This window comes from Blattabacterium cuenoti, assembly GCF_014251555.1.
Lineage (GTDB): Bacteria > Bacteroidota > Bacteroidia > Flavobacteriales > Blattabacteriaceae > Blattabacterium > Blattabacterium cuenoti_P.
In genome coordinates this window covers 143,377-332,354 of sequence record NZ_CP059190.1, presented here as the reverse complement: position 1 = coordinate 332,354, position 188,978 = coordinate 143,377, and the positions used below count along the sequence as shown (strand labels likewise).

General features: G+C 27.8%; 174 protein-coding genes, 7 tRNA genes and 1 pseudogene. 87 read left to right on the top strand and 95 right to left on the bottom strand.

What is annotated here, in order from left to right:
- Positions 1 to 148 precede the first annotated feature (148 nt).
- Entirely contained in the window at positions 149 to 1,282 is a 1,134-nt protein-coding gene (locus H0H68_RS01590; protein WP_185853086.1) for a porin, read from the top strand.
- Between the two features lie 87 nt (positions 1,283 to 1,369).
- A pseudogene (gene nadD, locus H0H68_RS01585) lies at positions 1,370 to 1,944 on the top strand (nicotinate (nicotinamide) nucleotide adenylyltransferase).
- Here the strand turns inward: nadD and H0H68_RS01580 are convergent.
- On the bottom strand, positions 1,926 to 2,828 hold the full coding sequence (locus H0H68_RS01580; protein WP_185853085.1) for a 5'-3' exonuclease: 903 nt from the start codon (positions 2,826 to 2,828) through the stop codon (positions 1,926 to 1,928). The pseudogene nadD and the gene H0H68_RS01580 overlap by 19 nt on opposite strands.
- 25 nt (positions 2,829 to 2,853) lie before the next feature.
- Between H0H68_RS01580 and metG the strand changes: the two genes are divergently transcribed.
- Positions 2,854 to 4,551 carry a methionine--tRNA ligase gene (gene metG, locus H0H68_RS01575; RefSeq protein ID WP_185853084.1) on the top strand — a complete coding sequence of 566 codons (1,698 nt, stop codon included), beginning with the start codon at positions 2,854 to 2,856 and terminating at the stop codon, positions 4,549 to 4,551.
- A 71-nt stretch (positions 4,552 to 4,622) separates the two neighbouring features.
- Here metG and H0H68_RS01570 read toward each other — a convergent pair.
- The 5 genes from H0H68_RS01570 to H0H68_RS01550 form a co-directional block, all read right to left on the bottom strand.
- Positions 4,623 to 4,708 (bottom strand) — tRNA-Ser (locus H0H68_RS01570).
- Between the two features lie 2 nt (positions 4,709 to 4,710).
- Complete coding sequence (gene lysA / locus H0H68_RS01565) at positions 4,711 to 5,946, bottom strand: diaminopimelate decarboxylase (protein WP_185853628.1); 1,236 nt, start codon at positions 5,944 to 5,946, stop codon at positions 4,711 to 4,713.
- Between the two features lie 52 nt (positions 5,947 to 5,998).
- Entirely contained in the window at positions 5,999 to 8,401 is a 2,403-nt protein-coding gene (gene lon / locus H0H68_RS01560; protein ID WP_185853083.1) for an endopeptidase La, read from the bottom strand.
- Between the two features lie 150 nt (positions 8,402 to 8,551).
- On the bottom strand, positions 8,552 to 10,585 hold the full coding sequence (gene ligA, locus H0H68_RS01555; protein ID WP_185853082.1) for an NAD-dependent DNA ligase LigA: 2,034 nt from the start codon (positions 10,583 to 10,585) through the stop codon (positions 8,552 to 8,554).
- An 18-nt stretch (positions 10,586 to 10,603) separates the two neighbouring features.
- A complete protein-coding gene (locus H0H68_RS01550) occupies positions 10,604 to 11,494 on the bottom strand; it encodes a N5-glutamine methyltransferase family protein (RefSeq protein ID WP_185853081.1) in 891 nt (296 codons plus the stop codon).
- Positions 11,495 to 11,565: 71 nt separating this feature from the next.
- Between H0H68_RS01550 and mnmE the strand changes: the two genes are divergently transcribed.
- From mnmE to rplI, 5 genes are read left to right on the top strand one after another with little or no spacing between them, the layout of a single operon-like run.
- The gene (gene mnmE, locus H0H68_RS01545) at positions 11,566 to 12,954 is read left to right on the top strand and encodes a tRNA uridine-5-carboxymethylaminomethyl(34) synthesis GTPase MnmE (RefSeq protein ID WP_185853080.1); all 1,389 of its coding nucleotides are present in this window, start codon (positions 11,566 to 11,568) and stop codon (positions 12,952 to 12,954) included.
- A gap of 19 nt (positions 12,955 to 12,973) precedes the next feature.
- Positions 12,974 to 14,488, top strand: coding sequence for a glutamate--tRNA ligase (gene gltX, locus H0H68_RS01540; protein WP_185853601.1), 1,515 nt, complete (start codon positions 12,974 to 12,976; stop codon positions 14,486 to 14,488).
- 60 nt (positions 14,489 to 14,548) lie between these two features.
- Positions 14,549 to 14,899: a 30S ribosomal protein S6 gene (rpsF, locus tag H0H68_RS01535; protein ID WP_185853627.1), complete on the top strand. Its 351-nt coding sequence runs from the start codon at positions 14,549 to 14,551 to the stop codon at positions 14,897 to 14,899.
- The gene (gene rpsR / locus H0H68_RS01530) at positions 14,896 to 15,201 is read left to right on the top strand and encodes a 30S ribosomal protein S18 (RefSeq protein ID WP_185853600.1); all 306 of its coding nucleotides are present in this window, start codon (positions 14,896 to 14,898) and stop codon (positions 15,199 to 15,201) included. The genes rpsF and rpsR overlap by 4 nt, the downstream gene beginning before the upstream one ends.
- Positions 15,202 to 15,211: 10 nt before the next feature.
- Positions 15,212 to 15,664 carry a 50S ribosomal protein L9 gene (gene rplI, locus H0H68_RS01525; protein ID WP_185853599.1) on the top strand — a complete coding sequence of 151 codons (453 nt, stop codon included), beginning with the start codon at positions 15,212 to 15,214 and terminating at the stop codon, positions 15,662 to 15,664.
- A 2-nt stretch (positions 15,665 to 15,666) separates the two neighbouring features.
- On the opposite strand, the gene H0H68_RS01520 is transcribed toward rplI, so the two are convergent.
- On the bottom strand, positions 15,667 to 16,998 hold the full coding sequence (locus H0H68_RS01520; protein WP_185853598.1) for an Nramp family divalent metal transporter: 1,332 nt from the start codon (positions 16,996 to 16,998) through the stop codon (positions 15,667 to 15,669).
- A 187-nt stretch (positions 16,999 to 17,185) separates the two neighbouring features.
- On the opposite strand from H0H68_RS01520, the gene H0H68_RS01515 reads away from it, so the two are divergent.
- The 10 genes from H0H68_RS01515 (at position 17,186) to mtaB (ending at position 27,890) form a co-directional block, all read left to right on the top strand.
- The gene (locus H0H68_RS01515) at positions 17,186 to 18,022 is read left to right on the top strand and encodes a prephenate dehydratase (protein WP_185853597.1); all 837 of its coding nucleotides are present in this window, start codon (positions 17,186 to 17,188) and stop codon (positions 18,020 to 18,022) included.
- A complete protein-coding gene (locus H0H68_RS01510) occupies positions 18,022 to 19,176 on the top strand; it encodes a pyridoxal phosphate-dependent aminotransferase (RefSeq protein ID WP_185853596.1) in 1,155 nt (384 codons plus the stop codon). Before H0H68_RS01515 ends, H0H68_RS01510 begins: the two co-directional genes overlap by 1 nt.
- The gene (locus tag H0H68_RS01505; RefSeq protein WP_185853595.1) at positions 19,173 to 20,021 is read left to right on the top strand and encodes a prephenate dehydrogenase; all 849 of its coding nucleotides are present in this window, start codon (positions 19,173 to 19,175) and stop codon (positions 20,019 to 20,021) included. Before H0H68_RS01510 ends, H0H68_RS01505 begins: the two co-directional genes overlap by 4 nt.
- Before the next feature lie 15 nt (positions 20,022 to 20,036).
- Positions 20,037 to 21,110: a bifunctional 3-deoxy-7-phosphoheptulonate synthase/chorismate mutase type II gene (locus H0H68_RS01500; protein ID WP_185853594.1), complete on the top strand. Its 1,074-nt coding sequence runs from the start codon at positions 20,037 to 20,039 to the stop codon at positions 21,108 to 21,110.
- A gap of 37 nt (positions 21,111 to 21,147) precedes the next feature.
- The gene (gene metK, locus H0H68_RS01495) at positions 21,148 to 22,410 is read left to right on the top strand and encodes a methionine adenosyltransferase (protein ID WP_185853593.1); all 1,263 of its coding nucleotides are present in this window, start codon (positions 21,148 to 21,150) and stop codon (positions 22,408 to 22,410) included.
- A gap of 25 nt (positions 22,411 to 22,435) precedes the next feature.
- Positions 22,436 to 23,236: an enoyl-ACP reductase FabI gene (locus tag H0H68_RS01490; RefSeq protein ID WP_185853592.1), complete on the top strand. Its 801-nt coding sequence runs from the start codon at positions 22,436 to 22,438 to the stop codon at positions 23,234 to 23,236.
- A 53-nt stretch (positions 23,237 to 23,289) separates the two neighbouring features.
- Complete coding sequence (gene rpe, locus H0H68_RS01485) at positions 23,290 to 23,955, top strand: ribulose-phosphate 3-epimerase (RefSeq protein WP_185853591.1); 666 nt, start codon at positions 23,290 to 23,292, stop codon at positions 23,953 to 23,955.
- On the top strand, positions 23,952 to 25,784 hold the full coding sequence (dnaG, locus tag H0H68_RS01480) for a DNA primase (RefSeq protein WP_185853590.1): 1,833 nt from the start codon (positions 23,952 to 23,954) through the stop codon (positions 25,782 to 25,784). Before rpe ends, dnaG begins: the two co-directional genes overlap by 4 nt.
- A gap of 68 nt (positions 25,785 to 25,852) precedes the next feature.
- A complete protein-coding gene (locus H0H68_RS01475) occupies positions 25,853 to 26,485 on the top strand; it encodes a peroxiredoxin (RefSeq protein ID WP_185853589.1) in 633 nt (210 codons plus the stop codon).
- 67 nt (positions 26,486 to 26,552) lie between these two features.
- Positions 26,553 to 27,890 carry a tRNA (N(6)-L-threonylcarbamoyladenosine(37)-C(2))-methylthiotransferase MtaB gene (gene mtaB / locus H0H68_RS01470; protein WP_185853588.1) on the top strand — a complete coding sequence of 446 codons (1,338 nt, stop codon included), beginning with the start codon at positions 26,553 to 26,555 and terminating at the stop codon, positions 27,888 to 27,890.
- Position 27,891: 1 nt separating this feature from the next.
- On the opposite strand, the gene lipB is transcribed toward mtaB, so the two are convergent.
- A complete protein-coding gene (lipB, locus tag H0H68_RS01465; protein WP_185853626.1) occupies positions 27,892 to 28,605 on the bottom strand; it encodes a lipoyl(octanoyl) transferase LipB in 714 nt (237 codons plus the stop codon).
- 82 nt (positions 28,606 to 28,687) lie between these two features.
- Here lipB and lysS point away from each other — a divergent pair, with 82 nt between their 5' ends.
- Complete coding sequence (gene lysS / locus H0H68_RS01460; protein WP_185853587.1) at positions 28,688 to 30,199, top strand: lysine--tRNA ligase; 1,512 nt, start codon at positions 28,688 to 28,690, stop codon at positions 30,197 to 30,199.
- Between the two features lies 1 nt (position 30,200).
- Here the strand turns inward: lysS and H0H68_RS01455 are convergent, their stop codons facing one another.
- Positions 30,201 to 31,166: an amidohydrolase family protein gene (locus H0H68_RS01455; RefSeq protein WP_185853586.1), complete on the bottom strand. Its 966-nt coding sequence runs from the start codon at positions 31,164 to 31,166 to the stop codon at positions 30,201 to 30,203.
- Between the two features lie 14 nt (positions 31,167 to 31,180).
- Positions 31,181 to 31,801, bottom strand: a complete 621-nt coding sequence (gene rsmG / locus H0H68_RS01450) for a 16S rRNA (guanine(527)-N(7))-methyltransferase RsmG (RefSeq protein WP_185853585.1) — start codon at positions 31,799 to 31,801, stop codon at positions 31,181 to 31,183.
- A 67-nt stretch (positions 31,802 to 31,868) separates the two neighbouring features.
- Here rsmG and H0H68_RS01445 point away from each other — a divergent pair, with 67 nt between their 5' ends.
- Positions 31,869 to 33,059: a pyridoxal phosphate-dependent aminotransferase gene (locus tag H0H68_RS01445; protein ID WP_185853584.1), complete on the top strand. Its 1,191-nt coding sequence runs from the start codon at positions 31,869 to 31,871 to the stop codon at positions 33,057 to 33,059.
- A gap of 1 nt (position 33,060) precedes the next feature.
- On the opposite strand, the gene H0H68_RS01440 is transcribed toward H0H68_RS01445, so the two are convergent.
- From H0H68_RS01440 to H0H68_RS01420, 5 genes are all read right to left on the bottom strand, one after another.
- Positions 33,061 to 33,135: transfer RNA gene (locus tag H0H68_RS01440), tRNA-His, on the bottom strand.
- 28 nt (positions 33,136 to 33,163) lie between these two features.
- Positions 33,164 to 34,231, bottom strand: a complete 1,068-nt coding sequence (locus tag H0H68_RS01435) for a diphosphomevalonate/mevalonate 3,5-bisphosphate decarboxylase family protein (RefSeq protein WP_185853583.1) — start codon at positions 34,229 to 34,231, stop codon at positions 33,164 to 33,166.
- A gap of 7 nt (positions 34,232 to 34,238) precedes the next feature.
- Complete coding sequence (locus tag H0H68_RS01430; protein ID WP_185853625.1) at positions 34,239 to 35,645, bottom strand: dicarboxylate/amino acid:cation symporter; 1,407 nt, start codon at positions 35,643 to 35,645, stop codon at positions 34,239 to 34,241.
- A gap of 54 nt (positions 35,646 to 35,699) precedes the next feature.
- A tRNA-Gln gene (locus H0H68_RS01425) sits at positions 35,700 to 35,770 on the bottom strand.
- Positions 35,771 to 35,786: 16 nt separating this feature from the next.
- A tRNA-Gln gene (locus H0H68_RS01420) sits at positions 35,787 to 35,857 on the bottom strand.
- 90 nt (positions 35,858 to 35,947) lie between these two features.
- On the opposite strand from H0H68_RS01420, the gene rpsP reads away from it, so the two are divergent.
- Positions 35,948 to 36,286, top strand: coding sequence for a 30S ribosomal protein S16 (gene rpsP / locus H0H68_RS01415; RefSeq protein WP_185853582.1), 339 nt, complete (start codon positions 35,948 to 35,950; stop codon positions 36,284 to 36,286).
- On the opposite strand, the gene truB is transcribed toward rpsP, so the two are convergent.
- The 3 genes from truB to gyrB are packed head-to-tail and all read right to left on the bottom strand — an operon-like array spanning position 36,283 to position 39,793.
- Positions 36,283 to 37,014 carry a tRNA pseudouridine(55) synthase TruB gene (truB, locus tag H0H68_RS01410; protein ID WP_185853581.1) on the bottom strand — a complete coding sequence of 244 codons (732 nt, stop codon included), beginning with the start codon at positions 37,012 to 37,014 and terminating at the stop codon, positions 36,283 to 36,285. The genes rpsP and truB overlap by 4 nt on opposite strands.
- Positions 37,011 to 37,820, bottom strand: coding sequence for an undecaprenyl-diphosphate phosphatase (locus H0H68_RS01405; protein ID WP_185853580.1), 810 nt, complete (start codon positions 37,818 to 37,820; stop codon positions 37,011 to 37,013). Before H0H68_RS01405 ends, truB begins: the two co-directional genes overlap by 4 nt.
- 44 nt (positions 37,821 to 37,864) lie before the next feature.
- A complete protein-coding gene (gene gyrB, locus H0H68_RS01400; RefSeq protein ID WP_185853579.1) occupies positions 37,865 to 39,793 on the bottom strand; it encodes a DNA topoisomerase (ATP-hydrolyzing) subunit B in 1,929 nt (642 codons plus the stop codon).
- Positions 39,794 to 39,883: 90 nt separating this feature from the next.
- Here gyrB and argH point away from each other — a divergent pair, with 90 nt between their 5' ends.
- Positions 39,884 to 41,272: an argininosuccinate lyase gene (argH, locus tag H0H68_RS01395; RefSeq protein WP_185853578.1), complete on the top strand. Its 1,389-nt coding sequence runs from the start codon at positions 39,884 to 39,886 to the stop codon at positions 41,270 to 41,272.
- Here argH and trmD read toward each other — a convergent pair.
- Positions 41,250 to 41,918, bottom strand: coding sequence for a tRNA (guanosine(37)-N1)-methyltransferase TrmD (trmD, locus tag H0H68_RS01390; RefSeq protein ID WP_185853577.1), 669 nt, complete (start codon positions 41,916 to 41,918; stop codon positions 41,250 to 41,252). The two genes, argH and trmD, sit on opposite strands and share 23 nt — an antisense overlap.
- 86 nt (positions 41,919 to 42,004) lie before the next feature.
- Here trmD and der point away from each other — a divergent pair, with 86 nt between their 5' ends.
- The 3 genes from der (at position 42,005) to H0H68_RS01375 (ending at position 46,361) form a co-directional block, all read left to right on the top strand.
- A complete protein-coding gene (gene der / locus H0H68_RS01385) occupies positions 42,005 to 43,336 on the top strand; it encodes a ribosome biogenesis GTPase Der (protein ID WP_185853576.1) in 1,332 nt (443 codons plus the stop codon).
- A gap of 38 nt (positions 43,337 to 43,374) precedes the next feature.
- Positions 43,375 to 43,980, top strand: coding sequence for a Holliday junction branch migration protein RuvA (gene ruvA / locus H0H68_RS01380; protein ID WP_185853575.1), 606 nt, complete (start codon positions 43,375 to 43,377; stop codon positions 43,978 to 43,980).
- An 83-nt stretch (positions 43,981 to 44,063) separates the two neighbouring features.
- The gene (locus H0H68_RS01375; protein WP_185853624.1) at positions 44,064 to 46,361 is read left to right on the top strand and encodes an inorganic phosphate transporter; all 2,298 of its coding nucleotides are present in this window, start codon (positions 44,064 to 44,066) and stop codon (positions 46,359 to 46,361) included.
- 3 nt (positions 46,362 to 46,364) lie between these two features.
- On the opposite strand, the gene H0H68_RS01370 is transcribed toward H0H68_RS01375, so the two are convergent.
- Both H0H68_RS01370 and H0H68_RS01365 read right to left on the bottom strand, forming a co-directional pair.
- Positions 46,365 to 47,339 carry a LuxE/PaaK family acyltransferase gene (locus H0H68_RS01370; protein ID WP_185853574.1) on the bottom strand — a complete coding sequence of 325 codons (975 nt, stop codon included), beginning with the start codon at positions 47,337 to 47,339 and terminating at the stop codon, positions 46,365 to 46,367.
- Positions 47,336 to 47,848, bottom strand: a complete 513-nt coding sequence (locus tag H0H68_RS01365) for a CvpA family protein (protein WP_185853573.1) — start codon at positions 47,846 to 47,848, stop codon at positions 47,336 to 47,338. Before H0H68_RS01365 ends, H0H68_RS01370 begins: the two co-directional genes overlap by 4 nt.
- A 7-nt stretch (positions 47,849 to 47,855) precedes the next feature.
- On the opposite strand from H0H68_RS01365, the gene H0H68_RS01360 reads away from it, so the two are divergent.
- Complete coding sequence (locus H0H68_RS01360) at positions 47,856 to 48,218, top strand: hypothetical protein (protein WP_185853572.1); 363 nt, start codon at positions 47,856 to 47,858, stop codon at positions 48,216 to 48,218.
- A gap of 2 nt (positions 48,219 to 48,220) precedes the next feature.
- Positions 48,221 to 49,204 (top strand): phenylalanine--tRNA ligase subunit alpha, encoded by a 984-nt coding sequence (pheS, locus tag H0H68_RS01355; protein ID WP_185853571.1) that lies wholly within the window; start codon positions 48,221 to 48,223, stop codon positions 49,202 to 49,204.
- On the opposite strand, the gene rlmB is transcribed toward pheS, so the two are convergent.
- Together rlmB and H0H68_RS01345 are read right to left on the bottom strand one after the other, a co-directional pair.
- The gene (gene rlmB / locus H0H68_RS01350) at positions 49,188 to 49,949 is read right to left on the bottom strand and encodes a 23S rRNA (guanosine(2251)-2'-O)-methyltransferase RlmB (protein WP_185853570.1); all 762 of its coding nucleotides are present in this window, start codon (positions 49,947 to 49,949) and stop codon (positions 49,188 to 49,190) included. The two genes, pheS and rlmB, sit on opposite strands and share 17 nt — an antisense overlap.
- Positions 49,950 to 50,308: 359 nt before the next feature.
- A complete protein-coding gene (locus tag H0H68_RS01345) occupies positions 50,309 to 50,578 on the bottom strand; it encodes a YtxH domain-containing protein (protein ID WP_185853569.1) in 270 nt (89 codons plus the stop codon).
- An 87-nt stretch (positions 50,579 to 50,665) separates the two neighbouring features.
- On the opposite strand from H0H68_RS01345, the gene murB reads away from it, so the two are divergent.
- Together murB and H0H68_RS01335 are read left to right on the top strand one after the other, a co-directional pair.
- Positions 50,666 to 51,688 (top strand): UDP-N-acetylmuramate dehydrogenase, encoded by a 1,023-nt coding sequence (murB, locus tag H0H68_RS01340; protein ID WP_185853568.1) that lies wholly within the window; start codon positions 50,666 to 50,668, stop codon positions 51,686 to 51,688.
- Positions 51,689 to 51,813: 125 nt separating this feature from the next.
- Positions 51,814 to 52,614, top strand: a complete 801-nt coding sequence (locus H0H68_RS01335) for a purine-nucleoside phosphorylase (RefSeq protein WP_185853567.1) — start codon at positions 51,814 to 51,816, stop codon at positions 52,612 to 52,614.
- A gap of 6 nt (positions 52,615 to 52,620) precedes the next feature.
- On the opposite strand, the gene H0H68_RS01330 is transcribed toward H0H68_RS01335, so the two are convergent.
- Complete coding sequence (locus tag H0H68_RS01330) at positions 52,621 to 53,637, bottom strand: Mrp/NBP35 family ATP-binding protein (RefSeq protein WP_185853566.1); 1,017 nt, start codon at positions 53,635 to 53,637, stop codon at positions 52,621 to 52,623.
- 81 nt (positions 53,638 to 53,718) lie between these two features.
- Here H0H68_RS01330 and H0H68_RS01325 point away from each other — a divergent pair, with 81 nt between their 5' ends.
- Together H0H68_RS01325 and pnuC are read left to right on the top strand one after the other, a co-directional pair.
- The gene (locus tag H0H68_RS01325) at positions 53,719 to 54,354 is read left to right on the top strand and encodes a 4'-phosphopantetheinyl transferase family protein (protein WP_185853565.1); all 636 of its coding nucleotides are present in this window, start codon (positions 53,719 to 53,721) and stop codon (positions 54,352 to 54,354) included.
- The gene (gene pnuC, locus H0H68_RS01320; protein WP_394366744.1) at positions 54,351 to 55,013 is read left to right on the top strand and encodes a nicotinamide riboside transporter PnuC; all 663 of its coding nucleotides are present in this window, start codon (positions 54,351 to 54,353) and stop codon (positions 55,011 to 55,013) included. The genes H0H68_RS01325 and pnuC overlap by 4 nt, the downstream gene beginning before the upstream one ends.
- Here pnuC and hisS read toward each other — a convergent pair.
- The 13 genes from hisS to rsmH are packed head-to-tail and all read right to left on the bottom strand — an operon-like array spanning position 54,982 to position 70,850.
- On the bottom strand, positions 54,982 to 56,391 hold the full coding sequence (gene hisS, locus H0H68_RS01315) for a histidine--tRNA ligase (RefSeq protein ID WP_185853564.1): 1,410 nt from the start codon (positions 56,389 to 56,391) through the stop codon (positions 54,982 to 54,984). The two genes, pnuC and hisS, sit on opposite strands and share 32 nt — an antisense overlap.
- A 20-nt stretch (positions 56,392 to 56,411) precedes the next feature.
- A complete protein-coding gene (gene ftsZ / locus H0H68_RS01310; RefSeq protein WP_185853563.1) occupies positions 56,412 to 57,797 on the bottom strand; it encodes a cell division protein FtsZ in 1,386 nt (461 codons plus the stop codon).
- Between the two features lie 11 nt (positions 57,798 to 57,808).
- A complete protein-coding gene (gene ftsA, locus H0H68_RS01305; RefSeq protein WP_185853562.1) occupies positions 57,809 to 59,179 on the bottom strand; it encodes a cell division protein FtsA in 1,371 nt (456 codons plus the stop codon).
- 4 nt (positions 59,180 to 59,183) lie between these two features.
- Positions 59,184 to 59,858: a cell division protein FtsQ/DivIB gene (locus tag H0H68_RS01300; protein WP_238783975.1), complete on the bottom strand. Its 675-nt coding sequence runs from the start codon at positions 59,856 to 59,858 to the stop codon at positions 59,184 to 59,186.
- A gap of 48 nt (positions 59,859 to 59,906) precedes the next feature.
- The gene (murC, locus tag H0H68_RS01295) at positions 59,907 to 61,277 is read right to left on the bottom strand and encodes a UDP-N-acetylmuramate--L-alanine ligase (RefSeq protein ID WP_185853560.1); all 1,371 of its coding nucleotides are present in this window, start codon (positions 61,275 to 61,277) and stop codon (positions 59,907 to 59,909) included.
- Positions 61,274 to 62,380 carry an undecaprenyldiphospho-muramoylpentapeptide beta-N-acetylglucosaminyltransferase gene (gene murG, locus H0H68_RS01290; protein ID WP_185853559.1) on the bottom strand — a complete coding sequence of 369 codons (1,107 nt, stop codon included), beginning with the start codon at positions 62,378 to 62,380 and terminating at the stop codon, positions 61,274 to 61,276. The genes murC and murG overlap by 4 nt, the downstream gene beginning before the upstream one ends.
- Positions 62,370 to 63,557 (bottom strand): FtsW/RodA/SpoVE family cell cycle protein, encoded by a 1,188-nt coding sequence (locus H0H68_RS01285; RefSeq protein WP_185853558.1) that lies wholly within the window; start codon positions 63,555 to 63,557, stop codon positions 62,370 to 62,372. The genes murG and H0H68_RS01285 overlap by 11 nt, the downstream gene beginning before the upstream one ends.
- The gene (gene murD / locus H0H68_RS01280; protein WP_185853557.1) at positions 63,554 to 64,915 is read right to left on the bottom strand and encodes a UDP-N-acetylmuramoyl-L-alanine--D-glutamate ligase; all 1,362 of its coding nucleotides are present in this window, start codon (positions 64,913 to 64,915) and stop codon (positions 63,554 to 63,556) included. Before murD ends, H0H68_RS01285 begins: the two co-directional genes overlap by 4 nt.
- 2 nt (positions 64,916 to 64,917) lie before the next feature.
- Complete coding sequence (gene mraY, locus H0H68_RS01275) at positions 64,918 to 66,108, bottom strand: phospho-N-acetylmuramoyl-pentapeptide-transferase (protein WP_185853622.1); 1,191 nt, start codon at positions 66,106 to 66,108, stop codon at positions 64,918 to 64,920.
- A complete protein-coding gene (locus tag H0H68_RS01270; protein WP_185853621.1) occupies positions 66,108 to 67,610 on the bottom strand; it encodes a UDP-N-acetylmuramoyl-L-alanyl-D-glutamate--2,6-diaminopimelate ligase in 1,503 nt (500 codons plus the stop codon). Before H0H68_RS01270 ends, mraY begins: the two co-directional genes overlap by 1 nt.
- 2 nt (positions 67,611 to 67,612) lie before the next feature.
- Positions 67,613 to 69,586: a penicillin-binding protein gene (locus H0H68_RS01265; protein ID WP_185853556.1), complete on the bottom strand. Its 1,974-nt coding sequence runs from the start codon at positions 69,584 to 69,586 to the stop codon at positions 67,613 to 67,615.
- A 3-nt stretch (positions 69,587 to 69,589) separates the two neighbouring features.
- Entirely contained in the window at positions 69,590 to 69,931 is a 342-nt protein-coding gene (locus H0H68_RS01260) for an FtsL-like putative cell division protein (protein WP_185853555.1), read from the bottom strand.
- A 4-nt stretch (positions 69,932 to 69,935) separates the two neighbouring features.
- Entirely contained in the window at positions 69,936 to 70,850 is a 915-nt protein-coding gene (gene rsmH, locus H0H68_RS01255; protein WP_185853554.1) for a 16S rRNA (cytosine(1402)-N(4))-methyltransferase RsmH, read from the bottom strand.
- 95 nt (positions 70,851 to 70,945) lie between these two features.
- Here rsmH and tgt point away from each other — a divergent pair, with 95 nt between their 5' ends.
- Both tgt and H0H68_RS01245 read left to right on the top strand, forming a co-directional pair.
- Positions 70,946 to 72,070, top strand: a complete 1,125-nt coding sequence (gene tgt, locus H0H68_RS01250; protein WP_185853553.1) for a tRNA guanosine(34) transglycosylase Tgt — start codon at positions 70,946 to 70,948, stop codon at positions 72,068 to 72,070.
- Positions 72,067 to 73,143 (top strand): LptF/LptG family permease, encoded by a 1,077-nt coding sequence (locus tag H0H68_RS01245; protein ID WP_185853552.1) that lies wholly within the window; start codon positions 72,067 to 72,069, stop codon positions 73,141 to 73,143. Before tgt ends, H0H68_RS01245 begins: the two co-directional genes overlap by 4 nt.
- Here H0H68_RS01245 and H0H68_RS01240 read toward each other — a convergent pair.
- On the bottom strand, positions 73,140 to 74,642 hold the full coding sequence (locus H0H68_RS01240; RefSeq protein WP_185853551.1) for a Do family serine endopeptidase: 1,503 nt from the start codon (positions 74,640 to 74,642) through the stop codon (positions 73,140 to 73,142). The two genes, H0H68_RS01245 and H0H68_RS01240, sit on opposite strands and share 4 nt — an antisense overlap.
- 93 nt (positions 74,643 to 74,735) lie before the next feature.
- Between H0H68_RS01240 and dapF the strand changes: the two genes are divergently transcribed.
- Positions 74,736 to 75,536 carry a diaminopimelate epimerase gene (gene dapF, locus H0H68_RS01235; protein ID WP_185853550.1) on the top strand — a complete coding sequence of 267 codons (801 nt, stop codon included), beginning with the start codon at positions 74,736 to 74,738 and terminating at the stop codon, positions 75,534 to 75,536.
- Positions 75,533 to 76,618 (top strand): zinc-binding metallopeptidase family protein, encoded by a 1,086-nt coding sequence (locus H0H68_RS01230; RefSeq protein WP_185853549.1) that lies wholly within the window; start codon positions 75,533 to 75,535, stop codon positions 76,616 to 76,618. Before dapF ends, H0H68_RS01230 begins: the two co-directional genes overlap by 4 nt.
- On the opposite strand, the gene ychF is transcribed toward H0H68_RS01230, so the two are convergent.
- Entirely contained in the window at positions 76,608 to 77,624 is a 1,017-nt protein-coding gene (gene ychF / locus H0H68_RS01225; protein WP_185853548.1) for a redox-regulated ATPase YchF, read from the bottom strand. The genes H0H68_RS01230 and ychF overlap by 11 nt on opposite strands.
- Positions 77,625 to 77,700: 76 nt before the next feature.
- Here ychF and tatC point away from each other — a divergent pair, with 76 nt between their 5' ends.
- Positions 77,701 to 78,501: a twin-arginine translocase subunit TatC gene (tatC, locus tag H0H68_RS01220; RefSeq protein WP_185853547.1), complete on the top strand. Its 801-nt coding sequence runs from the start codon at positions 77,701 to 77,703 to the stop codon at positions 78,499 to 78,501.
- A gap of 25 nt (positions 78,502 to 78,526) precedes the next feature.
- Here tatC and H0H68_RS01215 read toward each other — a convergent pair whose 3' ends face one another.
- Positions 78,527 to 79,768 carry an OmpA family protein gene (locus H0H68_RS01215; RefSeq protein WP_185853546.1) on the bottom strand — a complete coding sequence of 414 codons (1,242 nt, stop codon included), beginning with the start codon at positions 79,766 to 79,768 and terminating at the stop codon, positions 78,527 to 78,529.
- Between the two features lie 69 nt (positions 79,769 to 79,837).
- Positions 79,838 to 80,284, bottom strand: coding sequence for an SsrA-binding protein (gene smpB, locus H0H68_RS01210; RefSeq protein ID WP_185853545.1), 447 nt, complete (start codon positions 80,282 to 80,284; stop codon positions 79,838 to 79,840).
- Between the two features lie 84 nt (positions 80,285 to 80,368).
- Between smpB and H0H68_RS01205 the strand changes: the two genes are divergently transcribed.
- From H0H68_RS01205 to H0H68_RS01190, 4 genes are read left to right on the top strand one after another with little or no spacing between them, the layout of a single operon-like run.
- Positions 80,369 to 81,232 (top strand): transketolase, encoded by an 864-nt coding sequence (locus H0H68_RS01205; protein ID WP_185853544.1) that lies wholly within the window; start codon positions 80,369 to 80,371, stop codon positions 81,230 to 81,232.
- A gap of 22 nt (positions 81,233 to 81,254) precedes the next feature.
- Complete coding sequence (locus tag H0H68_RS01200; RefSeq protein WP_185853543.1) at positions 81,255 to 82,214, top strand: transketolase family protein; 960 nt, start codon at positions 81,255 to 81,257, stop codon at positions 82,212 to 82,214.
- A 12-nt stretch (positions 82,215 to 82,226) separates the two neighbouring features.
- On the top strand, positions 82,227 to 82,556 hold the full coding sequence (locus H0H68_RS01195; protein ID WP_185853542.1) for a nucleotide pyrophosphohydrolase: 330 nt from the start codon (positions 82,227 to 82,229) through the stop codon (positions 82,554 to 82,556).
- Between the two features lie 3 nt (positions 82,557 to 82,559).
- Positions 82,560 to 83,813 (top strand): 3-phosphoshikimate 1-carboxyvinyltransferase, encoded by a 1,254-nt coding sequence (locus H0H68_RS01190; RefSeq protein WP_185853541.1) that lies wholly within the window; start codon positions 82,560 to 82,562, stop codon positions 83,811 to 83,813.
- Here H0H68_RS01190 and H0H68_RS01185 read toward each other — a convergent pair.
- Positions 83,801 to 84,151: a C40 family peptidase gene (locus tag H0H68_RS01185; protein ID WP_238783974.1), complete on the bottom strand. Its 351-nt coding sequence runs from the start codon at positions 84,149 to 84,151 to the stop codon at positions 83,801 to 83,803. The two genes, H0H68_RS01190 and H0H68_RS01185, sit on opposite strands and share 13 nt — an antisense overlap.
- A gap of 343 nt (positions 84,152 to 84,494) precedes the next feature.
- Between H0H68_RS01185 and H0H68_RS01180 the strand changes: the two genes are divergently transcribed.
- The 4 genes from H0H68_RS01180 to murI all read left to right on the top strand — a co-directional run bounded on the left by H0H68_RS01180 (position 84,495) and on the right by murI (position 86,075).
- A tRNA-Glu gene (locus H0H68_RS01180) sits at positions 84,495 to 84,566 on the top strand.
- Positions 84,567 to 84,588: 22 nt separating this feature from the next.
- Positions 84,589 to 84,828 carry a 30S ribosomal protein S20 gene (rpsT, locus tag H0H68_RS01175; RefSeq protein WP_185853540.1) on the top strand — a complete coding sequence of 80 codons (240 nt, stop codon included), beginning with the start codon at positions 84,589 to 84,591 and terminating at the stop codon, positions 84,826 to 84,828.
- A gap of 196 nt (positions 84,829 to 85,024) precedes the next feature.
- The gene (locus H0H68_RS01170) at positions 85,025 to 85,264 is read left to right on the top strand and encodes a hypothetical protein (protein ID WP_185853539.1); all 240 of its coding nucleotides are present in this window, start codon (positions 85,025 to 85,027) and stop codon (positions 85,262 to 85,264) included.
- 1 nt (position 85,265) lies between these two features.
- A complete protein-coding gene (gene murI, locus H0H68_RS01165) occupies positions 85,266 to 86,075 on the top strand; it encodes a glutamate racemase (protein ID WP_185853538.1) in 810 nt (269 codons plus the stop codon).
- Here the strand turns inward: murI and H0H68_RS01160 are convergent.
- From H0H68_RS01160 to H0H68_RS01115, 10 genes are all read right to left on the bottom strand, one after another.
- The gene (locus tag H0H68_RS01160) at positions 86,062 to 88,341 is read right to left on the bottom strand and encodes an NADP-dependent malic enzyme (RefSeq protein ID WP_185853537.1); all 2,280 of its coding nucleotides are present in this window, start codon (positions 88,339 to 88,341) and stop codon (positions 86,062 to 86,064) included. The genes murI and H0H68_RS01160 overlap by 14 nt on opposite strands.
- A 55-nt stretch (positions 88,342 to 88,396) precedes the next feature.
- Positions 88,397 to 88,843, bottom strand: coding sequence for a FixH family protein (locus H0H68_RS01155; RefSeq protein WP_185853536.1), 447 nt, complete (start codon positions 88,841 to 88,843; stop codon positions 88,397 to 88,399).
- A gap of 75 nt (positions 88,844 to 88,918) precedes the next feature.
- On the bottom strand, positions 88,919 to 89,803 hold the full coding sequence (locus H0H68_RS01150; RefSeq protein WP_185853535.1) for a cbb3-type cytochrome c oxidase N-terminal domain-containing protein: 885 nt from the start codon (positions 89,801 to 89,803) through the stop codon (positions 88,919 to 88,921).
- 46 nt (positions 89,804 to 89,849) lie between these two features.
- Positions 89,850 to 89,930 carry a hypothetical protein gene (locus tag H0H68_RS03210; RefSeq protein ID WP_394366746.1) on the bottom strand — a complete coding sequence of 27 codons (81 nt, stop codon included), beginning with the start codon at positions 89,928 to 89,930 and terminating at the stop codon, positions 89,850 to 89,852.
- Positions 89,931 to 89,992: 62 nt separating this feature from the next.
- Positions 89,993 to 92,188 (bottom strand): cytochrome-c oxidase, cbb3-type subunit I, encoded by a 2,196-nt coding sequence (gene ccoN / locus H0H68_RS01140; protein ID WP_185853533.1) that lies wholly within the window; start codon positions 92,186 to 92,188, stop codon positions 89,993 to 89,995.
- Between the two features lie 10 nt (positions 92,189 to 92,198).
- Positions 92,199 to 92,348 carry a cbb3-type cytochrome oxidase assembly protein CcoS gene (ccoS, locus tag H0H68_RS01135; protein WP_185853532.1) on the bottom strand — a complete coding sequence of 50 codons (150 nt, stop codon included), beginning with the start codon at positions 92,346 to 92,348 and terminating at the stop codon, positions 92,199 to 92,201.
- Between the two features lie 22 nt (positions 92,349 to 92,370).
- Positions 92,371 to 94,596: a heavy metal translocating P-type ATPase gene (locus H0H68_RS01130; RefSeq protein ID WP_185853531.1), complete on the bottom strand. Its 2,226-nt coding sequence runs from the start codon at positions 94,594 to 94,596 to the stop codon at positions 92,371 to 92,373.
- Positions 94,597 to 94,616: 20 nt separating this feature from the next.
- Entirely contained in the window at positions 94,617 to 95,012 is a 396-nt protein-coding gene (gene gcvH / locus H0H68_RS01125; protein ID WP_185853530.1) for a glycine cleavage system protein GcvH, read from the bottom strand.
- Positions 95,013 to 95,019: 7 nt separating this feature from the next.
- On the bottom strand, positions 95,020 to 95,685 hold the full coding sequence (locus H0H68_RS01120; protein WP_185853529.1) for a glycoside hydrolase family 73 protein: 666 nt from the start codon (positions 95,683 to 95,685) through the stop codon (positions 95,020 to 95,022).
- 61 nt (positions 95,686 to 95,746) lie between these two features.
- Positions 95,747 to 97,609 (bottom strand): putative porin, encoded by a 1,863-nt coding sequence (locus H0H68_RS01115; protein ID WP_185853528.1) that lies wholly within the window; start codon positions 97,607 to 97,609, stop codon positions 95,747 to 95,749.
- A 204-nt stretch (positions 97,610 to 97,813) separates the two neighbouring features.
- Between H0H68_RS01115 and H0H68_RS01110 the strand changes: the two genes are divergently transcribed.
- Genes H0H68_RS01110 through trpA form a run of 7 tightly spaced genes read left to right on the top strand, consistent with a single transcriptional unit; the run spans position 97,814 to position 104,186 of the window.
- Positions 97,814 to 99,229, top strand: coding sequence for an anthranilate synthase component I family protein (locus H0H68_RS01110; protein WP_185853527.1), 1,416 nt, complete (start codon positions 97,814 to 97,816; stop codon positions 99,227 to 99,229).
- A 6-nt stretch (positions 99,230 to 99,235) separates the two neighbouring features.
- On the top strand, positions 99,236 to 99,811 hold the full coding sequence (locus H0H68_RS01105) for an anthranilate synthase component II (protein WP_185853526.1): 576 nt from the start codon (positions 99,236 to 99,238) through the stop codon (positions 99,809 to 99,811).
- A 2-nt stretch (positions 99,812 to 99,813) separates the two neighbouring features.
- A complete protein-coding gene (gene trpD, locus H0H68_RS01100) occupies positions 99,814 to 100,815 on the top strand; it encodes an anthranilate phosphoribosyltransferase (RefSeq protein ID WP_185853525.1) in 1,002 nt (333 codons plus the stop codon).
- Positions 100,812 to 101,603, top strand: coding sequence for an indole-3-glycerol phosphate synthase TrpC (gene trpC / locus H0H68_RS01095; RefSeq protein ID WP_185853524.1), 792 nt, complete (start codon positions 100,812 to 100,814; stop codon positions 101,601 to 101,603). The genes trpD and trpC overlap by 4 nt, the downstream gene beginning before the upstream one ends.
- A 35-nt stretch (positions 101,604 to 101,638) precedes the next feature.
- On the top strand, positions 101,639 to 102,229 hold the full coding sequence (trpF, locus tag H0H68_RS01090) for a phosphoribosylanthranilate isomerase (RefSeq protein ID WP_238783973.1): 591 nt from the start codon (positions 101,639 to 101,641) through the stop codon (positions 102,227 to 102,229).
- A complete protein-coding gene (gene trpB, locus H0H68_RS01085; RefSeq protein WP_185853522.1) occupies positions 102,226 to 103,416 on the top strand; it encodes a tryptophan synthase subunit beta in 1,191 nt (396 codons plus the stop codon). Before trpF ends, trpB begins: the two co-directional genes overlap by 4 nt.
- Positions 103,413 to 104,186, top strand: a complete 774-nt coding sequence (gene trpA, locus H0H68_RS01080; RefSeq protein ID WP_185853521.1) for a tryptophan synthase subunit alpha — start codon at positions 103,413 to 103,415, stop codon at positions 104,184 to 104,186. The genes trpB and trpA overlap by 4 nt, the downstream gene beginning before the upstream one ends.
- On the opposite strand, the gene H0H68_RS01075 is transcribed toward trpA, so the two are convergent.
- From H0H68_RS01075 to H0H68_RS01060, 4 genes are all read right to left on the bottom strand, one after another.
- Entirely contained in the window at positions 104,176 to 104,826 is a 651-nt protein-coding gene (locus tag H0H68_RS01075) for a YggS family pyridoxal phosphate-dependent enzyme (RefSeq protein ID WP_185853520.1), read from the bottom strand. The genes trpA and H0H68_RS01075 overlap by 11 nt on opposite strands.
- Positions 104,823 to 105,890, bottom strand: a complete 1,068-nt coding sequence (serC, locus tag H0H68_RS01070) for a 3-phosphoserine/phosphohydroxythreonine transaminase (RefSeq protein ID WP_185853519.1) — start codon at positions 105,888 to 105,890, stop codon at positions 104,823 to 104,825. The genes H0H68_RS01075 and serC overlap by 4 nt, the downstream gene beginning before the upstream one ends.
- Positions 105,891 to 105,967: 77 nt before the next feature.
- Positions 105,968 to 107,302, bottom strand: coding sequence for a tRNA lysidine(34) synthetase TilS (tilS, locus tag H0H68_RS01065; RefSeq protein WP_238783971.1), 1,335 nt, complete (start codon positions 107,300 to 107,302; stop codon positions 105,968 to 105,970).
- Entirely contained in the window at positions 107,299 to 107,814 is a 516-nt protein-coding gene (locus H0H68_RS01060; RefSeq protein ID WP_185853517.1) for a shikimate kinase, read from the bottom strand. The genes tilS and H0H68_RS01060 overlap by 4 nt, the downstream gene beginning before the upstream one ends.
- Positions 107,815 to 107,865: 51 nt before the next feature.
- Between H0H68_RS01060 and H0H68_RS01055 the strand changes: the two genes are divergently transcribed.
- Positions 107,866 to 107,938: transfer RNA gene (locus tag H0H68_RS01055), tRNA-Lys, on the top strand.
- Here H0H68_RS01055 and H0H68_RS01050 read toward each other — a convergent pair.
- The gene (locus tag H0H68_RS01050; protein ID WP_185853516.1) at positions 107,931 to 108,692 is read right to left on the bottom strand and encodes an exodeoxyribonuclease III; all 762 of its coding nucleotides are present in this window, start codon (positions 108,690 to 108,692) and stop codon (positions 107,931 to 107,933) included. The two genes, H0H68_RS01055 and H0H68_RS01050, sit on opposite strands and share 8 nt — an antisense overlap.
- 153 nt (positions 108,693 to 108,845) lie before the next feature.
- Between H0H68_RS01050 and hisG the strand changes: the two genes are divergently transcribed.
- Genes hisG through hisIE form a run of 8 tightly spaced genes read left to right on the top strand, consistent with a single transcriptional unit; the run spans position 108,846 to position 116,026 of the window.
- The gene (gene hisG, locus H0H68_RS01045) at positions 108,846 to 109,703 is read left to right on the top strand and encodes an ATP phosphoribosyltransferase (protein WP_185853515.1); all 858 of its coding nucleotides are present in this window, start codon (positions 108,846 to 108,848) and stop codon (positions 109,701 to 109,703) included.
- Between the two features lie 11 nt (positions 109,704 to 109,714).
- A complete protein-coding gene (gene hisD, locus H0H68_RS01040; protein WP_394366745.1) occupies positions 109,715 to 111,010 on the top strand; it encodes a histidinol dehydrogenase in 1,296 nt (431 codons plus the stop codon).
- Positions 111,011 to 111,014: 4 nt separating this feature from the next.
- Entirely contained in the window at positions 111,015 to 112,118 is a 1,104-nt protein-coding gene (gene hisC, locus H0H68_RS01035) for a histidinol-phosphate transaminase (protein ID WP_238783969.1), read from the top strand.
- Positions 112,118 to 113,284, top strand: a complete 1,167-nt coding sequence (hisB, locus tag H0H68_RS01030; protein ID WP_185853512.1) for a bifunctional histidinol-phosphatase/imidazoleglycerol-phosphate dehydratase HisB — start codon at positions 112,118 to 112,120, stop codon at positions 113,282 to 113,284. Before hisC ends, hisB begins: the two co-directional genes overlap by 1 nt.
- A 20-nt stretch (positions 113,285 to 113,304) precedes the next feature.
- Positions 113,305 to 113,895 (top strand): imidazole glycerol phosphate synthase subunit HisH, encoded by a 591-nt coding sequence (hisH, locus tag H0H68_RS01025; RefSeq protein WP_185853511.1) that lies wholly within the window; start codon positions 113,305 to 113,307, stop codon positions 113,893 to 113,895.
- Between the two features lie 12 nt (positions 113,896 to 113,907).
- Complete coding sequence (gene hisA, locus H0H68_RS01020; protein ID WP_185853510.1) at positions 113,908 to 114,642, top strand: 1-(5-phosphoribosyl)-5-[(5-phosphoribosylamino)methylideneamino]imidazole-4-carboxamide isomerase; 735 nt, start codon at positions 113,908 to 113,910, stop codon at positions 114,640 to 114,642.
- Positions 114,643 to 114,644: 2 nt separating this feature from the next.
- Positions 114,645 to 115,406 (top strand): imidazole glycerol phosphate synthase subunit HisF, encoded by a 762-nt coding sequence (gene hisF / locus H0H68_RS01015; RefSeq protein ID WP_185853509.1) that lies wholly within the window; start codon positions 114,645 to 114,647, stop codon positions 115,404 to 115,406.
- On the top strand, positions 115,403 to 116,026 hold the full coding sequence (gene hisIE / locus H0H68_RS01010; protein WP_185853508.1) for a bifunctional phosphoribosyl-AMP cyclohydrolase/phosphoribosyl-ATP diphosphatase HisIE: 624 nt from the start codon (positions 115,403 to 115,405) through the stop codon (positions 116,024 to 116,026). Before hisF ends, hisIE begins: the two co-directional genes overlap by 4 nt.
- On the opposite strand, the gene H0H68_RS01005 is transcribed toward hisIE, so the two are convergent.
- The 3 genes from H0H68_RS01005 to rsmA are packed head-to-tail and all read right to left on the bottom strand — an operon-like array spanning position 116,023 to position 118,290.
- Positions 116,023 to 116,640: a 7-carboxy-7-deazaguanine synthase QueE gene (locus H0H68_RS01005; RefSeq protein WP_185853507.1), complete on the bottom strand. Its 618-nt coding sequence runs from the start codon at positions 116,638 to 116,640 to the stop codon at positions 116,023 to 116,025. The genes hisIE and H0H68_RS01005 overlap by 4 nt on opposite strands.
- Positions 116,627 to 117,505 (bottom strand): bifunctional 5,10-methylenetetrahydrofolate dehydrogenase/5,10-methenyltetrahydrofolate cyclohydrolase, encoded by an 879-nt coding sequence (locus H0H68_RS01000; RefSeq protein WP_185853506.1) that lies wholly within the window; start codon positions 117,503 to 117,505, stop codon positions 116,627 to 116,629. Before H0H68_RS01000 ends, H0H68_RS01005 begins: the two co-directional genes overlap by 14 nt.
- A complete protein-coding gene (gene rsmA / locus H0H68_RS00995; RefSeq protein ID WP_185853505.1) occupies positions 117,502 to 118,290 on the bottom strand; it encodes a 16S rRNA (adenine(1518)-N(6)/adenine(1519)-N(6))-dimethyltransferase RsmA in 789 nt (262 codons plus the stop codon). Before rsmA ends, H0H68_RS01000 begins: the two co-directional genes overlap by 4 nt.
- 72 nt (positions 118,291 to 118,362) lie before the next feature.
- Here rsmA and serS point away from each other — a divergent pair, with 72 nt between their 5' ends.
- Both serS and metF read left to right on the top strand, forming a co-directional pair.
- The gene (serS, locus tag H0H68_RS00990; RefSeq protein ID WP_185853504.1) at positions 118,363 to 119,628 is read left to right on the top strand and encodes a serine--tRNA ligase; all 1,266 of its coding nucleotides are present in this window, start codon (positions 118,363 to 118,365) and stop codon (positions 119,626 to 119,628) included.
- A 10-nt stretch (positions 119,629 to 119,638) separates the two neighbouring features.
- Entirely contained in the window at positions 119,639 to 120,601 is a 963-nt protein-coding gene (metF, locus tag H0H68_RS00985; protein ID WP_185853503.1) for a methylenetetrahydrofolate reductase [NAD(P)H], read from the top strand.
- Between the two features lie 12 nt (positions 120,602 to 120,613).
- On the opposite strand, the gene H0H68_RS00980 is transcribed toward metF, so the two are convergent.
- Together H0H68_RS00980 and H0H68_RS00975 are read right to left on the bottom strand one after the other, a co-directional pair.
- Positions 120,614 to 121,588 (bottom strand): pyruvate dehydrogenase complex E1 component subunit beta, encoded by a 975-nt coding sequence (locus H0H68_RS00980; RefSeq protein ID WP_185853502.1) that lies wholly within the window; start codon positions 121,586 to 121,588, stop codon positions 120,614 to 120,616.
- A gap of 115 nt (positions 121,589 to 121,703) precedes the next feature.
- On the bottom strand, positions 121,704 to 122,369 hold the full coding sequence (locus H0H68_RS00975; RefSeq protein WP_185853501.1) for a hypothetical protein: 666 nt from the start codon (positions 122,367 to 122,369) through the stop codon (positions 121,704 to 121,706).
- A 172-nt stretch (positions 122,370 to 122,541) separates the two neighbouring features.
- On the opposite strand from H0H68_RS00975, the gene H0H68_RS00970 reads away from it, so the two are divergent.
- Positions 122,542 to 123,183: a bifunctional nuclease family protein gene (locus H0H68_RS00970; RefSeq protein WP_185853500.1), complete on the top strand. Its 642-nt coding sequence runs from the start codon at positions 122,542 to 122,544 to the stop codon at positions 123,181 to 123,183.
- Here the strand turns inward: H0H68_RS00970 and H0H68_RS00965 are convergent, their stop codons facing one another.
- The gene (locus tag H0H68_RS00965; RefSeq protein WP_185853499.1) at positions 123,184 to 123,699 is read right to left on the bottom strand and encodes a dihydrofolate reductase; all 516 of its coding nucleotides are present in this window, start codon (positions 123,697 to 123,699) and stop codon (positions 123,184 to 123,186) included.
- Between the two features lie 41 nt (positions 123,700 to 123,740).
- On the opposite strand from H0H68_RS00965, the gene H0H68_RS00960 reads away from it, so the two are divergent.
- Positions 123,741 to 126,386: a valine--tRNA ligase gene (locus H0H68_RS00960; protein ID WP_185853498.1), complete on the top strand. Its 2,646-nt coding sequence runs from the start codon at positions 123,741 to 123,743 to the stop codon at positions 126,384 to 126,386.
- Between the two features lie 18 nt (positions 126,387 to 126,404).
- On the opposite strand, the gene H0H68_RS00955 is transcribed toward H0H68_RS00960, so the two are convergent.
- Genes H0H68_RS00955 through ndk form a run of 3 tightly spaced genes read right to left on the bottom strand, consistent with a single transcriptional unit; the run spans position 126,405 to position 128,229 of the window.
- Complete coding sequence (locus tag H0H68_RS00955; protein ID WP_185853497.1) at positions 126,405 to 127,136, bottom strand: TPM domain-containing protein; 732 nt, start codon at positions 127,134 to 127,136, stop codon at positions 126,405 to 126,407.
- A gap of 29 nt (positions 127,137 to 127,165) precedes the next feature.
- Entirely contained in the window at positions 127,166 to 127,768 is a 603-nt protein-coding gene (locus tag H0H68_RS00950) for a LemA family protein (protein ID WP_185853496.1), read from the bottom strand.
- 11 nt (positions 127,769 to 127,779) lie between these two features.
- Positions 127,780 to 128,229 (bottom strand): nucleoside-diphosphate kinase, encoded by a 450-nt coding sequence (gene ndk / locus H0H68_RS00945; RefSeq protein ID WP_185853619.1) that lies wholly within the window; start codon positions 128,227 to 128,229, stop codon positions 127,780 to 127,782.
- 90 nt (positions 128,230 to 128,319) lie between these two features.
- On the opposite strand from ndk, the gene H0H68_RS00940 reads away from it, so the two are divergent.
- The 11 genes from H0H68_RS00940 (at position 128,320) to rplT (ending at position 141,506) form a co-directional block, all read left to right on the top strand.
- Positions 128,320 to 130,761, top strand: a complete 2,442-nt coding sequence (locus H0H68_RS00940) for an alpha-ketoacid dehydrogenase subunit alpha/beta (protein ID WP_185853618.1) — start codon at positions 128,320 to 128,322, stop codon at positions 130,759 to 130,761.
- Positions 130,762 to 130,844: 83 nt separating this feature from the next.
- Positions 130,845 to 131,906: a branched-chain amino acid aminotransferase gene (locus tag H0H68_RS00935; protein ID WP_185853495.1), complete on the top strand. Its 1,062-nt coding sequence runs from the start codon at positions 130,845 to 130,847 to the stop codon at positions 131,904 to 131,906.
- A gap of 11 nt (positions 131,907 to 131,917) precedes the next feature.
- The gene (gene argS, locus H0H68_RS00930; protein WP_185853494.1) at positions 131,918 to 133,666 is read left to right on the top strand and encodes an arginine--tRNA ligase; all 1,749 of its coding nucleotides are present in this window, start codon (positions 131,918 to 131,920) and stop codon (positions 133,664 to 133,666) included.
- Between the two features lie 21 nt (positions 133,667 to 133,687).
- Positions 133,688 to 135,028 carry a signal recognition particle protein gene (gene ffh / locus H0H68_RS00925; RefSeq protein WP_185853493.1) on the top strand — a complete coding sequence of 447 codons (1,341 nt, stop codon included), beginning with the start codon at positions 133,688 to 133,690 and terminating at the stop codon, positions 135,026 to 135,028.
- Between the two features lie 148 nt (positions 135,029 to 135,176).
- A complete protein-coding gene (locus tag H0H68_RS00920) occupies positions 135,177 to 136,790 on the top strand; it encodes a glycerol-3-phosphate dehydrogenase/oxidase (protein WP_185853492.1) in 1,614 nt (537 codons plus the stop codon).
- A 31-nt stretch (positions 136,791 to 136,821) separates the two neighbouring features.
- A complete protein-coding gene (gene glpK, locus H0H68_RS00915) occupies positions 136,822 to 138,333 on the top strand; it encodes a glycerol kinase GlpK (protein WP_185853491.1) in 1,512 nt (503 codons plus the stop codon).
- 5 nt (positions 138,334 to 138,338) lie between these two features.
- Positions 138,339 to 139,085, top strand: a complete 747-nt coding sequence (locus H0H68_RS00910) for an MIP/aquaporin family protein (RefSeq protein ID WP_185853490.1) — start codon at positions 138,339 to 138,341, stop codon at positions 139,083 to 139,085.
- A gap of 21 nt (positions 139,086 to 139,106) precedes the next feature.
- A complete protein-coding gene (thrS, locus tag H0H68_RS00905; RefSeq protein WP_185853489.1) occupies positions 139,107 to 140,384 on the top strand; it encodes a threonine--tRNA ligase in 1,278 nt (425 codons plus the stop codon).
- Positions 140,385 to 140,446: 62 nt separating this feature from the next.
- Positions 140,447 to 140,953 (top strand): translation initiation factor IF-3, encoded by a 507-nt coding sequence (infC, locus tag H0H68_RS00900; RefSeq protein ID WP_238783968.1) that lies wholly within the window; start codon positions 140,447 to 140,449, stop codon positions 140,951 to 140,953.
- Positions 140,954 to 140,957: 4 nt separating this feature from the next.
- A complete protein-coding gene (gene rpmI / locus H0H68_RS00895) occupies positions 140,958 to 141,146 on the top strand; it encodes a 50S ribosomal protein L35 (protein WP_185853487.1) in 189 nt (62 codons plus the stop codon).
- A gap of 12 nt (positions 141,147 to 141,158) precedes the next feature.
- Entirely contained in the window at positions 141,159 to 141,506 is a 348-nt protein-coding gene (rplT, locus tag H0H68_RS00890; protein ID WP_185853486.1) for a 50S ribosomal protein L20, read from the top strand.
- Here rplT and def read toward each other — a convergent pair.
- Both def and H0H68_RS00880 read right to left on the bottom strand, forming a co-directional pair.
- Positions 141,501 to 142,022 (bottom strand): peptide deformylase, encoded by a 522-nt coding sequence (def, locus tag H0H68_RS00885; protein ID WP_185853485.1) that lies wholly within the window; start codon positions 142,020 to 142,022, stop codon positions 141,501 to 141,503. The two genes, rplT and def, sit on opposite strands and share 6 nt — an antisense overlap.
- Before the next feature lie 71 nt (positions 142,023 to 142,093).
- On the bottom strand, positions 142,094 to 142,450 hold the full coding sequence (locus tag H0H68_RS00880; protein ID WP_317168031.1) for a RuvX/YqgF family protein: 357 nt from the start codon (positions 142,448 to 142,450) through the stop codon (positions 142,094 to 142,096).
- Between the two features lie 85 nt (positions 142,451 to 142,535).
- Here H0H68_RS00880 and H0H68_RS00875 point away from each other — a divergent pair, with 85 nt between their 5' ends.
- From H0H68_RS00875 to H0H68_RS00860, 4 genes are read left to right on the top strand one after another with little or no spacing between them, the layout of a single operon-like run.
- Positions 142,536 to 143,360, top strand: a complete 825-nt coding sequence (locus tag H0H68_RS00875) for a 2,3,4,5-tetrahydropyridine-2,6-dicarboxylate N-succinyltransferase (RefSeq protein ID WP_185853484.1) — start codon at positions 142,536 to 142,538, stop codon at positions 143,358 to 143,360.
- Positions 143,361 to 143,942 (top strand): L-threonylcarbamoyladenylate synthase, encoded by a 582-nt coding sequence (locus H0H68_RS00870; RefSeq protein ID WP_185853483.1) that lies wholly within the window; start codon positions 143,361 to 143,363, stop codon positions 143,940 to 143,942.
- A 15-nt stretch (positions 143,943 to 143,957) separates the two neighbouring features.
- Entirely contained in the window at positions 143,958 to 145,376 is a 1,419-nt protein-coding gene (locus H0H68_RS00865) for a CCA tRNA nucleotidyltransferase (protein WP_185853482.1), read from the top strand.
- A gap of 7 nt (positions 145,377 to 145,383) precedes the next feature.
- Positions 145,384 to 146,391 carry a DHH family phosphoesterase gene (locus H0H68_RS00860; protein WP_185853481.1) on the top strand — a complete coding sequence of 336 codons (1,008 nt, stop codon included), beginning with the start codon at positions 145,384 to 145,386 and terminating at the stop codon, positions 146,389 to 146,391.
- On the opposite strand, the gene H0H68_RS00855 is transcribed toward H0H68_RS00860, so the two are convergent.
- Genes H0H68_RS00855 through H0H68_RS00845 form a run of 3 tightly spaced genes read right to left on the bottom strand, consistent with a single transcriptional unit; the run spans position 146,375 to position 148,837 of the window.
- Complete coding sequence (locus H0H68_RS00855; protein ID WP_185853480.1) at positions 146,375 to 146,929, bottom strand: thioredoxin family protein; 555 nt, start codon at positions 146,927 to 146,929, stop codon at positions 146,375 to 146,377. The two genes, H0H68_RS00860 and H0H68_RS00855, sit on opposite strands and share 17 nt — an antisense overlap.
- Before the next feature lie 6 nt (positions 146,930 to 146,935).
- Positions 146,936 to 147,730, bottom strand: a complete 795-nt coding sequence (locus tag H0H68_RS00850) for a zinc ribbon domain-containing protein (protein ID WP_185853479.1) — start codon at positions 147,728 to 147,730, stop codon at positions 146,936 to 146,938.
- 3 nt (positions 147,731 to 147,733) lie between these two features.
- On the bottom strand, positions 147,734 to 148,837 hold the full coding sequence (locus H0H68_RS00845; RefSeq protein WP_185853478.1) for a Nif3-like dinuclear metal center hexameric protein: 1,104 nt from the start codon (positions 148,835 to 148,837) through the stop codon (positions 147,734 to 147,736).
- 97 nt (positions 148,838 to 148,934) lie between these two features.
- Between H0H68_RS00845 and lipA the strand changes: the two genes are divergently transcribed.
- Positions 148,935 to 149,789 (top strand): lipoyl synthase, encoded by an 855-nt coding sequence (gene lipA, locus H0H68_RS00840; RefSeq protein ID WP_185853477.1) that lies wholly within the window; start codon positions 148,935 to 148,937, stop codon positions 149,787 to 149,789.
- A 1-nt stretch (position 149,790) separates the two neighbouring features.
- Here lipA and H0H68_RS00835 read toward each other — a convergent pair whose 3' ends face one another.
- Positions 149,791 to 152,373, bottom strand: coding sequence for a UvrD-helicase domain-containing protein (locus H0H68_RS00835; RefSeq protein ID WP_238783967.1), 2,583 nt, complete (start codon positions 152,371 to 152,373; stop codon positions 149,791 to 149,793).
- A 168-nt stretch (positions 152,374 to 152,541) separates the two neighbouring features.
- Here H0H68_RS00835 and fbaA point away from each other — a divergent pair, with 168 nt between their 5' ends.
- Together fbaA and accD are read left to right on the top strand one after the other, a co-directional pair.
- Positions 152,542 to 153,609 (top strand): class II fructose-bisphosphate aldolase, encoded by a 1,068-nt coding sequence (fbaA, locus tag H0H68_RS00830; RefSeq protein WP_185853476.1) that lies wholly within the window; start codon positions 152,542 to 152,544, stop codon positions 153,607 to 153,609.
- Positions 153,610 to 153,618: 9 nt separating this feature from the next.
- Positions 153,619 to 154,458 (top strand): acetyl-CoA carboxylase, carboxyltransferase subunit beta, encoded by an 840-nt coding sequence (gene accD, locus H0H68_RS00825; protein WP_185853475.1) that lies wholly within the window; start codon positions 153,619 to 153,621, stop codon positions 154,456 to 154,458.
- Between the two features lie 7 nt (positions 154,459 to 154,465).
- On the opposite strand, the gene guaA is transcribed toward accD, so the two are convergent.
- The 13 genes from guaA to surE all read right to left on the bottom strand — a co-directional run bounded on the left by guaA (position 154,466) and on the right by surE (position 171,501).
- A complete protein-coding gene (gene guaA, locus H0H68_RS00820; RefSeq protein WP_185853474.1) occupies positions 154,466 to 156,013 on the bottom strand; it encodes a glutamine-hydrolyzing GMP synthase in 1,548 nt (515 codons plus the stop codon).
- Positions 156,014 to 156,044: 31 nt separating this feature from the next.
- Positions 156,045 to 157,280, bottom strand: coding sequence for a phosphoribosylamine--glycine ligase (purD, locus tag H0H68_RS00815; protein ID WP_185853473.1), 1,236 nt, complete (start codon positions 157,278 to 157,280; stop codon positions 156,045 to 156,047).
- 5 nt (positions 157,281 to 157,285) lie between these two features.
- Positions 157,286 to 158,815, bottom strand: a complete 1,530-nt coding sequence (gene purH / locus H0H68_RS00810; RefSeq protein WP_185853472.1) for a bifunctional phosphoribosylaminoimidazolecarboxamide formyltransferase/IMP cyclohydrolase — start codon at positions 158,813 to 158,815, stop codon at positions 157,286 to 157,288.
- A 57-nt stretch (positions 158,816 to 158,872) separates the two neighbouring features.
- Positions 158,873 to 159,436, bottom strand: coding sequence for a formyltransferase family protein (locus H0H68_RS00805; RefSeq protein WP_185853616.1), 564 nt, complete (start codon positions 159,434 to 159,436; stop codon positions 158,873 to 158,875).
- Between the two features lie 24 nt (positions 159,437 to 159,460).
- Positions 159,461 to 160,453, bottom strand: a complete 993-nt coding sequence (gene purM / locus H0H68_RS00800; protein ID WP_185853471.1) for a phosphoribosylformylglycinamidine cyclo-ligase — start codon at positions 160,451 to 160,453, stop codon at positions 159,461 to 159,463.
- Between the two features lie 3 nt (positions 160,454 to 160,456).
- Positions 160,457 to 161,893, bottom strand: a complete 1,437-nt coding sequence (gene purF / locus H0H68_RS00795) for an amidophosphoribosyltransferase (protein WP_185853615.1) — start codon at positions 161,891 to 161,893, stop codon at positions 160,457 to 160,459.
- A gap of 42 nt (positions 161,894 to 161,935) precedes the next feature.
- Positions 161,936 to 162,658, bottom strand: coding sequence for a phosphoribosylaminoimidazolesuccinocarboxamide synthase (purC, locus tag H0H68_RS00790; protein ID WP_185853470.1), 723 nt, complete (start codon positions 162,656 to 162,658; stop codon positions 161,936 to 161,938).
- Positions 162,659 to 162,660: 2 nt separating this feature from the next.
- Positions 162,661 to 163,146 (bottom strand): 5-(carboxyamino)imidazole ribonucleotide mutase, encoded by a 486-nt coding sequence (gene purE / locus H0H68_RS00785; RefSeq protein WP_185853469.1) that lies wholly within the window; start codon positions 163,144 to 163,146, stop codon positions 162,661 to 162,663.
- 17 nt (positions 163,147 to 163,163) lie between these two features.
- A complete protein-coding gene (locus H0H68_RS00780) occupies positions 163,164 to 166,856 on the bottom strand; it encodes a phosphoribosylformylglycinamidine synthase (protein ID WP_185853468.1) in 3,693 nt (1,230 codons plus the stop codon).
- Between the two features lie 27 nt (positions 166,857 to 166,883).
- Positions 166,884 to 168,320, bottom strand: coding sequence for an adenylosuccinate lyase (gene purB / locus H0H68_RS00775; RefSeq protein WP_185853467.1), 1,437 nt, complete (start codon positions 168,318 to 168,320; stop codon positions 166,884 to 166,886).
- Positions 168,321 to 168,332: 12 nt separating this feature from the next.
- Entirely contained in the window at positions 168,333 to 169,628 is a 1,296-nt protein-coding gene (locus H0H68_RS00770) for an adenylosuccinate synthase (RefSeq protein ID WP_185853466.1), read from the bottom strand.
- Positions 169,629 to 169,693: 65 nt separating this feature from the next.
- Positions 169,694 to 170,665, bottom strand: coding sequence for a Holliday junction branch migration DNA helicase RuvB (ruvB, locus tag H0H68_RS00765; RefSeq protein WP_185853465.1), 972 nt, complete (start codon positions 170,663 to 170,665; stop codon positions 169,694 to 169,696).
- Complete coding sequence (gene surE, locus H0H68_RS00760; protein ID WP_185853464.1) at positions 170,650 to 171,501, bottom strand: 5'/3'-nucleotidase SurE; 852 nt, start codon at positions 171,499 to 171,501, stop codon at positions 170,650 to 170,652. The genes ruvB and surE overlap by 16 nt, the downstream gene beginning before the upstream one ends.
- A 62-nt stretch (positions 171,502 to 171,563) precedes the next feature.
- Here surE and H0H68_RS00755 point away from each other — a divergent pair, with 62 nt between their 5' ends.
- Positions 171,564 to 173,678, top strand: a complete 2,115-nt coding sequence (locus H0H68_RS00755; RefSeq protein ID WP_185853614.1) for a carboxy terminal-processing peptidase — start codon at positions 171,564 to 171,566, stop codon at positions 173,676 to 173,678.
- On the opposite strand, the gene gyrA is transcribed toward H0H68_RS00755, so the two are convergent.
- On the bottom strand, positions 173,662 to 176,130 hold the full coding sequence (gene gyrA / locus H0H68_RS00750) for a DNA gyrase subunit A (protein ID WP_185853463.1): 2,469 nt from the start codon (positions 176,128 to 176,130) through the stop codon (positions 173,662 to 173,664). The two genes, H0H68_RS00755 and gyrA, sit on opposite strands and share 17 nt — an antisense overlap.
- 65 nt (positions 176,131 to 176,195) lie before the next feature.
- On the bottom strand, positions 176,196 to 177,269 hold the full coding sequence (gene aroB / locus H0H68_RS00745) for a 3-dehydroquinate synthase (RefSeq protein ID WP_185853462.1): 1,074 nt from the start codon (positions 177,267 to 177,269) through the stop codon (positions 176,196 to 176,198).
- A 260-nt stretch (positions 177,270 to 177,529) separates the two neighbouring features.
- On the opposite strand from aroB, the gene H0H68_RS00740 reads away from it, so the two are divergent.
- On the top strand, positions 177,530 to 178,177 hold the full coding sequence (locus H0H68_RS00740; protein WP_185853613.1) for a DedA family protein: 648 nt from the start codon (positions 177,530 to 177,532) through the stop codon (positions 178,175 to 178,177).
- On the opposite strand, the gene H0H68_RS00735 is transcribed toward H0H68_RS00740, so the two are convergent.
- The 3 genes from H0H68_RS00735 to H0H68_RS00725 are packed head-to-tail and all read right to left on the bottom strand — an operon-like array spanning position 178,170 to position 180,180.
- Positions 178,170 to 178,619 (bottom strand): nucleoside deaminase, encoded by a 450-nt coding sequence (locus H0H68_RS00735; RefSeq protein WP_185853461.1) that lies wholly within the window; start codon positions 178,617 to 178,619, stop codon positions 178,170 to 178,172. The genes H0H68_RS00740 and H0H68_RS00735 overlap by 8 nt on opposite strands.
- On the bottom strand, positions 178,619 to 179,245 hold the full coding sequence (locus H0H68_RS00730) for a 50S ribosomal protein L25 (protein ID WP_185853460.1): 627 nt from the start codon (positions 179,243 to 179,245) through the stop codon (positions 178,619 to 178,621). Before H0H68_RS00730 ends, H0H68_RS00735 begins: the two co-directional genes overlap by 1 nt.
- Positions 179,242 to 180,180 (bottom strand): ribose-phosphate diphosphokinase, encoded by a 939-nt coding sequence (locus H0H68_RS00725; RefSeq protein WP_185853459.1) that lies wholly within the window; start codon positions 180,178 to 180,180, stop codon positions 179,242 to 179,244. The genes H0H68_RS00730 and H0H68_RS00725 overlap by 4 nt, the downstream gene beginning before the upstream one ends.
- A 72-nt stretch (positions 180,181 to 180,252) precedes the next feature.
- Between H0H68_RS00725 and H0H68_RS00720 the strand changes: the two genes are divergently transcribed.
- Positions 180,253 to 181,047 carry a thymidylate synthase gene (locus H0H68_RS00720; protein WP_185853458.1) on the top strand — a complete coding sequence of 265 codons (795 nt, stop codon included), beginning with the start codon at positions 180,253 to 180,255 and terminating at the stop codon, positions 181,045 to 181,047.
- Positions 181,048 to 181,053: 6 nt separating this feature from the next.
- Here H0H68_RS00720 and thrC read toward each other — a convergent pair whose 3' ends face one another.
- The 3 genes from thrC to thrA are packed head-to-tail and all read right to left on the bottom strand — an operon-like array spanning position 181,054 to position 185,798.
- Entirely contained in the window at positions 181,054 to 182,367 is a 1,314-nt protein-coding gene (gene thrC / locus H0H68_RS00715) for a threonine synthase (protein WP_185853457.1), read from the bottom strand.
- Between the two features lie 30 nt (positions 182,368 to 182,397).
- On the bottom strand, positions 182,398 to 183,345 hold the full coding sequence (locus tag H0H68_RS00710) for a homoserine kinase (protein WP_185853456.1): 948 nt from the start codon (positions 183,343 to 183,345) through the stop codon (positions 182,398 to 182,400).
- Between the two features lie 5 nt (positions 183,346 to 183,350).
- Positions 183,351 to 185,798 (bottom strand): bifunctional aspartate kinase/homoserine dehydrogenase I, encoded by a 2,448-nt coding sequence (gene thrA, locus H0H68_RS00705; RefSeq protein ID WP_185853455.1) that lies wholly within the window; start codon positions 185,796 to 185,798, stop codon positions 183,351 to 183,353.
- A gap of 324 nt (positions 185,799 to 186,122) precedes the next feature.
- Between thrA and H0H68_RS00700 the strand changes: the two genes are divergently transcribed.
- Both H0H68_RS00700 and ureC read left to right on the top strand, forming a co-directional pair.
- Positions 186,123 to 186,752 carry an urease subunit gamma gene (locus tag H0H68_RS00700; protein WP_185853454.1) on the top strand — a complete coding sequence of 210 codons (630 nt, stop codon included), beginning with the start codon at positions 186,123 to 186,125 and terminating at the stop codon, positions 186,750 to 186,752.
- A complete protein-coding gene (ureC, locus tag H0H68_RS00695; RefSeq protein ID WP_185853453.1) occupies positions 186,749 to 188,455 on the top strand; it encodes an urease subunit alpha in 1,707 nt (568 codons plus the stop codon). Before H0H68_RS00700 ends, ureC begins: the two co-directional genes overlap by 4 nt.
- Positions 188,456 to 188,471: 16 nt before the next feature.
- On the opposite strand, the gene H0H68_RS00690 is transcribed toward ureC, so the two are convergent.
- Both H0H68_RS00690 and H0H68_RS00685 read right to left on the bottom strand, forming a co-directional pair.
- Positions 188,472 to 188,554, bottom strand: a tRNA-Leu gene (locus H0H68_RS00690).
- A gap of 4 nt (positions 188,555 to 188,558) precedes the next feature.
- Positions 188,559 to 188,855: a deoxycytidylate deaminase gene (locus H0H68_RS00685; protein WP_317168033.1), complete on the bottom strand. Its 297-nt coding sequence runs from the start codon at positions 188,853 to 188,855 to the stop codon at positions 188,559 to 188,561.
- Between the last annotated feature and the right edge of the window lie 123 nt (positions 188,856 to 188,978).

The following is a 188,978-nucleotide window of genomic DNA, read 5'->3' as shown; positions in this document are numbered from 1 at the left end:
CTTTTTTCTTTAGCATTTTTTTTTGAAATATTTTTGTACATTTTATTTTGAAAAGTAGTTTATTTAAAATAAATTAAATATTTTTTCAATCATTTAAAAGTTTTTTATACTGGAAAATTGATTATATTATATAAAAAAAGTTAAAAAAATGAAAAAAACAAAAATGATTTTCTTTATTCTTTTTTTAGGATTTTTTTATTCTTTTCATACTTACAGTTCCGCTGATGAAGTAACATTTCATCAAAAAAAAGATGAAAATCCTCATTTTAACATGTTTGTAGATTTGAGTGGTAATATTAATTCTACAGTAAAAGAAGAATTTTTTGAGGGGTCTCGTTTTTCTGAAGACTATTTAAATTTAGAAGTGATAGGAAAGGCGAATGAAAAAATTAGTTATCGTTTTTCAAAAAAATTGAATAATATAGAAAATAACAGAATAGTTGATTTAGCTTATTTAAAATATAAGTGGAATGACAAACTTTACTTTTTGATAGGAAAACAACCAGCTTCTTTTGGAAGCATGGAATATGCTAATAATTTATATGGATCACCATATCGGTATACGAATGTATATAAAAATAAGGATAATCCTGTTGGCTTCAATTTTATTTATCTTCCAATCAAAAATCATGAATTACAATTTCAAATTGTAAATAGCATCAAAAATTCAAATAATGAAGAAAATACAGTTCAAAAAGTGAATAATCCTATGGGTTATTCTGTGAATTGGAATTGGAGTTTGTTCAAGAATCAAATAATACAAAACAGATGGTCTTATTCTATTTTTCAAGAAAATGAAAATAAAAAATTTTGGAAATTGCTAGCTTTAGGGAGTAAATTAGATTTTAAGCCTTTTTCTATAGAAGCAGATTATATATTAAGTGATGAAGATATAGAAAAAAATGGGGATGTAACAAAAATATTACGCTCATGGAGTTCTGATTATCAGAATAATGTAGCTTCTGTAAAATATGGAACTTATTTAGTGAAATTGAAATACAATTTTATTCCAAAATGGAATTTGATTGCAAAAGGAGTTTATGAAATGGGAACTTCTAAAAAAGGAGTCAATGATATTTTGGGTGAGAATAAATTGTTTAAAAAAGCATATACTTATTACGGAGGGATAGAATTTCTTCCTATTATCAAAAATGAAGATCTAAGTTTTCATTTTTTGTATCAAAATCAAAGAGTTAATTACAATTTAGATCAAATTAAAAAAGAAAATAAGAATAATCATTTTATCATTTTAGGATTAAGTTATCGTATTAAGATGATTTAAGATAATGAGGTAAGGATAGGATAGATAAAGAGTATAAATAAAAATATCGAGATACAGGCTCGATATTTTTTGTTTGATTGATTAGTTATGAAAATAGGACTTTATTTTGGATCATTTAATCCCATACATTTAGGACATACAATTATTGCTAATCATATCACAGAATTTTTAGATATAGATCATGTTTGGTTTGTTGTTTCTCCACAAAATCCATTAAAAAAAAAAATCTTTTAGATTATGAACACCGCATAAAAATGGTTCAAATAGCTGTTTATGGTTATGATAAAATGAGTGTTTTGGATATAGAATATGGATATTCCCCTTCTTATACAATTCATACATTGTCCAATATAGAGAAAAAATATCCTAAAAATCAATTTTATCTTGTTTTGGGACAAGATTCTTTTTCTTCTTTAAGAAAATGGAAAAATTATAAAATGATTTTGAATAAATATGATATTTTGGTTTACCCTAGAATTGGTCATTTCTCCAATCCTGTTTTTAAACGGAATAATATAATTTTTTTGAAGGCTCCAATTATTGAAATATCTTCTTCTTTTATTCGAAATTCTATTCAAAAAGGAAAAAATATGAAATCTATGCTTCATACAGAAGTTTGGAATTACATGATAAAATATAAATTTTATAGAAAAAGATTATAATATTGATGAGCTATTTTTAATAATCTGATGAATTCAAGTTCTCCGAATATTTTTTTAATGGAATGCCAATTTGGTTTTTTGACATAAAATTTATTCTCATGAAAAGAAAAAAAAGGAATATTAGTAACAATAGTAATTAATTTCTTGGATAAAAGACCTAAATTTTTGTTTTCTTCAATATTTCTTTGAATTTTTCCATTAAGATGATGAGTAGAATTTAACAAATTTTCAATGCTTCCATATTTTTTAATAAATTTTTTAGCATTTTTTTCTCCTATTCCTGGTAATCCTGGTATATTATCAGAAGGATCTCCCATCATACTCCATAAATCTATAACTTGTTTTGGATGGGTCACTCCAAATTTTTCTTTGATTTCCTCTATTCCGAATATTTTTTTTGGATTTCCTTTAAAAGGAGGTATATAAACTTTAATGTTTTCTGTGACCAATTGAAAAAAATCTTTGTCCAAGGTTATTATATAAATAATATATCCTTTATTTTCGGCTTTTTTAGCTATTGTTCCGATAAGATCATCGGCCTCATATCCATTTTTTGCATAAAAACAAGAAATTTGAAAGGTTTTTAAAATTTTTCTAATATAAGGAATTGCTATGCAAATAGCTTTCGGGGTTTTTTTTCTATGAGCCTTATACTTATAATATTCTTTTTTTCGAAAAGAAATTTCTTGACTATCATCAAAAATAGTAGCCATATAAGATGGCTTCTCATCATTTAATATTTTGATCAAAAAGTATGTGAAATTTATGATAGGCGAAGTGTTGAGTCCTTTGGAAGTAAAAAGAGGCTTATTGATGTAAGCATAATAACTTTGATAAATAAGGGGATATGCATCTATTAAAAATAGTTTTTTATTATTATTCATATCTTATTAAAAATTTAATCTTTGTATGAAAAAATCAAATAAATATACAGTCACTGCTGCTTTACCATATGCAAATGGACCAATTCACATAGGTCATTTAGCAGGAGTTTATTTTCCTGCAGATGTTTTTGTTCGTTATCTGAGACGAAAAAACAAAGATGTTATTTTTATATGTGGATCGGATGAACATGGAGTTCCTATTGCTATGCAAGCTAAAAAAGAAAAAAAAACTCCTAAAGAAATAGTAAATAAGTATCATCATATGATTAAAAATTGTTTCACGAATTTCGGTATACAATTTGATAACTATTCCAGAACTTCTACAGAAATTCATTATGAAATTTCTACTTCTTTTTTCAAAAAACTTCATGAAAAAAAAAAAATTTTTGAAAAAGTATCCGAACAATATTATGATGAAGAAGCTCAACAATTCTTAGCGGATAGGTATATATCCGGGATTTGTCCTCATTGTCAAAAAGAGGAAGCTTATGGAGATCAGTGCGAAAATTGTGGAAGTTCGTTAATTCCTGAAGATTTAATACATCCAAAATCTACCATAAGTGGAAGCTTTCCAGTTTTGAAAAAAACTAAACATTGGTACTTTCCTTTGAATCAATATCAAAAATTCTTGGAAGAATGGATTTTAATTAGTCATCAAAAAGATTGGAAAGTGAATGTATATGGACAAGCAAAATCTTGGTTAGATCAAGGATTAAAACCTCGTGCTATAACGAGAGATTTAAATTGGGGAGTCCCTGTTCCAATTTCGAAAGAGATGGGAAAAGTACTGTATGTCTGGTTCGAAGCTCCTATAGGATATATTTCGTCTACTATAGAATGGTCTAAACGAAAAAAGATAGATTGGAAACCTTATTGGAAAGATAAAAAAACTAAATTAATTCAGTTTATAGGAAAAGATAATATTGTTTTTCATTGCATTATTTTTCCAGTCATCCTTAAAGCATATGATGATGGATATATCCTTCCGGATAAAATATTAGCTAATGAATTTCTCCATTTAGAAAATAAAAAGATATCTACTTCTAAAAATTGGGCAGTATGGGCTCATGAATATCTAGAAGATTTTCCAAATCAACAGGATACACTTCGTTACATTCTCATTGCTAATATGCCAGACAAAAAAGATAATAATTTCAATTGGAAAGATTTTCAAAGAAAAAATAATACTGAATTGGTTGCTATATTAGGAAATTTCGTCAACAGAAGCCTAACTTTAGTTAAAAAGTACAACAATGGCATTGTTCCTAATCCAGGGATTTTATCTATAAAGGATAAAAATATTTTAAAAAGAATCAAAAATTATCCAGAACATATAGGTGATTTGATTGAATCCTATAAATTCAAAGAATCCTTGGCATATTTTATGAGTTTAGCTAAACTCGGAAACAAATATTTAACAGAAGAAGAACCTTGGAAAAAAAAAGAAAAAGAACGTGTAGAAACCATTCTTTATGTTTCTTTGCAAATTGTTGGAATGTTAGCTCAATTAGCTGAACCCTTTCTTCCCAAAACTGCAAAAAAATTGTTAGATATGCTTCGTTTGAAAACTTTTTTTTGGAATCAAATAAAAGAAAAAATTTTATGTCCAGGACATTTATTAGGGAATTCCACATTATTATTTGAAAAAGTAACTAATGAAAGTATTGAAAAGCAACTAATAAAATTAGAAAAAAGACAACATGAATCCAAAAAAAGTTTTTAAAAATTTTTTATAGTATCCTTTGATTATTTTTTGATTATTTATTGTTGCGGAGATTGTTGCGGAGATTGTTGCGGAGAGAGAGGGATTCGAACCCCCGGAGGCAATAAACCTCAACGGTTTTCAAGACCGCCGCAATTAACCACTCTGCCATCTCTCCATTTACATGTGAATTTCCACAATGTTTCTAAGAAGATCTTGCATAGTTTCTCTTTTTCTTATCAGAAAATCTTTTCCCTTAAAAATCAAAACTTCAGCAGGTCTATAACGAGAATTATAATTAGAAGACATAGAAAAACAGTAAGCCCCCGCATTTTTCATGCACAAAATGTCTCCTTCACGGATTTCTTGAATTTTTCGATTCAAACCAAAGGTATCCGATTCACAAATATATCCAACGACCGTGTAAAAGCGAAAACGACCGTTTGGATTAGAAATATTTTCAATACAGTGATAAGCATTATAAAACATAGGACGAAGGAAATGATTAAAGCCTGAATCTACTCCAGAAAATACAGTCGAAGTCGTATGTTTGATGACATTGACATTAACTAAAAAATATCCAGATTCACTAACTAAAAATTTACCTGGTTCAAAAATCAAAGCAATTTTACTTCCGTAATTTTTACAAAAATCTTTAAATTTTTCCGTAATAAAATGACTTAAAGAAGTAAGATCCGTTTTTACATCATTTTTTTTATATTGAACTTTAAAACCACTTCCAAAATCAATATAATCAAGATTTGGAAAATCGATAGCTGTTTGAAACAATATTTTTGCTCCTTCTAAAAAGGATTTTATATCTAATATATCAGATCCTGTATGCATATGAAATCCTTCTATTTTGAGTCCTGTATTTTTTAATATTCTTTTCATATGAGGAATTTGATAATAAGAAATTCCAAATTTAGAATCAATATGTCCTACTGAAATTTTTGAATTTCCTCCTGCCATAATATGCGGATTAATTCTTATCCCTATAGAATAATTTGGATAATATTCTCCAAACTGTTCTAAAATGGATAGATTATCTAGGGTGATTCTAACCCCAAAACCGACGGCTTTTTTGATTTCTTGAATAGAAACACAGTTAGGTGTGAATATAATTTTTTTAGGCTGAAAACCAGCTTTTAATCCTAGTTCTACTTCCTGTATAGATACGGTATCTAATCCACTTCCTAATTTTTGTAAAAATTTTAATATATTCAGATTAGTATTAGCTTTACAAGCATAATTAATTATTAAATTATTGATCCCACTGAAAGCATTTTTCATCTTAATATATTGTTTCTTGATTTTGCAAGAATCGTATATATAAAGTGGAGTTCCGTATTTTTTCGCTAATTGAATTAAATGTTCTCTATGAATTGAGGAACTCATATTTTCTAATTCATTCATCATATTTTTAATCAATCAAAAAAAACATAGAAACTATGGTTGATTATTTTTTTTACAATAAAGCTAAATGAATCACATCATTCATATTTCTAACATAATCAAAGGTTAATCCTTTTAAATGTTCTGGTTTAATTTCTTCTACATCTTTTTTATTGTCCTGTGAAAGAATAATTTCTTTAATATTAGCCCGTTTAGCCGCTAGAATTTTTTCTTTAATCCCACCTACAGGAAGGACTTTCCCTCTCAGGGTTATTTCTCCTGTCATAGCTAAATGAGGTCTTAACTTCCTTTTCGTAAAACTTGATACTAAAGAGGTTAACATTGTTATTCCTGCAGATGGTCCATCTTTGGGAACAGCCCCTTCAGGAACATGAACATGTACATTTTTTTCTTCAAACATGATAGGATCTATGTTAAATTTTTTATAATTAGCTTTAATATACTGCAAAGCAATTGTTGCAGATTCTTTCATGACTTCTCCTAAATTTCCAGTAATACTTAAATTTCCTTTTCCCTTAGATAAACTGGATTCAATATATAAAATATCTCCACCAAAATGAGTCCAAGCTAAACCTGTAACCACACCTGGAACATTATTTTCTTCATAACGGTCTGGATCATTTGGAATTCCAAGAATACTTTCTATTTTTTCAATACTTAAATGTTTCACATATTTTTTATTCATAGCAATATGCTTGGCTACATAACGTGCTAATTTAGCAATATGCTTTTCCAAAGTTCTCAATCCAGATTCTCTGGTATAACTTTCAATGACTTTTTCTATTTGTTTCGTTCTAAGTATTAAATCTGATTTTTTTAATCCATTGTCTTTTAGTTGCTTAGGAAGTATGTGTTTCTTAACAATTTGTGTTTTTTCTTCTACTGTATATCCATTCATTTCTATAACCTCCATCCTATCTATAAGAGCTGGTTGGATATGGGAAAGTGAATTTGCTGTAGCAATAAACAATACTTTTGACAAATCATAACCCATTTCTAAAAAATTGTCGTAAAAAGAGGTATTTTGTTCAGGATCTAAAACTTCTAACATAGCGGAAGAAGGATCTCCATTTGTCCCTAAACCCATTTTATCTATTTCGTCTATCACAAAAACAGGGTTGGAAGTTCCTACTTTTCGTATAGATTGCAATAGCCTACCAGGCATGGCTCCTATATAAGTCCTTCTGTGTCCACGAATTTCAGATTCATCATGTAATCCCCCTAAAGAAATACGTACGTATTTTCTTTTCAGTGCAGTGGCTATAGATCTTCCTAAGGAAGTTTTTCCTACTCCAGGTGGACCGTAAAAGCATAGAATAGGAGAACGCATGTCTCCTCTTAATTTTAAGACAGCTAAATATTCTATAATACGTTCTTTAACTTTTTCCAGCCCATAGTGGTCTCTATCTAATATTTTTTGTGCATATTCTAAATCAAAACTATCTTTTGAATATCTCCCCCAAGGGAGGTCTATCATCAATTCTAGATAGTTTCTTTGAACTGTGTATTCAGGCATTTGAGGATTAATTCTTTGCATTTTTAGTAACTCTCTGTCAAACTGTTTCTTTGCTTCTTTTGTCCATTTTTTTCTGGACGCCTTAGAACGCATTTCATCAATTTCTTTTTCATAAGAAATATCTCCTAATTCTTCTTGTATGGCTTTAATTTGCTGATGCAAAAAATATTCTCTCTGTTGTTGATCCATATCACTGCGAACACGAGATTGAATATCATTTTTTAATTTAATTTGTTGATGTTCTACGTTGAGAAAACGCAATGTTTCCATTGCTCTTTTTTTTAAATCATTGTATTCTAACAATTTTTGTTTATCTCTGGTAGCTAAATTCATATTAGCTGCTACAAAGTTGATTAAAAAAGAAGGACTTTCTATATTCCGAATGGCAATACTCGCTTCTGATGGAATATTGGGGTTATCCTGAATGATTTTTATGGCAATTTCCTTTATAGATTCAACCAAAGCTAGGTATTCTTTATCCTTGCAGGAAGGTTTATTTTCTTCTAAAGCTATGATTTCTGCTTTAAAATAGGGATCATTTTGAATAAAACGATTGACTTTGAATCTTCTTTTTCCCTGTAAAATCACAGTGGTATTTCCATCAGGCATTTTTAGTAATTTCAATATTTTAGCAACCGTTCCAATAGAATACAAATCTTTCTCACTGAGATTTTCTATTCCAGAATTTTTTTGTGTTAATACTCCAACCGTTTTATCAAATCCATAAGCATCTTGTAACAATTGAATGGATCCACTTTTTCCTGCTATGATTGGAAAAACAATTCCGGAATACAAAACCATATTTCTGACTGTTAAGATACATAATTGTTCAGGAATATCGTCCTTAAGAAGCTGATCCTCTTCATCTTGACTCATTAAGGGTATAAACTCAGCTTCAGACTCGAATCCAGATTCTGTAAATATATTTTTTAGTAACATAAAAAAATAGATTTCTTACTTAAATGATGCATTAATTCTGTGATGCATGAACTCATCATCATCACTTAAGAACTTAAGAATTAAATATACTGTTTTCTATATGAAAAACAAAACCATTTATACTGACTATTTTTCTTTTAAAACAATCATTTAAAATTTGATTTCTTTTTCTTTTTTTTCTTTTTCAAGCATATCCAGAAAAAGATTTTCTGTTAAAATTTTTACATGATTTTTTTCCATACTTTTTTTAAATTTGGAACCGAAATTTTTTCCAACTACTATGAAATTGATTTGATTATTGACAGTATGATAAACTCTTCCACCTAGATTTTCTACCATATTTTTAGCTTGATTTCGGGTCATACAAGATAGTTTTCCTGTAAAGACAAAAGATTTTCCTTCAATAGAAGAAAAATAAGAAAACTTTTTACTCATAGAAGATTTCGAAAAATGTAATCCATATTTGATTAGCATTTTAATGACGTGTTCATTTTCATAAATTGAAAAATAAGTGATTATGCTTTTTGTAATTTTTTTTCCTATGCCTGAAATAGAAATTAAATGATCATAATTTGCATGCATTAAAGAATCGATCTCCAAAAAGTGTTCGGTTAATTTCTTTGAAAGATATTCTCCTACATGACGAATACCCAAGGCATATAAGACTCTATCAAAGGGATTAGATTTAGATTTTTTTATGTTGTTTATAACGCTATCTGCCAATTTTTCTTTGATCCCATCTATTTGAAGGAGTTCTTCTTTTTTCAATTCATATAAATTGTAAAAACTATATAAAAAACCTTTTTTGTATAGTTTTTTTATCATTTCACTTCCAATTTTTTGAATATTCATAGCCTTTTCGCTCACAAAATGTTTTATTTTTTCTATTCTTTGAGAAGAACAGTTTTGATTTGGACAATAAAATAATTCATTTTTTTTTGTTAATATACTATTGCATGATGGACATTTTTTTAAAAAGAATACAGGAAATGCTTGACTAGATCTTTTTTTGATATTGATTTCTGTTACTTTTGGTATAATATTTCCACCTTTTTCTAATAAAAGTGAATCTCCATAATGAATTCCCATTTTTTGTATAAAACTGTCATTATAAAGAGCAACTCTTTTGATTCTGGTTCCAGAAATAGAAATAGGAACTACATTGGCGACAGGAGTAATGACTCCAGTACGTCCTACTTGGAACGTTAGGCTTAATAATTTGGTTTCAGACAGTTTTTGTCTGAATTTATAGGCGATGGCCCATCGTGGATATTTATTGGTGAATCCTAAAATGGATTGTTTTTGATATTCATTTACTTTAATAACTATGCCATCGATTTGGTAGGGGAGTTTCTCTTTCCATAGACTCCAAAAATCTATGAAATGAAATACTTCTTCCATGTTCTTACAAAAACGTGCTGTTTCTGGAACTTGAAACCCCCAATTTTTTATGTGTTTTAGAGATTCATATTGTGTGTCAAAAGGCAAATTTTTTCCTGCAACATGAAATGCTATACAAAATAAATTTCTTTTACGTACTTCTTTGTGATCATGAATTTTAAGTGTTCCACTAGCCGTATTTCTTGGATTAGCATAAGGAATTTGTCCACTTTTTATACGTTTTTTATTTATTTCTATAAAATTTTTTGTAGGAAGAAAAACTTCTCCACGTATTTCAAGATACGCGGGATAATTATTTCCTCTTAATTTTAAGGGAATGTATTTTATAGTTTTTATATTTTCTGTGACATCTTCTCCTTTTTCTCCATTTCCACGAGTAACCGCATTTGTTAAAAATCCGTTTTTATAAATTAAATTAATAGATACTCCATCATATTTGAGTTCACACACAAAGGATAAAAGATCAATTGATTTACTGATTTTTTTTTTCCAAATTATTAATTCTTTCTTAGAGTAGGAGTTTTGAAGAGAGTACATTTTGTATTTATGAACTATAGATAGAGAGGAAGTTTCATGAATCTCTGCTCCTATTTTTATTGTGGGTGAAGTAGGGTTATGGAATTCAGGATATTTTTTTTCTAAAAAGGATAATTCTTCTAATTTCTTATCAAAATGAAAATCGGAGATGTCTGAAGTGTCCAAATTATAATATTTATGATTATATTTTGATAACTCTTTTCTGAGTTTTTGTATTTTCTTTTCTATTTTTTTTTTTTGATCCATGTGATTTTTTATCTTATCTTATTTCTTCACGTAATATACTGCACGAATCATTCTGAAAAAACCTTGAAAATCTTTCCTTATTTCTATATTTAAAAATCCGATTTTTTTCAAAAAATCAATAATATCTAAATAAATAAATTGGTTGATTTCAAAATAAACATAAACAATTCCAATCAATTTTTTTTTGATCCAAAAAGAAATTTTTTTATAAAAAATCAAAGGGTCCTCATCAGGAACAAATAAAGCTTGAAAAGGTTCGTATTGAATAATATTTGGATGTAATAATTTTCTTTCAGAGAGCCTAACATAAGGAGGATTACTCACAATAATGCTAACAGAATTTTCGTCCATTTTTGGTGGTATAGAAATCGAATCTTTCAAAAGATCCACTTTTTGAAATGAAATTTCTACGTTATGTAATTCTGCATTTTTACGAGCAATATTAAGAACTTCTTGATAAAAATCTATTGCATAAATGTGTCCAATTTCAGGGTTCTTCTTTTTTAAGGTAATACCAATGCATCCACTTCCTGTTCCAATATCAAATATTGGAATGTTCCTCGTATTCTTATTATCCTGTAGAATCCAGGATACAAGTTCTTCTGTTTCCGGTCTTGGAATGAATACTTTTTCATTAACTATGAATTCCATTCCAAAAAAGTAAGCCTTTTCAATTACATATTGAATCGGTCTATTTTTTTTTAATTCCCATAATTTTTTGATTAATGTTTTATAAATCAAAAAATTGATTTTCTTTTTATTACTTAATTGTAATAGTACAGTTGTTTTATCACATTTAAAAATGTGGGTCATAAGTAAAAAAAAGAGACTTTCTATCTCTTTAGGTTCTGTATATAAATCTCGAAGAGTTTTTTGAAATAAACGGTAAAATTTGTCAAAAGATCTCATAAATTGAAGTCAATTGAAATTATGGGAATTAAAAAAATACTTATTTTTATATTCATCTAATCTGTGTCATTATGTTAGATGAAGAGACCATTGTTGCTTTAGCAACTCCTATTGGTTCCAGTGCAATCTCTGTTATTCGTCTTTCTGGAAAAACTTCCATATCTACTGTTGAAAATATTTTTCTTCCTATTAAACCTGGAAAAAAACTGGAAAATCAATCTACACATACGATTCATTTAGGGTATCTTATGGAAGAAGATAAGAATTTATTGGATCAAGTATTAATTTCTATCTTCAAATCTCCTTTTTCATATACAGGAGAAAATATGATAGAGATCTCTTGTCATGGATCTTATTATATTCAACAACGGATTTTACAATTGCTAATTAGAAAAGGAATACGTTTAGCCCGTCCTGGTGAATTTACATTTCGTGCTTTTCTAAATAAAAAAGTGGATTTATCACAAGCCGAAGCTATAGCTGACCTGATTTTATCTGAAAATAAAGCTTATCATGAGATTTCTTTACAACAGATAAAAGGAAAATTATCTAATACCATTAAAAATTTAAGAAAAAAATTGTTGGATTTTGCATCTTTACTAGAACTTGAGTTAGATTTTTCTGAAGATAATGTGATTTTTGTTAATAGATCAGACCTTTTTTCCTTTTTACAAGAATTAGAAAAGACTTTAAAAGATTTAATTGAATCTTTTTCGTTGGGAAATGCTATCAAAAAAGGAGTATATGTGGTCATTATTGGAGAACCCAATGTCGGAAAATCTACTTTTTTCAATCAGGTTATTGAGGAAGACCGTTCTATTATATCCCATATAGAAGGAACGACTAGAGATTGTGTAGGAGGAGAAATCATTTTAAATGGAATTCTTTTTCATTTTTTTGATACAGCAGGAATTAGAAAATCCATAGATCCCATAGAAATGATGGGAGTTGAAAAGACCATGAATAAAATAGAAGAGTCTCAAGTGATATTATATATTTTTGATTCTTCAGAAATAAAAAAACAGAAAAAAATTATTAGTGATATTCAAAAAATTAAAAAAAAGTATCCATTAAAAGCTATTTTTGCAATAGCGAATAAGTCAGATCTATCCCATTCACATGATTTTGATAATATCAAGTCGAAGGTTTCTTATTTTTTTGAAATTTCTGCCAAAAATCGTCACGAAGTAAAAAAAGTCCTAGACGTTTTAAATCATTTATTTATTGAAAAATTAAAAGAAAAAAAAATAGTCGTTACACAAAGCAGACACTATGAAGCTTTGAAACTTTCATTAAGAGAGGTTTTATTAGCCTATGATGCTTTAAAAAAAGGACTTTCAGAAGATTTAGTTTCTATCTATATTAAAGAAGCATTGCGTTATTTAGGAGAGATAACGGGTGAAGTAACAAGTGAAGATATTCTGGAAAATATTTTCTCGAAATTTTGCATTGGAAAATAAGATTCATTAATTATTTATTATGTCACAACATTTTGTAAGAGTTCGTTTTGCCCCTAGTCCGACAGGACCACTTCATTTAGGTGGAATCAGAACTGCATTATACAATTATCTTTTTGCTAAAAGACATGGCGGTACATTTATTCTTAGAATAGAGGATACTGATCGAAAAAGATTTGTTTCTAATTCTGAATCGTATATTCTTGAAACATTAAAATGGTGTCATATAGAACCTGATGAAGGAGTAGGTTATGGAGGCCCTTATTTTCCTTATTATCAATCTAAAAGATGGAATATTTATCGTTTTTATATAAATCAATTGTTAGAAAAAGGATATGCTTATTATGCTTTTGATACAGATCTAGATCTTGATAAAAAAAGGAAGGAATATAACGATCGTGGATTAATTTTTTCTTATAATTATAAAATTCGAATGGATATGAACAATTCTTTAACTATGACGAAAGAACAATTAGATGCTAAATTACAATCTTGTTATTCCTATGTGATTCGATTTAAAATCCAACCTGGAGAAAAATTGAATATGTATGATCTCATACGTGGAAATATCATAGTAGATACAGATTATTTAGACGATAAGATATTGTTAAAATCAGATGGAGTAGCTACTTATCATTTAGCTAATACAATAGACGATCATCTCATGAAAATCACCCATGTTTTAAGAGGAGAAGAATGGCTTCCATCTATGTCCTTGCATATATTATTATATAGGGCTTTTGGTTGGATTCCTCCTCATTTTGCACATTTACCTTTAATTTTAAGAAAGGATGGAAAAGGAAAAATCAGCAAAAGAAATGCCGATAGCTTAGATTTTCCTATATATCCTATTCAATGGAAAGTTCCAGATACTCAAATCATCATTCCAGGATATAGGGAGTTAGGTTATTTCCCTGAAGCATTCGTGAATATGTTAGCTTTATTAGGATGGAATCCTGGAATCAAAAGGGAAATTTTTTCTTTACAAGAATTAATAAATTTTTTTTCTTTGGAAAAAATAAATAAATCTGGTGTTTATTTTGATCTAAAAAAAGCTAATTGGTTCAATAAAAAATATTTGAATAAAAAGAAAGAAGAAATATTTTCATTTCTTTGCGAAGAACTCAAAAAACGTTCGATTTTCTATAAAAAAGATTTTTTGTGTAAAATTATCCATCTAACGATTGATAGAATACATTTCATTCATGAAATATGGGAACATTCTTTTTATTTTTTTATTTCTCCTAGTTCTTATGAATCTAATTTTTTCAATAAAATTTGTCATCAAAAATCTATCTTTCAATTAGAAAATGTAAAAATTTTGTTATCTCATACAAGTCAATTTACGTCTGTCAATTTAAAACCCTTGTTTCAAGAGGATCAAAAAAATAGACATCAAATTATGCAATTATTCCGCTTGGCTTTAGTCGGTGTTCTAAAAGGAATTGATATTTTCATGATTTTGGAAATGCTAGGAAAAGAAGAAAGCATACAACGTGTAGAAAAATTGATAAATAGAATCAAAGAAAAAATTTAGAGTGTTTTTTTGAAAAAAGAACATAAAAATATAGATTTACATTTTAGTAAAAAAAATTCAATGCTTAAACATTATGAAAATATCATGATAATCACTCCTATATTATCTGATGATCAAGCAAAAGAAACAGCAAAAGAATATGAAAATTATCTAATCCAAAAAAAAGGAAAAATTGTTTATCAGGAACATTGGGGATTAAAAAAACTAGCTTATCCTATTCACAAAAAACAAAGTGGTTGTTATCATTTATTTGAATTTTTGTTGATTCCCAATTTAATCTCTGATTTAGAATTAAAATTAAGACAAGATGAACGTATTTTACGTTTTTTAACTGTAAAATTAAATAAATATGGAATAGAATATGCAGAAAGAAGAAGAAAAAAATTCTTAAAAAAAGATGAAGAATTATGATTTTAGAGGAAACCCATCAACATCCAAAACAACAAGTATCAGATAGTGATTTAAGATACTTATCTCCTATTAAAATAGAAACCAAAGTAGAAAAAAAATATTGTTATTTTGAAAAAAGAAATATTAAATATATAGATTATAAGGATGCTCCATTTTTAATTAAATTTCTAAATGCACAAGGTAAAATTTTACCACGTCGTATCACAGGAACTTTACAAAAAAATCAAAACAAATTAAATGCAGCTATCAAGAGATGTAGGCAAATTGGACTTTTGCCTTTTGTTACAGATGATTTAAGATAAGATAAAAAAAATGAAAATTCTTTTAAAAAAAGACGTAGAAAATTTGGGGTTTCAATATGATGAATTAGATGTTAAACCTGGTTACGCTAGAAATTATTTAATTCCTAAGGGATATGCTGTTTTAGCATTACCTGGAATTATAAAAAATACTCGTGAAATATTGAAACAACGTTCTAAAAAAGAAAATTTTTTAATTGAAAAATCAAAAGAGATAGAAAATAAGTTAAGAAAATTGACTATTAAAATCCCAGCTAAAGTGGGAAAGGGAGGAAAACTTTTTGGTTCTATTAATAATCAAGAACTCATGAAAATTTTGAAGAAAGAAGGAATTTCAATAGATAAAAAATTTATTAGAATTCCTGGAAATAAAGTCATTAAAACAATAGGAAAACATCAGGCAAATATACGATTGCATCAAAAACGAGAATTTACGTTAAATTTTGAAGTATTAGCTTCTTCCTAAAACTAAAGGAAAATGTTATATAATAAAAATAAATTTAGGAATATCACTATAATAGTGATCAACCAAGCTGATATTTTTAAAATAGGTCCATTTACAAATGGTCCCATTTTTTTAGAATCTCCTGTAAAATAAACTAATGGAACAATAGCGAAACTTAATTGTATTGATAAAATTATTTGACTAATTATTAATAATTCAGCTGTTCCTTTTTCTCCATAAACAATAGAAGCGATCATAGCCGGAACAATAGCTATCAGTCTTGTGATTAATCTTCTGATCCAAGGTTTAAATCTGATATTTAAAAATCCTTCCATGACTATTTGTCCAGCTAAAGTTCCAGTTAGTGTAGAATTTTGTCCTGAAGCGAGCAAAGCTAATGCAAAAAAAACTCCAGCAAGGCTAGAACCGAGTATAGGAGTTAAAAGTTTGTGTGCATGCATAATATCTGCTACTTCTGTATGTCCAGCTTTGTGAAAAGTGGCTGCAGATATAATTAAAATGGCCGCATTGATAAAAAAAGCTAGAGATAAAGATAAGGTACTATCTATGGTTGCATATTTTATAGCCATTTTTTTTCCTTCAATAGTACGTGGATAATCTCTAGTTTGTATGATACTAGAGTGAAGGTAAAGATTGTGAGGCATAACAGTCGCTCCTAATATTCCGATAGATATATAAAAAGAATGCGAATTTTTGATTATTTCTGGATTAGGAACAATGCCTTTCAATATGGAAAAGATTTCCGGTTTTGAGCTAATAATTTCAAAACTGAAACAAACTAAAATTGTAAATATTAAGGCAGCAACCACACTTTCAATATATCTAAAACCTTTATATTGAAAAAACAAAATGATTAAAACATCGATAGCTGTAATTAATACACCCCATGTAATGGGAATGCCAAAAAGTAATTTTAAGGCTAAAACAGAACCAATTATTTCAGCTAAATCACAAGCAGCAATGGCTATTTCACATAATAGCCATAATGTAAAATTAATAAAGGGTGGATAATGATCCCTACAAGCTTGTGCTAAATCTCTCTCACAAACAATTCCTAATTTTAAAGCCAAATGTTGCAAAATAATGGCAAAAAAATTGGATATAAAAATAACGGAAAGAAGCATATAACCAAATTTCGAACCTCCAGCAATATCTGTGGCCCAATTTCCTGGGTCCATATACCCTACAGCGATCAATAGTCCAGGACCAGTAAAAGCAAAAAGTTTTCTCCATATTCCTTTTTGTTGAGGAACATAAACGGAAGAAAAAACTTCAGAAAGGGAAGGGTGTTTGTTTTCATTTCTCCATCCTGTAGAAGATTTCTTTTTTGGCATAAAAATAAAATAGTAGAACACGAAAATATAAAGTTAACCGTTTTAATCTTTTTATTATCTATTCATGAAAATTCAAAGAATAAATTGCATTAAATAGAATAATTTATTATATTTGTCTCAAATTTTTCCGCTTGATTGATAATGAAACTTTCGGTTTTTCCAAGTAATTCAATCTTTCTTTAGTTTCATGAAAAAAATAGCTATACAAGGGGTAAAAGGGTGTTTTCATCATGCTGCCGTTTCCAGATATTTTGAAGGATATAATTACAAGTTGATGGAATGTTCTTCTTTCAGGGAAGTGGCTATTTCCGTTGCTAAATCCAATGTAGACATTGGAGTGATGGCTATAGAAAATACCATAGCGGGGACGATATTGACTAATTACAGTCTTTTATCTGAATACAATTTGAAAATAGTAGGAGAGGTGTATATGCCCATACAACATCATTTAATGGCTTATCCAGGGCAAAATATAGAAGATATTAAAGAGATTTATTCTCATCCTATGGCTATATTGCAATGTGAATTATTTATAGATGCACATCCTTATATCAAAATATCCGAATACTCAGATACAGCTGCTGCCGCTAAATATATTTCTACATGCAAAAAAAAAGGTTTAGCTGCCATCGCGTCTGAAAATGCAGCTAAAGAATATGGTCTAGAAATTATTTCCAATAATATACAAACTATTGCAAACAATTTTACTAGATTTTTTATCATTAAAAATTGTTGCAAACAAGAAAATGATTCCTTTAATAAAGCTTCACTAATATTCAAAATCTTGCATACTACTGGAAGTTTATCTCAGATCTTGAGTCTGATATCTAGTCTTGGAATCAATATGACTAAAATCCAATCCATTCCTATAATACAAAGACCTTGGGAATATTCCTTTTATGTGGATATTATATTCAATAATATAAAAGATTATGAAAAAATGAAAAAAAGTATCAGAAAAATTCCCTGTCTTCATAAATTGTCTATTATGGGAGAATATAAAAATGGTAGAATTAGATCCTAATGATTGTAGCTGCAAAAAAAATGCATCAAGTATCGGAATACTTTTTTTCCAAAAAAATGAAGGAAATTAATCATTTTGAAGAAAAAGGCATAAAAATCATTAATTTGGGAATTGGAAATCCGGATCTACTTCCTCCAAAAGGGGTTATACATAAAATGAAAAAAGCGTCCGAACTCAAGCATGCGAATACTTATCAAAGCTATATTGGAATAGAAGAATTACGTAATGCCATTTCTAATTGGTATGGGAAAGCATATCAAGTCGATGTAGATCCTAAAAATGAGATTTTGCCATTAATGGGTTCTAAGGAAGGAATTATGCATATAAGTATGTCTTATTTAGACAAAGGAGATCAGGTCCTAATTCCAAATCCTGGATATCCTACTTATTCATCTATATCAAGGCTTTTGGAAGCAGAAATTATTTATTATAATCTTTATGAGAATGAAAATTGGTCTCCTAATATTCACTTGTTAGAAAAGAACAATCTCAATAAGGTCAAGATTATGTGGGTCAATTATCCTCACATGCCTACGGGAGCTACAATTCCTTTTGATAAGTTAGAAGAAATTATTCTTTTTGCGAAAAGAAACCGCATTTTACTCGTTCATGATAACCCTTATAGTTTCATATTGAATAGTGAACGTCCTTTAAGTATCTTTAATGTCAAAGGGGCCAAAGATATAGCCTTAGAATTGAATTCATTAAGTAAGAGTTACAATATTCCAGGATGGCGTGTTGGAATGATAATAGGAAAAAAAGAATTTATTCAGAATATATTAAAAGTAAAAAGTCAAATGGATTCTGGTATGTATTATCCCATTCAAATTGGGGCTATAGAAGCTATGAATCATGATTTAAAATGGTTTGAAAAACTTAATAAAGAATATATTCAACGTAGAAAAATAATATGGGAAATATGTGATTATCTAAACTTAAAATATACGAAAAAAAGTTCTGGAATATTTGTTTGGGCAAGAATAACCGGTCCAGAAAAAAATGATCGTGTATGGTCCGACGAATTTCTTAAAAACCATCACATATTTATTACACCTGGTAGAGTGTTTGGAAATAATGGGAAAGGATATGTCAGGTTTTCTATGTGTTGTCCAGTAAAAATTTTGGAACAAGCAAAAAATAGAATTTTTTCATGAATATTGGAATTATAGGATTAGGGTTAATTGGAGGATCCATTGGTTTAGGATTGCGAAAATCCAATTTTGGAGATAAATTTATAGGAACAGACTCGAATGAGAAAAATGCTTCATATGCAGTCAAACTTGGAATTGTAGACGAAATAATTCCTTTGCAGGATCTCATTATGCAATCTTCAGTAATTATTTTGTCTATCCCAGTGGATGGAATAGAAAAAATACTTCCAAGTCTACTTAATAGAATTAGTGCAGATACAGTAATTTTAGATACTGGATCTACTAAATATGATATTTGTAATCGAGTTTATTCTCATCCAAAAAGAAGTCGTTTTGTTGCAACACATCCTATTGCAGGAATTGAAAATTCTGGACCTATTTCAGCTGATTCGGATCTGTTTTATCAAAAAAGTTGCATTATTTGTGACTCTGAACTGAGCGATCCAGATGCAATATTTATTGCAAAAAAGATCTATTCTCTTATGAAAATGCGGATGATTTATATTCCCTCTAAAGAACATGATTTATATATTGCTTATATATCTCATTTACCTCATGTGGTCTCCTTTGCTTTAGCTAGTACAGTTTTAAAAAAATTTAAAAATGAAGAAAAAATTTTTAATAATATGATGGGAAGTGGATTAGATTCAACCACACGTTTAGCGAAGAGTAAGCCTGAAACGTGGTTACCTATTTTTATTTCTAATAGAGATAATCTGATTCGAGCTATAGATTTTTATATTGATCATTTAGAAATATTTCGTAATTATTTAATAAATAAAGAATTTCATAATATAGATCAATATATGAAAAAGGCGAACAATATAAAAGATAAAAAATATGTGTAAATTAAATGTGTTGTGATGGAAAAACTGAATAATAGTATAGACAGATCCTGGATTGATAAATTAAATAAACCTTTAATTATATCTGGTCCTTGTAGTGCAGAAAGTGAACAACAAATATTAGAAACGGCCAATCGGTTAAATCCTTCCTATGTTCAAGTATTTCGGGCTGGGATATGGAAACCCAGGACAAAACCAAATAATTTTGAAGGAATTGGAAAAAAAGGACTTGAATGGCTTCATAAAGTTAAAAAAAATACTGGATTCATGATAGCTACAGAAGTAGCGAATGCAGAACATGTTAAGTTAGCTATTTCTTTTGAAATTGATGTTCTTTGGATAGGAGCTAGAAGTACAGCTAGTCCTTTCACAATTCAAGAAATAGCGAATGCTCTAGAAGGAGAAAATAATAAAATTATTTTGGTGAAAAACCCAATTCATCCTGATATAGAATTATGGATAGGAGCTTTGGAACGTTTGTTGAGTAAAGGGATTAAAAAATTGGGAGTGATCCACCGTGGTTTTTATACTTACAAAAACTCTAAATATCGGAATCAACCGAATTGGAATTTTTTGTTAAATTTTAGGAGTCTTCTTCCTAGAATCCCCATTATATGTGATCCTTCACATATTTGCGGAAACAAAGAAGGAATTTTTGATATAGCAAAAAAAGCTTATCATTTTCAAAATGAAGGATTAATGATTGAAAGTCATTGTGATCCTGATCATGCTTGGAGTGATGCTCAACAACAAATTACTCCGGAAAGGCTTTTGGAAATGTTAAAAAAATTAACAGATATCAAAAAATGTGATCAAAAAAGTAAAAGGGATTTAAATTCTTTTAGAATTGTTATTGATGAACTAGATGAAAATATTATCGCGCTTTTAGCAGAAAGAATGAACATTTCAAAAAAATTAGGGTCTTTCAAAAAAGCTTCAAATATAGCTATTTATCAACCTGATAGATGGAAAGAAATTATGGAAAAATCTATTCACTTAGGTAGAAGTTTAGGAATTTCTGAAGAATTACTTGAAGGAATTTTTAAACTTTTGCATCAGGAATCTATTAAAATTCAAAATCAAATCAAGTAATTATTTATAGAACTTAAAATAGCTCAGTCCTAAAAAAATGGCTTATTTATTTACCAGCGAATCTGTTTCAGAAGGTCATCCTGATAAAATTTCAGACCAAATATCGGACTCTATATTAGATCATTTTTTAGCGTCTGACCCAGATGCAAAAGTAGCTATAGAAACTTTAGTGACCACTGGACAAATTATATTAGCTGGAGAAGTCAATTCTAAAACTTGGGTTAATGTTCAAAAAATAGCTCGTGATATACTTAGAAAAATAGGATATACTAAAAATGAATATAGATTCAATGCAGATTCTTGTGGAATTATTTCTTCTATTCAAGAACAGTCTTCGGATCTACTGGAGGGGATTCAACGATCAAAAAAAGAAGACCAAGCATCTGGAGATCAAGGGATTGTGTTTGGTTATGCTGTGAAAGAGACTGAAAATTATATGCCTTTAACATTGGAGATTTCACATCATATATTAAGGGAACTTTCATCAATTCGAAATGAAGGAGAAAAAATGACTTACTTACGTCCAGATGCAAAATCGCAAGTCACTTTGGAATATTCGAATACAAATGTACCGGTGCATATTCACTCTATAGTGATTTCAACTCAACATGATGAATTTGATACGAAAGAAAGAATGCAAAAACGTATCGTTCAAGATGTTATAAATATTCTGATTCCAAGAGTCAAGAAGAATATACTATCAAAAAATGTAAAAAAATTGTTTACAGATAAAACAAAATATTACATTAATTCTACAGGAAAATTTGTCATTGGAGGACCTCATGGAGATACTGGACTGACCGGAAGAAAAATTATCGTGGATACTTATGGAGGAAGAGGGTCTCATGGAGGAGGAGCTTTTTCTGGGAAGGATCCATCTAAAATGGATAGATCTGGAGCTTATGCCGCTAGACATATAGCTAAAAATCTTGTTGCAGCAGGAATTTCAGATGAATTACTGATACAAATATCCTATGCAGCAGGAATTTCAGAACCTATTGGTATATTTGTCAATACCTATGGTAAATCAAAGATAGATAATGAAAAAATTGCGTCGAATATAAATCAAATTTTTGATTTACGTCCTTATGCTATAGGAAAAAGATTAAAATTGCGTCAACCAATGTATGAAGAAACATCTGTGTATGGACATATGGGAAAAACTCCAAGAAAAGTATATAAGTCTTTTTTGGATATAGAAGGAAGTCAAAAAAAACAAGAAGTAGAACTTTTCACATGGGAAAAGTTGGACTATTTACCTGTCATAAAAGACATTTTTAATATGAAATTAAAAAAATAGGTATTTTTAGTTAAATCTTTTAACTATGTCTTACAATTTATTGAAAGGGAAAAAAGGAATTATATTTGGAGCCTTGGATGAAAATTCTATTGCGTGGAAGGTAGCGGAACGTGCTTATGAAGAAAAAGCGTCTTTTGTATTAACTAATACACCAGTTTCTTTAAGAATTGGTAAAATTAATGAATTATCTCATAAAACAAAATCGATGGTAATTCCAGCAGACGCTACTTCCATATCAGATCTTAATATTTTGTTTGAAAAAACATTAGATCATTTTGGAGGAAAAATAGATTTCTTATTGCATTCTATAGCTATGTCTATTAATATTCGAAAAGGATTGACTTATCCCTCTCTGAATTATGAATTTTTAAGAAAAGGATGGGAAATATCTGCTGTTTCTTATCATAAGATTATGCAAACGGCTTGGAATAAAAAAGCGATGAATAAGTGGGGGTCTATTGTAGCTTTAACATATATTGCTTCTCAACGAAGTTTTCCACATTATGGAGATATGTCTGATTATAAGTCTTATTTAGAAAGTATTACACGTAATTTTGGTTATCATTGGGGGATTAAAGAAAAGGTTAGGGTAAATACTGTATCACAATCTCCTAGTCTCACAAGAGCAGCAAAAGCTATCAAAGGTTTTGATGAATTTTTTATTTTATCTGAAAAAATATCTCCATTAGGAAACGCTTCCGCAGAAGATTGTGCTAACTATATAATTACACTTTTTTCAGATTTAACAAGAAAAGTAACGATGCAAAACTTGTATCATGATGGAGGATTTTCTAATACTGGAATTAGTGAAACGATGATTTCATAAAAAAAAATATCTCTAGAGAACGCTCGCTCCGCTTGCTTTTAAATCCTATAAATATGAAAAAAATTATAGCTCCATCCTTACTTTCAGCTAATTTAGCTTTTTTACATCGTGATATAGAAATGCTGAATGAAAGTGACGCAGATTGGTTCCATATTGATATTATGGATTCCTCTTTTGTTTCTAATATTTCTTTTGGATCATTGTTCACTAAATATGTAAAAAAATACGCTAATAAACCTATGGATGTTCATTTAATGATATTACAACCAGATCGATATATTGAACAATTTAAAAATTGTGGAGCCGATCATTTACATGTTCATTATGAAGCTTGTATTCACTTAAACAAAACTATTTTTTCTATTAAAGAATATGGGATGAAGGTAGGTGTAGCTGTGAATCCGCATACTCCAGTTTTTCTTTTACAAGATATCATTAAAGATATAGATTTTGTTTTATTGATGAGTGTTAATCCTGGTTCTAGCGGACAGAAGTTTATTAGACAAACATATCAAAAATTAGAAGAAACTAAAGATTTAATCTTAAAAAAAGATTCTTCTGCTCTCATAGAAGTTGATGGAGGAATTAATTTAGAAAATGCTTCCTTTTTATTTAAAAATGGAGCAGATATATTAGTAGCAGGAACTACTATTTTTTCTAATTCGAATCCAAAAAAAATTATTCATAAAATGAAATTTTGTAATAATGATTTGTCATGATTTCTAAAGAAACTATAAAAAAAATACTTTCTGTTTCTTGTATAGAAGATTTAATTGGAGATTTTGTAGAATTAAAAAAAAGTGGTCTAAATTATAGAGGACTTAGTCCTTTTTCTAATGAAAAAACGCCTTCTTTTATAGTTTCTCCTACAAAAAAAATATGGAAAGATTTCAGTTCTGGAAAAGGTGGAAATATTATTACTTTTCTTATGGAACATGAACATTTTACTTATGTAGAATCATTACGTTATCTTGCTAAAAAATATGATATCAAAATTGATTATACAGAAAAATTTAGTAAAATAGACCATGAAGAATATGAAAAATTATACTTGATACAAGATTATGCAAAACATTTTTTCATAAATCAATTGTTTTTTACTAAAGAGGGACAGAAAAATGGATTCAATTATTTAATTCAAAAAAGAGGATTTAATATGAAAATAATTCAGAAATTTGGATTAGGTTATGCCCCTCTTTATTGGAGTTTTTTTACGAAAAAAGCCTTAGAAAAAGGATTTAAAATACGGGATCTAAAAAAATCGGGTTTTACTGTTTTCAGTAAATATTATAATAATTTTTTTGATTGTTTTCGTCAACGTGTGATGTTTCCAATCCATAATTTATCAGGAAGGGTGATAGGTTTTGGTGGGAGAAATATTGATTCTAGTTCTTCGAAATATATCAATTCATCCGAAAGCGATATCTTTCAAAAAAGTAAAATTCTATATGGTTTATTTCAAGCTAAAAAAAACATTCTCAAAGAAGATCTTTGTTATTTAGTGGAAGGATATACAGATGTTATTTCTTTACATCAATCTGGAATCAAGAATGTGGTTTCTTCTTCTGGAATTTCACTGACTGTCGATCAAATACTATTGATCAAAAAATTTACAAAAAATATTGTTCTTTTTTATGATGGAGATCGTTCTGGAATTCAAGCCTCTTTAAGAGGAATTAATATGATACTGGAACAAGGAATGAATTTACGTATATTATTTCTTTCTAACGGAGAAGATCCAGATTCTATATCTAAAAAGTATTCTCCCACTCAATTAAAAGGTTTCTTAGCGAAAAAAAGCTATAATTTTGTTTCTTTTAAACAAAAAATATATGAAAAATTTCATCAAGATGATCCCATTAAAAAATCATTTTTGATTTTAAACATTTTGAATAGTATTTCAAAAATTTCCAATGTTCTTCAAAAAGAATTATACTTGCAAGAAGCATCCAAAATTTTAAAAATTCGTCAAGAAGTTCTAATTCATGAATTAGAAAGAATCAACAAAAAAAATGGACAAAGACTTCGTACGGTTAAAGCGATCCAGAGCAAAAAAAAGAACCAAAACACTCTTCTTCTTCTTGAAGAAGAATTGATTCAATTAATTTTAAATCATGGAAATAAAATAATAAAAAAAGAAAAATGCAACACAACAGTTTTCGAAGAGATTTTGCATACTTTCAAATATTGTAATTTACGTTTTTCTTTGAAAAAGAACCAAGAAGTATTTGATAAAATTTGTTTACAAAAAGAAAAAACAGGTTATTTAAATGGATTTGATGATAAAGAAAATCAAAAATTTTATTTATTATCCAAATGGGATAGAAAAGGGATACAAGTATCTTCTCACGAAGATCACATAGATCAATATATAATGGATCTTTTATTAAGATATAGATCTTTATACATTTCAAAATTAATTAAAAAAGAAATTATTCATCATCATCTAACAAAAAATGATGATAAAAAATCTTTTCTCAAAAAAATCATGTATTTAACAAATATCAAAAATGAAATTCATAAGAAGTTACATAGAGAAGTTACATAGATAGATATGTGTGATTTTTTTTCTATAATAATTTTTTTGGTAAATTCGTTCATATAAACTTGCGAAAAATGAAGACATTAATTTCAAGAAAAGCGCCTAATTTTACGGCTAGTGCCGTATTAAATGGAAAAGATATTGTACAAAATTTTACTTTAGAACAATTTTATGGAAAAAAGTATGTTTTACTTTTCTTCTATCCTAAAGATTTTACTTTTGTATGCCCTACAGAAATTTATGCATTTCAAGAAAAAATAAAGGATTTTGAGACTAGAAATGTACAAATTATTGCTGTATCTACGGACACAGAACAATCTCATTGGGCTTGGTTGCAGATGCCAAAAGAAAAAGGTGGAATAGATGGGGTTACTTACCCTATTGTTTCTGATATTAATAAAACCATATCTCATAACTATGGAGTTTTGTCTGGAAATTGGATTTGCAATCATGATGAAGGATTGAAAGAAGCAACGGGAGAACTTATTGCTTACAGAGGATTATTTTTAATAGATAAAGAAGGTATTATACGACATCTTTTAATTAATGATTTTCCTTTAGGTAGAAATGTGCATGAAGCTATTCGTATGATAGATGCTCTTCAATATTATGAAAAAAATGGAGAAGTGTGCCCAGCAAATTGGACAAAAGGAAAAAAAGCGATGAAGGCTAGTCATAGTGGGATTATAGATTATTTTTCATCTTAGAATTAGAAAAGTGGATCAGATCAGATCGTCTGATCCTTTTTTTTTCATTCATTATAACCAAAAATAAATGGTAAAAAAAAAAGTAGCATTTTATACAATGGGGTGTAAACTCAATTACGCGGAGACCTCTACTATAGCAAGAAAATTTTCGGATTTATATTATCAACATGTTCCTTTCAAGAGTTATGCAGATATTTATGTAATCAATAGTTGTTCTGTTACAAAAAATGCAGAAATTGAATTTAGACATATTGTACGTTCTGCTATGAATCAAAATTCACAAGCTTTTATTATAGCAGTAGGATGTTATGCTCAACTGGATTCTAAAAAAGTTTCTTCTATCGTTGGAGTTGATCTAGTTTTAGGTTCTGACGAAAAATTCAAAATCATAGATTATCTTGATCGAGAATTATTGAAAAAATCTCATTCAAAAATTATTTCAAATACAAAGACAAAAAATGCTTATTTTCCATCGTTTTCTGTTGGAGATAGAACTCGTTCTTTTTTAAAAATACAGGATGGATGTGATTATAAGTGTAGTTATTGCATTATTCCCATATCAAGAGGAGCCTCTCGTTCTGAGAGTATAGAAAATATATTGAAAAATATTAGGTTTCTTTTTCAAAACGGAGTGAAAGAAATCGTTTTAACAGGTATCAATATTGGAGATTATGGAAAGAAAATATATGGAGTAAATCGTCGTTTGTATACATTTTTTGATTTAATACAAGCTATAGATCAAATCAAAGAAAAAGGAAGAATACGTTTATCTTCTATAGAACCTAATTTATTGAAAAATGAATGTATTGAATTTTTGTCTAAAAGCAAACATTTTGTTCCTCATTTTCATATTCCTTTACAATCTGGAAGCAATGATATATTGGAAAAAATGCAAAGACGTTATAGACGAGAACTTTATCAAGAAAAAGTAAAACAAATCCGATGGTTCATACCAGATGCTTATATAGGTTCAGATGTTATTGTTGGATTTCCTGGAGAAACACATAAACATTTTTTGGAAACTTATCATTTTTTGAAAAAATTAGAAATTTCATCTCTGCACATATTTACTTATTCTCCTCGACCAAATACGAAATCTATCACAATACAGGGACATGTATCTAAAAAAATACAATGGAAACGGAATCAAATCTTGAGAAATCTTTCAAACAAAAAATATCGTTTTTTTTGCGAAAGACAAATTCATACGAAGAAAACCGTTTTATTTGAAAAAAATTCTACAAATCAAGAATATTTATATGGATATACAGAAAATTATATTAGAACTAAGATTCCATTGAATTCATCCAATTTATTATATAAAAACACATTACAAAATGTGTTTATAACAAAAATAGATAAAGATGGAATTATGATAGCCGAACCCATTATCAATAAATTCTGAATTATTGATCCAATTTTTTTGACATAGGTATGAATTCTACATCAAAAATTTCTTGAAAAGATTTTTTGACCATGAGTTTTACCTCTTGAAAAGAGATATCATTCTTTTTTAATTCTTTTTTCAAAGAAGTTACTTCTTGATCGTAAATCCCACAAGGAATAATATAATCAAAATATCGTAAATCTGTATTGACATTTAAAGCAAATCCGTGCATCGTTACCCAACGACTCATTCTAATTCCTATTGCACATATTTTTCTTGATTTTCCGTTTTTTACATGATTATGAAACCATACTCCTGTTTTTCCTTTTTTTCGTTCTCCCTTGATTCCATAATTTTTCCATAAAAAATGGATTATCACTTCTTCTAAAAGACGAAGATATTTATGAATATCCGTAAAAAAATAATCCATATTTAGAATGGGATATCCTATCAATTGTCCAGGTCCATGGTAGGTGATATCACCTCCTCTGTCGGTTTGATAACAAGTTGCATCTATTTTTTCTAAAAAATCTGATGAAACCAATAAATGTTTATCTCTTTTTCCATTTTTACCTATAGTATATACATGGGGGTGTTCTACAAATAGAAAATATCCGGCTTTTTGAGAAGAAATGTTATTTACTTTTTTTTGAATAATCTCATCAAATAATTTTTTCTGATATTTCCAAGTTTCTTCATATTCTTTTTTTCCTAAGTCTTCGAAAAAAAGTATTTTTTTTTTTCATAGTTTTTTTTAAATTTTAAACAAATGTACCTTCGTTTTGTTCATTTTTGGTACATATACAAATCAATCTATGTCCTATTTATCAGAACAGCAAATCATACGCAGAAAAAAACTAGATCAATTAAAATTACTAGGAATAAATCCTTATCCATCAGAGGAATACAATGTAACCGCTTTCATTTGTAATATACTAAAAAATTTTACAGAAACAGAAAAAGAAACTATTAGCATAGCCGGACGTTTAATGCGTTTGCGTATTTTAGGAAAAGCTTCTTTTGGAGAAATCAAAGATCATACGGGTTGCATACAAATATACTTTTCTAAAGATCATTTAGACTCGGATAAAATGGGAAAAGAGGACACTTACAATATTTTTTTAAAAAAACTTATAGATATAGGAGATATTATTGGAGTGACAGGTTTTTTATTTAAAACGAAAATGAATGAAATCACTATCCATGCTCATAAATTAACTTTGTTATCCAAATCTATACGACCATTACCACAAGTCAAAGTGGATAAAAAAAATAAAAAAACATATGATGCTTTTTCCAATACGGAACAACGTTATCGTATGCGTTATGTAGATCTTATAGTCAATGATCATGTCAAAGAAATTTTTTTAAAACGTACTCGTATCATACAGAAAATAAGGAATTTTTTGGATGATAAAGGGTATCTAGAAGTAGATACACCTATTTTACAATCTATTCCTGGAGGAGCCATAGCTCGTCCTTTTGAAACTTATCACAACACACTAGGAATTCCATTGTATTTACGTATAGCTAATGAACTTTATTTGAAAAGACTTATAATTGGTGGTTTTCACGGGGTCTATGAATTTTCTAGAAATTTCAGAAATGAGGGAATGGATCGAATTCATAATCCAGAATTTACTGTACTTGAGCTTTATATAGCTTATAAAGACTATTATTGGATGATGAATTTTACAGAAAGATTGATGAAGTGTATCTGGAATAAATTTCAAGAAAAAGAAAATAATCATATTAATTTTCAAACTCCTTTTCCCCGTATTCCTATATTGGATTCTATTAAAAAATACACAGGATTTAATCTAGAAAAAATGGAAGAGAAAGAGTTAAGAAAAGTATGTCAAAAATTGCATATAGAAGAAAATGTAAAAATGAGTAAAGCTAAACTGATTGAGAACATTTTTGAAGAAAAATGCGAAAAAAATTACATTAATCCTACTTTCATTATTGATTATCCAGTAGAAATGAGTCCTTTAACTAAAAAACATCGTCATAAAAAAAATTTATCAGAACGTTTTGAACTTATTATCAATGGTCAAGAAATTGCCAATGCTTATTCAGAACTTAATGATCCTATAGATCAACTTAATCGTTTACGAGAACAAATGAAATTATCCGAAAAAAACACAAAAGATGAATCAATGTCAATTGATCAAGATTTTATACGTGCTTTAGAATTTGGAATGCCTCCTACTGCAGGGATTGGAATTGGAATAGATCGTTTAGTGATGTTACTTACTCAAAAGAACTCTATTCAAGAAGTTTTACTTTTTCCACAAATGCGTCCAGAAAAAGGAGGAAAAAAATAAGTTATTTATTTACTAATCCTAATACTCTTAATCCGTTTATTGTAGCAATTTCGACCAAATGATCTATATCATAATAATGACAAGCTTCTAACATCACACGTAATTCTATCCATAGATTTCCATCAGAAAAAGGTTTGTATATATCACAAATATTATCTGTTCCAAAAGCCACTATGATTCCTTCAGGAACCATTTCGTCCACTGGAGTGATAGAATTATGGCTAGGAGTTAAACGTTCACTTCTGGTATGATCAATCCAAGCAATGGGACAAGAGATTACCATTAGATCTGCTCTTTTTATTAATTGATAGATTTCATAACGATAAGCTCTAGCATGTGCTGCTAAAGAAATACTATGTATAGCTACTACTTTTCCTTGCATTCCATGTTCAATCGTTTTTTTGGCTAATTTTTCGGTTTCTTTTTCTTCGCTAGTATTAAATTGATCAACATGTACATGGACTATTTTTCCCCTTTTTTTAGCTGTTTTTAATAAAATATCTAGATGTTCATCTTCTTTTCCATAATCTTTAGCGGGTAACCCCCCAATAATATCCACAAATTCTACTGATTTATCGAACCAATATTTTGACTTTTTATCCAACACCCCTTTCAAAACTTGATTAGCAAAACAAATATGGATGGAATTTCCATAATTATTTTTCAATTTTTGAGCTGCTTTCAAGGCACGATCTTCAATAATTTCATCCACATCAATAAAGGTGCACAAAGCTTGTGTTCCTTGCATTAAAAAATATTCCAAAGCTTTTTCCATACGGATATAAATATCCTCTTCTGTAGCTAAACGTTTCATTTCATCAACCAAATACCATTTTTTTTTGAGGGATAAATAAGAATATTTGAAATTTTTTTTTGTTAGAGTATAAGCCCTATCTAAGTGAGCATGAGCATTAACCCATCCACCTTTTTCTTTCACTTTTTCTATAAAAATTTTTTTAGGATTCATTTTTAATCGGTTTATTAAATATTGGAAATCCAAATTACTTTTTTATTTATAAAAAATGGTTCTTGAAAATAATGATTTAAAGGATATTCTATAGCATGAGGAAATTTTTTTAATTCCTCATAAAGATTTCCTCCTTTTAGATATAAAGCTCCATTTTGAATTTTAGAATTGGATTTGTATTTAAATTTATTTTTTATCCAATTATGGATGATATTTATTTTTGTGACAGCTCGAGTAACCACAAAATCAAATTTATTTTCTAATTTTTCTGCACGTATACAAATAGGATGTGCATTTTTTAAATGAAGATCATATATGATTTTTTCTATAATTTTAATTTTTTTTCGAATAGAATCTACTAATATAAATTCTGTATGAGGAAAAACTATGGATAAAGGGATTCCCGGAAATCCTCCACCTGTGCCTAAATCCATAACACATGATCCAGGGAAAAAAGAAAATACTTTAGCTATTCCTAAACAAAAAAGGACATGTTGTTGATAAAAATCGTAGAATGTCTTTCTAGAAATTAAATTCACATGCGAATTCCAATATGCGTATAAATTTTTCAAAGAAGACAACTTTTCGATTTGTTGACTCAATAGATCTGGAAAATATTTTTTAATTAATTCCATATTAGTGGATCAATAAATTTATAATCAAATTTATTTAGATTTGTAATCATTTCAAATTCGAATATCTATGAAAAATAGATTGTCTCATCGTTTGCAAAATATATCTTATTCGCAAACCATAGCTATGTCAGCTAAAGCTAGAGAATTAAAAAACAAAGGCTATGACATTATCAACTTAAGTTTGGGAGAACCAGACTTTTTACCTCCTAATTTCGTTTTAGATGCTGCTAAACAAGCGATCGATGAAGGTTATCATTATTATACTCCTGTTTCCGGATATTTAGAACTTAGAAAAGTAATATGCGAAAAATTCTACCGTGATAATCATTTAAAATATACTCCTTCTCAAATTGTAGTTTCTACTGGAGCAAAACAAGCTATCATGAATGTTCTTTTATCTTTGCTGAATCAAAATGATGAAGTCATTATCCCCGCTCCTTATTGGGTAAGTTATTTACAAATGGTAAAATTATGTGAATCTTATCCTGTTGTCGTCCAAACAACCATGAAAAACAATTTTAAAATTCATCCAAAACAGTTAGAAAAAGTAATAACCTCTAAAACTAAATTATTTATTTTCAGTACTCCTTGTAATCCTACAGGAAGTGTTTATTCTTATCAAGAATTAAGAGATTTAGCAGAAATTTTTAAAAAACATCCAAGAATCATGATTCTTTCTGATGAGATTTATGAACATATTTGTTATTCTGACAAACATGCTACTAGTATTGCTGTATTTCCTGATATTTATAATCAAGTTATCACTCTAAATGGACTTTCTAAGGCTTTTTCAATGACGGGTTGGAGAATTGGATATATTGGAGCTCCAGAATGGATTGCTCAATCTTGTGATAAGATACAGGGGCAAATGACTTCTTGTGCTAATTCTATTGCACAGAGAGCAGCTATTTCTGCATTAAAAGCCGATCCAAGTGAAATAGGATATATGATCAAAGAGTTTAAAAAAAGAAGAAACTTAGTTTTGAATCTGATCAAAGAAATTGATGGTTTTCAATTTAATAAACCAAATGGAGCTTTTTATATTTTTCCAAAAGTTTCAGATTTTTTTGGAAAAAAATTATATGGTAAAGTTATTCAAAATGCGGATGATTTTTCTGAATTATTACTTGAAAAAGCTCAAGTAGCTACCGTGAGTGGGAGTGCTTTTGGTGATCATGAATATTTGCGTATCTCTTACGCTTCATCAGAAGATAAAATTATAGAAGCTTTCACAAGAATAAAAAAGGCATTAAATTAAAGGTGGACGACCGGATTCGAACCGGCGACCCTCAGAACCACAATCTGATGCTCTAAACCAACTGAGCTACGTCCACCATATAATATAAATCCCCACAAATATAACTAATAACAAAAACTTTCTATAATTTTTTTACAATAAGAAAAAAGATCGCTATATATCCATTTTAGGATGATTTTTTTTTCTTGAATAGGGTATAAAAGATGAACATTTGCACCTGCATCTAATGTAAAATAGATATTTTTCTTGCTTTGTATTCTAAAATCCCATACAGTATAAAGAACGTTCAGAGTATTTGGTTTCATCCATAAAAAATAGGGACGAGATGTCATGATCATGGCATGAAGAGTCAAAGCTTCATGCTCTATCAATTCTCCAAATTCTTGAAAATCTCCTATTTTTAATATGGAGATAAGCCGATCCATATTTTTATTAGCACATTTAAGTCTTTCTCTAGCATAAGGATGATTATTCATTAACTGATGCCCTTTTGAACTCAAAATCTTTTTAGGTTCTTCATCTATTATTAAAATAGTATTTACCATTTTCGTAAAAATGGAGTGGACTTTATATGGATATGGAATAGCATAAAGATCATTACTCCCTTTTATGGATTGATGACATCCCCAGACAACAAGTCCAGGATAAATAGATCTGCAAGCACTTCCGGAACCTAATCTAGCTAAAAAAGAAGCTTTTTTTAAAAAAAAATCTTCTTTTAAAGAAGAAACTAATTTTTTTTCTATTTCCATAATACATAATGCTAAAGCACTCATAGAAGAAGCAGAAGAAGCTATTCCACTACTATGTGGAAAAGTATTATAGGTTTTGATAATAAAATTAAAATCTCGTAAATAAGAACAATAAAATGAGATTCTATGAAAAAATTCCAAAATCTTTGGAATAAAACTAGTTTTTTCTTTTCCAGACAGAAAAACTTTTATGGATAAATTTCTTTTTTTTTTCTCTCTCAGATAATAAATTAATCGTGTTACCGTGTAAACTCCTCCCAGTGAATAACTAATAGACGAATTCAACGGAATTTGAATTTTATTCTTATGCTTTCCCCAATATTTAATTAAAGCAATATTAGAATGACTTTTTCTTGTGACTACTCCATTTTGGCCTATAGAATATTTTTTTTTCCTATAAAAAAAACAGTTTCTTTTCAAAATTTAATTACAAATCATTTTCACTTTGATTGATATAATCTAACATTTTTTTATCGTCCAATTCCCCCTCAGAACGAGCTATTACACAACTAGCTAATCCATTTCCTATCACATTTACGGTCGTGCGAGCCATGTCCATTAATTCATCTATTCCTATAATAGCTAATATAGGCCAAGTAGGTAATCCAAAAGAAGCAACAGTCGCTAAAAGAATAACTAAAGATGCTCTAGGTACTCCTGCTACTCCTTTGCTAGTTAAAATTAAAGTCAAACCTATGAATATCTGTTGACTAAAACTCAAAGGAATACCAGATGCTTGTGCTACAAAAACAGTAGCTAAAGATAAATATAAAGTAGTCCCATCCAAATTGAAGCTATAACCTGTAGGAATCACAAAAGCAATAATTTTTCTGGGAACGCCTAATTTCTCTAAATTTTCCATAAGTAGAGGTAAGGCTGATTCAGAACTTGTAGTAGCAAATGCAAGTGAGACAGGTTCAGTTAATGCTTTAATGAAACTTTTTAAAGGAACTTTAATCCATAAAAGAATAGGAAGTAAAACAACTATCAAAAAGATAAGTAAAGCAATATAAAGAGTCAACAATAACTGAAATAAATTATATAAAATATCCAACCCCATATGTCCTACTGTATAAGCTATAGCGGATCCTACTCCTATAGGAGCAAAATACATGATAATTTTAGTAAATTTAAACATGATTTCTGAAAGACTCTCTGCAAATAGTAATAGAGGGGTTCGTTTTTTCTCTTCCAGAAAAACCATGGAAATTCCGAAAATAACAGAAAATACCACTATAGGCAATACGTCTCCGTGATATATAGATTTGATAAAATTTTCTGGGAATACATGAAGAATAGTGTTTTGCCAAGTTCTACTTTCTACTTTTGGCAATTGTTGTTCTGTGATTCCCGAAGGCATCACAATACCTACTCCAGCTTGAGAGACATTAATAGCAATAAGACCAATGAATAAAGCTAAAGTTGTTACAACTTCAAAATATAGTAGGGACTTCCATCCCATACTGCCTAATTGTTTAATATTAGAATGACTAGCTATTCCAACTACTAAAGTTGAGAATAATATTGGAGCAATAATAGTTTTTATCAATCTCAAAAATATTTGAGATAAAAATCTTAGTTCTACAGCGATTTTTGGTAGATCTAATCCTATTTCTATTCCTATGATAATGGATAATAAGATCCAAGTAGTTAAATCTTTTTTCAGAAAGGCATACAATATGAAAAGAGATATGACGAAGCATCTTAGCATGCAAAGAGACAACTTATCCAATCCTAAAAAAGATTTTGACAAATGGATCAATACATATGCTAAAACACTTAAAAAAGCTATTAATAAAACTTTTTCTTTTTTTACTTTCATTCCAATACTCATTTTGTAAAATTCAACATATCTCAAAAATCCAATTAAAAACTATACGGACGGTAACAGTCCCGTAGGGACTCGAACCCTAACTTACAGAACCAAAATCTGCTGTGCTACCGTTACACAACGGGTCTATGTGTAAAACGGTAACAGACCCGTAGGGACTCGAACCCCAACTTACAGAACCAAAATCTGCTGTGCTACCGTTACACAACGGGTCTATGTGTAAATATATACCATTTTTTTTTCAAAAACATTATAATTATGCCTAAATTGAGGTTTTTTGGTTATTATTTAAATCCATCAAATATATGTCTGTGAAAATACGTTTAAAAAGAATAGGAAAAAAGCATAAACCTATTTATCATATAGTTGTAGCTGATTCTCGTTCTCCACGAGATGGTAAATTTATTGAAAAACTAGGAACTTATAATCCTCATACGGATCCTCCTTCAACTGTATTGAAAATGGAAAATGCTGTTTCATGGTTAATGAAAGGAGCACAACCTACTAACACGGTTAGATCCATTTTTTCTCAAAACGGTGTATTACTCAAAAAACATTTATTAGAAGGAGTTAAAAAAGGAGTTTTAACTGATGAAGAATGCCACAAAAGATTTCATGGATGGTACAAAAAATATAAAATTTAATTTAATAAGTAACATGGAAATTCTAATTTTTCTGAAAGATCTAAATCATAAGAACTATTTTTTATAGAAAAATTACCTATACGTTCTCTTCTTAAAGAAAGTAGATAAGCTACGCTTCTGAGTTCTTTTCCAAAATCTTGAGCAATAGATCTAATATAAGTTCCTTTTCCACATTCTATAAAAAATTTTATGTAGGGAATTCCTATCTTTAGAATATGAAATTGATAAATATTAACACGTCTCGATTTCATTGAATTTATTATTATTTTTTCTCCTTTTCTAGCATACTCATAGAATCTTTTCCCTTTTCTTTTTAAGGCCGAAAAAGAGGGAGGATATTGATCTATTTCTCCTATAAATTTTTGCGATGTTTTTCTAATAAGTTGAGGAGTGATGTGTGAAATGGAAGAAAAATTATATTCTTCTGTTTCTGAATCAAAAGATAAAGTTTCACAGCCTAATTTTATAATTCCTGTATAAGTTTTTTTATAATTTTGAATCTCATCTACTTTTTTAGTATATTTTCCTGTTAGAACAATTAGTAAACCTGTGGCAAGAGGATCTAAAGTTCCCGCGTGTCCTATTTTTAAATTTCCTTTTTTTGTTGTAGGAGTATCCATGAGAATAGAATTTTTAATTTTTTTCACAATTTCAAAAGAAGTCCATCCCCACGGTTTATCTATTAATAACATTTTTCCATTTTGAAATTCTAATAAATCTTTGATCAAAATTTACCAAGCGGTTTAATCAAATAATGTATAACAAGAAAAAAAATACCTAAAATGATTCGATAGTATCCAAATAATTTGAAATTATTTTTTTTCAAATATTTCATAAAATATTTGAGAACTATAATTCCAGTTATGAAAGCTACTATGTTTCCTAAAAATAATAATTTTATCTCTTTAAATGTAAATGTAAATGTAAAAGAATTTAATTGAAAATAATAATCAAATAATTTTTTACATGTAGCAATTCCAATAACAGGCACAGATAAAAAGAAAGAGAATTCAATAGCTTTTCTTCTATTGACATTTTGTAGCATACAAGAAACAATGGTAGTTGCACTTCTAGATACTCCTGGGATCAAAGCCATACATTGAAATAAACCAATAATAAAAGCTTTGAAATAAGTAATTCTATTCCTTTTATTAGGGTAATTTTTTTCATAAAAATTTTCTGCTTTCAAAATGACTAATCCACCTATAAAAAGAGATAGAGCTACAATCAGTGGATCTACTAATAAAAAATTTGTTTTTTTGGAAGAAAAAAAACCCAAAATCCCTACAGGAAAACTAGCTACAAAAATTTTTAGGTAAAAATCCCATTTTTGAAAAAAAAATTTGTTTCTATACAAAAAAACTACTGATAAAACTGCTCCAAGCTGAACAGATACAAGAAATAAATTTGTTATTTTATCTTCTAGTATTCCCATAATAGAAGCTGCAAGGATCATATGTCCTGTAGAAGAAATAGGTAAAAACTCTGTAATTCCTTCAATAATCCCTAATAGGATTGATTGAATATAATTCATGATGGAATGTGATGTATTTTGTTGAATTGGATAAAACTAGAATACTATACATCAATTTTTGCATGTATTGCATTTTTTTCTATGAAATTTCTACGTGGTGGAACTTCATCTCCCATAAGAATGGAGAATATATTGTCTGCTTCCGAATGATTTTCTATATTGACTTTGCGTAGAGTTCTCTTCTTGGGGTTCATAGTCGTTTCCCAAAGTTGTTCCGCATTCATCTCTCCTAATCCTTTGTAACGTTGTATATTAACAGATTTTCTTCCTCCTAATTGATTGAGTATATTTTCTCTTTCTTGATCACTCCAAGCATATTGATAATGATTTCCTTTTCGGATTAAATAAAGTGGAGGTGTTGCAATATAAATGTGTCCTTTTTCTATTAATGGTTTCATATAACGAAAGAACAATGTTAAAATCAAAGTAGAAATATGACTTCCATCTATGTCCGCATCTGTCATAATAATAATTTTATTGTATCTCAGTTTTTTGACATTTAAAATTTCTTGATCTTCTTCTGTTCCAATAGAGACTCCTAAAGAAGTAAATATATTTTTTATTTCCTCATTTTCAAATATTTTATACTGCATAGCTTTTTCAACATTTAATATTTTACCTCGTAAAGGTAAAATAGCTTGAAAATTTCTATCTCTACCTTGTTTAGCTGTTCCACCAGCAGAATCTCCTTCAACCAAATAAATTTCACAATTTTCTGGATTATTGAAAGAACAATCTGCTAATTTTCCAGGTAAAATACTATTATTGATGGGATTTTTTTTTTGTATTAATTCACGAGCTTTTTTAGCGGCTTGACGTGCTTTAGCTGCTAAAATGACTTTATCAATAATTTTTTTTCTATCACTAGGGTGTTCTTCTAAATAACTATTCAACATTTCTCCTACAATTTTATCTACAATTCCTCCCACTTCGTGATTGCTTAATTTAGTCTTGGTTTGTCCTTCAAATTGAGGTTCCATTACTCTTACAGATATAATAGCTGTAATTCCTTCCCTAAAATCATCTCCAGTCAACTCGACTTTATCTTTATTGGATAAAATTCCATATCCTTCCGCATATTTTTTTAACGTTCTTGTTAGTGCTCTTCGAAATCCAGAAAGATGAGTTCCTCCTTCATAAGTATTGATATTGTTAACATAAGAATAAATTTTTTCTTTAAAAGAAGTATTGTATTGCATTGCAACTTCTACAATTGTATTGTCTTTTTCACCTTCAATAAAAATAACATTTTTTGTTAAAGATTCCTGATTTTTATCTAAAATAGAAAGATATTCTTTTAATCCATTTTTAGAAAAAAAATATTCTTTGATGTTCTTTCTTTCATCTTTTAAAAATAAGTGCAGTCCTTTATTTAAAAAAGCTAATTCTTTCAATCGATTGGCTAAAATTTCATAATTATATGTAATGGAATTAAAAATAGAATGATCAGCAAGATAATGAATTTTTGTTCCTTGCATATTGGTTTTTCCTAAACATTTTACAGGATAAAGGGCTTTTCCTTTTAAATACTCTTGTTGATAAATTTTTCCGTTACGATAAATTGTGACTATAAGTTTTTTAGATAGAGCATTTACACAGGAAATTCCTACCCCGTGTAATCCTCCCGAAACTTTATAAGAATTTTTATCAAATTTACCACCTGCACCAATTTTAGTCATAACTACTTCAAGAGCAGATTTTCCTTCTTTTTTATGAATGTCTATTGGAATTCCACGACCATTGTCAAGTACGGTAATAAATTCATTTTTGTGAATTGTCACCCATATTTTATTGCAAAAATCTGCTAAGGCTTCATCGACAGAATTATCTATCACTTCGTAGACTAAATGATGCAACCCTCTAATTCCTACATCTCCAATATACATAGAAGGTCTGAGTCGAATATGTTCTATTCCCTCAAGAGATTGAATACTATCTGCTGTATAATTTTTTATAGTATTTTGTTTACTCATAATCCATGAATTTTATTTAGAAATTTTTATTATTTCCATAAAAATTTATAGTTTTATCTTCGATCAAAGATAGAATAAAAATGTTTTTGCGTGAAAATTTGGGAGAAAAAGACTAATTTTAGTTTTGATAAAGAAATAGAAAATTTTACATCAGGGAAGGATTCTCAAATAGATTTACTTTTAGCCCCGCATGATGTTATAGGAACTATAGCTCATATCATTATGTTAAAAAGTATTGGATTATTAAATCAAAAAGATTTAATAATTTTGATTAAGGAGTTGCGTTACATTTATATTCACGAAATATTAAAGAATAATTTTAGAATAGATGAAGGAATAGAAGATATTCATTCTCAAATAGAGTTTTTGTTAACAAATCGTTTAGGAGAAGTAGGTCAAAAAATACATAGTGGTAGATCCAGAAATGATCAAATATTGGTAGATTTGAAACTTTTTGTTCGCACAGAAATCAAAGAAATAGTTTTGATTACTTATTCTTTTTTTGATTTGTTATTAAAATTAAGTGAACAACATAAAAATACATTAATGCCTGGTTATACTCATTATCAAATAGCTATGCCTTCTTCTTTTGGACTTTGGTTTGCTGCATATGCAGAAAGTTTAATAGATGATTTGCTATTAATTCGCACAGCATATCGTATTGTTAACAAAAACCCTTTAGGATCTGCTGCAGGTTATGGATCTTCTTTCCCTTTAAATCGAAAAATAACAACGGATTTATTGGGATTTGAAAATTTAAATTACAATGTAATATATGCTCAAATGGGACGTGGTAAAATGGAAAGAATAGTTTCAGAATCTATTGCTTCTTTAGCAAGAACTTTAAGTAAAATGGCACAAGATATTTGCTTATATTTAAGTCAAAATTTCAATTTCATTAGTTTTCCTGATCATCTGACTACCGGATCTAGCATAATGCCTCATAAGAAAAATCCAGATGTTTTTGAGATGATACGAGCTAAATGTAATAGAATTACTTCATTACCTAATGAAATTTCTTTGATTACTTCTAATTTTTGCTCTGGATATCATAGAGATTTTCAAATTATTAAAGAAAGATTTTTTCCTCTTTTTGAAGAAATAAAAAAATGTTTTTCTATGTTTAAGTATATGTTGAATCATATTATAGTGAGAAAGGACATTCTTAAGGAAGAGAAGTATAAATACTTGTTCAGTGTAGAAGTTGTTAACAAACTGGTTGTTGAAGAAGGATATTCTTTTAGAAAAGCTTATCAAAAAGTAGGTTTAGATATCCAAAATGGATGTTTTAAACCCTTGATAAATAATTTTTATTCTCATGAAGGGAGCATAGGCAATTTATGTAATGAAAAAATTAGAAATTTGATGCAAGATGTGATCAAAGAATTTGATTTTGATCAACTTGACAAAGTTATAAAACGTTTAATTTATAGCAAAATTTCTTTTGAAGGATCCTCTACGAATCCAATTTTCGTTTAAGTTGCATGGATTTTTGATAAAACCAGTCTTTGATTTTTTTATGATGTCCAGATAAAAGAATTTCTGGTACAGCCCATCCTTTATAAACAACTGGACGAGTATAAATGGGAGGAGCTATTAATAAAGATTCTTTTTGAAAAGAATCCGTAAGAATGGAATCTTGGTTTTGTATGACACCAGGTAATAATCGAACTACAGATTCTACTACAACAGCAGCTGCTAGTTCTCCTCCAGATAAAACGTAGTTTCCAATAGATATTTCTTCGGATATCAAGTGATCTCTAATTCTCTGATCAATTCCTTTGTAACGTCCACAAAGAATGATGATATTTTTTTTATCAGTTAGAGTTTTTGCATATTTTTGTGAAAATAACTTTCCATCAGGAGTCATAAAAATTTTTTTATCATAATTTCGTTCTGATAACAATTTTGAAAAACATTGATATACAGGCTCTATTCTAATAACCATTCCGGATCCACCTCCATAAGGATAATCGTCCACTTTTTTACGCTTCCCTAAACCATATTGACGTAAATCATGAACATAAATATCAATCAATCCTTTATTGATTGCTTTTTTAATAAGAGAATTGGAAAAAGGACTATGAAGAATTTCAGGAATTACGCTAACAATATCTATACGCATTATTTTTCTTAGTAATATACACTTTGACTAAGAATCTAGGAATGAAACTAATGAAAAAATTCTACCTTTGTTAATAATTTATAAAAATGAATTATATCGTATCTATAGTAGGACGTCCAAATGTTGGAAAATCTACTTTGTTTAATCGTCTTGTAGGAAGAAAACAAGCTATTGTTCATATGACAAGTGGAGTCACAAGAGATCGTATTTTTGGAAATTCAGAATGGAATGGAGTCAAATTCTCTGTGGTGGATACAGGTGGTTTTAGTTTTACGATTTCAGAAAATAATGTACTTGAAAAAGAAATAAAAAATCAAATTTTCATGGCTATCAAAGAAGCAGATGTGATTTTGTTTTTGGTAGATATCATGGGAATATTCTACGCGGATAAAGAAATAGCTAAAATACTCAGAAAATGTCATAAAATTACTTTATTAGTAGTAAATAAAGTAGACAACGGAAAAATCATATATTCTGATACAGATTTTTTTCGTTTAGGATTTGTAAATTATTACTACATCTCAGCTATAAATGGAAGTGGAACGGGAGAATTACTAGATAAATTAGTAGAAATATTCAAAGAAAAATTCGTTAAAATAAAAGAAAAAATCGCAGAAAAAGAATTTCTTCCTCGTTTTTCTGTTGTAGGACGTCCAAATGTTGGAAAATCTACTTTGATTAACTCTTTTTTAGATAAAAATCATCATATTGTAACTAACATTTCTGGAACGACTAGAGATAGTCTAGATGTTTTCTACAAAAAATGGGGATATGAATGTATTTTAGTTGATACTCCTGGAGTAAGAAAAAAATCAAAAATAAGAGAAAACATTGAATTTTATTCTTCTATAAGAACGGTAAAAACGATAGAATACACTGATGTTTGTCTTTTAATGGTAGATGCATCTAGTGGATGGGAAAAACAGGATATGAACATTTTTAAATTAGTGAAAAAATATCATAAAGGGATTATAATTCTTATTAATAAATGGGATTTGTTTCATAATAAAAATTATTCTATGCAAAAAAATTATGAATTTTTGATTCGAAAAAAAATATCTCCATTTGATAATGTTCCCATTCTTTTTATATCTGCTAAAAATAAAGATGGAATTCATCATATTATTCCCATAGCTGATCAGATTTTAAAATCCCGTAAAAACAGATTAAAAACGAATATTTTAAATAAAATTATGTTACCAATTTTGAAAAAAAACCCTCCTCCTTCTAAGAAAAAAAAGAAATTAATAACTATCAAATATTGTACTCAGCTGCCCTCATGCACGCCAATATTTATTTTTTTTTCTAATTTTCCTCAATACATAAAAGAATCTTATAAAAGATTTGTTGAAAATCAAATTCGTTATCACTTTGATTTTAGAGGAGTCCCCATACAAATTTTCTTTAGAAAAAAATAATTTTTTAGGATTTATTATCTATTTTTTTTGATAATACTGTGATAACACATTTAAGAGGAAAGTTAATAGAAAAAAATCAATCTTATTTAATAATAGATTGTCATGGAGTAGGATATCATATTCATATCTCATCATATACCTATTCTTCTTTGTTAGAAGAAGAAGGAAAAGATATATGTATACATACTTATCTTTTTATCAAAGAGAATCAACATGTTTTGTATGGTTTTTCTGACAAAATAGAAAGAGAAATATTTTCTTATTTGATATCCGTGAATGGAATAGGGCCAAGTTCTGCTATCATGTTACTATCTTCTCTTACTCCATATGAAATCAAAGAATCTATATCTAAAGAAGATATAAAAGTATTTAACAAAGTAAAAGGAATTGGGACAAAAACAGCTCAAAGAATTATTATTGAACTAAAAGATAAATTTACTAAAGAAATTTTTTATAAAAAAGAAAAAAACGTAAAATTTTTGGAAAATACTACACCTTATTTAATCAAAAGAGAAGCTTTAAGCGCTTTGAGCAGACTTGGATTTTCTCCTCAAGAATCTAAAAAGGTTTTGGATGAGATTTTGAATGAACATCCAGAATTTTCTGTAGAAAATCTCATTAAAGAATCTTTGAAAAAATTGTAAAATCATTTTTATGATTTCCGATTTATAAAACCTGAAAAATAATATACTTTTGTTTTTTTGTGAATTCAATAATACCTCTTATTATGAAATTTTTTTATTCATCAATTATAGTGGTTCTTTTTTTATTATCCATATTTGATTTGATTGTTGGTTTAATTAATGATGCCGTTAATTTTCTCAATTCCGCTATTGGATCTAAAGTAGCTTCTCGTAAAACTATCATGATTTTTGCTAGCTTAGGTATTTTATTAGGAGCTTTTTTATCTAGCGGAATGATGGAAGTAGCAAGAAAAGGAGTTTTTGATCCTTCCTATTTTTATTTTTCAGATATTATTTTTATTTTCTTAGCGGTTATGATATCCGACATTATTTTATTGGATGTTTTTAACACTTTAGGATTACCCACTTCCACTACAGTATCTATGGTTTTTTGTTTATTAGGTGGAGCTTTCAGTATAGCTATGATTAAAATGAGTTCTCCATTAAATAATGAGCCCTTTCATCATTTAACTCTATACATTAAAGCAGAAAAAACATTAACTATTAGTATAGGTATTTTTTTATCTATTATAATTTCTTTTACTTCTGGAGCTTTCATTCACTATTTTATTCGTTCTTTATTTAGTTTTGAATATGAAAGTAAATTAAAATATGCAGGAGTGATATGGACTGCTATTTCATTGAGCAGTATGACTTATTTTCTTATTGTCAGAGGATTGCATAGTACATTACAAGGGTTTATGAATGATAATTTAACAGGATTTTCCTTATTCATTCAACATTTTATAAAATGGATTCACCATAATTTTTTTGTTTTTTTGCTCATATTATTTTCAACATGGATAATAGTCGCAAAAATATTTGTTTCTTTAGGATACAACATATTAAAATTTGTCGTATTATATGGGACTTTTTCTTTGGCTATGGCTTTTGCAGGAAATGATTTAGTCAACTTTATCGGAATCCCTATAGCTGGAATACAGTCTTATAATATATGGAAAGAAGCGGGAAGTCCTCCTGCTGAAAAATTCAATATGAAAAGCTTATCTGGAAATGTACAGGTTCCATCTTTGGTTTTGATTTTTGCAGGAATGATTATGATATTGACTCTTTGGTTCTCTAAAAAAACAAAAAACATCACTAGCACAGAGATTAATTTAAGTAGACAAAATGAAGGCCCAGAGAAATTTTTATCCAATTCTTTTTCTAGAGGAATTGTTAGATTTTTTTTATGTTTCGTTAATTATTTTTTTGAATTCTTTCCGAAAAGACTTTTGGTTAAAATAGAAAAAAATTTTAAACAAAAAAAAACACAAAAAGAAGAAAGCGTCGCTTTTGACCTAGTTAGAGCTTCTGCTAATTTAACTATATCTAGCATATTGATATCTATAGCTACGGTTCAAAAATTACCACTATCTACTACTTTCGTTACTTTTATGGTATCTATGGGGACTTCTCTTTCAGATAGAGCTTGGGACCGAGAAAGTGCTGTTTATAGAGTTTCAGGAGTGTTAAAAGTTATAAGAGGATGGTTTTTAACAGGCTTAATAGCCTTCACAATGGCAGGAGTAACGGCTGCCTTTTTATATTTTTTTAAAGCATGGGCTTTATGCTCTCTTATTTTTTTAATTGTATTTGTTTTTTACAAAAGTTATAAAAAATATCATAAAAAAATAAAAGAAGAAAAACCGCTTTTTGATACTATAGTAAATCTTACTTTGGAAACCACCTTAAACAAAACCTTTGATATTCTTAAACCTATACTTGAATATATAGAGGAAATTTATAAAAATAGTATAGAAGGAATTACTCAAGAAAATTTAAAAACTCTTCAATCTAGTAGAAATTCTTTTTTAAAAGTAAAAGAAAATTTTACAAGTATACAAAATTCTTTAATTCAAGTGATTCTAAAAACGAAAAACAGTGAACCTATTGCTGGAATTCTTTATCTACATATATACAACAAAACTAAAGAGATTATTGAATCCTCAGATATTATTACTAATCATACATTATTTCATGTTATAAATAGCCATAAACCTTTAAAATATCAACAAAAGAAAAATTTGTTAAAACTTGAAAATCTTATGATTGAACATTTTAACATCATAAAAAAAATAACAATAGATAGAAATTGTAAACAAATCCAATTTCCTTGTCCAATCCAAAATCAAATTCTAAAAAAAATAGAGGAACAAATGAATCAACAGGTCATGGGAATTATTTATAAAAAATATGGAACAAAAAACACTTTCTTAATGTTGGATCTTCTTTTGCAATCAAAAAAAATAACAGAAAATATAAAAGATATCATTCTATTGTATCACAATATTTTATCCCACATCTCCTCAAAACAAGACGCATCTTTTCTAGCTTTCTAAAAATCAAATAGTCATGATGTTGCATCCTCGTATGTCTGAAAAATCCATTCTTCCTAATACTTCAAATTCATAGTCATTTATTTTTTTTCCTAAATCTTCGGTAGAAATAAAAGGACAAGATAAGTAATTCGATAAATCTATAATATCAATACCTCCTATTTTATTGTTATCTATATGAATAAAAGGATCTTCCGGATCTCTGATATATATTTTCATCCAGGGAGGACATCGAAATACACCGTTTTTTTTTGCATATGCTTGAGAAAGCAATTCTGTCATTCCATATTCAGAGTGAATTTCCTTTACACAAAAAAATTTTTTTAAAATATTGTGTAATTCTTCTCTAATGATTTCTTTTCTTTTTCCTTTCATTCCTCCTGTCTCCATAATAATCACGTTTTCTTTATATCCATTTTTTCCCATATTTTCTATAAAATCTAATAAAGAAAAACTAAGTCCAAAAATTAAAACATTTTTTTGATCAGGTATAATCAAATTTTTCTCCTTGTAATTGGAATAGGAAAAAACAAAATCACTTCCATTTTGAATGGTTTCTTGGATCAAATATTTTACCATATAAATTAAAGAAGAATCCTTTCTATCAGTAGGAAAAAATCCTAAAAATTGAAATTTTTCTATTGGACCATAAAAGAATTCAAATCCTTTTCTAATACTGTTAATATAAACACTTAAATCAGCTACATAATGTTTACTTTTTATTCCTGTCGTTCCGCTACTAGTGAAAATAACATCTGGAATACTCGTTTGACTGCTCCAAATACAATGTGTTTTAAAAAAAGAAATAGGTAAAAAAGGAATTTCAGAAATATTTTTGATTTCCAGTGGATCTATTTTTAATGATTGAAGATAGTTTTTATAAATTTTGTTATTTGCAATTTGATAATGAAATATATCCAATGTTAAATTTTCAAATTCCTTTTTCGATAATACCGAAAAAATCTTCTTTTTAAAGTTCATTTTAAAAATAAAATTTGAAAATAAAAATATAATTCTTTCAATTTATTAAATAAATATCCTTTTTTAGAGAAAAGGAATTGAAATTCTTTTTCAAAAGAATTTTGAAAAAAACTATAAGGAATTATATCTACTTTTTGATTTGCTTCTTTTAGAAAAAAAAGACATATTGAAATATAAAAAAAATATTTAATCATGCCTAATATTCCACCACACAATCTGTCCACAGGTTTTATCCATGTAATCATCATAATAAATTCTATAATTTTTTTAGCTAAAAAAGCTAAAAAAATTATAGAAAGAAAAGAAAAAATTAGAGAAGAAATTACAAAAAAATAGGATTTTCTACTCACTACATTGACTTTTTTGACTAAATCAAATACATAGATTCCTTTATAAATAAGAATTAGAAATATCATGAATACAAAAAATTGAGAGATTAAACCTTTTTGATAACCATGATATCCCCCATATAAAACTAAAATTATAATAATTATATCTGATACTAACATAAGTAAAATGAAAAAAAAATTTATTCAACAATTTCATATTAATTGGAATAAAGTAATGTTATATATACAAAATCATTTTTCCATAGAAGGAAAAATTGATATCATTGGAATTATTTACTTAATAGGAATTCAAGAGTTAGGCAAAGGTAAAAATAGATTTTTAAATAAAGAAGATAAAATCAATATTTTACACATCGCAATATGTAGAATCCTAGAACCTTTTGGTTATTATTCGTTTCTTGGAAGAGATAAGGAAGGATGGCCACATTATGTATTGAAAACAAAGATTCCTTTTAATCAGGAAGAACAATTGTTTTTAATTAAAAAAGCTATCATTCGTTATATGAGTGAAGAAAATATTATTGAATAAATATGAATAAAAAAATAAATCAAATCAAAGAAGAAATCAAATGTTTTCATATGAAAACATTTGATGATTTAGAAACATTTCGAATTAAATTTTTAGGAAAAAAAAGAGGAATCATAACAATCTTATTCAAAGAATTAAAAAAAATATCCATCCATAAAAGAAAAATTTATGGAAAAATTATTAATGAATTAAAAAAAGAAGTTCAAGAAAAAATTTTTCTCTACAAATTCAAAAATAACATTCAAAATGAAAAAATACTTAAGTACGATCCTACTATACCTGGAAAGTCTATAGAAATAGGATCTATACATCCCCTGTCTATGATAAAAAATAGAATGATAGATATTTTTCTAAAAATTGGATTTATTCATGTAAATGGGCCTGAAATAGAAGATGATTGGCATAACTTTACGGCTTTAAATATTCCGATTTCTCATCCATCTAGAGATATGCAAGATACATTTTTTTTGTGCAAAAGTCCAGATATTTTGTTACGTACACATACTTCATCTGTACAAATACGATATATGAAAAGACATCGTCCGCCTTTTCGTGTTTTATCTGTAGGAAAAGTGTATAGAAATGAAACCATTTCATCATGTTCAAATTTCATGTTCCATCAAGCAGAAGGATTTTATATAGATAAAAAAGTTTCCTTTTCAGATTTAAAACAAACGATTCATTATTTAATAACTTCTCTTTTTGGAAAAGCAAAAATTAGATTTCGTCCTTCTTTTTTTCCATTTACAGAACCTAGTGCTGAAGTAGATATATATTGTAATAGTGAATGGTTAGAAATTATGGGTTGTGGAATGATAGACCCAGAAGTTTTGAAAAATGTAGAGATTGATCCAGAAATTTATTCTGGATTTGCTTTTGGAGTAGGGATAGAACGTTTAGCTTTAATGATTTATCAAATGAAAGATATTAGAGTTTATTTTGATAATGATATTCGTTTTTTAAGACAATTTAAAAGTGACTTTTAGACTTAAATTTTCTTTGTCGGAAAACTTCATATAAAATCACTCCACAAGCTACAGATACATTTAAAGAAGAAATTCCTCTTATTGCTGGTATTTTTGCTTTTTCGCAGGAAATTTCTAAATATTTAGGAGAAATTCCTTTTTCTTCATTTCCTACTATTAAAGCTATTGGACCTGAAAAATCAATATTGTACCAATGAATATTAGATTTTTCTGTAGCGGAAACAATTTTTAATCCAGAGTTCATTAAAAACTCTATAGTATTCTTTATATTTTTTTCTTGACATATTGGAACTTTAAATAAAGCACCTGAAGAAGTTTTGATAGAATCAGATCCAATCATTGCTGTATATTTTTTTGGAATAATAATAGCATCTGCTCCTGCGCATGCAGCAGTACGTATTATAGATCCAAAATTTCTTACATCTGTAATACGATCTAAAATAACCAAAAGTGGATTTTTCCCTTTTTCATAAAATGTAGGAAGCAAATTTTCTATTTGATAAGTTTCTACAGGAGAAAGAATAGCGAAAACACCTTGATGATTTTTATTTTTTAGTTGATAAAATTTTTCTTTCGGAACAGTTTGAATTGTAATATTTTCTTTTTTGGAAAGACTTATTAATTTTCTATAAGCATTTGATCCTTGTTTTAATCCTCTTTGTAAAAAGAGCTTACTAATAGTTTTTTTAGATCGAATAGCTTCTATCAATGGATGTATTCCATAAACAATTTTTAATTGATTCATAGACCTTAATTTTTTTGATTTTTATCAAAAATTCTAAAAATAGATTTGCTTAATAAATTTTTGATAAAAGATCGTGTAATATTTCTACAGAAAAAAAAGATAAAAAGGAAAAGAACAAAATACAAAATAGTTAGAAGTCCAAATCCAATCACATAATTTTCGAAATAAAAGGAAAGAAAAAAACATAAAGAAAGACTTCCTAAAAAAAAAATAATAATACAAAATATTAACAAAAAAAAATTAAAAAAAATTTCTGATATGATGGAAATCAATATTCTAACGATTTCATTTTTTAAAATACACCATTTCTTATGGATAAAATTTCTAATAAAAATGAACATAAAAAAATAAAAAACTTCTTAAGTTCCCAATTCATCTTCTACTTGATCCATTTTTTCTTTCTCTATTTTATTTTTTTTCCACCTGGCTTCAAAATCGGATTTTATCTGATGTACTTTTCGACCTATTTTTTTACTAATTCCCTGCAAATTATCTCTTAACTCTTCTGTTTTTTTTTCTAGTATATTTTTTATTTTTTCCTCTTTTTTTGGAGCTAACAGAATTCCCATTATTAAACCTGCCATGGTTCCTAGAATAACTCCCCAAAAAAAACTTCCTCCTCTTTTCATAAAGAATAACAATTTTATATTTTTACGGATAAATTTAATCAATTTACGCACAAAATTGTATTTGTGCATTTATGAAATATTTATCACATGTTAATTAAAAAAAATTTTCCTCTCAAAAAATTGAATACATTTGGAATAAATGTTTATGCTCGTTATTTTGTAGAAGTGAAAAGTATAGAAGAAATTCAAAAAATTTTTGACATTTATCCATCCATTCCAAAACTTTTCTTGGGAAATGGAAGTAATATTCTTTTTTTAAAAAATTATTATCCAGGATTAGTCATGAAAATGGGGATAAAAGGAAAAAAGGTGATACAGGAAAATGATTCTAAAGTCATTGTTCAAGCTTTTGCTGGTGAAAATTGGAATGAATTTGTCAAATGGACGATAAAAAAAGGATTTAGCGGATTAGAAAATTTATCATTTATTCCTGGTACAGTTGGAGCTGCCCCTATTCAAAATATTGGAGCATATGGAGCAGAAGTCAAAGATACTTTACTAAAAGTACAAGCATATGAAACAGATCATCAAAAAATAAGAGAATTTACACGTGAAGAATGTCAACTAAAATATCGTTATTCTTTTTTCAAGCATTCTCATTACAGAAATAAATTTCTAATTTTATCTGTTTCTTTTCTTTTAAGAAAGAAATATAAAAAATTGAATACATACTATGTGGAAATTCAAAAGGAATTAGAAAATATGAATATTAAAGAACCTACTATTCACGATTTAAGTAAGGCTATTTTTAATATTAGACATCGTAAACTTCCAAATCCAAAAAAAATTGGAAATGCTGGTAGTTTTTTTATAAATCCTATAGTAAGTATTTTGGATTTTCAAAAACTAAAATCTAAATATCCCGCTATTATTGGTTATGATATTTCTAATGATAAAATCAAACTATCTGCTAGCTCATTAATTGAAAATACAGGATGGAAAGGAAAAAAAATTGGAAATGTAGGAGTATATAAGAAACAACCTATAATTTTGGTAAATTATGGAAAAGCTAGTGGTATGGATATATATTATTTTTCAGAAAAAATAACAAAAGACATAAAAAAAAAGTTTAGTATTCCTTTATCAAGAGAAGTAAATATTATACGATAAGTAAAAAATGAATCAAATGATAAAAAAATTCATAAAACAATTTTTCCTTTTTTTTATTTTCATTTCCCTTTTTCAAGGAGTGTTGGGTTGTTCCGTTCCGTATAATTTGATAAAAACTTGAATTTATGTCAATGACTATAACTTTAGAAAAATCAAAACAATATATACAAAACAAAATCAAAGAAAAACCTGATTTTGGAATTTTATTATTAGGAAGTCAATTTGATAAATTGATAGAGGAAATCCAAAATCCTATATGCATTTCTTATGAAGAAATCCCCCTTCTTAAAAAATTATATGGAAAATTTCTATTTGGTCAAATAGAAGGGAAAAACGTAGTTTTTTTAATAGAACCTTTTTCTGAAGAAAATAGGATAAACAATTTTCCTATTGTTTTGTGTAAAAATATAGGAATCGATAAATTAATATTAATTAATATTTCTGGAGGAGTTAATCCAAATTACAAAATGGGAGATGTGATGTTGGTTAAAGATCATATAAATCTTTTTCCAGAAAGTCCTAATATAAAGGATTTGATCAAAAATAGATTTTGTGAAATCACAGAACCATATGATAAAAAAATGCTAGAAATTGCAGAAAATATAGCAATGAATCATAATATAATTATCCAGAAAGGAGTATATGTAGCTTTTCCTTATTCTAATTATAAAACCTATGCAGAACATGCTATGATACGATCTATGGGTGGAGATAGCGTTGGAATGGATATAGTCACAGATATCATCACTGCTAGATGTATGAATTTGAGAGTATTAGTCATATCTATTATTGTGATGAGTTTCTCTGAACCTAATAAAAAAATACAGAATTATGCAGATTATAGAAATACATTTTTTCAAGAAACGGAAAAATCTATATCTCTTCTAATATTAATAGTAAAAGAATTTATAAAACTTTGTTTATAATTCATCTCACATTAACTCCCTCAATTGATTGAGAATATTTTTCGTAATTTTTAGAAAAATATTTTTAATTTTATCGTTTTCTAAAACTCCAGGAATTCCCAAATCTGAATACTCTCGTATTTCTTGTAACATAGGAATTTCTCCAAGAAAAAAAAGATTCATTTTTTTTGAAAAATTCTTGACTCCATTTTCTCCAAAAAAATAGCATTTTTCTTTGCTTTCTTTTGTAAGAACATAAGACATATTTTCTATAATTCCAAGAATAGGAACATAAATAGATTGAATACGAAACATTCCTACTGACCTATTGACATCCGATAATGCTATTTTTTGAGATGTACTAACTATAACAATTCCTTTTAATGAAATTTCTTGCAAAAGAGATAAATGGATATCCCCTGTTCCTGGTGGTAAATCTACAATTAAAAAATCTAACTCACCCCAATCAGTTTCATGAATAAATTGTCTCAGAACTTTAGTGACCATGGGCCCTCTCCAAACAATAGCCTCTCCATATTTGGAAAAAAAACCTATAGATAAAATTTTAACTCCATAACTAATAATAGGATTTATCATCCCATTTTTATGTATCCTTGTATTAATAATATCTTTCTCTTCAATATTAAACATTAATGGAATAGAAGGACCATAGATGTCAGCGTCTAATAATCCAACATGAAAACCCATTTTCACTAAAGAAACAGCAATATTAGTTGCTATTGTGGATTTTCCAACTCCACCCTTTCCAGAAGCTACAGCTATTATGTTTTTTATTACAGGTTTGATATCTGATTTCATTTCTATTTTTATGCATATTGGATCTAATATATTTTGATTTTTGATCGAATGGGTTATATCTTTTATTAGTTTATTTTTGAAATGCATAGCTGGATTGGATAAACTCAAATAGATTATTATCTTATTATTTAATAAATCTATCTTTTTTACAAAACCAGATTCAATAATATTTTTATTATCAATAATAATAACATTTTCTAATGCTTTTTCAATTCTTTCTTTCATAGAAACATAAAGACTATTTATGACTCACAATAGTACAAAAAAAAATGGCTAGATTTAAAAAAAAATACTAAAAAAAATAGGATGGATTTCTGTATCTATAAATTTCATAATTATCATACAAAGATTATAGTTTTTAGATGGGAACATTTTTTAGAAACAACGTTTTTAGAAAAACTAATTCTTTCTGATAAAGATAAAATGCTTTTTTTATCTTTATCAGAAAAACGAAAAAGAGAATTTTTAGGAATCCGTTATGCCCTGAGATATATAGGCATGAAAATGAATATTTTTTATAATGAAAAAAGAAAACCCTTTCTTTTTTCTGAAGGAAAATATATTTCCTTAAGTCATTCTTTTGAAAAAATAGCCATAGCTATAAGTTCTTATCAGATAGGGATAGACATAGAAAAATTGCGAAAAGATAATAAAATAATTAAAATAAAGAAAAAATTTATTAGAGAGGATGAATCTATTTTTATCAATCCAAATTATGAAGAAGATTATCTGCATATTATATGGGGAATTAAAGAAAGTTTGTATAAACTAGAAGGTGGTATTTTTTACAGTTTTTTAGATCATTATAAAGTTTCTCCTTTTTGTCTGAAAAAAGATTCTTGCATATCATGCTGGATTATAAAAAAGACCTACAGTAAGAGATTTTCTGCTTTTTATAGAAAAATAGAAGAACATTACTTAGTTTATATTATAGATAAATGAATCTGATGATTGATTTGAATGATTGGATCGATATCCTTTTTTCCCCCTATTATAATAGTAATATTTTTCACATAATTTTAGAATTTACAGCTGTAGTATTTACAGTATTTAGTGTTTTTTTTGCTCAAAATAATAGTATATGGGTATATCCAATAGGAATAGTAAGTACTATAATATATAGTTATTTAACTTTTGTGATTTCTCTTTATGGTGATTTTATTATTAATCTGTATTACACGGTGATGAGTTTTTATGGATGGTATGTATGGCTATATAAAAAGGATAAAAAAAATAAAGAAATCCCTATCACTTTTTGCAATCAAAAAGATTATTTTTACACGTCTGTTTTGTTTTTATCTACCTGTATTTTCAGTATGATGGTTTATTATTTTCATGGAAAACTTAAATCGTATTTTGATTGGATGGATGTATTAACAACAGGTATTTATTTTTCTGGGATGTATCAAATGGCTATGAAAAAAGTAGAAAATTGGATATTTTGGATGTTTGGAAACGTTATTTCCGTTCCTCTTTATTTTTTGAAAGGTTTTGTATTGACAGGAATTTTATTTATCTTTCTTGTTCTATTGGCTGTAGCAGGATTTTTTCTTTGGAAGAAAAAAGCACTCATTTTATTAATTGATTCACAACATCATTAATATTATCGTATTCTTTTTCTGTCCTTTCTTTAAGATTTTTGACTCTTATTTTATTTCTTTTAATTTCATTTTTTCCTATACTAATAGTAAATGGAATATTATTGTCATTAGCATATCTAAATTGTTTTCCTATTTTAACAGCATGAGGATATAATTGAGTGGAAATTCCTTTTTTCCTCAAAAACTTTACCATTTTATATGCATACAAAACCTCTTCATCTCCAAAATTAATAAACAAAACTTTTGAAGGATAATTTGAAATAGTTTGGAACAAATTTTTTTTTTCCATAGCTAAATAAATTCTATCTAAACCTAAAGAAACTCCTACTCCATAAATATTTTTCATTCCAAATAAATTAGCTAATTGATCATACCTTCCACCTCCACCAATAGAAATCAAATTTGAATAACCATTATTATGGAATGGAACAATTTCTAATATTGTACCTGTATAATAATTCATCCCCCTGGCTAAAGAAATATTCCATTCCAATTTTGTGTTTTGTAAAGAAATTCTCTTTATATTTTGATAAATAAAACTCAAATCTTTGATCCCCTTTTTTCCTTTTTTAGAATATTGAAAGGCTACAGTCAAATGTTTTTCTTTTTTAGAAAAACTATCTTTCATATCGAAAAAAAATGCTATTTTATCAAATGATTGAGATGAAATCCCTTTACTAAGCATTTCTTTTTTAACTAAATCTCGTCCAATTTTATTCCATTTATCTAAAGATGTAGTAAAATCTTTCCATAAATTATTTTTTATACCAGAAATTTCAACTAATCCTCCTAATATATCTCTATGATTAATATAGATGATGATAGGAAAATTCAGTTTTGTAAAAATTTCGTCACAAAGTTGAATTAATTCTATTTCTTCCCATAAAGACCAAGATGATGAAATAATATCTGCATCACATTGATAAAACTCTCTAAATCTTCCTTTTTGAGGTTTATCAGAACGCCATACAGGTTGAATTTGATATCTTTTAAAAGGAAAAACAATTTCATTTTTATGCATGACCACATAACGTACAAAAGGAACCGTTAAATCATATCGAAGAGCTTTATTAGATATCTGTTCAGCCAAAAATTTTGCAACATCAACCGTTTTTTCCTTACTATTGATTTTTCTAAAAACATCTGAAATTCTTTTTTTTAAAACATTGCCTGAATGAAGTAATTTAAACATCAAATAATCTCCTTCTTCTCCATATTTACCAACAAGAGTAGAAATTTTTTCAAAAGAAGGAGTTTCTATCGGACAAAAACCAAAAAGTTCAAACTTTTCTCTAATAGCTTGAATTAAATAATTTCGTTTACTCATCTCAATTGATGAAAAATCCCTGGTTCCTTTGGGAATATTAGGTAATTTCATAGAATATATTATGAAAAATGTTAAAAGTCATTGAACTTTTCATTTTTATGATTTTCTTTTCTAATAGTACGCTTTTTGAATATTTTTTCATTTTCATTGTATGAAATAGGGAGATCAAAACTATCTTCTAGCATCATATATTTTTTTTTATGTTTTGTTTCTAAAAAATCGGAATCAATAGCTTGATCGAAAATGCTTTTTTTTTGATTTAATGAAAAATTTTCTTTCTTATTCTTATAAGTATAAGAAGATTTTTCTGAATGATTTGAATTTGTAGAATAAGAAGGATCTATTCGTTTAGAATAAGGTTTAGAATAAGAATTAATTTCTTCTGCTTTTGTTAATCTTTGCTCATAAGGTTCTTCCAACCTATGAAAAATTTTTTTTTCTTCGTGATTAATGGCTCTCTGAATTTCCGTAGGAAATCCTGTTGCTACTATAGTTACTGAAATACTTTCTTCCAAACTTTCGTCTTCTCCTATTCCCATAATAATGTTAGCATTGTTTCCTGCTTCGGTTTGTATATAATCACTGATAATTCCAATTTCATCTATAGTAATTTCTATTCTTCCTGAAACAATAAGCAAAAGAACATTTTTAGCTCCCGTTATCTTATTATCATTCAATAATGGAGAATCCAAGGCTTGTACAACGGCCTCTTTTGCTCTATTTTCACCAACAGAAATAGCAGAACCCATAACTGCTGTTCCACTTTCTTTCAGAACGGTTCTAGTATCTCTTAAATCTATATTTTGTTTATAATGGTGAGTGATAACTTCTGCAATCCCTTTAGCCGCACTGGTTAAAACTTCATCTGCTTTTGCAAATCCAGCTTTAAATCCTAAATTCCCATATAATTCTCTCAATTTATCATTATTAATCACAATGAGAGAATCCACATTTTTTCTTAATGCTTCTATTCCTTTTTGAGCTTGTTGTAATCTCATTTTCCCTTCGAAATGAAATGGAATTGTTACGATTCCTACAGTCAGGATCCCTTTTTCTTTAGAAATTCCTGCAATAATTGGAGCAGCGCCTGTTCCCGTTCCACCACCCATTCCTGCTGTAATGAATGTCATCTTAGTATTAGAATCTAGAACACTTTTTATTTCTTCCAAACTTTCTAAAGCAGCTTTTTCTCCTACTTCTGGATCTGCTCCAGCACCTAGACCTTCCGTAATCGAAGCTCCTAATTGAATTTTTACAGGGACTGGGTTATTATTTAAAGCTTGCGCATCCGTATTACATGCTATGAAATCGACGCCAGTAATTCCTTGTTCAAACATGTGACTTAAAGCATTACTCCCTCCACCTCCTACTCCAATTACTTTGATTGCTGCTGAACGATTTTTCGGAAATCCAAATTGAACGTTCTCTTTTTTTTGTATAAAATCTTCTTTTTTCATTTCATTGTTTATTATTCTGTGTCATTCAATATTTGACGGAATTTATCTGCCCAAATTTCAAGAAAAGATTTTGATTTTGTTTTATTTTTTTTCTTTGAATGATCCGAATTCTCTTCATAATTTAATTTCCGGTTTTTATTATAAAATTTTGTAGAAATAAATTCAGAAGTGTGATTTTCATCATGTTTATGTCCCATATCTGTTGCACAAAGATATTTTTTTTTATCATCAAGTCCTTTAATGACTAAACCTATAGACGTTGCATATTCTGGATTGCTTATAAGACCGTTTTCTCCTCCTGCAATATGTTCATTAGAATAACCTATACGGACATCCATTCCAGTAATATATTCCGTTAAAGGACGAATATGTTTTAATTGAGAACCACCTCCTGTCATAACTAATCCTGCAATCAGTCTTTTCTTTTGTTCTTCATTTCCATAATTTTTGATTTCTAGATTGACTTGTTCCAAAATTTCACATCCTCGTTTATGGATAATTTGAGAAAGATGTTTCAAAGAAATTTCTTTAGGTTCACGACCTCTTAATCCAGGAATACAAACAATTTCTGTCTCTTTATTTTCTCCAGGCCATGCAGATCCAAATTTGATTTTTAGTAATTCTGCTTGTCGTTCAATAATCAAACAATCTGTTTTAATATTTTCAGTAATAACATTTCCTCCGAAAGGGATGACAGCAGTGTGACGAATAATGTTATCTTTAAATATAGCAATATCAGTGGTCCCTCCTCCTATATCCACTAAGGCTACACCAGCTTCTCTTTCTTCGGTGCTTAATACAGCTTCTGCAGAGGCTAAAGGTTCTAAAGTCATTCCAGCTAAATTCAATCCTGCTGCTTTGACACATCTTCCAATATTACGAATAGAAGAAATTTGTCCTACCACTACATGAAAATTTGCTTCTAAACGACTTCCATACATACCTATTGGTTCTCCTATTTCTGCTTGGCTATCGACTTTATATTCTTGTGGAAGGACATGAATTATTTCTTCTCCTGGAAGCATCACCAATTTATGAACTTGATCTATTAATTTTTGTATATCTTTTTGATTGATTACATTTTCAAAATCTAATCTAGTAATATAATCATTATGTTGTAGACTTCTAATATGTTGCCCTGCTATTCCAACAATAACTTCTTTTATTTTTAAACCAGAACTATGTTCTGCTTCAGATACGGCTTCACGAATAGCTTCAATTGTTTGAGTTATATTGTTGACAACCCCTCTATGCACCCCTATACTTTTAGATCTACCTATGCCTAAGATCTCAATTTTATTATATTCATTTCTCCTTCCTACCATAGCTACAATCTTTGTGGTCCCCACATCAAGACCTATAGCTATATCTTGATATTCCATAGACTTATCTTTTTTTTGCGACTACTTGGTCTTTATATTGCAAATCAATATATTTATATTGATTAGTATCTATTTTATTTAGGTACTGCTTATAAAAAGCTTTTAATTTATTCAATTTATTTTTAAAATCCTTGATATTTCCTAATATAATATGATGATTTCCTATTTTGGGGATTAAAATAAATGAGTTATGATCATTTTTTTTGATGCTAATGATTTGGTTTTTGAGTAGTTCATCAGAGTTTATAAATTTGACCAAGTCAGCTAAATATTTTTTTTCTTTTTTTGAAAAAGGTCCTTTTGCTAAAATAACTTTTGACGAATAAAAAGGAGAAAGTTCTAAAACTTCTGCATCTTTGGTCAGATAATATTCTTGATTCCCATTTTTTATTCTTAAAATGGGTTCTTTCTGCCAAATTTTTATATTTAGGGTTCCATCTACACTAAGAAACACTTCAGATCTTTTTACAAAAGGATAATTATTTAATTTTTTTTCCATTCTCAATATACATAATTGACCGATTTTTTTTTCAATTTTTTCTATTTTATAAAATAGAATATTTTTAATGATTTCTTCATTTACAAAATGATCTTTAGATAAGGGATCAATGACGATATTGAACTTTTTTAAGTTTCTGTTTTGATGTGTTTTTTGAGAAAAATAAAAAAGAAAGACCATACAAATTATATATAATAATAATATCAGGATAAAGGATTTATTTTTCATTTATCCATATTGTTTATACAACCATTTTTTTATAGGAATAATTAAGGTATCTATATCACCAGCTCCTATTGTAAGAATAATATCAAAATGTTTCTGTTTTTCTTTAATTTTTTCTAAAACTTTGGATAAGGTCGATATTTCTTTAGAACTCATTTTTATTTTTTCTAATAAACTATTCGAATTAATTCCATTCATGGGAAATTCTCTAGCTGGATAAATATCTAATAAGATTAAAATATCAAGATGTTCTAAACTTCTCGCAAAAGATTCTTCAAAAAATTTAGTTCTACTAAATAAATGAGGTTGAAAAACACCCAATATTTTTTTATTTGGAAAAGACTCTTTAACAGTATGAATCAAAGCATTTATTTCTGTAGGATGATGTGCATAATCATCTATATATATTTTCTTTTTGGATTGATAATGTATGGAGTATCTTCTTTTGATTCCTTTAAATAGAAACAAAGCTTTTCTTACTTTTTCTTTATTAATTTTTAGATAGTCAGATATAGCTAATGCTGCTGTTACGTTTTTTAAATTGTGTATGCCTGGAATAGGTAATGGCAAAGATTTCCATGTTCCTGTAGGAGTATGAAAATCAAAATACCATTTATTTTTTTTTCTAGAAAAATGATTCGAATAATAATTTGCTTTTTCTATCACTGAATAATAAATTGCGTTTATTGATGGAAAAGACTCTTCTTGACAAAGAAATATTTTTTTATATGGTTTTTTTATTCTTTTTAAAAAAGCTAGATAAGCCTTTTTCAAAGTCTCTTTTTTTGGATAAGTATCCACATGATCCTGGTCAAAAGACGTAACACATGCTATATTAGGGGATAAATATAAAAAAGAACGATCAAATTCGTCTGCTTCTACCAAAAAAATTTTAGTTCCATTCAATATTATGTTAGATTGATAATTCTCAGATATTCCTCCTAAAAAAGCAGTAACATGAATTCCTGCACTATATAAAATATGTCCTAACAAGGTACAAGTGGTTGTTTTTCCATGTGTCCCTCCTATGGCTATACAAATTTCATTTTCTGTGATCAAGGACAATACCTGAGAACGTTTTTTTATATTTTTTCCATATTTTTTTAAATAGATCCATTGTTGATGATGATTAGGAATGGCTGGAGTATACACAATCAAACATTGTTTAGACAGTACCCATTTAGGTAATATTTCTATAGAATCATGATAATTGATGGATATTCCCTCTTTTTCTAATTTTTTAGTCAAAAAAGTTCTTCTTTGATCATGACCACAAACTGTTTTTCCCATAGCATGAAAATATCTAGCAAGGGAACTCATCCCCATTCCTCCTATTCCTAGAAAATAAAAAAAATCAACTTGATTTAAGTTCATAAAATAATTTGTAAAATCTCATAGACAATATCATTTGTAGCTTTAGGTTTTCCTAATTGCAGGATATTTCTACTCATTTTTTTTTTCATACTGGAATCATTCACTAATTGTATAGTTGAATCGACTAATTTTTGCTCTATTTCCTCATTTTTAATGATTAAAGCAGCCTCTTTTTCTTCTAATATTTTAGCATTTCTATTTTGATGATCATCGGAAGACCAAGGAAAAGGAATTAATATGTATGGTTTTCCTATTAAACATATTTCTGATATAGTTAAAGCTCCAGCTCTAGATACAATAAGATCTGCAGCAGCATAACATATCGGTATATTTTCAATAAAATCCATTAAAATAAAATTAGAATGATGAGACATTTTATTTTTTTTTATTCTGTGAATATCTAATTTACCAACTTGCCAAATAAGTTGCATATCTAATTTTATTAGTTTTTTTAACCCTTTTATCCAAGCATTATTCATACTATTGGAACCTTGACTCCCTCCTATAGATAAAATAATAGGTCTTTCTACTTTTAATCCTAAATGAATACAAGCTTTTTCTTTACTAGGTAATTGAAAGATTCCAGATCTAACTGGATTTCCAGTTATTATGGTTTTTTCTTTTGGAAAATATTTCTTAGCTTGCTCATAAGCAACACATACCTTATGAGCATAACGAGAAAATATTCTATTAGTTAATCCAGGAAAAGAGTTCTGTTCTTGAATAAGAATAGGTATTTTATTTTTTTTTGCAGCATATAAAGTAGGAAAACTTACAAATCCACCTGTTCCAACAACTATGTCTGGAGAAAATTTTTTGATAATTTTATTTACCAAGAAAAAACTATATATCAATTGTATAGATAAAATAAAACCTTCTACAGAAAAAAATTTATCTTTTCCTCCTGAAATACAAATTCCTTCAATAGAATATCCAAACTTAGGAATTTCTTTCATTTCCATATGATTTTTAGATCCAATAAACAAAATATTGGTTTCTGGAATTTGTTTTTTAAGTTCGTCTGCAATAGCTATTCCCGGATAGATGTGTCCACCGGTCCCTCCACTCCCAATAATTATTCTGGGTGAAATATTATTGTTCATTATGAATTATAATTTTATTAGTTGAATTATCATATATAATTCGACTAACACTTAATATGATCCCAAAACTAAAAAAAGTAACCCACATGGAAGTCCCTCCAGCACTAATTAGTGGTAAAGTTTGTCCTGTGACTGGAAATAAACCAACAGCTATTCCCATATTAATGAGTGCTTGATTAATAATAGGTAACCCAACAGCTAATACCAATAAAGAGCAAAAATAATTTTGAACCTTCGTAGCTATTACCATAATTCTAAGTAAAATTAGTAGATAAATAAATAAAAGAATTACTCCTCCAACAGATCCATATTCTTCTATTATAATAGCATAAATAAAATCAGAAGAAGATTGTGGAAGAAAAGCCTTTAAAACACTTTTTCCAGGTCCACGACCAAATTTATTTCCTAAAACAATAGCCGTTTTAGATTGTTTCATTTGATAACTTTCTTCAGATTCATGATCCAAAAATTTTTCTATACGACTTTTCCATGTATAAACTCTATTCATAGGATTTTTATCTCCCCATTTTATAACAGAGTAAATATAGATTCCTGCAAATAGAACCCCCATCAATAAAATTCCCATAACACCTGTTAATGGATATCCACCTATAAAAAGTAAAATTAAAACGGAGATAAAAACAATAATTGCAGTAGAACCATTAGCTGGGAAAATCAATCCAATAATAAAAAATATAGGAAACAATAAGGGAAAAAAAGAGTTTATAAAATTTATACGTTCTTTTTTTTTCTTAGCCAAATATTTAGCACAATAAATAAAAAGAACTAATCCAGCAATGCTGGAAGTTTGAAAAGATATATTAATAATGGGAATGTGCAACCAACGAGAAGCATTGACCCCATCCAATTCTTTTCCTTGACTAATAGTAAAAACTAATAAAATGAACACTACAGGCATAGAAAGTATAGACATCCGATAAAAATATTTATAGTCTATAAATTGAGTGAAAAAAAGAATGCAAAAACCAACTAACAAAAAAAGAGCATGTTTTAACAAATAACTAAAAACTGTATTTGTTCCTCCATATGTAGTCACTAAATTAGTACTGGCGGAATATACTGGTAAAAAAGAAAATATAGCCAATAAAGAGATGAAAGCCCATAGATATCTATCTCCTTTTAGATATTTATTGAAAAAAACATCTATTTTTCTCATATTTTTTCAGAAAAAAGTTTTCTGACTTCTTTTTTAAATTTATTTCCTCTTTCTTTATAATCTTTAAAAAGATCAAAACTAGAACAAGCAGGAGATAGCAAAATATTATCTCCATGAAAAGACAATATGTAAGCCATGTAAACAGCTTTTTGAATACTTTTAGTTTCCAAAATGATATCAATAATATTTTTAAAAAAATTTATAATTTTTTCATTATTCATTCCCAAACAAATTATAGCTTTTACTTTTTCTTTAACTAAGGGAATTAATTCTATATAATCGTTTCCTTTATCTTTTCCTCCTGCTATCCATATAACAGGTCCGTTTATACTTTTTAATGCATAAAAAACAGCATTAACATTTGTGGCTTTAGAATCATTGATAAATTGAACTCCATTGATTTTTAGTATTTTTTCCATACGATGTTCTATAGGCTTTAATTTTAATATCATAGGAATTATTGATTCTTTTTTTATGTTTAATATTTCGGATATCATTAATGAAGCCATAATATTATATAGATTATGATCTCCTATTAAAGGAATATCTTTCACATTGAAAAAACAGATTTCTTGATTTTTTTGATTTCGAATAAATATTTTGTTATTTTTTATGTAAGCGCCAATATCTAATTCTTTTTTTATAGAAAAAGGAATACAGTTAGAAAAAATAGGATACTTTTTTAATCCCTTTCTTATGAGAGGATCATCATGATTATAAATGAAAATATCTTCTTTTTTTTGCAAAGTTGCTATTTTAAATTTAGAATACATGTAACTTTCAATATCATCATATCTATTTAAATGATCTTTTGTAATATTTAATAAAACTGCAATATCTGATCGAAAACTGTAACAATCATCCAGTTGAAAACTACTTACTTCCAATACATAAACATTTTTTTTTTTTATAATTTCTTTAGAAAAACTACGTCCAATATTTCCTGCTATTCCAACATCAATTCCTTCTCTTTTAAGAATTTGATAAATTATGGAACTGGTCGTTGTTTTTCCATTACTTCCTGTTATACTTATTACATAGGAGTGATTTAGATAACTTTTTCCAAATTCTAATTCGGATTGAATGGGAATCCCAAAAAAATTAATTCTTTTTATAAAAGAATTTTTACTAGAAATTCCAGGGCTTTTTATTATTTTGATAGCTTTTTGAATTATTATACTTTCTGTATGCCCTTTTTCCTCAAAAGGAATTTCATTTTGAATTAAAATTCTTTTGTATTTCTTCAAAAGAATTCCTGAATCAGACAAAAATATTTTTAATCCATTTTTTTTAGCTAATAAAGCGGCTCCTACACCACTTTCTCCTCCACCCAATATTACTATTAATTTTTTTTTCATTGTTATATAATTAATAAAATCAATACTAACATAGAAAGTATCATTTGTATAATGATAAAACGATTGAAAATTTTATTTTCATGATATCCTAGTTTTTGAAAATGATGATGCAAAGGAGCCATGAGAAAAATTTTTTTTCCTATTCCATATTTTTTTTTAGAATATCTAAAATACAATACTTGTATTATGACAGAAATATTTTCTATAAAAAAAATTCCACATAAAATAGGTAATATTAATTCTTTTCTGTTTATAATAGCTAGAGTCGCTATAACTCCTCCTATAGTTAGACTTCCAGTATCTCCCATGAAAATTTGAGCCGGATAGGTATTGTACCAAAGAAAACTTATTAAAGCTCCTAGAAAAGAAAAAGAGAATATGGTTATTTCATCTAGATGAGGAATATATATAAAATGAAGATGGGATGAATATATTTTATTACTTGATATGATAGATAATAAAGATAAAGTAGCAAAAATAATAAAAGAAATTCCGGCTGTTAATCCGTCTATTCCATCGGTTAAATTAGCTCCGTTGGATAAAAATGTCATAATGAAAATCACCATAGGAATAAAAACAATCCAAGTATATTTTTTCCATTTTTTATTATACCAACTTAAAAGATAAGCATAATCAAATTCATTCTTATGACTAGAAAAAATGGGAAGAGTGGTCTTGAAACCATGTTCTTTTTTAACCAAAAAATTTGAATCTATTTTTTGAATAGAAACATTTGTATTAAAAAAATACATAGTGCTTCCAATAAAAAGTCCTAATAGAATCTGACCTAATATTTTTCCCATTATACTAAGTCCTTTTTTGTTATATTTTATTTTAATATAATCATCTACAAATCCAATACTACCCATACACAATGTTGTCATAATCAACATAAGTACATATATATTCTTCAAAGAAGAGAAAAGTATTGTAGAAATTAATGTGGAAAATATCATTATAATTCCTCCCATTGTTGGAGTTCCTTCTTTTTCTTTTTGTCCAATGAGTCCAAGATTTCGTATATGTTCTCCTATGCTATTTTTTTTTCTATAATTCCAGTATATAATTTTTTTATAAAAAACCAATGCTAAACAAAACGATAAAAAAAAAGCTATTACAGCTCTGAAAAAAACAGAATTGATATTAATCAAAAAATAGATACGAATTAAGTATTTAAAAAAATGATCAATCATCATCTTATTTCATTTTTCACACAACAACATTTCAATTGATCATAAGTTTTTAATAAATCTCGAGCTACTTTCATATCATCAAAAGGAAAACGTATTCCTTTTATTTCTTGATAAGTTTCATGTCCTTTTCCAGCAATCAGAACAATATCTTTTTTTTTCGCAATTTGAATTGCGGTTTGAATAGCTTCTTTTCGGTTTACAAAAGTTAAAATAAATTCTTTATTGAGATATGATTTAAAATTTTTCATATCAACTAATATTTTTTCCATATTCTCTTCTCTAGGATTATCGGATGTAAAAATAGATACATCACATGTTTCAGAAACAATTTTTCCCATTAAAGGACGTTTTTTTATATCTCTATTTCCTCCACAACCTACAACACAAATTAGTTTTTCATCATTTTTTTTGATTTCTTTAAGAGTATTTAAAACAGTTTTTAATCCATTTGGATTATGAGCATAATCTACAATGACACGAATTCCTGAATTGGATACAAATTGTTCAAAACGCCCTCTGATAGGTTTTATATTTTTTATTTTTTTCAGAATATCATCTTTCTTTTTCCCTAGCAAAATGGCTGTAGCGTAGCTGGCTAATAGATTGTAAACATTAAATGTTCCGATTAAATGAGTAAAAATTTGATGACGATCAATAAGTAATTGACTTCCATTAATACTTTTTTTCAAAATTTGAATTTTGAAATTTGCATTTTTTTTAAAACCGTAAAAATAGGTTTTAGATAAAATATTTTTTATGATTTTATACGAATTTTTATCATCTGAATTTATTAATGCAAAAGCTTTCTTAGATAAATTTTCAAAAAAAAACTTTTTAGTAGATAGATAATGATCAAAAGATTCATGATAATCTAAGTGATCATGTGTTATATTAGTAAAAATCCCTCCTTGAAATAATAATCCTGCAATTCTTTTTTGATGAATTCCATGTGAACTCACTTCCATAAAAGCATATTTGCATCCTTTACGGATTGATAGATTTAAATATTTATTGATTTCAATAATATTTGGAGTTGTATGTGTAGTCGTATATATTTTAGATAATATTTTGATCCCCATGGTAGAAATTAGGATATTTTTCTCTCCCATTTTAGAAAATAATTGATGAAGTATCGTTGCTACAGAGGTTTTTCCATTTGTCCCCGTAACTCCTATTAATTTTATTTTTTTTGTAGGATGATCATAGAAATTGGAAGATATAATTCCTAAAGCCTCCATAGAATCTTCAACAAGTATATAGGTAATATGTTGATGAATAAAAGAAGGAATTTTTTCACAAACTATAGTATTAGCCCCGTTTTGTATGGCTTCTATAATAAATTCATGTCCATCTGTTATTTTTCCTTTTTTAGCCACAAAAATCATATTTGGTTGTATGATTTTAGAATTCATAGAAATTCCTTCTATCAATTTAGATATATTTCTTTCTATTATTTTTAACACATCTACTTTTTTTAAAATATCTTTTAATCTCTTTTTCATTTTCATTCTTCTAGTTTAAGAAATATCATTTGATTTTTTTTTAATTTATTTCCTGGTTGAACAGATTGAGTAATAACTTTTCCAATTCCTTGATATCGAATGTTAAAACCTCTATTTTCTAGAATAGGAATAATTTCTTTTCCAGGAAAAGATATGACATTAGGCATGATTGATTTGTCAACAAAAAAATTTTTTGATTCTCTAATCTTTTTAAAAAAATCTTCTTGGTTTTCTTTTTTTTCGAAAAATGTTTTTTTTACTATTCTGGGATAAATAGATTTAGCTATCTTGTCAAATACAGGAACTGCTACTTCAATTCCGTAATATCCTTTTTCTGGTTTTGAAATGACTACAATACAAGAATATTTTGGATTTTTAGCAGGAAAGTATCCTACAAAAGAACTATTATAAGATAAAGGTTTTCCTTTTATCCAGTAGTTTAACTGTGTTGTTCCAGTTTTTCCTGCATAGGGGTATTCTGGATTATAATATTTTTTAGCTGTTCCATTTTTCACGACACCTTCTAACATATTTTTAATTTTGACGAGAGAAGACTTTTCAGCTATAGAAGGATTCATTACGATAGGTTTTGTATATTTTTTTATGCTTTTTCCATGATGTTTTATTTCTCTAATAAATAAAGGTTTAATCATTTTACCTTGATTAGCTATAGCATTATAAAAAGTAAGTATTTGTAAAGGAGTTAGTTTGATATTATATCCAAAAGTCATCCATGGTAATGTTATGCTACTCCAATTCTTTTTTCCAGGTTTTGGAATGAAAGGCATGCTTTCACCTGGAATATCTATTCCTATTTTTTTATCTAATTTCCATTTGCATAAGTGCCCTATGAATTTTTCTGGATTTTTTTTATAATTTTCATAAATAATTTTTGCTATTCCTACATTTGAAGATAATTCCAAAATTTGTTTTGGATTCATTTCTGCATATCCACTATAGTGACTATCGCGTATTTTTTTTCCTCTTAATTTCATGACTCCACCTTTTATATTGATAATCATATCAAGATCTATTTTTTTATCTTCTAGAGCAGCAAGAATAGCCATGGTTTTAAACGTGGAACCTGGTTCACTTCCTTCCCATACTGCAAAATTTCTTAAATCTTCGTAAGTATTTTTTTTGGTTTTTTCTAGATTAATCATAGCAGGAATTTCTCCACTTTTGACATCCATAAGAATAACACATCCATGATCTGCTTTAGAAATGGATAATTCTTGAAGCAATGCATGATAAGCTATATCTTGCAAATATATATCTATAGTCGAATAAACATCTTTTCCATTTTCTGGATCTATTTCATTTCCTGATTTTAATGGTTTCCATATTTTAGAACTGATACGTTGTTCTAACCTTTTTCCATCTTTTCCTTTCAAATATTTACTAAAGGCTCCTTCTAGTCCGACTTTTCCTCTATGATCATCATATCCTAATGTTCTTTTTCCAATATTTTCCAATGTATGAACTCTGCATATTTTTTTTTCTACAATAAAACCACCTCTGATTTGTCCTTTATTGAAAATGGGAAGATTTCGTAATATCTTGAAATGTGGATAATCTAAATTTTTTGCTAACAAAAAATATCTATTTCCCTTTTTTTTTTCATACTGAAATTTTTTATAGAAAAAAAATTTTGGTTTTTTAAACAAAGATTCCAATGAATTACATAAAGAATAAATGTTTTCTTGAAATAATTTTTCAGATATGGATCTAAAATCAATGTGAATATCATATCTGATGACAGACATAGCTAAAATACTGCTATCTGATGCATAAATGTTTCCACGTTTAGCCTTAATTAAATTAGTTCTAATCGTTTTTTCTATAACAGATTTTTTGTATCCTTCTGAATAATTTTGAATATAGAACAAGTTGAAAATAATTAACGCAGCAATAAAGATGAATAAAAAACCAATTAAGTAAGATTTATATAATAAAATATATCTTTCTCGTTTCATCCTTTATTTTCTTCTTGTATCCATCTCTTTTTCTTGTTGATTTTCTAAGATTAACTCGTATGGAGGTTCCTCTAAATGTTTTAATCGATTCACCAATTTTTTTCTGATAAAAGAAGATAATTGCATTTTCATACATTTACTATGTATATTTGCATATTCAGATTTTAATTCTTTAATTTCTTCACTAATTTTAGTTATTTTTCTAATTTTTCTGTCCATCATATGTGAGCTAGTAATGCTGATTAAAGATAGAACAGTCATAAAAAAAATGAATTTCCAACTACGGTAAGCATCTTCTTTGACTAAGAATTTTCCTTTCAGGATATCTTTGATATTTGTTTTCATGTTTTTATTTTATTATTATTTTTTCTGCTATTCTTAATCTAGCACTTCGGGATCTTGGATTCCTTATGATCTCCTGAAGGCTTGGTTTAATTACTTTTTTATGTATCATTCTGAATGGAAGAGATTTTAAGTTAATTTTATTTATTAAAATTCCCTTTTTGAAAAAATATTTTGTGATTCTATCTTCAAGAGAATGATATGAAATTATAGCTATTCTACCTCCTGGTCGGATAACTTGAGAAGATTTTAATAAAAAATCCTTTAAAATATTTATTTCATTATTCACTTCTATTCGTATCGATTGGAAAAGTCTAGCAAGAAATCTTTTTCTTTTTTTAAAAGATCCATGAATAAAAAAAAGATTAATTAAATCCAAAGTAGTAGTAATTTTTTTTTGAAAACGTTTTTTGAGTATTTTTTCCACAATTTTTTTTGCTTTTTTAAATTCTCCATATTCATAAAATATATGAAATAACTCTTTTTTTGAACATTCGTTAAGAACATTTTGAGCAGAATAAGTAGAATCCTGATTCATTCTCATGTCTAAAGGACAATTTAATTGATTTGAAAATCCTCTTTCAGGATTGTCTATTTGTAAAGATGAAAGACCTAAATCAGCTAATATTCCTGATACTTTTTCGATATGATTTTGATTCAAAATATCACGTATATGAATAAAATTATTGTGAAATAGATGAAAACGTTTATCTTTAATAAAATTCCTTTTTATAGATTCTTTATCCTGGTCAAAAGCTATTAAAGTTCCTCCTTTATTTAATTTTTTTAAAATAGCATAAGAATGTCCTCCTCCACCAAATGTTGCATCTATATAAATTCCATTTCGATCTGTGATTAAATTTTCTATGCTTTCTTTTAGAAGAACTGGCTCATGATGATAGTAAAAGTGTTGAAAACTCATTTTTTTTTTTTTGCAGAAAATTTAGGTAGAACTAAATTATGTTTTATCAGTATATGTTGCATCTTTCATTAGAATTTAAAAAAAATTTTTTCACAATGAAATTTAATTTAATCAAAACGGATTGTCTTTCTAAAGCAAGGGCTGGTATTTTAGAAACAGATCATGGAGAGATAGAAACTCCTATTTTTATGCCAGTAGCTTCAAAAGGCTATGTTAAAACTGTTCCAATACATGAGATAAATAAAATATCAAAAATAATTCTTGGAAATACTTATCATTTATATTTACAACCCGGAATTGAAGTATTCCATAAAGCAGGTGGGATTCATTCTTTTATGAGTTGGAACGAATCTATATTAACGGATAGTGGAGGATTTCAAATTTTTTCTATGAGAAAATTGAATAAAATCACAGAAGATGGAGTAATATTTAAATCGATAATAAATGGATCTTATCATTTTTTTTCTCCAGAAAAATCAATGGAGATTCAACGTTTCATTGGCGGAGATATTATTATGGCTTTTGACGATTGTACACCTTTTCCTTGTAGTCATCAAGAAGCTAAAAAATCTCTAGAAAAAACGCATCTTTGGTTAAAAAAATGTTGTTCCTATTTACAAAAAAATCCAGAAATATATAATTACAAACAAAGTTTTTTCCCTATTGTTCAAGGAAGTATTTATCCGGATTTAAGAAGATTTTCTGCAGAAGAAATCTGCTTGTTAGAAGCTGAAGGTTATGCTATAGGTGGATTAAGTTTAGGAGAAGAGAAAGAACAAACACACAATATCACTGATTTGTTGACAGATATTTTACCTAAAAAAAAACCCAGGTATTTAATGGGAGTAGGAAATCCTGTCGATATTTTGGAAGGAATCTCTCTTGGTATAGATATGTTTGATTGTGTTATTCCTACAAGAAATGGACGTCACGGAATGTTATTTACATGGAAAGGGATTATGAATATAAAAAATAAAAAATGGGAAAAAGATTTTTCCTGTTTAGATGAATTCGGAAATTCTTGTGTAGATCAATTATATAGCAAATCTTATGTAAGACACCTTTTTCTATCCAGAGATAATTTGGCAAAAGAAATAGCCTCTATACATAACCTATCTTTTTACTCCAATTTAATTAAACAAGCAAGAGTTCATATTATGCATGATCAATTTTATTCTTGGAAAAAATCGGTAATTCCTTTATTAAAAGAACGTTTATGAAAATTCTTGATCGTTATATTATTCGTAATCTTTTGTTGACTTTTATATTTATTACTATTTCTCTGCAATTGCTATCTATAGTCATAGATATATCTCAACGTATGCATCGTTTGGAAAACAATCAAGGATCAATTAAAAAAGCTTTAATTTTTTATTATCCTTTTTGGTCCATATGGTTAGCTAATACTTTTTCTCCTATTTCCGTTTTTTTATCTGTTATTTTTTTCACATCTAAATTAGAAAAGAATTCAGAAATTATGGCTATTCTGTCAAGTGGAATAAGTTTTAACAGATTAACTATTCCTTATTTAATATCAGCTTTCATGATAGGAATTGTAGCCTTAGTAATAAACTATTATTTTCTGCCTATGGCTAACAAAAAAAAAAACCAATTTCATTATCAATATTTATTGAGTCCAAAATATAAAAAGAAATACGAAAAAAATCAAACGATAAGCACTCAAATTTCAAAGAATGAATATATTTTTATTAGAAATTTTTCAAAAAAAGAAAATATAGGGAAAGAGTTTGTTTATCAAAAATTTTATGGAAAAAAATTAATATATATTCTAAAATCTGAAAATATTTTTTGGTACAAAAAAAATAGAATATACGTTTTGTCTGATTACAGAGAGACTACAATAAAAAAAAATCATGATTTTTTTATTAAAGGTGATTATAAAATCAAGAAATTTTCCTTTACTCCTGAAGAACTTTTGCCGGAAGAATACATAGCAGAAACTATGAATATTTCTGAATTGAAAAAATTTATAAACATAGAAAAAAGAAATCGAAATGTCAACATCCATTTAAATGAATATTATCAAAGAACAAGTTTACCTTTTTCCACTTTTATATTCACTATTTTAGGATTATCTCTATCTTCAAAAAGAAAAAAAAGTGAAATAGGTTATAATCTGATTATAGGGGTTATATTAGCTGTCTTTTATATTTTTTTCATGGAAGTTACAAAAATATATTCCACAAAGGATTATATTCCTTCTTATTTATCTGTTTGGTTACCGAATGTAATTTTCGGAATAATTACATTGTTTTTTTATTGGAATAATTAATTCATTTCAAATCCTGCTATATATACTTGTCCATTTTGTTTAATAGATTTGATAGTAACATCTCCTGAGTATTTTTTTAAAACGCGATCAACATCATTAGGTTTTTTCATTTTTTTTCCATTAATAGATAAAATAATGTCTCCTTCTTCCATCCCTATAGAACTTAAACGACCTGTTCGAATTTCTCTTATTCTAATTCCATAATCAATGCCAAAATCTTTTTTATACTCTTGACTAAGTGGTTCAAATGTTGCGCCTAATAATTCAGATGGACTAATTTCCTCTCTATTTCTTATTTTTGTTCTTCCTTGCAAATCTTTTAACGTTACTTTAAAAGATTTTTTCTGTCCGTTACGTATAATATTTACTTTAACTTTATCACCTGGATGTTTTGTTCCCACAATAAATGATAAATCTGCAATATTTTGTATTAATTTTTCGTCTATGCTTTTTATGATATCTCCTTTTTTAAGACCTGCATCTGCAGCTCCACTTCTATCAAATACTTCTCCTATTAAAAATCCTTGTTGTGGTTTTATGTTTTGATGTGTTTCTTTATTGTAAGCTTTTAAGTATTCTGTTCTAGAAAGATCCATTCCTCTAACTCCTAAATATGCACGTTGTACTGTTCCATATTTTTTTATATCCTGTATAACTTTTGCTACTAAATTAGAAGGGGCAGCAAAACTATATCCTATAAAATTTCCTGAAGATGAAGAAATAGCTGTATTAATTCCAATCAACTCTCCATTGGTATTAATTAAAGCTCCTCCACTATTTCCAGGATTGACAGCTGCATCTGTTTGAAAAAAAGATTCAATAGCTGATTGTGTTTCTCCTCTTAATATTCCTAAACTTCTATTTTTTGCACTGATGATACCTGCTGTGACTGTTGAGTTTAAATCAAAAGGATTTCCTATCGCCAAAACCCATTCTCCTACCTGCACTTTATTAGAATCTGAAAAATAAATAAAAGGTAAATTTTTATCACTTATTTTTAATAACGCTATATCCGTGCTAGGATCTGTTCCTATCAACTTAGCTCTATAAGTTTTTTGATCATTAAGAGTAATTTCAATTTTTTCTGCGTCTTTGATCACATGGTTATTCGTTACAATATATCCATCAGGTGATATGATGACTCCTGATCCATGAAGTCCAGGAAGGTCATTTCTTTGAGGTTTTTTTCCTCTATTTTCAAAATCATCAGGAAATCCAAAAAAGAAATCAAATGGATCAAATTGATTACTATATTTTTTTGAATAATTTTTTACATTAACTACTGCATGGATTGTTTTTTCTACAACTCTGGTAAAATCAGGTAATCCTGCAGAACTAACCAATGAAGAAGAATCTGATGAGGTTAACCTTGTTTTGGCCAAAGATGATGTATATGGAAAAAGAAAAGGATCTTCTTTAGTGTATTGTTTATATGCAGCAATGGTTATGATTGAACTCATTATACTGCTAAGTACAATATAAAAAACTATTCTCTTCATATTTTGACAGTTAGTTATTCAGCACAAATATATATAGAAGAAATTAATTAAGATCCATAACTTTTATAAAAAAATAATGTTAACTTCGTTTTTGTGAAATTGAATTTTTTTAAATACCAGGGTACAGGAAATGATTTCATTCTCATAGATTCCAGAACAGAAGAAATAGTGAAGGAATATCCTCTTTTAAAAAAATTATGTGATAGGCATTTTGGAATTGGTGCAGACGGAATCATTTTGATTCAAAATGATTCTAAAGGTGATTTTTATATGAAATATTATAATTCCGATGGAAAAGAAAGTACAATGTGTGGAAATGGAGGAAGATGTGCCATTCATTTTTCTAAAAAATTAGGAATTACCAAAGGTAATAAAATTCATTTTAGAGCTATGGATGGATATCATTATGGATTGATAAAAAGAAACGAAAACAAAGATTTGGTTTCTATGAGTTTACTGAATATAAAAAAAAATGAAATAGAAATTCATCCAGAACACGTTTTTTTAAATACTGGTTCTCCTCATCATATACTTTTTGTAGAAAACATCAATAAAATAGATGTGTATAAAGAAGGAAGAAAAATTAGATTTCAAAATTCCTATTTGAAAAAAGGAGTCAATGTGAATTTTGTAGAAATATTTGAAAATAAAACTTTACAAGTGCGTACTTATGAAAGAGGAGTAGAAAACGAAACTTTATCCTGCGGAACAGGAGTGACAGCTTCTGTTATCGCGGCATATAAAATGAATAAAATTTCCTCTATTGAAGAAATTCAAGTTGATACTCTTGGAGGAAAATTATGGGTTTCATTAAAAGAAACAAAAGACGAATACAAAAATATTTATTTAACTGGATCTGTTGAATTTATATTTCAAGGATATATTTTAATATGAAAAGTAATTATTCAATTAGTAGTGATTCTTTAAAATTTCTTAAAAAATATTTAAATAGTTCTTCTCCAACAGGATGTGAAAGTGAAGGACAAAAAATATGGATTAATTACATTAATTCTTATGTAGAAAAAATTCAAACCGATTTATATGGAACAGCAGTAGGAATCATCAATCCGAATTTTCCATATAAATTAATTATTGAAGCTCATGTTGATGAAATATCTTGGTCAGTGAATTATATCACAGAAGATGGCATCATATATGTTTCTCGTAATGGAGGATCAGATCATCAAATTGCTCCATCTAAAAGAGTCATTATTCATACAGAAAAAGGATTCGTTCATGGAGTATTTGGATGGCCAGCTATTCACACAAGAAAATCTTCAGAAGAAAAATCTCCTAGTATAGATAATATATTTGTGGATATTGGTGTTTCCAGTAAAACTGAGGCGATCAATCTAGGAGTTCATGTAGGTTGTATGATTACTTATCCTGATGAATTTTTTATTATGAATCACAATTATTTTGTATCTAGAGCTTTAGATAATAAAATAGGAGGTTTTATAATAGCAGAAATAGCAAAAATGATTATGGAAAATGATGTTCATTTAAAATTTGGGTTATACATAGTGAATTCTGTTCAAGAGGAAGTCGGATTAAGAGGAGCTAAAATGATTTCTCAAACCATACGACCAAATATGGCTATTGTTACGGATGTAACGCATGATACATCTAGTCCTATGATTGATAAAAAAATACAAGGAGATATTAAATGTGGATTAGGCCCTGTCATTGGATATGCTCCATCAATACAAAAAAATATTAGAGAACTTATTATTAATACTGCTGATAGTAAAAAAATACTTTTTCAACGTTTAGTTTCATCTAGATATACAGGAACAGATACAGATGCTTTTGCTTATTCCAATAAAGGAGTCACATCTGCTTTAATATCCATTCCTCTAAAATACATGCATACTACAGTAGAAATGGTTCATAAAAAAGATGTAGAAAAAACTATATTATTAATTTTTGAAACTTTGAAAGAAATTAATAACTCTAAAAAATTTTTTATCGATTAAATCGAAAACGAATGATATCTCCATCTTGAATCAAATAATTTTTTCCTGCTAAAAAAATTTTTCCTGCCTTTTTTACTTTTTCTTCTGATCTATATTTTATAAAATCATCATAATGAATAATTTCTGCTCTAATAAATCCTTTTTTAAAATCTGTATGAATGACTGAAGATGCTTCATAAGCTGTACATTGATTGGGGATAGACCAAGCTCGTATTTCTTCTTTTCCTATTGTAAAAAAACTTTGCAAATTTAATAATTTATAGGCTTTTTTAAGAACTTTGTCAAGTTCATAGAAAATACAATTTTTTTTCAACGATAAAACCACCAAAGAAGAATTCTCCATCTCTATTATTTTCTTTAGATTTTTTATATGTAAATGAGTCTTATCATTCAATTTTTCATCAGTATTACATACATAAAGAACAGGTTTCACAGTTAATAACTGTAAATCATTAATATGTTTTTTTTCATTTTCTTGAAATGGATACATTCTAATATTTTTTCCTTTTTTTAAAAAAGAAAAAACTTTTTGTAGTGTATTTATAGATTTATTAATTTTATTTTTCTTTGTAATCTTTTCCAATCTACTTTCTATTGTTTCTAGATCTTTTAACTGTAATTCCATGTCAATAATTTCTTTGTCTCTAATAGGATTTAGAGATCCTTCTACATGGGTCACACTCATGTCGTTAAAAAAACGTATCATATGAATGATTACATTTGTTTCACGAACGTGAGATAAAAATTTATTTCCTAATCCATCTCCTTTATGGGAACCTTTGATGAGACCAGCTATATCTACTATTTTAATTTCGGATGGAATTGAATTCATTGGTTGAATGATCTTTTTGAGTTCATATAACCTTTGATCTGGAACTTTTGTCATTCCATAATTAGGTTCTATAGTACAAAAAGGAAAGTTTTCTGATAAAGCTTTTGAGTTAGAAATAAAGTTAAAAAATGTTGACTTCCCTGTATTCGGAAGACCAATAATTCCACATTTCATTGATTTAATTTTAACATTAAAATTACAATTTTTATCAGTATTGTGATAAATTTAATCGTCTTTAATCATTTAATGAATGAAAGAAAATAAAATGCCGTTTTGGGAACACATTGAAGAACTGAGAAAACATATTATTCATTGTTTTTGTGCAATTATCATTGCGACGATTATTTTAATGAATAATAAAAATATTATATTTGATTACATTATTTTTGGTCCATCAAAAACAGATTTCATTACTTATCGTTTTTTTTACAAAATTGCAAAAACCTTTTTAGGTATTCATTTGAATCCTGTTTCTTTTTTATCCAGAGATTTGGAAATACAAAATCGACAAATATTTGGACAATTCAACATTTATATATGGACTTGTTTTATAGGAGGAATTATTTTATCGTCTCCTTATGTTTTTTATGAGTTTTGGAAATTCATAAGACCTGCTCTTTCGGATGAAGAAAAAAAATATTCCAGAGGAATGCTGATAATAGGAACCCTCCTATTTGGATTAGGAGTTCTTTTTGGTTATTTCGTGTTATGTCCATTTTTAATTCACTTTGGATATTCTTTTAGAATAAGTCGCGTTCCTAAAAATATATTTGATTTGTCGGACTATATTTCTTTGATCATACATTCTGTACTATCTATGGGAATTATTTTTTTATTTCCATTTTTCATATTTATTCTTACTAAAATGGAATTAATTTCCTATGCTTTTTTAATAAAATACAGGAAACATGCTTTTCTTATAATGTTAATTATAGCTTCTGCTATTACACCTGGAGATATTTTAAGCACAATAGTCGTTTTAATTCCTCTGTTAATTCTTTATCAAGTAAGTATATATGTATCGTTTTATGCAAATAAAAAAACCTCTTGAAATCAAGAGGTTTTTTTATTCATGATTATTTTCGTATTGTTATTTCAACACGTCTTCCTTTTCCTTTATATTTTCTTCCTACCAATCCTCTTACTTCTATTCTGGAAGGATCTACACCTCTAGAAATCAAAGCTTCAAGTACTGAATTTGCTCTTTTTAGAGACAAAATTTTATTATAAGAAAGTTTTCCACGAGAATCTGTATATCCATCTATATAAAATTTAGAATTTGGAAGGCTATTAATCATGATTTCAGCTATTTCATTAACGATTGCTAAAGAACGAGGAGATAATGAAAATTTATTCCAATCAAATAAAATAGGACTAAAAACTACATCAGGACATCCCTTATTTTCTTTTTTACCAAATTTTTTAGGACACTTATCTTCATGATCTGGAATATTATCTGAATCAGTATCAGGACAACCCTTGAACTTTTTTAATCCAAATTGATTTGGACATAAATCTTCTTGATCTAAAATCCCATCATTATCTGAATCTTTTTGATTTTGATTCTGGCAACAAATTTTTTCTTCTTCTTTTTCTTCTTCTTTTTTTTCTTCTTTTTCTTCCATTATTGAAGGGAAATAAGAATGATCTTTATTGATTTCTACTATTTTCTTGTCTTCTTGATTTTTATCCTTCTTATCTTCTGCAAACTTTAAATTACCAAAACGAAAAATAACTCCTACATTATGTTTCCAAAAATTCAAATAGTCTCTTGATTGATATGCAAAAACTTGATTATAAGTACTTTGTAAATTAATTCCAAAATTAGAAACGATCCAAAAATTTAAACCTAATCCACCGTCTAATACAAAAAAATTCTTTTTATCTGTTTTAAAATACTTTGTTTCCGAAATTCTTAATTCTCTCTCTATGTAACCGTTAAATTTATGATAACCTGCTCCTAATCGAAAATAGGGATCAAACTTATAATGAGGAAAAATGTACAAATTAACCCCTTGACTCAATTTGACGAAAAAAGCATTTCCTATATTCCATCTGTTATTATTTACCGTTCCTAATGATGCATCTAAATATAAACCGATATGCTTTTTGACATTATGCTCTAATTCTATACTGGAAATAATAGGATTGAAACTATTATTCTTTTTAAGAAAAAAACCTTTAAAAGGATATCTTATAGAAAAATAATTAATGTCGTGTGCTCCTATTCGAACAACCCATTTTTCTTTCGAATCTTGGGAAAAAACAGACGAAAAAAAAGCGAATAAAGCAATAATAAAAAAATTGACGTTTTTCATAAAACTATAGTTTCTTTGAATCTAAACAAATATAAATATTTGATTTCAAAAATAAATTAAATACAATTTTTAATTTTTAAAGAAAGATTGTTTAATATCTCTTAAAGAATCTCTTTCCCGTAAGGATTCACGTTTATCATATATTTTTTTCCCCTTAGCCAAAACTATTTTCACTTTTATGTATCCCTTATTATTAATAAATAATTCAATGGGGACGATAGTTAGCCCTTCTCCTTTATTTTTCAGTTTTTTGTCTAGCTTTGTTAATTCTTTTTTATTTAATAATAATTTTCTTTCTCTTCTGCTTGAATGATTACAATTGGTTCCGAATTTGTATTCGGCTATGTACATATTCATAGAATACAATTCTCCATGTTTCATTTGACAAAAACTATCCATAATATTGACTTTTTTTTGTCTGATTGATTTGACTTCCGTTCCAAGAAGCTGTATTCCAGCTGTATAATATTCTAAAAAATGATATTGATATCTTGCTTTTCGATTTAGAATACTCATAATTAATTGTTATTTTTGTATGATTAAACGAAATTACGAAAATACACAAAACGAAAAATTTTGTTTTCAAAAATTGAAATAAAAATGAATGTACCTTATTTAAAGGATTTGTGTTCTCAAGTGAGAAGAGATATTCTACGCATGGTCAATGACGCAAAATCTGGACATCCAGGTGGATCTTTGGGATGCACTGAATATTTTGTAGCTTTATATCAAGAAATAATGCATTATAATCCCAAAAAATTTGCTATAGATGGAGAAGGAGAAGACCTTTTTTTTCTATCTAATGGACATATTTCCCCTGTTTATTATAGTATATTAGCTCGTTCTGGTTTTTTTTCAGTTAAAGAATTATCTACTTTCAGGAAGTTAAATTCACGTTTACAAGGACATCCTTCTGTACATGGAGGCCTCCCCGGAATACGCATTTCCTCTGGTTCTCTAGGACAAGGAATGTCTGTGGCTATTGGTGCAGCTTTATCAAAAAAATTAAATAAAGAATTTCATACTATCATTTATAGTTTACATGGAGATGGAGAGTTAAATGAAGGGCAGATTTGGGAATCTGTATTATATGCAGGATCTAGAAATATAGATAATTATATAGCAACCGTTGATTACAATGGACAACAAATAGATGGAACGACAGATGAAGTATTGCCTCTCGGCAATTTGAAAAAAAAATTTGAATCTTTTGATTGGAAAGTTTTAGAAGAATTAGAAGGAAATAATATTGAAAAGGTGATTAACGTTTTAAAAAAAGCAAAAAATGAAACTGGAAAAGGGAAACCTGTTTTAATTATACTATATACTCAAATGGGATACGGTATAGATTTTATGGTGGGAAATAATGCATGGCATGGAAAATATCCTAATAAAGAAGAATTAAAAAGAGCTCTATCTCAAATTTCTGAAACTTCTTTAGTAGATTATCCCTTATCCAATTGATTGAAACAACAAATGTCGTTATATGAAACAATATGAGAATAAAGGCCTAAAAGAAACTAGAGCTGGCTTTGGTCAAGCTCTGACTTTTTTGGGAAGAAAAAATCATCAAGTGGTAGCATTGTGTGCAGATTTGACTAGCTCTTTATTTATGAATCAGTTTTCTAAAGAATTTCCAGAAAGATTTTTTCAAATAGGAATAGCAGAAGCAAATATGATAGGGATTGCAGCTGGACTCAGCATTGGAAAATACATTCCGTTTGCTGGAACGTTTGCCAATTTTGCTACATCCCGTGTATACGATCAAATACGTCAATCTATTGCTTATTCTTATAAAAACGTAAAAATATGTGCTTCTCATTCTGGCTTAACTTTAGGCGAAGATGGAGCTACACATCAAAGTTTAGAAGATATTGGAATGATGAAAATGTTGCCGGGCATGACTGTTATTAACACGTGTGATTATAATCAAACTTATGCTGCCACTTTAGCTATAGCTAATTATTTAGGGCCAGTATATTTGCGTTTTGGTCGTCCTGCTGTAGCTAATTTTACAGATGAAAATCAAATATTTGAAATCGGAAAAGCTGTTCTTTTAACAGAAGGAAAAGATGTCACCATTGTTTGCACAGGACATTTAGTATGGGAAGCTTTAGAAGCTTCTAAGATTTTGTACAAAGAAAAAGGAATAGAATGTGAAGTTGTTAATATTCATACAATCAAACCGTTAGATGAAGAGTCAATTTTAAAATCTGTAAATAAGACAAAATGTATTGTAACTGCAGAAGAACACAATTATTGGGGTGGATTAGGAGAGAGTGTAGCAAGAATACTTACCACTCATAAATGTTCTTTTTCTCAAAGTTTAGTAGCTGTTAATGATGTTTTTGGAGAAAGCGGAAAACCCATGGAACTTTTGAAAAAATATAATATTGATCGTGATTCTATTATCAATCATGTACAGTTTTTATTGGAAAAAAAATAAAAATCAATAAATTTGGAAATCAAAAATATACAAAAATTGGTTCATCATTGGATTATGAATCATGGAGTTCGTTATTTTGACGTATTAACCAACACTATTCTTTTATCAGAAGAAGTCGGTGAAGTTTCTAGAATTATTGCTAGACACTATGGAGAACAATCTAAAAAAAAAAATTGCCAAAAAAATGAAGATCTTGGAGAAGAATTATCAGATGTTTTGTTTGTTCTAGTTTGTTTAGCTAATCAAACTGGAATTAATTTAGAAGAATCTTTTAACAAAAAATTAAAGAAAAAGAAAATTAGAGATCATACAAGACACCATGAAAATGAAAAATTAAAATAAAATATGTCTTCTTACATTAAGATTTATAAAGAAAAAAGTTCTTTATGCGGTTCTGTATCTATAACTGGATCTAAAAGTGTATCTAATCGTCTTTTAATTTTAAAGGCCATTTATAAGGATGATATTCAGATTGATAATCTTTCAAATTGTGAAGATACAGAAGTATTAAAAAAAAGTTTAACTAGTACTTCTAATATATTAGATATTCATCATGCTGGAACTGCTATGCGTTTTTTGACCTCTTATTTCGCTATTCAAGAGGGAAAAGAAATTGTGTTAACAGGATCCGATAGAATGAAAGAAAGACCCATTTCTGTACTTGTAGAAGCTCTAAAGAAGCTAGGATCTGAAATTTTCTATTTGGAAAAACAAGGATATCCACCAATAAAAATTTTTGGAAAGAAAATTTTAGGAGGAAAAATAGATATAGATGCAAAAATCAGTAGTCAATATATTAGTTCTTTGATGTTAATAGCTAGTCAATTTAAAAAGGGACTCAAAATTTATCTAAGAGGAAATATTACATCTATTCCATATATAAAAATGACTTTTGATTTACTAACTTTAGCAGGAGTAAAAACTTATTGGAAAGAAAAAGTGATCCATATTTATCCAGAAAAAGATAAAGGAAAAAAATACTTTTATGTAGAATCAGATTGGAGCTCTGCATCTTACTACTATTCGATGGCGGCAATCGCAAAGCAAAGTCACATCACTTTATCTTCATATAATAACGATAGTTTACAAGGAGATAGAAAAGTAGCTTCTATATATGATAAAAATTTTGGAATCTCTACTGTTTTTGACAAAAATGCAATTACGTTAAAGAAAAAATTGAATTTTTTTTCACAGAAATTCATTGAATTAAATTTAAATCAAACTCCAGATATTGCACAAACTATTGTTGTGACTTGTGCTGCACTTGAAATCAAGTGTAATCTAAAAGGATTAGAGACATTAAAAATTAAAGAAACAGATAGGTTGCTAGCATTAAAGGAAGAATTATTAAAATTTGGAGTGATAACTAAAATTACAGATTCTTGTTTAGAAATCACAGATTTTTCTAGAAAAAAAATCAATTCTTTTGTAAGAATAAAAACTTATCAGGATCATAGAATGGCAATGTCTTTTACCCCATTTGGATTATGTTCTTCTTTTTTACAAATCGAGGAACCAAGTGTTATAGAAAAATCATATCCTAACTTTTGGAAAGATTTAAAATTTTTAGGTTTTTCAATTGATTATTATGAGGAATAAAGAATTCTTCTTGCCATAATAAATCTATGATTCCAGTATTTTTGGTATAATTGAGATATAATTACACCATTAGATGTAGAAGCGTGAATGAAAAATATATTGCTGGGACTAACGTGGATTACCATTCCGACATGATTTATTTTTTTAGACGTTCCTGTCGCAAAAAATAATAGATCTCCTTTTTCTATTTGTTTTTTAGGAACAAAAAAACCTTTTTGGGCTTGATAATAAGAAATGCGTGGTAAAGATATTTTGTAAGAAGCGAAGATATTTTTTATAAAAGCAGAACAATCTATTCCTGTTTTAGTCATTCCCCCATATCTATATGGAGTAAACATATAATTCTTAGCTTTTTCTATAATTTTTTCTGTAAAAAAAAGTTTTTGATTAATGATTTGAAAATAATTTTTCGAATTTTTACAGTTATTTTTGCATGGATATTGTTTTTTTTTTCTGAAAGAAATTCTTTCATATTTTTTTTTATGTTCTATATTTCCATTTCCATATAATGAAATAGAAAGAAAATGATAATAAAAAACTATAAGTAAAACAATTTTAGAGTTTATAATAAGGATAATATTTACTATTTAAAAGTAATTCCAATAGTTCACCAAATATAAACAAAATACTTGTATTGAATACAAAAAAAATTTAATTTGTATTCCTAATTTTTTGATCAAAGGCCCATTCGTCTATTGGTTAGGACGTCAGGTTTTCATCCTGGAAAGAGGGGTTCGATTCCCCTATGGGCTACTATTTATTGATTGATTATGTCATGGCAAATCATTTATCTTCTCTGAAAAGAATTAGACAAAACTATACTAGACGTTTACGTAATAAATATGCGTATAAGAGTACAAAAACAGCTATAAAAAAATTATTAAAAGAAAAAAATAAGGAAAAATATTCTATTGTAATATCTATGATAGATAAATTAGCTAAGAAAAATATTATACATGTTAATAAAGCTGCCAGATTGAAAAAACAATTAAATAGAAAATTATTCTCTAATTGATTTTCGCATGAAATATTTTTTAAAATTCCATCATTACATAGCTTTTTTAGTTCTTTTTTTTTTAATCATGGAAATGATCTATCTTTTATGGTGCAGATGTTATGGTCTCCAAATAAAGGAACGATTTTTTTTTAAAATTATATTGAATGGAACAGTCGTTGCTATATTTGTTCAAATTATTATCGGGTTATTGTTGATGAATTACTATTTTTTTTCTTTATCCAAGAATGGAATTAATATAATTCAGATTTTAAAACAAGAAAAAACTCGTTTAAAGTTTATAGAACATCCAATCATGATGATAACTGGGTTTTTGATATTCATTTTTTTTTACAAGAAATTATATCAAAAAGGACAAATTACTAATACGATTTTATTTTTATTTTTTTTATCTGTATTGACTATAATGATTCGTTTTCCTTTCAATATTTTCTAATATGAAAATAAGTCCATTATCTCCAATAGGAATATTTGATTCTGGAATTGGCGGACTTCTTATAGCTAAAGAAATCAAAATGCGGATGCCTAATGAAGATTTTATTTATTTTGGAGATACTATAAATATGCCTTATGGAGATAAGTCTAAAGAATTTATTATAGAAAATTCTATGAAAATAGCTTCTTTTCTTTATGAAAAAAAATGTAAAGCCCTAGTTATTGCATGTAATTCAATGACATCTAATTCTTTAGATGTCATTTCAAAAAAATTTAATAGCAAAATATTAATATTCAATGTTATAGATCCCATAGTAAGAAATCAAATTTTTTTTTCTTCCAAAAAAATAGGAATAATTGCGACTCCTGCTACAATACGTTCAAATTTTTACATGGAAAAAATAAAGAAATATTATCGTCATTTAGATGTAGTTCAAATATCTACTCCTTTATTAGCTCCAATGATTGAGAAAGGTTTGAAAATAAAAAAAAATATTATTATAAATTATTTAAATCATTTTAAATCAATAGATACACTTTTACTAGCCTGTACTCATTATCTATTTCTTAAACAAGAAATAGATAATTTTTATCATGGACAAGTTCATTTAATTGATATACAAAAAATAGTAGTACAGGAAATAAAAAAAAAATTAAATGAAGAAAAATTATTGTGTATTCATCCAACCTTGAATAGTAAATTCCCTATTTTTTATACATCTGGTTCTATTCCTACTTTTTTTGAAAAAAAAGTTAGAATTCTTTTTGGAAGAAAAGTATTTATCAAAACACATGTTTTTAATTATTCCTAATTTGTGCATCAATTACAGATAAAGTCGCTAAGTTAACTATTTCTTCTATACTGGATTGCATTTGCATAACATGTGCCGTTTTTCGCATTCCTAACATTACAGGACCAATAGTTTGAACATCTCCTAATCCTCTAATGAATTTATAAGTTAAATTTCCTGATTCTAAATTTGGAAAGATAAAAATATTTGCTCTCTTTTTAACGAGTTTAGAAAAAGGGAATTTGCTAGCTAATAAAAATTCATTTAGAGCAAAATCAGGTTGTAATTCTCCATCTACTATTAAGTCTGGATATTTTTTATGTAAAAAATCTACTGTTTGAGAAACCTTAGAAGATGTTTTTGAATTAGATGAAAAATTTTGAAAAGATAACATTGCTATATGCGGTTCAATGTCAAACCCTTTAACTACATGAGAAGCCATTAAAGCTATTCTAGCTAATTCTTCACTTGTTGGATTTGGAATGACTGCTGTATCTGCTAAAAATAAAGGACCACGTTTTGTTAATAAAATCATCATTCCTGCTGTTTTTTGAACGGATTCTGCTCGACCGATAACTTCTAACATTGGACGTAAACTTAATGAAAAGCTTCTTGAATATCCCGTAATCACCGCATCCGCTTCTCCTTGATCTACCATCATAGCTCCAAAGTGATCATTGGTACGCATGCGTATTTTTGAATCGTATAAAGTCAAACCTTTTCGATTTCTTCTTTTCCAAAGAATTTGAGCAAAGTCTTCTACTTTTTTTCTATTTTCTTCTTTTTCTGGATCTATAATTTTTAATTCAACGTCGAGGTTATTTTCATTTATTAAACGTTTGATACGATCTTCATTTCCTAAAACAATAGGAACAGAAACAATTCCTTCTTCATGAAGAATTTGAACGGATTTCAGTATATCGTATTCTTCTCCATTACAAAAAACAATTTTTTTAGGATTTGTGCGAGCTCGATTTTGAATCATTCTAAGCATTTTACTTTCGTATCCCATTCTATCAAGCAATTTTTCTTGATAGATTTTCCAATCCAAGATAGGATTTCTTGCTACTCCAGAATCCATAGCTGCTTTTGCTACAGCAGGAGCAACACGAGTAATCAAACGATTATCAAAAGGTTTTGGAATTATATATTCTTTTCCAAAAGAAATATTTTTTTTATTATAAACAATGTTTACCTGTTCTGGAACAGGTTCTTTTGCCAAAGAAGCTATAGCATGTACAGCTGCTAATTTCATTTCATCATTAATCACACTAGCATGAACATCTAGTGCTCCTCTGAAAATATAAGGAAATCCTAAAACATTATTAACTTGATTTGGATAGTCACTTCTTCCAGTAGCCATAATAACATCTGGACGAATTTTGATTGCTAAGTTGTAATCTATTTCTGGATCAGGATTAGCCATAGCAAACACAATCGGGTCTTTTGCCATACTTCTCAACATGTTAGCAGTTAATATTCCTCCTACAGATAAACCAATAAAAACATCCGAGTTTTTGATAGCTTGATCTAATTTTTGGATTGGATAAGTATTTACAGAAAATTCTTTTTTTTCTTGATTTAAATCAGTTCTTGAAGAATGTAATAACCCTTTACTATCAAACATAAGAATATTTTCAGGGTTAACACCAAGTTTTTTATAAGTTCTTGTACAGGAAATTGCAGCAGCACCAGCTCCATTAACAACCATTTTAATTTCATTAATTTTTTTTCCAACATAGGTGATTGCATTAAGTAATGCTGCTCCTGAAATAATAGCTGTTCCATGTTGATCATCATGCATAACAGGAATACTCAATTCTTTTTTAAGTCTTCTTTCTATTTCAAAAGCTTCTGGAGCTTTTATGTCTTCTAGATTAATTCCTCCAAAAGTAGGAGCAATAGCTTTTACTGTTTCTATAAATTTTTCTGGATCAGATTCGTCTATTTCTATATCAAAAACATCAATTCCAGAAAAAATTTTGAATAAAAGAGCTTTTCCTTCCATAACTGGTTTAGAAGCTAATGCTCCAATATCTCCAAGGCCTAATACAGCTGAACCATTAGTTATAACTGCAACAAGATTTCCTTTAGATGTGTATTTATATACTTCTCTAGAAGAACGAGCTATTTCTTTACAAGGTTCTGCTACTCCTGGAGAATAAGCAAGAGAAAGGTCTCTTTGACTACTATATTTTTTTGTGGGTGTAATTTGTATTTTTCCAGAAGGAAATTGGCTATGATAATTTAAAGATTCTTCACGAAAACTACTTGTGTTTTTTCTCATTATGTTAAAATATTTATTAATAATTATGAAACAGGATTTCTGAAAAAGAATATTGTCATTTCCAAAAAATATCTTTTTCAAAAAGATATTTTTTGTCTGATTTCCATCTAATTGTAAGTTTATAATATCCTTTTTTCAAAAATTTTTTAGGAATAAATAATATCTTTTTTGAAGATTTCAATATTTTGAAAGATCTCGTAAGATCCAAATCTTTAGAAGATGATCTAAATAAAGTAAAAAATCCATAAAAATCATCATTCATAGGTGGAAATAGAATTTCAATTCCAGAAGATAAAATGGAAACTTTTATTTTCTTGGGGAGTTCTAACACATTTTTTTTTTCATTTATAATTTCTTGATATTTCATTTCTTCTTCATAATATCTGTCTGATACAAGTTGGCTTCCTGCATGGGGAAAAAAGAAGGCAATATAAATAACAAAGGTTATAAAAATAACTAAAGATAACACTATTCCGGCTTCCCAATTGAATTTTATTTTCATAATTCAAATTTTATAAGGAAAAATATAACAATAATGCAAAAATCGAAATGGATAATGTGCAGTATACAGTAGAATTTATATTTTTCTCCATTCTGTTATTTTTTTTCCTTGAGGAGCTTTAGATATTAAAGGTTTTTTAGATTTTTGATTGATAAAATAAACATAACTGGATATTTTTTCAATATCATTTCCTTTAATTTCTCCTGATTTTCCAAAAGCACGCATAGTTGGATTCCTATCGCTTCCATTCCATATGATAAAAAAGATATTTTTAAATAAATCTTTTTCTATTGTATTAATCCAATAATTATCTGTTAAATTAGGACCTATACTTCCACTTCCATCCGATTGATGACAAGTTGCACAATTTTCATCAAAAAGGGTTTTCCCACTATTAATTAAATTATCCTTAAAACAAGCATTTTCTATAGTCACTTGCGGAGTATTTTTTTCAAAAATTTCTATTTCTTTCAACTGATTTTTGTAAGCTATCTCATATTCCTTATAAGGATTAGAAAAATCCATTAGAAAATAAGAAAAAAAATAAATTGCGGAAAAAACAATTGTCAAATAAAAAAGATGCACCCACCACATTGGTAACCGATTATCTAACTCTATAATTCCATCAAATCCATGATCTATTTTTTGAACTCCAGCATTCATTTTTTTAGGATCATGAAATATAAATTTATAAAGTCTATAGAAATAATTTCCTTCGTTTTCCTCAAAAATTTTTCTCTTTTCTTCTTCTGCAAGAAACTGTAATTTTTTTCTAAAAATCAAATTATTAATAGATTCTAAAATCCATAATAATACCATGGTTACAATCAAAAAAAAGACAGTAATAGGATGTACTAAATAAGATATATGATTATAGCTTCTAAGAAATACATAAAACATAAATATTATGACAGATAAAAAAGAAGGAATCATAATAAAAGAAGGAACTCTAGATCTCATAATCTCTTCTTTTTTTTATTCTTCTAAGGGAATCAAACTTATTTTCTCATAATATTTTTTCGGCTTCGAAAACACAAAAAATAAAATAAAAAAGAAAACTAACAAAAATAAAATTAACATAATAGATTGAAAAATTCCTACATTTTTTTCTTCTGTAAAATATTGTTTTAAAAAACTTATCATTAATTTTTAAGATTTAATATCTGTGCCTAGTCGCTGTAAATAAGCAATAATAGCTATAATTTCTCTTTTCTCTAAAGGAATAAATTTTTCTTTTTCTACTTTTTTTTGTTGATTAATTTCAATTTTTAAATTGGGATACTCCTTATAAATATCAGACACAATTTTATTTGCTTGATGATCCATATCTTGATTCACATTCTTTATATATTCCAAAGTGTATGGAACTCCTAATTTAACCATTGCTTTTATTTTTCTTTCTGTATTAGATCTGTCCAACTTATTATAAATTAGCCAAGGATATCTTGGCATAATGGATCCAGGTGAAGTCGATCTAGGATTAGACATATGATGATAATGCCAAGAATTAGGATTTTTTCCTCCTTCTCTAGCCAAATCTGGTCCTGTTCGTTTAGAACCCCAAAGAAATGGATGATCATATACAAATTCTCCGGCTTTAGAATATTCTCCATAACGAACTACCTCATCTCTAAATGGACGTACTTGAGCACTATGACAAGCATTGCACCCTTCTCTAACAAATAAATCTCTACCTTCTAATTCAAGAGCTTTATAAGGTTTAACATTATGAATAGTAGGAACGTTCGATTTAATCACTAAAGTAGGAATTATTTCTATGAATCCTCCAATGGCTACTGCTATAAAAGAAAGAATCGTTAATTGTATTGGCTTTCTTTCTAACCAACTATGAAATTTTTCATCTTTCTCTTTTATACTTCCATAAAATGGATCGCATTTGAATTCTTCATTATTGATAGAATAACCTTTTTGGATTGTTTTAAAAACATTATAAATCATTAAAACAAAACCTAAAAAGTAAATCATTCCACCTATAAATCTAATTTTATAAAATGGAATAATGGACAATACTGAATCTAAAAAATTTTTATAAGTTAAAGTCCCATCAGGATTAAATTTCTTCCACATCATAGATTGTAATATAGCTCCGAAATACATAGGAAAAATATACAATACAATTCCTAAAACACCTAACCAAAAATGAATATTAGCCAATGATATAGAATATAATTTAGTATTCCATATTTTTTGTGTCAACCAGTATATGACTCCAAAAGCCATAAATCCGTTCCATCCTAAAGTTCCTAAATGAACATGAGCTATAACCCAATCTGTGAAATGTCCAATGGAATTCAAAGTTTTAGTAGCAAGCATAGGTCCTTCAAAGGTAGCCATCCCATAACAAGTAATTCCCACTACAAAAAATTTTAAAATAGGATTTTTTTTTACTTGATTCCAATCTCCTCTTAATGTCAGTAATCCATTTAACATTCCACCCCAAGAAGGAGCAATTAACATGATTGAAAAAATAGTCCCTAACATTTGAGCCCAATTAGGAAGCGATGTATACATCAAATGATGAGGCCCTGCCCATATATATACAAATATTAAGGACCAAAAATGGATAATAGAAAGTTTATAAGAAAAAATAGGTTGATTGGATGCTTTCGGAACAAAATAATACATCAATCCCAATATAGGGGTAGTCAAAATAAATGCAACAGCATTATGGCCATACCACCATTGCATTAAAGCGTCTTGTACTCCAGCATATATAGAATAACTTTTAAAAGATAAAAGAGATATAGGTAACTCAAGATTATTAAATAAATGTAACATAGCTACAGCAACCCATGTCCCTAACAAGAACCAAATACTAACATATAAATGTTTGATTCTTCTTTTCAAAATAGTTCCTATCATATTAATTCCATAAACAATCCAAATCAAAAAAACTCCTATATCTATAGGCCACTCATGCTCAGCATATTCTTTGCTAGTGTTTATTCCTAACAAAAAAGTAATCCAAGTAGAAATAATAAATATTTGCCATCCCCAAAAATGAATCCAACTAAGAATATCACTAAAAACTCTAGTCTTTAACAAACGTTGTAAAGCATAATAATATCCTGTAAAAATTATATTCCCAACAAAAGCAAAAACAGCAGTACTAGTATGTAACATTCTCCACCGTCCAAATCCCATAATTCCTTGAGAATCCTTAAGTTTATTTCCAAAAATAAATTCAGGAATTTCAGGAAAAAATAACAACAAGGCTATAAATAATCCAGCTAAAAATCCAATGAGCCCCCAAAACATTGTAGCGTATAAAAAAGCTTTTACAATACGATTATTGTAATAGTATGATGCATTTATTAATTTCATTAGAAAATCATTATTTATTTTCAATATCATCGATTAAGATCCGAATTCTAGGAGATTCATAATCGTCGAATTGTCCAGAATAAAGACTAATTAAAAAAAATATGAGAAAAAATGCTCCTAAAGAAATACTAGATAATATCATAATAATTAATATGTCCATAATAAAAATTTCAGAATTTTTTTTAAAATATAAATCTGCGTGAAATCAGCCAAGTAGATACAATAGAAAAAAAAATAACAGAAAAAGAACTTAAAGGCATTAGAATAGCTGCTATAATAGGCTTTAAATTACCGGTTACAGCAAAAAAAATTCCTACAATATTATAAAATAAGCTAATCATAAAATTGACAATCACTAATTTGCTAGATATTTTGGATATTTTCAAAAATAAAAAAATTTTATTCAAACAATCAGATTGCATAAAAGCATCACAACTTGGAAAAAAACTAGTTGGATTTTCAGACACAGCAACTCCTACTTCACTTTGATTTAATGCTGCACAATCATTTATTCCATCTCCAAACATCATTATTTTTTCTCCTTTTTTTTGTAATTTCTTAACATAATTTAGTTTATCTTCTGGATTCTGATTGAAAAGAACTTTACCAGACTTTGGCAAAATAGATTTCAAGTATTTTTTTTCTAATTCATTCTGATCTCCAGAAAGAATAATTATTTTATATCCTTTCAAATTTTGAAAAATCTTCTTTATTCCTTTTCTATAATAATTTCTAAATAAGAAATAACCTATAAATCTTTTATTTATAGAAATGAAAACTGTTGTCTGATTTTTATCATTTATTGTTGTCTCAATTCCTAAATATTTTTTAGATCCAATTTTAACCGGCATATTTTTTATAATTCCTTCTAATCCTTGTCCTATGATTTCCTTAAAATTTTTTACAGAATAAAAATCTTTTATAGATAATTCTGATAAAATCCTTTGACTTAAAGGATGACTAGAATTTTTTAATAAAGAAGCTACAATCTTTTTTTCCTCATATTTTATTTTTCCTATAAAAAATATTTTTTCTTTATTTGGATCAGTTATAGTTCCTGTCTTATCAAAAATTAAAGTTTTTATTGCAGAAATTCTTTCCATTGTGAAAATATCTTTGATATAAAAACTCTTTTTAGAAAAAAAACGTATTATATTTCCGAATATCAATGGAGTAGAAAGAACCAAAGCACAAGGACAAGTGATGATTAAAACTGAAAAAGTAGTTTGAAATATCTTTGTAATATCATTGTTAAAGTACCAATATGTTCCAGTTATTATAGAAATCATCAAAATAGTAGGAGTAAAATACTGACTGAATCTAGTGGATATTGAATTTAAGTAAAATAATTTTTTATGATGATTAAATTTATTTTTATTCCACAATAAACTTAAATAACTATGATCCACATTTTTAATCACTTTTAGAAAAATAGCTTCTCCTTTTTGTTTAGAACCAGCATAAATCCGATCTCCTATTTTTTTATTTATCAAATAGGATTCTCCTGTAATAAAACTGTTATCTAAAACAGCGTCTCCTTTCATGAGGATGGAATCGGCAGGAATAATTTCTTCATTTCTAATTAGAATGGTATCTCCTTTTTTTAAAGAAGAAAGTAAAATTTTTTCTTCTTTTTCATTGTCATGTATTTTTGTTATTAGAACTGGATAAAAAGACTTATAATTCTTGTCAAAAGAAAGGATACTATTATGAGTATAAATTTGAAACATTCTACTCACAAGTAAAAATAAGGAAAAACTAGAAATACTATCAAAATATCCAGAACCTAAATCAAAAAAAATTTCGTAACAACTCCATAAAAAAAGAACTAATAATCCAATAGAAATAGGAACATCTATATTCAAAACATGTTTTTTTAATCCCAAAACGGCATATTTAACATGATCTGAAAAAGAAAATATTACAACCGGCAAAGATAAAAATAACATTAAATAACGAAAAAAGTTCCTATTTTCCAAGAACCATGTATCTTGATAAGCCCCAACATATCCTGGAATAGCCAAAAGCATAATATTTCCAAAACAAAAAAAGGAAATAGCTAATTTTCCTATTAATTTTCTATCAAATGTGTTCGTTCCCCTTTTTTCTATTGATTCAAAATTAATAGAAGGGCTATATCCCATCTTATCAAGAAGTCTAGCTAAATGACTTAATTTCAATTCAACATTATTGAATGTTATACAAATTTGTTTATTTGAAAAATCAACAGTAGATTCCAGAATGTTTTTATGAAATTTAGATAAACTTTCTAAAACAAAAACACAAGAACTACAATGAATGGAAGGTATTAAAAAACGAACACTCGTAATATTATTATGATTAAAATCAATTATTTTTTCTGCAATTTTTTTCTCATCAAGAAAATCAAAAAAATCATGTTTCTTCATAATAACTCATTCCTGATTAATTAGGTTTCCTGTATATATTTTTTGTATTCTTCCAAAGACATTAATCTATTATATTCTTCTATATCTAAGACTTCTATTTGTATAATCCATCCTTCGTTATAAGAACTTTTATTAATAAGTTCTGGTTGGGATAATAATTTTTTATTGATTTCAAGGATGCAACCTGAAACAGGCATAAACAAATCTGAAACAGTTTTCACCGCTTCTATTGTTCCAAATGGATCTCCTTCTTTTATTTTTTTTCCTATTATTGAATTTTCTACATCTAGATAAACAATATCTCCCAACTCATTTTGAGCAAAATGAGTAATTCCTACATAAGCTTTTTTGTTTTTTGAGATTTCTAATCCTATCCATTCATGATTTTTACTGTACCTCAAATTATTAGGGTTCATACATATATTATTTTTTTTTTGTACAGTTTAATTTTTTCTTAATCAAAAGAAAAATTTTATAGACAAGATGTATTTTTTTCTTGAAAAAAGAATCGTTTTTTTTATTCTTTTGCATGATAGATGTCAAATAAAAATTGATTCTTTTTTCTATTCCACAAGAATTTTCTTCATCGAACTGCCATAGCTGGTATTTTTCTATCTGATCAATTAACAAATCTGCATAATTTAATGACGTAGCATAACCTGCTTGTTTCAGTTCCTCTGCCCAAGATTGATAATCATTTTTTTTTAAAAGAAATAATTTATAATAACGTGGTTGTTGCAAAAATTTAGAGTGATCCTGAAAAGATTCTCGTACAGAATTATATTTCCGAAAACATTCTTTTGGAAGATCATCATTATGGTAATAAGTATCTCCCATCCATCTTTTTCCACATTTAATTCCAAAATGATTATTCGTTGCTTTGGATAATAGGCTATTTCCACTAGAAGATTCTAAAATTCCTTGTCCCAATTTAATACTAGCTGGTATTCCAAATTTTTCCATTTCTTCAACAGCAAAAACAGCATATTTTTTAATGTATTCAATGACTCTTTCTATTTCTGTTTCTTTTGAGAAAGACGAAAATAAAGACATCAAAAAGAATAATACAAAATAAAAAAATTTTTTCATTTTTATTAACTTTCGATGGACAAAATTACGTTTTTTTATAAAAATTTAGAAATTTTTAGAATCAAGTAAAAAGAGTCCATGAAAAACCAGTTCTAATAAATAATTCTTTTTTGTTAAGAGATCTATAAATGGAATGAAATCCTATGTTTTGAATACTAATATAAAATATGGTTCTATATATTTTCAAATTTAAAAAATAATCTATAAAAGGATTTACTCCAATTTTATTTGGATAACATTCTTTTTCCGAAGGAAAAAGATGAATATCAAAAGGATAATAAATTTTTTGATAATAAAAATCGCTGAAATAATGAACAGAAATTCCCGTTTTTATTGATAAAGCCTTATTAAAATAATTATCTTGATAAGATATAGTACTTCTTGATAAGAAATTGGGAATGGAAAAAATTAATGGATCAGAGTTATATTTTTGATACAATAAAAGATTATGAAATTGAAATTTCCATATGTCTTGTGTTGTTTTTATTTTTAATCCGTATGATTGGACATACTTACGATATAAAAATTTTTCCATTTCTTTTTTTTCGTCTAAAAAAGAATGATTTAATCTAGAAATATAAAAAGAAACATGAAAATTTTTTTTATAAAACAAAGAAAAATCTATTGTTTTTTCTTTATCAAAAAAAAGCATATTATTTCGTTGATTATTATAACAATCTTCATTTTCTTTTAGAATAGAAAGATGAATAAAATCAGGAGAAACATCTTTATTTTCAGAAATATACAATTGACTTGAAAAATCAAATTTTGAAAACAAAAATGTATTGAATTTCATATTCATTTGAAAATATGTTTTTTTCGAATTATTATATGTCCATTTACTGTGTGAATGAAATTTGAAAATATTATTAATAGGATAATTTATTTGAGTTTCTATAGAAAAATTGTTTATATACTTATTTTTAGGAGTTATTCTATTGTTATACTCATTGAGTAAAAACAATTGATAATGGATTTTATCGAAAATAGATCCTACCTCTATTTCAAATTTATTTTTTTTAAACATTAAGAATAAACCATTTTTCAAATCAAAATGATTGATTTTATTTTTTTGTTCAGAAAAAAAATGATTTTTAGAATATTTTTCATATTCCATATAAGTTTTTAAAAAAAACAATTTATTTTTTTCAGGAAAAATTTTTTGAATAAAATTTATGTAAAATCTGTTATGAATAAATTTTTTTTGATCAAAAAAAACATTTTTATAATTCTTAATATTATTCCATTTGATGACTTTTTCTCTTTCTTTGATAAAAAATTTTTGGTAAATATAATGTCCCCATAATTTATAATCATCTTCATCTTGCTCATCCTGATAACTAAAAGTAGTTAGTAATAAATCTTGATTTTGATCAAAATCAAGATTATTCTTCAAATTAAGACTCCTATATTCAATAGAATAATTGATTTTTTCATTTGGACTTTGAGAAAAAAAACCACCCAATCCTCTTTTTTGAAAAAAATCACTTTCATAAAAAATTTCTGAAAGAGGAGTTTGAACATCAAAATATTGAATTTTTTCACGATAAAAAAAAGGATCCTTGAAAAAAAGCATTTTTTGAGAATGATATAAGTTTCTCTGTGTAAGATTATTCCTATTAGGAATCAATAAATTATTTCCATTTCCTTGATTATAAAAAAATCCAAAATTATCATGTTTAAAAAAATTATGAGAATAATATTTTTCAATAGAAAAAGATTCTATGTTTAATAAAGTTTTTTTTAAATTATTTTCCTCTGTCCAAAATCTGTAATCCTGATAAGTAGGAAGATAAAAATCTGCATGATTTTTTTCTATCTCTAGATTAGTAGAATCTGTGTTCAGATTCATTATTTTTTTTTCTATCGCTTCCATAGAATAAGAAAATAGAAAAAGAAAACAATAAAAAATGAATATTTTCATATAATCGAATTATAAATTGCACTATTTATAATTAATATCCATAGATATAAAAATTTATTTATATTTGCATAAGGTAAATGTCATTTCTCAAGTGATGGTATTCTTACAATTAATTGAGGGGAGATGTTATCCCAACAATATTTACATTTGCGAGGCTTGTCTTTATGACGGCCTTTTTTTTATCATGTAAAAATACCATATGCCATGTTTAAATTTAATTTTAGAACTATTCAGAAAAAAATTTTAGCTGATAGTACTACACCAATAGAATTATATTTAAAACTAAGAGATATTTTTCCAAATACGTTATTGTTAGAATCTTCTGATTATCAAATCTACAAAAATAATTCTTCTATTCTTTGCATTAATCCAATTTCAGAATTTATTCTAAATAAAAATGTATTGCGAATATCATATCCAAATTGTGTTCATAAACATATTTTTATAAATGATCGATTGGATATACAAATTTTCATTGAGAATTTTTTCAAAATATTTGAAAATGAAAATCCTTCTATTTCTTATTCTGGTTTATATGGATACATATCTTATGATAGTATTCAATATTTTGAAAAAATTCAGTTTCATGCTCCAATTAAAGAAATATATCATCTTCCGCAAATACGATTTGGTTTTTATAGAAACCTAATTGTATTTCGACATTTTCACAATGAAATTGATTTAATTGAACATCAATTTATTAACATTCATCGAGATAAAAAAACTTGTATAGATCAATTAGTCGAATTCATAAAAAAGAAAAATTTTCCTTCTTTTCCATTTCAATCGGTAGGAAATCGTTCTTCAAATGTGACGGACATGGAGTACAAAAAAATGGTATCTAAAGGAATAAAAGCTTGTTTACGGGGAGATGTTTTTCAAATTGTATTATCTCGCCAGTTCCAACAGAGATTTACAGGAGACGAATTTAATGTATATCGTGCTTTACGATTTATCAATCCTTCCCCATATCTTTTTTATTTTGATTATGGAAGTTATAAATTATTTGGTTCTTCTCCAGAAACACAATTAATTATTAATAATCAAATAGCCTATATTAATCCAATAGCAGGAACTATACGAAGATCAGAAGACGAAGAAAAGGATAAGAAATTATCTGAAAATCTGTCTAATAATCCAAAAGAAAATGCAGAACACGTCATGTTAGTAGATTTAGCAAGAAATGATTTGAGTAAAAATTCTTCCAATGTAAAAGTAGAAGAATTTAAAGAAATTCAAGTTTTTTCTCATGTTCTACATATGGTATCTAAAGTATCTGGAAAATTGGAAGAAAATATATCTATTATAAAAGTATTTGGAGATACTTTCCCTGCAGGAACTTTATCAGGAGCTCCTAAGTATAAAGCAATGGAGTTGATAGACAAAATAGAAAATCAACATAGAGGAATATATGGAGGAGCTATTGGTTTTTTTGGATTGAATAATTATTGTATGAATACAGCTATAGTAATTCGTTCTTTTGTTAGCAAAAATAATACTCTTTTTTTTCAAGCTGGAGCAGGAATAGTTTCTGATTCTAAAGAAGAAAAAGAGTTAGAAGAAGTAAATAATAAGCTAATGGCCTTATTTAAAGCTATAGAATTAGCTAAAAATATATGAAGTATTATGAATAAAATACTGATTTTAGATAATTATGATTCTTTTACTTATAATCTTGTTCATGCTGTAAAAAAATTAACAAAAAATACTGTACAAGTATCTAGGAATAATGAAATTAAACTTTCTGACATAGAAAAATATAACAAAATTATTCTTTCTCCAGGACCTGGAATTCCTGATGAAGCACATATTTTAAAACCTTTAGTAAGAACTTTTGCTTCCACTAAAAGTATTTTTGGAGTTTGTTTAGGACAACAAGCTATAGGAGAAGTATTTGGAGCAACTCTTCTTAATACAAAAGAAGTTTATCATGGAATAGCTAGTTCTATAAAAATTGTGGATCCAAAAGAAATTCTTTTCCAAAAATTACCTAGAAAGATCAAAGTTGGTCGTTATCATTCTTGGATTATATCTCCACACAATTTTCCTGAAGAACTTCAGATTACAGCTATTGGAGATAAGGGTGAAATCATGGCTTTACGTCATAAATTTTATGATGTACGTGGAGTTCAATTTCACCCAGAATCCATTTTAACTCCATATGGAGAAAAAATAATAAATAATTGGTTGAGTATAAAGTAAATATGATAAAAACATTAGAAAATCTTTTTTTAGAAAAAACTTTAACAAAACAGGAGGCTAAGAATCTTATTATGGAATTATCGAAAGGAAAAATTAATAAAACCCAAGCGGTGGCTATAGTTACTATATACAACATGAGAACTCCTACATTAGAAGAAATAGCAGGTTTTAGACAAGCATTAATGGAATTATGCATCAAAGTAAATCTAACAGAATTCAATGCTGTTGATATAGTAGGAACAGGTGGGGACAGAAAAAATACCTTTAATATCTCTACCTTAGCATGTTTTATAGTAGCAGGAGCAGGAGAAAAAGTAATTAAACATGGAAGTTTTGGTTCTTCCTCGATTACTGGATCTTCAAATCTATTAAAAGGGTTAGGATATCATTTTACTAATAAAGAAGAAAATTTAAAAAATCAATTGGATAAAGTTGGAATTTGTTATTTGCATGCACCTATATTTCATCCTGTTTTAAATATTCTATCTTTAGAAAGAAAAGAATTAGGAATTAGAACTGTTTTTAATACACTTGGTCCACTTATCAATCCAGGAGAACCGAAAAATCAATTATTAGGAGTTCATAATTTAGAATTAGCCAGAATTTATTATTATATGTACCAAAATACAAAAAGTAATTATGCTATTATTCATAGCTTAGACGGTTATGATGAAATAACACTTACTAGTGATATGAAATGTTATACTCCAAAAGGGGAAAAATTATATTCTGTAGAAGAATTGGGAATAGGTCATAAAAATAAGATTAAAGTGAATCCTGATGAATTAAAAGGAGGTAAAAATACAGAAGAAAATATTCGTATATTTATCAGTGTTTTATCAGGAGAAGGAACTATAGCTCAAAATGAAGTTGTTTTGATAAATGCTACGTTTGCATTGAGTTTACTCAATCAGGATAGTCTTGAGAATAATTATGATAAGGCAAAACGATCTTTAAAAAGTGGAAAAGCAAAGAATATTCTAAAAAAATTATTGAGCTTATGAATATTCTTGAAAAAATAGTATCTGTTAAACGAAAAGAAGTCTATAATAACAGAATATTCCGTCCTATAAAAGAATTAGAAAATAGTTTTTTCTTTAAAAGAAAAAATTTTTCTTTGGTGAAAAGCCTAAAAGAGAGCAAAACTGGTATTATTGCGGAATTTAAATACAAATCTCCATCCAAAGGAGTTATAAACAACATAGTTTCAGTAGAAAAAGTAGTTAAAGATTATGAGTCATCAGGAGCTAGTGGAATATCTATTCTTACAGACCAAAATTTTTTTTCTGGAAAAAATGAAGATTTAGAAAAATCACGTTCTATAGTTTCCATTCCTATACTCAGGAAAGATTTTATTATAGATGAATATCAGATTATAGAATCTAAATCTATAGGAGCTGATGTAATTTTGTTGATTGCTGGGATTCTTTCTAAAAATCAAATAGAAAATTTTTCTAAACTTGCGAAAAGCATTGATTTAGAAACTATTATTGAAATACATAATGAATTTGAAATTGATAAAATAACAGAAGGATTAGATATTGTGGGAATTAACAATCGAGATTTGAAAACTTTTATTGTCGATTATGATAATTGTTTAAAATTATCTTCAAAAATTCCTGAAAATTATATAAAAATAGCAGAGAGTGGGATAGATAATGTAAATCTTATTCTTGAATTAAGAAAACAAGGATTTGAAGGTTTTTTAATTGGAGAATATTTTATGAAAAAAAAAGACCCTGGAAAGATTTGTCAAAATTTTATAAAATCTTTATTTGAAATCAATTCATAATGAAATACAAATCATTAAAAATAAAAATATGTGGTATGAAATTTCAAATACAAAAAATTTCCGATTTACTACCTGATTTTATGGGATTTATATTTTATCCTAATTCACCTCGATTTGTAGGTTTTGATTTTTTTATTCCAAAACTAAAAAAAAAAATATTAAAAATTGGAGTTTTTGTGAATGAATCAGAAAAAAATGTATTGGAAATAAGTAAAAAAAATAAATTAGATTTTATTCAATTGCATGGGACAGAAAGTCCTTTTTATTGTGAAAAATTATTCAAAAAGAAATTAAAATTAATTAAAGCTTTTAGAATAGATGATTTTTTTTCTTTTAAAAACATGGAAAATTACATTCCTTTCTGTACTTATTTTCTATTTGATAATAATACAATTAACTATGGGGGGAGCGGAAGAAAATTTTGTTGGAAAAAACTTGATGAATATAGTTTTGAAATTCCATTTTTTTTAAGTGGAGGAATTGGAATAAACGATTTTGATAAAATTAAAAATTTTTCACATTCAAAAATGTTCGCTGTTGATGTAAATAGTCAATTTGAAATTTTACCAGGAAAAAAAGATAACATTGCATTAAATGCTTTTATAAAGAAAATAAGAGAATTATGAAATATTTTGTTGATAAAAATGGATATTATGGAGAATTCGGAGGGGCTTTTATTCCTGAAATGTTGCATCGTAATATAACAGAATTACAGAATAAATATAAAAAATTTATTACAAGTTTTGAATTTCAGAAATCGTACAAAGAAACACTAAAAAATTATGCAGGAAGACCAACACCTTTATTTTTTTGCAAAAAATATTCTGATAAATATCAAGCTAAGATTTATCTCAAAAGAGAAGATCTAAATTACACAGGATCGCATAAAATTAACAATACTATAGGTCAAGCGTTATTGGCAAAAAAATTGGGTAAAAAAAAGATTATTGCTGAAACAGGAGCTGGACAACATGGAGTAGCTACTGCTACTACTTGTGCGTTAATGGATTTAAAATGTATTATTTTTATGGGAGAAACGGATATCCATCGTCAATATTCTAATGTTCTTAGAATGAAATCTCTTGGAGCCGAAGTTATTCCTGTCTCTAGTGGAGATAAAACGTTAAAAGATGCGGTTAACGAAGCTATTCGTTATTGGATTAATCATCCAGAAAGTTATTATTTAATAGGTTCTACAGTTGGTCCTCATCCTTATCCTCAAATGGTTGCAGATATTCAGTCTATTATTAGTGAAGAAATTAAAATGCAGTTAAAAGAAAAAGAAGGAACTTCTTTTCCTAATTATGTAGTTGCTTGTATAGGAGGTGGAAGTAATGCTGCAGGATCTTTTTATCATTTTTTGGATAATGATTCAGTGAATCTTGTAGCAGTGGAAGCTGCAGGATTAGGTATAAAAACAAAAAAAACAGCTGCAGCTATTCACTGTGGATCTAAAGGAATATTACATGGAAGTATGACAATGCTTTTACAAGATGAAGATGGTCAAGTTATTCCTGCTCATTCAATATCTCCTGGATTAGATTATCCGGGAATAGGACCTATGTTTGCTAATCTTTTTGTAAAAAAACGTGTTAATTTTTTACATTCTACGGATGAAGAAGCTTTGCGAGCAGGATATGAACTGACCCGATTAGAAGGAATCATTCCGGCTTTAGAAAGTTCTCATGCATTAGCTGCACTAAAAAACATCCCATTTAAAAAAATGGATGTGGTCGTTGTTACTCTATCTGGTAGAGGGGATAAAGATATCAATGTTTACGATAAATTTTTTACCAAATTTTCAAGAAAATGAACAAAATACATAATTTATTTAGAAATAAAAATGAGAACATATTATGCATTTATTTTACAGCTGGATTTCCTAATAAGAATAGCACTGTAAAAATAATAAAAATATTGCAGGATCTTCCTGTTGATTTAATAGAAATAGGTATTCCTTATTCTGATCCTTTAGCAGATGGAATGATTATTCAAAAAAGTAATCAAATTTCATTGAATAACGGAATGAATGTTTCTTTATTATTTTCTCAAATAGAACAATTCAAAGAAGAAATAAAAATACCTATTATTCTTATGGGGTATTATAATCAATTTTACAAGTTTGGAGAAGAAAAATTTTTAAAAAAATGTAATGAATCAGGTATCTCTGGATTAATTCTTCCAGATCTTCCTGTTGATTGTTTTATGGAAAAATACCAAAATCTATTTAAAAAATATTTATTATCAATGATATTTTTGATTACTTCACAAACGGATTCATCTAGAGTTTCTATGTTAAGCAGAATGACTGATGGTTTTTTATATTTGGTTTCTTCCAATTCAACAACAGGAAAAGTTAATGATTTTTTTGGCGAAGAACAAATATCTTTTTTTAAACGCATAAAAAAATTGTCTATAAATGTTCCTAAATTAATTGGTTTTGGAATAAAGGATAAAGAAACTTTTGATTTATCATGTCAATACGCAAATGGAGGAATTATCGGAAGTTCTTTTATTCAATCATTAAATGAAAATCAATTGGAAGAAAGCATTAAAAAATATATAAAATCTATTAGAGAATAGTTCTTTCTCCAAAAAGAGAGGTTCCTAATCGAACAATCGTACTTCCATATTTTATTGCTATGTTATAATCTCTACTCATACCCATAGAAAGTATATGATGGCCATATTTTTTTTTGTACTCATTATATAATTTACGTAAATACGAAAACTCATTGTAAACTTTTGTAAGTTCTTGAAAAGAAGCCATTCCCATTATTCCTATTATTTTTACGTTATTCATCGATTTATAAATTGTATTTTCCAATATATTACAGGCTTCTTGATCGGTTATTCCCGATTTACTTTTTTCGTTACAAATTTTTATTTGCAAAAGACAATTAATAATTCTATTATATTTTAACGCAATTTTATTGATTGTTTGAATTTGTTCTAATTTTTGAACACTATGAATTAAATGAATAAAAGGTATTATATATTTTAATTTATTGTTTTGAATTCTTCCAATCATATGCCAATGAATATCTTTAGGCAATTTTTTATATTTTTCCATCATTTCTTTAACATAATTTTCTCCAAAATCTCTATGTCCTAATTTGTATAATTTTTCTATGGAAGAGATATTTTGATTCTTAGATACTGCTAAAATTTTTATGTTTTTTGGAATCAATTTTTTTATGGAAAAAAATCTATTTTCTATCATGACGAAAATTTTCTTTCGAATTCTTTCATGATTTCAATTAAAAATTGAACACTTTTCAACGGAAGGGCATTGTATATGCTGGCTCTATATCCTCCTAAAAATCTATGTCCATCTAGTCCAACAATATTTTCTTTTATCCACATTCTATTAAATTCTTTTTCTAATTTTTGATCCTTTAAAAAAAAGGAAACATTCATATTAGAACGATCTTCTTTATGTATTTTATTTTCAAATAAATTATTTTTATCTATTTCATCATATAACAATTTAGCTTTATGTTCATTTTCTATTTCTAAAATAGAAAGACCTCCTTTATTTTGAATCCATTCCAAAGTTAACATGGAAGTATAAATAGAAAAAACGTTTGGAGTATTTAAAATGCTTTTATTTTGTATATGAATTTTATAATCCATATAAGAAGGAATGTTTTTTTTTATTTTTCCTAAAATATCTTTTTTCACTATCACAATAGTCATTCCAGCAGAACTTACGTTTTTTTGTGCAGAAGCATAAATTAAACTGAATTGGCAAAAATTTAATTCCCTACTAAAAATATCGGAAGACATATCACAAACTATTGGAACAGATGTTTTAGGAAATATTTTCATTTGAGTTCCAACAATTGTATTATTAGATGTGCAATGAAAATAATCTACATGATATGGAATTTGATAATTTTTTGGTATATGTGTATAGTTTTGATCTTTTCCGGAAAATAAAATTTTTACTTTTCCAAATTTTTTTGCTTCCTTGATAGCATTATTGGCCCAAAATCCTGTATCTAAATAAGCCGCTTCTTGACCCATTAAATTATATGGAACCATTGAAAATTGCAATGAAGCTCCTCCTTGAAGAAATAAAATAGCATATTCATCATTTAAATTCATCACTTGTTTTACTAAACAAGTAGTTTTTTCTATTATTTCTAAAAAGTCTATACTTCTATGAGAAATCTCAAGTAAAGATAAACCGGTCCCATTAAAATCAATTACAGATTGAGCTGATTTTCTGACAACTTCTTTGGGTAAAATAGAAGGGCCTGCATTGAAATTATGTATTTTCATAAATAGAACAAACTAATTCTTTTCAAAATTAAAAAAAATACTAATTGAAATTGTAAGACTAATAGGCAATAACTCAATTATATTTTTATGCCTAATATTTTTTTCGTTTTTTCTGTTACCTTAAATCTATCATCTAAACGATTTTCTACAATCAAAATAATATCCCCATTTCCATTAATTAATAACCATGTTTGTTCCTTTTCTAAAAGAGAAAATTTTTTTTCTTTATAATACTTACTTAATTTTTTTTTCCCTTTCATTTTGAATGGAAAAAAAAAGTCACCTTTTTTCCATGTTCTTAACAGCAATGGAAATTTAATTTTGTCAAAATCTGCAAGAAACATTTTTTCTCTATCTTCTTTTTTTGGATTAAAAAAAAATTTTACATCAATGGGGAAAGGAATCTGATAAACATTTTTTAGATCCTGTATCACATAAGTTTTATTTTTATTTTCTAATAAGAATTCACTGGAAACTAAAATCCAATTATTTCTATTTTTAATAATACGATATTTTTTTGATATAAGTTGCTTTCCCGATTGCGCATCAATAAGATATTTTAGACTGTTGACATCGTTAAATCCATATGGAGAAAATAATTTAAATAAATAAAAGGATAAAGGTTTCAATTTTTTTATTTTCTGACATTGTATTTTCCAAAAAAATGGATCATTTTTTTTTTCCACTGTAATTTCATGATATACTTTTTTTATTTTTTCTTCTATTAAAAAATTTTCATCATTTAGATAATCTATGGTTTTTTTAAAGCCCTTATAAAAAAAAGATGAAAAAGAGGAAAATTGGGACAAAATTAAACGAATCTGATTTCTCAAATATTTAGTTTCTTGATTACTGCTATCCGATCTCCATTTTATATTTTTGATTTTAGCATAATGTAGAATTTCTTTTTTAGTGAAATAAGAAAGAGGACGTATGAATTTTTCATTTTTTTTTGGAATACCTAACAATCCTTTAATTCCAGTTCCTCTCAAAATGTTTAGTAAAAAAGTTTCTATAGAATCATTAAGATGATGTGCTAACACTATGTACTCATACGAATTTTTTTTTAATAATTCAGAAAACCAATCATATCTAAGTTTTCTGGCAGCCATTTGTATAGATAACTTATTTTTTTTAGAAAAATTCAAAGTATCAAATTTTTTAACATGACATATGATACTTTTTTTCTTGCAAAAGTTTCTTATAAAAACTTCATCTTCATTAGATTCTTTATTTCTTAGCGTGAAATTACAATGAGCTGCTTCTAATTCAATGTTAGAAAGATAAAGTAACACATTAATGAGAACCATACTGTCTAATCCTCCACTTACAGCTACACATACTTTTTTTTTTGTTTGAAATGAAAAATATTTTCTAATTTTTTCTAGAAAAACATGATCATATGTTATCATTTTCTGATACATTTAATAATTTCTTTAACTATATCATTTTTAGATTTTTCACTTGCATTAATTTTTTCATAAGATTTTTCATAGAAATAAATTCTTTGTGACAAATGCTTCATAATAAATTGAAACAGTTCATTTTTTGATAAATGAGCAATCAAAGGTCTTGTATTTTTTTCTAAAAATAATCTTTTAAATAGAGTATAACTATTTGTTTTTAAATAAAATGTTTTTGAATATTTATTCAACAAATAAATATTGTTATAAAAACAAGGTGTTCCTCCTCCAACGGATAAAACATATTCATCTTTCTTTTTTAAAACTTTTTTTAGCATCAAATGTTCTTTTTTTCTAAAAAATAGTTCTCCTTTTTTTTTAAAAAGATTATAAATTGACTCTTTTTTACTTTCAACAAGAATAGCATCTAAATCATAGAAATCAAAATTTATTTCCTTAGACAATCTTTTTCCTATAGAAGTTTTTCCACATCCCATGTATCCTATTAAAGTGATTTTCATAAAAAAATAAATTTATAGTATATTTGTTTTTTCAATGACTATTTTGATTAAGACCTGATAGCTCAGCTGGTAGAGCATTACACTTTTAATGTAAGGGTCCTGGGTTCGAATCCCAGTCAGGTCATTTCTAATACAGCAGGACAATGATCGGAAAACTTTATATCCGACAATAAGTAAGCTTTTCTAATTTTTTCTTTCAAAGAAGAGCTAACCATAACATAATCAATCCTCCAACCTTTATTATTTTTTCTAGCATTAAAACGATAATTCCACCAACTATAATGATGTGCTTCTTTAACACAGTTTCTAAAACTATCTATGAATCCTAAATCTATAAAATGAGTCATCCATTCTCTTTCTTTTGGTAGAAAACCTGAAACCCCTTGGTTTTTAATGGGATTATAAATATCTATTTCATGATGACAAATATTATAATCACCACAAATAATGAGATTATTCAATTGACTTATGATTTTTTTCACATGTGAAAAAAATTTTTTCATAAAAAAAAATTTAAAACTCAATCTTTTTTTCATGTTATTTCCTGAAGGAAGATAAAGACTAATTATTGACATTCTTTTCAGATCTACACGTAATACCCTACCTTCTTGATCAATAGAAGGAGATCCTATTCCGTACTCAACATGAATAGGTTTCTCTTTACATAAAATTCCTACTCCACTATATCCTTTTTTGATTGAAGGGAACCAATAATGATTATATCCTAATTCATCAAAAATACAGGTATTTATTTGTTTTGGAAAAGCTTTTATTTCTTGCAAACACAAAATATCTGGGTTGTTATTTTTAATCCAATCAGATAATCCTTTATTGATTCCAGATCTTATTCCATTTATATTATAACTAATAATTTTCATTTTTTTGTGTAAATTTTTATTTATTAGCAAACGAGACTTATAGGTTAATTATAAAATAATCAAAATAGTTTTTATATTTGCTGCGATGCATTAATTTAATCTACTACAAAAAGCTTACTCTTGTAAGCTTTTGTTATTTTTTCCTTATTATATATGGATAAACTTAAAATAGCTATTCAAAAATCAGGTCGTCTTTATGAGGACTCTATCAAGTTGCTGAAAGATTGCAGTATTGAAGTTAATATTGGTATAGATAAATTAAAAACAACTGCTCTTAATTTTCCGCTAGAAGTTCTTTTTCTAAGAGACGATGATATTCCTCAATATTTAGAAGATGGAGTAGCTGATATAGGAATTGTGGGAAAAAATGTTCTTTTGGAGAAAAGAAAGAAAATAAAAATAAAAGAGAGTTTAGGTTTTGGAAAATGCAGACTTTCTATAGCTGTTCCTAAATCTTTATTTTACAATAATATAGATGATTTAGATGGAAAAAGAATTGCAACAAGTTATCCTTTTTTAGTTCAAGAATTTTTTGAAAAAAGATATATCAATGCAGAAATTCACGAAATATCTGGAGCTGTAGAAATTGCTCCTGGGATAGGTTTAGCGGATTGTATTTGCGATTTAGTTAGCAGTGGGTCTACACTTTTTATGAATGGACTAAAAGAAGTAGAAACAGTTCTTGAGTCTGAAGCTGTATTGGCATCACATCTGCATCTAGGTTCTCCTCAAAATTTAATTATGGATAAATTATTATTTAGAATTAGAGCTGTAAAAAAAGCCAAAAATAATAAGTATATTTTATTAAATGTTCCTAACGATCGACTAGAGAAAATAATATCTTATCTTCCAGGAATTAAAAGTCCAGTTATTCTTCCTCTGGCGAATTCAGAATGTAGTTCGGTTCATTCCGTCGTCAATGAGAATGATTTTTGGGGAATTATAGAAAACTTAAAAGCACTTGGAGCACAAGATATATTAGTACTGCCAATAGAAAAAATTATATTATAAAAAATATGGATATGATTCAAGTGTATATTCATCCTACATACAAAACATGTCAATCTATTTTGAACAGATCTTCGCAGGAAATTTTTCACTTAACGGATTTGGTTATTCCTATTATTGAGAATATAAAAAATTATGGAGATACAGCCGTCAAAACTTATACAAGAAAATATGATAATGTCGATATAAAACGGATTCAAGTCACAGAAGAAGATTTTCAAAAAGCAAATATGAAAGTTTCAAGTTCTGTGAAAAAATCTATAGAGATAGCATATAAGAATATCAAATGTTTTCATCAAAAACAGATACATGAGGAACCAAAAATAGAAGTATCAACAGGAGTCTTTTGTTGGAGAAAATCTATTCCAATAGAAAAAGTAGGTTTTTATATTCCTGGAGGATCCGCACCTTTATTGTCCACTGTATTAATGTTAGGAATACCTGGTAAACTGGCGGGATGCAAAAATATTATTTTATGCAGTCCTCCAAATAAAAATGGAAATATTCATCCATCTATTTTATATACAGCTAAATATGTTGGAATAACTCGTATATATAAAGTGGGAGGAGTTCAAGCTATTGCTGCTATGGCTTATGGAACAGAAAGTATTCCTTCCGTCTACAAAATATTTGGTCCAGGAAATTCTTATGTGACAATAGCCAAGCAAATTGTATCACAAAAAGGAATTGTATCTATAGATATGCCTGCAGGCCCTTCAGAAGTTGTGATAATGGCTGATGAAAAAGCAAATCCAGAATATGTAGCAGCTGATTTATTATCTCAATCTGAACATGATCCAGAAAGCTATATCCTTTTGGTTACTATAAATAACAAATATTGGATAGAAAAAATCAAAGAAGAATTAGAAAAACAATTGTTTCATCTTTCTAAAAAACAAAATATTATAGAAAAATCTTTAAAAAAAAGTAAAATAGTTGTTTTTTCTTCTTTGGAAGAATGTATGAATTTTATCAACCAAGTTGCTCCAGAACATCTCATTATTAATTGCAACGATGCTTCTTATTGGAGTGAAAAAGTGATTAATGCTGGTTCTGTTTTTTTAGGAAATTATTCTCCAGTCAGTGTTGGTGATTACGCTTCTGGAACGAACCATGTGTTACCTACATATGGTTATGCAAAATCTTATAGTGGAGTGTCTGTAGATAGCTTTGTTAAAAAAATCACTTTTCAAAAAATATCCAAAAAAGGATTGCAAAATTTGTCGGAATGTGTAAATATTTTATCTTACGAAGAAGGATTGATAGCACATCAAAAGTCCATTAATATTCGATTAAAAAATGAATTTTAAATGCATGAACAATAGTAAAAACAAAGATTGTTCCAATTTTGATCTGAATTCTCTAATCAGAGACAATATTTTAAAAGTGGATCCTTATATATCCGCAAGAACAGAACATGATAAAGAAAAAAATTCTATTTTCTTAGATGCTAATGAAAATTCTTTTGGATCCCCACTATCTTATTTGAACTCTTACAACAGATATCCAGATCCTTTACAGAAAGAATTAAAGAAAAAAATATCTGATTTAAAAAATATTTCTCCATCTAAAATATTTTTAGGAAATGGGAGCGATGAAATTATTGATTTGATTTATCGTATTTTTTCTCGTCCAGAAATAGATCATTCTATAATTTTTCCCCCTACTTATGGAATGTATGAAGTGAGTGGAAAAATTCATGGTGTAAATATAATCAGAATTTCTCTTACGAAGGAAGAATATCAATTGAATTTAAAAAGAATAGAACAATCTGTTAATCAATATAGTAAAATAATTTTTATTTGTTCTCCAAACAATCCAACAGGAAACGATATAAAAAGAAAAGACATTGAAAATATTACAAAAAAATTTACAGGAATTGTTGTTTTAGATGAAGCTTATATTGATTTTTCAGATCAAAAATCCTTATCCATGGAAATTGATAAATATCCCAATTTAATTATTCTACAAACACTTTCTAAATCTTGGGGGTTAGCGGGTTTAAGAATAGGAATTGCGATTGCTTCTGAATCCATTATTCAATGGATGAATAAAATCAAACACCCATATAATATAAGTATTCATTCTCAAAAAATTGCTATTAAAGCTCTTGAAAATCGAGATTTATTTTTTTATCATTTAAAAAATATTCTTTCAGAAAGAAAATATATGAAAGAATCATTAAGAACAATTCCTATTGTACGTAAAGTCTATCCTAGTTCTTCTAATTTTTTGCTAGTAAAAATTAATTTTTCTTCAGAAAATCTTTATCAATATTTAATGGAAAAAAAAATTGTTGTTAGAGATCGTTCTAAAATTGTTTTATGCAATAATTGTTTAAGAATTACAGTAGGAACTCACGAAGAAAATGAGTGTTTAATAGATCAAATCAAAAAATACTCCAAAATAAAGATGTAATGAAAAAAATATTGTTTATTGATAGAGATGGGACTATTATACGAGAAAACCCACCTGTGTATCAAATTGATACTATTGAAAAAATCAGTTTTTATCCAAAAGTTATATTTTTTTTGTCAAAAATAGTGCAAGAATTAAATTATAATTTAGTCATGGTGACCAACCAAGATGGGTTGGGTACAGATCAATTTCCTGAAAAAATATTTTGGCCTATCCATAATCATATTTTAAATGTTTTAAGAACAGAAGGAATTAATTTTTATTCTGTTCATATAGATAGAACTTTTCCAGAAGAAAAATCTTTGACTAGAAAACCTGGTATAGGAATGCTCTCTACTTATTTACAATCAGATTTATACAATATTTCTAAATCTTTTGTTATTGGAGATAGATTAACTGATGTTTTGCTAGCTAAAAATCTAGGATGTAAGTCAATATGGATCAAAGAAAATCATCATAATAAAAATCTAACAAAAGAAGAAAAAGATTATTTATCTACTATAGAAGAAAAAGATCTTAAAAAAATAATATCCTTAAAAACAGATAATTGGGAAAATATTTATGAATATTTATCGTCTATTACTAGAAAAAAATTAGTACACGAACGGACTACATTAGAAACAAATGTTAAAATATCTATTTTTCTTCATGGAAAAGGAAGAGCTCATATACAAACAGGACTTGGATTTTTTGATCATCTTCTACAACAAATAGCATTTCACAGTTCTATAGATCTAAATATTCAAACAAAAGGAGATCTTTATGTAGACGAGCATCATACTATAGAAGATACTGGAATTGCTTTAGGAGAGATTTTTGATCAATCTTTAGGAAAGAAGAAAGGAATAGAACGTTATGGATTCTATTTCATTCCTATGGATGATAGTTTATCTACAGTCGCATTAGATCTTGGAGGAAGAAGTCAATTAGTATGGAAAGCAAAATTTTTTAGGGAAAAAATAGGAAAAGTTCCTACAGAGATGTTTTATCATTTTTTTAAATCCTTTTCTTTATCTGCAAAGTGCAATCTATATATTCATGCTACAGGAAAAAATGAACATCACAAAATAGAATCTATTTTTAAATGCTTTGCAAAAGCCATTAAAATGGCAATAAAAAAAAATTCTTCTAATAATCAAATTCCTAGTTCTAAAGGCCTATTGTAAAAATTTTTTAATGAAAAATTATGAAAACAATTATCATAAAATATCCTGCAGGAAATGTACAGTCGGTTCTTTTTTCTCTAGAAAGGATAGGAGTACAAGCCATCGTAACAGATTCTATGGAATCTATTCAAAATGCAGAAAAAGTTATTTTGCCTGGAGTAGGAGAAGCTAATTGTGCAATGAAATATTTAAAAGAAAAAAAATTGGATGTTCTTTTATCTAAATTAGAACAACCTGTATTGGGAATATGTTTGGGAATGCAATTACTTTGTAAATATTCAGAAGAAAGTAGTACTACATGCATAGGAATTTTCGATTTATTGGTTAGAAAGTTTCAATCTAAAAATAAAAATGATAAAATACCTCAAATAGGTTGGAATACCATTCATAAACTCAAAGGTCCTTTATTTGAAAATATTCCAGATGGAAGTTATCAATATTTTGTTCATAGTTATTATGCTCCTTTGGGAAAATACACAACAGCAAAAACAGAATATATAGTTTCTTACAGTGCTGCGTTGCAAAAGAATAATTTTTATGCTGTTCAATTTCATCCAGAAAAATCTTCTTATGTAGGACACAAAATATTAGAAAATTTTATCCGATTATAAAAATAATTAATGATGAATATTATAGTAGCTATAGATTTAATTGATGGAAAGTGCGTTCGTTTAAAACAAGGTGATTTTAAAAAGAAAAAAATTTATAATGATGATCCGCTAGAAATGGCTTTTTTATTAGAAGATAATGGAATATCTAGACTGCATTTAGTCGATTTAGATGGAGCAAAAAAAGGAGAAGTAGTACATTGGAAAATTTTGGAAAAAATAGCAAAACATACAAATTTAATTATAGATTTTGGAGGAGGAATTCATACTGAAGAGGATGTTCGTGCTGTATTTGAAAATGGAGGTCATATGGTAACTGTTGGTAGTATTGCTATTAAAAAACCCATTCTTTTAAAAAAATGGATCCATATTTATGGAGATGATAAAATTTTATTAGGATTAGATGTTAAAAATAAAAAAATCGCCACTAATGGGTGGACAGAATTTTTTGATATTCCATTCTTGGATTTTTTAGCAGAAAAAAATAATCATGGAGTCAGAAAAATTTTTTGTACAGACATATCTAAAGATGGAGTTTTGTCTGGTCCTTCTTTTTATTTATACAAGGAAATAATTCAAAGATTTCCAAATATTGAATTTATAGCAAGTGGAGGAATTAGAAATATAGAAGATATAGATAAATTATTCAATTTAGGTTGTAGAGGAGTCATTATTGGAAAAGCGATATATGAGAATAAGATATCGTTATCAGAACTTAGAAATTGGCAAGAAAAGAATAATAATAATTAAATATGTTAGCTAAACGTATTATACCCTGTTTAGATATTAAAAATGGAAGAACAGTAAAAGGAGTTAATTTTAAACATTTAAAAGATGCTGGAGATCCAATTCAATTAGTTTGTTGGTATACAAAACAAGGTGCAGATGAATTAATATTTTTGGATATCACAGCTACAAATGAAAAACGTCAAACATTAACTAGCTTAGTGAGAGATATTTCTAGTCATATTAATATTCCTTTTACAGTTGGAGGAGGAATTCGAGAAGAAGAGGATGTAGAATTATTATTAAATGCAGGCGCAGATAAAATATCTATTAACACTGCAGCTTTTAAAAGTCCAAATCTTTTAGAAAGATTTTCTAAAAGATTTGGAAGTCAATGTATTGTATTAGCTATTGATACAAAATATGAGGAAAATGAATGGTGGGTATATTTAAATGGAGGTAGGATTTCCACTAAAACGAAAACACTAGATTGGGCTAGAGAGGGGGCTAATAGAGGAGCTGGAGAAATATTATTAACTTCAATGAATCATGATGGAACAAAAAATGGATTCGCTTTAGATATTACCAAAAAAATATCAGAAAATATTTCTACTCCAGTTATTGCTTCAGGTGGTGCTGGAAAATTAGAAGATTTTTATAAAATCTTCCAAATTGGAAAGGCAGATGCTGCTTTAGCTGCCAGTATATTTCATTATAGAGAAATAGAAATTCCAAATTTAAAATATTATTTAAACCGTTTTCATATACCTGTAAGAACTACGATATGAAAAAAGAATATTTTCAACAAAAAATGATCAATTTTAAAAAAGGATTGATCCCTGTGATTATTCAAGATGCAAAAACAGATAAAATATTAATGCTAGGTTATATGAATCAAGAAGCCTATCAAAAAAGTGTTCATGAAAAAAAAGTGACTTTTTATAGCAGATCTAAAAAAAGATTGTGGACTAAAGGGGAAGTTAGTAGAAACTATCTATTTATTAAAGATCTATTAATAGATTGTGATGGAGATACTTTATTGATTAAAGCAGTCCCAACAGGACCTATTTGTCATAAAGGAACAGACACTTGTTGGAAAGAGGTTAATAAAAAAAATTTTTTATTTTATTTGGAAGATTTAATTTCTAGTAGAATTAATCAACAGAAAAAAAACTCTTATATATATCAATTATCAAAAAAAGGAATTAATAAAATATCTCAAAAATTAGGAGAAGAAGCTGTAGAACTTGTTATTGAATCTAAGGATAACAATAGAAACTTATTTTTAAATGAATCTGCAGATTTACTTTTTCATTATCTTATTCTTTTACATGAAAAAGGTTTCTCTATACAAGATGTTATTAATATTTTGGAAAATAGACATATAGATAATCAAAATTCTGATTAAGGAATATTTAACATTTTATGAATTTGAAGAGAAATCCTCCATTTTGGATTCTCTTTTATATAAAAAATTATTTTTGGAAGAATCTTAACTAAATGAGTCCACTCAGGTTGTAGGAACAGGAAACAATTAGTGTTTTTGACATGAATGGCTTGTTCTTCTGCAAAAAGAAAATCTTTTTCATTAGAAATAATAATTTTTAACTCGTTGGTTTTTTTATAATTTTCTGCTAAAGGAAGTTTTATTTTTTTGGGAGAAACGGTGATCCAATCCATATATTTTTCTTTTATAGGATAAGATCCTGAAGTTTCAACATGAATACGATATCCTTTTTTTTTCAAAATTTTGGTTAAAGGATATAAATCCCACATCATAGGTTCTCCACCAGTAATTACAATGTTTTTGACTGTATGATTATTATTGCTAATATGAGCAATAATTTTATGAACTGGAATAAAATCCTTTTTTTTGATTTTCCAGCTTTCTTTGGTATCGCACCAATCACATTTTATATTGCATCCTTCAAAACGAATAAAGTACGCAGCTATCCCATAATAATGACCTTCTCCTTGAATAGAATAAAAAAATTCTTTTATAGGAAAACTAATTTCTTTCATCTTTTCTATTTAATGCAGCTATTAAAGTATTTTTTAATAACATAACACGAGTCATAGGACCTACTCCACCTGGAACAGGTGTTAGATAAGAAGCTTTTCCATAAACACTATAAAAATCAACGTCTCCTAGTATTTTTTTTTCATCTTTTGTACTATTTATTCCTACATCTATAACGATAGCTCCTTTTTTAATCATTTTTCCTTTAAGAAACTTTGGAATTCCAACTGCCACTATAATTATATCAGCCTGTTTTGTGTAATCTTCTATATTTGGAGTATGACTATGAGTCAATGTAACCGTACTATTTCCATAATTACTTCTTCTACTCATCAGAATACTAATAGGCCTTCCGACTATCCTACTTCTTCCAATTACTACAGTATGTCTTTTGGATATTTTAATTTGATTTTTTTCCAAAAGAGTTAATATACCTAATGCAGTTGCAGGAAAAAAAGCTTTCATGTTTAAAGCCATTTTTCCAAAATTTTCAGGATGAAATCCATCTACATCTTTGTTTGGATCGATAGATAAAATTATTTTTTCCTGGTTGATATGCTTTTCAAGGGGTAATTGGACTATAAAACCATCTATTAATGGATTTTGATTCATTTTGTTTATTTCTTCCAATAATTTTTTTTCTAGACACCCTACTGGTAGATGTACTAAAGAAGATTTTATTCCTATATTTTTACACTCTTTGAGTTTGCTATTAACATATGTAATACTAGATCTATTATTTCCTGTTAAGATGATTCCAAGATGTGGAACACGTTTTTTTTTATTTAGTATATTTTTTTCAATTTCCTTGGAAATTTCTTTTCTTATTTCTATTGCTAATTGATTTCCATTTAATAATTTAGTCATCTCCTAATTTCTATTTCTTTTGTTAATTGAAGGAATTCTTTTACAGATAATTCTTCTGCTCTTTTGTTCAAAAATGGAATTTGATAAAAATTTGGAATATGGTTAAATAGTTGCAGAGAATTTTTTAATTTTTTTCTTCTTTGATTAAAAGCTTTTTTGACACATTCAAATAATAAATCCTTGTTACAAGAAAGAATTTCATTCTTTTTTCTTAAAGAGATAACTGCCGATTTTACATTTGGCATAGGAAAAAAAACTTGCTTTTTTACAGTAAAAAGATATTTTACTTCATAAAATGCTTGGACCAAAACTGATAAAATTCCATAAGTTTTTTCCCCTTCATGAGATGTAATACGTTTTGCTACTTCTTTTTGAAACATGCCAATGCACTCTGGTATGTATTGATTATATTTCAATATATGAAATAAGATTTGAGAAGAAATGCTATAAGGAAAATTCCCAATAATTGCAAAATTCTGCAAATTCATTTCTTCAGGATTCCATTTTAAAAAATCTTTATGAATAATTCTATTTTTAGAAATAGAAAAATTTTTTCTTAAAAAAGAAATTAATTCTCTATCTATTTCTATTAAAAAAACCTGATGACGACAATATAAATTCAACAAATATTGAGTAAGAATACCTAATCCAGGACCTATTTCTACTACTGCATCATAATTTTGAAAAGAAAGATTTCTTACAATTTTCTTTGCTATATTTTTGTCTTTTAAAAAATGCTGATCGAATTTATTTCTAATTTTAAAAGTAGACTTATGCATTTGCATTGTGCAAATATAGAAAATATTATTCGTATCTTGCATATTATGTATGGTAAATAGGATTTTAGTTTTTTTTCTATGCTTAGAACCTCTTTTATACGAGAAAATCGAGAAAAAGTTTTATTAGGATTAAAAAAAAGAAATTTTCAAGAAATAGACCTGATAGATGAGATATTAATTTTAGACGAAAAAAAAAAAATAGCTCAAAAAGTTTTGAACAAAATATTAGAAAAAGAAAATTCAATATCTAAGAAAATAGGTCGATTTTTAAATTTTGGTCAAAATATTCAAATAGAATCTTTAAAAGAAAAATCTACTTTCTTAAAAAAAGAAAAAAAAAATGTCAATGTTAAACTAAGAGAAATTGTTGAAATTTTAGAAAAAAAATTAAATCAAATTCCTAATATTCCTGATGAAAAAGTAAAAAATAATTCTGAGGAAAACGATATTCTTTTTCAAGAAGGTGAAATTGATTGTCATCTTGAAAATCCTCTTCCCCACTGGGAATTATCAAATAAATTTCGTTTATTTGATTCAAATTTGGGAACAAAAATATGTGGTTCTGGCTTTTCAGTTTATATGGGGAAAGGAGCAAAATTACAAAGGAGTTTAATTCAATATTTTATAGATCAAAATATACAGGCTTCGTATAAAGAATATAGTTTACCTTATCTTGTAAATGAAAAATCTGTATACGCTACAGGACAAATTCCAGATAAAGAAAATCAAATGTATTTTATAGAAAAAGATAACCTTTATCTGATTCCTACCGGAGAAGTTCCTATAATGAATAGCTACAGAGATAAAATTTTTTCATATGCAGATCTTCCTGTTAAAGCTACTACTTATACTTCTTGTTTTAGAAGAGAAGCAGGATCTTATGGATCCAAAGTAAGAGGATTGAATAGGTTGCATCAATTTGAAAAAGTGGAAATTATTCAAATCACTACACAAGATAGTTCTTTTTCTTCTTTAGAAGAAATGATTTTGCATGTTAAAACTCTTTTAAAATCTTTAGATTTGCCCTTTCGTCTTATTCGTTTGAATGGACCAGATCTTGGTTTCTCTTCTTCTATAACTTACGATTTTGAAGTTTATTCTATAGCGCAAAAAAAATGGTTAGAAGTCAGTTCTATATCTAATTGCAGTGATTTTCAATCTAATAGACTGAATTTGAGATACAAAACTATGACAGGTCATGTTAAATTTTGTCATACTCTTAATGGGAGTGCTTTAGCTTTACCACGGATTATGGCCACTTTGTTAGAGAATCATCAAACTGAAAATCAAATTAATATTCCTAAAATATTAGTTCCTTATACTGAATTTGATCATATCAAGTAAAAGTTATGTTATGAAAGTGATTGAGCATATATCTAAAGCAAAAAAAACTTTATTTTCCTTTGAGATTTTACCTCCTTTAAGAGGACATGATATTAAAGACATTTTTTCTACTTTAGATCCTTTAATGGAATTCAATCCTCCTTTTATTGATGTTACTTATCATAGAGAAGAATTTATTTATGTAGAAAAAGATAATGGACTCTTGCAGAGAAGAAAAATTTCAAGACGTCCAGGAACCGTAGGAATTTGCGCTGCTATTATGAACAAATATGGAGTTGATGCTGTCCCACATTTGATTTGTGGTGGTTTTAATAAACAAATGACAGAAAACGCTTTAATAGATCTAAATTTTTTGGGAATAGATAATGTTCTAGTTCTTAGAGGAGATTCTTTGAAATCTGAAAGTAATTTTTTTGCGAAAAAAGATGGACACAAATATGCAGTAGAACTTGTTAAACAAGTTAAGGATTTAAATCTAGGGAAATATCTTGACAAAACTTTTGTCGAACGAAAAGAATCTCCATTATTTGATTTTTGCATTGGAGTAGCAGGATATCCAGAAAAACATTTGGAAGCTCCAAATATTGAAAGTGATTTATTCTTTTTGAAAAAAAAAATAGAAGCAGGAGCTGATTATATTGTGACTCAAATGTTTTTTGATAATAAGAAGTATTTTTCTTTTGTTAAAAAATGTAGATCAGAAGGAATTTCTGTTCCCATCATACCTGGAATCAAACCTATTTCTTCAAAAAAACAGTTGAACAGTCTTCCTTCTCGTTTTTATTTAAATATTCCTCACGAATTAGTTAAAGAAGTTGAAAAAGCGAAAGATAAAAAAGTTGTATCTCATATTGGAATTGAATGGGCTATTCATCAATCTAAAGAATTAAAAAATTCTGGTGTAGAAGTCATTCATTATTACACTATGGATAGACCAGAAAATATTTATAAGATCGTTCAATCTATTTATTAAAAAAGATTAAATTCAATAAAGAGTTTCTTTGATGGCTTTGATTACCTTTTCTTCATTTGGAAACCAAGTTTTGATCAAATTTGGAGCATAAGGTGCTGGAGTGTCCAATAAAGTTATTCTGTTAATAGGTGCATCAAGATAATCAAATGCTTTTTTTTGTATGAAATACGAAACTTCAGAGGCTATAGATGAAAAGGGCCATGATTCTTCTAAAATTACTAATCGATTGGTTTTTTTTACAGAAAAAAGTATAGATTCATAATCTAAGGGACGTAGAGTCCGGATATCTATAACTTCTACACTAATATTTTCTTTATCTAATTTTTTTGCTATATTTAAAGCCATTTTCATGATTTTTCCAAAGGAAACTAAACTGATATCAGTTCCTTCTTTTTTGATGTCTGCTTTTCCAATAGGTAGAATATATTCTTCTTCTGGAATCATCATTTTATCTCCATACATTTGTTCAGATTCCATAAAAATTACTGGATTATTATCTCTTATTGCAGATTTCAAAAGGCCCTTAGCATCATAAGGGTTACATGGAATGACCACTTTCAATCCAGGACAACTGGCATACCAACTTTCAAAAGATTGAGAATGTGTAGCTCCTAATTGTCCAGCAGAGCCAGTAGGCCCTCTGAAAACAATAGGAATATTCCACTGTCCTCCACTCATATAACGTATTTTTGCTGCATTATTAATGATTTGATCCATGGCAATTAAAGAAAAGTTAAAAGTCATAAATTCAATAATGGGTCTGCATCCATTCATAGCAGAACCTACACCTATTCCAGAAAATCCTAATTCCGATATAGGAGTATCAATAACTCTTTTTGGTCCAAATTCTTCTAACATTCCTTTAGAGGCTTTATAAGCTCCATTATATTGAGCGACTTCTTCACCCATGAGATAAACAGAATCATTTCTTCTCATTTCTTCACTCATAGCTTCTGCTATAACTTCACGAAAAGTCTTTTCTTTCATATAGATTAGATATCAGTTTTTCATTTTCAGAAAAAAAATAATATAGAAAAAAACAACGGAAAAGAAAGAAAAATCTTTCTTTTCCGTCACGATAAAATATTTAATCAATTAACAATTAATTCTTTTTAGATCCTTCTTTTTGCTTTTTTAAAAAATTGAAAAAATTTTCTTGTTTTTTCTGCAAAGCATCTTTTTCATTTTTTGCTTCTGTTATTGATTTATTCAATTTGTTTAAAAGTATATTTTTTTCCTTTAGTATTTTTAATCTTTCTTTTCCTAATTTTTTTTGATCTTCAAAATCTTTTTGAGCTTCTACTTGTTCTTGAGAACCAACTGGTTTAGATCTCATTATCATTTTTCTTCTTTTAACTTCATTCAATATACCCTTTTGAACTTCTATCATTTGATAATATTCATCACAATGTTTTTCAGTTTCTTTTTCTAATTTTTGTATTTTTTCTCCTATTTCTTTAATTTCTCTAGATAAATCCTCAGGATCTATATTATCCATGCCTGAAAAATCATTTTCAGGAGATTCAGAATTGGAAGGGGTTTCGGAAGGAGTAGTAGTTTTTGGAGGTTCAGTAGGAGGAGTGTCAGGTGAAGAAGAAGCGATAGTAGGTGGGGGATCAGGAATAGAAGGAGTTTCTACAGTTGTAGGTGTGTTATTATTCACGTCCGAATCTTCTTTCCCAACGGAAGTTACCTCATCATTACAGGATATAATAAATCCTAATGTGATAAAAATTGTTGGAATTAGAACTTTTATAGAAGTATTCATAATAAAAAAATTTTAAATTTTGTTAATAAATATATAAAAAAAATTATTACATATAATAAGAATTTTATATATATTATTGTTATAACAAAAAATGAAAAAAACAAAAATATCCTTTTATATTGAGGATATTTGGTTACAATAGCAAGATTTATTATATAATTTAAATTTTCCTATGGATCAATTCATTAGATTAGCTATACGGGGAATATCCTTGAGTCAAATACAGTCTGGGATATATGTTTTATTACTTGAAGAAGAATCTGGAAGAATTAAACTTCCTATTATCATAGAAAGTTTACAAGCTCAATCTATTGCTTCTGCTTTAGGAAAAAGAGATCCATCCAGATCTTTTACGCATGATTTATTTCTTACTTTCGCAAAAGTATTTCATATTAGATTAAAAGCAGTTGTTATATACAAACTAGTAAATGGAATATTTTTTTCTTATATTTTGTTTGAAGGAGATCATATAGAAGAAGAGGGAGAGGGAGAAAAAAGAGAACATAAAATAGATTCAAAAACGTCAGATGCTGTCGCTTTGGCAGTAAGATTTCAGGCTCCTATTTATACAACAAAAGAAATATTTGATAAAGCAGGTATTTATTTTGAAAATGGGTTTCCTATTGATAAAGAAAATGAACCTTCTGAAACAGGAATAGAAAATAGTGGATTCCTTTTTTTTAAAGAAAAAAGTCAACAAGATTTGGAAAAAATGACTGAAAGAGATCTAAATGCACTATTAAATCACGCCGTCGTCAATGAATGTTATGAACTTGCAGCAAGAATTAAGAAAGAATTAGATAGAAGAGAGTGATTATTTTTTTTTTTCGAATCTTATAAAACTGTAATTATATAAATGGGATTTGTCTTTTTCGTAAAAAAATTCATATATTTTTTTCCATTTTTTTGCATCTATTTTTGGAAATTTAGCATCTCCATAAAATTTTTTATGAACTAATGTTAATTCTATTGCGTGTGCTTTTTCAATTGTAGAAGCATATGTTTTTTCTCCTCCTATAACAAATATTCTTTCATTTTTTAAATAATCTATCTGTTTTACAGATGAAAAAATTTTTATATTTTTTTGATTTTTTATACTTTTAAAGTATGATGATTTCATGAAGTTGATTTTATTTTTTGTTAATATAATATTTGTTCTTTTTGGAAGTATTTTTCCAATAGATTCGAAAGTTTTTCTTCCCATTAAAACTGTTTCTCCCATAGTTAAATTTTTAAAACGTTTTAAATCATTAGGCAAGTGCCACATGAGTTGATTGTTTTTTCCTATAAAACCGTTTTTCGAAACAGCAGCAATCAAAATAATTTTCATTATTATTTCAATATTTCAATTTTTTTTATATTTTTAAATCTATGGATATTTCAATCAAATACGATCCAAAATCTGTGGAGAAAAAAAGATATAATTATTGGATGAAAGGAAATTACTTTTCATCATACCCAGATGATAGAATCCCTTATACTATAGTTATGCCACCTCCAAATATTACTGGAGTACTTCACATAGGACATATGCTGAATAATACAATTCAGGATGTTTTGATTAGATATGCCAGAATGAAAGGATATAATGCTTGTTGGATTCCTGGGACAGATCACGCATCTATTGCAACAGAAGCAAAAGTAGTTGATGAATTAAAAAAACAAGGATTATCTAAATCTTTTTTAGGAAGAGAAAAATTTTTGGACTATGTTCTTGAATGGTCAAAAAAACATAAAAGTATTATTTTTGATCAACTTAAAAAATTGGGATGTTCATGTGATTGGAATCGGACTCAATTTACGATGAACCAAAAATTATCTAGATCTGTTTCAAAAATTTTTATAGATTTGTATGAACATGGATATATTTATAGAGATTATCATGTTGTGAATTGGGATCCAAAAGCTAAAACGACTCTTTCTGATGAAGAAGTTATTTATGAAGAACGTATTGGTCAACTTTATTATTTGAAATATCAAATAAAAGGAGAAAAAAATTATGTAACTGTAGCAACAACTCGTCCTGAAACCATATTTGGGGATACTGCTATTTGTTTTCATCCATATGATTCACGTTATTTTCATTTGAAAGGAAAACATGCAAAAGTTCCAATAATTAATAAATATATTCCTATTATACAGGATTCGTATGTAGACAAAGATTTCGGAACAGGATGTTTAAAACTCACTCCAGCTCATGACATACATGACAAAAATATAGCAGATAAACATAAATTAGACATAGTTAATATTTTTAATGAAGATGCGACCTTAAATGAAAAAGGTCTTCATTACAAGGGGATGAATCGTTTTGAGGCAAGAAAAAAAATTATTGAAGAATTAAAACAATTGGGTTCTTTAGTAAAAATAGAAAAGTATAATCAGAAAATAGGTTTTTCTGAACGAACTTTATCAGTAGTAGAACAAAAATTGTCTCTTCAATGGTTTTTAAAAATGAGAGAAATATCTGTTCCTGCTGTAGAAGCTGTAAAAAATGGAGATATTCAATTTTATCCAAAAAAAATTAATAAAATTTATTTCCAATGGATGAATCAAATTCGTGACTGGAATATATCTAGACAATTATGGTGGGGGCATCGTCTTCCTGTTTATTATTATGGAAAAAAACCTAATGATTTTGTGGTTGCAGAAAGTTTAGAAAAAGCATTAAAAAAAGCGAGAAAAAAAAGCGAAAATTCACACTTAAGTTATAATGAAATATGGCAAGATTCAGATGTTTTAGATACTTGGTTTTCCTCTTGGTTATTTCCATTGTCTGTTTTTGATGGAATTTATCATCCTCATAATCACGAAATTTGTTATTATTATCCGACTGAAGATATAGTAACAGGATCGGATATATTATTTTTTTGGGTTGCACGTATGATTATAGCAGGTTTCTTTTTTCAAAAGAAAAAACCCTTTAAAAGGGTTTTTTTTACCGGAATTGTTAGAGATTCTAAAAATAAAAAAATATCAAAATCATTAAATAATTCTCCAAATCCTATAGATTTAATTAACCAATATGGAGCAGATGCTGTACGTATGGGTCTCATGTTGAAAACTAGTGCAGGAAAAGATTTTCATTTTGAGGAAAAAATATGTTTGCAAGGAAGGAATTTTTCAAACAAAGTGTGGAATGCTTTTCGTTTAATTAAAAGTTGGAAAATACAAAAAAATCAACATGTGCCTGATTCTTCTCTAATTGCTATTAAATGGTTAAAAAATCGTTTTTATTATGTTTTGGAAATTTTTGAAAAACATTTCCAAGAATATAAATTTGATGAATCATTAATGGTTTTATATAAATTTATTTGGGATGATTTCTGTTCTTATTTTCTTGAAATTATTAAACCTATTCATGAAAATAGATGTATTTCAAAAATAGAATATTTAAATACCGTTAAATTTTTTGAAAACATATTGAAATTATTACATCCATATATGCCTTTTCTCTCAGAAGAGATTTGGAATCTACTTGAAAAAAGAAAACCGGAAGAAGCTTTAATTGTTTCTTCTTGGCCTAAAAAAAAACCCTATGATTATGAAATGTTAGTTTCTTTCAAAAAAGTTACTCAAATAATATCTGAAATACGCAATATTAGAAATAAAAGTCATATTCCTTATCAAAAAAGTCTTGTATTGTTGACTATGAGAAAAAAAGAAGAGAAAGAATATAATTCTATCATATTAAAGTTGGCTAATTTATCAGAAATTGTTTCTGTATTAGAAGAACCCAAAAATGAATCGCTATTTTCTTTTTTTTTAGATACAGATCAGTTTTTCTTATCCTTGGCAGATCGTAGCTATCATTCTAGTCATATGGATCTTATTAAGATTGAAAAAAAAATTCAATATCTTCATAATTTATTATCTTTAATTCAAAAAAATTTATCGAATGATAAATATGTTATTTCGATTCCAAAAAACTTACTTTTAAAGGAAAGAAAAAAAGAAAGTGATACATTGAAAAAAATATACCAACTCGAAAAGTATTTAAAATTTTTAAAAAAATAAAACGAAAAATCAATCTAATTACCAATTTCCACTACTTCCTCCCCCTCCGAAATTTCCTCCTCCTCCAAATCCATCAAAATTATCTTCATTTTCATGATTATGAACATTTTTATTTTTGAATAGGAAATCTGTTATAAGTAAAGTATTTAATAATGAGGAATCTATTATTTTTTTTCCAGATAATAAAAAAAGCATAACAAAAAAAGCACTCATACAAATAAAAAAATTACACATAGAAAAAACTTTCTTTTTTTGTTTTTTATGATAATATTGATTCTGAAGAATTCGAAATATTTCCTGAATACAGGAATCTATAGCTTGATAATAGAGATGATTTTTCAATATAGGTTTTGCTTTTTCTATAATTTTCGTAGTTAAAAAGTCGGTCACATAGGGTTCTATTCCATATCCATTTTGAATAGATATTTTTCTATCATTGATAGATAATAATATGACTATTCCATTATTTTTCAAGCTTCCAATTTTCCATTTTTCTCCCCATTGAGCAGCTAAAAAATTTGGATCTTCTCCATGAAGATCCCGAATGATAGGAATGAAAATTTCTGTTGATGTAATTTTAGAGTATGAAACAAGTTTTTGATTTAATTTTTTTATCTGTTTTTTGGATAAGATTCCTGCATAATCCTGAACAGGATATATTTTTTTTGGCGATTCAGGTATATTAAATTGTCCTTTTGCTAGATTTGTGTAAAAAAAAATTAAAATAATTAATTGAATAATTTTTCTCATGATTTTTTTAGTGAATTGTTTTTCAATTCTTATTTAGAAAAATCTATAACAGGAGATTTTTCTGATCCTATTTGAGATTGAAAATATCCTTTCTCTTGGAATTGAGAAAAAAAGTTTGCTATGATAATTTTTGGAAATTGATTTCTATAAGTATTAAAATGATTTACTTGATCATTGAATCGGTTTCTTTCTACATTAATACGATTTTCTGTTCCTTCTAGTTGATTTTGCAATTCGTAAAAGTTTTTTGTTGACTTTAAATTCGGATAGTTTTCCACAATTAAAAGTAATCTATTGACAGAATTATTTAAGCTTTCTTGTGCTTTTTGAAATTTATTGATTTGATTTTGATTCAAATCATTTGGATTGATATCAATAGAAGTGGCTTTTGCTCTAGCTTCTATTACTTGAATTAATGTATTTTTTTCAAAATTTGCAGATCCTCTTACTGTATTCACTAAATTTGGAATTAGATCGGCTCTACGTTGATAAACATTTTCCACTTGTCCCCATTGTGTTTTAATCCCTTCTCTTAGTTTTACTAGATGATTATATACATTAGCACCCCATAATCCAATTATAAACATTAAAATTAAAATGGAGTAAATGACTATTAGAAAATTTTTTTTCATAAAAAAATTTTTTATAAAATATCTTCTATTAAGAAAATTTCTCTACTGGAAAAAAAAAATTGACATTCTTTAAAAGCATTTTGATTACTATCTGATCCATGTATAGCGTTTTTTTCTAAAGAGGTAGCATACAGATTTCGTATAGTTCCTTTTTCAGCATCGATTGGATTTGTATTTCCTATTAAAATTCTAAAGTCTCTTACGGCATTTTCTTTTTCCAATATGATAGAAATAATTGGTCCAGAAGACATAAATTCTACTAAAGATTCGAAAAAAGATTTTTCTTTATGTTCTTTATAAAATTTGATGGCTGATTTTTTAGAGAGTTCTGTCATTTTAAGTGCAACAATGTGAAATCCTGCATGAACTATTTTGGATAAAATAGAGATGCTATGTCCTTTTTTCACCGCATCCGGTTTGATAATAGAAAGAGTGATTTTTCCAAACATATGATAAATCATAGTTTTTTGTTGAATAGAAGAAAACATAAAATTAAATAAAGAAATTCATAAATGGAAATTCCTGTATTTTCATCTAAAAAATTAGAATTTATGAATTACAACAATAAAAAATCCAACGACGATGAGGAACCCTCTTTTGATTCATTTAGGAAAATGGTTTTAAATGATTATAAATTGGCTAGAATTAGTCGGGAAACCAGTGTTTTAGGTAGAAAAGAAGTTTTAAATGGAAGAGCTAAGTTTGGAATATTTGGTGATGGAAAAGAAATTCCTCAATTAGCCATGGCAAAAGTTTTTAGAAATGGAGATTTTAGATCTGGATATTATCGAGATCAAACGTTTATGATGGCTATTGGAGTTTTAACTGTAAGAAGTTTTTTTTCACAATTGTATGCCCATTCAGATTTAGAAGCTGAACCTGTTTCATCTGGAAGAATGATGACTGCACATTTTGGAACACGTTTTCTAAATCGTGATGGAACTTGGAAAAATCTTATTCAACAAAAAAATTCTAGTGCAGATATTTCTTCTACAGCAGCTCAAATGCCGAGATTATTAGGATTAGCTCAGGCATCTAAAATTTATAAAAAACTAAAAAATTTAAAAGAAACACATAAAATGTTTTCTCATGATGGAAACGAAGTTGCATTTGGAACTATTGGGAATGCCAGTATTTCAGAAGGATTATTTTGGGAAACTTTAAATGCTGCTTCAGTCTTGCAAATTCCTATCATACTATCTATTTGGGATGACGGATATGGAATTTCTGTTCCTAATAAATATCAATTTTCTAAACAAAATATTAGTGATCTTTTATCTGGATTTCATAGAAACAAAAAAGAAAAAGGGATAGAAATTATTCGTGTGAATGGATCCGATTATATGGATCTTACAAAGACATATGTTTGTGCAGATAAAATAGCTCGTTATGAACATGTTCCAGTCATCATACATGTCACAAATTTAACTCAACCGCAAGGACATTCTACTTCTTCTTCACATGAAAGATATAAATCTAAAGAACGTTTGGAATGGGAAATGAATAACGATGGAATAAAAAAATTTAGAGATTGGATTTTGAATTTTAAGTTCAATACAAAAAATAAGTTACAATATTTAGCCAATGTTTGTTATTTAGATCAAATAGATATAGAAGCTAAAGAATATGTTAAAAATGAACAAAAAAAAGCTTGGGAAGCGTTTCGAAAACCAATTATTGAAATTAAAAATGAAGCTGTGAACATTTTGCAAAAAATGCAAAATGCTTATCCTAACAAAAAATGGATTGATAAATATGTTAAAAAGTATATTCAAAAATTGCATGATACAACTAGAAATTTTACCACAAAAAAATCAATATTTTGTATTGTACGAAAAATTTTATATCTACTATCTGAAGTAGAATCAGATTCAAAATATTGTCTGATAAAATGGATTAAAAAAAAATATGATCAAGAACAAGAAAATTATTCTTCTCACCTATATAGTATTTCAGAAAAAGCTTTTGTAAAAAGAACAGAAGTTTTTCCTGTGTATAAGAATGATTTTGAAGTAGATGGAAGAATTGTATTAAGAGATAATTTTGATAAATTATTAGAATTATATCCTGATCTTTTAATATTTGGGGAAGATGTAGGAAAAATAGGAGATGTCAATCAAGGATTGGAAGGGTTGCAAAAAAAATATGGAAAAACTCGCATTTTTGATACAGGAATACGTGAATCTACTATTCTTGGACAGGGGATTGGTCTTGCTATGCGTGGACTTAGACCTATAGTCGAAATTCAATATATAGATTATATTTTATATGCTTTACAAATCATGAGTGATGATCTTGCTTGTTTGCAGTATAGAACAAAAGGTGGACAAAAAGCCCCTGTCATTATTAGAACTAGAGGTCATCGTTTAGAAGGAATATGGCATTCAGGTTCTCCTATGGGAGGAATTATTAATTATTTAAGAGGAATTTTAGTATTGGTTCCAAGAAATATGGTAAAAGCTGCTGGTTTTTATAATACTTTATTATCTGGAGATGATCCAGCTTTAGTTATTGAATGTCTAAATGGATATAGAATCAAAGAAAAACTACCGGAAAATTTAGGCTTTTTTAGAACTCCTATTGGAATAGTGGAAAGAACAAGGAAAGGAAAAGATATAACCATGGTTACGTATGGTTCTACGTGGAGAATTGTAAATGAAGCAGCAGAAGAATTGTATAAAATTAATATAGATTCAGAAGTAATTGATATACAATCTCTTTTACCATTCGATTTACAAAAAGACATTGTAAAAAGTTTACAAAAAACCAACAGACTATTAATCATAGATGAGGATGTTCCAGGAGGGGCTTCTGCTTATATTTTACAAAAAATATTAGAAGAACAAAATGGATATTATTATTTAGATAGTCCACCTGTTACGATTACGGCTAAAGAACATCGTCCTCCTTATGGATCAGATGGTGATTATTTTTCAAAACCTTCTGTTGAAAATATTGTAGAAAAAGTATTAAAAATTATGCATGATAGTTAGAAAACTAAGTGTTTTATTAATAATTTTTATTAAAACATAATAATCATTTATTATATTTGTTTTCATTAATTTTTTTTTGCTTTATGAAAATAAAAAAAACCTTACATTCAAGGATTGGAAAAATGGATTTTAACAATATTTCCTTTGGTAGTCAGTATTCAGATCATATGTTTTGTTCTGAATACAAAGATGGAAAATGGCAAGATTCTATTATTAAGCCTTTTGGGAATATTATGTTTTCTCCTGTTTCTCCTGTTTTCCATTATGGACAAGCTGTTTTTGAAGGGATGAAAGCTTATAAAGATAAAAACGAAGAAGTTTTTTTATTCCGTCCGGAAGAAAATTTCAAAAGAATAAACAGATCTGCTATTCGTTTGGAAATGCCTACTGTTCCAGAAGATATTTTCATGAACGGACTGAAAAAATTAATAGATTTAGATAGAGATTGGATTCCTAAAAATTATGGACAATCTTTATATATTCGTCCTTTCCTAATTGCAACTAATGGTGTTTTATCTGCCAAACCTTCTAAAGATTACATGTTTATGATTATATCTACTCCTGCGGATGCCTATTATAAACATCCTATGAAAATTAAGATAGAAGAAAAATATAGCCGTTCTGCAGCAGGAGGGGTTGGATTTACTAAAGCTGCTGGAAATTACGCTTCTTCTTTCTATCCTACTAAATTAGCAAATGAAGAAGGATTTGATCAAATATTGTGGACTGACTCTTCTACTCACACAATGATAGAAGAATTAGGGACTATGAATGTTTTTTTTTGGTTGAAAAACAAACTTGTCACTCCAAAAGCTAATGATAATATATTAAGTGGAATTACTTGTAAAAGTATTCTTACTTTGGCTGAAAAAAAAGGATTTTCCGTGGAAGAGAAAAATTTAAGTGTTTCAGAAATCATAAAAGGATTGCAGACAGGAGAATTGAAAGAAGCTTTTGGCTGTGGAACAGCTGCTGTAATAAATTTTTTTAAAATAATTAGTTATCAAGGAAATAATTTTTCTTTACCAGATCTTACAGAAAAAAAAAGAATATCTTTTTGTTTAAAAAAAAGTTTATTGGATATCCAGCATAATTTATCAGAAGATCCTTTCGGATGGAGAGTTCAATTAAAAAGATATTTATAAAAAAATCTTCTATGAATGATCATTTTCAATCTATAGAGGAGATAGCAAAAGAATCCATATCAGTTTTATATAAACTGAAACCTTGTCCTGAGTTAGATTTTCAATATACAAAAAAAGAATATCCAGGAGATCTTACTTTGATCTTATTTTCTTTGTCTAGAAAGTTAAAAAAACCTGTAGAAAAAATAGGAGAAAATATAGGAAATTATGTACAAAATCAATTAGAAGGATTGATTCAATTTTCTATTATTAAAGGGTTTTTAAATTTTATTTTTAAAGATAGTTATTATATTCATCTTCTTCAAAAGATGTTGAATACAAATTTTTATCATATCAAATTTCCATCTAAAAAAATCATGGTAGAATACTCTTCTCCTAATACCAATAAACCTCTTCATTTAGGACATGTTAGAAATAGTTTGATTGGATCTTCTATAGCTAGAATATTAAAAATGGTCGGACATAAAATAATAAAAGTTCAAATCATTAATGATAGAGGAATACACATCTGCAAATCTATGATAGCTTGGAAAAAATTTGGGAAAGAAGAAACTCCTGACAGTATTAAAATGAAAGGGGACCATTTTGTAGGAAAATATTATAGCTTGTTTGATAAAATTTATCGTGAGGAAATTAAAAATAAAAAAGAAGAAATTTCGATCTTGAACGAAGCTAGAGAATTATTGAAAAAATGGGAATGTGGAGATCCAATAACTAGAGATATTTGGAAAAAAATGAACAAATGGGTTTACAGCGGCTTTGAAGAAACTTATCGAAAGTTGGAAATAAGTTTTGATGAAATAGAATATGAAAGTAATGTATATGAAATTGGAAAAAAAATTATAAAAAAAGGTCTTGAAAAAGGAATTTTTTTTCAAAAAAAAGATGGATCAATTTGGATTGATTTGATTCAAGAAGGTTTTGATCAAAAACTTTTGTTACGATCAGATCAAACTTCCGTATACATGACCCAAGATATTGGAACTGCTGTAGAACGTTTTAAAAAATATAATATTGACCAGTTAATCTATATTGTGGGAAAAGAACAAGATTATCATTTTCAAATTCTTTTCAGCATATTAAAACATTTAGGATATATATGGGTTAATAAATTATTCCATTTATCTTATGAAATGGTATATTTACCAAGTGGTAAAATGAAATCTAGAGAAGGAAATGTGATTGATGCAGATAGTCTTATTTTAGAAATGTATTCTCTTGCAAGAAAAAATTTTTTAAAAAAATATTCAAAGTCAAAAGAAGAAGGAGAACAAGAAAAATCTGCTGAAATCATAGGATTAGGAGCTTTGAAATATTATTTTCTCAAAATAGATCCGAGGAAAAAAATCATTTTTCATCCTGAAAAATCTATAGATTTTAAAGGAAAAACAGGAACATATATTCAATATACTTATTCTAGGATTCGTTCTTTGGAACAAAAATTTTTCGATTTATGTTCATTGTTGAATTCTTGTTGGTCAAATATTAAATTTGATATATATGAAAAAAACATGATTAAAATTCTTCAAAAATATCCATTGATCTTAAAAAAATCAGCAATCACTCTAAATCCTTCATTAATAGCAAATTATATTTATGAAGTCTCTAAAACATTTAATCTTCTTTATCAAAATAAAAAGTTAATAGATCCTTTCAATGTTATTCATAGTAATATTTGTATGAATATTATTCATGTAACAGGGAATGTATTAAAATCTGGAATGAATTTATTAGGGATTAAAATGCTTGATCGTATGTAAAAAAATAAAATATGCACACTTATGTTTGAACATTTACAAAATAAATTCTATAAGGCTCTTCATATCTTGAAAGGGGATGATACAATTACAGAAATTAATATTGCATCTTCTATGAAAGAAATTGGAAGAGCACTTATTGATGCAGATGTAAATTATAAAATTGCTAAAAATTTTATTCAAAAAGTAAAAGAGAAATCTATTGGAAAAAAAGTACTTACTTCATTAAATCCAAAACAGCTCATTACAAAAATAGTATATGATGAGTTGGTCACACTCATGGGAGGAAAAAGTATAGAAATGAATCTTTCTAAAGACCCTTCTGTTATTTTAATTTGCGGATTACAGGGGAGTGGAAAAACTTCTTTTTCTTCTAAACTTGCTTTCTTTTTAAGAAAAAAAAACAAATATCCTTTATTAGTGGCTGCAGATATTCATCGTCCGGCTGCTATAGACCAACTGAAATTTACTGCAGAAAAAATAAATATCCCTATTTTTTATTTAAAAGAAAATAAAAATGTTCTGGAAATATTAGATCAATCTGTTCTTTATGCTTATAAAAAAAAGAGAAATGTAATTATTATTGATACAGCTGGAAGATTGGCTATTGATGAAATCATGATGAAAGAAATTGTAAAGATTCATCAACATTCTAACCCAGATGAAACTTTATTTGTTGTAGATGCAATGACAGGACAAGATGCAGTAAATACTGCTCAATCTTTTTCAAGAAGATTGAATTTTGATGGGATTGTCATAACGAAATTAGATGGAGATAGTCGGGGTGGAGCTGCTATTACCATGTCTAAAGTTGTGGAAAAACCTATTAAATTTATTAGTAATGGGGAAAAAATAGAAGATCTGGAAGTTTTCCATCCAGATCGAATAGCTAATCGAATTTTAGGAATGGGTGATATAGTTTCTTTAGTTGAAAAAGTACAAGAGCAATTGGACGAAAAAAAAACTAAAAAAATTTATCATAAAATTTCAAAAAATCGTTTTAATTTTAACGATTTATTAGAGCAAATTCAACAGATAAAAAAAATAGGAAGTATAAAAAATATTATTTCCATGATTCCTGGAGTTGATAGATATTTTTCTTTTGATGGCGGAAATCAAAAAGATTCTTTTAAAAAAATAGAGTCTATTATTTATTCTATGACACCTGATGAAAGAGAGAATCCAAAATTGCTTGTTGATATTAAAAGAAAAATAAGGATATCCAAAGGATCTGGAATAACATTAAATCATATAGATCTTTTTTTAAGACAATTTTATGACATAAATAAAATAATGAAAAAAATTAGTGCGAACTCAGGACAACAAATTATAAAAGATTTTATATCTAAAATAATGAACAAATAAAATGCTGTTTAGTAATGGTGTTTAGTTTGGATTAATTTTATTTAATTAAAATTTTCTTTTATTGAAAATATTTTTAATTTTGTTCGTTGAATATTTTCAAAATCCCAATAGGAGGAATATTCCGTTTGGAATTTGATATGAGTGAAACATGATGAAAGGTTTTTTAAATAGAGATAGGTTTTTGAACATTTTAGAAAATGTAAAAATTTGGGATATTATCATTATTGGAGGAGGAGCTACAGGATTAGGAATTGCTTTGGATTCAGCTTCCAGAGGATATAAAACTCTTCTTTTAGAGCAGTCAGATTTTTCTAAAGGGACTTCCAGTCGAAGTACAAAATTAGTTCATGGAGGAATACGATATTTGGCTCAAGGAAATATAAAATTAGTTTATGAAGCTTTGCAAGAAAGAGGTTTTTTGTTAAAAAATGCACCTCATTTAGTTAAAAAACAAAAATTTATTATTCCAATTTTTAGTTGGAAAATGGGCCTTTTGTACTGGACTGGTTTAAAACTATATGAATGGCTCTCTGGTTCCTTAAGTTTCGGAAAATCAAAATTTCTATCCAAAAAAGAAACAATTAGAAACTTCCCTGAAATTAAAACTAATAAGTTAAAAGGAGGTATTTTATATTATGACGGTCAGTTTGATGATGCTCGTTTAGCTATTAATTTAGCACAAACTTGTGTTCAACAAGGTGGAATTTTATTAAATTATTTTCAAGTCAAAAATATTATAAAAAAAGTTGGAAATAAAATATCTGGAGTCCTAGCCTATGACCTTGAAACCAAAAAAAAATATTCTATTTATTCAAAAACCGTTATAAATGCCACTGGAGTTTTTTCTGATTCCATTTCAAGAATGGATGAGTCAGAATGCCCTATTTTAATAAAACCTAGTCAAGGAACACATATTGTATTAAATAAATCCTTTTTTAGCAGTTCAAATGCTGTAGTCATTCCAAAAACTTCGGATGGAAGAATTTTATTTTGTGTTCCATGGCATGATCATGTTTTAGTAGGGACTACAGATACTTTTCTAGAAAAAAGTGTTCTTGAACCAAAACCTTTGAAAGAGGAAATAGATTTTATTTTACAAACTTTTAACAAATATTTTGTTTTCAATCCAAAAAGAAGTGATATTCTCAGTGCTTTTTCTGGATTGCGTCCTCTTTTTATCTCTAATAATTCTTCTGCTACGACTAAAACAAAAGATATTTCTAGATCCCATAAACTTATGATTAGTTCTTCTGGATTAATAAGCATTATAGGTGGAAAATGGACAACATATAGAAAAATGGCGGAAGAAACTGTAAATAAGGCAGTTGAAATAGGAAAACTAAATAAAATACCTTCTGTAACAAAAAGTCTTAAGATTTATGGATCCAATTCTTCATATCAAAGCCAAAATTATCACTGGAAAAAATATGGAGAAGATGAATATCATATTCAAAAATTAATTGAGGAAAATCCATTGTTAGGAAGCCCCTTGATATCCCAGATATCCCAAGATTCTTCTTATTATTATTGTACTGAAGCAGAAGTTATATGGATGGTTCGTTATGAAATGGCTAGAACAATTGAAGATGTTTTGGCAAGAAGGTTACGTTTATTATTTTTAAATGCAAAAAAAGCAATAGATATAGCACCAAGAGTAGCAGCATTAATGGCTAAAGAACTTTCTCGAGATGAAAAATGGGAAAAATCACAAATAGCTGCTTTCAAAGAGTTAGCTATGCGGTACTATTATCCGGTCGTTTGATGGAGTTGTTTGTAATACCTTTATTCATCATATGTTTATGAAAAAATATGTGCTATCATTAGATCAGGGAACTACTAGTTCTAGAGCTATTATTTTTGATAAAATTGGAAATATTATTTCGGTAGCTCAAAGAGAATTTACACAAATTTATCCTTATCCTGGATGGGTGGAACATAATGCAGAAGAGATATGGTCTACGCAGGCCTCCGTTGCTTTGGAAGCAATTTTAAAGGCTAATTTAGAAGGTGAAAATATTGTTTCAATAGGAATAACCAATCAACGAGAGACTACTGTAGTATGGGATAAAAAAACGGGAGAACCCATTTTTAATGCTATAGTTTGGCAAGATAGACGTACATCTAAATATTGTGACCAAATCAAAAAAGAAGGGTTAACTGAAATAATTAGAAAAAAAACAGGTCTGATTATAGATCCTTATTTTTCTGCCACAAAAATTAAATGGATATTAGAAAATGTTTCGGGAGCTAGAAAAAAAGCGAATTCTGGATCTTTAGCATTTGGAACTATAGATTCATGGTTAATATGGAATTTAACCGGTAAAGAAATTCATGTCACAGATGTTACTAATGCTTCTCGTACCATGCTTTTTAATATTCATACACTTAGTTGGGATCAAGAGCTAATTGATTTATTTGATATTCCAATAACAATGTTACCAGAAGTTAAATCATCTAGTGAAATTTTTGGTTATACTACAGGACACATTCTTTCTCATAAAATTCCCATATCTGGGATAGCTGGAGATCAGCAAGCATCTCTTTTTGGACAAATGTGTACTAAAATTGGGATGGTCAAAAATACTTATGGAACAGGTTGTTTTATGTTAATGAATGTAGGAGATACTCCTGTTTTTTCTCAAAATAATTTAATTACCACTGTTGCTTGGAAAATTAAAAATAAAGTTCAATATGCATTGGAAGGAAGTGTTTTCATTGCAGGAGCTGTTGTTCAATGGCTGAGAGATGGATTGGGGCTTCTTATATCTTCAAGTGAAGCAGAAACTTTAGCTTCTTCAGTGGAAAATACAGAAGGATTATATATGGTTCCAGCTTTTTCCGGTTTGGGTGCTCCTTATTGGGATCAGAAAGCTAGAGGAACTATTGTTGGGATTACAAGAGGAACCTCTTCCGCTCATTTTGTTAGGGCTGCGTTAGAAAGTATTGCTTTTCAAAATATGGATGTTCTGAAAGCTATGGAAGCAGATTCTGGTATTTCTATAAAAGAACTTCGTGTAGATGGAGGAGCAACAGTAAATAAATTGTTAATGCAATTTCAATCCGATATTTTAAATGTGAGAGTAGTAAAATCCAAAATTTCTGAGCTTACAGCAGCTGGAGCCGCTTATTTAGCTGGATTAGCTGTAAATTATTGGACCAGTCTTGAAGATATTCAAAAAAAATGGCAATTAGAAGAAGTTTTTGAACCAAAAGGAATGTCTAGTCGTTTGGAAAGAATTAAAGGGTGGAAAAGAGCAATTCAAACAACTCGTTCATGGTCTGGTCTGGTCAATAATAAAAAATAAATAAAATGACAAAAATATGTGCAGAGATCATAGGAACAATGATTTTGGTCTTTCTAGGAAATGGAGTGGTAGCAAATGTTATTTTGTCAAAAACCAAAGGGCACAGCAGAAATGGAGAATGGCTGACTATTACTATAGGATGGTCATTGGCCGTTTTCATGGGAATAATAGTTTCTGCTCCTTATAGTGGAGGTCATTTGAATCCGTGTGTTACAATAAGTTTTGCCATAGTTGGAAAATTTGATTGGGATATGGTTCCATTTTATATTTTATCTCAGTTGATTGGAGCTATGTTAGGATCTTTATTAGTATGGTTTTTATATAAAGATCATTTTGTTGAAACTAAAAAAGAACAAGATAAATTATCTATTTTTGTAACAATTCCTTCTATAAAAAATTTATTTCTTAATTTTTTAAATGAGGTATTAGCTACTTTTATTTTTATATTTATTTCTTTATATCTTACAGTAGAAGGAACCCTTTTTTTGAAAGAAGATAAATATCCTATAGGATTAGGATCCTTAGGAGCATTACTTCCCGCTTTAATGGTATTAGGAATAGTTTTATCCTTAGGAGGAAACACTGGTGCGGCTATTAATCCTGCTCGTGATTTAGGACCAAGAATCATATATTCTATCATTCCAATTCCTGGAAAAGGGAAAAGTAATTGGAATTATGCTTTTGTTCCTGTATTAGGGCCTATTTTGGGAAGTGTGATAGCTGCAATATCATATTTATTTTTATCATCATAAAAAAATTTGTAACTTTTTTTCATGGATAAATCAGTTCCTTTAAAAGAAGATCCGAAGGATCCTAAGACTATTATAGATCATAGAAAAATAGGTAAAAAGCTAAAATTTTTTATTTTTTCTGACAGGGTAGGAAGTGGATTACCTTTGTGGTTACCTAGAGGGACGATTTTTAGAAAAAATTTAGAAGAATTTTTAACTGAGATTCAAAAAAAGTCTGGATATGAAATGGTAGTGACTCCACATATTGGACATAAAAAATTATATGTTAGGAGTGGACATTGGAGCAAATATGAAAAAGATAATTTTAAACCTATTCAGACTCCCCATGAAGAAGAATTTTTATTAAAACCTATGAATTGCCCTCATCATTGTGAAATTTATCGTTCTCAAGAATGGTCTTATAGAGATCTTCCTAAACGCTTTGCAGAATTTGGAACAGTATATCGTTATGAACAGAGTGGAGAACTTCATGGATTGACTAGAGTTAGATGTTTTACTCAAGATGATGCACATATATTTTGTACTTATGATCAATTACTAGAAGAATTTAAAAGAGTTATCAACTTAGTTTTTTACGTATTTCGTTGTCTAGGTTTTTCTGAATATACAGTTAGAATATCTCTTAGAGATACAAAAAAAATAGATAATTATATTGGATCAGAAAAAAATTGGGAAAAAGCAGAAGAAGCTATATTGAGAGCAGTCAAAGAAGAAAAAATAAAAGCATCTCTGAATTATGGAGAAGCAGCTTTTTATGGACCAAAACTGGATTTTCTTATTAAAGATTCTTTAGGAAGAAGTTGGCAACTTGGAACAATTCAAGTAGATTATAATTTACCTGAAAGGTTTGATTTGTATTATAAAGGAAAAAATAATGAAAAATGTCGTCCAGTCATGATACATAGGGCCCCTTTTGGTTCCCTGGAACGAATGATTGCCATTATGATAGAACACTCTAGAGGAAATCTTCCATTATGGCTGGCTCCTAATCAAGTCGTCATACTTCCTATAAGTGATAAATATATAGTTTATGCAAAAAAAATTTTAAATTTGATATTGAACTATGATATTCGTGTATTTGTTGATAGCAGAAACGAGAAAATTAATAAAAAAATTAGGGACTCTGAAGACGATAAAATTCCTTATATGATTATTTTGGGAGAGAAAGAAGAGAAAAATGAAATGATTTCGTTACGACGTCATGGATTAGGACATATAGGAACGTTTCCTATTTCTAAGGGGATCCAAGCCATTTTTAATGAAACGAATTTTAAAACTAAAATTATAAAGTTATTATAAAAAAGAAATTTTCAAGAGGGAACAAAAAAAAAAGAATTTTTAGACCATTGCCACAAAAAAAAGTGGTCCATCGGATTAATGGAAATATTGATTCACAAACAGTTCGTTTGGTCGGCGATTCTTCTATAGAAAATGGGGTTTACTCTATCCAAGAAGCTCTTCAATTTTCTAGAGAAAAAGAATTAGATTTGGTTGAAATTAATCCAAAATTGGATCCTCCAGTATGTAAAATACTGGATTATAAAAAATTTTTATATGAACAAAAAAAAAGAAAAAAACAATTTAAAGCAAAACAAATTAAAGTAAATACTAAAGAAATCAGATTTGGTCCACAAATCGGTGATCATGATGGAAAAGTTAAGATAAAAAGTGCTGAGAAATTTTTAATGCGTGGAGACAAAGTGAAAGTATTTGTTTTTTTTAAAGGTCGTTCCATAGTATACAAGGATCAAGGAAAAATAAAATTGTTAAAATTTGCAGAAGAAATTGAGGAATATGGAAAAGTAGAACAAATGCCAGTAATGGAAGGAAAAAGAATGTATATGATTTTAGCTCCAAAAAAATTTTAATATCATGCAGAAATTAAAAACAAAATCCGGATCAAAAAAAAGATTTAAAAAAACGGCGAATGGATATATAAAAAAAAAACATGCATTCAAAAATCATCTTTTAACTAAAAAATCAAAAAAAAGAAAACGTCATCTTTCTAGATTTACTCTATTGAATAAATCAGATCAACAGAATATAAAAAAACAGATATAAAAATTATGAATTATGCCCAGATCTACAAATGCAGTTTCCTCTAGACGAAGACGAAAGAAAATACTCAAATTAGCAAAAGGTTTTTATGGATCAAGGAGTAAAGTTTATACAGTTGCTAAAAATGCCGTAGAAAAATCTTTTGTTTATGCTTTTTCAGGAAGAAAGAAAAAGAAAAGAAATTTCAGATCTCTTTGGATCCAACGCATTAATGCAGGAGTGCGTCAATATGGAAAATCTTACTCTGAGTTTATGAAAAAATTATCAGATAAGAAAATTAAAATAAATAGAAAAATACTTTCTGATTTTTCTATGAATGAGCCTAATAGTTTCAAAAAAATAGTAGATCATGTTTATTTATGAAGAACTTTTTTCTGATAAACTAATCAATTTTTTTTCTATTATTTTTTTCTTCGTAGAAGAAAAGTAATCTATAAAAAGTTTCCCTTCAAGATGATCATATTCATGCAGAATAACTCTAGCACATATTCCTGTCAAGGTTTTCTTTTGTTTTTTCCAATTATGATCATAATATTCAATCAAAACATTAGATTTTCTCTTTACATGTCCCATTATTCCAGGAATGCTAAGACATCCTTCATTAAATTTGAACTCTTTTCCATGAATTTTTAATATTTTAGCATTAATAAAAACTTCTTTATAATTGTCTTTTCCATTTAAATAAGGAGTATCGACTATAAACAGTCGTATATTTTTTCCAATTTGAGGAGCAGCCAATCCTATTCCTTTTGCTTGATGTATAGTTTCAAACATATCTTTTATTAATTGATTGATTCTTTTTTTACAATAAGACAAATCTATGTCTACACATTTTTTTCTTAAAATAGGATTTCCATAAAGAATTATAGGTAATACCATAAATTAGTTTTCTTTTTCTTTTTTTGCGAGATAAGACTGTAAAATAATAGTGGCACTAATTTGGTTTAAAATTACTTTTTTTCTTCTTTTTTTTTTTTTAAACCTAATTCTATCATAGTATTAAAAGCCATTTTAGATGTAAAACGTTCATCTAATCTTTTTATCAAAATATGAGGATATCTTATACGAAATTTATTTATAAATATTTGAATATCTGTTTCTATTAATGTCTCTTTTTGGTTGTTCAATCTTTTTGGTAAACCTATAACTATTTCATCTATTTTCTCATGAGATAAAAACGATTTTAAAAAATTCATTAATTTTTTAGTTGGAATAGCATCTAATCCAAATGCAAATATTTGTTCATTATCTGTTATAGATAAACCTGTTATCACTTTTCCATAATCTATTCCCAATATTTTTGCCATTATTATAATGCAATTGTTCTAAAACAAATATATACTTGTTATCTTATTTTATTTTACTACTTTTGTTTTTGATCAACCTTTATATATGAAAGTAAATAAACTAAAATTAGAGATAGAAAAAGCTTGGAATCAAAAAAATTCGTGCACAGATAACGAGAATATCAAGAACATAGTTATTCAGGTTATTGACCATTTAGAAAATGGATTAATCAGAGTTTCAGATTTTTTAAATGGAAAGTGGATCCTCAATGAATGGGTAAAAAAAGCAATTATAATGTATTTCTCTGTTAAAGAAATGAATGTTATAGAATTAGGTCCATTAGAATTTTATGACAAAATCCCTATAAAAAATAAGTTTAAAGAAAAGAAGGTACGCGTCGTCCCTCATGCTATAGCACGTTATGGTTCATATATATCGCCTGGAGTTATTCTTATGCCTTCTTACGTTAATATAGGCGCATATATAGGAGAAGGAACCATGATAGATACATGGGCAACAGTGGGAAGTTGTGCTCAAGTTGGTCGTCGTGTCCATATAAGCGGTGGAGTTGGAATAGGGGGAGTTTTAGAACCTTTACAAGCTCATCCTGTCATTATTGAGGATGATGTTTTTGTTGGATCTAGGTGTATTTTGGTAGAAGGAGTTTTGATAGAAAAAGGAGCTGTTTTAGGAGCAAATGTTGTTTTAACTGGTTCTACTAAAATTTTTGATGTAACTAATAATGAATCGATTGAACTTAAAAGAATTGTTCCTAGATATTCTGTGGTTATTCCTGGATCTTATCCCAAAAAGTTTCCTTCAGGAACATATTATGTTCCATGTGCTATGATTATAGGGAAAAGAAAAGAAAGCACGGATAAAAAAACATCTTTAAATGAAGCATTAAGAACTCATAATTTAGTGACTTAGATGTCTTTTGTCGAAGAAATAGAAAAAAGTGTAGAAATATTAAAAAAAGGTAAAAGTTTATTATATCCTACAGATACTGTGTGGGGGGTAGGATGTGATGCTTTTAATATACAGGCTATAAAAAAAATATGTAAAATCAAAAATAGAACTTTTTCTAAATCTATGATTGTTTTGGTAGAAAACATAGACCGTTTATATCAATTGGTAGGAGAGATTACTGATTTTACTAGAAAAATTATTGTTGATAATATTGAAAAAAAAAATAAACCTATAACCATAGTGTACGATCATGTGAATCAAATAGCATCTTCTTTCTTGAGAAGAAAAGACAATACTTTAGCCGTTCGTTTGACATATGATCCATTTTGCGTTTGTTTAATCCAAAATTTGAATAGACCTATTATTTCTACTTCTGCAAATGTATCAGGATTTCCTGCTCCTAAATCCTTTTCTGAAATTAGTCCTTCTATTTTAAAAAAAATAGATTATGCAGTGAATTTTCGTAGAAAAGAAATAGCTAATTATAGCAGCTCTTCTATTATAAAAATTGTTTCAGATCAGGTAAAAATATTACGTCTGTAGTTAGTTTTCTCATCCATGAATTTATCATCTGCTCTTCGTAAAAAAATATTTCGTATAGTAAGCCTTTCTGCTCAGAAAGTAAAACAAGATAGTTATGTAGTGGGAGGTTATGTTAGAGATTTTTTGCTAGGAAAAATAAAATCGGAAGATTTAGATATTTTGACTATAGGAGAGGGAATTAGATTAGCTGAAGAGGTTTCTAAATATATTAAGCCTTATCCCAAAATAAAGATATTTAAACGTTTTGGAACTGCTATGTTAAAATATGATAATCAGAAAATCGAATTTGTTGGATCCAGAAAAGAATCATATCATTTATCTAGTCGTAAACCTTTTATAGAGTTAGGATCATTACAAGATGACCAAAATAGAAGAGATTTTACAATTAATGCTTTAGCTATTAGTTTAAATCGTGATAATTATGGAGAATTAATAGATCCATTTGGAGGATTGTCAGATTTAAAAAAAAAAATATTAAGAACTCCATTAGATTCAGATATTACTTATTCTGACGATCCATTACGAATGATGCGAGCTATTCGATTTGCTACTCAACTTCAATTTACGATTGAAGAATATTCATTTAAATCTATTCAAAAAAATAAAAATAGAATAAATATTGTTTCTGCAGAAAGAATTATAGAAGAATTTAATAAGATCCTATTATCTGAAAAGCCTTCTATAGGATTGTTGTTATTATATAAATCTGGATTATTATCAATTATATTACCAGAATTAACTTTGTTAAAAGGAATAGAAGAAAAAAACGGATGTAAACACAAAGATAATTTTTATCATACTTTGCAAGTAGTAGATAATATCAGTAAAGAAAAAAACAATTCACTTTGGTTAAGATGGGCAGCATTACTTCACGATATAGGAAAATACTATACCAAAAAATTTTTACCAAAAATAGGTTGGTCTTTTCATGCTCATGAATTTGTAGGATCAAAAATGGTTCCAAATATATTTCAACGTTTAAAACTTCCAAAAGGTGGTCCTATGAAATATGTGAAAAAGATGATTCAATATAGTTATAAACCCATAGCGTTAATAGGAAATAAGACGAGCGATTCTGCTATCCGAAGATTATTATTTGATCTTGGTAAAGATCTAGAAGATTTAATGAAATTGTGTATCGCTGATATTACCACTAATAATATAGAAAAAAGAAAACAATATCAAAAAAATATTTATCTTCTTATGGAAAGGATTAAAAAATTAGAAGAAAGAGATAGAATTCAAAACTGGAAATCTCCTATATCAGGAAATGATATCATGAAGGTTTTTCAGATTGATCCATGCAAAAAAATAGGGGTTATAAAAAATTTTATTAAGGATTCTATTTTGGAAGGAAAAATATCTAATGAATTTCATTCTGCTTATCTTCTTATGTTAAAAAAAGGAGAAGAATTAGGATTGAAAAAAAAATAAGGAACATATGTTTTTTTCTAGTATTGATGGAAAAAATAAAAAAAAAATCGTTTTATTACCACACAATAATCCGGACGGAGATGCTTTAGGGTCCTCTTTAGCACTTTTATTTTATTTGAGAAAACTGAAACATGATGTGGATTTAATCTCTCCAACAGAATATTCTGAATCTTTTCAATGGCTTCCAGGAACTGAAAATATTCTTGTTTTCTCAGAAAAAACTAAATCTTTAGTAAAAAAAAAAATTATAAATTCTGATTATGTTTTTTTTGTAGATTTTAATAATTTATCAAGAATAAAAAACTTAAGAGAATTTTTTTTATATTCGAAAGCAAAAAAAATACTAATAGACCACCATCCTTTTCCATTTTGCTTCGATTTTATGTTTTCTGATTCAACAGTATCAGCTACCAGTGTTTTGGTTTTCAGATTTATATCTAAAATGAATCATTTAGATAAAATAGATAAAGAAATAGCTACCTGTTTATACGTTGGTTTAATGACTGATACAGGTTTTTTTCGTTTTCCTTCCGTTACTTCAGAAACTCATTTTATTGCCGGAAAATTAATAGAAAAAGGAATTGACATAGATTACATCTATGATCATTTGCAAGAAAAATATAATGAAAATAAATTGAAATTATTATCTAAAGCCTTGAAAAAATTAAAAGTAATAAAAAAATATCGGACAGCTTATACAAGTATAAATGCTTCGGATATAAATTTTGATTCATACAAACAAGGAGATACTGAAGGAATTATTACTTATGGATTAGGTATAAAAAATATTGTTTTTTCTGTTTTCTTTTTTGAAGAAAGAGAAAAATTTCCAATTAAAATTTCTTTTCGTTCTAAAGGAAATTTTGATGTGAATCTGTTTTCTAGAAAGCATTTCGGAGGAGGTGGTCATAAAAATGCAGCGGGAGGTATATTAGAAAAAAGTTTATCTGAATCCATTGAATATTTTTTAAATATTATTCCTAATTATCATATAAATCTTATGTTTTCCATTTGATATTACATCCGTAACTTAATTTGAAAATTGGATTTATATTTGTTCCTTTCAAAATATTTTTTAATACATTTCTCACATCACAACCTGTCACTGGTATTTTATTTCCAGGTCTAGAATCATCTAGTTGACCATGATAACATAAATTCCCTTTTCCGGAAAATATAAAAAATTCCGGAGTACATTTTGCGCAATAATATTTGGCTACTTCTTGTGTTTCATCAAAAAAATAAGGAAAAGGATAACCTAACAAATAATGTACTTTTTTCATATTTTCCGGAGAGTCTTCCGGATACTTGTTTGCATCATTAGAATTGATAGCTAAAAATGAAATTCCTTTCGGAATAAAATCGTTAGACAAACGCACTAATTCTGCATTAATATGTTTCACATATGGACAGTGATTACAAATAAACATAATTACAGTTGCTTTATCCGAAAAAAAATTTTTCAAAAATTTCTTCTTTCCTGAAGAAACTTCTAATAAGTTAAAATCTTTTATTTGAATTTTAATTTCACTAGAAGAGTAAGTTCGTACCATAATTTATTATTTTTTCTTTTTTTTAGAACAAAAAACAAAAGATTTTTTCTTTTCTTCCTCAGCTAATTCAGCATCTATTAATATTCTTCCACTGTGTTCATCTATTAAAAGTTTATTACGTTGTATCAGTTCTGAATATTTTTGAGGTGTAATTGCTAGATAAGAACCCAATGGAGCTCCTCTTTGGACTGGAGCAACAGCCACTCCATTTTTCACTCCATTCCTTATTTTTTTATAGGTTTTTAATAAACTACTATCAACTTTTTTGGAAAAAAACAAAGATTTTTCCAAAAGAATTTTTTCTTCTTTATCGTTTTTTAAGAGAATCTTATTCAATTCTTTTTTTTTGTGAAAAAGATGTTCTTCTTTATTTTTTAAAATATTTTCTTTTTTTCCTAGAAGATCTTCTTTTTTATCAATTTTAACATTCAATTCTTTGATTCTTTTTTTGGACAACTGAATCTCCAGTTTTTGATAATCAATTTCTTTATCAAGAGAATATAATTCCTTGTGATTTTTTACATTATCTTTTTGTTTTTCATATTTTTTAATTAATGTTTCTGAAGATTTAATATTTTTGTTTTGTTTATCTATATTTTCTTTTATGAAAAGAATGTCCTCATGAACGTTTTTTAAATTTTTTTTCATTTGGTCTAATTCTTCTTCCAAATTTTGGATTTCCATGGGAATATTTACACGAAATTTTCGTATTTCATCTATACGAGAATCGATTAATTGAAGATTATATAATGCCCTCAATTTATCTACTACAGTGATAGCTTCTTGTATTTTATGGACCATAAATTAATAAATATATTTAACTGGATTAGTCTGAACTTCTGATTCAGAAATAGAAATAGAAGTAAAATTTTTGTCTAAAAAAGATTTTAATAATTTTTTAGCGATTTTTTCGGATTCATAATGACCGACGTCTACAATCAAGATTCTATTTTCAGATTTAAAAAAATCATGATATTTTAAATCAGAGGATATAAAAACGTCAGCTTCTTCTTTGATAGCGGTTTCTATTCCAAAACGACCTGAACCTGTTATCATAGCTACTTTTTTAATTTTTTTTTCTGTAAAATGAGAATGACGAATACAAGGAAAATTCATTCTATTTTTTAGAAAAAGAAGAAAATCATATTCATTCATCTCTTTCACTAGATTTCCTATGAAGCCTATTCCTATATAAGGATTAACATTTTCAATATTGTAAATTTCGTAAGCTACTTCTTCATAAGGATGATTTTTAAAAAGAGCCTCTTTGACAAGATTTAATTTATGAGAGGGAAAAATAACACCAATACAAGTCTCTTTTTCCATATGAAAAATTTCTTTTTTTCCAGAAAATGGTTTGGTTTTCTTGTTTCCCATATAACTTCCAAATCCATCAAAATTATAACTACAATGACTATAATTAGAAATATTTCCAGCTCCTACTTCAAATAAAGAATTTCTTACTTTTTCTGCGTAATGAACTGGAACATAAGTGATCATTTTTTTTATAGTTTCTTTTTTTGGAATAAGGACTCTTTCTTTATTAATTTTTAACAATTTGGATACATAATCAGAAGTTCCTTCCCATACTAAATCCAAATTAGTGTGAATAACATAAATAGATACATCATTTTTTAATGCAGAAATTATAACCCTTTCTGAAAATGTTTTTCCAGTTATATTTTTTATGGGTTTAAAAATGATAGGATGAAAGGATATTATCAGATTACACTTTTTATTGATAGATTCATAAAAAACTTCTTCAGTGAGATCCAAAGTAATTAGTATTTTTCTTACTTTTTGATGAAAAGATCCGACTATCAATCCAACATTATCATAGGAATCTGCATATTCTATAGGTGCTAGATTTTCTAGTTTATCAGCTATATCTCTTACGAATACTTCCATGTTTAAACATACCTGCACCAACAAATTTATCAAAAAAAATTGATTTTTATAATATTATTGCATAAAATAAAGATAAAATAAAAACAAAAAAATAATTATGAATATCATTCGTAAAAAACCAAAGTGGATAAGAGTAAAATTATCAATGAATAAAAATTATCATGAATTACAAAAATTAGTTTCTTTGCATAAATTGAATACGATTTGTCAAAGTGCAAGTTGTCCGAATATAGGAGAATGTTGGGGAAAAGGTGTAGCTACTTTTATGATATTGGGAAATATTTGTACAAGATCTTGTAGATTTTGTGGAGTCAAAACAGGACGTCCTGAAAAAGTGGATTGGAAGGAACCCAACAAAGTAGCAGAGTCTATAAAGATATTGAAGATCAAACATGCCGTATTAACTTCTGTCAATCGAGATGATTTAAAAGATATGGGATCTTCTATATGGGTAAAAACCATACAAAAAGTCCGATATTTAAATCCAAATATAACAATAGAAGCTTTAATTCCTGATTTTAAAGGAGAAAAAAAAATAATAGATCAAATTATTGATGTTAAACCAGAAGTGATTTCTCACAATCTTGAAACTGTTTCCAGATTAACAAAAAAAATCCGTATTCAAGCTAAATATGATCGTAGTCTTGGAGTCCTGCAATATATCAAAGAAAAAAATCGAAATATTCGCACAAAAACAGGAATTATGTTAGGATTAGGAGAAACAAAAGAAGAAATAATTGAAACAATGAAAGATATAAGAAAATCTAAAGTAGATATTCTAACAATGGGACAATATTTACAACCTTCTTTAAAACACTATCCTGTTCGTTTTTTTGTTTTTCCAGAACAATTCAAAGAATTGAAAGAAATTGGATTAGAAATGGGATTCAAATATGTAGAAAGCGGACCATTAGTACGGTCTTCTTATCATGCAGAAAAACATGTGAGATAAATCAATAATTTTTTTCTTCTTTTCCAAAAAAATACTTATATTTTTTTTCATCCCATATTTTCTTTTCACGAAGAAAATTTTTAATGTAAAATGATACGGATTTTTCATTTTCTAGTTTTGAAAACAAAATCAATTGTTCTATAGAACGGGTAGTAGCTACGTATAATAGATTGATATTATCAAATACTGTATTTGATAAGTAATCTTCATAAAGATTACGGATATTTTCATCATGTTTTATATGTTTGAAATATGGTCCGATTTCCAAATAAACAGCGTTCAATCCATGATATAAATGAGGACTTACATCCATCCATATTCCTTCTTGATTTTTAGAATCAACATTCCAATCAGTAAAAGGAAGAAGAACTACAGGAAATTGCAACCCTTTAGATTTATGAATAGTCATAACACGAATAGCATTTCTATGATCAGAAATAATAATGCTTTCTTTTTCCTTTTTAGATTCCCAGTAATCTAGGAAATCTATAATAGAATTTCCTACACTTTTTATAGATCTATAAACAAAGTCCAAAAAAGAATAGATAGATGCAGTGTTCTGTTTATTCAATAATCCAAAAGCTTCAATTATATCTTCTGATATATTGTATATGGATTTATTGTATAATTTATCTAATGTTAATGAATTTTTTGATAGAATTTTTTTTAAAAATAGATCCAGTGGGTAAAAAAGAATTTTCATAATAAAATCATGATCTTTTTTTTTAGTACGAATAAATTTATTTTTTAATAACAAAAAAATTAGAGTAACTCTTTTTTGATAACAATGGGGATTAGCTAGGATATAAAAAAAATTTATGATTATTTGTATTTCCAAATGATTTTTTATTAGCAGAGAAACAGAAGTATTTACATTAATCCCATCTTCAACAAGTTTTTCAGATAAAAAATAGCCTTCTTGATTATTTCTAACTAATATTGCAATGTCTGATAAAACATATTTCTGTTTCAATAATTTTTTTATTTTATTTTTTATTTTAAAATAAATATATTCTTTGTAATTTTCGTTTTCTAAACTACTAATGAAATTTATTTCTACATATCCTCCAGATTTTTTAAATATCTTTTGTTTAGAATCTTGATATATATTTCGATAAATAGTCGAATGAAAAATTTTAGATATGGATTGATAAAGTAAATTATTAAATCTAACAATTTCTTCATAGCTACGAAAATTTGTTTCTAAAGTTTTTAATTCTTTTTTGTAATTTTTTGATTTAGAATTAACTATATTTATGAACTGTTCGGAATCTCCTCCCCTCCATCTATATATAGATTGTTTAGGATCTCCTACTATCATAGCTGATCCATTTTCAGATAATGCATTTTCAACTAAAATTCTAATATTGTTCCATTGTAAAAATGAAATATCTTGAAACTCATCTATAAAATAATATTTATATTGCATTCCAATTCTTTCATAGATTTTAGGGAATGTTCCTTGAGTAATTTTTTCATAAAGAATTTTGTTCAATTCTGCATTTAGAAGAATTTTTTTTTCATTTTTTATGAAATGAAATTCTTTTTCTACTTCATGTATTATTGATAGAATACTAATGTTTTTTAAAAAAAATTTATCTAAAAGATAATATGATACATTTTTTTTGTATATAGATTTTGTCTCTTCATATAATGAAAGTATTTTATCTTTATTTTTTTCTATCAATATTTTTTGATTTATTTGTACAGCACATTTGTAAAATACTCTTTTTTGAATATATTTTTCAAGACGTTCATTAAAAGGATTAAAAAATATATTCCTCATTTGTAGTTTTTGAAAAAGTCTTGGTAAATCTGAATGAATAAATGAATTTTTTTGAATAGAAGTTTTTCTTAAAAATAGAAAAAATTTTTCTCCTTGTCTTTCGCACTCTTTTTCAAATTTTTTAGTTCTTTTTATCAAAGTATTTTTCAATTGAATTAAATCTTCTAAAGAATAACTTTTAATTTTTTTTATAGGAAAAAAATTATTTTCTTCCAACATAAGATGAGCTATTTTAAATAGTTCTTTTCTGACGTCCCAGTTTTTTCCTTTTTTTAATTTTTCCAAGGAAAATTGAACCAAAATATTTGACCATTCTTCTGAATTTTTTAATCTATATAGTAGATTTTCTACAATTTTCAATAAAAACCTTTTGGGATCCATTTCTAAGGTGACTTCTCGATTTGAAATAAAAGATCTTATAATATTATAAGTGAATTTATCTATTGTACTTGTATTTTTGGAAAAAGAATAAAAATCATGCAAAATAGAAGATAATATTCTTTTAGAACGTTCATACAATTGATGTTTTGTTAATTTCAAATCTTTTACAAGATGATGAAATAAAGAAGAATATTCTTTTTTCACTACTTGATTTGAAAATTCTTTAAGACATTGTAGAATACGTTTTTTCATTTCTTCAGAAGCTTTTTTAGTAAAAGTCAAAGCTAAAACTCTTCTAAATTCATCAGGATTAGGACTTTTTAATAGAACATAGAGATAGTTTTTGACTAAAAAAAAGGTTTTTCCAGAACCGGCTGAAGCGTTGTATATCTTTAATGTAGATGGAACAAGCATCATTTACGAAAAAATTTTTGCATATATTTTGTTATTTGAATTTGAATAATTTTATATAAAATCGTTTTAAAACGAAATTATAGAGTGAAAACTATTGTGAATTATAACCGAACCTATTAATACTTTTTTTACATTTGTTTATCCTTATTAAATTAAATAAATTTAAAATACATGTCTAGAAAATTTCCTTTTGGGGTAGCCACTGGTAATCTTGTTGGAGAGATATTCGAATACGCTAAGGAAAACATTTTTGCTATACCTGCTGTAAATGTTATTGGATCTAATACTATGAATGCAGTAATGGAAACCGCTGCAGAAGTGAATTCTCCTGTTATTATTCAATTGTCTAATGGTGGAGGTATTTTCAATGCGGGAAAAGGTTTAAATAATAACGTACAAAAAGCGGCAATCAAAGGAGCTATAGCTTGTGCTATGCATATTCATGAATTAGCCTCATCTTATAAAGCAACAGTCATTCTTCATACAGATCATTGTTCTAAACCTTTTCTTCCATGGATAGATGGATTAATCGAAGCCAATGAAGAATATTATAATCGTTTTGGAAAAACATTGTTCAGCTCACATATGCTAGATCTTTCTCAAGAACCTTTAAAAGAAAACATTAGTATTTGCGAAAAATATTTTGAAAGAATGAATAAAAGCAATATGACTATTGAAATAGAATTGGGTGTAACAGGAGGAGAAGAAGATGGAATAGATAATTCAAACATAGAAAATAATAAACTATACACTCAGCCAAAAGAAGTTAGTTATGCTTATGATAGATTAATTAAAATTAGCAAAAATTTTATCATAGCTGCTTCTTTCGGAAATGTTCACGGTGTTTATAGACCTGGAAATGTGATTCTTCGTCCTGAGATATTACAAAAAACACAAGAGTACATACGGAAAAAATTTCGTACCAAAAAAAAACCAGTTTCTTTAGTTTTTCATGGTGGATCAGGATCTTCCAAAAAAGAAATACAACAAGCTATTAGTTATGGAGTTGTGAAAATGAATGTGGACACCGATTTACAATATGCTTTTACTTGTGGAATTCGGGATTATATGAAAAAAAATGAGGAATATTTAAAAAAGCAAATAGGAAATCCAGAAGGAAAACATCTTCCAAATAAAAAATATTATGATCCTAGAGTTTGGTTAAGAGAAGGAGAAAAATCTTTTAAAATTCTTCTAAAAAAATATTTTGAATTCATGAATAATATTAATACTTTATAAAGAGCAACCATGGCTTGGTTTTTGAGAAAAAAAAAGAATATACTAACGTCGATAGACGATAGAAAAGATTTGCCGAAAGGGCTATGGTACAGAACTCCTAGCGGAAAAATTATAGATACAGAAGTATTAAAGAAGAATGCTTATGTCAGTCCAGAAGACGGATACCATGTAAGAATTCATAGCAAAGAATATTTTGAAATTCTTTTTGATAATGGTGATTTTTTGGAAATGAATATCAAAATGATTAGTAAAGATCCTATAAAATGGATAGATTATAAAAAATATACAGATAGAATTCAAGAGACTAGAAAAAAAACAAATTTATATGACGCTATTAGAACAGGAGTAGGAAAAATAAAAGGAATAGATGTGGTGATATCTTGTATGGATTTTTCATTCATAGGAGGATCTATGGGATCAGTAGTAGGAGAAAAAATATCTAGAGCAATAAAATGTTGTATAGAAAAAAAATTTCCATACATCTTAATCTCTAAATCTGGTGGAGCAAGAATCATGGAATCTTCTTTTTCATTAATGCAAATGGCTAAAACAATCGCTAGATTAACTCAATTACGTGATGCTAGAATTCCTTACATATCTGTTTTAACAGATCCAACTACAGGAGGAGTGACTGCTTCTTACGCTTTACTTGGAGATATAAATGTAGCTGAACCAGGAGCTCTTATTGGATTCGCTGGTCCTAGAGTAATCAGGGAAACAATTGGAAAAGATCTTCCAGATGGATTTCAAACAGCAGAGTTTCTCATGGATCATGGATTTATAGATTTGATCTCATCTAGAACTGAATTAAAAAAAAATATATACAACTTAGTTTCTATGATGATGTAAAAAAAATTCATTCCCATTCAATAGTAGATGGGGGTTTAGAGGTTATATCATATACCATTCTATTAATTCCATCAACTTCATTAATGATTCTATTTGAAACTTTTTCTAAAAAATCGTAAGATAAATGTGAGAAAGTACCAGTCATGAAATCCTCTGTGTTAATGACACGCAATACAGCTGCATATTCATAGGTTCGTCGATCTCCCATTACTCCTACAGATTTAACAGGTAATAAAATAATGAAAGCTTGACTAACAGAATTGTAAATATTATAGTTTTTTAATTCTTGCAGAAGAATACTTTCTGCTTCTTTTAAAATGGAAATTTTTTTTTCATTTATTTCTCCAATAATTCGAATGCTTAATCCAGGTCCAGGAAATGGATGACGATACAAAATTTCCTCTGGAAGTCCTAGTTTTTGTCCTATTTTTCTGACTTCATCTTTAAATAATTCTTTTAATGGCTCAATGATTTTCAACTTCATGAATGTTGAAGAAGGTAATCCACCTACATTATGATGAGATTTTATAGAATAATTTAATTCCTTTTTCTTTGAAGAAGATTCAATAATATCCGAATAAATAGTACCTTGCGCTAAAAATTCAACATTTTTAATTTTTTCTGATTCTTTTTGAAAGACAGAAATAAATTCTTCACCTATAATTTTTCTTTTCATTTCAGGATCAATAATACCAGTTAATCTAGATAAAAAACGATTTTTAGCATCTATTATTTTAATAGGTAAATTCATTTTTTGACATAAGAGAGATATTCTTTTTTTTTCTTCTTTTAAAAGTAATCCTGTATCTACAAAAATACAATTCAAAGAATTTCCAATAGCTTGATGAATGATATAAGCGGTTACAAAAGAATCTACTCCTCCAGAAAAACCTAATATCACTTTTTTTTTGTCTACACGTTTTTTTATTTTATCTATTGTATTTTGTATAAAATTGTTCAACTCCCAATTAGGAGTACACTTACAAATATTCAATACAAAATTTTTCAATATAGATATTCCGAATTCTGTATTTTTTACTTCTGGATGAAATTGAACAGCATAAATCTCTTTATTGATATGACTGAAAGCTGCAATAGCACAAGATGAAGTATGTCCAATAATTTGAAATTTTTTTGAAATATTTTTTACTTCATCAAAATGACTCATCCAAACAATGGATTTTTTTGGGATTCCATAAAATAAATTGTTACTGGAATGATCTATAATAAAGTAGGATTTACCATATTCTTTAGATTTAGATTTTTCTATCTCTCCTCCAAAAAGAAAAGAAATAAGCTGCATCCCATAACAAATTCCAAGTACAGGAATATCTAATTGAAAGATATTTTTAGAAATTAATGGAGATCCATTATCATAAACAGAAAAAGGTCCTCCTGATAAAATAATTCCCTTAGGTTTTTTTGATAAAATATGGGATATGGAAGTATCATAATCATATAATAAAGTATCTACTCCTAGATTTCGAATTCTTCTTGCAATCATATGACTATATTGAGAGCCAAAATCTAATATGCAGACAAAGTCTTTTTTCATTTTTTCATTTGGTTTTTACATTTATTTTTTATTATGAACCAATGTCTTTTCGGAAATACAAATTTTCGAATTGTATTTTTTTCACTTTATCATAAGCTTGTTTTCTGGCTTCTTGAATCGTATTTCCTAATCCTACCATATTTAGGACGCGTCCACTTGATGTGATCCAATTTCCTTGTTTTTTATTTGCTCCAGCAATATAAAAAGGATCTTGTAATGAATTTAATCCTATTATTATTTTTCCACTTTTGTATTTTTCCGGATATCCTTTAGAAGATAAAACAACACAACAAGAACATAATTTTTTCCAATAAATAGATACTTTCTTACTAAGAAAAGAAGATTGAATCACATCTAAAAAATTACTTTTCATTAATGGAAATAAAGTTTGAGCTTCAGGATCTCCAAGACGAGTATTATATTCTAATAAATAAACTTTATTAGAAGTGATCATTAATCCAAAATATAGAAATCCAAAAAAAGTTAATTTTTCTGAAATTAATCCTTCTAAAGTAGGTTCTAATATATTTTTTTGAAAATCTATCCAAATAGAATTAGTCATATATGGATTCGGAACAATAGCCCCCATTCCCCCTGTATTTATTCCTGTTTCATTTTCTCCAATTTTTTTATAATCTAGAGCAGATAAAAAAGGAATAATATGTTTTTCATTGAAAAAAGACATAATAGAAGCCTCTTTTCCTTGCAAGAATTCTTCTATGATAATTTGATTTCCAGATTTTCCAAATTTTTTTTCTATCATAATAGTTTTTAAGGCTTTTTTAGCTTCATTTTTGTTATGAGCTAAAATTACTCCTTTTCCTGCAGCTATTCCATTTGTTTTAATAACCACAGAACCAATACATTGATCTAAAAAATGGATAGCTTTTTTATAGCAATAAAAAACGTCATATTTAGGAGTTCTAATTCCATATTTTTTCATAAAGGATTTAGCAAAAATACGATCCCCTTCAAGTTTAGCTGCTAAATGATTCGGTCCTATTATTTTTAATCCAAAATTTTGGAAGATATCCACAATTCCTTCTATTAGGAAAATTTCGGATCCGACAATAGTTATATCTACTGCATTTTTTTTAGCAAAAACACCTAATTCTAATAGAGTTTGATGATTTTCAATATTTTTTCCTATAATTTCCGTTCCTCCATTTCCAGGGTAGAAATAAAGATTTACAGAATGATTATCTTCCAATAATTTTTTTCCAATAGCATGTTCACGTCCACCTCCTCCAAGGATTAAAATTTTCATCATTCTTAATGTTTAAAATGTCTTTTTCCAGTAAAAGCCATAGCTATCCCATAATCATCACAAGCTTTTACAGATTCTTTGTCTCGTATAGATCCCCCTGGTTGGAGAATAGCACGTATTCCACCCGAACGAGCCGCTTCATCTACAACATCACGAAAAGGAAAAAAAGCATCAGAGACTAGAACTAGACCTTCTTTACTTTTTTCTAAAGCTCTCTCTATAGCTTGAGTTGCTGCCCAAATTCTATTGGTTTGTCCTCCAGAAATACCTAAAGTTTGTGTACCCTTAGCTACTACAATAGCATTGGATTTCACATATTTTACTACTTTTTGAGCAAAAAATAAAGATTCCAATTCTTGATCAGTTAATTTTTTTTTAGTAACTATTTTATAATTTTCATCATGAGAAGAATCTGCTTCTTGCACTAAGATTCCTCCATCTATTTGAACAGATTCTAGTTTGTCCGAAATCGGTTCATTGATACTAATAATTCTAAGATTTTTTTTTATTTTTAAAATGTTCAAAACGTCTGTTTCGTAACTGTGTGAAAGGACTACTTCTAGAAAAATATGATTAATCTCTTTTGCTAATTCTTTTGTAATTGGAACATTAACAGCCATTATTCCTCCAAAAGACGAAATAGTATCAGCATAATAAGTTTTTTGAAATGCTTCAATAATGTTTTTTCCTAACGCCACTCCACAAGGAGTGGAATGTTTAACAGTACAACAAGCAGGTTCTGAAAATTGAGAAACAACTTTCCAAGCTATATCCATATCTCGTAAGTTATTAAATGACAATTTTTTTCCATGCAATTGATGAAAATTTCGCATGGATCCATGGTGAATCGTATTAATGTAATAAGCTGCTTTTTGATGAGGATTCTCTCCATAACGGAGATTCATTTTTTTTTCGTAAGAAGAATGTAAATAAAGAGGAAACTTATCTTCCTTTTCATCCATCAAAAGATATTGAGAAATAGCAGAATCATAAGCAGAAGTAAAATTAAATACTTTACCCGCCAATTTTTTTCTCAATTTTAATGAAGGAAATCCATAATGTTCAATTTCATTTTGTACTAATTCATAATCATTATCATCTGTAATGGCAGTGACATATAAAAAATTTTTAGCAGCTGCACGAAGCATAGACGGTCCTCCTATATCAATAAGTTCAATCAAAGAATTGATATGAGATTCTTTATGAATTTTTTCAAAAAATGGATAAAAATTAACCAACACAATATCAATCAGATGAATATTGTGAAAACGAATAGATTCGATATGTTTTTCAATTGAACGATTTGCTAAAATTCCTCCATATATATTAGGATGAATAGTTTTTACTCTACCATCTAAAATTTCAGGAAAAGAAGTAACATTCGATACTTCTATCACATTAGACAACCCGTTTTTTATTAAATATTGGTAGGTCCCACCAGTAGAAATTATTTGATATCCTTTTTGATCTAAAAAACTAGAAAATTGAAATAGTTTTTCATTTTTTTCATAAACACTAATTAAAGCTCTTTTCATAATACATACTACTAATTTTATTTTTGAGTATAAGTATAGTGGATTCTAATCTCTTCGTCAAAGATTTTTGATAGACTGAATTAATATTTCTCTTTCTATGAGAGAAACTTTTTGTGATAAAGACATTGGAGTTTCCTTTGAATAAATTTTACATGACTTTTTCAAAATTATATCTCCTGCATCCACGTCTTTCGTCACATAATGAACTGTAGCTCCTGATATTTTTTCCTTATTTTTAATAACTGCTTGATGCACTTTCATTCCGTACATTCCTTTTCCTCCATATTTTGGTAAAAGAGAAGGATGAATATTGATCACTTTTCCGATCCATTTTTCACAAAACTCTACATCAAGTATAGAAAGAAATCCAGAAAGAACTATAATATACGGAATATCTTTTACAAGTAAATTGTCTATTTCTTTAGAAAGAAATTTTTTATTAGTCTTTTCTAAAGATATGGCTGTTATATTTTTTTTTAACGCATACTGAATCGCACTACAACATCTATCAGAAATAACTAAATTGACTCTAAAATTAGAAAGTATACCGTTTTCGATTGCTTGTAAAATATGCTGCATATTGGTTCCTCTTCCAGAAACTAAAATAGCTATTTTTTTCATGTTCATGGTATATGAAAATGTTTTTTATTTCAAAAATACTTTTTTATTTCCTTTCACAACACTGCCAAAAACAAAAGGTTTTTCCCCTAAAAAACGGAGTCTATCTAAAATCGAATATTCTTCGTTCAAAGAAGTTATTATAATCATCCCTACTCCCATATTAAAAGTATTCCACATTTCTTGATCAGATAAATTTCCTTTTTTTCGAATATAATTGAAAACAGGTTGAATAGGAATTTTTTCTTTTTCGATTATAGCTGATAAGTTTTCCGGAAGAATTCTAGATAAATTATCTGATATACCTCCTCCAGTAATATGTGCTAATCCATGAATCACATTTTTCGAAAATTCTTTTAATAAAATATGAATAGTAAAATGATAAATTCTAGTTGGAATTAAAAGGGTTTCATAAAATGGTTTTTCTTGAAAATATTTTACAAAATCTTCTGTAGAAAAGATATTTCTAATTAAAGAAAAACCATTGCTATGCACACCAGACGAAGAAAGTCCTATTAAAATATCTCCCTCCTGAATCAGTTTTTTACCATCTATAAGATTATCTTTTTCTACAATTCCTACACAGAATCCAGCAATATCATAATCATTTTCTTGATAAATTCCAGGCATTTCTGCAGTTTCTCCTCCAATAAGGCAGGTATTAGTTTTTTTGCAAGAAATAGCTATTCCTTGTATAATTTTTTCTACAATAGAAGAATCTAGCTTTCCACAAGCTAAATAATCTAAAAAAAATAAAGGAGCTGCTCCATGACATAAAACGTCATTTGCGCACATTGCAAAGCAATCTTCTCCAATTAAAGAATATCTTTTGTAATCGATAGCTAAACGCAATTTGGTTCCAACTCCATCAACTCCAGATACTAAAATAGGTTCCTTATATCCACATTCATATATTTTATAAAATCCAGAAAAATGATCTAATGTACTCATAACTTTATTGTTATAAGTTTTTTTTAAAATTTTATTAATTTTGCATATAGTGAGATCGCTTTCTTTCATAATTTATTCATTTTTTTTAACCGGATAGTTTCCCGTAAAACAACCAAAACAATAATGACTGCTGCCAAGAATGGCTATCAAATTAGCCATGCTTAAGAATTCTAAACTATCTACATCTAGAATTTTTTCTATACTTTTTTTATCAATATGATTGTATGAAATGAGATCTTTTTTACTCGGAGTATCCACTCCTAAATAGCATGGAGCTATAATAGGAGGAGAAGCGCTTCTGAAATGAATTTCTTTAGCTCCTGCTTTTCTTAATATATAAACTAATCTTCGACTAGTGGTTCCACGAACTATAGAATCATCAATAATGACAATACGTTTTCCTTTTATTTCATCTAATATAGGATTTAATTTTAAGTTCACCATTTTTTCACGCATTTCCTGTTTAGGGAGAATAAAAGATCTGCCAATATATTTATTTTTCACTAAAATAGGTTTGAAAGGAATTCCAGAAGCTTTAGAGTAACCAATAGCAGCTGGAACTCCGGAATCTGGAACACCAATCACTACATCTGCTTCTACTGGGTGTTGTTCATAAAGTTTCTCTCCACTTTTTTCACGAATTTCATACACATTTATATTTTCAATTAAAGAATCAGGACGAGAAAAATAAATATATTCAAAAGAACATATTCTTTTTTTTGTATATTTTTTTTCTTTTAGCATAGAAAATCGAATTGATTTTTGATCTACGATAATAATTTCTCCTGGGAATAAATCTCTTACATAGAATCCACCCACAGAATCTATTCCACAAGTTTCAGAACTAAAAATATAAGTTTTTTCATTCAGCATTCCATAACACAAAGGACGTATTCCGTTTGGATCTCGAAATGCAGCCATTTTATTATCCATAAGTACTATGACAGAATAAGCTCCTATAATATCTAGAGTAGTTTTTTGAATCGCTTTTTCTAAACTATTATTAAATTCCAGTAAATACTTTTGAATGAGACGTAATATAACTTCAGAATCAGAGTATTCAGATATAAAATTGACTCCTTCAAATTCCAATTTTTTACGTATGTCTTGAGCATTGACTAAATTTCCATTGTGTACTATGGATATAGTACTCTTTCCATCGGAATTTTCCCCAAAAAAAGGTTGAATATTTTTTTTACTTTGCCCTCCTTCTGTAGAATAACGAGTATGCCCAATAACGGCATTTCCATGATAACATTCAGAATTTGAAATTTTTCTAAAAAAATCTAAAACCAGACCTTCACTTTTATGAGATATAATAAATCCATCTCGCAAGACAGAAAAACCACAAGCCTCTTGTCCTCTGTGTTGCAATGCAAATAAACCAAATTGAATCAAAGAAAAGGTGTCTACTTTATGAGGAGAATAAATCCCAAAAACACCACATTCATCATGAAACTTATCAGTATAACTATTTTTCAGAATTGAAGGGAATAATTGAGATATCATCTTTTTGGAAAAAGAATATCTTTGCCCCATTATTTTAATGGATTATCTTACATTTAACCTTTTTAATATTTCCATATAAATGTCAAGCACCTCTTCCTTTAATCCAATTCTAAATGGATCTTTATCTAACTTTTTCATTGTTTTTCTGTCCCAAAATCGACAGGTATCAGGACTAATTTCATCGGAAAGTAGAATCTCATTCTTATGATCTTTACCAAATTCTATTTTAAAATCTACCAATATAATATTTTTATTCAAAAAATATTTTTTGAGAATATTATTAACATTTGATATAATACGATAAATAGCATCGAGTTCTTTATAAGAAATAATTTCCAAGAATACTGCGTGATGATCATTAATAAATGGATCTTTTAATTTATCATTTTTATAAAATATCTCGAAAATAGGATTCAATAAACGAATTCCTTCTTGAATATTTAAACGTTTAGCCATGCTTCCAGCTACAATATTGCGAACAACAAATTCTAAAGGAATTATATTTACCTTATGGCATAATTGTTCCCGATTATTAATTTTTCGTATAAAATGAGTTTTAATTCCACAGGAATTGATAAATTTAAATATTAATGTACTTATTTCATTATTTAAAATTCCTTTGTCTTGCAAAAATTGATTCTTCAATCCATCCAAAGCCGTTATACTATCTTTATAATGAATTAGTACTTCAAGTGGATTGTTGGTGGTATATACTTTTTTTGTTTTTCCTTCTAATGAAAGATTTTTTCTAATTATGCAATTCATAATCACAAGTATTGCTCTATTTCATTTTCCAATTTTTTTCTGATTTCCATTCTAAATTTTAGCAATGATTTTTTGAGATCTTTATTTTTTATAGCCAAAATATGAATAGCCAATAAAGCTGCATTATAAGAATTATTTATTCCTACTGTAGCAACAGGTACATCTTTGGGCATTTGCACCATAGAAAAAAGAGCATCTATTCCTCCTAATGACCCATTATTGCAATGATAAATAGGGACTCCTATAACGGGTAATATAGTTTTTGAAGATATAAATCCAGGTAAATGAGCGGATAAGCCAGCTCCTGCAATAATCAAATCTGTTCCTTCAGATTCTATTTTTTTTATGGTATTTGATAAAATATCAGGCAGTCTATGTGCAGAAATAACATAAGATGTATAATTCACATTAAATTTTTTCAGTATTTCAGCAGCTGCTTTCATAGTTGGTTTATCGGAAACACTTCCAATAAGTATAGCCACTTTCATAATATGATTTAATTTTTTTATAAAAAATATTGTACTGCATTTTTAAAAATAGAATGTTCATGAATATTAGGTATATTTTTTAATAATCCATGATCATAACGTTCTGGATGAGTCATCCTTCCATAAATTTTTCCATCTTCACTTAATAATCCTTCTACAGCGGAAACAGATCCATTGGGATTATATAATCTTTCCAAACTAGGGGTCCCTTCCAAATCTACATACTGTGTGGCTATTTGATTTTTTTGAAATAAAATATTTGTTGTTTCTTTGTTTGCATAAAATCTACCTTCACTATGAGATATGGGGAGAGTGTATATTTTATTTTTCATTCCATTTAACCATGGAGATTGATCAGAAATCACTTTTATATGAACGCATTGAGATATATGTTTTTCTATTTTATTATAAGTCAGCGTAGGAGATTTATAATTTCTCAAGCAAACTTTTCCATAAGGTAATAATCCAGATTTTATCAATCCCTGAAATCCGTTACAAATACCTAATATCAATCCATCTCTATTAAGAAAACGTTTGATAGCATCCTTTATGTATGGATTATGTAATATAGATACAATAAATTTACCAGCACCATCCGGTTCATCTCCAGCACTAAATCCACCACAAAGCATAAATATTTGTACAGACTCTATCTGCTTTTTAATATGAAATATAGATTCAATAAGATCTTGGTCATTCAAGTTTTGAAAAACAAAAGTATTTACTGTAGATCCCTCTTTTTCAAATGCACGAATAGATTCAAATTCACTATTTGTTCCAGGAAATATGGGAATAAATACACGTGGTTTTCCTTTTTTTTTAAACTTACATTTCCACACTCTAGGATTACATTTTTTTTCTTGTTGAGTTGGTTTTTCTACTTTTTTAATATTTTTTTTAACTTCACTTTTTTTAACTTCACTAGAAGAAAAAATAGGAGTAAAAGTTTTTAACCAATTTTTTATAGATTCATTGAGATCAATAGAAATTCCATTAAAATTTAATGATTTAGAGGAAACGATTTCTCCTATTGGAACAAAATAATCTGAAATGGGTGATGAAGATTCTATAATTAAGGAACCTATGTTCATTTCAAGCAAATGCTCTTTACAATTTATAACTACTCCTAAACGATTTCCAAATGCCATTTTTGCAATGGCAACAGAAATTCCTCCGTCTTTCACTGTTTTTACTGAAACAATTTTTCCTGAACAAATTCCCTCATAAACCTGATCATAGGCCTTTTTAATAGAATCGAAATCTGGCATTTCATTTTTTAATGAATGATGATTATATAAATAAATTTTATTTCCTATTTTTTTTAATTCAGGAGAAATAACATTTAAACATGAACCAGTAGCGACTCCAAAAGCAATGAATGTTGGAGGGACATGTATATTTTTATATGTTCCTGACATGGAATCCTTTCCTCCAATAGAAGCTAATCCTAAAGACATCTGAGCATGATAAGCTCCCAATAAAGCAGAGAATGGTTCTCCCCAATTTTTGGGATCATTTTCTAATTTTTGATAATATTCTTGAAAACTAAAATAGGCATTTCGATAATTTCCTCCCATAGAAACAATTTTAGAAATACATTCCAAAATTGCATAAGACCCTCCATGAAGAGGACTCCAAGAAGAAATTTCAGGATGAAACCCCCAAGAAGCTAAACTAACTGTATTTGTAGTTCCTTTCAAAACAGGAATTTTTTGCACACTTCCTTCAGAAGGCGTCATTTGGTATTTTCCACCAAAAGGCATTAAAACTGTAGTAGCTCCCACAGTGCTATCAAACATTTCTACCAAATTTTTTTGAGAAGCTATATTTAATTTAGAAAGAGTATCTAAAAATGTTTTTTTACTAAATAAAAATTCTTTTGATTTTTTAAAAGGAGAAATAGAAGTAGGAGAACTCACATAAACAGGTTGCTCTTTATCCCCCCCTCTTGTATTCATAAAAGAACTTTTTACATTGAAAATTTCTTTTCCTTTATAACAAAATATAATTCTATGATTATCAGTTATTTCAGCTATAAACGTAGACATAATATTTTCTTCAAGAGCCAAATAAATGAATTTTTTAACATCTTTAGGATCTAATACTACAGCCATCCGTTCTTGAGATTCTGAAAGAGCAATTTCAATAGGATTCATTTCCTCATTTCTTGTGGGAATTTTATCTAAATAAAGAATCAAACTATCGCTTAATTCTCCTATAGCAACTGCAGCTCCTCCCGCTCCAAAATCATTACATTTTTTGATCAAAGATATGACTTCTTTTTTTCTAAAAAATCTTTGAATTTTTCTTTCTATTATTGGATTTCCTTTTTGTCCTCGTTGTATGTTATTTTTGAAATTTGTATCGTATTCCTTAGAAGAGTCAGTAGCTCCTCCTATTCCTTCCTTTCCTGTTAATCCACCAACTAATAAAATAACATCTCCTTTTTTTGGTTTTCTTTGTTTTATAAAACCAACGGGGACCGCTCCAATAACCATTCCAATCTCCATTCTTTTGGCTCTATATCCTTCATGATAAATTTCATTGACATGAGTTGTTGCTAATCCTACTTGATTTCCATAAGAACTATAACCATGAGCTGATTCAAAACAGATTTTATGTTGTGGTAACTTTCCATTAATAGTTTTTGAATTTGTAGGATCAGCGGCTCCACTTAACCTGAGTCCTTGATAAACGAAAGCTCTTCCAGATAATGGATCTCTAATTGCCCCTCCTATACAAGTAGAAGCTCCACCGAAAGGATCAATTTCAGTAGGATGATTGTGTGTTTCATTTTTAAATAATAAATACCATTTTTCCTTTTTTTTACTGCCTATGATGTCCACATCTATCATAATGATACACGCATTATGTTCATGAGATAAAACGTAATTTTTCAATTTACCCTTTTTATAAAAAATTATAGCAGGAAGATTAGATAAGTCCATGAAATTGATAGGATCTTTTGATTTTCCCATTGTATCTCTATCCTTTAAATATTTTCTGAAAATACTTTGATATGTATTTTTTAATGACCCTCCAAAAGATATATCGACTAGGCTAGTATAAAATGTTTTATGTCTACAATGATCGGACCAATAAACATCCAATATCCTAAATTCTGCTTTTGTAGGATTTCGTTTTTCTTTAATGAAATATTTCTGTATGAACAATAAATCATTTATATCTATGGATAAATTACAGGTTTTATGAAATTTATTTATTTTTTCAATAGAAAAATCAATGAAATCATCCACAATTTGAATATCATTTTTTTTTCTATCTGGTTTATCAAAAATCAAATCTGGATTAAGATAATATTTTTTAATTTTGTGAAAATCTTGATCTTGATTTATTCCAATTAACTCAATCAATTGGCCAGTTTTTACAAAAACAGTATTCGATTTAGGATCTAAAATTTTTATGCATTGCATAGCAACATTGGCACGATCATCATAATACTTTTCCGTTAATTTTTCTATATATGGATTCTCAAAATCCATTCTTTCATGTAAAATATCTGTTACAGGATCTACAAAAATTTTTGACAAACTTTCCCAAAAAAGTTCTTTACTTATGTTAAATATGTCATATATATAATAAACAACTACTTTAGATAATGAAACATCCATATTTTTAAATTCCTGATATAATTTTCTAGAATCAATATCAAAAGGAATTTTTTTTTGTATATAAATTCTGAAATTCATTGTTTTACGAAACAATATACATGTGTATTAAATTTGTCTATCCATATTAGATATATCAGAATCAATTAAATGATGAAATCGATTCAATATGGGATTCACTTTTGTATCAATAAATTCCAAAGTTTGATCTGAAGAAAATCCTATAAAATTTTTTGGGTTGAGTATTTGATTCATTTTTCTTTCATGAATTGGTATTTTTTTGTCATGCAAAATACGTTGAACAAAATCATTTTCTTTTCCTTCTAATTTTATTTTAGAATTTGTTTCCATAGAATGAATTCGTATTCTCTCATGAATTTCTTGTCTATCTGCCCCATTTTTCACACATTCTACAATAATGTATTCAGTAATTAAAAATGGAAGTTCATCTTGAATATGCTTTTCAATGATCTTAGGATATACAACAATGTTTTCTAATATATTATTCCAAATCATCAAAATAGCATCTGTCGCTAAAAATGATTGTCCTATAACTAGTCTTCTGTTAGCAGAATCATCTAAAGTACGTTCTAACCATTGAGTAGCTGCAACTATAGCTGAACTATTGGATAAAGAAATAACATATTTAGCTAAAGAAGCCATTCGTTCACTCCGTATAGGATTCCGTTTATAAGCCATAGCACTAGATCCGATTTGATCTTTGTCAAAAGGCTCTTCCATTTCTTTTAAATTTTGTAGTAAACGTAAATCATTACTAAATTTGTGAGAAGATTGAGAAATATTGGATAATAAGTTCAATACTTGAGCATCTACTTTTCTGTCGTAAGTTTGTCCTGTAATTGGAAACACATTTTGGAATCCAAATTTATTGGATAATTTTTTTTCTAAATATTTTACTTTTTGTAAATCTCCATGAAATAATTCTTTGAAGCTATCAGCCGATCCAACAGTTCCTTTCACTCCTCTAAAATGAATATTTTCCAACCTAAATTCTAATTCTTCTAGATCTAAAAGTAAACTTTGTATCCACAAAGCTGAACGTTTTCCTACAGTAGTCAACTGAGCAGGTTGATAATGTGTGAAAGCTAAAGTAGGAATATTATGATATTCTAAAGCAAAATTTCTAATGCGAAAAATGACATTAATCAATTTTTTAAGTAAAATTTCTAATCCATCACGAATCAAAATAATATCTGTATTATCTCCTAAAAACGCACTTGTAACGCCTAAATGTATAATAGGTTTTGCTTTAATAGCTTTCTCTCCAAAAGCGTACAAATGTGCCATCACATCATGACGAAATTTTTTTTCATAAAAAGAAACCCGATTCCAATCAATATCACATAAATGATTTTTCAAATCATGAATTTGTTCATCGCTAATATTTAATCCTATTTCTTTTTGTATTTCTGCTAAATACAACCATAATTTTCTCCAAGTAGTAAATTTTTTTTTTGGAGAAAAATTATATAACATTTCTTTGCTACTATATCGTTCTACTAAAGGATTTTTATATTCTTTCACAAAAAAATATTTTTAAGAAAAAATTTTAAAAAATGAATCTTTATTTTTAATAATGTTCTGATTTCTTTCTGAACCTACAGAAATCAATAACACCTCTAAATTTAGATAATCTTCAATAAATTTAATGTATTTCTTACAATTTTCCGGCAAATCTTTATATTCACGGATGTGAGATATGTTCTTTTTCCAACCAGGAAAATCTATATAAACACCTTTCATATTTTTTTCTATATTTGCTGGAAAGTGTTTGATCTCTTTTCCATTATATTTGTATTCTACACATACTTTAATAACTTTTAATTCACTTAATATATCTAATTTTGTGATAATTAGACAATTAATTCCATTGATCATACAAGAATACTTAAGAGCTATCAAATCCAACCATCCACATCGTCTTGGACGTTTTGTTGTTGCTCCATATTCATTTCCTTTTTGACGTATGATATCACCTATTTTGCTCTTAATTTCTGTCGGAAAAGGACCAAATCCTACACGTGTACAATATGCTTTTGCTATTCCTATAAAATTTCCTAAAAAATTAGGAGGAATTCCAGATCCTATGCATACACCTCCTGTAGAAGTAGAAGAAGTAGTGACATATGGATATGTTCCATAATTAATATCCAATAACATAGCTTGAGCTCCTTCAAACAGAATTTTTTTTTGATTATGAAAAGCATCATGAATTTCATGAACTGCATCTATGATTCGATTAGAAAGAACTTTTGCATATTCTATATATTCTTCATAAACAGATTCAAAAACAATAGGTTTTTTTTTATAAACTTTTGTTATAATCTCATTTTTGAAATCTATATTATATTTCAGTTTTTGGTAAAATTTCTTTAAGTTTAAAAAATCTAATACACGTATTCCCATACGAGCTGTTTTATCTTCATAAGTTGGACCTATTCCACGATGTGTGGTCCCAATAGACTGATCAGCTAATACTTCTTCTTTATATTGATCAAGAAAACGATGATAAGGCATAGTTACGTGTGCTCTCTTTGCTAAAAAGACTTTGGATGTGTCAATATTCATTGATTCTAAATCCTGTATTTCTTTAAGAAAAGATTTAGGGTCAACAACCACTCCAGGTCCAACTATGCATTTCACATTAGAATAAATAACTCCAGAAGGAATTAAATGAAGAATGAAATAATGATTCTTAACATGAATAGAATGACCTGAATTATTTCCTCCCTGATAACGGATTACATAATCTGAATTTTTAGAAAGTAAATCTGTGATTTTTCCTTTTCCCTCGTCACCCCATTGGAGACCAACAATAACATTTGAAGGCATGACATTTATACATTTTGATAGTTTTCAACAAAGTTAATTGTTATAAACAGATAATAAAAAATATTTCATTTTTTTTTTAGATTTAAATCTCGTTTTAGATGTTGATACGCCAGTTTTGTAGCTTTTCTTCCTCTAGGTGTTCTAATTAAGTATCCTTCTTTGATAAGAAAAGGTTCATAAACTTCTTCTATCGTATCTGAATTTTCGCTAACAGCTGTCGCTATAGTATTAATTCCCACAGGTCCACCTTTAAAATGATCTATAATAGATAAAAGAATTCTGTTATCCATTTCGTCCAATCCATTTTTATCTACATTAAGAGCTTGTAATCCTAAATTACATATATTGATATCAATAGTCCCATTTCCTTTTATTTGTGCAAAATCACGAATTCTACGAAGTAAAGCATTAGCTATACGTGGAGTACCACGACTCCTATTAGCGATTTCATAAGAAGCTTCTTCCGTAATTGGAATATTTAGTAATTTTGCACTTCGATTTACAATATTTTTCAATAGTTCCTTTTCATAATAACCAAGACGAAAATTGATCCCGAATCTAGATCGCATAGGAGCTGTAAGCAATCCAGATCTGGTAGTTGCTCCTATTAAAGTAAAAGGAGATAAATCTATTTGTACTGATTTAGCGTTAGATCCAGAATCTATAATAATATCTATTTTGTAATTTTCCATAGCCGAATACAAATATTCTTCAACGATTGGAGAAAGTCGATGAATTTCATCAATAAAAATAACATCATTTAATTTTAAATGAATTAGTAATCCAGCTAAATCTCCTGGTTTATCTAAAACAGATCCTGAAGTAACAGTAATATTAACACATAATTCATTAGCTACAATATGAGCAAGTGTTGTTTTTCCTAATCCTGGAGGCCCATGAAACAAAATATGATCTAAGGCGTCTTTTCTTTTTTTAGCGGCTAGAATAAAAATTTTTAAATTTTCTAATATATCATGTTGTCCAACAAAATCTTTAATTTTTTTTGGGTTTAAAGATCCTTCTAAAAAAGATGACACTGGCTATATATTTTAATATTCATATTCAAAATCAGAAAATGGATCCAAAAGAAAATAAATAATACAAAATTCCAGGATTTTAAAACATTTAATATAGGATAATTTGTTAAATCAAATTGAATAGGAACAATAGACACATATCCGTTTTTTAATGCCCATTCGTCTGTATCTATTTTTTCATCAAAATTAACAAAATCACCTACTAACCAATAATAAGTTCTTCCTTTCGGATTGGATCGTTTATCAAAACTTTCTTTCCATTTAGACCCTGCTTGTCTACATATTTTAATTCCTTTGATTTGTTCTTTTTTCAATTTTGGAATATTAACATTCAGACTAATTATTTTTTCTGGAATAGGATTATAAAGTATTTTTTTAACAATTCTATAAACATATTTTTTTGATGGTTCAAAATCAGCATTCCAATCAAAATCCAATAGAGAAAATCCTACAGATGGAATTCCTTCTATACTAGCTTCAATAACAGCGGAAACTGTTCCAGAATACATGATATTTATAGAAGAATTTGATCCATGGTTAATTCCTGATACACAAATATCAGGCTTTCTTGGAAGAATTTTATTAATAGCTAATTTCACACAATCTACCGGTGTTCCTGAACATTCCCATTCTTTTTGATTCCCATTATCTATTTTAACAGAATCGCAATACAACACAGTATTCATAGTTATGGCATGTCCTACTCCAGACTGAGGCTTATTTGGAGCAACAACATACACGTCTCCTAAAGGATTCATAGCATGAACAAGTGCTCTAATACCTGGAGCTATAATTCCGTCATCATTTGTGACTAAAATAATTGGTTTTTTATTCATTTTTTTACAGAAAAAAACTATTTATATAATAATTTTACTACTATTTTTCAAACAAAAACATAATTGTGATTCCTAAAATCAAACAACTTAAGTACATAATAATTGGTTTCAATTTCATTTTTTTATTGAGTTTTTGTTCTCCATTAGGAGAACAAGAAAAGAATCATTTAATACTCAAAACAATATATAAAACACTTCACTTTTTGCATCCAAATCCCATTTCTATTAATAATGATTTTTCACAAAAAGTATATAATAAATATTTTGAAAAATTAGACAATCAAAAACGTTTTTTTCTGCAAAAAGATATAGAAGATTTGTCTTTATATAAAAACAAAATAGATGATTTTTGGATTCATGGAAATTCTACGTTTTTCAATATTATTATCAAACGTTTTTATCAAAGAATAAAAAAAGTGGAATCCATATGTTTTCAAATCTTAAAAAAACCTTTTGATTTTAATAAAGAAGAAATGTATTTTATTGAAAAAGAAATTTATTATCCAAAAAATTATCAAGAATGGATTGAAAAATGGAGAAAATATTTAAAATATTTGACTTTACTAGAAATCATAACTTCTATTAATCAAAAAAATTTAAATATTTCGAAACAAAAAATTGGGAAAAAAGCATTTCTTAATGAAGAAAAAATCTCTAGAAAAAAAGTAGAAGAATATATTCGGGAATATTTAAGAAAATTAAAAAGGAAAAAAAAATTTGACTGGTTTTCTATGTATGTAAATACTATAACTTCCCAATATGATCCTCATACTAGTTATTTATCTCCTAAAGAAAAAGAAATTTTTGATTTAAACATATCTGGACAAACAGAAGGAATAGGGATAGATTTACAAGATGATAAAGGATATCCCACAGTTGTCAAACTTATTGTAGGTTCTCCCGCATGGAAAAGCAAAAAAATAGAAATAGGAGATAAAATTATACGAGTAGCAAAAGATTTCAATTCAGAATCTGAAAATATTGTAGGGATGTTATTGGAAAATTCCATTCGTTTGATTAGAGGAAAAAAAGGTAGCAAAGTCAAACTAACTATTCAAAAGAAGAATGGTTCTATAGAAGAAGTTATCTTAACCAGAGATGTCATAGAAAAAAAAGAAATTTTTGCAAAAAGTGCTATGATATTGGATAAAAATAAAAATAAATATGGTTTGATCTGTTTGCCTGAATTTTATTTTAATCCGGAAAACAAGAATGGAAGAAATGCAGCTAAAGATATAAAAAAAATTATTCAAGAATTAAAAAAAGAAAATATAAAAGGTCTCATTCTAGACATAAGAAATAATGGAGGAGGTTCTTTAGAGACTGTAATAGAAATTGCTGGTTTTTTTTTAGGAAAAGTTCCCATTGTCCAAATAGGTCAATATCATAAGAAAAAAAAGATATTAAAAAACAATCATGAAAAAATACTATGGACAGGTCCACTTGTAGTTCTTGTTAATGAACTATCAGCGTCTGCCTCTGAAATTCTTGCTGCAGCTATAGCCGATTATAAGAGAGGAATTATTGTTGGGAGCGCTCAAACATATGGAAAAGGAACAGTTCAAACTATTTATCCATTAAATCGATTTTTATTTTCCAATGAAGAATTTGGAACTTTAAAATTTACTATCAGTAAATTTTACCGTGTGAATGGAAGTTCTACTCAATTAAAAGGAGTTAATTCAGATATAGTTATTCCGAGTAATATAAGTAATACATCTTTAAAACTTATGGAAAAAAATCAACCAAATTCTATGAAATGGGATAATATAAATCCCATTCCTTTTCACTATTGGAATCAAATAAGAATAAATAATTTAGAAAATGTTAAAATTAAAAGTATTAACCGTTTGAAGAAAAATAAGGATTTAATGACCATTTATAAAACTATACAATCATTAGAGAAAAAATTTTCAAAGAAAAAACGATTTTCTTTAAACTGGAAAAAATTCTATTCTGAGAATAAAAAAATAAAAACAAGAAACGAAAATTTTAATAAACTAAAAAATTATTTAAATATATATGGATTACGTGCCTTTCCTCCTTCTTATAAAATTATTTTAAGTGAAAAGAAATCAGAATTGAAAGAACAACAAGAATGGAAAAGAAATTTGATAAAAGATTTTTTTGTCTCAGAATGTGTTAACATCTTGCGTGATTTTAATGAAAACCAATAATAGGTTTATAAACTTTTGCTACATCAGCTATAGCATCGTTTTCTTTTAAGTTAATTAATCTAACACCTTGAGTCGTTCTTCCCATAACTCTTATGTCTGAGATAGGTATACGTATAATAATTCCTGATTTTTTAATAATCATCAGATCATCTTGATCTGTAACATACTTGATAGCAATTAAATCACCTGTTTTTTGAGTAATATTTATTGTTTTTATTCCTTTTCCACCACGATTAGTGATTCGATAATCTTTTAGATGGGACCTTTTTCCAAATCCTTTTTCAGAAACTGCCAACAAATTTCCTTTATCTTCTCCATCCACACATATCATTCCAATCACTATATCATTCTTAACTGTAAAATTAATTCCTATTACTCCAGAAGAAGTTCTTCCAGTTGAGCGTACTTTATTTTCTGAAAAACGAATAATTCTTCCACTTTTTACAGCAATAAAAACATGACTATCTCCTTTAGTTAAAATAGCTTCTAATAAAGAATCTCCTTTACGAATTATAATGGCGTTAATTCCATCTTTTCGAGGACGAGAGTAATTTTCTAAAGATGTTTTTTTAATAATACCTTTTTGAGTAACCATCATAACGTAATAATCTTTAACGTACTCTTTATTGGTCAGATCTCCCGTTAATATGTAAGCATTAACTTTATCATCTTGTTGAAGATGAATAATATTTTGGATTGCTCTTCCTTTAGAAATTTTGGATCCTTCTGGAATTTCATATACTCTTAACCAAAAACATTTTCCTTTTTCTGTAAAAAAAAGCATATACTGATGATTCGTTGCTATAAGTAAATGTTTGAAAAAATCAGATTCTCTGGCTGTGGCTCCTCTATTTCCTACTCCTCCCCTTCCTTGACGTTTGTATTCTGATAAAGAAGTTCTCTTGATATAACCAGCATGGGAAATAGTTAAAACCACTTGTTCGTTTTCAATTAAATCTTCTATATGGACTTGACTCCCTGAATAATTGATCTGTGTTCGACGTGAATCTTGATATTTTTTTTTGATATCTAAAAGTTCTTCTTTGATAATTTTAGTTCTTATAGAATGTTGGACTAAAACATTTTGAAAAAACTCTATTTTTTTTACAAGTTCATCGTATTCTTTTTTCAATTTATCTAGTTCTAAAGAGGTTAGACTTTGTAAACGCATATCTAAAACGGATTTAGATTGATCTTCTGATATTTTAAATTTTTTAATCAGTGTGGAACAAGCTTCATGATGATTTTTAGATTTTTTAATCAGTTGGATCATAAGATCCAAATGATCTAATATTTTAAAAAAACCTATCAATATATGAACACGATTTTTACACTTTTCTAATTCGTATTTAGTACGACGAATAATAACATCATGTCTATGATCCACAAAATGTTGAATAAAATCCTTTATATTTAATTGAACAGGTTTTCCATTAACTAGAGCTATATTATTGACATTGAAATAAGTTTGTAGAGAAGTATATTGAAATAATTTGTTCAATAGAATGTGGGGGTTTGTATTCTGTTTAAGAATATAAACAATACGCAATCCATTTCTATCCGATTCATCACGAATTTGAAAAATTCCTTCCATTTTTCCTTCTTTCATTAATCCTACAGTTTTAGTGATCATATCAGCTTTATTCACCTGATAAGGAATTTCATCTACTACAATACATTGTCTTCCCTGAATTTCTTCTAAATGAACTTTTGCACGCAAAACAATACGACCTCTTCCGGTGTGAAAAGCATTTTTAACTCCATCATATCCATAAATGATTCCGCCTGTTGGAAAATCTGGAGCTTTAATGTATTTCATAATCTGTTCTACAGATAAATTATTGTTATTGTCTATATAAGCACAAATAGCATTTATAGTCTCTTTTAAATTATGAGGAGGAATATTAGTAGCCATTCCAACTGCAATTCCAGAAGATCCATTGATCAAAAGATTAGGAACCCGTGTAGGCAAAACTGTTGGCTCCTCTAAAGAATCATCAAAATTCAATTGCATATCTACTGTATTCTTTTTTATATCCAACAACATTTCTTCAGATATTTGTTTCATTCTGACTTCTGTATAACGCATAGCTGCAGGAGGATCTGCATCTAATGAACCAAAATTTCCCTGTCCATCTATTAATGGATAACGAAGAGTCCATTTTTGAGCCAGACGAACCATGGTATCGTAAACAGAAATATCTCCATGTGGATGATACTTTCCTAAAACTTCTCCAACAATACGAGCCGATTTTTTATAGGAACTGTTAGATAAAATTCCTAATTGATACATCCCATAAAGGACTCTTCTATGTACAGGTTTTAATCCATCTCTTGCATCAGGAAGAGCTCTGGACACAATAACAGACATAGAATAATCTATATAAGATGATTTCATTTCATCTTCTATATTGATGGGAACCAATTTTTCTTCTTTTTCTCCTTCACTCATTTTTTATAGAAATTATGAGATTATTTAATAATATAAAGAATATTAATGAATTAAGAAAAAAATGTTTATTTCAAAAAACATTCCTTGATTAAGGAATGTGTAACTTGACAATTATAGGAACATTTTCCTATTTCTTTTAATAAAGAAAATTGAATTTTGTTCTTCTCATTTTTTTTATCATATTCCATGATCATCAATATTTTTTCGATTTCTGAATCAGATAAACCATAAATTTTTTTTTGCATTGGATATAATTCAGAAAATGTTGATTTAATGTTTTCATAATCAGAAATAGGTAAACCATTAATTTTGTATGAAATCCAAGATTCACAAATCATTCCCATGATGACAGCTATCCCATGTAATATTTTTTCAGCATTCAGAAAATAACTTTCTAAAGCATGTCCAATGGTATGTCCGAAATTAAGTATTTTTCTTAATCCTTTTTCTTTGGGATCTTGGTCCACAATTTTCTGTTTGATCAATATAGATTGATAAATTAAATGATGCCATTGATTTACATCTATATCATTTAAATCTTTTATTTGATTCATCTTCATCCAAAAATCTTTATTCGCTATTAAACCATGTTTAAACATTTCAGCCATTCCAGAAATAATTTCTTTTTTAGGAAGAGTTTTCAAAAAATAAGTATCAATAATTAAAAATTCTGGAATATAAAAAGATCCTATTTCATTTTTAATTGAATCTAAATTAACACCTGTTTTGTTTCCCACAGCGGCATCAACCATTCCTAACAAAGTAGTAGGAATATTCACAAAACGAATTCCTCTTTTAAATATAGAAGCTACAAATCCACCTATATCTGTTATAACTCCTCCTCCTAAATTGAGGATTAAACTTTTTCTATTTGCTTTAAATTTTTCTAGATTTTTACATATTTGAATGCATGTATGAATATTTTTTTCTTCTTCTCCTGATTTTATTTGAATCAAATTAGATTCTTTTAAAAAATCTATATGAGATAAAAGAATAGGAAGACAATGTTGATGAGTTCTGTCATCCACTAAAATGAATGTATTTTTTATGGAATCTACTTGGTTCAGTAGATAATTTTTTAGCATTTCATAAGCTTTTTCATGAAAGTATATGAACTCCCCTCTATCACTATTTTTCATTCGCATGCATTTGGCTTTACTGAACAAAATTAACTAATTTTTTATTAATCAATAAAATGAAATATTTTGTACAACCAAAAAATCATAAAGAGAAACCCTACTATTAAAAAAAATATATTAGGAATCCATCCTAAAATATTAATAAATTTGAATAAATACTCCATAAAAACATATTTTTTGAGTATGAAAATAAATATTTTTTTAGGTTTTTTTCTTTCTAAAAAATGGAAATATTGAATTTTGTTTCTCATATTTGTAATATGTCTGATTTTTGGGATTTTTTTCAGCATTTATTCAATCCTAGATGGATATTTTTATATTTTGGAAATACAGCTTTGTTTATTCTTTTAGCAATAGTTTTTGCAGAAACAGGATTTTTTATCGGATTTTTCTTGCCCGGAGATTCTTTGTTGTTTACTGCTGGAATTTTTGGAGAAGATTTATGCAAAAATTTTTATGATGTCCCTTTCTTTGTCATCATTTTAATTGTAGCGGGAGTAGCTATTCTTGGAAACGTGCAAGGATATTGGTTAGGATATAAATCCGGTAATTTGTTATATAAAAAAAAGGATTCCTTTTTTTTTAAGAAGAAACATCTTATTCTGGCAAAATTATTTTATAATAAATACAAAACAACAGCATTGATTATGAGTCGTTTTCTTCCAATGTTTCGTTCTTTTGCTCCTATTGTAGCAGGAGCAATCCGTATCGATTTCAAAAAATTTATGATATATAATATTATCGGAGCGCTTGCTTGGACTTTTTCTATTATGTTGGCTGGACATTATCTAGATAAAAGTTTTCCTGAATTAAAAAATCATCTTGAATGGATTATTTTGTTAATCGTATTTACTACAACTTTACCGATTATTCTGAAACTTAAAATAAAGAAAAAGGCTCTTATCTAATTTTATGCTTATGAATTCTTTTAAAAAAGAAGAATTTTTGGATCAGAGCTCTACATTGATTTTTCATAATTCCAGATACAAATTTAGTTTTTGGATGTAATCTAATACCAGAATACAAAAATCCTCTTCTAGAATTAGCTCCACAAACTACTCTTCCTATTTGGGACCAAAATAAAGCTCCTGCACACATAATACATGGTTCTAGAGTGACATATAATGTGCATTTTTTTATGTATTTATTTTTCAAATAATTAGAAGCTAAGTTAATTACCAACATTTCTGCATGTGCGGTTATGTTACTAAAAGTTTCAGTTAAATTATGAGCTTTTGCTATAACCACATCTTCATATATTATTGCTGCTCCTATAGGAACTTCATTTTTATGAAAAGCAATAAAAGCTTCTTTTAAAGCTATTTTCATAAAATAAAGATCTTTAGACATTATTTATTTTTTTCTTTTTGATCTTCTTTTTCTTTTTGATCTTCTTTTTCTTTTTGATCTTCTTTTTCTTTTTGATCTTTAATATTTATGCGGGAATTTTTCACTCTTGCTATAAGTGTATGTGATGGGTGCAATATAACATATTGATCCTTATATAGATCTTCAACTGTTATTCTATCTCCTATATCTAAAGAACCAATATTTAATTTTATATATTCTGGAATATGAGATGGAAAAGCTTTAACTTTTAGCTTTCTAATTGGAGAATAATATTCTCCTCCTTTAGAAACTCCAATAGGTCTTCCAAAAGATTTTACAGGAATTTCTAAGACAATAGGCTTTGATTCATCAATTTGAAAAAAATCTGCATGCAATATTTTGTCACTAATAGGATCAAATTGTATTTCTTTTTGAACTGCATTTATATTTTGATTATCTATTTGAATAATTACTCCATATCTTTCCGTTGTATACACTATTTTTTTTAAACTTTCTAATGAAGTAAAAAATGGAATATTCATATTTTTTCCATACAAAATACATGGTATTTTTCCAGAAAGTCGAATAGAATGAACAGCTTTTTTTCCAACATTTCTTTTTTGACCGTATATATTTATATATTTCATATTACGAATTTATTACTGATGGATTCATCGTTATGTACTGATTGCATTACTTCAGCAAAAAGTGGGGCGCAAGATAAAACTTTTATTTTATCATTGAATTTGATTCTGTTTATAGGAATAGTATCTGTCACCACCAATTCTTCAAGTGCTGATTGATTTATTTTTTCATATGAATTTCCTGATAAAACTGGATGAGTAGCAATAGCACGTACACTTTTAGCACCTTGTTTTTTTATTAAGTTGGCAGCTTCTGTTAGAGTCCCAGCGGTATCTACCATATCATCTATAAGTATGATATTTTTTTCTTTAACATTTCCTATAAGATTCATAAATTCAATTTCATTTGCTTTTTTTCTTTCTTTATAACAAATGACTACATCTGTTCCCAAATAACCAGCATAACTTCTAGCTCTTTTAGCTCCTCCCATATCTGGAGAGGCAATAGTTAGTTGATTTATGTTTAATTTTTTAATATAATCAATGAATATTCTAGATGCATACAAATGATCTACAGGTATATCAAAAAAACCCTGAATTTGATCTGCATGTAAATCCATGGTCATAACTCGAGTCGCTCCTGAAGCAACCATTAAATTGGCTATAAGTTTTGCAGCAATAGGAGTTCTAGGTTGATCTTTATGATCTTGTCTAGCCCATCCAAAATAAGGGATAACAAGTGTAATGTTATGAGCGGAAGCTCTACGAGCGGCATCGCACATCAATAGCAATTCCATTAAATTGTCTACTGGAGGAAAAGTAGACCCTATCAAAAAAACTTGAGATCCACGAACAGATTGTTCAAAACAAGGAGTATATTCTCCATCACTAAATTCTAAAAATTGTACTTTGCCAAGAAAAGTCCCATAATAAGAAGCTATATTTTCTGATAATTTTAACCCACTTCTTGTAGAAAAGAAGAGAACCTTTTGATTCATAGTTATATTTTTTATGCAAAAATACTCTTAAAATTAAATTAAAAAAGAAATAATTTACTCATATTGGGGATTATGAAACAATACTTAAATCTATTAAAAAACGTATTAAAAAACGGAATAAAAAGAAAAGATCGTACTGGAATAGGCACAATAAGTCTATTTGGATATCAAATGAGATTCGATTTAGAAAAAGGATTTCCTCTTTTGACCACAAAAAAATTAGATTTACGATCTATTATTTATGAATTATTATGGTTTCTGAAAGGAGACACAAATATACAATATTTAAAAGATCATAAAGTTTCTATATGGGATGAATGGGCAGATAAAAATGGAGAATTAGGACCAATATATGGATTGCAATGGAGAAAATGGCCTACATATGATGGACATTTTATTGATCAAATTGCTTTTCTTATAGAAGAGATCAAATTGAACCCCAATTCACGACGTTTGGTTGTTTCTTCTTGGAATGTGGGCATGATTCAAAATATGGTGCTTCCTCCCTGCCATTTGTTATTTCAATTCTATGTATCTGAAAAAAATTTATCGTTGCTATTATATCAGAGAAGTGCAGATATTTTTCTAGGATTACCTTTCAATATAGCTTCTTATGCTTTGCTACTCACTATGTTAGCCAGTACTCTAAATTTAAAAGAAAAAGAACTAATTCACACCATAGGTGATGCTCATATCTATAATAACCATATCAAACAAGCAAAATTACAAATAGAAAGAACTCCAAGACCACTTCCAAAAATGATACTCAATCCCTCAGTAAAAAATATTTTTGAATTTCGTTTTAAAGATTTTCAATTAAAAGACTATAATCCTTTTCCTCATATTAAGGGAGATGTTGCTATTTAAAAAATTTTATTTTCTTTCCAATAACCAGTTTTTAAAAACATTAAAATCATTGGACAGAGATATTTTTTGTTTTTTTCTTTTTGCACTTAAAAATATTTCCAGTTCCTTAGGAACAATAATTTTTTTTCGTAAAAAAAGCGGCATGTCATCTATAAATTTAATTGGATGAGCAGTTTCTAAAAAAATCGCTATAGATGAAGTCTTTTTAACTTCTTGTAAATATTGTAGAAGTCCTAAATAACCAATAGCTCCATGTGGATCAAGCATATACTTGTGTTTTTTCCATACCATCTCTATAATATCTAGGGTCTCTTCGTCCGTAAATTGATAAGAATAAAGTTTTTTTCTTAATTGAGACATATTTTTTTCGTATAAATTCCATATCCTAGAAAAGTTGCTTGGGTCAGATATATCCATAGCATTTGATATGGTTTTTCTTACTGGAAGCGGATTATATTTTCCCGTTTTCAAAAATCTAGGAATGGTATCATTAACATTTGTGGATGCAATAAAAAATTTGATTGGTAATCCCATTTTTTCAGCCATCATTCCGGCACAGATATTTCCAAAATTTCCACTAGGAACTGAAAAAATTAATTCTATAGGATCCTCTATTATTTGTTGATAAGCTAAAAAATAATAGAACATTTGAGGGAGCCATCTCGCTACATTAATAGAATTAGCAGAAGTTAATATATATTTTTTTTGCACTTCTTTATCTAAAAAGGCTTTTTTAACCATTTTTTGACAATCATCAAAATTTCCATCAATTTCTAAAGCTAAAATATTGTTCCCCAAAGAAGTTATTTGTTCTTTTTGCAAAGAACTAATTCCATTATATGGATATAAAATGATGACTTCTATTCCAGGTTTTTTATGAAACCCTTTAGCTACTGCCCCTCCAGTATCTCCTGAAGTAGCTACTAAAACTGTTACATTTTTTTCTATTTTTTTTGAAAAAAAACTTAAACATCCTGCCATAAATTCAGCTCCAACATCTTTAAAAGCTAAAGTAGGTCCATGGAAAAGCTCTAATACATGAATATGATCATGAATTCTTTTCAATGGAAAAGGAAAATTTAAAGTATCATGAATAATGTTATAAATAGATTTTTCTGGAATTGATTTTCCGATATAAGGCTTGATTACAGTCATAGCAATTGTATAAATATCATACCTAGAAAGGTTATGAAAAAATTGAGGTTTTAGTTTAGGTATACATTCAGGTATGTACAATCCACCATCTGACGCTAACCCTCTTAAAACAGCATCTTCGAAAGAAACTAAATCTCTATGATTTTTTAAACTATGATATAACATAAAAATTATTTTTATTTATCCATTCTTATTTCAAAGAATTTTAGACCACTTGACTCCTTGTTGATTAATGGGAGAAGTATAAGTTTTATAATCAACTTTTAATGGAGAGTAAACACGGTTCATGACTTCAGTAACTTTTTTTGCAGTATGATTTCCTTTGCTTAACATGAAAACAGAGGGACCTGAACCAGAAATTCCTCCGCCTAAAGCTCCTATTTCTTTACATCTAATTTTTAATTCATAAAAAGCGGGAATGAGCATTGCTCGTATAGGTTCAACAATCACATCTTCTAGAGATCTGCTTATTAATCCATAATCTTCTTGATACAAACCTGCAACTAATGCACCAATGTTTCCCCATTGTCGAATTGCATCTGTCATTAATATTTTTTGTTTTAAAATTTCTCTTGCATCCGATGTTCTAATTTCAATTTGTGGATGTATAATGCTCACCCACAATTCATTTGGAGAATGCAATCTAGTAATATCCAACGGCTTATAACTTCTTACTAAAGTGACCCCACCCATGATAGCAGGAGCTACATTATCTGCATGAGCTGTTCCACTTGCTACACGTTCTCCTTCCATAGCAAAACGGATTAACTGTATGGTACTAAAAGGATTTCCTAATAGGATATTAGCTCCATAAACGACGCCTGCAGCACTAGCGGCACTAGATCCTATTCCACTTCCAGGATGAATATTTTTAATTAATTCTATTTCGAATCCTATTTTTTCTTCTTTTTCAAATTTTTGTTGATATTTTTTTAATAAAAACTGTAAAGCCACAAAAGCGACATTTTTTTTTGGATCGTTCGGTAACGATGTTCCATGTATTCTATTAATACGTATTCCTGGGTTATTGGATTTATATAAAAAAATTTCATCTTTTGGAAAATCCAAAGCTAATCCAATAACATCAAAACCACAAGCTAGATTAGCAACAGTAGCTGGTGAAAATATTTTAATCCCCTTCATGATTTTTATTTAGTAGCTTTAATAATATCAGAAAAAACTCCAGATGCAGTCACTTCTGCTCCAGCACCTGCTCCTTTTATGATAAGAGGTTGTTCAGCATAACGATATGTGTTATATAAAACCATATTATCTTTTCCTTCTAGTTGAAAAAATGGATGACTTTGTTTAATTGATTCTAAACCTACGGAAGGGACTCCATTTTCATAACGAGCAATAAAACGCAAACGTTTTTTATCTTTTTCTGCTTCATTTCTAATTTTAAAAAAATAATCTCTGTATTTATCTAATTCTTGATAAAAATTTTCTATAGAAGTGGACTTTGAACAGGTTTCAGGAAGAAAAGATTTCTGAAGAATATCACTCAGTTCTAATGAAGAACCACATTCCCTTGCCAAAATAAGTATTTTTCGCATTACATCTAATCCACTTAAATCAATACGAGGATCAGGTTCTGTATATCCTTTCAATTGAGCCTCTTTGACAACTTCTAAAAAGGATTTTTCTCCTGTAAAATGATTGAATATAAAATTCAAACTTCCTGATAAAACAGCTTCTATCTTATTGATTTTATCTCCACTATTGATAAGATCATTCAGTGTACTAATGACTGGAAGACTTGCTCCTACATTGGTCTCAAATAGAAATGGAGCTTTAAAATGTCTAGAAAGTGTTTTTAATCTTTTATAATGCTCATAATCAGAGGAACAAGCTATCTTATTACAGGTAATAACACCGATTCCATTTTTTAAGAATTTATCATAGGTCATGGCCATTTCTTCACTAGCTGTATTATCAACAAATAAACTATTTCTTAGATTAAATTTCCAAACTTCCTCCATAAAAGAATATATATTCATTTTGTGACCATCTTGATTCAGATGTTTTTCCCAATGACCTAAATTTATTCCATGATCATTAAAATACATTTTTTTGCTGTTGGCTAATCCGATTACTCGAACTTGAAGTTTTAATTCTTCCAATAGATAATTTTGTTGTTGATCAATCTGCTCAAGTAATTTACTTCCTACTTTTCCCACTCCACAAATGAAAAGATTAATTTGTTTTGGGGGACTTTCAAAAAAAGCCTCATGCAAAGTGTTTAATGCCTTTTTAAAATCTGTTTTTCTAATAACAGCTGATATGTTTTTTTCAGTAGAGCCTTGTGCTATAGCTCTAACATTAATACTGTTTCTTCCTAAAGAAGCGAACATTTTTCCACTAGTTCCATGAAGATTTTTCATATTATCTCCTACTACAGCAATAATGCAAAGATCTTTTTCTATTCTCAATGGATCAATATGTCTCTGATGGATTTCTTGAGCAAATTCACTATCTATTACAGCTTTTGCTTTGATGACATCCATTTCATGAATACCTGTGGTAATTGAATGTTCCGAAGAACTTTGAGTTATAAATATTACATTTATTTTTTCACGTGATAATGCTTCGAATAAACGTTTGGAATACCCTGGAATTCCGACCATTCCACTTCCTTCAAGAGTGAGTAAAGCCGTATTCTGAATCCCAGATATTCCAGTAACGGGTTGACTTATATTTGTGCTTTTACTAATATAAATCAACGTTCCTGGATCTAAAGGAGAAAAAGTATTTTTAATTTGTATAGGAATATGTTTTTTCATGGCAGGTTGTATCGTTGGTGGATAAATTACTTTTGCTCCAAAATGAGACAATTCCATTGCTTCTTCATAAGAAATTTCCTTAATAGGAAAAGCTTGATTCACAATTTTTGGATTAGCAGTCATCATTCCACTTACATCAGTCCATATTTCAAGCAAACTAGCCGATATTGCTGCAGCTAAGATAGCAGCAGTATAATCAGACCCTCCTCTTCCAAGAGTCGTTGTTTCATTTTCTAAAGTAGAACCTATAAAACCTGGTAATACAATATATTCTGATATTCTTTCTCTAAAGAATTGAATGATATGGTGATTACTTGTGATAAAGTCCACTTGTGCACATCCAAATTGAGAATCAGTAATAATTAAATCCCTACTATCTTTACAAATTGCATCTAATCCAGATTGTTTTAATTTTTCCGCAATAAGAAAAGAAGAACTGAGTTCTCCGAAACTCATGATTTTATCTAAAGAACGTTTTGAAAGTTCTTCCACCTGAAAAACTCCATCACATAAACTTTCTAGATCATTTATATTTTTTTTAATCCAACTAATTAAATGGCTTTGATAAGTAATTGGAAACAGTTCTCTGATAATATTTAGATGACGAATTTCTATTTTTTCTAGTATATTTTTATAAACATTTTTTCTTTCAGAAGCTAATTGACCACATTGTATTAATTGGTCGGTGATATTTCCTAATGCAGATACAACAATGGCATATCTTCCTTTTGGTTTTTTTTCTAATAAAGAACAAATACGTTTGATGGCATCAGAATGAGCTACGGAACTTCCCCCAAATTTTAAAACTTGCATTTCTTAATTATTTTTTAAAACAATTTTCCCATTATTCAAAGATGATAACAAAAATAATGATAATTTACGGAGACGTGCTTCTTTTTATTTTTTGTACAAGAGAATGAATGAGTTGATTGGGATCCATGTGAATTATGATGAATGAAAAATCATTCAATCAAAAATTGAAAATATTGAATGCAATATAATTTCATTCATTTTTCTTAATTCTTAAAATTTCATGATCAGGAAAAGATTATTATAATATTTCATAACTTTAAACTTATAGAACTGTTGTTGCAACGATATTATGGATATTATGTTTATGAATCAAATAAAGAAAGTATGCATTTAACTTCTTATGAAAAGGAAAAAATTCTTCTGCACATGGCTGGAGAATTGGCAAAAAAACGTTTAAAAAGAGGATTAAAATTAAATTATCCTGAATCTTTAGCTTTAATTGCTCATTATGTCATGGAAGGAGCACGTGATGGAAAAACGGTAAAAGAACTTATGTATGAAGCTGGAAATATTCTGAATGATGAACAAGTTATGGATGGAGTATATGAATTACTCAATAATGTTCAAATAGAGGCTACTTTTCCTGATGGAACAAAATTAGTCACTATACACAATCCTATTAAAAAAAATAGAAAAGAAAACTCTAATATCATTCCAGGACAATATGATCTTCTTAAAGAAGATATTGTTTTATTACCTGGAAGAACTCGTATAAAGAGAGTTGTATCTAATACTGGAACTCGTCCTATTCAAGTAGGATCTCATTTTCATTTTTATGAAACAAATACTGCTCTTCTTTTTGATAGAGAAGGGTCTAAAGGATATAGACTGGATATTCCTTCTGGAAGATCTGTTCGTTTTGAACCAGGAGAAACAAAAGAAGTCATATTAGTAGAAATAGGAGGAAGAAAAAAAATTTATGGATTTTCAGGAAAAGAAAATACAACAATATGAAAAAAATTGACAGAGGATCTTATGCCAGTATGTATGGTCCTACAAAAGGAGATCGAATTCGTTTGGGAGATACATCTTTATGGATTGAAATAGAAAGAGATTATACTATTTATGGAGATGAATGTGTTTTTGGAGGAGGTAAAGTCATTAGAGATGGAATGGGACAACATCCATTTGCTACAAAAAATGAAGGAATTTTAGATTTAGTGTTAACCAACGCTATCATTGTTGATCATTGGGGGATTATGAAAGCGGATATTGGGATTAAAGATGGAGTTATAATAGGGATAGGAAAAGCAGGAAATCCATACTTTATGGATGGAGTAACTCCAAATATGTATATTGGAGCAGGGACAGAAGTTATCTCTTCTGAAAATCTAATTGTAACAGCTGGAAGTGTAGATAGTCATGTTCATTATATATGCCCACAATTATTTGAAGTGGCATTAGAAAATGGAACCACTACTATTATCGGAGGAGGATCAGGTCCTGCTACTGGAACAATAGCCACAAATTGTACTTCTGGTGTATGGAATATTCAAAGAATGTTAAAAAGTACAGATCATATTCCTATCAATTTTATTTTTCTTGCCAGTGGAAATAGTTCTCATCCTGAAGCTTTAATTGAACAAGTAGAAGCAGGTGCTGGAGGACTAAAAATACATGAAGATTGGGGGAGTACCCCTTATGTTATAGATCAATGTTTAAATGTTTCTGAGCAATTGGATGTACAAGTCAATATTCATACTGATTCACTAAATGAATCGGGTTATGTCGAGGATACTTTAAAAACTTTTAAAGGTCGAACCATTCATACTTATCATACAGAAGGAGCTGGAGGTGGACATGCTCCTGATTTATTGAAAGTCATATCTTTTTCTAATATTTTACCTTCATCTACAAGCCCTACCATGCCTTATACTTGCAATACCATAGATGAACATTTGGATATGTTAATGATTTGCCATCATTTAGATTCTAATTTACCGGAAGATATTGCTTTTGCTAAATCGAGAATTAGGTCTGAAACTATTAGTGCAGAAGGGGTATTACATGATATGGGAGCTATTAGTATGACTAGTTCTGATTCACAAGCTATGGGAAGAATCGGAGAAATAGTGAAAAGAACTTGGCAAACAGCTGATCAAATGAAAAAACAAAGAGGATCTCTTAATGAGGACAATCAAAAAAATGATAATTTCAGAGTGAAAAGATATATTTCTAAATATACCATCAATCCTGCTATTACTCATGGAATATCAGAATATGTAGGATCTGTAAATGTTGGGAAAATGGCAGATTTAGTATTATGGAAACCCTCTTTTTTTGGAGTCAAACCGGAATTAGTCATAAAAAGTGGAATGATTGTATACGCCAGTATGGGAGATCCTAATGCTACCATTCCTACGCCTCAACCATTCATGTATCGTAAAATGTTTGGTTATTTTGACCCCAAGCTGAGCAGTCTTTTTGTTTCAAAAACTGCTATCAATCATGGTTTTTTTGAAAAAAATGAAATCAAAAAACAAATAAAAATAATCAAAGGATGTCGTTCTTTATCCAAAAAAGATATGGTATTAAATGGAGAAACTCCAAATTTAGAAGTGGATCCAAAAACCTATAATGTTTACATAAATGGAGAAAAGATTAAATCTAATCCTTCTGATATTTTGCCACTTGCTCAAAGATATTTTTTATTCTAAAATATTTTTGATAAAGTACCCAGGGCGGGATTCGAACCCGCATGATGTAAAATCACTGGATTTTGAGTCCAGCGCGTCTACCGATTTCGCCACCTGGGTTTTATTACAATTTTTTTATTCTTATATTTAATCTGTTCAAAAAAATCATTTCTTTATCATTATTCGTATAATTGTGTAAATATATGACTTTTCTGATCCTAGATTGATAAATCAATTTACAACATTCTTGACATGGAAAATGTGTAATATATATAGAAGCTCCTTCACAAGATAAGGATGAATAAGAAAGTTTTAATATTGCATTTGCTTCTGCATGTATAACATACCATTTAGTTTTTCCATTTTTTTCTTCACACATATTCTCAAAGCCGCTTGGAGTTCTATTATATCCATAAGATATGATTTGATTATTTTTAACTATAATAGCTCCTACTTTTTTTTTTTACAAAAAGACAATTTTGATCGTTCTATAGCCAGTTTCATATACGCTATATCATCGTATTTATTATAAAATTTCATAAAC

Excerpts from the sequence above, each read along its gene's own strand:
- H0H68_RS01590 (WP_185853086.1), top strand. The coding sequence starts at position 149 with ATGAAAAAAACAAAAATGATTTTCTTTATTCTTTTTTTAGGATTTTTT.
- H0H68_RS01580 (WP_185853085.1), bottom strand. The coding sequence starts at position 2,828 with ATGAATAATAATAAAAAACTATTTTTAATAGATGCATATCCCCTTATT.
- metG (WP_185853084.1), top strand. The coding sequence starts at position 2,854 with ATGAAAAAATCAAATAAATATACAGTCACTGCTGCTTTACCATATGCA.
- lysA (WP_185853628.1), bottom strand. The coding sequence starts at position 5,946 with ATGAATGAATTAGAAAATATGAGTTCCTCAATTCATAGAGAACATTTA.
- lon (WP_185853083.1), bottom strand. The coding sequence starts at position 8,401 with ATGTTACTAAAAAATATATTTACAGAATCTGGATTCGAGTCTGAAGCT.
- ligA (WP_185853082.1), bottom strand. The coding sequence starts at position 10,585 with ATGGATCAAAAAAAAAAAATAGAAAAGAAAATACAAAAACTCAGAAAA.
- H0H68_RS01550 (WP_185853081.1), bottom strand. The coding sequence starts at position 11,494 with ATGAGATCTTTTGACAAATTTTACCGTTTATTTCAAAAAACTCTTCGA.
- mnmE (WP_185853080.1), top strand. The coding sequence starts at position 11,566 with ATGTTAGATGAAGAGACCATTGTTGCTTTAGCAACTCCTATTGGTTCC.
- gltX (WP_185853601.1), top strand. The coding sequence starts at position 12,974 with ATGTCACAACATTTTGTAAGAGTTCGTTTTGCCCCTAGTCCGACAGGA.
- rpsF (WP_185853627.1), top strand. The coding sequence starts at position 14,549 with ATGCTTAAACATTATGAAAATATCATGATAATCACTCCTATATTATCT.
- rpsR (WP_185853600.1), top strand. The coding sequence starts at position 14,896 with ATGATTTTAGAGGAAACCCATCAACATCCAAAACAACAAGTATCAGAT.
- rplI (WP_185853599.1), top strand. The coding sequence starts at position 15,212 with ATGAAAATTCTTTTAAAAAAAGACGTAGAAAATTTGGGGTTTCAATAT.
- H0H68_RS01520 (WP_185853598.1), bottom strand. The coding sequence starts at position 16,998 with ATGCCAAAAAAGAAATCTTCTACAGGATGGAGAAATGAAAACAAACAC.
- H0H68_RS01515 (WP_185853597.1), top strand. The coding sequence starts at position 17,186 with ATGAAAAAAATAGCTATACAAGGGGTAAAAGGGTGTTTTCATCATGCT.
- H0H68_RS01510 (WP_185853596.1), top strand. The coding sequence starts at position 18,022 with ATGATTGTAGCTGCAAAAAAAATGCATCAAGTATCGGAATACTTTTTT.
- H0H68_RS01505 (WP_185853595.1), top strand. The coding sequence starts at position 19,173 with ATGAATATTGGAATTATAGGATTAGGGTTAATTGGAGGATCCATTGGT.
- H0H68_RS01500 (WP_185853594.1), top strand. The coding sequence starts at position 20,037 with ATGGAAAAACTGAATAATAGTATAGACAGATCCTGGATTGATAAATTA.
- metK (WP_185853593.1), top strand. The coding sequence starts at position 21,148 with ATGGCTTATTTATTTACCAGCGAATCTGTTTCAGAAGGTCATCCTGAT.
- H0H68_RS01490 (WP_185853592.1), top strand. The coding sequence starts at position 22,436 with ATGTCTTACAATTTATTGAAAGGGAAAAAAGGAATTATATTTGGAGCC.
- rpe (WP_185853591.1), top strand. The coding sequence starts at position 23,290 with ATGAAAAAAATTATAGCTCCATCCTTACTTTCAGCTAATTTAGCTTTT.
- dnaG (WP_185853590.1), top strand. The coding sequence starts at position 23,952 with ATGATTTCTAAAGAAACTATAAAAAAAATACTTTCTGTTTCTTGTATA.
- H0H68_RS01475 (WP_185853589.1), top strand. The coding sequence starts at position 25,853 with ATGAAGACATTAATTTCAAGAAAAGCGCCTAATTTTACGGCTAGTGCC.
- mtaB (WP_185853588.1), top strand. The coding sequence starts at position 26,553 with ATGGTAAAAAAAAAAGTAGCATTTTATACAATGGGGTGTAAACTCAAT.
- lysS (WP_185853587.1), top strand. The coding sequence starts at position 28,688 with ATGTCCTATTTATCAGAACAGCAAATCATACGCAGAAAAAAACTAGAT.
- H0H68_RS01455 (WP_185853586.1), bottom strand. The coding sequence starts at position 31,166 with ATGAATCCTAAAAAAATTTTTATAGAAAAAGTGAAAGAAAAAGGTGGA.
- rsmG (WP_185853585.1), bottom strand. The coding sequence starts at position 31,801 with ATGGAATTAATTAAAAAATATTTTCCAGATCTATTGAGTCAACAAATC.
- H0H68_RS01445 (WP_185853584.1), top strand. The coding sequence starts at position 31,869 with ATGAAAAATAGATTGTCTCATCGTTTGCAAAATATATCTTATTCGCAA.
- H0H68_RS01430 (WP_185853625.1), bottom strand. The coding sequence starts at position 35,645 with ATGAGTATTGGAATGAAAGTAAAAAAAGAAAAAGTTTTATTAATAGCT.
- rpsP (WP_185853582.1), top strand. The coding sequence starts at position 35,948 with ATGTCTGTGAAAATACGTTTAAAAAGAATAGGAAAAAAGCATAAACCT.
- H0H68_RS01405 (WP_185853580.1), bottom strand. The coding sequence starts at position 37,820 with ATGAATTATATTCAATCAATCCTATTAGGGATTATTGAAGGAATTACA.
- gyrB (WP_185853579.1), bottom strand. The coding sequence starts at position 39,793 with ATGAGTAAACAAAATACTATAAAAAATTATACAGCAGATAGTATTCAA.
- trmD (WP_185853577.1), bottom strand. The coding sequence starts at position 41,918 with ATGCGTATAGATATTGTTAGCGTAATTCCTGAAATTCTTCATAGTCCT.
- der (WP_185853576.1), top strand. The coding sequence starts at position 42,005 with ATGAATTATATCGTATCTATAGTAGGACGTCCAAATGTTGGAAAATCT.
- H0H68_RS01375 (WP_185853624.1), top strand. The coding sequence starts at position 44,064 with ATGAAATTTTTTTATTCATCAATTATAGTGGTTCTTTTTTTATTATCC.
- H0H68_RS01370 (WP_185853574.1), bottom strand. The coding sequence starts at position 47,339 with ATGAACTTTAAAAAGAAGATTTTTTCGGTATTATCGAAAAAGGAATTT.
- H0H68_RS01365 (WP_185853573.1), bottom strand. The coding sequence starts at position 47,848 with ATGTTAGTATCAGATATAATTATTATAATTTTAGTTTTATATGGGGGA.
- H0H68_RS01360 (WP_185853572.1), top strand. The coding sequence starts at position 47,856 with ATGAAAAAAAAATTTATTCAACAATTTCATATTAATTGGAATAAAGTA.
- pheS (WP_185853571.1), top strand. The coding sequence starts at position 48,221 with ATGAATAAAAAAATAAATCAAATCAAAGAAGAAATCAAATGTTTTCAT.
- rlmB (WP_185853570.1), bottom strand. The coding sequence starts at position 49,949 with ATGAATCAATTAAAAATTGTTTATGGAATACATCCATTGATAGAAGCT.
- H0H68_RS01345 (WP_185853569.1), bottom strand. The coding sequence starts at position 50,578 with ATGAAAAGAGGAGGAAGTTTTTTTTGGGGAGTTATTCTAGGAACCATG.
- murB (WP_185853568.1), top strand. The coding sequence starts at position 50,666 with ATGTTAATTAAAAAAAATTTTCCTCTCAAAAAATTGAATACATTTGGA.
- H0H68_RS01335 (WP_185853567.1), top strand. The coding sequence starts at position 51,814 with ATGTCAATGACTATAACTTTAGAAAAATCAAAACAATATATACAAAAC.
- H0H68_RS01330 (WP_185853566.1), bottom strand. The coding sequence starts at position 53,637 with ATGAAAGAAAGAATTGAAAAAGCATTAGAAAATGTTATTATTATTGAT.
- H0H68_RS01325 (WP_185853565.1), top strand. The coding sequence starts at position 53,719 with ATGGATTTCTGTATCTATAAATTTCATAATTATCATACAAAGATTATA.
- pnuC (WP_394366744.1), top strand. The coding sequence starts at position 54,351 with ATGAATCTGATGATTGATTTGAATGATTGGATCGATATCCTTTTTTCC.
- hisS (WP_185853564.1), bottom strand. The coding sequence starts at position 56,391 with ATGAAATTACCTAATATTCCCAAAGGAACCAGGGATTTTTCATCAATT.
- ftsZ (WP_185853563.1), bottom strand. The coding sequence starts at position 57,797 with ATGAAAAAAGAAGATTTTATACAAAAAAAAGAGAACGTTCAATTTGGA.
- ftsA (WP_185853562.1), bottom strand. The coding sequence starts at position 59,179 with ATGGAATATCAAGATATAGCTATAGGTCTTGATGTGGGGACCACAAAG.
- H0H68_RS01300 (WP_238783975.1), bottom strand. The coding sequence starts at position 59,858 with ATGGTCTTTCTTTTTTATTTTTCTCAAAAAACACATCAAAACAGAAAC.
- murC (WP_185853560.1), bottom strand. The coding sequence starts at position 61,277 with ATGAACTTAAATCAAGTTGATTTTTTTTATTTTCTAGGAATAGGAGGA.
- murG (WP_185853559.1), bottom strand. The coding sequence starts at position 62,380 with ATGAACAATAATATTTCACCCAGAATAATTATTGGGAGTGGAGGGACC.
- H0H68_RS01285 (WP_185853558.1), bottom strand. The coding sequence starts at position 63,557 with ATGAGAAAAATAGATGTTTTTTTCAATAAATATCTAAAAGGAGATAGA.
- murD (WP_185853557.1), bottom strand. The coding sequence starts at position 64,915 with ATGAAAAAAAAATTAATAGTAATATTGGGTGGAGGAGAAAGTGGTGTA.
- mraY (WP_185853622.1), bottom strand. The coding sequence starts at position 66,108 with ATGATTGATCATTTTTTTAAATACTTAATTCGTATCTATTTTTTGATT.
- H0H68_RS01270 (WP_185853621.1), bottom strand. The coding sequence starts at position 67,610 with ATGAAAAAGAGATTAAAAGATATTTTAAAAAAAGTAGATGTGTTAAAA.
- H0H68_RS01265 (WP_185853556.1), bottom strand. The coding sequence starts at position 69,586 with ATGAAACGAGAAAGATATATTTTATTATATAAATCTTACTTAATTGGT.
- H0H68_RS01260 (WP_185853555.1), bottom strand. The coding sequence starts at position 69,931 with ATGAAAACAAATATCAAAGATATCCTGAAAGGAAAATTCTTAGTCAAA.
- rsmH (WP_185853554.1), bottom strand. The coding sequence starts at position 70,850 with ATGAGTTTTCAACACTTTTACTATCATCATGAGCCAGTTCTTCTAAAA.
- tgt (WP_185853553.1), top strand. The coding sequence starts at position 70,946 with ATGAAATTTAATTTAATCAAAACGGATTGTCTTTCTAAAGCAAGGGCT.
- H0H68_RS01245 (WP_185853552.1), top strand. The coding sequence starts at position 72,067 with ATGAAAATTCTTGATCGTTATATTATTCGTAATCTTTTGTTGACTTTT.
- H0H68_RS01240 (WP_185853551.1), bottom strand. The coding sequence starts at position 74,642 with ATGAAGAGAATAGTTTTTTATATTGTACTTAGCAGTATAATGAGTTCA.
- H0H68_RS01230 (WP_185853549.1), top strand. The coding sequence starts at position 75,533 with ATGAAAAGTAATTATTCAATTAGTAGTGATTCTTTAAAATTTCTTAAA.
- ychF (WP_185853548.1), bottom strand. The coding sequence starts at position 77,624 with ATGAAATGTGGAATTATTGGTCTTCCGAATACAGGGAAGTCAACATTT.
- tatC (WP_185853547.1), top strand. The coding sequence starts at position 77,701 with ATGAAAGAAAATAAAATGCCGTTTTGGGAACACATTGAAGAACTGAGA.
- H0H68_RS01215 (WP_185853546.1), bottom strand. The coding sequence starts at position 79,768 with ATGAAAAACGTCAATTTTTTTATTATTGCTTTATTCGCTTTTTTTTCG.
- smpB (WP_185853545.1), bottom strand. The coding sequence starts at position 80,284 with ATGAGTATTCTAAATCGAAAAGCAAGATATCAATATCATTTTTTAGAA.
- H0H68_RS01205 (WP_185853544.1), top strand. The coding sequence starts at position 80,369 with ATGAATGTACCTTATTTAAAGGATTTGTGTTCTCAAGTGAGAAGAGAT.
- H0H68_RS01200 (WP_185853543.1), top strand. The coding sequence starts at position 81,255 with ATGAAACAATATGAGAATAAAGGCCTAAAAGAAACTAGAGCTGGCTTT.
- H0H68_RS01190 (WP_185853541.1), top strand. The coding sequence starts at position 82,560 with ATGTCTTCTTACATTAAGATTTATAAAGAAAAAAGTTCTTTATGCGGT.
- H0H68_RS01185 (WP_238783974.1), bottom strand. The coding sequence starts at position 84,151 with ATGTTTACTCCATATAGATATGGGGGAATGACTAAAACAGGAATAGAT.
- rpsT (WP_185853540.1), top strand. The coding sequence starts at position 84,589 with ATGGCAAATCATTTATCTTCTCTGAAAAGAATTAGACAAAACTATACT.
- H0H68_RS01170 (WP_185853539.1), top strand. The coding sequence starts at position 85,025 with ATGAATTACTATTTTTTTTCTTTATCCAAGAATGGAATTAATATAATT.
- murI (WP_185853538.1), top strand. The coding sequence starts at position 85,266 with ATGAAAATAAGTCCATTATCTCCAATAGGAATATTTGATTCTGGAATT.
- H0H68_RS01160 (WP_185853537.1), bottom strand. The coding sequence starts at position 88,341 with ATGAGAAAAAACACAAGTAGTTTTCGTGAAGAATCTTTAAATTATCAT.
- H0H68_RS01155 (WP_185853536.1), bottom strand. The coding sequence starts at position 88,843 with ATGAAAATAAAATTCAATTGGGAAGCCGGAATAGTGTTATCTTTAGTT.
- H0H68_RS01150 (WP_185853535.1), bottom strand. The coding sequence starts at position 89,803 with ATGAGATCTAGAGTTCCTTCTTTTATTATGATTCCTTCTTTTTTATCT.
- ccoN (WP_185853533.1), bottom strand. The coding sequence starts at position 92,188 with ATGAAATTAATAAATGCATCATACTATTACAATAATCGTATTGTAAAA.
- ccoS (WP_185853532.1), bottom strand. The coding sequence starts at position 92,348 with ATGGACATATTAATTATTATGATATTATCTAGTATTTCTTTAGGAGCA.
- H0H68_RS01130 (WP_185853531.1), bottom strand. The coding sequence starts at position 94,596 with ATGAAGAAACATGATTTTTTTGATTTTCTTGATGAGAAAAAAATTGCA.
- gcvH (WP_185853530.1), bottom strand. The coding sequence starts at position 95,012 with ATGAACCCTAATAATTTGAGGTACAGTAAAAATCATGAATGGATAGGA.
- H0H68_RS01120 (WP_185853529.1), bottom strand. The coding sequence starts at position 95,685 with ATGAAAAAATTTTTTTATTTTGTATTATTCTTTTTGATGTCTTTATTT.
- H0H68_RS01115 (WP_185853528.1), bottom strand. The coding sequence starts at position 97,609 with ATGAAAATATTCATTTTTTATTGTTTTCTTTTTCTATTTTCTTATTCT.
- H0H68_RS01110 (WP_185853527.1), top strand. The coding sequence starts at position 97,814 with ATGTTTAAATTTAATTTTAGAACTATTCAGAAAAAAATTTTAGCTGAT.
- H0H68_RS01105 (WP_185853526.1), top strand. The coding sequence starts at position 99,236 with ATGAATAAAATACTGATTTTAGATAATTATGATTCTTTTACTTATAAT.
- trpD (WP_185853525.1), top strand. The coding sequence starts at position 99,814 with ATGATAAAAACATTAGAAAATCTTTTTTTAGAAAAAACTTTAACAAAA.
- trpC (WP_185853524.1), top strand. The coding sequence starts at position 100,812 with ATGAATATTCTTGAAAAAATAGTATCTGTTAAACGAAAAGAAGTCTAT.
- trpF (WP_238783973.1), top strand. The coding sequence starts at position 101,639 with ATGAAATTTCAAATACAAAAAATTTCCGATTTACTACCTGATTTTATG.
- trpB (WP_185853522.1), top strand. The coding sequence starts at position 102,226 with ATGAAATATTTTGTTGATAAAAATGGATATTATGGAGAATTCGGAGGG.
- trpA (WP_185853521.1), top strand. The coding sequence starts at position 103,413 with ATGAACAAAATACATAATTTATTTAGAAATAAAAATGAGAACATATTA.
- H0H68_RS01075 (WP_185853520.1), bottom strand. The coding sequence starts at position 104,826 with ATGATAGAAAATAGATTTTTTTCCATAAAAAAATTGATTCCAAAAAAC.
- serC (WP_185853519.1), bottom strand. The coding sequence starts at position 105,890 with ATGAAAATACATAATTTCAATGCAGGCCCTTCTATTTTACCCAAAGAA.
- tilS (WP_238783971.1), bottom strand. The coding sequence starts at position 107,302 with ATGATAACATATGATCATGTTTTTCTAGAAAAAATTAGAAAATATTTT.
- H0H68_RS01060 (WP_185853517.1), bottom strand. The coding sequence starts at position 107,814 with ATGAAAATCACTTTAATAGGATACATGGGATGTGGAAAAACTTCTATA.
- H0H68_RS01050 (WP_185853516.1), bottom strand. The coding sequence starts at position 108,692 with ATGAAAATTATTAGTTATAATATAAATGGAATAAGATCTGGAATCAAT.
- hisG (WP_185853515.1), top strand. The coding sequence starts at position 108,846 with ATGGATAAACTTAAAATAGCTATTCAAAAATCAGGTCGTCTTTATGAG.
- hisD (WP_394366745.1), top strand. The coding sequence starts at position 109,715 with ATGATTCAAGTGTATATTCATCCTACATACAAAACATGTCAATCTATT.
- hisC (WP_238783969.1), top strand. The coding sequence starts at position 111,015 with ATGAACAATAGTAAAAACAAAGATTGTTCCAATTTTGATCTGAATTCT.
- hisB (WP_185853512.1), top strand. The coding sequence starts at position 112,118 with ATGAAAAAAATATTGTTTATTGATAGAGATGGGACTATTATACGAGAA.
- hisH (WP_185853511.1), top strand. The coding sequence starts at position 113,305 with ATGAAAACAATTATCATAAAATATCCTGCAGGAAATGTACAGTCGGTT.
- hisA (WP_185853510.1), top strand. The coding sequence starts at position 113,908 with ATGAATATTATAGTAGCTATAGATTTAATTGATGGAAAGTGCGTTCGT.
- hisF (WP_185853509.1), top strand. The coding sequence starts at position 114,645 with ATGTTAGCTAAACGTATTATACCCTGTTTAGATATTAAAAATGGAAGA.
- hisIE (WP_185853508.1), top strand. The coding sequence starts at position 115,403 with ATGAAAAAAGAATATTTTCAACAAAAAATGATCAATTTTAAAAAAGGA.
- H0H68_RS01005 (WP_185853507.1), bottom strand. The coding sequence starts at position 116,640 with ATGAAAGAAATTAGTTTTCCTATAAAAGAATTTTTTTATTCTATTCAA.
- H0H68_RS01000 (WP_185853506.1), bottom strand. The coding sequence starts at position 117,505 with ATGACTAAATTATTAAATGGAAATCAATTAGCAATAGAAATAAGAAAA.
- rsmA (WP_185853505.1), bottom strand. The coding sequence starts at position 118,290 with ATGCAAATGCATAAGTCTACTTTTAAAATTAGAAATAAATTCGATCAG.
- serS (WP_185853504.1), top strand. The coding sequence starts at position 118,363 with ATGCTTAGAACCTCTTTTATACGAGAAAATCGAGAAAAAGTTTTATTA.
- metF (WP_185853503.1), top strand. The coding sequence starts at position 119,639 with ATGAAAGTGATTGAGCATATATCTAAAGCAAAAAAAACTTTATTTTCC.
- H0H68_RS00980 (WP_185853502.1), bottom strand. The coding sequence starts at position 121,588 with ATGAAAGAAAAGACTTTTCGTGAAGTTATAGCAGAAGCTATGAGTGAA.
- H0H68_RS00975 (WP_185853501.1), bottom strand. The coding sequence starts at position 122,369 with ATGAATACTTCTATAAAAGTTCTAATTCCAACAATTTTTATCACATTA.
- H0H68_RS00970 (WP_185853500.1), top strand. The coding sequence starts at position 122,542 with ATGGATCAATTCATTAGATTAGCTATACGGGGAATATCCTTGAGTCAA.
- H0H68_RS00965 (WP_185853499.1), bottom strand. The coding sequence starts at position 123,699 with ATGAAAATTATTTTGATTGCTGCTGTTTCGAAAAACGGTTTTATAGGA.
- H0H68_RS00960 (WP_185853498.1), top strand. The coding sequence starts at position 123,741 with ATGGATATTTCAATCAAATACGATCCAAAATCTGTGGAGAAAAAAAGA.
- H0H68_RS00955 (WP_185853497.1), bottom strand. The coding sequence starts at position 127,136 with ATGAGAAAAATTATTCAATTAATTATTTTAATTTTTTTTTACACAAAT.
- H0H68_RS00950 (WP_185853496.1), bottom strand. The coding sequence starts at position 127,768 with ATGAAAAAAAATTTTCTAATAGTCATTTACTCCATTTTAATTTTAATG.
- ndk (WP_185853619.1), bottom strand. The coding sequence starts at position 128,229 with ATGATTTATCATATGTTTGGAAAAATCACTCTTTCTATTATCAAACCG.
- H0H68_RS00940 (WP_185853618.1), top strand. The coding sequence starts at position 128,320 with ATGAATTACAACAATAAAAAATCCAACGACGATGAGGAACCCTCTTTT.
- H0H68_RS00935 (WP_185853495.1), top strand. The coding sequence starts at position 130,845 with ATGAAAATAAAAAAAACCTTACATTCAAGGATTGGAAAAATGGATTTT.
- argS (WP_185853494.1), top strand. The coding sequence starts at position 131,918 with ATGAATGATCATTTTCAATCTATAGAGGAGATAGCAAAAGAATCCATA.
- ffh (WP_185853493.1), top strand. The coding sequence starts at position 133,688 with ATGTTTGAACATTTACAAAATAAATTCTATAAGGCTCTTCATATCTTG.
- H0H68_RS00920 (WP_185853492.1), top strand. The coding sequence starts at position 135,177 with ATGATGAAAGGTTTTTTAAATAGAGATAGGTTTTTGAACATTTTAGAA.
- glpK (WP_185853491.1), top strand. The coding sequence starts at position 136,822 with ATGTTTATGAAAAAATATGTGCTATCATTAGATCAGGGAACTACTAGT.
- H0H68_RS00910 (WP_185853490.1), top strand. The coding sequence starts at position 138,339 with ATGACAAAAATATGTGCAGAGATCATAGGAACAATGATTTTGGTCTTT.
- thrS (WP_185853489.1), top strand. The coding sequence starts at position 139,107 with ATGGATAAATCAGTTCCTTTAAAAGAAGATCCGAAGGATCCTAAGACT.
- rpmI (WP_185853487.1), top strand. The coding sequence starts at position 140,958 with ATGCAGAAATTAAAAACAAAATCCGGATCAAAAAAAAGATTTAAAAAA.
- rplT (WP_185853486.1), top strand. The coding sequence starts at position 141,159 with ATGCCCAGATCTACAAATGCAGTTTCCTCTAGACGAAGACGAAAGAAA.
- def (WP_185853485.1), bottom strand. The coding sequence starts at position 142,022 with ATGGTATTACCTATAATTCTTTATGGAAATCCTATTTTAAGAAAAAAA.
- H0H68_RS00880 (WP_317168031.1), bottom strand. The coding sequence starts at position 142,450 with ATGGCAAAAATATTGGGAATAGATTATGGAAAAGTGATAACAGGTTTA.
- H0H68_RS00875 (WP_185853484.1), top strand. The coding sequence starts at position 142,536 with ATGAAAGTAAATAAACTAAAATTAGAGATAGAAAAAGCTTGGAATCAA.
- H0H68_RS00870 (WP_185853483.1), top strand. The coding sequence starts at position 143,361 with ATGTCTTTTGTCGAAGAAATAGAAAAAAGTGTAGAAATATTAAAAAAA.
- H0H68_RS00865 (WP_185853482.1), top strand. The coding sequence starts at position 143,958 with ATGAATTTATCATCTGCTCTTCGTAAAAAAATATTTCGTATAGTAAGC.
- H0H68_RS00860 (WP_185853481.1), top strand. The coding sequence starts at position 145,384 with ATGTTTTTTTCTAGTATTGATGGAAAAAATAAAAAAAAAATCGTTTTA.
- H0H68_RS00855 (WP_185853480.1), bottom strand. The coding sequence starts at position 146,929 with ATGGTACGAACTTACTCTTCTAGTGAAATTAAAATTCAAATAAAAGAT.
- H0H68_RS00850 (WP_185853479.1), bottom strand. The coding sequence starts at position 147,730 with ATGGTCCATAAAATACAAGAAGCTATCACTGTAGTAGATAAATTGAGG.
- H0H68_RS00845 (WP_185853478.1), bottom strand. The coding sequence starts at position 148,837 with ATGGAAGTATTCGTAAGAGATATAGCTGATAAACTAGAAAATCTAGCA.
- lipA (WP_185853477.1), top strand. The coding sequence starts at position 148,935 with ATGAATATCATTCGTAAAAAACCAAAGTGGATAAGAGTAAAATTATCA.
- H0H68_RS00835 (WP_238783967.1), bottom strand. The coding sequence starts at position 152,373 with ATGATGCTTGTTCCATCTACATTAAAGATATACAACGCTTCAGCCGGT.
- fbaA (WP_185853476.1), top strand. The coding sequence starts at position 152,542 with ATGTCTAGAAAATTTCCTTTTGGGGTAGCCACTGGTAATCTTGTTGGA.
- accD (WP_185853475.1), top strand. The coding sequence starts at position 153,619 with ATGGCTTGGTTTTTGAGAAAAAAAAAGAATATACTAACGTCGATAGAC.
- guaA (WP_185853474.1), bottom strand. The coding sequence starts at position 156,013 with ATGAAAAAAGACTTTGTCTGCATATTAGATTTTGGCTCTCAATATAGT.
- purD (WP_185853473.1), bottom strand. The coding sequence starts at position 157,280 with ATGAAAATTTTAATCCTTGGAGGAGGTGGACGTGAACATGCTATTGGA.
- purH (WP_185853472.1), bottom strand. The coding sequence starts at position 158,815 with ATGAAAAGAGCTTTAATTAGTGTTTATGAAAAAAATGAAAAACTATTT.
- H0H68_RS00805 (WP_185853616.1), bottom strand. The coding sequence starts at position 159,436 with ATGAAAAAAATAGCTATTTTAGTTTCTGGAAGAGGAACCAATATGCAG.
- purM (WP_185853471.1), bottom strand. The coding sequence starts at position 160,453 with ATGAAAGAAAGCGATCTCACTATATGCAAAATTAATAAAATTTTAAAA.
- purF (WP_185853615.1), bottom strand. The coding sequence starts at position 161,893 with ATGATATCTCAATTATTCCCTTCAATTCTGAAAAATAGTTATACTGAT.
- purC (WP_185853470.1), bottom strand. The coding sequence starts at position 162,658 with ATGAATTGCATAATTAGAAAAAATCTTTCATTAGAAGGAAAAACAAAA.
- purE (WP_185853469.1), bottom strand. The coding sequence starts at position 163,146 with ATGAAAGTGGCTATACTTATTGGAAGTGTTTCCGATAAACCAACTATG.
- H0H68_RS00780 (WP_185853468.1), bottom strand. The coding sequence starts at position 166,856 with ATGAATTTCAGAATTTATATACAAAAAAAAATTCCTTTTGATATTGAT.
- H0H68_RS00770 (WP_185853466.1), bottom strand. The coding sequence starts at position 169,628 with ATGCCTTCAAATGTTATTGTTGGTCTCCAATGGGGTGACGAGGGAAAA.
- surE (WP_185853464.1), bottom strand. The coding sequence starts at position 171,501 with ATGAATAAAAAACCAATTATTTTAGTCACAAATGATGACGGAATTATA.
- gyrA (WP_185853463.1), bottom strand. The coding sequence starts at position 176,130 with ATGAGTGAAGGAGAAAAAGAAGAAAAATTGGTTCCCATCAATATAGAA.
- aroB (WP_185853462.1), bottom strand. The coding sequence starts at position 177,269 with ATGAAAAATAGTGATAGAGGGGAGTTCATATACTTTCATGAAAAAGCT.
- H0H68_RS00740 (WP_185853613.1), top strand. The coding sequence starts at position 177,530 with ATGTCTGATTTTTGGGATTTTTTTCAGCATTTATTCAATCCTAGATGG.
- H0H68_RS00735 (WP_185853461.1), bottom strand. The coding sequence starts at position 178,619 with ATGTCTAAAGATCTTTATTTTATGAAAATAGCTTTAAAAGAAGCTTTT.
- H0H68_RS00730 (WP_185853460.1), bottom strand. The coding sequence starts at position 179,245 with ATGAAATATATAAATATATACGGTCAAAAAAGAAATGTTGGAAAAAAA.
- H0H68_RS00725 (WP_185853459.1), bottom strand. The coding sequence starts at position 180,180 with ATGAATCAAAAGGTTCTCTTCTTTTCTACAAGAAGTGGGTTAAAATTA.
- H0H68_RS00720 (WP_185853458.1), top strand. The coding sequence starts at position 180,253 with ATGAAACAATACTTAAATCTATTAAAAAACGTATTAAAAAACGGAATA.
- thrC (WP_185853457.1), bottom strand. The coding sequence starts at position 182,367 with ATGTTATATCATAGTTTAAAAAATCATAGAGATTTAGTTTCTTTCGAA.
- H0H68_RS00710 (WP_185853456.1), bottom strand. The coding sequence starts at position 183,345 with ATGAAGGGGATTAAAATATTTTCACCAGCTACTGTTGCTAATCTAGCT.
- thrA (WP_185853455.1), bottom strand. The coding sequence starts at position 185,798 with ATGCAAGTTTTAAAATTTGGGGGAAGTTCCGTAGCTCATTCTGATGCC.
- H0H68_RS00700 (WP_185853454.1), top strand. The coding sequence starts at position 186,123 with ATGCATTTAACTTCTTATGAAAAGGAAAAAATTCTTCTGCACATGGCT.
- ureC (WP_185853453.1), top strand. The coding sequence starts at position 186,749 with ATGAAAAAAATTGACAGAGGATCTTATGCCAGTATGTATGGTCCTACA.